Here is a 229,068-nt window from a genome sequence, read left to right as displayed (position 1 = left end):
CCACTTCGTCAGGGGCGTGGCGCGGCGTGGCCGAGATCCACCAGACGGAGGTGGTGGAGCCCGGGCGCATGCAGGCGCGCCAGTCCATGCGTGGCAGGCGCGCGGCGTTGCCCTGCGAGGCGCCCATGTCAAGGTCCGCCAGCAGGCTGTGGATGGAGGCGCTGCCCGGCGTGCGGCCGTCCTGCTGGAACGGCCATTGCAGGGTGGCCAGCCGCTCGTCGAGCTGCTGGGCCGACAGGGGCAGGCGCCGCGCGTCGATGAGCGCATCACGGGCGCCGCTCAGAAAGCGTTCGATGTCCTGGTCGGACGCCGGCATGCCGGAGCTGCCGTCCACCGTGGCCATGATGGCCAGTGGAAAGAGCCGGCCGATGCGGTCGGAGCTGGGCCCGATCACGCCCACCATGGGCTGGCCCAGGATGGAGGCGGGGCACAGGAAGAACCACAGGGGCGAGTGCACGAAGCGCGTGGACCAGTTGTCGGCCGCATCGCTGCGCAGCTGGTCCATGCCGTTGCGCAGCCACTCGTCCCAGCGCATGGTCAGTGCGTGGGGCATGCGCCGGCCGACGAAATCGCCCTGGCTTGGCAGCTTGCCCCACCAGGCGGCGCAGGGTCGCTGGAGGGTCATGGCGTTCACAGCCGGTCCGGACATTCGAATTCCTCCATGGCCTTGAGCCGGAATGGGTTGAGGACGCTGCTGGTGGTGACTTCCATGCGCAGCTTGCGTCCGTCGATGGTGAAGATGGCCGTGAAACGCTCGGGCGAGTTGCCCGGCAGGATCTGGGCACGGTCGAACAGGCGGTGCAGCGCCCAGGGGCCTTCGGTCACGATGCCGGTGTTCTGGGCGCCGGCGGCCGTGATCTGCAGCCGGGCCTGGCCGGTGCCGCGCGTGCCCGGCCAGGAGACGGCCTTGGGGATTTGCGGGCCGTGCTGGTAGCGCACGATTTCGCCGTCCACGTCCAGCACCATCTGGGAGATGGAGGCGTCCATGTCCAGCGGCTTGATCTCCAGCCGGATGCCGGGCGTGTTGCCGCCTGCGCGGAAGAACACGTCGCGGATGGAGGCCGCGCGCTGGAAGGCGGCCAGCGAGGCAGAGCCCCCCACCGGCGTGCCGTCCACACCCTGCTTGAAGGTCCAGGGCACGGTGGAGATGTCCACCATGGTCTGCAGCTGGGTGCGGAAGAACTCGTCCATGGTGCCGCCGGTGGCGAACAGGCGGGCGAAGTCGTCCGTGGTCACGTCGCGCGTGGCGCTGCGCGTGAAGGGGTAGCGGCCCAGGATGGCCCGGCGGCAGAAGTCGCCGATGGTGGCGTTGAGGTTGCCGCCCAGCGTGCTGCGCACGCTGCTTCCCACGAAGGACGAGGTGGACGTGGCCAGGGCCTCGTACATGCTGTTGAGCGGAGGCGGCACGCGCTTGGCTTCCGAGCGCACCTTCTCCAGCGTGCCGCTCAGCGAGGGAGGCACGCCGCCGCCCTGGATCACCTGCTGGCGCGCCGAGGCGATGACGGCCGCCGCCTCGTTGAGCACCTGCAGGCTGGCGGTGATGGGCGCCGGGCCCGAGCCGTTGCTGGTGGCAAGGCGCCGGTATTCGCGGAAGCGGAAGTCCACGATGTCGGCCTCCAGCGTGCCGGTGGCCAGCATGCCGCCCACGTTCAGCGGCTTGCCGGTCAGGCGGCTGAGCTGGTGCTGTTCCTCGCGGATGCGCTGCAGCTTCTCGCCCAGCCAGCTGCTGGTGCTGCCCGAGCCGCCGCCTTCCTGCTGGTCCGGGCGGCGGGCCAGCGTGGTCTCGCGTGCCACGGCGCGGATGAACTGCTCCAGGCTGGAGTTGGCGGACGAGTACAGGCGGGCCTGCTCGCCGGCCTGCTCCAGCGAGGCCGTGCGTATGGGTCGGATGTCGGCCAGGAAGGTTTCCCACAGGCGCGCGTACTCCATGAGGTACAGGCGCTTGACCTCGTTGGCCAGCTGGCCCGTGAGCACTTCCTGGGCCACGCTGCGCCGGCCTTCGGCCTGGCCCAGCACCCAGGTTTCCTCCTTGGCCAGCAAGGTGGTGACCTTGGGCAGCTCGTGCAGGAAGAGGCCGTGGTAGCCGTCATAGGTGAACAGGCCGCTGATGCCCTGGGTGAGCGGCTTGCCGCTGGCACGCGCAAAGACCTGGGGCGCCTCGGGCCCGCTGGCACGCACCACGCTGAAGTCGGGCGGCAGCTTGTCGCCGGTGTTCAGCAGCTGCTTGAGGCGGCTGTAGGCGCGCTGGGCGGGCGACATCTGGGCCAGGCGCTGGCGCACTTCGGCGACCAGGTTGGCGTCGATGGGCTGGGCGGAGACCACCACGCGGCCGTCGATGAGGCGGTCCAGGTGCTCGGACAGCTGGTCCACCAGGCCAGCCTGCACCAGATGCTGGGGCAGGGTGTTTTCCCAGTCGCTGCGCAGCCAGGCCTTGACGAAGGTGGCGTCGAAGTGGTCGGGCTCGTAGAGCATGAGATAGGCCTTGAGCGTTTCGTAGCTGGCCTCGGGGCTGCCGGTGCTGACCTGGCGCAGCGAGCGCGCGACATGGCTGCTCAGGCGCGGCAGCCAGGCATCTTCCAGCAGGCGCAGGTAGGTGGCGTGGGCGGCCGTCTGCACCTTGGGCACCTGCAGCAGGCCCCAGCGCCAGCCCAGCGGGGCCGATTCCTCGAAGCGGCTGCTCTGCGCCACGCGCGCCGCGTGATTGAGCATGGGCACCAGGGCGACCACGTTGTCGGGATCGGTGGCCTTGGATTCCTCCACGGCCTGGCGCAGCGTGCCGGCGTTGTCGGCCACTTCGTTCAGGTAGCGCTGGTTGTTCTCGTAGCTCAGCGTCCAGGCCAGGGCCGCGCCGCCCAGGGCCAGCAGCAGCGCGCACAGGCCGGCGGCCTGCATCAGGCGCAGCTGGCGCTCTTTCTTGGCGTTGCGCCCGGTCAGGCCGGACTCGTTGAACATCACGTCCTTGAACAGCGACTCCAGGAAGTAGCTGCGGCCCTGCTGCGGCACGGCATCGGCCGGCAGGCGGCCACGCAGCGCAAAGCGGCGCGACAGGGCCGACATCACGCGGTCGAAGGGCATGCCCTCCTGCGTGCCGCTGGTGAAGTAGACGCCGCGCAGCAACGGTTTTTCCTTGAAGCGCGAGGCGGAGAACGCCGCATCCAGCGTGTCGCGCACCACGTCCTTGAGGCCGGCAAACTGCTGGGGCAGTGCGTAGAGCAGGCTGCGGCGCGCAAGGTCGGGCTCGGTCATCAGCCGCTGGGGCAGCAGGCGGTTGATCTGGGCGACCAGTGCGTCGAACTCCTCCATGTACAGGGCGCTGGCGGCCTGCGGGTCGCTGGCGGGCGAGCGCTGGGTCTTTTCGTCATAGGGATAGGTGAAGCCCCAGACCTGGGCGCGCTCCTCGCGGCTCATGGCCCCGAAGAACTCGTTGAAGCCCGCCAGCAGGTCGCTCTTGGTGACCAGCACGTAGACGGGGAAGCGGATGGTCAGCTCCTCGCACAGCTCGCTCAGGCGCAGGCCGATCAGCTGGGCCAGCTGGGCGCGCTCGGCGTCGCTGGCACTGAGCAGTTCCTGCACGCTGAGCGTGACGATCACGCCGTTGACGGGCTGGCGTCCGCGAAAGCGCTTGAGCAGCTGCATGAAGCCCTTCCAGGCTGCCTTGTCCTGCTCCGCATCGCTTTCCTGGGTGGTGTAGCGGCCGGCCGTGTCCAGCAGCACGGCCTGGTCGGTGAACCACCAGTCGCAGTTGCGCGTGCCGCCTATGCCGGGGATGGCGCGCTTGCCGAACTGGGCCGCCAGCGGGAAGTCCAGCCCCGAGTTGATCAGGGCCGTGGTCTTGCCCGAGCCCGGCGAGCCGATGATCAGGTACCAGGGCAGCTGGTAGATGTAGCGCTTGTTCCAGCGGCCGAACAGGCCGCCTTCGGTCTGGCCGAAGCGGGTCTTGCTCAGCGTGTCCAGGGCTTCCTTGAAGCGCGACTCCAGCTCGGCCACTTCCTCGGAGCCTGCTGCGGGCGTGCCGTCCGCCTCGCGCGGCGAGGTCAAGCGGGCCAGGCCGGTCATGAGGTGCTCGTTCATGCGCTGTGCGCGCCACCAGCGCAGCAGCAGGCGCAGGAACCAGAGGATGAACAGGCCGGCGATGATCCACCAGCGCACGGTGGGGCTGCCCAGCGGCTGGTAGGGCTGGATGAAGACGAGCGGGCCGACGAACCAGATGAGCAGGCTCAGGGCCACCAGGCCCAGAAGCTCCAGCATGTAGCGGTTGAACAGCCATGAGGCGATGCGACGGATCATGGGATCAGTTCCTGGTCTCGGGTGCGGCAGGCAGGGCCTGCAGTTGCTGGTCACGTTGCTGGGGCGCGACCAGCAGGACGATTTCCACCCGCCGGTTCAGCGCCCGGCCTTCTGCCGTGTTGTTGGGGGCGACGGGGTCGCTGTCGGCACGGCCCTCGGCATGCAGGCGCTGGCGGTCGCGCAGCGAGCCGCCCAGCATCTGGGACACGGCCTGGGCACGTTCCTGCGACAGGTTCCAGTTGGACGGGAAGCGCGCCGTGCGTATGGGCAGGTTGTCGGTGTAGCCGTTGACGACGACCTTGCCCGGCACTTCGTCCAGGGCCGCTGCCACGCGGTGGATGACCTGCACGTAGCGGGGCTTCACGACGGTGGCGGCCGGGTCGAACAGGCCGTCGCCGCGCAGGATCACGGTGCTGCGGTCGGCCTCGTCGCGCACGCTGACCAGGCCTTCGCGGATCTCGGGCTCCAGGAACTGGCGCAGCCGCGGCTTGAGCGTGGCGACGGTGGCGGCCGCCGAGGTGCGCGGGAAGCGGATCTCGTTGATGGCGGCGAACAGGTCGTCCGAACTGTTGGACAGCCGGTAGCTGAACCACAGGTAGATGAAGAACGCCAGCAGCAAGGTGATTGCAGCCGCCACCCACAGCGGCACCATGGCCCAGGGCGGCGAGGCCAGGCGCTGCACGCCACGCCAGTGCACGGACAGCAGGCTGCTGCGGTCGCCGCGCGTCGATTCGATGAGCTGCAGCAGGCGCGCCTTCAGCGTCTCCAGCTGGGCGCGGCCGTTGTCGATCACGCGGTAGCGGCCTTCAAAGCCCAGCATCACGCAGTAGTACAGCAGCTCGATCAGGTCGATGTGCTGGTGCGGCGTCTGCACCAGGCGGGCCAGCAGCTGAAAGAACTTCTCGCCGCCCCAGGTTTCGTTGTGCAGGGCGACCAGCAGGCTGTGCTTGGGCCAGACGCCGGCACTGCCCCAGGGCGTCTGGGCGGCGGTTTCGTCCAGCACCGTGCAGATGCAGTAGCGTGCACCGATGATGGTTTCCATGGGCACGCCGCTGGCGCCTGCGCGCTGCTCGAATTCGCGGATGTGCTCGAGCAGCAGTTGTTGCAGCGCGCGCGGGTCCTCGTTGGTGACCATGGCGCGGATCTGGGGGATGAGGTTCAGCAGCCGGTTGGCGGCGGCCACCAGCGGGTTGCCGCCGCTGACCACGTCGGGCAGGTTGGAGCGCAGCGGCTCCTGGCCGGCAGGCGCGGGCGCGGCGCTGGCCGCGCCTTCGGCACGGCCCGTGTCGGCGTCGCCGCCCCAGGGCATTTGGTGGCTGATGTTGGAACTGTTCATGTCGGAAGATGCGTCGCGCCGTCAGCGGCGGATGGCCCAGAACTCCAGTTGCAGGTCGGGGAATTCGCCGGAGACGTGCATGGCAAGGCCGCCGGAGCTTTGCAGCTGGTTCCACAGGTCGTGCGTGGTGTCCACCTCGAAATAGTTGTAGCCCGCGTGGTAGGGAATCTCGCGCGGGGCAATGGGCAGGGGCCGCAGCGTGACGCCGGGCAGGTGCAGATTCACCAGGTCGCGTATGCGCTCCACCGGGCCCAGCTTGGTCTGGGTGGGGAAGTGGGTGCGCAGGAATTCCGGCGTGGTCTGGGCATGGGCGGCCAGCACGAAGTCGCAGGTGGTGAGCAGTTCGGTGGACGGGATCAGCGCCACGCGCACGCCGTACTGGCGGTCGTGCAGCGGGATCTGGATGGCGTTTTGCTCCAGCACCGAGGACAGGCTGCGCCGCAGCTCCAGCATCAGCGGCGGGAAGCTGCGCCGCAGGTCGTCATGGTCGTAGGCGGGCAGCACCTCGGGGCGGCGGCGCTCGTGGTCGAAGGTGGTCAGCTCGGCGGCCAGGCGCAGCAGTTCCTCGAACAGGCGCTCGGGGTGGATGCTGGCGGTGCGCACCCAGTGCTGGGCTGCGCCCGTCCAGTGGTTGATGAGCTGCAGCAGCAGGAAGTCGCCGACCTCGCCGATGCCGCCGCGCTCGGGCTGGATCATGCGCTGGGCCAGCACTTCGCCGCGCTGGCGCAGCAGGCCGTGGATTTCCTTGCAGAAGGTGTTGAGCACCGAGCTGGGCCCGTTGTTGACCACGGTGGGGATGAAGCCGGGCTCCAGCAGCACGCCGCCGCTGGCCTGGCGCTCCACCACATGGGCCACGGGCAGGCTGACCCAGCCTTCGGTCAGTTCGTGGGCGGGGCGCAGGCTCAGGCGCAGCCGGCCCAGCTGCACCTCGGCGGGCTGGGCACCCACGTCGTTGCTGTCCGCCACTTCGGTCACGTCGCTGAGATAGCGCGCAGGGCTCTGGGAGCCTTCGCCAAAGGTCACTTCGCTGCCAGAGAAGCGGCGCAGCGGCAGCGCCAGGTGGACCACCACGTCCTTGAAGTCCTTGCCGATGTCCAGCGGGGTGGGCGCCTCGTCGTCGCCCGGCAGCTGGAACGGCGTGCCGTCGGGCAGCACGCCGTGGGCCGAACGAATGCCCAGCTTGCCCATGCGCAGCAGATCGGTGTCCAGCTCCAGTTCCGAGAAGCCCCAGAAAAAGGGCTGCCCCGGCAGGCTGCGTGACTGCAGTTGCCGGAACAGGAAGCGCTCCTGCTGCTGGAAGTGCTGGGGCCGAAGGAACATGCCCTCGGCCCAGATGACTTTGCGTTGCCAGACCATGGTGGATAGATGTGCGTTTATTGGGATGCGGGTTGAATGCGGACGGTGACCTCTTCGCGGGTCAGGTGCACCTGGTAGCGCACGGGCTGCAGCTTTTCGGTGGAGCCCATGCCCCACCAGCGCCGGCGCAGCTCCACGGAGTTGGGCGCGACGGCCGAGGCGCGCCAGGTGCTGCGCTCCAGATCGCGGTAGGCGGCGAACAGGCCGAAGGCGCGCACATCTGGGTTGCCCTTGCGCTCAATCACCTGGCGCTGGCCGGGCGCGACCAGGAATTCCTCGCGCCGCACGAAGTCGCTGCCCAGCTGGCCGTCGTCCTTGTCCTGCAGGTCGAAGAAGCCGGCGCGGTCGAAGGCGGCGGAGGCGCGCAGCTCGTAGATGCGCAGCAGCACGGGCTTGGGAATGCCTTCACGGTCCGGGTTGATGTCCATGTCCGCCACCACTTCGAATATGGCGGTGGGCACGGCTGTGGGCGCCACTTCGGGCGCGCGGCTCAGGGGGTTGAGGGAGCCGCAGCCGGCCAGGCCGGTCACCACGGCCGTGCCCAGGCCCAAGGCGCCCAGCGTTTGCAGCGCCTGCCGGCGCCCCTGCGATCCCTGCGGTTCCTGTGATCTCCACATGGCTTCTCCTGTCTCGATGTCAGTCATTGGTTTCACGCGGGCAGATCCACACCGTCAGCGCGCTGAGGTTGTCCTGGTGCGGATTGCCGCTGGATACGACGCGGCCGACCATGCGCTGTATCCATTCGTCGGGGCGCTGGCTGGCGGTCAGCAACTGCTCCATTTCCGACTCGTGCATGCCTTCCCACAGGCCGTCCGAGCACAGCAGGAAGACATCGCCGGCCTCCAGGGCCACGGCGTTGGCGCGGATGCTGGGCGGCACCTGGCCCTCGGCGCCAATGGCGCCTGCCAGCACGTTGCGGTTGGGCAGGCGGCGCGGGTCGTTCTCTTCGTACAGGCCGGCGTGCAGCAGCTGCTGCACCAGGCTGTGGTCTTCGGTGCGCAGGTGCATGCGGCCCGCGCGGAACCAGTACAGGCGCGAGTCGCCCCAGTGCGCCCACAAGGCCCGGCCCTGCTCGGGATCGATGCACAGCACCACCACGGTGGCGCTCATGTGCATGCGCGAGGCCGAGGTGGACTGCTGGCCGCTGACGCGGTGCTCCGCCTGCGAAATCAGGGAGGCCAGACTGGCGGGGGCGAACAGCGGGTTCTCCCGGAAGCCTTCCAGCACGGCCTGGACCGTGAGCTGGGCGGCGAGCTCGCCGTGCCCGTGTCCGCCAGCGCCATCGGCCAGGGTGCAGCACAGGCCGCCGGCGCCCAGGTCCATCAGGCCCATGGCGTCTTCGTTGCTGGAACGCCTGCCGCTGTGGGAGGCGCTGGCCACCTGGATGCTGTAGCGGTGGTCGGCTCCGTCGAGGTAGGCGATCACGGCTGGCCTTTCACGGACTGCTCGGCGTTTTCGTAGGCCTCGACGAAGGTGCGGCCAGAAAAGGCCATCAGGTCGTCCTCGGCATGGCGGCGCAGCACGTCGAAGTTGTGCTTGTAGTCGTCCCACAGGGCGGCCTTGCGGCCATTGGTCAGCAGCTTGTCCAGCAGGCCGGGGTTGGTTTCTGTTCGGCGCTCCAGCTCGGTCGGATCGAACCGGGTCAGGGCCTCGGCATAGGCGGCGCGGATGCCGGCCATCAGGGCCAGCTGGTGCACATGCAGGTCCTGGAAGGCGTCCTGCATGGCAGGCAGCGGCTTCATGAAGCCCGGGAAGGTCTGGTGGACCATCTGCATGAGCACGCCCTCGGAATTGGGCAGGAACTTGAGCGGGTTGTTGGCGCCCGTGGCAATGATGGTCACGCCGGCGCGGAACTCGCGCTTGATCTCGGAGCGCGCGGCCAGCAGGTCGATGGTTCCCTGCACGGCAATGCGCAGGGCTTCGCCGAAAGTGCGCATGAATTCCGGTGTGACCTCGAAATGGGTCTTGGCCGGGTTCAGGCCTGCGCCCTCCATGAAGGCGGCGGCCAGTGCCTGCAGATCGGCGTTGGCGGCCGGCTGGGGCTGCACGGGAATATCGACAGGCGCGGCTGTGGAGGGCAGGGCGCCGATGGGGATGGCGGCGTCGCCCTGGCCGAGGATGCTGGAGGTCGCGGGGATATTGACGTTGATGCCTGCGTCAAGGGGGGGAGCCGAGGCAGCGGCAACGGTAGCCCTGGCGACGGGCGCAGCATGGGCAAGACCGGACTTGAAGAGGTCCAGATCCAGTCCATTGGTGGGCAGCAGACCGTCCAGCGCGGCCGGCTCGGCGGGGATCTGGGGCACGGGCGCCGGGGCAGGCGCGGCAACCGGGATGTCCTGTGCCTGTGCCCGTGCCTCTACCTGTGCAGGAAGCTGCTCCTGCACTGCAGGAATCACGGTATCGATCACGGGCGGGAGTGCGGGCTGGGCCGGTGCTGCCGCCTCCTGCGGTGGCACCGGCTCTGCGGGCTGTGCATGCGACTGCATGCGCGGCAGATTGAAGGCCTGGCCCAGTTCGGAGCCCCGGCCCGAGGCCTGCTGCAGCGGCTGCGCATCGGGGGGCAGTCCACCCTGGTCGAACAGCGCAAGCGGGTCGAGCTTTTGGGATTGCTCGAAGCACGAAGGCAGGCCGGTATGGGAGGCATCATGCAAGGCCTCGGTGCTCAGGCCCTTGAGCGGCAGGGTGTGTACCATGCCGTCATGGCGCTGCTGTATCAGCTCGCCCGTGCCTTGCGATGGCAGGCCGGCCCAGCCTTCCTCCTGCTGGCGAGCTTGCTGGGGCGGCGGAGCAAAGGGGTCGAAATCATTGGGGATCAGCAGGGGGCGATGCTGCGGCTTGGCGGGCTGCGGCATGGCCAGTGCAGCCTGCTCGGGCGGGATGGCGCTCTCGATCGAAGGCACGGCAGGGGTCTGGATGGCATCCAGGCTCAGTGCCGTCAGGCCTTCCCAGGGATCGGCGATGCCGGGGGCGGCGGCAGGCAATATGTCTGCCAGCGGCGTTGCTTCCTGCAGCGGGGGCTGGACGGCGACGGGAGGCGGGACGATCTGGGGCTGCGGGGCGGCTGTGGCGGGTGGGGCCGCTGCCTGCGTTGCTTGCGCGGCCTGCGCGTTTTGCATTGCAGCCGAAGGCGGTGCCTCGAAAGGCGTGCCCGGCGCCACGGCGGCCAGGGTGTAGGCGCCGATACGGATGCGCGCGCCCAGGGGCAGGCCCACTTCCTGGCCCGAACGCACGGGCTGCTCTGCCACCCAGATGGGATCACGCTCGCTCAGGTTCGCAACAAAGGCTCCCTCGGAATCCAGCCTGACCATGGCGTGCACGCGCGCGACGGAAGCGTCCGGGTCCGAGATGATGAGCTTGTTCTGGCCACTGCGTCCGATCGTGCCGCCGGCCATGCCGAATACGGCATGCCAGTGGCGATCGACCGGAACGCCATCGTGGTCCACGACCCTGAGTTCGATTTTGTCCATGGAGTCTTAGGCTAGGCAGTTTTCAGGAAGCGTCGGGATGCCTCAGGAGGCTTTGCGCGCGGGCGCAGGGCGCTTGTTGCGCAGCGCGGCACGGGCGTTGTTGAACTCCCGGCCCCAGATGGGATGGCCCTTTTCGGCCTCGGTCAGCTGGAAGGTGGGGTCCAGGGCCAAGGCCATGTCGAAGTGCTGGCGGCAGGGCTTGCGGCGGCCTTCCACGCAGTGGCTGAATGCGATGTACTTCAGCGCCTTGACCTGGCTGCTCATGGGCAGTTCCTGCGCGGTGGACAGGGGCGTCAGCGCCGTGATGGCGTCCTCATAGCGGCCGTCCACATACAGCTGGATGGCTTCGACCAGCTCCTGCTCCTTGATCACCACGGGGTCCACGGGCTTGACGGGCTCCGGAGGCTGGACCACGGTCGGGGCCGGCTCGGGCTCCACGGGCTTGGGCGCGGTTTCACACGCGGCCAGGCCGAAGGCAACGGCCAGGGCAAGGGTCAGGCGCTGGATGGAGTGAGGAATATTCAGGGTCATGGACATGGTCAGCGGGCATCAAAGTCATGGGAAAGGGTCACCGACTGGCCGTCGGTGATGCGGATCACCTGCCGATAGCTCTCGAAGCCGGGATTGCGCAGCTCCACCGTGTGGGAGCCTGGCGCCAGCTTGAGCAGCACGACGGGAGGGGTGACGCCGGACGGCTTGCCGTTGATCAGCACATTCGCCCAGGGGCTGACCCTCAGGCGCAGGTTGTGATCTGTCCGTGGCGTCTCAGACCGTGCGGCCAGCGCTGCGGAGCGCGCTGGAGCAAGGCCGGGTGTCAGGGCGGTGATCGAGGTGATCACGCGGCTGTTCAGTGCAAAGCCACCGGCCGTGGGTGCCGCAGGCTCCGTGCGCAGCCGCTGCGCTGAAGGGCAGCGCTGGATCCAGCGGTCCTGGGCGCGGCTGTAGGCGTCCCGCCACGGTGTGCCCGTGGTTTCGTAGGCTTGCAGTGCAAAGCCCGGGTGTGCGGAGAACGCGGAGTCGAAGGCCGCCTCGCAGCGCGCCCATTCCTTGTGCGTGCAATAGGTGTAGGCCAGGTACTTGTGGGCGGAGGCCCGCTCCATGGGATCGGCCAGCCCGCCAAACAGCGCAGCCTGCAGCGCACGCTCGGCCTGGGCCAGGTCGCGCGCCTCGAACAGCGCAATGCCCTGCGCCAGCTGCGGGCGTCCTGCCGAGCCGGTTTGGGCGGGCGCGGCCTCTTCGCATGCCGCCTGGGAATGCGCCAGGCAGGGCAGGCCGAGCACTGCAGTGCACAGCATCCATCGCCAGCGGTGGTTCATCAGTCGAGCCATGGGCCGCGCTCATTCGAAAAGATGGTTCACGGTCACCGACTCGCCCTTGGTGACCGTGATGGTCTTGGTCACCGTGGAGGCCGCACCCGGGTTGCTGATGTCGATGCGGTACTCGCCCTCTGGCAGCTCCATCTGGGTCAGCGGCGGGCTGGTCCGTGCCGGGGCGCGGTTCACGGAGACATAGCCCCAGGGCACGACCCGGAACACCACCTTGCCCGTGGCCGCTGCGGGCTTGACGGGGCGGGCGTCGGTCTTGGGCGGCTCGGCGGGCAGCGGCTCGGAGCCGGTGGCCACCGTGACGGGGACGACGGGCGTGCTCTGCTCGGGCTGCGAAGGGGCAATCTCGGGCAACGCGGCCTGCTGCTCGGGCGAGGTCATCGGCTGCACCTGCTCCGTGGAGGCCAGCGAGGCCTCGTTGAGCAATTGCTTGAGCAGCGCCTGGGCCTCGGTGCGGTGCTGTCCTTCGGGGAAGCTGTCCAGGTAGTCCTGCAGGCGGGCCAGGCTGGACTGGCTTTGCGCCTGCTGCCAGGCCAGGCTGTCGCGTGCTGCCAGGGTCTTGGCGCGTGCCTGGTCCTGGGAATGGTCGTACCACAGCACGCCGCCGCCCGCGATGGCAGCCAGCACCAGGGCGCCGATGGCCAACGGTACGGCCATGCTGCTGCGCCTGGCCTTGGGTGCAGCCTGGGCCCCCGCAGCTGGAGGCCGGGCAGCCGCAGGCTTGGCCTGGGCGGCCGGCGCTGCGGCGGGCTGCTCGGGAACGGGTGCCGGTGCTGAAGCCGGAGCCTGAGGCGCCGGCATGCCTGGCAGTGCCTGGTCGATGTCGATGAACGGGCCGTTGCCCAGGCCCATCGGGTCGGCTGCAGAGGCCTGGGGCGCAGATGGGGGTGTCATCTGAGGCGTGGCCATGGCAGCAGGTGTGCTGGGGGCCGGTGATGCCGGGGCCACGGGTGGAACCGTTGCAACAGGCGGCACAGGTGGCACAGGTGGCACAGGCATGACCGTCGCCATGGGCGCAACCTGTGGGGTGGGTGCGGGAACGTAGGTTTCCGTGATCGGCAGGAACCGGGGTGCCTGCGCCGATGCCGACTCGCTGGCCATGGCGGCCTGAACGGCCGCAGGCGTCGTGATCGGGATGTAGATGGGGCTGGGGCTGGGCTCCACAGGCGCAGGCGCCGCCCGGTTTTCGGCAGACAGGCCCAGCAGGCTGCGCAGTTCGGCAATCGACTGGGGACGATCCTGCGGGCGCACGGCCAGGGCTTTTTGCATGCCCTGCAGGAAGGCGTCGGAGTAGCCGGGAACCTGCTCGGAAGTCAGCGGCTGCATGGGGTCCGTGACCATGCGCGCCACCGAGGTGGCAGGAGTGCGGCCCGTGGCGGCCTGGTGAATGAGGGCGCCGACCTGGTAGATGTCCGTCCACGCGCCCTGGGGCATGGCGCCGTCGTCCACGTACTGCTCGATGGGCGCAAAACCGGGCTTGAGCACCATGGTCAGCGCCTGGGTCATGTCGCCGATGATGCGGCGCGCGGCGCCGAAATCCAGCAGCACGGGGCTGCCATCGCGCTGCACGAAGATGTTGTCCGGGGCGATATCGCGGTGGAAGCAGTCCTGTGCATGCAGGACCTCGAGCACATCGAGCAACGGAGCCAGCAGGGTGCTGAGCCGGGCCTGGTCGATGCGGCCCGACGATGCCTGCAGCACGCGGCCCAGCGTCTGGCCCTCGTAGTGGCGCATCACCATGTAGGCCGTGCCGCCGGCTTCGAAGAATCGGTAGACATGCACCAGGGTGGGGTGCGAGAAGCGCGCCAGCAGGCGGGCCTCGTTGATGAAGCTGCGCAGCCCGGCGTCGAACGCGCCCCGGTGCTGCGAGCGCACATGCACCTGATGGGAGCTTTGCCGCCCGGCCAGGGCCGAAGGCATGTACTCCTTGATCGCGACCTCGCGGTCCAGCGAGAGGTCACGGGCCTTGTAGACGATGCCGAAACCGCCTTCGCCGATGACATCGAGCACGCGGTATTCGCCAATCTGGACACCTGCCGGAAGGCAGTTGGTCGAACATGCTGCTTCGCTATCCATGCAATCCCACCCAAGATGTTGTTTCACACCCTGGCGGGCGATGTCTGTCGCGCAGCCAGGGTGCCGAACCTGTTCGAGGCCATTGGTCAAGGAGAAAGCCGGCATCACACCGGCAATCTGTCTCTGTGCCCGTTGGTTTTCCTCAATCAGCCTATTGTCTGAAGCCAGGGGCCAAAGACGAGCGTCATGGATTCGTCATGAATACAAGATCGTATTTCAATCGGACTCCGAATGCGGCGTGAGTGTAGCTTGAGTTCCGCAAAAAGCCATGACACGAATCGAATGGATATGAGGTGGATACATTTTTTTTCAGATGTATCTGCCGTAACAATTCAGTCTGCTCAATTGTTTGTATTTTGCCGGCCTTATCCACTATCATCGCGGCTCCAACAAAGGAGGGCGGTTCACGACAGTGAGGATAGCAGGCGATTGTCAATACATTCCTTGACCATCCAGGGTATGCGCCGCACTGATCTGAATCACGTGTTAAGTGAATCGGTTTCGTGCGCTCTACCCGAGAGTGGTTTCCCCTTTGTTCGCGTGTGAACTATCCGATGCAATCAGGCTATTGGGTTGCATGCGAACGTTTAATCCATTAGTTCGAGAGGTGTGCAATGTCCGTTGATATGTTCATGAAGGTCGAGGGCGCCAGTGGCGAGTCCCAGGATTCCAACCACAAGGGCTGGACCGACATCGACTCCTTCACCTGGGGTGCTACCCAGCCCAACACCATGTCCAGCGGCGGTGGTGCCGGCGCCGGCAAGGTGAGCTTCCATGACCTGAACGTCATCGCCAAGGTGGACAAGTGCTACCCCGCCGTGCTCAAGCACTGCGCCACGGGCAAGCACCTGGGCCAGGTCGACATCTCGCTGTGCAAGGCCGGCGGCACGCAGATCGAGTTCACCAAGATCACCCTGACCGACGTCATGGTGACGAACGTGACCGTCAGCGGCGCCAACTCCTCTGACACCGTGACCGTGAACTACTCGTTCCAGGCTGCCAAGGTCAAGACCCAGTACTGGGAGCAGACCAACCAGGGCGGCAAGGGCGCCGAGAGCCAGATGGGCTTCAACATCAAGGAAAACCGCGAAGCCTGAGCTTCCTCCCGCAGCTGCGCTGCTGCGGCAACCCGCGCCGGACGCGTCTGGCGCGGGTGTTGCCGTGGACGTGCGGGAATATGGCCTCCATCTATCGATGGAGGCTTTTCAGTATGGAAAGCCGAAATCGGGCTGTTGAAGGAATATTGGGGAGACGTGCCTTGAGGCCGCGTGGGTAACCGCGTGCCTGGCTGGTTTTTGTGTCATTTTTTTAACGTGGTCCAGCTTTCCATTCCTGTCAAAAGCTGAATGTCGTTAGGCTTGTCAATCTTTGACAAACACAAAAACCCATGGCTGCGGGCATGGGGAGTCGACTTGCTCGCTGCACTATCAATGTGCAGAAAATTTCTGATAAAAATGAAATGCCGTGGATATGCGCAGGATTACCGCGCGTGGGTTCCTGTGTCTATTGATCAGGCACATTGAATGCCTGGTGCCGGGGCCTGCGAACCGTTGTGGTGCGTTTGGCCCATACTGCGGCGAGTGGCGGAGCATACACGAACATCGGACGTTGTCGAGAATATTTTTGCCGGTCCAATTATTAAAACGCAATTCGTTTCTTTAATAAATTCCACTGCCAACTTGTGTACAAGAGAGAGTACTAAATGCGTGAATGGACCATTGCCCATTGCCGGCGTGCAAACCCGTCAGAGAGATTGCAGCAGCAATCGGCGTATACCCTGTCACCGGCCGCAAATCTGCACGGTGCCGCAGGCATGGCTTCGCTCTTTTCCACCGCCCTGCGCCGGGTCCTGGCTGGCCTTGGCTGTCGCCAACGGCAGGGGCGGTGTTCTCCAACCGGCATGGCAGTCGCATGAGCATCGCGGTTGCCTCCCCGCCCGTGTGCGAGACGCGCCAGGGGCCTGCAAGCAGCGCGCACTCGCTGGCCGCGCAGATCTACGCTTGCCTGAAGAACGACATCTTCGACTTCCGCCTGCTGCCCGGCGACCGCTTCAGCGAGGGCGAAATCGCCACGCGCATGCAGGTCAGCCGCACGCCTGTGCGCCAGGCGCTGTTCTGGTTGCAGCGCGATGGCTATGTCGATGTGCATTTCAAGAGCGGGTGGCAGATCAAGGCCTTCGACTTCAAGTACTTCGAGGATCTCTATGAGGTGCGAACCCTGATGGAGACCAGCGCCGTGGCCAGCCTGGTGGGCGAATCGCTGAAGTCATTGCAGCCGTTGCGCGAGGTCTGGTGCGTGCCCGAGGAGCAGCGCGAGACCGACCCCGCCGTGGTGGCCTCGCTGGACGAGGCCTTCCATACCGGCCTGGTGGCCGCGACCGGCAACCAGGAGATGGCGCGCATCCACCTGGACATCACCGAGCGCATCCGCATCATCCGGCGCCTGGATGTCATCAAGCTGCCGCGGGTCTCGGCAACCTATGACGACCATGCCGCCATCCTCGCGGCCATCGAGGCTGGCGATGCGGCGCGGGCCCAGTCCTGCCTGAGGGAGCACATCGCCGACAGCCGGGCCGAGGTCAAGCGCATCACGTTCTACATGCTGCAAACGGCGCGCGAGCGCTATGGCGCCCTGACGCAGATGGCCTGAGGGCCGCAATGTGTTGCTGGAGGGCCTCTTCTGAGGCCCTTTTTCATGGCCGGGCCGCCGCGGGAAGGCGGCGGACATTCGTTCCCGCGCAGCAAAGCCTGCAAGTCGCGGGCAAGGGGCCTGCTTTTCCCCGCATCGCTGCGGCGGCGTCCCGGTAGTCTTCCTGCCAAACCGTGGACGGGCCTCGCGCCCGCGCCATCTGCCAACTCACAGGGAAGAGAACATGAGCATCAGAACCGACAACCTGAACGTGCAAAGCCTGCTGGCCCGCGCCCAATCCAAGCTCAACAGCAGCACGACGCAGGCGGCTTCGGATTCGGCCGGCAAGAAGAGCGCTGCGGAGACCAGCGCCACCAAGACGGACAGCAACAGCACCAAGACCGAGACCACCGAAGCGGAGAAGGTGCGCAAGCTGGCGCCGTCGCTGACCAAGGCGCACGAGCGCATTGCGGCCCAGGCCCAGGCGGGATCGACTTCGCTGTCGGCGTTGGGGCAGTTCAAGTCATCCCTGGTGGACCTGGCCTCGGCGGGCAAGGATGTGGCCGCGCTCTCGGCCACCAGCACCACCCAGTCGGTGCAAGGCGCGCTGGAAAAGCTGGTGGCGCGCTATAACTCCAGCGTTGCCAAGGGCAGCGTGAGTGCGGCGGCCGGCTCTTCCACCGATGTGGGTGCCACCCGCGCCCTGCGCGAGCTGCGCTCGGCCATCATGAGTGTCACGGGCAGCGCGACCGCGCCCAGCCTGGGCAAGCTCGGCATCGTCCAGCGCCAGGACGGCACGCTGGCGGTGGATGCCAAGGCCCTGGAAAAGTCCATGGCCGCCGATGCCGCCGGCGTGACCTCGGCCCTGGCCGGCATTGGCAAGGCGGTGGAGAACAGCGCCAACTCTGCGCTGTCCACGGGCAGCCGCCTCAGCTCGTCCATGGCCAGTCTGGGTGACCGGGTCAAGACGCTGCAGCAGCAGCAAAGTGCGGTGGTTGCCACGGCCGAGAAGCTGGGCGACTCCCTGGTCGGTTCGGCCAACTGGAACCGCATGGTGCTGGACGCCTACCTCAAGAACTGATTTCGGCACCATCCCCGCCCTGCATCCTGCTCCCGGAAAACATGAAAAACCTGCGCATCGGCCTCCGTCTCGGAGGCGGCTTCACCATTCTTTTGCTGATCATGCTGTTGATCAGTGTCACCAGCATCGTCAGCATGGGGCACATGGCCCGCTCGACCACGGAAATCACCGAGGTGGCCCTGGCCAAGGAGCGGATGATCAGCGACTGGTTCCGCAACATCCACTCGGGCTCGCGCCGGACCACGGCCATTGCCAAGAGCAGCGATCCCTCGCTGGCCACCTTCTTTGCCGAAGACGCGGCCGAGTCCTCGCGCCAGTCGAGCAAGCTGCAGGACCGCATCGAGCCGCTGCTGCAGACGCAGGAAGAAAAGGACATCTGGGTCGAGATCAAGAAGGCGCGCGCCGGCTACCTGGCGGGCCGCGACGTGGTGACCAAGGCCAAGGCCGAAGGCCGTGCAGAAGATGCCGAGCGCCTGTTCACCCAGGAGTACCAGCCCGCCACGCAGCGCTATATAGAGATCGTGCAGCGCCTGCTGGACATGCAGCGCGCCGCCATAGACAGCTCCGCCGCGGAAGTGCAGGTGCGCTTTTCTGCCAGCCGAGCCACCATCATCGCCGTGGTGTCCCTGGCGGTGGTGCTGGGCGCGCTGGCCGCATGGTGGATCACGCGCGGCATCACCGGGCCGCTGGCCGAAGCCCTGCGCGTGGCGCGCACCGTGGCCAACAACGACCTGACCAGCCGCATCACCGTTGATTCGCGCGACGAAACCGGCCAGTTGCTGCAGGCGCTGCGCCAGATGAACGACAACCTGGCCCAGGTCGTGGGGCAGGTGCGCTCGGGTGCGGACAGCATCGCCACGGCTTCGGGCGAGATCGATGCGGGCAACCAGGACCTGTCCTCGCGCACCGAGCAGCAGGCCAGCTCGCTGGAGCAGACGGCTGCCGCCATGGAGGAGCTGACCAGCACGGTCAAGCAGAACGCCGAGAACGCACGCCAGGCCAATCAGCTGGCCGCTTCGGCATCGCAGACTGCGGTGCAGGGCGGCAAGGTGGTGGCGGGCGTGGTGGACACCATGGGCGGCATCAGCGAGTCCAGCCGCAAGATTGCCGACATCATCGGCGTCATCGACTCCATTGCCTTCCAGACCAACATCCTGGCGCTGAACGCGGCCGTGGAAGCGGCGCGTGCCGGTGAGCAGGGCCGTGGCTTTGCCGTGGTGGCGGGCGAGGTGCGTGCGCTGGCCCAGCGCAGCGCCTCGGCTGCCAAGGACATCAAGGACCTCATTGCAGATTCCGTGTCCAAGGTGGACGCGGGTACGCGCCAGGTGGCCGAGGCCGGTCGCACCATGGACGGCATCGTGCAAAGCGTGCAGCAGGTCAGCGACCTGGTGGCCGAGATCACGGCCGCCAGCCAGGAGCAAAGCAGCGGCATCAACCAGGTGCACCAGGCGATTTCGCAGATGGACACGGTGACCCAGCAGAATGCCGCGCTGGTCGAGGAGGCAGCAGCTGCGACCGGCTCGCTCAAATCCCAGGTGAATCAGCTGGCAGCGGCCGTGAGCGTGTTCCGCATCGACGGCGTGGCGCCGGCCCGTGCAGGGACAGGAGCGGCTTCGTCTTCAGTACCTGCCGCGCGCGCGCCTTCTGCGGCAGTGCCCATGCGTCCTGCGGCCAGACCGCTGGCCGCGTCCGCCCCTGCTGCTGGCACTGCACCCGCTGCTGCCGCACGCAGCGCATCTGCCGCCCCAGCGCCCGCCGCAAAGCTGCCTGCCGCCAGGCAGACCGTGGCGGCCAAGGGCAATGACGACGGGGACTGGACTTCGTTCTGAGTCCGCCCGGCTCCGGTTGAGTTCTGCCGGGTTTGGCCGAGTTCAGCTACTTGGGGGCGCCCAGTTGGTACTTGGAGCCCTCGCCCTGGCCATCGGAGATGGCAGCGGCCTGGCCGGCGGCAGGGTTCACGCCGCCGGCATCTTCCTTGTTCGTGGCTCCTGCGCCGCTTGCGGGCTCCGACGCCTTGGCGGGCAGGGGCGCGGCTGGCGGCAAGGGCTCGTGCGGATCCTCCTTGGCATGGGGCATGACCTGCTCGGCCATGATCACGGGCTGGCCCAGCAGGGGCTTGTCCGGCGGGGGCTGGTTGAAGCGCGGCACTTCGGCCATGGGAAATCCCGCGCGCGTTGACGAGGTCTCGCCCGAGCAGGCGGCCAGCGCCAGCAAAGAGGTTGCGGCGACGCCCAGGGCCAGCCGTCTGGCGAGTGTCGTGGCCTGCACAAATTCATGGGGCATGGTTGTTCTCCGATGTCGATCTTCCGGCCGACATGCTCCCATGTGTCCAGGACTGGTGGCGTAGGTCCATGCCGGATTCCCGGTGACAGGCCACCGCGATCCTTGCTCAGGGCTGGCTGCCGCTGGCCTTCCACGAACCATCGGACTGCTTGCAGAACCAGAAGCGCCAGTTTTCCGAGGTCTTTTTCAGGCGCACGTCGGCCGACAGCAGGCGGCAGCTTCCGGCCGAGCCGGTCTGCACGGTCTGCTGCGGCTGCAAGGCCATCGTCACGCGCTGGTTGGTACGGTTCGGGCCGCTGGTCCATTCGGTCACGGAGCCGTCGGCGGCCTCGTTGAGCACCTTGGCCACGGCGGCCTTTGCGTCGGGCAGGTCCCTGGCGGGAATGCGTGCGGCGATGGTGTCGTTGAGGAAGATCGACGCTGCGGCATTGGCGCTGGTGGACACCAGCGAAGCGGCGGCGGCCAGCGATGCGACGGTGAGGGCAAAGGTTTTCATGCAATGGTTCCTGGAGTGTGGGCCGACGACCGCAGCGGGATGTCGGAAGGAAAGTATCGGGCCATGTTAACGGCTGCCGTGGTGGCGCCGTGCGTCGCGCACCGCTGAAACCAGCGCGGACTGCGGCCGAGTGTGGTCGAGTGCTGCCGAGGGCCGCGCAAAACCGTTACAGTCCCTGGCGGATTCCTTCGTCCATTTCCGCCAGAAATTCCACTGCATGCCACGATCTTCCAGCCACCAGACCACCCAGCGCTTTGCCGTTCCATGGACGCTTGTTGCAGGCTTTGGTGCAGCGGCCCTGGCCACCCTGGTCATCGCCTTCGTCAATTTCCGGTCGTCCGAGGCGCGAGGCCAGGCCGTGAATGCCATGGACCGCACGACGCTGGCCATGCGCCAGCTCAGCCAGCTCAACGCCTCGCTCAAGGATGCCGAAACCGGACAGCGGGGCTTTCTGCTGACGGGTGACCAGGCCTATCTGCAGCCCTACCAGCAGGCGCGCGATGTGCTGCAAAAGCAGCTGGAGGCGCTCAAGGCGCGCACGTCCAGCGACTCCGTCCAGCACCGGCTGCTGGACCAGATCGAGGACATCTCGACCCAGAAGCTGCGCGAGCTGCAGGAAACCATAGACTTGCGCAAGGCCGGCGACCTGGACGCCGCCATGGCCCTGGTGCGCCTGGACGTGGGCAAGAACGCCATGGACCGGCTGCGCGAGCTGATCGATGATCTCTACACCCGCCAGACCCGTGAGCTGGAGCAGCGCCGCCAGCTGTGGGTGGAGGCATCCACCACCTCGACGTACTACTCCTGGGGCGGCTCCCTTATCTTGCTGGGCCTGATCCTGGCATCGGCTGCGCTGACGGTGCGCGAGTACCGCGTCAAGGCGCGCCAGTCTTGGGTAACTTCCGGTCTGTCCGGCCTGGGCCAGCAGTTGCAGGGCGACCGCCGGCTGGAAGACCTGGGCCAGAAGGCACTGGAATACCTGGCCACCTACCTGCGCGCCGAGGTGGGCGCCGGCTATGTGGTGGACTGCGCCGACGGCGGTCTGCGCCTGTTCGGCGGCTATGCCTTGCCGCGCGAGCGCCTGCAGCACAAGCTGCTGCCCGGCGAGGGCCTGGCGGGCCAGGCGGTCGCCTCGCGCAAGCTGCTGCATGTCAGGGACGTGCCCGCGCAGCACCTGCCGATTTCCTCGGGCACCGGCCAGTCCAGCCCGTTGCAGCTGATGGTGGCGCCCGCCATGGAGAACGGCGAAGTGTTCGCCGTCATCGAACTGGGCTTTCTGCGCGGGGTGAGCGAGGCAGAGCGCAGCCTGCTGGAGCGGGCGTCCGAAATGCTGGCCGTGGCCATCCGCTCGGGCCTGGACCGTTCGCGCCTTGAGACCTTGCTGGAAGAAACGCGCCGCCAGTCGGAAGAGCTGCAGGCCCAGCAGGAAGAGCTGCGCGTGAGCAACGAGGAGCTGGAGCAGCAAAGCCGCATCCTGCAGGAGTCGCAGACGCAGATGGAGCACCAGCAAAGCGAGCTGGAGCAGACCAATGCCCATCTGGAGGAGCAGACCCAGCAGCTGGAGTACCAGCGCGAGCAACTGCTGCGCGCCCAGGGTGCGCTGACCGACAAGGCGCACGAGCTGGAACTGGCCAGCCAGTACAAGAGCGAGTTCCTGGCCAACATGAGCCACGAGCTGCGCACGCCGCTGAATTCCACGCTGATCCTCGCCAAGCTGCTGGCCGACAACAAGCCCGGCAACCTGCAGGCCGATCAGGTCAAGTACGCGCAGACCATTCATGCGGCGGGCAGCGACCTGCTGGCGCTGATCAACGACATCCTGGACCTGTCCAAGATCGAGGCCGGCCAGGTCAGCGTCCTGGTGGAGCCCATGACCATCGCCACCGCCTTGCAGGCGCTGATGGAGCCGCTGCGCCCCATCGCCCGCGAGAAAGGCCTGGAGCTGACATGGACGGTGGACCCCGGCGTGCCGGCCTCCATGCAGACCGACCCCATGCGGCTGGCCCAGGTGCTCAAGAACCTGCTGTCCAACGCGCTCAAGTTCACGGCCAAGGGCTCGGTCGGCCTGCAGGTGTCCCGCGTGCCCGGGGGTATGCTGGCGTTCGCCGTGCGCGATACCGGCATCGGCATTGCCGAGCAGCAGCAGCAATTCATCTTCGATGCCTTCCGCCAGGCGGACGGCAGCACGCATCGCAAGTTCGGCGGAACGGGCCTGGGCCTGTCGATCTCACGTGATCTTGCCGGGCTGCTGGGCGGCACGCTGACCGTCTCCAGCACGCCGGGGCAGGGCAGCGTGTTCACGCTGACCGTGCCTGTGATCCTGGAGCTGGTGGAGCCTGGCCAGGCCTTGGCTGCCGCGCCGCTGCCCCGCCCGGCGCGGGAATCGCTGGCGAATGAGCAGACGCAGACGCAGGTGTCATCGCCCGCTTCCGTGCCCGCCGTCGCCTCGGCCCATGTCGCGCCGGCTGCGCCCGCGTTCGCGCCGGCCATGTCGCCAGCCATGTCTGCGCCGATGCTGTCGCCTACCTCGTCCGCCGCGGATGCCCTGCGAAAGAGCGGGCAGAGCGGGCGCCGCATCCTCGTCATCGAGGACGATCGGCGCTTTGCCGACATTCTTTCCGAGCTCGCGCGCGAGATGGATTTCGAATGCGATGTGGCCAGCACCGCGTCCGACGGCCTGGCCATGGCGGCAAGCAACCAGCCCAACGCCATCGTGCTGGACATCAACCTGCCCGATTTCTCGGGCCTGGGCGTGCTGGACCAGCTCAAGCGCAACCCCGTCACGCGCCACATTCCCGTGCACGTGGTCTCGGTGGCCGACTATTCGCAGGAGGCCATGGGGCGCGGCGCCGTGGGCTACGCACTCAAGCCCGTCAAGCGCGAGGAACTGGTCCATGCCCTGAAGCGGCTGGAGGCCAAGTTCACCCAGGACCTGCGCCGCGTGCTGGTGGTGGAGGACGACGAGCGCCAGCGCGAGAGCGTGCGCCACCTGCTCAGCCGCAGCGACGTGGACATCGTCTGCGCGGGCACGGCGGCGGCGGCGCTGGAACATCTGCGCGGCGCCACCTTCGACTGCATGGTGATGGACCTGAACCTGCCCGACATCAGCGGCTACGAGCTGCTGCAGCGCATGACGGACCAGGACGATGTTTCCTTCCCGCCTGTCATCGTCTACACGGGCCGCGCGCTCTCGCGCGATGAAGAGCAGCAGCTGCGGCGCTTTTCCAAGTCCATCATCATCAAGGACGCGCGCTCGCCCGAGCGCCTGCTCGACGAGGTCACGCTGTTCCTGCACCAGGTGGAGTCCGAGCTGTCGGCCGAGCACCGCCAGATGCTGCAGGTGGCGCGCAGCCGCGAGTCGGCGCTGGAAGGGCGCACGGTGCTGGTGGTGGAGGACGATGTGCGCAATGTGTTCGCGCTGTCCAGCATCCTGGAGCCCACGGGCATCCGCGTGGAGATCGCGCGCAACGGGCGCGAGGCGCTGGAAACCCTGGAAGCGCGGGGCACGGCGCAGGCCGGCATCGACCTGGTCCTGATGGACATCATGATGCCCGAGATGGACGGCTACACCGCCATGCGCGAGATCCGCAACCGCCCGCAATGGCGCCGCCTGCCCATCATCGCCCTGACCGCCAAGGCCATGAAGGACGACCAGGAGAAATGCCTGGCCGCCGGTGCCAACGACTACATCGCCAAGCCGCTGGACGTGGAGAAGCTGCTGTCGCTGGTGCGGGTGTGGATGCCCAAGTAGCAAGGAGGACGCGATGCCTCAGCTGAAAAAAGCCCGCACCGCCGACATCGAGCAGCGCCTGCTGATCGACGCCATCTACCACCGCTACCACTATGACTTCCGGGGCTACGCCCAGGCCTCGCTCAAGCGGCGCCTGCAGTCGGCCCTGGTGCAGTTCGACTGCAAGACGCTGTCGCAGCTGCAGGACCGTGTGCTGCACGATACAAGCGTGTTCCCGGCCCTGCTCGAGTACCTCACGGTTCAGGTCAGCGACATGTTCCGCGACCCGACCTACTTCCGCTCGCTGCGCACCGAGGTCGTGCCGCTGCTGCGCACCTATCCCTCGCTCAAGGTCTGGGTGGCCGGCTGCAGCGCGGGCGAAGAGGTGTATTCGCTGGCCATCCTGCTGCATGAAGAGGGCCTGCTGGACCGCACCCTGATCTACGCCACCGACATCAATCCCCATGCGCTGAAGGCGGCAGAGCAGGGCGTGTTCGACATGGCGCGCGTGGCGGCATTCACCGACAACCATGCGCGCTCGGGCGGGCACAGCTCGCTGTCGCACTACTACACGGCGCGCTATGGCCGTGTGGTCTTCGACAAGGGGCTGCGCGAGCACATGGTGTTCTCCGACCACAGCCTGGCCACCGACAGCGTGTTCGCCGAGATGCACCTGGTGTCCTGCCGCAATGTGCTCATCTATTTCGAGCGCGAGCTGCAGGACCGGGCGCTGGGCCTGTTCCGCGATGCGCTGTGCCATCGCGGGTTCCTGGGGTTGGGCTCCAAGGAGTCGCTGCGGTTTTCAGGGCATTCGGAGGCCTTCGAGGACTTCGTGCTCGAAGACCGCATCTACCGCAAGAGGGCCGGGCTGTGATGCCCGCGACCACGAACACACCCGCCTCCGACGCCGCCACAGCCTACGAGGCCATCGTGATCGGCGGCTCGGCCGGCGCGCTTGATGCGCTGTCCGCGGTGCTGCCCACGCTGCCCGCCAGCCTGCGCGCTTCGGTGCTGGTGGTACTGCACCTGCCGCGCGACCGGCGCAGCCTGCTGGGCCAGCTTTTCGGGCCGCGCTGCGCCCTGCCGGTGCGCGAGGTGCAGGACCAGCAATGGCTGGAGCCGGGCTGCCTGTACTTTGCGCCGGCCGACTACCACCTGCTGGTGGACAGCGGTCCCAGGCTGGCGCTGTCGCTGGATGCGCCCTGGCATTTTTCGCGGCCCTCGATCGATGTGCTGTTCGAGTCGGCTGCCGACTGCTATGGCGAGCGCCTGCTGGCCGTGCTTCTGTCCGGCGCCAACGAGGATGGCGCCCAGGGCATGGCCAGCGTGCACGCGGCCGGCGGCCTGGCCGTGGTGCAGTCGCCAGACAGTGCCGCAATGCAGACCATGCCGCGGGCGGCCCTGGCCCGCGTGCCACAGGCCCAGGTGCTGGCGCCGCAGGGCATTGCCGCGCTCATCGCATCGCTGCACGGCCAGGGGAGGCTTTGAATGTCCATTCAGCGCGCTCCCACCAGACAAAATACCGAGAGAGAATCCATGTCCCAAACAGATCGCGTCAAATGCCTGATCGTCGATGACATTGCCGAGAATCTGATCGCCATCGAAGCGCTGCTGCAGCGCGACGGCATCGAGTTCCTCAAGGCGCATTCCGGCCCCGAGGCGCTGGAGCTTTTGCTCGACCATGGCGATGTGGCGCTGGCCCTGCTGGACGTGCAGATGCCCGAGATGAACGGCTTCGAGCTGGCCGAGCTGATACGCGGCAGCGAGCGCACGCGCCACATCCCGCTCATCTTCATGACGGCGGGCTCGCGCGAGCACAACTGGCAGTTCCGCGGCTATGAAAGCGGCGCCGTGGACTTTCTGTACAAGCCCATCGACCCGCACATGCTGACCACCAAGGCCAACGTGTTCTTCGAGCTGCACCAGCGCAAGCAGGCGCTGGCCCAGCAGCTGCAGGAGCGCACCGAGGCGCTGCGCATCAACGAGATGTTCATGGCCGTGCTCAGCCACGACCTGCGCACGCCGCTGCAGTCCATCAAGGCGGCGGCCACCGTGCTCACGCGCCAGCCCGATCCCGGCAAGGTGGCCAACATGGCCGAGCGCATGCTCAGCAGCAGCCAGCGCATGTCGCGCATGATCGAGGATCTGCTGGACGTGACCCGCATCCGCCAGGCAGAAGGCCTGCCGCTGTCGCCCCAGCCGGCCAGCCTGCAGACGCTGCTGCAGCGCACGCTGCAGGAGGTGGAGACGGGCTTTCCGGAGCGGCGCCTGGAAAGCGAGATGATGGGCAATCTGGAAGGTATCTGGGATGGCGAACGCCTGTGCCAGGTACTGACCAACCTGCTGGGCAATGCCATGCACCACGGAGATCCCGCGCAGCCGGTGCAGGTGACGGCCGATGGCCGCCAGGACGATCGCGTGTCCATCACGGTGCGCAACGGCGGCACCATTCCCGCGGAACTGCTGCCCACGCTGTTCAACCCGTTTCGCGGTGGTGAACGCCGGCCCGGCCAGCACCAGGGACTGGGCCTGGGGCTGTTCATTGCGCACCAGATCGTGCGTTCGCACGGCGGGCGCATCGATGTGCGCTCCGCCGACGGAGTGACCAGCTTCAGGGTGGAGTTGCCGCGCGTGGCGGCGGTGGGAGGCTCCAAGGCCGTGCTGTGACGGCGGGAGCCGGGGGGCGCCGGGGGGCGCGAAAGCGCGAACGCTTCAGTGGGCGGGGTTGCCGAGCGCTTCCTGGATGGAGTCCAGCAGCGTCTCCAGGTCCTCGATCTCGAAGGGCTTGAGCAGGGTCCGCACATGGGGGCCCCAGGCCGTGGGGTAGGGGCCCAGGTCGTAGCCGGAGCACAGGATGATCCAGCGCTGCGCATCGGCCTCCAGCAGCTGCCGCGCCAGGTCGGTGCCTGACAGGCCGGGCAGGCTGACATCGGAAACCACCACGTCGAAAGGCTGGGCCGCATCCAGTTCCAGGGCCTGCTCGGCGGTGGCGCAACTGGTCACGAAGCGTGATTCGCTCTCCATCAGCAGGCCAATGGTTTCGCGCAGGTCGGCATTGTCTTCAACGTACAGGATTCGCATATCTCTTTGTTGCGGTGCATCATGCTGCTATCAAAAAGGCAGCATTGACGAGGGCTGATCATCCACACCCTCGGGCAGCCATCGCGTAGGACAGCATGCAAACTTTTCTGCCGCCGCCTGCATGGAGGCCGAGGCGGTGGATTGTGCAATACAACGAAGAGCACCAGAACACGGTTTGCGCGCGTTCAGCGGGTGGAGGCCTGCGGCGGGTCCAGAACATGCTTTTGCACGGGCAGGAATTCATCCGCCTGCCGTGAATAGTCCCAGCGCGTGAGCTCGCGGCGCAAGGCCCGGCCCTGTCCAGCGGAGTCCTCCTGCTGCTCCAGCGTGAACAGGCTGTTGGGCGCATGCGCGCGCAGCCGCAGCGATACCGCAGTGCCCGCCTGCGCCGCCCACAGCCCCGGCAGCGGCTGGACCAGGCCGGGGTCATGTCCATGGCCTGACAGCATCAACTGCGCTCCGGCGTCGCGCCAGGCCGCCAGGGCCGTCGCCGCGCGGTGCGGGCGGTGGCTGCGGTCCTGTGCATGGGCGGCTGCCAGCGGGTGGTGGCTGACCACAATGCGCCAGTCGCCGGGGCTGGCCTGCGCCAGCCTTTGGGCCACCTGCCGGATCTGGCTGGCCGACAGGCTGCCGCGCTGGTGGCGCCACCAGCGCGTGGTGTCCACGCCAATCACGCAAAAGCCCTGCTCTGCGCACCAGGGCTGCAGTTCGGCACTGATCCAGCGGGCGTAGCGATCATGGGCATGGCCGCCCAGCCGCTCCCACCAGGCAAGCAACGGCAGATCGTGGTTGCCCGGCACGACCAGGCGGCGCGGTACGGGAAGGGCATCGAGAAACTCGCGCGCCTGGGCAAACTGTGCAGCCGTGGCACGCTGGGTCAGGTCGCCGGAGACCACCAGCAGCGCCACGGGCAGACGTGCGGCCAGTCTTGCCGCGGCGGCGCACACGGCCGGATCGTGGGCGCCGAAATGCAGGTCCGACATATGCATGAGCAAAGCCATGGGCGTTCCTTGTCCCTTGATGATCAGGAGGAGGGAGCGGCCTCACCCGGCACGACCAGCCACAGCGGCTTCTCGCCCAGGCGAAAACGAATGGGCGGCGCCATCCATTCGCGCTCGCCATCAAAGGCCACCTTCAGGCGCCGCGGGCGCCGGCCTGCGGGCTCTGCCACCAGCTCGGTGCAGGCCAGGCTGGCCACGGCATCGTCCTGCGCCAGCCGTCCCAAGACGGCATTCCAGACCACGCGCGCCGGGGCCTCGCTGGCCTGTGGCAGCAGCAGCACGGCGGCCAGATGCTGGCCGTCGGCCACGGCGCGGGCTTCGGCAATGCCCACGCGCTCCAACTGCATCGGGTTGTTGCCAACGAACAGTGTGCTGGCCAGGTGCTCCTGCTGCTGCAGCGGCGCCTGGCGGTCGGAGCGCAGGGCGATGCGCCAGCGGCGCGCGCTGCCACCGCGAAGAATGCTCCAGATGGAGGCCGCAATGGCCACCAGCCGCGTGCGGCCAAAGCGTGTGGACGCGCGCTCACGTTCGTCCAGCAGGCGCGGGTACAGGCCCAGGCTGGCGTTCACCAGAAACAGGCGTTCGTTGACCAGGCCCACGTTCACGGGCCGCATCTGGCCGGCCTGCAATGCCTGAAGAATGTCCTGCACGGCCTGGGCGGGGTCCAGCGACAGCGCCTGCTCGCGGGCGAAGTAGTTGAAGGTGCCCAGCGGAACCACGCCCATGGGCACGCCCCGCGCCCAGGCTGCGGCGGCCACCGCATTGATGGTGCCGTCACCGCCGGCGGCCACGACCAGGCCGCCATCCTGGCTGGCCCTGTCCACGGCGCGGGCGGCCAGGTGCACGATGTCGGCGCGTGCGCCAGGCACATGCCACTGAACGCTGCGCTGCTGCAGCGCGGGCACGCTGGTGAGGCGGGCGCGCAGCTGTTCCAGGTCGGCGCCTGGGCGCAGGGGCACGATCAGGTGGATGGGGCCGGCGGGGTCCAGACGGGGCGGGGGCGGCTGGCTCTCGGAATAGGTGGGCGTCATGGAAGGCGGGAGGCTGGAACAGGCGCCGATTGTTTCGTGGATTGCACCTGCATGTGCACCGGATCATGCAAGCGGCACACGTCAGCCAAAGCCGACAGGCAGGGCACCACAAGGCAGCAGCGGCTCACCAGCGACTCCCTGGTGGCTCACTGGTGGCTCACTCATGCCAGGGAGCGCGGTACTCCAGCATCTGCGCCAGCGGCACCGGCCGCTCGAACAGATAGCCCTGTGCATGCTTGCAGCCCAGGGCATGCAGCAGCTTGGCCTGGGCCTGCTCCTCCACGCCTTCGGCCACGACCTTGACGCCGAAGCCCTGGGCGATGCGCAGCACGGCGGTCACGATGGACTTGTCGGATTCGGACTCCGGCAACTGGCCGACGAAGCTCTGGTCGATCTTGATGCAGTCAAAGCGCAGGCGGCTGAGATAGGCCAGGGAGGAGTAGCCGGTGCCGAAGTCGTCAATGGCGATCTTCACGCCCAGCGCGCGGATGGCGGCAATGCGCTGCAGCGTGGCGTCGCTGTCGTCCAGCAGCATGGACTCCGTCAGCTCCAGGGTCAGCAGCCGGGCGGGCAGGCCGCTGGTGGCCAGTGCCTGCTCCAGCGTGGAGGCGAAGTCGGACTGGATGAGCTCGCGTGCCGACATGTTGACGTGCAGCTCGAAGTCAGCGGGCAGCCGGGGCAGGTGGGAGGCGATGTCGTGCGCCGCCGTGCGCAGCACCCATTCGCCCACGCTCAGGATCAGGTCCGACTCCTCGGCCACCGGAATGAAGACGCCGGGCGGCACCATGCCGCGCGTCGGGCTGTTCCAGCGCACCAGGGCCTCGGCGCCGACCATGCTGCCTGTGGCCAGGTCCACCACGGGCTGGTAGAACACGCGCAGCTCGTTGCGCTCCACCGCCTGGCGCAGCTCCATGGCCAGCTGCGTGCGGCCCAGCATTTTCTGCGCCAGGCTGGGCTCGAACAGCAGGAAGGGGTGCGAGCCGCGCTGCGCCTCACCCAGCGCAATGCTGGCGTTGCGCAGCCACTCGGGCAGCACGCCCGGCAGCAGCTCGCCGCTGACGGCGCCCGCGCAGGCGCGCAGCACGATGTCGTCCTTGCCCACGGAAAATGGCTGGTCGAAGATTTCCAGCAGATGGCGGCATTTGTCCTGCATCTGCTGCGGCGTGCAGTCATGCAGCCACAGCATGGCGAACTCGTTGCTGGCCGTGCGCGCCAGCAGGGCAGGAAACTGCAGATGGTGGTTGCGCAGCCGCTCGGCCACGGCCCGCAGCAACTGCTCGCCCGTGCCGTGGCCCACATCGTCGCGGACGCTGCGGAAATTCTGCAGCTCCAGCAGGCACAGCGCGGCAGGGCAGGGCGTGTTGGCGGCTGCCGCCGCATCGGCCTGCTCGATCAGGCCGGCGCGCGTGAGCAGCTGCGTCAGGCTGTCGTACTGCAGCAGGGTGCGCATGTGCTCGAACGATTCCTGCAGCCGCTGCGCCATGTTGTGGAAGGCCGAGACCAGGGACGATGTCTCGACCAGGGACGTATCCGGCAGCGCCCCTACCGCGCTCCAGTCGCCCTTGGCCAGGCGGTTGGCCGCATCGGCCGTCACCGCCAGGGGGCGCAGCGCCCGGCGCAGGCACCACACGCCCAGCCCCAGTCCCAGCAAGGCCAGGCCGAAAGCGAGGACCAGCGCATGGCGGCTGTCCGCCCGCATGCTGCTGACCAGATCGGATTCGGGCTGCAGCACCAGGATCCGCCAGTCGATGCCGCGTGCATCGTGGAATGCGGTGACCTGGCCGTGGTAGATCTGCCCCTGTTCCTTGAAGCTCAGGTTGATGGTTTTCTCGGGACCCGCTGGCGCCGATGAATCCGCGCTCAGATGCGCAGGCAACAGGGCGGCCAGGCTGCGCAGCGCAAGATCGGGACTTTCGGACAGCCGCAGGCGCACGGGTGGGTCATAGGGGCCTTCGCGCCGTTTCAGCACCGACAGCTCGGACGAGTGCGCCACCATGTAGCCCTGTGCGTCGACCACGGCGATATGGCCGTTGCCACGCAAGGGCTCATCGCGCAGAAAGCGGTTCATGCTGCTCAGCCGCACATCGGCGGCCACCACGCCGGCCAGCTGGCCGGACACCCGCACGGACGTGGATGCGGAAATCGTGGTGTCGCCCCGGTCGCCAGTCACCGTGTAGATGGGCGACCAGTGCGGGCCGTCTTTGTGGATGGCAGGCTGGTACCAGGGGCGCACGCGGGGGTCGTAGCCGGCAAGGCTGGACATGGGCGGGCCGGGCTCCAGCCCCTCGAAGATCTGCAGGGCGCCCTGGGTGCTGCGGTCCTGAAGAATCAGGCGGTAGCGGCCATCGGGCTCCAGCCGCACGCCCGTGTATTCACCTTGTACGCCGCCAAAGCTCAACAGGCTGATCTGGTGGTGCTGGGCATACAGCTCGGTGAATGAGCGTGTCAGATAGTCATAGATGGGGCGCAGGTCGCCGGGGGTGTAGAGCGCCTGCCGGGCCACGGTCTCGGCCAGGGCCTGCTGCACGCGCAGCGGGGTCTCCAGGTAATCGGCCAATTGGTGGCGCGTGGTGGTGGACAGGGAGTCGAGCAGCCGCAGGCTTTCGCGGTTGATGAGTTGGTCCACCTGGCGCTGCTGCCATGCCGCCAATAGCCCGGCCGTGACCACGAACACCGCTATGAAGGGGGCTGTGACTGCCGTGCGAAGTGAGAGCCTGAAGGCGGGCATGCAGAGGTTTCCGTAGCGTGCGCCGGGCAGCCAAGGGCCGGATCTGCCTGCGACAGCGGCCATTGTGCAGTGCCTTCGCAGCCCTGCACCGCCCCCGAAGCAGTCCGCCCCTGGGCGCTCCCGTGGTTGATAGGAAAATTTGTTGATAAATGGTTTCCGGTAGAAAAAATGAATTCTTGATGGTGATTTGCCAGAACGCAAAGGCGGGCCGTGGCCTGCGCAAAGCCGGCCATTGCGCCACTCGGTTTACATATCCGTTTACAAATTGATCGCCATTACATGTAGACATCACATGTAATGGTCGCTATGGTATCCGCATGGAACAAAAGACATCAGCCCATTACCAGCGCCTGCACCGGCAACGGCTGCGCGAACAGGGGCTGGTGAAAAAGGAGGTCTGGATTCTTCCAGAGTACGGCGCGGCATTGCAGCAATTGGAAAAGCAAATGCGCGTGCCGGGATTGCAACCGGAATCAATGGTTCTCATCCACAAGGAGGGCGGCATGGACAACAGCAGACAGGCATATCGGGATATTCACGCCTTGGCGGGCGATCTGCAGCAATCGGCACTGGTGCAGGGCGGCCGGCTCCATATCGAGGTGCTGGAAGGCGCAGACGCAAGTTTGCTGGTCAGCCTGCCCGAATTCGGCGATCTGCCGGTGCATGTGGCGCTCTCGGGCGACCAATTGGTGGTGGAGGCCTTTCTGTGGCCCGCCGACCAGGTGCACGACCGCGCCGGCCTCAACGAGCAGATGCTGCGCCTGCAAAAACTGTTTCCCTTCACCACGATGGCGCTGGAACCCCAGGCCCACGGTGGCGAGGGCTACGTGATGTTCGCCGCCCTGCACGCCAGCAGCAGCGAGGGCGACATCATTGCCGAGATCCTGACCCTGGCCGACAGCGTCATCCAGGCCACCGAGGCGCTGGCCCACTACCTGACGCCGGTGCCCACATCCGCATCCGCACCCGCATCCGCGCAGGCCTGACGCCCCGCCCGTTGAAGACACTGAGCCCCTAGGAGATCATCATGACCATCTGGAACAAGCTGGTGACAGCGTTGCGCGGCGCCGCCCACGAGGCCGGCGAGGCGGTGACCGACAGCCAGGCCCTGCGCATCCTGGACCAGGAAATCCGCGATGCCGACAGCGACCTGAACAAGTCCAAGGAAGCGCTGGCCGACATCATGGCCAAGCAAAAGCTGGCGGCCGGCAAGCTCAAGCAGACCCAGGAACGCATTGCCGAGTACGAGGGCTATGCCGTCAAGGCGCTGGACACCAGCGACGAGGCGCTGGCGCTGGAAGTGGCCGGCAAGGTCTCCGTGCTGGAGACCCAGCGCGACGAGGAGCAATCCCAGCTGGACGCCTACACGCAAAGCGTGGAGCAGCTGCGCGTGGCCATACAGACGGCGCAAACGCATATCAAGCGCCTCAAGCAGCAGGCCGACACGGTCAAGGCCACGGAAAGCGTGCAGCGCGCCCAGGCCACGGTGGCCGGCCGCTATGCAGGCTCGCAGACGCGCGTGCAAAGCGCACTGGATTCTCTGGAGCGCATCAAGCAAAAGCAGGCCGAGCGCGGTGCGCGCATGGAAAGCGCGGCCGAGCTGGCGCGCGACAGCAGCGAAGATGCGCTGGATGCCAAGCTGCGCGCTGCTGGCATCACGCCCCAGGCGGGCAATGCGCAATCGGTGCTGGAACGCCTGAAGGCGCAGCGCGCCGCAACTGGCGGAAAAAACGCTTGATGCGCGGCCGTTGTCCAGGCAGGCACTGCCAGGCCTGCCGCCTCGGCTGCCGGATTTGAGGGGAGGGGAAAAACATGTCTGCGTTCCTGCAATACGCGTTTGGCTTTCCGACTTTCATCTTTGGCGCCTTGCTGCTGTTCATGCTGCTGTACTGGCTGATCGCCATGCTGGGCCTGCTGGAGGTGGACTCGCTGGACCACTGGGTGCTGTTCGACGGCAGCGACCATGCGCACGGCGTGGAGCATTCGGTCAGCGCGCTGGCCGGGCTGCTGCTCAAGGTGGGCCTGGGCGGCATTCCGCTCACGGTCATCCTCACCGCGCTGTTCCTGATGTCCTGGCTTGCCTCGTATGTGCTGTGCCATTTCGTGCCCATGCCCCAGGGCTGGACCCTGGTGAACCTGCTGACCGGCTCCCTGGTGGCTGCGGCAGCCATGGTGCTGGGCTTTGCCTCCACCGTGCTGCTGCTGCGCCCGCTGCGGGGCATCGTCAACAAGGTGGCGCCTGCAGAGGAGCCCAAGGTGCTGCTGGGCCGAACCGGCCTGGTGCGCAGCGCCGTGGTGGACGGCACGCAGGGCTACGGCAGTGTCGAGGACGGCGGCGCGGGCCTGAACGTGCAGATGCGCTCGCCCGAGCGCGCACTGGGCCGGGGCACCGAGATCGTGCTCATCGAGCACCTGCCCGAGCACAACGCCTGGCGCGTGGTCAGCAAGGCCGAGTTCGACGGCACCGAGCTGCCGCGCTAGTTCCGGGATTCCCACAAGGCCCGAGCGTCCGTTCGGCGGGCGCGGCCTTTCCGTTTTTTCAGCGTTTTCACAGATAGCAATTCACAGGGGAGATTCGCATGAACATGAGCAACATGGAGTGGTACATCGTCGCCGGGGTGGTGATCGGTTCCGTCTTCGTCGTCATCCTCGGGCTGTTCGCCCTGGTCAAGGCCTTCTACATCAAGGTTCCGCAGGGCACGGCGCTGATCATCAACGACACCACGTCGCAGCCCAAGGTCAAGTTCACGGGCGGCCTGGTGCTGCCGGTGATCCACAAGAAGGAATTCATGCAGATCTCGCTGCTGACGCTGGAGATCGACCGGCGCGGCAAGGAAGGCCTGATCTGCCGCGACAACATGCGCGCCGACATCACCGTGGCCTTCTACCTGCGCGTCAATGAAACGGCGGAAGACGTGCTCAAGGTGGCCAAGGCCATCGGCGTGGACCGGGCCTCGGACAAGACGGCCGTCAACGAGCTGTTCAACGCCAAGTTCTCCGAGGCGCTCAAGACCGTGGGCAAGCAGATCGAGTTCGTCAAGCTGTTCGAGAACCGCCAGGATTTCCGTGACCAGATCATCCATGTCATCGGCAACGACCTCAACGGCTATGTGCTGGAGGACGTGGCCATCGACTACCTGGAGCAGACGCCCAAGTCCTCGCTGGACCCCAACAACATCCTGGACGCCGAGGGCATCCGCAAGATCACCGAGCTGACGGCCAACCAGAACATCGTCACCAACGAACTGGAGCGCAACTCGGACCTGGCCATCACCAAGAAGAACGTGGAGACCAAGGAAGCCATGCTGGCGCTGGAGCGCCAGCAGGCCGATGCCGAGGCGCGCCAAAAGCGCGAGATCGCCACCATCCAGGCGCGCGAGCAGGCCGAAACCCAGAAGGTGCAGGAAGAAGAGCGCCTGAAGGCCGAGCAGGCCCGCATCCAGACCCAGGAGCAACTGGACATCCGCGAGGAAAACCGCCAGCGCGAAGTGGCCGTGGCCCAGCAAAACCGTGAGCGTGCCGTGGTGATCGAGGTCGAGAAGGTCACGCGCGCCAAGGAGCTGGAGATCGTGGCCCGCCAGCGCGAGGTGGAGCTGCAGCGCATCGAGAAGGAAAAGGCCATCGAGGTCGAGAAGGCCAACATCGCCAACGTGGTGCGCGAGCGCGTGGTGGTGGAAAAGTCCGTGGCCCAGGAAGAGGAACGCATCAAGGAAGTGCGCGTCGTCTCCGAGGCCGAGCGCATGAAGCAGGTCACCGTGCTGACCGCCCAGGCCCAGGCCGAGGAAGACATGGTGCGCCAGGTCAAGAAGGCCGAGGCCGAAGAGGCTTCCTCGCGCCACAAGGCCGTGGAAGTCACGACCATGGCCCAGGCCGAGCTGGAAGCGGCCAGCAAGACCGCCGAAGCCAAGAAGAAGCTGGCCGAGGCCATCGAGGTCGAGCGCGCCGCGCCCGGCCTGGCCGATGCCAAGGTGCGCGAAGTCACCGCCGCCGCCCTGGAAAAGGAAGGCCTGGCCCAGGCCCGCGTGATTGCCGAGAAGCTGATGGCCGAAGCCAAGGGCCATCAGGAAAAGGGCCTGGCCGAGGCGCGCGTCATCGAGGCCACGGCCGACGCCAACGAAAAGCAGGGCCTGGCCGATGCCAAGGTGCTGGAAGAACGCCTGCTGGCCCAGGCACGCGGCGAGGCCCAGGTGGGCGCCACCAAGGCCACGGTCACGCGCGACGTGGGCATGTCCGAGGCCGATGTGCTGCGCGACAAGCTCTTCGCCGAGGCCAAGGGCCTGACCGAGAAGTTCACCGCGCTGGCCTCGCTGTCCGACCAGGCGCGCTCGCATGAGGAGTTCCGCATGCAGCTGGAAAAGAACTTCGAGCAGGCGCTGGCCGCCATCGAGGCCAACAAGAGCGTGGCCAAGGACCAGTCCGAGGTGCTGTCGGCCGCACTCAGCAAGGCCAACATCGACATCGTGGGCGGCGAGGGCGCCTTCTTCGACAACTTCGCCAAGGCGCTGTCCGTGGGCAAGGCCGTGGAAGGCGTGGCGGGCAAGAGCCCCATCGTGCAGGACCTGATCAGCAAGTTCCTCAGCGGCAAGGGCGGCGCATCGCTGCTGAACGCGCTGGGCGACGGCAAGGGCCTGCCGCCCACGCAGAGGGTCGACTGAACGGGGCGGCCGCCCGGCCGCTCCCTCCACCGGCTGCCCAGCCTCCCGCATCCGCCTTCCTCCGCCCGCCTGCCAGCCAGTCAGCTGGCCAGGGAGGGCGTGAATGGTCCCTGACACGCGAAAGCCCGTGACGCCCATGTCCCAACCGTCCCCATCGTCTTCACAGTCCCTGTCCCCCGACACCGCGGCCTCCGCCGTGGACCAGGCAGTCGCCAGCGGCGGCTCCTACGAAGTGCTGGCCAAGCGCCTTGACGGCCAGGGGCAGGCGCTGGAGACGCTGGCACGCCAGCTCAACGAGGAGCGGCTGGAGGAATTCGGCCGCAGCCAGATGGAAGTCATCGGGCGCATGCGCGTGCGCACCGAAAACAACTGCCTGGGCCGCGACATCGCCCAGGTCGGCGGCTATCTGCTGTTTGGCTACAACGTCTTCATGGGCCTGAAGCAGTCCACGCGCGTGGAAGACGTGTTCGTGCTGTACCGCCTGCACGAGGGAGAGCAGGGCTACGAGGTCACGCCGGTCGATCTCAAGGACAGCTTTCTGGGCATACAGAGCTTCGTGCAGGACTTCCAGGAGCTGTACGCCTACTACAAGAACACCCGGCTGATGCAGCTGGCCGTGCGCGATGGCAAGCTGCTGGCGAGCTTCCAGATCGGCGAGCGCCTGTCCGATGTGCGCGTGTTCCGCTGGTCCGTGCCCGTCGATGGCCAGCCCATCCGCTACATAGACAACCGGGGCGAGCGCGACATCGAGCTGCCTGCGCCCCACGACTTCGAGTGGCAGCGCGCCGGGCGCGAGCAGCTGGTGCAGGGACGCCATCCGCACATCAACATCCTGGACAAGGTCTTCGTCGAGACGCTGGGCGGCGACCTGACCATCAAGGTCGAGAACAACACCAACGACGGCCTGGGCATCTACCGCGAGCCCGTGCAGGAGAAGAACCAGTCGCTGGACGACGCCGTGTTCGAGTACGCCGCCGTCGGCAGCCTGATCCTGCTGAAGATCCTGCCCTACCGCGAAGAGCAGTGGCGCTACCTGATCTTCAACACCCTGTCGCGCCAGGTGCTGCGCATGGACGCCATCGGCGCGGCCTGCATCCAGCTGCCGCAGGACCACGGCATCATCTTCCCCGGCGGCTACTACCTGCAAAGCGGCGAGAACCGCTCGTTCGAGCAGAACATGCAGGGCATGCGCTACCGGCGCAGCATCCGCTCGCCCAACGGCGAGGATGTGCTCTACGTGTTCTACGAGCCCGAGAGCGGGCGCATGGCGCTGTTCAAGTACAACCTGATCGAGCGCGCCCTGCAGCCGCCCATCATCGGCCACGGCTATGCGCGCATGGACGACGGGCGCGTCGTCATCTTCGCGGCCGAGAGCAACGAGGCCTCGCGCGTGCACCCCATGCAGGTCTGGCGCACGCCCTTCGCCTCGGACGACTATGCGGCACGCCAGCCGCAGCGCGACAGCTTCCTGGGCCGCATCGGCAATGCCGAGCTGGTCAGCGGCATCTCCGACCTGTACAGCGTGCGCAAGGAAATCGCGGCCACCGAGGTCTCGCTGCCGCGCTACGAGCGCCTGATCGACGCAGCGCGCCGCCTGTTCGAGCGCTACCACTGGCTGGGCGCGCCGCAGCTCAAGGGCGTGCACGAGACCCTGCTGGGCATTGTCGCCACGGGTGATGCGGTCATCGACGAGTACGAAAAGGTCGAGAGCATCCGCAACGCCTCGGCCAAGGCCATGGGCGAGGTTTCCAGCCGCCACGGCCAGTTGCTCAAGACACTGCGGCTGGCCGACTGGAAAAGCATTGGCGAGTACGTGGACGCGCTCACCCAGCTGGGCCAGTTGCGCGGCCAGCTCATGGCCACGCGCGACCTGCGCTATGTGGACCAGGCCGCCATCGACACCATGGTGCAGGGCGTCAACGAGGCCCAGGCCGAAGTCTCCCAGCGCACGGCCGCCTTCATTGCCACCGACGAGGCCATGCAGCCCTATGCCGAGCAGCTGCAGGCGCTGGACCAGGCCGCGCAGGCGGCAGCCACGGTGGCGCAGATCAACGAGCCGCTGGCGCGCATGGCCGACATGGCGGCTGCGCTGGACATGCTGTCCGAGCTCATGGGCAGCCTGTCCATCGACGACGCCACGCAGCGCACCCAGGTGGTGGATCGCATCTCGGCCGTCTACGCGCGCCTGAACCAGGTGCGTGCACGCGCCGAGCAGCGCAGGTCGGGCCTGGGCGGCGCCGAGAACGTGGCCCAGTTCGCCGCCCAGCTGGCGCTGTTCTCGCAAAGCATCGTCAGCGCCCTGGGCCTGGCGCAGACGCCCGAGAAATGCGACGAGCAGCTGGCGCGCCTGCTGGTGCAGCTGGAGGAGATCGAAAGCCGCTTCGGCGAGCACGAGCAGTTCCTCGGCGACATCATGGCCAAGCGCGAGGAGGTGCTGGAGAGCTTCGAGGCGCGCCGCCAGTCGCTGCAGGACGAGCGCCAGCGCAAGGCCCAGGGCGTGCTGGACGCGGCCCTGCGCATCGTGCAAAGCCTGCCCAAGCGCATCGAAAAACTCGCCAGCGCCGATGCCCTGCATGCTTTTTTTGCAGGCGATCCGCTGATCGGCAAGCTCAAGGAGCTGGCCCAGCGCCTGCGCGAGCAACTGCATGACCCGGTCAAGGCCGACGACATCGACGGCCGCGTCAAGAACCTGCGCGACCAGGCGTTTCGCGCGCTGCAGGACCGCACCGAGCTTTACGAAGGCGACGGCGCCATCATCCGCCTGGGCCGCCACCGCTTCAGCGTGGGCAACCAGGAGCTGGACCTGACCCTGCTGCCGCGCAACGGCGAACTGTTCCTGCACCTGGTCGGCACCGAGTATTTCGAGCCCATGGACAACCCGGAACTGGCCGCCCTGCAGGCCTACTGGGATGCCTCCACGCCGGCCGAATCGCCGCAGTTCTACCGGGGCGAATACCTGGCCCTGGAAGTGGTGCTGGCCGCGCGCCAGCGCCGTGACGGCTGGAGCGAGGCCCGGCTGGCCCAGTTGCTGCCCGACGAGGCGGCACTGACCCAGGCCATCCGCGAGTTCTCCGCGCCGCGCTACCGCGAAGGCTATGAGCGCGGCATCCACGACCATGATGCGGCCCGCATCCTGCAGGTGCTGCTGCCCCTGCGCGATGCCGCCGGCGTGCTGCGCTTTGCGCCCGACGCCCGTGCGCTGGCCCTGCTGTTCTGGAGCGCACAGGCCCAGGTGCAGCAGCCGCAGCTGGCTGCCGCCATGGCGCAGTGGCCGCTGCGCGCCCAGCAGGCCCAGGCCATGCAGCAGATGTTCGGCAGCGAGGCCGAACAGCTGAGCCTGCGCACCGACATCTCCGAGCGCCTGCGCGCCTATGCCGAAGAGCGGGGCCTGCTGCGCGACCTGCTGCCAGGACAGGCGGCGCCCGCAGACAGCGATATCGACAGCCTGATCCACGGCGCCGCCGACTACCTGCAGGCCGAGCTGGCGCAAAAGGCCGTGCGCTTTTCCTTCTCCAGCTACAGCCAGTCGGCCATTGCCGCGCTGCAGGCCGCCGTGCAGCAGCAGGCCCAGCCGCTGCAGCGCTGGGAAGAAATGCAGGCCTACTGGCAGGGCGAGGACCGGCGCGACAAGGCCGTGGCGCCGCTGGACCAGCGCTGGCGCAGCGCGCTGCACTGGCTGCAGACCGCCTGCCGCGCGCTGGACGACGGGCAAGGGCAGGCCTGGCTGGCCTATTGTGGCGAGGCCGCCGCCTGGCTGTGCTGTGCCGGCCAGTTGCCCTGCAAGGTCAGCAGCGTGGACCTGCGCCACGAAGTGCCGGGCCTGCTGGGCCAGCATCCGCGCATTGCGGACGGCCGCATGTGGCTGCAGATCGACGACCTGGGCCAGCGCGCCGCGCGCCATTTCCGTACCTTTGTTCCCGAATTCGGCCGCTACCAGGCGCTGCGCCAGCAGCTGCTGCAGGACTGGCGCTCGCGCGTGCGGGTGGAGGAATTCAAGGCCCGGCCGCTGTCGTCCTTTGTGCGCAACCGGCTGATCAACGAGATCTACCTGCCCGTGATCGGCGACAACCTGGCCAAGCAGATCGGCGTGGCCGGCGAGAACAAGCGCACCGACCAGATGGGCCTGCTGATGATGATCTCGCCGCCCGGCTACGGCAAGACCACGCTGATGGAGTACGTGGCCAACCGGCTGGGCCTGATCTTCATGAAGATCAACGGCCCGGCGCTGGGCCACTCCGTGCGCTCGCTGGACCCGGCCCAGGCGCCGGACGCCACGGCGGCCAAGGAACTGGAAAAGCTCAACCTGGCGCTGGAGATGGCCAACAACGTGATGCTGTACATCGACGACATACAGCACACGCACCCCGAGTTCCTGCAGAAATTCATCTCGCTGTCGGACGGCACGCGCCGCATCGAGGGCGTGTGGAAGGGCCAGACCCGCACCCACGACATGCGCGGCAAGCGCTTTTGCGTGGTCATGTCGGGCAACCCGTACACCGAGTCGGGCGAGGTCTTCAAGATCCCCGACATGCTGGCCAACCGTGCCGACATCTACAACCTGGGCGACGTGCTGGGCGGAATGCAGGAGGTGTTCAAGCTCAGCTACATCGAAAACAGCATGACCTCGAACGCCGTGCTGGCGCCGATGGCCGCGCGCAGCCTGCAGGACCTGTACCTGCTGCTGGACAAGGCGCAGGGCCGGGAGGTCTCGGGCAATGCGCTGTCGCACGACTATTCATCGGCTGAGCTGCGCGAGATCGAGGCCGTGCTGGCCCGCATGGTGCAGGTGCGTGAACTGGTGTTCAAGGTCAACCAGCAGTACATCCAGAGCGCCGCGCAGGACGACGGCTACCGCACCGAGCCGGCCTTCCGGCTGCAGGGCAGCTACCGCAACATGAACAAGCTGGCCGAGAAGATCACGCCCGTGATGAACGACCAGGAAATGCAGCAGATGCTGGCCGACCACTACCAGGGCGAAGCGCAGATGCTGACCACGGGCGCCGAGGAGAACCTGCTCAAGCTCGCCGAGCTGCGCGGGCAGATGAGCGACGAGGACAGCGCCCGCTGGCAGCAGATACGCCAGCAGTTCCTGCGCCGCCAGGCCGCAGGCGGCGCCAATGCCGACGCCGCCACGCGCGTGACGGCGCAACTGGTCGATCTGGTCGCCGCCACGCGCGAGGTGGCCCAGTCGGTGTCCCAGTCCCAGCAGCAGGCGATGCAGGAAGACGCCGACCAGGCCCACGCATCGGCAGCGGCCGCGCAGGCCGCCACCAGGGACGCTGACCAATCCCAGACGCTACAGGCGCTTCAGGCTCTGCTGGCGCGGCTGCTGCAGACGCAAAGCGCCGCAGGAGACTCGCTGCACGGCATACGCGAGCTGATGGCGCAAAGGGCGGCCAGCGAGCCCGTCCGCACCCAGGCCAGCACCCCGTCGGAGGTACAGGCCGCCCAGGACCGTCAGGCCCTGGTCCACATGCTGGGCCAACTGCTGACCCGGTCGCTAGCCCAGTCCCTGGAGCCCGTGGTCACGCACCTGGACCAAGCCCGCCGCCAGCAGCTGGGCCTGCACCGCGTGCTGATGCAGGTGGCCACGCGCATGCAGGAGCAGATCGACGCCCAGCGCGCGGGCCGTCCCGTGCCGGCTGCGGGCGCCATACGCTCCGAGGAAATCGACAAGGCATTCGAGCGCATGCAGCGCGGCGACGTGCCGCCTGCGGCCTAGGCTCATCGCTGGGGCAAAGACGGGGCAGGGCGCATCGGCAAAGGCTGGGGCGCCTTGCTGGCGCTGCCTTTGCATGGGCCATGGGGCCCTCGCACGTCTGCATGCGCTGATCCGTCATCGGACAACCCGATGTCCCGGACGTTGGACCATCACCTACAACCCGGGGCGCGTCCCGAACCGATGCTTGGAGTGGCGTGTTCGCAGCAGTGTGCACGCCCCACGAAGAGCCAACACGATGGACGCCCCATGGAACACAACACCCAGCTTTCCGTTTCGCGCAGGGACCTTCTGATTGCAGGTGCCTCCACGGCTGCGGCAACGGCCGTGCCTCGATCGGCCGGCGCGCAAGTGCAGCCTCCCTCCATCCCCGAAGGGGTCCAGCTGCCCGTCACCCTGCAGGTGAACGGCCAGGAACACCGCCTGGACCTGGACACCCGCACCACGCTGCTCGACGCCCTGCGCGAGCATCTGCACCTGACCGGCACCAAAAAAGGCTGCGACCATGGTCAGTGCGGGGCCTGCACGGTGCTGGTGAATGGCCGGCGCGTGGTGTCCTGCCTGAGCCTGGCCGTGATGAACCAGGGAGCAGCCGTGACCACCATCGAAGGCCTGGGCACGCCGCAATCCCCGCACGCCATGCAGGCCGCCTTCGTGCGGCACGACGGTTTCCAGTGCGGCTACTGCACGCCGGGGCAGATCTGCTCTGCCGTAGGCATGCTCGATGAAATCAAACGCGGCATGCCCAGCCATGCCAGCGAAGACATCGTGGCCCAGCCCCTGGTGTCGGCCCATGAACTGCGTGAACGCATGAGCGGCAACCTGTGCCGCTGCGGGGCGTATTCCAACATCGTCGATGCCATCACCGAAGTGGCGGGGGAGGGGCGGACATGATTGCCTTCACCTACGAACGCGCCCAATCCCCCGCGCAGGCCGCCGCCGCCGTAGCGGCCCGGCCGGGCGCCCGCTTCATCGCCGGGGGCACGAATCTGCTGGACCTGATGAAGCTGCAGATAGAAACCCCCGTGCATCTGGTCGATGTGAACGGCACCGGCATGGACACCGTGGAGCCCACCGCGCAGGGCGGCTTGCGCATAGGCGCGCTGGTGCGCAACAGCGACCTGGCCGCCCATGCGCGCGTGCGGCGCGACTATGGCGTGCTGACCCGCGCCCTGGTGGCCGGCGCCTCGGGCCAGTTGCGCAACATGGCGACCACAGGCGGCAACCTGCTGCAGCGCACCCGCTGCCCGTATTTCTACGACACCAATATGCCGTGCAACAAGCGCGTGCCGGGCAGCGGCTGTTCGGCCATTGCCGGCGTGAGCCGCCAGCATGCGGTGATCGGCGGCAGCGAGGCCTGCATTGCCACCCACCCCAGCGACATGGCCGTGGCGCTGCGCGCGCTGGATGCCACGGTGGAGACCGTCCAGGCCGACGGCAAGGCCCGAGTCATCCCCATTGCCGACTTCCACCGGCTGCCCGGCAGCACGCCGCAGGTAGAGACGGCCTTACAGGCCGGCGAACTGATCACCTCCGTCACCCTGCCGCCGCCGCCGGGCGGCACGCACATCTATCACAAGGTACGCGACCGGGCTTCCTATGCGTTTGCGCTGGTGTCGGTGGCCGCCATCGTGCAGCGCGACGGCAGCGGGCGCGTGGCCCTGGGCGGCGTGGCGCACAAGCCCTGGCGAATGGAGGCGGCCGAAGCACAGATGCCACAGGGAGCCAAGGCCGTTGCCGACCGCCTGCTGGCGGGCGCCCGGCCCACGCAGGACAACGCCTTCAAACTCCCGCTGGCGGAGCGCACGCTCGCCGCGGTGCTGGACCAGGCCAGGAACTGACGCCATGAAATTCGACACCCCCGCAACCCTCAACCCGATTGACCAGCTAAAGACCATCGGCCAGCCGATGAACCGCATCGACGGCCTGCTCAAGACCACCGGCACGGCGCCTTATGCCTATGAACGGCATGACGTGGTCCAGCACCCGGCCTATGGCTATGTGGTGGGCTCGGCCATCGCCAAGGGCCGCATACGCAGCATCGGGCTGGCGCAGGCAAGCCGCGCGCCCGGCGTGCTCGCCATCGTCACCGCACAGAACGCTGGCAAGCTGGGCCAGGGCAAGATGAATACCGCGCCGCTGCTGGCAGGCCCCCAGGTGGCCCACTATCACCAAGCCGTGGCCCTGGTGGTGGCGGAGACCTTCGAGCAGGCGCGCGCTGCCGCGCAGCTGGTCCGTGTGGACTACGAGCCCGTGGCTGGCGCCTATGACCTGGCCAAGGCCAAGGACTCCGCCGTGCCACCCGACAGCATCAATGGCGATGCGCCGGACACGGCCATTGGCGATTTCGAAGGCGCCTTCGCTTCGGCCGCCGTGAAGGTGGACGCCACATACACCACGCCAGACCAGTCGCACGCCATGATGGAGCCCCATGCCACGCTGGCCGCATGGAAGGGCGACCAGCTCACGGTATGGACCTCGAACCAGATGATTGCCTGGGGCCAGGGCGAGCTGGCAAAGACACTGGGCATTCCCAAGGACAAGGTGCGCCTGGTCTCGCCATTCATTGGCGGCGGTTTTGGCGGCAAGCTGTTCCTGCGGGCCGATGCGCTGCTGGCTGCATTGGGCGCTCGCGCGGCAGGCCGGCCCGTCAAGGTCGCACTGCAGCGCCCGCTGATGGCCAACAACACCACGCACCGCCCGGCCACCATCCAGCGTGTGCGCATCGCGGCAGGGCAGGACGGCAGGATCACCGCCATCGGCCACGAAAGCTGGTCGGGCGACCAGCCCGGTGGATCGGCGGACGGTGCCGTGGACCAGACCCGCCGCATGTATGCCGGCACCCACCGCATGACCGCCACGCGCCTGGCCGTGCTGGACCTGCCCGAGGCCAATGCCATGCGTGCCCCGGGCGAGGCCACGGGGCACATGGCACTGGAAGTTGCCATGGACGAGCTGGCGGAAAAGCTCGGCATCGATCCCGTGGAACTGCGCATCCGCAACGACACCCAGGTGGTGCCGGACAGCGGCAAGAAGCCGCAAGCCAAGGCGAAGGAAGGCACCCCTGCCCAGGAGCACAAGCCGTTTTCCCGCCGTGAATTCGTGCAGTGCCTGCGCACGGGCGCCGAGCGCTTCGGATGGAGCCAGCGCAATCCCCAGCCGGCCCAACGACGCGAAGGGCGCTGGCTGATCGGCCTGGGCATGGCCGGCGCCTACCGAGGCGCGCCTGTCATGAAGTCCGCCGCCCGCGTGCGCCTGGACAGGCGGGGCATGCTCACCGTGGAAACCGACATGACCGACATCGGCACGGGCAGCTACACCATCATTGCCCAGACGGCGGCCGAGATGCTGGGCCTGCCGCTGCAGCAGGTGCGCGTGCGGCTGGGCGACTCCGGCTTTCCCGTGTCGGCCGGCTCGGGCGGGCAATGGGGTGCGGCCAGTGCCACCTCCGGCGTCTATGCCGCCTGCGTGAAGCTGCGCGAGGCCGTGGCGCGCAAGCTGGGCATGGACCCGGCGACGGCCGAATTCTCGGATGGGCATGTGCAGGCGGGCGGCAAGCGCCGGGCCCTGGCCAGTGCTGCCGGCGACGCCGACCTGACGGCCGAGGATGCCATCGAATTCGGCGTGCTGGACAAGAAGATGCAGCAGTCCACCTTTGGCGCTCACTTCGTGGAGGTGGCCGTGGACGCATTCACCGCCGAGGTCCGCGTGTGCCGCATGCTGGCCGTTTGCGCGGCCGGCCGCATCCTCAATCCCAAGACGGCCCGCAGCCAGGTCATCGGCGCCATGACCATGGGCGTGGGAGCGGCCCTGATGGAAGAGCTGGCCGTGGACACGCGCCTGGGCTATTTCGTCAACCATGACCTGGCAGGCTACGAGGTGCCCGTGCATGCCGACATCCCGCACCAGGAAGTGATCTTTCTGGACGAGGTCGATCCCATGGCCTCGCCCATGAAGGCCAAGGGTGTGGGCGAGCTGGGCATCTGCGGCGTGAGCGCAGCCATTGCCAACGCCATCCACAACGCCACCGGCGTGCGGGTGCGCGACTACCCGATCACGCTGGACAAGCTGCTGGCAGGCCTGGGGAGGCTGGCATGAGAGGGGACTGCACCTGAGGCAGCCCGCTCAGTCCCTGGATTCTTGATGAAAGAAGGCCGGTCACCTCTGGGTGGCCGGCCTTTTTGCACGCGGCCATCAATAGAACGCATAGCTTGCGCGTCCGTCGGCATTGGCCTGGAAAGGCTGGCGTGGAGATACTTTTTGCACTGGGGAATGTCGGCGCTGTGCGCTCCGAACGCAGCCTGTCCCCCAGTTTTCCCCACAAAAGAACCTGGCCTGGGCGCAAAGCGCCTGCCAGGGCAAAGAGACAACCTGCTCCGACAAGGACTTGTATGAAAGATATCCGCAAGACGATGGACGAGGGCGCCATGGCGCCGTTCCAGTGGCTGGCCGTGGCCATCTGCACCCTGCTCATCATGCTGGACGGCTTCGATGTGCTGGTGATGGCCTTCACCGCCTCGGCCGTCGCTGCCGAATGGAAGCTCAACGGGGCCCAGCTGGGCGTGCTGTTCAGCGCCGGTCTGATCGGCATGGCCCTGGGCTCGCTGTTCCTGGCGCCCGTGGCCGACCGCCGTGGCCGGCAACCCATCATCGTCCTGTGCCTGGTGCTGGTGTCCGTGGGCATGCTGCTGTCTGCGGCAGCGCGCAGCCATGTCGAGCTGGCAGCCCTGCGCGCCATGACGGGCGTGGGCATTGGCGGCATGCTGGCCAGCGTGGGGGTGATCACCTCTGAGTATTCATCGAACAAATGGCGCAGCACGGCGATTGCGCTGCAGGCCACGGGCTATCCGATTGGCGCCACGCTGGGCGGACTCATGGCCGCCTGGCTGCTGACACACCATGGTTGGCGCTCGGTCTTTGTGTTCGGCGGCCTGGCCACGGCGCTGATGGTGCCCATCGTGCTGTGGCGCCTGCCGGAGTCGGTGGATTTCCTGATGGGCCGTCGCCCGGCGCGTGCGCTGGAAAAGCTCAACCGCCTGATGGCACTCATGGGGCACCCCGCCATGCTGCAGCTGCCCGCGCAAGCCGGCCGTGACGTCCAGCAGGGCAATACCGTGGCCGCCTTGTTCAGGAACGGCCTGGCGCGCCCCACGCTCATGCTCTGGGCCGGCTTCTTCCTGCTGATGTTCAGCGTCTACTTTTCCCTGAGCTGGACGCCCAAGCTGCTGGTGCAGGCGGGCCTGTCGGCGCAGCAGGGCGTGACGGGCGGCGTGCTGCTCAACCTGGGCGGCATTGCCGGCGGCAGCCTGTTCGGCCTGCTGGCGGTGAAGGCCAAGCTGCGGCATCTGGCCATGGGCAGCCTGCTGCTGAATGCCTTGTTCACCGCGCTGTTCGGCCTGGCCTCGGCCAGCCTGGGCTGGGCGTTCGCCGCAGCGGTGGGCGTGGGCGTGTTCCTGTTCGCCTCCATGGCCGGGCTGTACGGGTTGGTGCCGGCCACCTATCCGGCCCAGGTGCGCGCCACCGGCATGGGCTGGGCCATAGGCATTGGGCGCATAGGCGCCATCGTGGCGCCCACCATGGCCGGCCTGCTGCTGGACGGCGGTTGGCAGCCCGCCTCGCTGTACTACGTCTTTGCCTTGCCGCTGATTGCCGCTGCGCTGGCCGTGTGGGCCACGGGCGCCGGCCGCACCCTGGCGCCGGGGGGTGGCGCGCTGCGAGCGCCTGGTGCTTGATCCTTGAACCCCTATCCGTGAGCAGGAGAAACACTTCCATGGCATTGGACAAACCCTATCTAGACGTACCGGGAACCACGGTCTTCGACGCCGAGCAGTCCCGCAAGGGCTACTGGCTCAACCAGTTTTGCATGTCGCTGATGAAGGCCGAGAACCGCGAGCGCTTTCGGGCTGACGAGCGCGCCTATCTGGGCGAATGGGCCATGACGGCCGAGCAAAGACAGGCCGTGCTGGACCGCGACCTGAACCGCTGCATTGCGCTGGGCGGAAACATCTACTTCCTCGTGAAGATCGGCGCCACCGACGGGGTCAGCGTGCAGAACATGGTCTCGACCATGAGCGGCATGAACGAGGAGGACTACCGCCAGATGATGCTGGGCGGCGGACGCAGCATCGAAGGAAACCGCTACCTGCATGAGCAGGAACGACAGGAAAAAGGCATCTGATGGCACGCATCACCGCATCCGTCTACACCTCGCATGTGCCCGCCATCGGCGCGGCCATGGACCTGGGCAAGGCGGGCGACCCCTATTGGCAGCCGCTGTTCAAGGGCTTCGAGCACTCGCGCCAATGGCTCAAGGACAACAGGCCCGACGTGATCTTCCTGGTCTACAACGACCACGCGACCGCGTTCAGCCTGGACTTCATCCCGACGTTTGCCATCGGTACGGCCGCCGAATACCAGCCCGCCGACGAAGGCTGGGGCCCGCGCCCCGTGCCCAAGGTCGTCGGCCATCCGGAGCTGGCCAGCCACATCGCGCAGTCGGTGATCCAGCAGGACTTCGACCTGACCATCGTCAACAAGATGGACGTGGACCACGGCCTGACCGTGCCGCTGTCGCTGATGTGCGGCCAGCAGGATGCGCGCACGGGCGCCTGGCCCTGCCCGGTGATTCCGTTTGCCGTCAACGTGGTGCAGTACCCCGTGCCGTCGGGCCAGCGCTGCTTCAACCTGGGCCGGGCCATCCGCCGCGCCGTGGAAAGCTTCGATGAAGACCTGAACGTGCAGATCTGGGGCACGGGTGGCATGAGCCACCAGCTGCAGGGCGCGCGTGCGGGCCTGATCAACAAGGAGTGGGACAACCGCTTCCTGGACCTGCTGATCGAGAACCCGGCCGGCCTGGCCAAGATGCCGCATATCGACTACGTGCGCGAGGCCGGCTCCGAAGGCATCGAGCTGGTGATGTGGCTGATCGCGCGCGGCGCCATGGCCGATGTGGATGGCCCCGCGCCGCTGCCCAAGGTCAACCATCGCTTCTACCATGTGCCCGCGTCCAATACGGCCGTCGGCCACCTCATTTTGGAGAACGCAGCATGAGCCGGCCTTGCGTGGTACTTCTGCCGGGCCTGCTGTGCGACGAGACGGTCTGGCACGAGCAGCAGGCGGCCCTGTCCTTTGCCGGTGTTGCCGAGTGCATTGTTCCGTCCTATGGCGCGGCGGCCACCATCGAAGACATGGCGCGCCTTGTGCTGGACTGCGTGGCGGCCGAGCGGTTTTCGCTGGCGGGCCATTCCATGGGCGGGCGCGTGGCCCTGGCCATTGCCGACATGGCGCCCCAGCGCGTGGAACGGCTGGCCTTGCTGGACACCGGCATGGACCCCATCGCCCCGGGCGATGCCGGCGAGAGCGAACGCGCCAAGCGCATGGCGCTCTTGCAGATCGCCCGGCACAGCGGCATGCGCGAGATGGGCCTGCAATGGGCGCGCGGCATGGTGCATCCCGACCGGCTTGATACGCCACTGTTTGGCGAGGTGCTCGACATGGTGGCGCGCTTCACGCCCGAGGTGTTTGCTGCGCAGATCAATGCCTTGCTGAACCGCCCCGATGCGGGCGATGTGCTCCGGCAACTGCGCTGCCCGACCCTGCTGGCCTGCGGTCGCCAGGATGCCTGGAGCCCGCTGTCACGCCATGAGCGCATGCAGGCCCTGTGCCCGGGCGCCGAGCTGGTGGTGATCGAGGACAGCGGCCACATGAGCACCATGGAGCAGCCGCAGCAGGTGTCGCGGGCACTGCTCGACTGGATGGGGCGCTGAGCGAGCGCTGCGCTCAGGCTAGGCCGGCGGATCGCCCACGGCCCGCCGGCAGGCCTGCATGAACAGCTCCAGGTCCTGCGATGCCGTGCTCAGCGCACGCGTGGCCAGCCCGATGCGCCTGCGTGTGGAAGGCAGGTCCACAGGCACGATGGACAACTGGCCGCCGTGGTCATCCTGCAGGGCCTGTCCGCGCGAGGCCAGGGCCAGCCGGCCGGTCTGCAGCACAAAGGCCAGCGTCATGGTCGGGCTGCTGGCGCGCAGGCTGGCGCGCGGCGGCTCCAGGCCCTGGCTGCGGAACAGCTGGACCATGGCGCGGTCGGCCGGCGTGCCGGGCAGGGGCGACACCCAGGGCCATTGCAGCAAATCCTCCAGAACCAGCTGGCCGCGGTCCAGGCAGGCATGGCCGGCCGGTGCCACCACGACCAGGTCATCGTCGAACAGGTGCAGCTGGCGTACCTCATCGGATGGCATGTCGGCGCGCAGGGCGCCGGCGATGGCGTCGATGTCGGCGCTCAGCAGGTGCTGCACCAGGCTCTCGTAGGTGCCGTCCACGATGCTGACCTCGATGTCCGGGTGGCTGGCGGCCAGGCTGTCGACCGCGCGCGGCAGGAAGATTCCCACCGACAGCGGCAGCACGCCGACCACCACGCGCCCCCGGATCTCGCCGCGCCAGGCGGAAATATCGCTGTCCATTCCGCGCACCTCGGCCAGGGCCAGCTTGACACGGCGCAGCAGCGCTTCGCCGGACGGCGTCAGCCGCGTGCCGAAGGCCAGCTTGTAGAACAGCTGCATGCCCAGACTGGTTTCCAGCCCCTGCAGCGCCGCATGCACGGCGGGCTGCGTCAGGCCCAGCCACTGCGCGGCCAGGGATTCGCTGCCGCAGTCGGCAATGGCCATGAGGGCGCGCAGCTGGCCCGCAGGCACGGTCTCGGCAAAACGCTCGGGCAGGGGAGGGCGCCTGGCCGCCAGCGTGGCGGCGGCCTGGGCGTCGGCCGCGCCGCTGCCCAGATGCTGGAGCATGGACTCGATGCGGGCGGCCAGCTGGCTGCCCAGCGGGGTCGGCATCATGCCGCGCGCGCCCCGCATGAACAGCGGCAGGCCACAGGCCTCTTCCAGTTGCAGCACCGAGCGCGCCACGGCTGGCTGAGAAAGATGCATAGCCTGGGCGGCCCGCGTGGTGCTGCCGTGGCGCACCACGCCCAGCATGGCGCGCATGGCCCGCAAATGGCCTGCCAACTCGGGAAAATGCGAAGGATTGCTGGTGGCCGGGCCGGTCCAGGGGGCAAGGTAAAGGTTCATGGAAAGGCGCTGAACGGCACGTTGGAAAACCGTGTTTTGATTGTCCCATAAGAAAAACGCATTGATGGCCGGGGCTCCGGCATTGGCCGGATCGATGCCAGCGTGGAATGCTTGGAGCCTGGATCAAGACAGCCCATCGCAGGCTGCGAATTCCGGGGAGACAAGAAACATGAACCATGAAATCGACCGGCTGCTGGCCCGCCAGGCCTGCCTGGACCTGGTGCTGCGCGCTGCTGCCTTTGCGGATGCCGGTGATGCCCAGGCCCTGGCGCAGCTGTTTGCCGAAGACGGCCAGCTGCAACGGCCCGGCGGCGAGGTGCTGGGCGGGCGCGCAGCCATCGCCGCCGCGTACTCCCGGCGTCCCGCGGGCCGCATGACCCGGCATCTGGTCACCAACACGCTGGTGGAACTGCAAGGCCCGGACCGCGCCAGCGCGCGCAGCCAGGTGCTGCTGTGGTCCTGCGACGAGGCCGATGCCATCACGCCGCACGGCCGCCCGGCCCAACCGCGCCAGCTCGTTGGCGAGTTCGATGACATCTTTGGCCGCAGTCCTGAAGGCCATTGGCTGATCACGCGCCGCGTGGCGCGCTTCGTCATGTACCGGGACCTCCCGGGCACCTGAAGCGCAGGGCGCCCAGCCGCTTTCTCCCATTTCCCCGCGCCCACCACTCTCGCCTTTCCCAAGGCGCAGCGTTGCGGCGTGCCGATTCCGCAACGACAACAACAGGAGACAAAAGCATGAAACGCACTCTCAAGAGCATTCCCCAACCCCCAGCCAAGCGCCCACTGCGGGCTTGTCTGGCCCGCCTCGCCCCACTCGCCATGCTGGCAGCAGCAGGCGGCGCCCAGGCCCAGACCGGCTCATCGGTGACGCTGTACGGCCATCTGGACACCGGCATCGAGCACCTGACGAATGTGCAAGGCGGCGGATCGCTGACGCGCATGCCCGGCCTCACGGGAACGGCACCGTCGCGCTGGGGGCTGCGCGGCAGCGAGGATCTGGGCGGCGGCCTGAGCGCCGTCTTTGCGCTGGAGTCAGGCTTTGGCCCGGATGCCGGCACCTTCAACCAGGGCGGGCGGGGTTTCGGGCGCCAGGCCTGGGTGGGACTGTCCGGCGGCTGGGGCAGCGTCTCGCTGGGGCGCAACTACACCATGCTGTACTGGGCGCTGTTCGACGCCGACCTGCTGGGTCCCAACGCCTTCGGTCTGAGCAGCCTGGACAGCTACATCCCCAACACGCGCACCGACAACTCCCTGGCCTACCGGGGGCGCTTTGGCGCCTGGAGCCTGGGTGCGGCCTACAGCCTGGGACGCGATGCCGTCAACGCCGGCCCCAGCCCGGCCGGCACCAACTGCGCCGGCGAATCGGCCACGGACAGGCAGGCCTGCCGCCAATGGTCCGCCATGCTGAAGTACGACACCGCGCCCTGGGGCTTTGCGCTGGCCGTGGACGAGATGCGCGGCGGCGCCGGCGCATTTGCAGGCCTGACGCGCTCGGACCTGAAGGACCGCCGCATCATGCTCAACGGCTATGCCGCGCTGTCACCCACCATCAAGCTGGGCGCCGGCCTCATGCGCCGCGACAACGACGCGGCCCAGGCGGCCTCGGCCAGCAACGGCGCCACGCCGCGCAGCACCCTGGCATGGGGCGGCCTGTCCTGGTCCCCCAGCGCCGCCGTCGTGGTCGATGGCCAGCTGCAGCAACTGCGCTACGCCCAGGGCGGCGACCGCTCCACCCTGCTGGCCCTGCGCGCCACCTACAGGTTCTCCAAGCGCACGGCGGTCTATGCCCAGGCCGCGCGCATTGACAACGGACAGCGCCTGGCCATCTCGGTCAGTTCGGCCGCAGCCGGTGGCAGCCCGCTGGCGGGCGCGTCGCAGACCGGCCTGATGCTGGGCCTGCGCCACTCGTTCTGAAACCGAAGGCCAGGCCGGCCGCATCCAATGCGACGCATGGAGCGTGTGATCACCAGCGCGAAGAGCCGACGCGCGGGCACTTGAAAGTGCACACCACGCTCTAGATCTGTACAGCGCGGCCGATGAACTGAATGGGCCCTGTCGGGCGACCGATCGGGGAGCCGCCTTCTGGCTCCAGGGTGAGCTCGAAAAGCTGATTCGGCTGCAGAGGCGGCAACTGGTCTACCGGCACTTCGATGGCTTCGCCCGGTTTGACCAGACCCAGGGACACCGGCGCTTTCCAGCCGTCGGCCTTGGTCCAGAACTGCAGGGATTTTTCCGCCGGAATGGCATCCTTGCCCAGTGGCAAAAGGCGCAGACGGCCTTCAGACTGGGCCTGGACCACCCACCCGGGGGCCTGATTCTGCGGCGCGGCCAGCACGACGAAATAGCGCGGGGCAGCCGGCGGTGATGCCTCTCGCACCACCAGCACAGCCGCTAGCAGTGCTGCAGCTGCAAAGCCGCCACCCGCCAAACCGCGCCAAAGGGCAAGGCTATCCCAGTGCCACCAGGCACCACGCTGTGCGCGGACCGCTGGCCGGGCCGGCTTGACGCTGGCTGCGATGCGCTGCCACAGCGTTGCGGAGGGCTCGATGGGGGGCGCCAGCTGAACCAGCGGCAGGAGCCGTTGCTCCCACGCCTGCACGGCCGTGCGCAACGCAGGCTCGTAGGGCAGACGGGATTCGATGGAGCGGCGCTGGGCTGCATTGAGGGTGCCCAATACGTACTCGCCGGCCTGCATCTGGAGATCGTCCGGGGAGCCGTCATCCGTCGACCCTGAGGGATTGGGGTGGGTGTCGCCGCTCATTGCATGCACTCTCTCAGGGCACGCAGTCCGCGTTGAACCCAGGCCTTGACCGTACCAAGCGGCGCCTGCACACGCGCCGCAATTTCGCTGTGGCTGCAGCCGTCCACGTAGGCGTGCAACAGGCAGGCGCGGCGCTCGGGCTCCAGCCGGTCGAGGCAATCGCCAAGACGACCCAGCGTCGCCTGCCGCTCCCATTCACTGCCGCCTTCCTTCCATGCCGAAAGTGCGGCCTGGGCGTCATGCGCTTCATGGGCCGTTTCATCCAGCAAGGTTTCGCGTGCGCCATCCCGTACACGGTTGAGGGCGGCGTGCCGCACCACGCTGTAGATCCACCCTCGACCACTTCCGCGATTGCCGTCGAAGGTGGATGAGCGGTTCCAGATGGAGACAAACGCATCGTGCAGCACGTCTTCCGCAGCGGCGCGATCGCGGACGATGCGCAGTGCCACGCCGAGGAGAAAGCGCGCCTCGGCCTCATAAATGCGCTGCAAAGCATCGCGTTCGCCGCGTGCACATGCATGCAATGCTGCGTCATGGTCGAAAGCTTCGTTGTTCTGGGAGGCAGCGGGCGGCACGAAATGGAGCGAAGGGGGCGTTGCGGGAAATCCTTCGTCCAGTGTATCCGCGCCGCTGCCGGCTCTTACATGGGCTTCCAGAAGATGTAGTCGGCCTGGTACTTCACGGTGGTCTTCTGGCCCTTGTTGGCAGCCATGCAGGGCTTGTCAGCCGGCGCCACTCCGCCCTGGAGCGCCACGCGCTGGATGTAGCTCACACCCTCCAGCGCACCGCTGCCCATGGCCGGGTTTGCCTTCACCAGCTGGTAAGGCAGATTGCCTGCGCCGGACGGCGCCACAGCCAGCTGGGTGGCGGTGAGTTTGGAGCCGTCGTTGGCCTCCCAGGTTGCAGGGGGGCCGTAGTAGCGGCCCACTTGTTTGCCCATGCGGTCCTTCAGTACTGCATCGGGTCCCACAAAGACCCATTCCGTCTGGCCAGGCGCGTTGGCCTTGTCGCGGCACTCGTAGGTGATGTCACCGCTGCCTACGGTTTCCCACGCGACCTTGTTCCCTGCAGGAACCTGTATGGGGGCGGGCAGCGATGCCTGGGAGAAAGTGCTGGCCGGCTTGTGCATCGAGCCACAGGCAGCGAGCAGGGCCGCTGTGGCTACAGCGAAAGAAACGGCGGCGGTGCGGGATGCGGAACGAGAGGTCAACATTGCAATTCTCCAAACGGTTTTGTGAAGGGGACTGAAGCAGCGCATTTTTTGGGCTGCTGCTGGTACTACCCGCCATCGCATCGTTTGGATGCACTCCATGCGAAAATATTTTCGAGAAATGCCAGCGCCAGACTCCATCAGACTGCGGTTGGTGACATTCTTGACCTGCAGCACCCGGGCCACCTCTCCCGAGGCGCGCTGCTCCCAGTACGATCTCAAAGATGGGCGAGCATGTCCTTTGACGGAACGAAGAAGGCAATGCCTGTCACCGCCGCCGAGAAGTCAAGGATGCGGTCGTGGAGCGGGGGCGGGCTTCCGATGAACATCCGTTCGAGCATCTGCTCGATCACCCAAAGGTGCCTGGAATAACCGATGAAATAGGTTCCGTACTCCTTGAGTGCAGGCCTCGCGAGCTACAGACAACATCACTGACGGCTTCGCCAGATCCTCACTCCCATTTTTTCGGCATCTTCCCGGTACTCCTGGATTTTCTGCTTCAGGTACTCCTGCAGCGGCCTGCCGACCAGGGAGTAGGGGTACAGGTCGAAGTTCTCCAGAAGTGCCATGTAGCCAGGAAGGCCCATCGCCTTTTGCAAGGTGTCGGACCAGTAGCGTATTGCCGATGGAGGCGTGCCTGCCGCCATATAGAGCCCCCTGACCGTCATCCAGGTCACATCGACGCCTTGCTCCATTGCGGTCGGTATGTGCGCGAGTTTTCCGGGTACGCGGTCCGATGCCAGGATGGCAAGTATCCTGATCCTTTCCCCGGCGGAAATGGCATGCTGGGCTTCGGCCGCATCGCCAGGAAATGCGACCACATGCCCTCCGGCCAGGGCGCGCAGCGCCTCTCCGCCTCCCTCGAATGCCACGAATCTCATCTCGCGTGGATCACGTCCGGCCGCCCGGACCAGGCGGGCCGCCTTGATCCAGTCCTGGCTGCCCACCGTGCCTCCCGCGCCGAAAGGAATGGCCGCTGGATTGGCCCGGATCGCTCGCAACAGGTCGTCAAGCGAGCGATAAGGTGAATCGGCCCTTACCGCAACCACTCCATAGTCTGCGGCCAGGACCCCCAGCCAGTTCACCGAGGCAATGCTGTGAGGCCCGAATCTTCCTTGGGCAATATTGAGCAGCGATCCGCTGGAAAAAGCGATCAGCGTGCGTTCATCACCGAGCTGTTGCGTCGCGGCCTTGTCATAGGCCAGCGCACCAATTCCTCCCGGCAGATACTGAATCAGTGTTTTCGCATCGCCGCTGCGCGCGCCATCGAGCGCCTTGGCTGCCAATCGGCATGTCAGGTCAAAACCGCCGCCCAGCTTTGCCGGGGCGATGCACACGGCATTTTTGTTGACTCCCGGGTCCAGAACTTGCGTAAACGCGCTTGGCGATGTGGCCAGAACAGGAATGGCCGTCAACAGGGCTCGGCGTGTTTTGCACGCGGCATCCTGACGGGACGCAGCCAACCAGGGATTTTGCATTTGTCTCCATCCTTATTTTTTGGCAAGTGGCGCACTGTCCGTGTCTTCCCACTCAAGACTCACCAGCAACCCCCTTGCGCCGGAACCGTGCGCCAGGGTGAGCTTTCCTTTGTGTCTCTGTGCAATGATTCTTGCAATCGCAAGGCCCAGGCCGGAGCCCGAACCATCCATCGGTGATTGGCGGCCTCGTGTATAGCGGCGGCCCAGCAGAGCCAATTCGTCCTCCGGCAGCCCCGGTCCATTGTCTTCGACGGCCAGAATCCATCCGGTATCCGAACGCCGGCCCGTGATGGTTACCACGCTGCCACAAGGACAGTATTCAAGTGCATTCGATGCCAGATTCAGCACGGCCTCTTGAAGCAGCAATTCATCGCCCGTTGCAAATACTTCCTCCTCCACATTGACGCCCAGGTCGATGGAGCGCTGCCGTGCCTGGGGCAGCAAAGAGACGGCAATGCGCCGGACCAGCTCGCCCAGGTCGAAGGTCCGGAGATTCACCTCGGCCGACTCGCTTCTGCCCAGGGCCAGCAATTGCTGGGTCGTACGGGTCACGCCTGTCAGCTCTGCGTCCAGAGCGCCCAATGCATCATGGATCTGCGCGACATCATTGATCCGCTGCGCATAATCCATCTGTATGCGCAGCGTGGTCAGATGTGTGCGCAGTTGATGAGATGCGTAATCCAGAAATTCATGCTTGGAGGAAACAACAGCCTTCGTCACTTCAATCTGACGATTGACCGCCATGACCAATGGCCGCAAGTCCGATGGAAGCTCCTGCGTGCTTATCGGCGCAATATCATCGGCCCCGCGTTCCCGTACCTCTTTGGCCAGGCGGGTCACCGGCCTGAGCGCCGCAGCAACTGCAAGTGCCGTGGCGATCATCATGGAAAGGAACACGAAACCATCACGAACAAGGGTCCGCTGAAAGAACTTGTCAATGAATTGCTGGCGCGATTGCTTGCTTTCAGCCACTTGCACCGTGACCGTGTCGGCGGAGCTGCCGACAGGCTTTGCCGACAGATCTCTCATCAGCGCTGCCACCCTGACAGGTTCGCCAAAATAGAAGCCGTCGTAGAAAATCGGATTCTTTGACAGCGATGTCGGAGGCGGCGGCATGTCGGCGCTTCCCAATTCCACCAGATTGTCCGAAGTGGCAACCCGAAAATACACTTGGCCGCTCGCCGTGAGCTCAAAAAGATCGAATATGGAATAGGGGAGTTCAACCGAAAGTCCCCCTGAAGCGGTGGAGATGTTTGAATCTATCGAGCGAAGTGCACCCAGCAGCGATCTGTCATAGGCAGCGTTGGCCGAATCGATGGCATCCTGGCGCGTCAGATAAAGCTCCACGGATGTCACGGCGCCAAGAATCGGCACCAGAACCAAGCCCAGTCTCTGCCATAAGGTCAGCTTAGAAAGAAGGCTTGGGAGCATCTATTTCCAAGGCGTAGCCAAGTCCTCTCAACGTGACGACGCTGACACCACTGCCTTCCAGCTTTTTGCGCAGTCTGTGAATGAAGACCTCGGCCGCCTCCAGATGGACATCAGACTCTTCGGGGAAGACGCGCTCGATGATCTGCTTTTTTGTGAACGGCTCACCAGAGCGCTGGATAAGCACACGAAGTACCGAATACTCGCGTTTCGAGAGTGGGACAGGCGCGCCATGCAGCATGAATTGCTTGGTGACACCGTCCAGGACCAGCGGGCCGCAAGCGAGCCTTGGGTGATCGCTCCCCCTGGCGCGGCGCACCAGCGCGTGCAATCTTGCTTCAAGCTCTGCCAGGGCAAAGGGTTTGGCCAGGAAGTCGTCCGCGCCCGCATTGAGCGCGCGGACACGCTCGTCAACCGAGTCGCGCGCCGTAAGAATCAGCGCGGGCAGACGCTGGTCCCGTGCCCGCAGCCTCTCCAAGACGACATCACCGCTGAGGTCAGGCAGGCCCAGATCGAGGACGGCAGCGTCGTAGTCCTCGGTGGCCAGCCGCCGATCGGCAAGCTTGCCGTTGTCCACCCATTCCACCTGAATTCCCACTTGGGTCAACGCCTTGGACAGCCATGTACCAAGGGCGTGCTCATCTTCGGCAAGCAGGATTCGCATCGGGAAAAACAGGGTTTCTGACGGCCTCCGGGCACATCAGTCGGCTTTGATCTGCGCCTTGGCAATGACTTGCTTCCAGCGCGCCTGCTCGCGGGCGATGAATTCGGCAAACTGTGCCGGGGTATCGCCAATGATTTCGGCGGCGTCTGCATGCAGACGTTCGACCGAGGACGGAGCCCGAACTGCCTTGCTGGTTTCGGCAGCCAGCAGGTCTATCTCACTGGAGGAAAAATTGGCCGGGGCGAGCTTGCCATACCACTGCGTCATCTCGAAGCCGGGGAAACCCTGTTCCGCGACGGTCGGCACGTCGGGCAGTTGGGGAATGCGCTTGCTTGAACCCGTGGCGATGCAACGCAGCTTGCCGGACTTGATGAACGGGATCACGGCCGCAGCCCCGATCGCCGAAGCGCCCACGCGGCCGGACAGCAGGTCCGTCATCATCGGGCCGGTACCCCGATACGGGACGTGCAGCATGGAGAACCCGGAAGTCAGCTTCAGGTATTCAAACGCCAGATGACCCGCACTTCCATTGCCGGCAGAGCCGTAGCTTAGGCTTTCCGGATTGGCCTTGGCATATTCAATCAGTTCCTTGATGTTTTTCACCGGAACCTTGGGATTCACGACATAAAGACTCGGTACTTTGGCCAGCAAACTGATTGGCTTGAAGTCCTTTTCCACGTTGTAGGGGAGCTTGGCGAAAATATAAGGATTCACGGCCAGGGTGCCGATATGGCCGAGAATGACGGTGTGGTGATCCTCGGCACGGGCGACTTCAGACATCGCAATATTGCCCGCTGCGCCAGGCTTGTTGTCCACGTAGACACTCTGGCCGATCGTCTTCGTCATCTCGGCTGCCGTGGAGCGTGCAACTATTTCAGAGCTGCCGCCAGGGGCAAACGGCACAACAAATCGTATTGATTTATTCGGCCATTTCTGGGCGAGGGCAGGGGTGGCAATATGGGACAGACCGACCGCACCCGCCAGTCCAAGCAGCTTGCGGCGATCAATAGGGTTGAACAGGCAGGAGGGCAGGTTTTCTTGCATTGCAGTCTTCCAAATGATTAAGTCGAATGGAAGATGCTACACAAGCCAAACTTTCAGATGGCTGTCAATTTTCTGTGCCGCTCTTCATAAATCATGGGTAAAAACCCTAGGAAAGTTTATCTTTTAGCATATTTCAGCTTTCAAAGTGCTTTCAATTTTCAAAATACCTTGCGCTCAGTGCTTACACCTAATTCCCGTGAATGACAGCCACTTGAAAGTTCCACGGAAATAAATTTGCAATGCACAACGCTGTGGGCGTGAAGTGTCTTATCAACGATTGATCATCAGGAGACAAACAATGAAAAAAACCGCAATGACTGGACTGATTGCCATGGGAATTTCGGCTGTGGCTGTAACCGCGTGCGGAGGCGCAGGGGAGGGCGCATCCCAACCCACGGAAATACGCACGACATGGTTCGGCATCAGCAACTTCCATTATCAAATCGGCTCCACCGGCATCATTCTGGATGGTGAGGTGGTGAATACCGGCAGCGCGCCGTCGCCATCAGCAGTCACCAAGGTGCTTGGTGCGCTTCGCAAGCGTGGCTCGGTGGACTATTTTCTGGTGGGTCATGAGCATGGTGACCATGCCTTGCAAATTCCAGAGTATGCAAAGCAAACCGGCAAGCCCATATATGCCCCGGCAGCCGTCTGCCAAAAGGTCGTCGCCTATGGCAATCCGGCGGCACAGTGCACGACATTGAAGGGCGGCGAAGTGATTTCGCTCAACGAAAATACGACGGTTCGCGTGGTGCGCTGGCTGCACAGCATCGACTGCGGCGAAGTCGGCGCGGGAACGGCTGGAGTAGAAACGTTTGGATTTCTGATCACCACGAAGACGCCGGACAAGGTTCTTTCCGTCTATGCATCGGACAGCGGTGCGGGTGGACAGGAATTGTTCTATCCACGCATCGTCAACAAGGGCCTTCCCAATCAGGTGGTCTACGGATCGCCATTCGACAATCTGTCTGCTGCCGTGAAAGATGCCGGAATATCCAACATCGACCTGTGGCAAGGCGGCCCCGAGTCGAATGTCGTGGCACAGGCCCGCGTCATCATTCCGGCCTTCAAGGTGAAGTATTTCCAGCCGCATCATCTCGGAACCCGGGCAACCAAGGTGGATGGAAATTCCGTTGGTTTCAGCCTTGAATACGGACTGCATTTTCCCTATCTCGAAACCGAAGTGCCACGCCTGACGGACTATCTGAAGTCTGCGAACGCGGTTGCCTACAACCCCGTGAACTATTTCGATGCATGGTCTCTGTCCAAGGACGGCTTCAAGTCACAGGACAACGCCGACGTGAAGGCCGTGTATGGACTGCCTGCCACCGGTCCCGGCCCTGGCAAGCAAGGTCCGAACCCGCGGGCTGGCCAATTGGAGTGCACCGGTGCGTAAGAATTCTTGCCCTCTGTGAGCGCGGGTGTCGGGGTCGTGACGCCGCAACCGGAGCTTCTGCTTGGTTCGATACGATGTATATTATGTTAAATCACAAACGCAGATAACAGCCTGAAAACCAAGGCAAGGCACTCCTCCAGTGCCTTGCCTGCTTCGTTTTCAGCTGTTCAAGACGGTTTCCAGGCCTTCAAGCTCCTGCTTCAGCAAAAGCGCGGTTTCCTGTGGCTCGAACTGGCGCTGCAGCAGCGGGATGGTGAAGACGTAGCTTGCATCGTGCACGCCGTGGGTTTCATCGCGGCGCAGGACGTAGGCCAGTTGCAGGCGCGCCAGGGACCGGCGCAGGGCCTGGGCCTGGCCGGTGGCGCCGTGGGACTGGACCAGGGCGTCGAGTGCGGTCAGGCTGGTCTGTCCTTGCTGGGCCGTGTGATAGACGGCGATGCGGTCCAGGCGGCAGGCCTGTTCGTCGGTGCTCAAGCGGCCCCATCCCACCAGCGCGTCCTGCACAGGCTGGGATGCCATGGCCTGGCGCAGGTGGCGTTCTTCGATGACGCGTTCGTCGGGTCCCAGGGCTTCCAGGCATTCCTGGCAGAGGATGGCGACCAGGTTGGCGCGCCTGCCGCTGGCCTCTATCAGCCGCTCGGCCAGAGCGTCGTTGGCAAAGCCCAGGCGCAGCCTGCGCAGCGGTTCGGTGGCCAGGGCGTGGCATGCCGCTGGCTCCAATCCCCCAATGGCCAGGATTTCGCCGAAGTTGCGCAGCGGCGACTGGTAGTCGAGCAGCGCTGCCGCGTACAGATCCCAGAATCCCGCCAGCATGAACCAGCAACGGCCCTCCTCGCTCAGCGCACGCAAGGCGCTGAGCTGGGGGTAGCCATTGCGGGCTTCGTCGCGGAAGAACAGGTCGGCCTCGTCGATCAGCAGGTACAGCCGCCTGCCCTGCGACTGCTTTTGCAGGTGTTCGATGATGGCCTCCAGCGGTGTTTCCACGGGAAGCCCGAACTGCGTGGCCAGGCGCGGCGTGAGGCGGTGGTCGCGCAGCGAGATGTAGTGGCAGGCGATGGCCGGATGCTCCTGCAGCCGCCGCTGCACGGCCTTGAGCAGGCTGCTTTTGCCGAGCTGGCGTCCTCCCACGACCAGGTAGTTGGCCGGCTCGCGGTTGAGCACGCGGGCCAGCAGGCGCTCGCGGCCAAAGAAAACGTCCTCGCGCGTCACGCCGCCGCGCGTCTGGTAGGGCGATATGCGCGTGACCTGCAACTGCGTGGCCAGCAGCCGCAGCAGCACCTGGTCTGGAGCGCCGCAAAGCAGCCATTCGGTCTGCCCCGGGCTGTCCAGCAGCACGTGCAGGTTGGCGCGCTCCTGGGCATGGCGCTGCAGCAGCGGCATGGGCGACTGTGGATGGTGCGGGCTCACGATGAGCACCACATCGCCGCCGGTTTGCAGCAGGCGCAGCTGGCGCACGAGTTCGCCCTCTTCCAGCTCCGCTGGGGGTGCATAGACCAAGCAGCGACCCAGGGCGATGGGCAGCTCGGGCGGCAGTGTCCACTCGAACATGTCGCCGGGCACGGGCCACTCGCCTTGCGCCGGTTTGCAGGCGGCGGACAGGCGTTCGGCCAGGGCCCGCACGCGGGCGCCTGGGCTTGCGCCGGCAAGGCGCAGGGCGCGCTGCCAATCCGGCGGGCGTATGCCTGCAGCGCGCAGGACGGCGGAACGGCGGCCTGTGAGCCGCAGCAACCGGTCCAGTTGGGGCAGATGCTGGTAGGGCTTGCGGCGCAGGCGCTCGGGCTTGAGCTGTGCCGGGCCTATCAGCGGATGGCGCACCAGCCACAGCAGGGCCAGGCAGCCAAAGACCAGTGCGCTGGTCCAGATGACGCTGCGCAGCCATCCAAAGGGTTCATGCTCGGGCTGGCCCGGCGAGGGGCTGCAGTTCAGCGGCAGGTAGCGCGGCGGAGTCGGAGGCAGGCCGCCCTGGCAGCTCCAGTCCCAGCGTTGCCTGTCCAGTTGCAGCAGGACCTGGGTTCCGGCGAGCACGCCCATCTGGCTGTCGCGCACCACGTCCGCCTGCAGCACGAATGGACTGGGCGAGCTCATGCGCACGCGTGGTTCGGCAATGTCCGGCGCCACGCTGGCCAGGTCCTGCGGCCAGCTTTCATGCTGGCGCACATGATCCATCAGGGCCAGGCGCCACAGGATGATCTCGTTCCACACCCGGCCCGAGCTTTCCGCGCCCTGCAGGCTGCTGCGGGTGACGGGGTTGTAGCGGGGCAGCAGGATGGCCGTGCCGATGAACAGCGTGACCAAGGCGAGCAGCGCGGCGCGCCACCAGGATCTCGGCAGTTGCACAAGCCGGCCCAGGCCGCTCATGCCTGCAGTACCGCCACGGCGGCTTCGCGGGCAATGTCGCAGCGCCAGTGCAGATGGGCGCCCTCGCCTGCTCCGCGCACCTGCAGCAGATTGCCCCAGAACAGGCGCCGCAGCACGGCATCCTGCAGATAGGGGCGTGCACGGCCCAGCGATGCCGCATCCACCAGCCCGCGCAGTTGCTCGCGCGTGGCAGGTTCCTGCGCCAGGGGCAGCAAGGTCTGCCACAGGCGCGCGCTGGCCACCAGATGGGCGCGCAGCAGGGGCGAGTGCACGGAAGCGACGCCCACGCCCTGCTCCACCAGCCATTGCAGCGCTTCCTCGAAAAGCGCGGGATGCCCGCCCGTCAGCGCCTGCAATGCCTCGATGACCTCGGCCGGCCAGGCCGTGCCGGGCCAGCGCTGGCGCGCCATCAGGACCAGGTCTTCCAGCGTGGGATCGGGCCAGTGGGCCACCTGGCCGATGTTGAGCAGCGACAGATCACCGCTGCGGTACTTGAGGTCGGCCAGGGCCTCGCTGCCGCACAGCAGCAGGTGCAGGCGGCCGCTGTGCATTTCGCTGAGGCTGCGCAGGATGCCGGCCAGTGTCTCGCGCAGCTGCGCCGTGCCCTGCTCGAAGCGGCTGACCAGGCAAAACAGCCGGCCGCCGGCCAGCAGGCGCTTTTCCAGCAGGGCCTCGAATTCGTAGTCCGATCCTACTTCGCCCAGCCCGCATTGCCGGCCCAGGGCCGCAAAGTAGTCGGCCGCAGCCGTGCTCACGCTGTAGGGCGGCTGGATGTGCAACACCGCCTCGGCGCCATATTGGGCGCGGGCGCGCAGCAGCAGTTCCTGGCGAAACGGGGGCTGCCCCCAGTGCGCGGGCGACAGCAGCATGGTGATGGCATAGGGCCTGGCCTGGGCCAACTGGGCGAAAAGCCGGTCCATGAAGCCTGCAAAAGGCTGGGCGCCGGCGGCGGCGGCCTGCAGCGGAAACTCCGTGGCAAAGCCAGCAGCAGAGAACAGGCGATTGGTCTCCGCCTCCGTCAGGCGCAGGTACTGGGCGCAGGCGGCCAGCCGGTCGCGCGAGCGCGGATTTGGCAGGGAAACCCCATTCCTCCAGTTGTTGACGGCTTCCCGGCTCAGCCCGATCTCGGTGGCCACGCCCGAGGCGCTGGCGCGGATGCGGCGCATGTACAGCCCCAGCAAATGGCCGAAATCCTCGTGAACGCCTGGTGCCACGGCAGCACCCTGTTCAATGGCGGTGGGCTGCATCAGCGACGGCTCCGCTCAGGAAAACAGCGCCTGCTGGCGCAGATCCATCCTGCCGGGGCCATGGTTCGTATCCTCATCCTGTTCACCCTCTCCTGGGATTCAGCGGGTCTTGTGCAATTTGTTTCATTTTGCCGAGCGCGGATTGTCTCAGGATGCGGCATCCCCGCCGCCCTGCCCCGCAAACTCCCGTCGCGCGCCGGCCATGCGGTACAGAGGCAGCACTACCGCCAGCACCAATCCCAAAGCCAGCCAGAGCCACAGTCCCTTGCCTCTGAAGGCCAGGGCCGCAATGACGGTAAAGGCCACGGCCTCGCACAGCCCGCGAAAGCCGGCCCGCAGCATGAACAGCCCCACGATGCCCTGCACGGGCGATACGCCGCTTTTGCGCAGGCTGGCCATGGTGTCCAGCAGGGCCTGCACGGATTCCTGGGCCTGGCGGTCACGCTCCTGGTCCCGCTCGCGCAGCCGGGTGATGGTCATGGGCTGGGCCGGATTGGTGAGGGCGGTGCCGTCGGCGCCCTCTTCCTGGCCGGGCTGCGGATAGACCTCGCCATCCGTATCGACCAGCACCTGGCGCTCCGGGTAACGGGACAGCCAGGCGTGGTGGCTGACCCATTGGCCGGCATCGAAGTGGTAGCGCTCGCTCTCGCCCACCTGGTCGTAGAAGACATGCAGCACCGCCGCCTGCAGCCCGTGCTGGAACAGCGTCTCCAGCAATCGCCAGGGCATGCCGGCCGTGGTGCGGGTGTCAAAGCCCAGCTCCAGGTGCTGGGGATGGCCCAGGGCGCTGGCATTGGCCCAGTCGTCATCCCACAGCGCGGACCGGTCCAGGGCGGGGGATCCAGCGCTCGGCCTGCTCCCAGTACTGCCGGGCCAGGTACTGGCAGATCAGCTGCACGCGGCGCAGCTGCAGGGGCGTATCGAAGAAAAGATAGAGGTGATGGACGTTGCTGGACATGGCGGGCCTGAGGCGTTTGCAGGAATGCCGCGATTGTTCAATTGCAGCCGCCAGCCGGCCCTCCCAGGCCTGTCCAGCAGGCGGCTGGCAAGCGCTCCCACCGGTTGACATTCTGTCCACTGCAAGAAGCGGGATGCAGGCGCTGCGGCGGAGCCCTAGACTGCGGCAATTGCCCACAGCGCCCATACCGCCAACCCCGCCCATACCGCCAACCGCGCCCATACCGCAAACCCCGCCCGCCATGCACAACCTCGGTCTTTTCGACAACGAAGCTTGCGAATCCGCCCCGCCCTGCCACTGGACGCAGATGGAGCACCAGCTCGATGAGCAAGGCTGCGCGCGCCTGCGCGGCCTGCTGGATGCGCAGCAGTGCCGCGACCTGGCCGCTCTCTACGCAAGGGAGGACGGCTTTCGCTCCCGCATCGTCATGGCACGCCACGGTTTCGGGCGCGGCGAGTACCAATATTTCGACTACCCCTTGCCACCGCTGCTGCAGCGCCTGCGCGAGCAGCTGTATCTGCGCCTGGCGCCGGTGGCCAATCTCTGGAACCAGCGCATGGGGCTGGAGGTGCGCTATCCGGACCGGCTGCAGGACTTCCTGGCGCGCTGCCACGCGCAGGGCCAGTTGCGGCCCACGCCGCTCATCCTTCAATACGGTGTGGGCGACTACAACTGCCTGCACCAGGATGTCTATGGAGAGCATGTGTTTCCGCTGCAGGTGGTGCTGCTGCTGTCGCGGCCCGGGCGGGACTTCACGGGTGGCGAGTTCGTCATCACCCAGGCCGACGGCGACCGGCAGCGGGCCGATGTGATGGCACTGGACCAGGGCGATGCACTGGTCCTGGCCGTGCGCCACCGGCCCGTGCCCGGGCGGCGCACCGGCTACCGCCGCGTGGCCATGCGCCATGGGGTCAGCCGCATCCACAGCGGCCATCGCCATACCGTGGGGCTGATCTTTCATGACGCACTTTGATGGATGGCCGGTATGAGCACGCTGGATCTTTTCGCCGATGAACATCCCACCGGGGCCGAATCCATAGGCCCCCAATCCGTGGTGCTGCGCGGCCATGCCCTGCCCCATGCCGCGCAGTTGCTGGAGGCGGTCGAAGGCATTGCGGCGCAGGCGCCGCTGCGCCATCTGGTCACGCCGGGCGGCTTCACCATGTCGGTGGCCATGACCAACTGCGGCGCGCTGGGCTGGACCAGCGACAGGCGCGGCTACCGCTACAGCGCCATCGATCCACTCAGCGGCCAGCCCTGGCCGGCCATGCCGGCCGTGTTTGTCCGGCTGGCGGGCGAGGCGGCCGCTGCGGCGGGGTTCGATGGCTTTGTGCCCGATGCCTGCCTCATCAACCAGTACCTGCCCGGCACCCGGCTTTCCCTGCACCAGGACCGCGACGAACGCGACCTGGGCGCGCCCATTGTCTCGGTGTCCCTGGGCATGCCGGCCACGTTTCTGTTTGGAGGACTGGCGCGCGCGGACAGGACGGCCAGGGTGCCGCTGCAGCATGGCGACGTGGTGGTCTGGGGCGGCGTGGATCGGCTGCGCCACCACGGCGTGTTGCCGCTCAAGGACCAGCCTCACCCGCTGCTGGGCGGGCGGCGCATCAATCTCACTTTTCGCAAGGCGGGCTGAATGGTTGGACGGTCTGAAATGGACAGGCTCAACAGCCAGGATCGCTTCGCCCGCCTGGATTGGGCGCGGATTGCCGCTGAGCTCGATGCCGAAGGCCATGCCCTGCTGCCGCAGCTGCTGACTGCGGATGAAAGCCGCGCCTTGGCCCGCGAGGCGGCAGCCGTGCCTGGCCTGCCGCCCTGCATGCAGGCATGGCGCCCGGTGCTGTACGGGCATCTGCTGGCCCTGGCCAACCGCTGGCGTGAACACATGGGCATGCAGCCTGGGTTGCCAGGCTGCTTCGAGGATTTCATGCGTGCGGGCCGGCCAGCAGGCCAGACGCAGCCGCAGCCGCAGCCGCAGCCACATCTGCTGCGCGTGCCGCAAGCGGGTCATGCCCCGCTGCGTTCATACAGCGAAGGTGCGGCGGTGTTTCCGCTGCAGCTGGTGCTGCTGCTGTCCCGGCCGGGCCAGGATTTCGAGGGCGGCGAATTCGTGATGACCGAGCAGCGCCCGCGCATGCAATCGCGCCCCATGGTGCTGCCGCTGGGCCTGGGGGATGCGGCCATCATCGCCACGGGGCCGCGCCCGGTGCGCGGTGCTGCGGGCTTTTACCGCGTGCACCTGCGGCATGCCATCAGCCGCGTTCACCGTGGCGAGTGGCTGGGTCTGGAGCTGCTTTTGCACGACGCGCCCTCGGCGCCAAAGGCTCTGCAAACAGACCGCTGGCTATAATGCCGCGCCTGCAAAGGCATCCGTGCAACAGGTGTCCGCATGCCAGCCATGGGGATGAAACGGGAACAAGGTGACTGCCAGCAAATGCTTTTTGCGCTGCCGGCACAGGCCTTGGCTGCCCCCGCAACGGTAAACAAGTCAAGGCGCTCCATGCCTGTCCCGCCAGTCTCCGCAACCCTGCGGAGGGGCGATGACAGGCTGTCACTGGTTCATGGCGTGGTCTGCAACATGCAGCTTTTCGCGGGTGGATTGGGAAGACGGGGCGCTGGGCGCAAGGCATGTCCTTGCGCCGCTTGTGAGCCCGGAGACCGGCCTGCTGCGTTTCGCGCCTGCTGTGCAGGCGTTTTCTTGACTGTCTGCGGGGTGCGGATGGCAACGTCCTGCGCCCTTTCCTCCCACGCTGGCTGGAGAGGTGGCAGTGCCTTGCTTTCGCATCAGACGGTCGAAGACCGATGTTCGAAATGCATTCTTCCTTTTCCAGGGTTTCCAGCGCTCGCGCTGCCCAGTCCCTTTCCGTGCGGCTGAGCCCGCTGGCCCTGGCCTGCGCCTTCATCTGCCTGCCGGCGCAGGCTCAAACCCAAACGCCCACGCCCACGCCAACGCCCCCATCAACCGCCCTGCCCGAGGTCCAGGTCACCGGCCAGGCCGAACGCATCGGCCAGCAACTGGCCCAGCCTGCGCGCTCTGCCAGCCATACCGGCGTCTCCAACCAGGAAGTGCCGGCCAGCGTGGATGGTGTTTCTGCCGAGCAGATGCAGGAGCGTGGCGACTACGCCCTGGTGGACGCCGTCACGCGTACCGTGGGCCTGACGGCCAGCAGCACGCCGGGCAACGGCGGCCTGGCCTTCAGCAGCCGCGGCTTTGCGGGGGTCAATTCCGTGGGCGTGGCCGAAGACGGCATGGTGCTGGGCGTGGCCGCCGGCACCACGGCCTATCCTGGTGACAGCTGGGGCTACGAGCGCATCGACGTGCTGCGTGGACCGGCCTCGCTGATGTATGGCAGCGGCACCATGGGCGCCACCGTCAACGCCATCCGCAAGCAGCCCAGCCGCACCAGCTCGGCCGAGGTGCTGGTGGGCGCGGGCACGGACGACACGCTGCGCCTGGGCCTGGGCGTGACCGGCGCCCTGGGCGCCTATGCCAGCTACCGCATCGACAGCTACACCGCGCGCAGCGCAGGCGAGCGCGATCTGGACCAGTCGCGCAACGGCAAGTTCATGAGCACGCTGCGCTTGGAGCCCACGAGCGACCTGCAGATCGACCTGATTGCCGACCGCAGCGTGCAAAAGCCCAGCCGCTACTGGGGCACGCCGGGCCTGGACGGCAAGGTGGTGGAGTCGCTGCGCGACCGCAATTACAACGCCGAAGACAGTGTGCTGCGCTATGCCGACGAGCGCCTGCGCGCCAAGGTGCAATGGAAGGCCAATGACTGGCTGACGGTGCGCAACGAGCTGTACCACGTGAAGTCCGACCGCCACTGGCGCAACATCGAGGCCTACGCGCTCAACCCCGCCACCTGGACCGTGGGCCGCTCCGACTACCTGGAAATCCTGCACGACCTGGAGCAGACCGGCAACCGCCTGGGCCTGAACGTGGACCGGGGCTCGCACAAGATCGCCATGGGCTGGGAGGCCGCGCGCATCAACCTGCGGCTGTCCAACAACTCGCCCTATGGCGGCTCGTCCACGGTCTCGGCCTGGGACCCTGTGCATGGCAGCTGGGCCAGCCCCGATCTCACCGCCGCCAAGACAGAAACCGGCGTGACCCAGCATGCCCTGTACCTGGAAGATGCCTGGCGCATCAGCAACCGCTGGCTGGCCATGGCCGGCCTGCGCCGCGATGTCTACGACTTTGCCAGCCACTCGCTGGTGGGCGGCACGGACTTCGACAAGACGCTGGCCGCCACCTCCTGGCGCCTGGGCCTGACCTATGAGCTGGCCCGCAACACCCATGTCTATGGGCAGATCAGCTCGGGACACGATCCCGTCAACAGCCTGGTGTCGCTGAACCTGGCCAACACGGCTTACAAGCTGAGCAAGGGCCGCCAGGCCGAGATTGGCATCAAGCAGCAGGTGGCCGGCGGGCGCGGCGAATGGACGCTGGCCGTGTTCGACATCAAGAAGGACGACATCATCACGCGCGACCCGGACCGGCCGGCCATCTCCATCCAGGGCGGCAGCCAGTCCTCGCGCGGGGCGCAAGCCACTGCCGCCTTCCAGGCCACGCCTGCCCTGCGCGTGGAGGGCAATCTGTCGTACGTGGATGCCCAGTTCGACAAGCTCATCGAGGCTGGCGGCAACCGCGCAGGCAACCGTCCGCAGAACGTGGCCAAGACCACGGCCAACCTCTGGGGCCACTACCGCGTGGGCGCCTGGCAGGCCTCGCTGGGCCTGCGCTACGTGGGTGACCGCTTTGGCAACAACGCCAATACCGTGAACCTGCCCGCCTACACCGTGGCCGACGCCGCGCTGAGCTGGCAGATGGACCCGCGCACCACCCTGAGCCTGATCGGCCGCAACCTGGCCGACAGGGTCTATGTGGGATCGAGCTACGGCAGCCAGTTCCTGGTCGGGCAAGGCCGCCGCTTCGAGATCGCGGCCCATATCCGGTTCTGATGGCCATGGCGCGCTCCAAAAGCCTCCACGGTCTCCACGGCCTGTGCGCTGGCGCCCTGGCGGCCACCCTGCTGCTGGCCGGCTGCTCGCGCAGCGATTCCGGCACCACCAGTGAACTGCCGGCACCGGCTGCCGCACCGCAGGCGGCCGTGACCGTCAATGTCTGCGGCAGCCCCGTGACCTACGCCAGCGCACCGCTGCGCGCCGTGACCCATGACGTGAACATCACCGAGATGTTCCTCTTTCTGGGCCTGGGCGACCGGCTGGTGGGCTACAGCGGCATCACGCAGGCCAAGCAGATCGACCCGGCCTTCCAGGCCCAGCTGGCCCGCGTGCCCCGGCTGGCCGAGCGCGAGATGAACCTGGAGGCCATCCTGGGCGCCTCGGCCGACTTCGTCTTCGGAGGCTGGAGCTACGGTTTTCGCCAGGGCCAGGTCACGCCCGAGGTGCTGCAACGCCACGGCATTGCCTCGTATGTGTTGTCCGAATCGTGCATCCGCGTGGGGCCGCGCAGCCAGGTGGCGCTGGAAGACGGCCTGACCGACCTGCGCAACCTGGGCCGCATCTTCCGCATCGACGCCCATGCCGAGCAACTGGCGCAGGGGCTGGAGCGCGAACTCAAGGACCTGCGCGAGCGCATGCAGGGCGTGCGGCAGCGGCCTTCGGTCTTCGTCTACGACAGCGGCCAGGACATCCCCGTGACCGTGGGCCGCTACGGCATGCCGCAGGCCATGATCGAGGAAGCGGGCGGGCGCAACATCTTCGACGACATTCCCAGCAACTGGCCTGCAGGCAACTGGGAGGACGTGGTGCAACGCAACCCGCAGTGGATCGTCATCATCGACTACGGCCAGCCCCATGCCCAGGGCAAGATCGACTTCCTGCTGGCCAAGCCCGAGCTGGCCGGCGTCGATGCCATCCGCGAAAAGCGGTTTTTCGTGATGACCTATGCCGAGGCCACGCCCGGCCCGCGCAATATTGCGCGGACCCGCGCCCTGGCGCAGGCCCTGCACCCCGACCGCATGCCGGCGCCCAGCCATGCGGCCAACTGACTCCCGCTGGCCCAGGCGCCCGGGCGCCGCCCGCCTCTGGTGCCTGCTGCTGTTCGCGGCCCTGTTGCTGGTGATGACGCTGGCCATCACCTGGGGGCCCGTGGACATGCCGGCCGGCACGGTCTGGCGCATTGCCTGGAGCCGGCTGCTGCAGGTGCTGGGCATGCAGCCGCCGCCGCTGGAGGGCATCACGCCGCAGCACCAGCAGATCGTCTGGCTGATCCGCATGCCGCGCGTGCTGCTGGCGGCCCTGGTGGGCGCGGGGCTTGCCGTGGTGGGCACCATCATGCAGGCCATGGTGCGCAATCCGCTGGCCGATCCCTATCTGCTGGGCGTGTCCTCTGGTGCGTCGGTGGGTGCCGTGGCCGTGCTGGCCTTCGGTGCGCTGGCCTCGGCCGGCATGTACGCCCTCACGGCCGGGGCCTTTGTGGGGGCGCTGGCGGCCACCGTCGCCGTCTACCTGCTGGCGCGCTCCCAGGGCCGCATCCATGCCACGCGGCTGATCCTGGGCGGCGTGGCCATCGGCTATGTGCTGGCGGGCGTGACCAGCCTGATCACCCTTTCATCGGGCCAGCGTGACCTAGCCAATGCCCTGCTGACCTGGACGCTGGGCAGCCTGGCCGGCACGCAGTGGGAGGAACTGGGCATTCCCGCCGCCGTGCTGGCTGCGGGAATGCTCTGGCTGGGGCTGCAGACGCGCCCGCTCAACGCCCTTCTGGCCGGTGACGAGGCCGCCGCCACGCTGGGCGTGGACACGGCACGGCTGCGGCGCGCACTGTTCCTGGCAGTGTCGTTGCTGACGGGCACCATGGTGGCGGTCAGCGGCGCCATCGGCTTTGTGGGGCTGATCGTGCCGCACGCCGCGCGCATGCTGGTGGGCACGGACCACCGGCGCGTGCTGCCCGTGGCCGCCCTGGCCGGCGCCCTGCTGCTGGTGCTGGTGGATCTTGTCGCGCGCACAGCCTTTGCGCCCATGGAACTGCCCGTGGGCGTGATCACCTCGTTGATCGGCGGACCCTTCTTCGTCTGGATGCTGGTGCGCCAGCCGGTGCAGGGAGGGCGCGGCCCATGAAGCTGCAAGCCCAGGACCTGTGCTGGAGCGCCGATGCCCGGCGTGCCGACGCCCGGCGCATCGTGGACCAGGCCAGCCTCGCCCTGCACAGCGGCGAATGCGTGGGGCTCATCGGCCCCAACGGCAGCGGCAAATCCACCCTGCTGCGCATGCTCTACCGCGTGCTGCGGCCCGACGCAGGCTGCGTGCTGCTGGACCAGCGCGACATCCGGGACATGACGGCGCGCGAGTTCGCGGCCCAGGTCTCGGTCCTGGCGCAGGAGGCGCCGCAGAGCTTTGACTTCACCGTGCGCGAGGCGGTGATGATGGGCCGCATCCCCCACCAGTCCCCCTGGGCTGGCGACAGCGCCGAAGACCTCGCCTGCATGCGCCAGGCGCTGGCCCAGGTGAACGCCCTGGCGCTGGAGGAGCGGCGTTTCTCCAGCCTGTCCGGCGGCGAGAAGCAGCGCGTTCTCGTGGCCCGCGCGCTGGCCCAGCAGCCTCGGCTGATGCTGCTGGACGAGCCCACCAACCACCTGGACATACGCCATCAGCTGGAGTTGATGTCACTGGTCCGGCGCCTGCAGATCAGCAGCATCGTCGCCCTGCACGACCTCAACATCGCCGCCCACTACTGCGACCGTCTCTATCTCATGGAACAAGGCCGCATCGTTGCCCATGGCACACCGGCGCAGGTGCTGACCCCTACCACCATCGGCCAGGTCTACGGCGTGGCTGCCGAGGTGGACATCCATGCCGCCACCGGCCGGCTGCGCATCAGCTTCATTCCCGATGAACTCCTCTGAAACATCCATTCCGCCCGGGCCCGACGCCGTGATCGTGCTGGGCCGCGGCGGCACGGGCGCAGCCTCGCGTCAAAGCCTGATCGAACTGGCCGATGCCTTGCGCCAGACGCTGGAGCCGGCCTGCAAGGTCGTCACATCCTTCGTGGACAAGGCCGCACCCTCGCTGCCCGAGGCGCTGCAGCAATGCCTGCCGGCGCGCTCCATCGTCGTGCTGCCCCTTTTCTCGCCCGACGAGCCTGCCCTGCTGCGCTGGCTGCACAAGCTGGCCATGCGCTGGCGCTCGCAGTTGCCGGACCAGGGCGTGCAGGTGCGGTTTGCCGACCATCTGCTGGGCGCTGCCGCCATGCCCGCGCTGCTGCTGCCGCAGATCAGGCAGGCCCTGCAGAACCCGGACGTGGCCGAAGCCGCTGGCGACCAATGGCAGCACGATCCCCAGGCCTGGTCCCAGGTGCCGGACCACCAGCACCACGCCCTGGTCTGCACGGGACCGCGCTGCACCGCCCTGGGCGCCGTGGCCGTCTGGCAAAGCCTGGGCGAGGCCGTGCAGGCCAGCAGCGAACTGCGTGCCAGGCTGCGCCTGCTGCAGACCAGCTGCCAGTACCCCTGCAACCATGGTCCGCTGGCCATCGTCTATCCGGATGGTGTCTGGTACGGGCGGCTGACAGCCGGGAATGCGGCCGAGGTGGTGGAGGCTCATGTGCTCTCGCGGCAGGTTTGTGCGGAGCACCATGTGCACGGGCCTGTGGAGCTGGGAACGCAGGCTTCGTGATGTCTCAGGGCTGTGCCGCCTCCAGCTCGGCCAGCCTCACCGCCACAAAATCCCGCAACGCACGCACCAGCGGCGTGAACTGCCTGCGACTGGGGGCGACCAGGAACAGCGGCACGCACTCGGTCGTCCAGTCGGTGCACAGCGCAAGAAGGCGGCCCCGGGCCAGGTCCTCGGCCACGTCGAAATACGATTTGTAGGCAATCCCCCGCCCGGCCACGGCCCAGCGTCGCACGGCATCTCCGTCATTGGCCACATTGCGGCCGCGCACCCGGACATGGACGGGCTCAGGTACGGCAGCCCCCTGCCCTGCCGGCCAGAAGCTCCAGCGGTCGTGCACTTCCTCGCCCAGCATGAAGCATAGGCAGTCATGGCCGGCCAGGTCGTGGGGGGTGGCGGGTGCGCCGCGTTCCTGCAGATAGGAAGGCGCGGCGCAGAGCACGCGGCGGTGCGTGTCCGACAGCGGCAAGGCCACCAGGCTGGAATCCTGCGGCCTGCCATAGCGAAAAGCCGCGTCCACAGGCTCGCTGTAGACATTGGCAGCGCGGTCGGACAGGTGCAGGCGCAGATCCACGCCTGCATGCTGGCTCTGGAACTCGTCCAGCCAGGGCATGAGCACGTTGCGGCCCAGGTCGGAGGGGGCGGCCAGTTGCAGCGTGCCGCGCAAAGCGGCCTGGCCGCCAGCCAGCTGGTCGCGCACCTGGCGCAGGCCGGCCAGCGCGGGGCGGCAGTGCTCCAGAAACAGCTCGCCCTCCTGCGTGAGCCGCAGGCTGCGCGTGGAGCGCACGAACAGGGTCACGCCCAGCTCTGCCTCCAGCCGCTTGAGCGCTGCGCTGGCCGCAGCCGGGGTCAGGTCCAGGGCACGCGCAGTGGCCGAGAGGCTGCCGCTGTCTGCGGTGCGCACGAAGATATCCAGGTCTTGCAGGCTTTTCATGGGCATTCGCCAGGCTTTGATTTTCAAAAACTATTTGAAGCTTAGTCCAACGAGAAAGCCATTTGTCGTGCTTGCGCCAACTGGGCGCAGGGCCTGGGATGGAAGCCGGCTTCCATCCTTTGGCAGCGGATCTTGGCGCCGCGGCAACCGTAGTATGGTTGCCGCCATGCAGCTCAAACATTTCGCCGGTGCCCTGGCTGGCAGCCTTGTGTTCGCCACAGCCACGGCAGGGGTCACCGCAGCCAAGACCCCCTCCTATCCCGATGCCGATGCCAGCGACCCCGCAAAGCTGGGCTGGATGGTGGGCTCGCCGCCACCGCCGGACCGCATGCTGCGCTTCGACGACGGCTCCTATTTCCAGTTTCCCGCCATGCGCTGGAGCGTCTCGCACTTTCGCCAGCTCATGCCCACGGTGAATGTGTCGCGCGGCCTGGCGCCTGCAGCGCCGCTGGCCCAGGCGTTGCGCGAAGACATCGACGAGCTGCGCTTCACGCCATTGGGGGCCAGCCAGTCCATGACCTGGCGCGATTCGCTCAAGGCCAACTACACCGACGGCATCGTGGTGCTGCACAAAGGCCGCGTGATCTATGAGCGCTACTTCGGCGTGCTCAAGCCCGAAGGCCAGCACGGCGCCATGTCGGTGACCAAGTCCTTCGTCGGGACGCTGGCGGCCATGCTGGCTGCCGAGGGGCAGCTCGACCCCTCGCGCCGCGTGTCGGAGTACGTGCCCGAGCTGGCGGCCTCGGCCTTCGGCAACGCCACGGTGCGCCAACTCATGGACATGACCACGGGCATACGCTTCAGCGAAGACTATGCGGACCCGCAGGCCGAGGTCTGGGCGCATGCAGCGGCCGGCAACCCGCTGCCCAAGGCCAAGGACTACACCGGGCCGCGCAGCTACTACGAATTCCTGCAGACCGTGAAGCCCGAAGGCGTGCACGGCAAGGCCTTCGGCTACCGCACGGCCAACACCGATGCGCTGGGCTGGGTGCTGGCGCGCGTGAGCGGCCAATCGGTGGCCGATCTGCTGTCCGAGCGCATCTGGAGCCGCCTGGGCGCCGAGCAGGATGCCTACATGTCGGTGGACTCCACGGGCACGCCCTTTGCAGGCGGCGGTCTGAACCTGGGCCTGCGAGACCTGGCGCGCTTTGGCGAGATGCTGCGCAACCGGGGCCAGTTCAACGGCCAGCAGATCATTCCCGCAGCGGCCGTGGACGATATCCGCCGGGGCGGCGATGCGGCGGCCTTTGCCAAGGCCGGCTACAAGCTGCTGCCGGGCTGGACCTACCGCAACATGTGGTGGGTCACGCACAACGCCCATGGCGCCTTCGCCGCACGCGGCGTGCATGGCCAGACCGTCTACATCGATCCCAAGGCACAGATGGTGATTGCGCGCTTCGCCTCCCACCCGGTGGCTGGCAATGCGGCCAATGACCCGACCTCGCTGCCCGCCTACGAGGCGCTGGGCAGGCTGCTGGCGGGGGAACGCTGACAGTGCTGAAGCGCTGAAGGGGCGCGAATTTCCCGCATAGGCTTCGGCGGCCAGGGGGCACCGTCTGCAAGAATGCGTATTGTCAAGAAAATTTGCTAACGTATGTAGCATCTTCTTGCAATAAGTAATTCTTCTATGTTCCAGTCCCTGCGTGCGCGACTCATCGCGCTCAGCGTGGCCATCGTCACCGTGGCCATGCTGGCCCTGGCCATTGCCAACTTCCTCACGGTGCAGCGCCATGTGCTGTCCACCCTCGACGACCAGAGCCGCCAGCTCGTGAACGCCCAGGCCCAGGTACTGGGCGAATGGGTGGCGACCAAGCGCCTGCTGACCCATACCCTGGCGCAGGCGGTCGATACGCCGGAGCCGCGTGCCGTGGTCCAGGCTCTGCGCGACGGCGGCGGCTTCTCGGATGCCTACTTCGGCTACACCGACAAGCGCATGTTCTTCCTCAACGAGATGGCTGCCGACTACGACGTGACGGCCCGCCCCTGGTTCAGGCAGGCGCTCAAGGAAGGCCGCCCCATCGTGACGGCGCCCTATCTGTTTGTCTCTCCGCCCGAAGTGGGCGTGACCTTTGCCGAGCCCGTGGGCCCTGCCGGCAATCCCGTCGCCGTGGTCGGCACCGACGTGCTGCTCACCACCGTGGTGCGCACCGTGGGCGCCATCCGGCCCACGCCGGGCAGCTTTGCCTTCTTGGTGGATGAGGCGGGCGCCATCGTCACCCACCCCGATCCGGCACTCACGCTCAAGCCCGTCTCCGCGCTCTCGCCCCAGTTGCGTGCCGACGCAATCCAGGCCCTGCCCAAGGCGGACTCCGGCATGCGCACGGCCGTCGGCGGCAAGGACTTCCTGCTCTACGGCCAGGGCGTGCCCGGCACGAACTGGCAACTGGTGGTGGCCGTGCAGCGCGACGAGGCGCTGTCCGCGCTGGGTTCGCTGCTCAAGGTGTCGGGCGCCATCGTTGCCATTTCGCTGATCCTGGCGATTGCGCTGCTGGGCGCCGTCATCGCCCGCGTCACGCGCCGGCTGGCCGTGGTGCGCGATGCGCTGGAAGACATCGCCTCGGGTGACGGCGATCTCACGCGCCGCCTGTCGGTGCAAGGCAACGACGAACTGACGCAGATCGCACGCGCGTTCAACCACTTCACCGACAAGATCGCCTCGGTGCTGGTGCGCATCCGGGAATCGTCCGAGACCGTGCGCCATGCTTCCACCGAAATCGCCAGCGGCAACCAGGATCTGTCGGCACGCACCGAGCAGCAGGCCAGTTCGCTGGAGGAAACGGCTGCCGCCATGGAGCAGCTCACTGCCACCGTGCAGCACAACGCCGAGAATGCGCGCCAGGCGCGCCAGCTGGCCAGCAGCGCCTCGGACATCGCCACGCATGGCGGCACCGTGGTGGACCAGGTGGTTCGCACCATGGGCGGCATCGAGCAGTCCTCGCACCGCATTGCCGACATCATCGGCGTGATCGACTCCATTGCCTTCCAGACCAACATCCTGGCGCTGAACGCCGCCGTGGAAGCGGCCCGTGCCGGTGAGCAGGGCCGGGGCTTTGCCGTGGTGGCCTCCGAGGTGCGCACGCTGGCCCAGCGCAGCGCCACGGCCGCCAAGGAAATCAAGGCGCTGATCGACGACTCCGTGGGCCAGGTCGATGCCGGCAGCCGCCTGGTGCAGGACGCGGGCGCCACCATGGGCAAGGTGGTGGAAAGCGTGCAGCGCGTGACCGCCATCGTCACCGAGATCAGCAATGCCAGCCAGGAACAGAGCACGGGCATTGCCGAAATCGGGACCGCCGTCAGCCAGATGGACCAGTCCACCCAGCAGAACGCGGCCCTGGTCGAAGAGGCCACGGCCGCGGCGCAGTCGCTGCAGCAGCAGGCCGCGCAACTGGCGGACGTGGTGGCAGGCTTTCGGCTGGACAGCGAATCATCCCGGTCCAGAAGCATCGCCCTGCATAGGTGAAATCGGCACCGCACGGCAGGCAACCCACCGCCGTGCCCCACCGCCCTGCCCCGGCGGCGCCGGTCCGGTTACTGCAGCGCGATTGCGGCCTGCCGCACCAGCTTCTCCGTGCGGGGGACCTCGGTTTTGACGAAGGCCTCGAAGTCGGCAACGCTGCCGCCACGGGCTTCGGCGCCGGTGGCCACCAGGCGCTCGCGGAACTCAGGGGTGTTCAGCAGCTTGTTGATCTCGGTGTTGAGCCGGGAGACCACGGCCGGCGGCGTGCCGTGGCTGGCCACGATGCCGTACCACGGGGCGATGTCAAAGCCCGGATAGCCTTGTTCGGCAATCGTCGGGATGTCCGGGGCCATGGCGGCGCGGCTTGCGGTCGATACGCCCAGGGCGCGCAGCTTGCCGGCCTTCACCTGGGGCAAGGCGGTCATGATGGTGTCGAAGTACAGGGAGACCTGGCCCGATATCAAGGCCGGGATGGCCTCGGCCGCACCCTTGTAGGGCACATGCACTATGTCGATGCCGGCGGCCTGGCGCAGGAACTCGCCAGCCATGTGCGAGGTCGTGCCGGCCCCGAATGAGGCATAGGTCAGCTTGCCGGGGTTTGCCTTGGCATAGGCCACCATCTCAGCCAGCGTACTGAACGGCAGGGACGGGTTCGCCAGCAGCACATTGGGCGTGACCGCCACGATGGCCACCTTCTCGAAGGCGTCCGGGTTGTAGCTCAGCTTCTTGTAGAGAAAACGGTTGGTGACCATGGAGGCCGGCCCGCTCATCAGCAGGGTGTAGCCGTCGCCCGGGGCCCGGGCCGCGGTGTCGCTGCCGATCATGGCGGCGGCACCCGGCTTGTTTTCCACCAGCACGGGCTGCCCCAATGAAGTGCTCAGCCCGGCCCCCACTTGCCGGCTCAAAAGATCCGTGGCGGACCCGGCCTGAAAGGGGACGACGATGCGAATGGGCTTGCTGGGCCAGGCGCCGGCCCCCTGGGCAGAGGCTTGAGCGGATGCAACAAGGGCCAGGGCGGACAGCAGGGCCGTGGCCAGGGGAGTGCGGAGCGTTTGGAGGGGCATGGTCTTCATCAGGTTGGAGAGCAGGCATGGCGAAGGAACAGGTTCCGGCTGCCATGGGGAAAATGCATAGATATTTAGATATTTGTATCCAATCATGCAGAAGACTAGCAAGCAATAATCGAACCAGCTCTAGGGAAAACCGCCTCTTGCCATCACCTGCACAGGCATGGCTGCGTGAAAACCGGCACAAACGGGGTCCCGGGAGGCGCAGGCAGGTCCCCGTAGAATCGGCGGGCCCCTGCCCTGGGCGAAAGACACCGGATAAACCATGCTGACCGACCGACGCGCCTCGTTTGACACTGTCCATGCCACGGCACAGGAAGAGGCCTACCAACACATCAAGCGCGGCATACGCACGGGCGAACTGCGCCCGGGCATGCGGCTGGCACCGGATGACATCGCGGCCGAAATTGGCACCAGCCGCATGCCCGTGCGCGAGGCGCTGAACCGCCTTGCCACGGAAGGGCTGATCGTCAACCGCCCCAACCGTGGCTCGGTGGTCCGGGTGCTGACCGAAAAAGAGGTGCGCGAGGTGTTCGCCATGCGTTCGGTGCTGGAGGGCCTGGCAGCCACCCTGGCGGCCGAGAACGTGACCACCAATGACATCCACGATCTGGAGCAGTTGCTGCAGCGCATGCACCGCAGCGGCCTGAATGCATCGGAATGGATCACGGCGCACCGCCAGTTCCACGAGCGCCTGTGCACCATTGCCGACGCTCCCCAGCTGATGCGGCAGATCGCGTCCCTGCACTCAGTCTCCGAGCCCCTGATGCGGGTGTGGCTGGAGGGCAAGCCATCGACGGACTACGTGCACGACAGGCACGAAGAACTCATAGGCGCATTGAAGGCCAGGGATGGCGCAAAGGTGGAGGCCCTGATGCGCGCCCACATCCTGCGCACGCTTCCAGGCATCCTCCAGGCGAACCAGGCCGACTGAAATCTGCGCTGAAATCCGCACTGAAAGCCGCGCCGGCCCCTTCGCTGTCACGAAGCCTGGAGCCAGCGCGCAGGCTGCCGTCCGTCAGGAGCGGTTGGCGCCCATGGCGCAGCCGTCCTTGCGGTGGTCGGATGCGCCGTGCAGCACACCGTTGTCCCAATCCACCCGGATGGCCTGGGCGCCGCCGATGGCAGGATAGCCGGGCGCCACCAACTGGTAGCCCTGCTGCTCCAACGCCTGCGCGACATGCTGCGGCAAGGTGCTTTCAACCTCGACCTTGTCGGTGCCGGGAATGGGGAACAGCCGGGGCAGATCGCTGGCAGCCTGGATATCGCAGCCGTAGTCGATCACCTTGGACAGAAAGTGCGCATGGCCCATGGCCTGGTAGTGGCCGCCCATCACGCCGAACACCAGCTCCACGCGGCCATCCTTCGTGGTCATGCCGGGGATGATGGTGTGCAGGGGCCGTTTGCCGGGCCCGATGCAATTGGGGTGGCTCTCAGCCAGTTCAAAGCTCTGGCCCCGGTTGTGCAGCAGCACGCCTGATTTGGGCGCCATCAGGCCGGAGCCGAAGGGGTGGAAGATCGAGTTGATGAAGCTGGCGCAGTTGCGATCCTTGTCCACCACCGAGATGTAGACCGTGTCCTTGTGCTCCGCTGCCGCATTGGTCGCCGGGGTCTTGAAATGCTCCGGGAACTCGCCGTTGCGCAGCTGGGCGGCCAGCTCCTGCGACAGCAGATAGTCGACGTCCACATCGGCAAAGCGCGGATCGGCCAGCAGCGCATCCCGCACCCGGTAGGCCATGCGCGTGGCATCGATCTCGGCCTTCAGCCGCTCGGGCGAGAGCGGGTCCGTGCCCGGCTCCAGGCCCTGCAGAATGTTCAGCAGCAGCAGGGCAATGATGCCTTGGCCCGGAGGCGGGCACTCGTGCACCACATGGTCTCGGAACCTGCTCTTGACCGGCTGCACGAACTCGCCACGATAGGTGGAGAAGTCCTCAAGCGTGTGCACGCCACCGAGGCTGCGCAGATAGGAGACGATGTCCTGCGCGACCTCTCCCTCGTAGAAGCCGGCGCGGCCCTGCTCGGCGATTTTGCGCAAGGTGGCGCCCAACTGCGGCTGGCGGTGAACCGATCCGATGGCCGGTGCCTGGCCATCGACCAGCATGATGTCGCGCGCAGTGGTGGCGGCCAGCAGTTGCGTGTGCATGGCCCAGTCGGTGCCGGCGCGCGGCGCCACGGCATAGCCTTGCTCGGCGAAGCGGATGGCATCTTCCAGAAGGCGGCCCATGGGCAGCCGGCCGAACCGCTCCGTCAAGGCGACCCAGGCGTCCACGGCGCCAGGCACCGTGACCACGTAGGGCGACTGGCGGCGCAATTGCTTTTCCTCGCCCGAGGCAAGAACGGCCTTCAGGGAGGTGGCCTGGGGCGCCCAGCCGGCGCCGTTGTAGGCCGTGATCCGGTCGGAGCCCTTCTCGCTGTACAGCGCAAAGCAGTCTCCTCCAATGCCGGTGGAGCCAGGCTCCACCACGCACTGGACCGCACAGGCCGCGACGGCGGCATCCATGGCGGTGCCGCCGGCCTCCAGGACGCGAACAGCGGCCTGGGTGGCGGCCGGGTGCGAGGTTGCCGCCATGCCGTGCGTGGACATGACGACGGAACGGCCAGGATTCTGGAAATTACGCATAACGGTTCTTCTTCCTTGTGTTGCTGGGACTTGGATTTCGGGCAATGAATTGGGGGGCCGGGGGGCTGCCAACGCTGCTTGCAGCGGACCGCCATCGACGCAGGGCGCGATGGCAGCCTCGAGATTACCGTATCCTGATATCTTTGTATCCAATTTTTCCAAAGATACCCAAGCAATCACCATGCCTGGATTGGCCGTACACAATGCACCATCAGAGTGCGCCCTGGACCCTGACAGCCAAACCTAGAATGACGACCGGGCTCCGCCCACCCCAGAACCATCACCATGCCGCCACTTGCCACCCCCTCGCCCGATGCGGCACAGACCAGTGCCCACGAAGAGGCCTACCAACACCTCTCTCATGGCATCCGCATGGGGCTGCTGAAGCCGGGCGACAGGCTGGTGGCCGATGACATTGCCAACTCCATCGGCATGAGCCGCATGCCGGTCCGCGAGGCCTTGCGCCGGCTGACTGCGGAAGGCCTGTTGGTCATGCCGCCGAACCGGGGCGCGATCGTGCGGGAGCTTTCCGAGAGCGAGGTCATCGAGGTTTTCGAGATGCGTGCCGTGCTCGAAGGCCTGGCCGCAGCCATGGCCGCCAGGCGCTGCACCCAGGCGGATGTGGACGACCTGCAGGACCTGCTTTTGAAAATGAAGCGTTGCGAGAGTGACCAGTCGGAATGGATCACGGTGCACCGGCGCTTTCACGAGCGCTTTTGCCGCATCAGCGCAGCCCCGCGCCTGTGCGAGCAGATCTCGGCCCTGCATTCGGTGGTCGAGCCGCTGATGCGGATCTGGCTGGAAAACAACGAGCCCTCGCCGAAGTTGCAGGAGCACCACCAGCAACTGGTGGCCAGCCTGCAGGCCGGTGACCCTGATCGGCTGGAGCGCGAAGTGCGCGCGCATGTGCGTGGAACGGTAGACAGCATCACGCAGGCCATGCGCAGACATCGGCCGCCCCAAGGCAAATCGCGCGCCAAGGCCTGACCTTGGCCTGGGCGATACGCCCTAGCCTCTTCTGTCCTTGAGGCGCGTCATGGAGCGGCGCGCCGCGGACAGGCTGCCGCGCCGGCCCAGCGAAAGCCCCGTGCCGGCATCCGGCAAGGCACCGCCAGCGGCCAATCGCTGCTGCGCCTCCAGCAGGCTGCGCAGGTCCGCCGCACGCTCCTGCGCCAGGGCGGCCGCATTCTGGGCGGTCTGCAGCTGGGAGTGCAGGCTCAACTGCTCCTCCTCACTCTTTTCATAGCGGCCTTGCAGCTCTGCAAGGCGAGTCGTTGCCTTGCGCTCCTGCTCGGTGGCTGTCTTGCGCGCAGCCGCCAGTTCCTGGCGTGCACGGTCCACTTCGTTGAGCATGTGGCGCTCATTGCCTGCGTATTGCTCGGCCATGCGCTGGCGTTCCAGCGCAGCAGACTGCATTTCCTCGCCATGCTTTTGCTGCAGCGCCTCGCGCTGGCGGGCCGCTTCGGCCAGCGCATCGCGCATTTCCTCCAGACGCTCGTCGCGGTCCTGCAGCTGCTGCTGCATTTCGTCCAGCCGGCGCGACAAGTCCTGTGACTGCGCCTGGGCCACTTGCAGGGCCTGGTCCATGGCCTCTTTCTGCGCCTGCATGGACGCCTCGCGCCGCGCCATTTGCTCTTGCTGCTCCTGCAGCTCGGCCTGCGTGGCCTGCGCCGCTTCCTCGCGCGATTGCAGCGCGGCGCGGGCGGCCTCCATGGCGGCTTCCTGGGCAGCGTCCCACAGTTGCTGCGCCAGGCGCTGAACGGGATCGGGCACCGACGAGGGCAGCCGCTCGCCCTGCCCTGCCGCCACGCCCAGGCGCTGGCCCAGGGTGGCAAACCAGGTCTCCAGCATCGGGCTGACGGTATTTGGCGAGCCTCGGCCGATTTGCTGGCGCACGCGCTCGATGGTCGGCCGCAAGCCCTGGGCGATCAAGGCGTCTGCCGCGGCCCAGACATCGGCTTCCTGCACGCCGCGGGTGGATGTTTTCTGCATATCGTGAACTATTTTCCAGATTACCAACGATAAGTGATTGTTATCGTGACTTATTTTAATATTGCGTAATACATCATATGTGCCATGTATTAAATATTACATATGAAATTTTCATACAGTATGGATACGCACATTACACGGCTTTGCCCAGGCAAAAAGCCGCTGCAGCCTCTGGAAAGCTTGGAAACTGAACTTTGCATGGCCTGCATGGCCTGCATGGCCTGCATGGCCTGCATGGCCGCAGGCTCCGCGGCGGGCAGCCATGTTGCGCCGAGCGACAATCCACGGATGCGCAACGGCCCCTCTTCGCTGATTCCCCAAGACCAGCCTCTGGAAGACACAAAGCAAGGCAGCACCCTGCCCTCCGCTGGGCTGGAGCCTGCCTCCCAGCAGGCCGTGCGCGAGTTGCTGCGCGAGGGCGAATCCACCAACACCAGAAACAGCTACCAGAGTGCGATGCGCTACTGGGCCGCCTGGCATGCGCTGCGCTTTGAGCGGCAGATGCAGCTGCCGCTGGATGTGGCCTGCGTGCTGCAGTTCATCATCGACCACGCCCAGCGGCAGACCGGCGCGGGCCTGGCCAGTGAAATGCCGGCGCACATGGACCGCGCCCTGGTCGAGGCCGGATACAAGGCCCGCGAAGGCCCCCTGTCGCACAACACGCTGGTGCACCGCATGGCGGTGCTTTCCAAGGCCCATCAGGTGCACGGTTTGGCCAATCCTTGCCAGGACGGCGCGGTGCGCGAGCTGATGTCGCGCACGCGCAAGGCCTATGCGCGGCGCGGCGAGCAGCCGGCCAAAAAGGATGCGCTGACGCGCGACCTGCTGGAGCAATTGCTGCAGACCTGCGATGACAGCCTGCGCGGCCGCCGTGACCGCGCCCTGCTGCTGTTCGCCTGGTCCAGCGGCGGGCGCCGCCGCTCGGAGGTGGCCGGGGCCGACATGCGCCACCTGCGCGCCGTGGGGCCGCAGGAATTCATCTACACGCTGGCGCACTCCAAGACCAACCAGTCCGGGCGGGATGTGCCCGAGAACCACAAGCCCGTGACCGGGCGCGCGGCCCAGGCGCTGGCCGATTGGCTGCGTGCCGCCGCCATACAGGAAGGGCCGATCTTCCGGCGCATCCGCAAGGGCGGCCATGTGGGCGAGCCCCTGTCGCCGGCGGCCGTGCGCGACATCGTGAAGCAGCGCTGCGCGCTGGCGGGCGTGGAAGGAGATTTTTCGGCGCATTCCCTGCGCTCGGGCTTTGTGACCGAGGCCGGGCGCCAGAACGTGCCCCTGCCCGACACCATGGCGCTGACGGGGCACAGCAGCGTCAATACGGTGCTGGGCTATTTCCGTGCGGATTCCGCGTTGAGCAACCGTGCGGCCCGGCTGCTCGATGCCGGCGACGACGATGCGGCCGCCGCCGTGCAAGGCAGCGGCCGGCCGCAGTCCTGAGCCGCTGGCTCAAAAGAGCTCAAAAGCTCAAAAAGCTCACTCCTGTACCGAGGTCCGCGTGCCGCTCAGGCCCAGCTTGCGCAGCAGCGTGGTGTCGGCTTCCACATCGGGGTTGCCGGTGACCAGCAGCTTGTCCCCGTAGAAGATGGAATTGGCGCCAGCCATGAAGCACAGGGCCTGCACGGCGTCGCCCAGTTGCTGCCGGCCCGCCGACAGGCGCACGCGCGCCGTGGGCATGGTGATGCGCGCCACCGCGATCACGCGCACGAAGTCCAGCGGATCGACAGGCTCGCTGTCCGCCAGCGGCGTGCCGGGCACGCGCACCAGGCTGTTGATGGGCACGGATTCGGGATGGGGGTTGAGATTGGCCAGCTGGGCGATCAGGCCCGCGCGGTGCACAGGCGCCTCGCCCATGCCGATGATGCCGCCGCAGCACACGCTGATGCCCGCGCCGCGCACGGCCTTGAGCGTGTCCAGGCGATCCTGGTACTGGCGCGTGCTGACCACGTCCTGGTAGTACTCGGGCGCGGTGTCCAGGTTGTGGTTGTAGTAGTCCAGGCCCGCTTCGCGCAGCGACTGCGCCTGATGTGGCTGGAGCATGCCCAGCGTGGCGCAGGTCTGCATGCCCAGACCCTTCACGGCGCCGATCAGCTCGTTCATCTTCTCGATGTCGCGGTCCTTGGGCGCGCGCCAGGCCGCGCCCATGCAAAAGCGCGTGGCGCCCGCGTCCTTGGCGGCCTGGGCGGCCCGCGTGACTTCGTCCACGCTCATGAGCTTTTCCGCCTTGACGCCGGTATCGAACTCGGCCGCCTGTGGGCAGTAGCCACAGTTCTCCGGGCATCCGCCCGTCTTGACCGACAGCAGCGTGGCCAGCTCGATGTCGCCCGCAGGCCAGTGCTCGCGGTGCACGCTCTGGGCCTGGAACATCAGGTCCATGAAGGGCTTGTCCAGCAGTTCCTGGATGGCCTGCACGCTCCAGGCGCCTTCAAACGGCAGCGTGTCGCTTTTGGAGGGGCGTGCGTGCCATTGCAATGGGCTGCCGGCCGCAGGCTGTGCGGAGGTGGCGGAAGTCGTTGGGGTGGTGCTGCAGGCGGTCATCAAAAACTCCTCTGTGGGTCTGCTTTTTTCATTCTGATGAGCAAAAAAAGCCTTGGGAATGAAAAAGCCGGCTCCTTGGCAAAAATAGTTGCTCTATTTTCATGGCCTGCAAAAAGAGCGAACTTCGCTTATTTTTGAGCGATGTTCGCGGCGTTTTGGCAGAAGTTTTTCTGCCTGCATGCTTCATGCTGCAAGCGCGCAGCCATTGGCGGCCAACATCGCTCAATTGTCCGATGCAGGCCGAAAAAGATGTGCAAGCGGGCGCCGGCCTTGATTCCCAATACCTGCCAGATGCCTCTCCAAAACGACCACAATGGGTGCCCGCCGTCGTCGCCACGGCGGTTTTCATTGCCACGGCCCGTGCTTCCACCCGCTTTCCACCACTTTCCCCCGATTCGCTCCGATGTCCCTGCGCTCCCTGGAATTTCCCACCGATCACGGCCAACCGCTGCTGCTGTCGCGCGAGCAGCAGGCCATCCTGGCGCATGAGGGACGTTCGGCCATCGTGGCGGCGCTGGCAGGCGTGGGCAAGACGACCACGCTGGCCTGCAAGGTGGTTCAGGCCTGCCGCAGCGGCCAGGCCCAGCGCATCCTGGTGCTGGCCTATTCGCGCTCCGGCGTGGCGGCCTTTCACCACCGGCTCAAGCAACTGGTGCGCGAAGTGCCGCCCCAGGTACAGATCACCACGGTGGAGCGCTGGGCGGCCCAGCAGATCCGCCGCCGCGACCCTGCGGCCCGCTTTCTGGCCGACCGCGTGGCACTGCAGGCCCGTGTGCGCGAGGCACATGCCGCGCTGTGCGAGCGGCTGGCCTGGCAGCCCGACCCTTTGTTCGAGCAGCCCGGCGATCTGGATCTGGACGCCTTCTGGGACTTCAACCTCAGCGCCAAGAAGTCGTTGATGCCCCAGCGCCTGGCCGAGGAAGGCATGGGACTGGCCAGTTTCTGCGAGGAGTATTTGCTCGACTACCGCATGGCCGGCCTGTTCTTCGAGTACGAGCGCCGCCGCATCGACCACTGCGGCGACCCGCTGTACTACGCCGAAGGCGACTGCAGCCATGCACTGGCCAGCGACGCCCTGCAGGGCCAGGCGCTGGATCTGCCGCGCTACGACCTGGTGGTGTTCGATGAGATGCATGACCTGGACCCGGCCTCGCTGCAACTGCTGCGCGCCCTGGTCGGAACCAGCGGCTGCGCCTTCCTGGGCGCAGGCGATTTCAACCAGCACATCGAGGCACAGGCCTGGTCCGTGTTCCGCGACAAGCTCCACCAGCTCGATGACTTCCTGCCCCAGGCCACGGCCACGCTGGCGCTGACCCAGTCGCGGCGCTTTGGCCCGCAGATCGCCAAGGCGGTCAATGCGCTGTTCAACGTTGGCCTGACTGCGGCGCCCACGCGCTTCAGCACCGTGCAGCAACTGCAGCACACCGATGACAGCCAGTGCATTGACCAGCTGCTGCAGATCCAGGCCGGTCTGGCACGCGGCACGCCAACGGCGGCGCCGGGTGAGCTCCCGTCGCCCGGCGCGCGCAATCCCTCGCTGACCGTGATCCTGCGCCATGAGCAAGATGCCTGCGCGCTGGAATGGGCCATCCACCGCGCCGGCAAGTCCGCCAGCTTCTACGGCTTCAAGCGTTTTTACCTGCAGCGCGAGATTGCCCTGCTGCTGGGCCTTTGCTATGCACATGGCATGCAGGCGCTGTCATGGAAGGCCGAGGTCAGCGTGCTGGGCAGCGAGATCCTGGCGGCCTTTGTGGAAGGTGCGCTTTTCTACGGCAAGGGCAGCGTGGATGGTGCCGACATGGCCGATCCGTCAAGCCGCCATACGCTGGCCCAGCGCATGGCGGGCGAGATGCTGCACAACCCGCAGATCATCTGGCGATTCCTGGGAAACCAGTCCAGCCTGCAGGGCGGGCAACGCAACTTCCAGGCCTTTGGCAGCTTCTTGCAACTGCCCCTGGCGCTTCAGTCAGACGCACGCAGCCTGCTGGAGCAGGCCGATGTCTGGGGCCTTTTTGCGGGCGTGGCCCTGTCGCAGGCCCAGACGGCGGCCTTGCGTCAGCGCGTGAAGGCTTTCATGGATTCGGTGGCGGGCATGGCCGTGCCCGACATGCTGGTCCAGGTGGCCGCCATGGCCACGCGCTTCGAACGAACCGTGCGGGCCGAGCGCGGCTTCGACTTTCATCTGAGCACCATCGAGGAAGCCAAGGGCAAGGAATACGAGCATGTCGCCCTGCCCTTCATGGAGCCTGGCCGCTTTCCGGCCTCGGCCCCGCACGCGCTGGCCTTTCTGGAGCGCAACCGCCTGTACGTGGCCATGACGCGCGCCCGAAAAAGGCTGTGGCTGCTGGAGCATGCCGAGCGGCGCGTCCAGCCTTTCGCCTGAAGGCGTCTCAGCCCAGGGCGGCGATCACCTCGGCCGGCGCCTGCACCAGCTCGATCAGCACGCCCTCGCCAGCGATCGGAAACTCGTCATTGCTCTTGGGGTGAAGAAAGCAGATGTCGTAGCCGGCCGCGCCCTGGCGGATGCCGCCGGGCGCAAAGCGCACGCCCTGTGCCGTCAGCCACTGCACGGCCAGCGGCAAGTCGTCGATCCACAGGCCGATATGGTTCAGCGGCGTGGTGTGGACGGCGGGCTTCCTGTCGATGTCCAGCGGCTGCATGATGTCCACCTCGACCTTGTGCGCGCCCTGGCCCATGGCCAGGATGTCTTCGTCCACGTTCTCGCGCTCGCTCTGGAATGTGCCGGTCTGGGTCAGACCCAGCATGTCCACCCACAGGCGCTTCATGCGCTGCTTGTCGGTGCCGCCTATGGCCACCTGCTGTATGCCCAGAACCCGGAAAGGACGCTGTTCGCTTGCCACTGTCTCACTCCTGTTGATTTATGAAGAATCACATTGTGGAGCCAATCCGCAAGGCCGCAGCCCATCGCACAGGCGGCTCAGAACTCCCCCAGCACCCAGCCGCTGATCACCGCAAAGTACTCGCGCAGCCAGGCGTTGGCGCGGATCGTCACGGGCGTGGGCGCACCCACGGTGAAGGCCTGGCCGTAGCCGCTGCGCTCGGCTATCCAGCCGGCGCGCAGGGTGTGGAAGTCGCTGGTGACGATGGCGATTGCCGCCTGCGGCTCCACCCCGCGCGCCTGCAGCAGGGGCAGGCTCCAGGCCAGGTTCAGCGCCGTGCTGGTGCTGCGCTCCTCCATCAGCAGGCGCTCGGGTGGCAGGCCGTGGCGCTGCTGCAGATAGCGCGCCATGATGGCGCCCTCGCTCTCGCTTTCCCCAAAGTCCACCCCGCCGCTGGTGAGCACCAGCGCCTTGGGCTGGCGGGCGGCCAGCTCGGCAGCGCGGTCCAGCCGCTGGGCCAGCGTGAGCGACGGCTGGCCGTCACGCGTGGCACTGCCCAGCACCACGATGGCCTGCACCGGCTGGTCCGGTGGCAACCCGGACGAGGCGGACAGCAGGTGCGCCCAGAACACCAGCAGGCTGACCAGCCACATCGCCAACGCCGCCCAGCCCAGCCACCAGGCGCGCCGCAGCCAGGCACTGGCGCGCAGCCTGCGCGCAATGGCCGAGCGCCAGAGGCTGCAGGCCATGAACAGCAGGCCCAGCACCGCTGGCAGCGTCACGCCCAGATTGAACATGCCGCGCGCCATCAGCACCACGGCATCGCCCAGCAGCACGGCGCCAGTGATCAGGCCCAGCCACTGCAAGGGCCCCAGCCGCCGCAAGCCCGCGACGGCGTCACGTCCGGGCACTGGCCCGGGCGCGGGAGAGAGCTTGTGCAACAAGCGCCCTCAGTTCCAACGCTGGTTCGGGCCGCCGGCGCAGGACCACACGATCACGGGCTGGCCCGGCCGGGCATTGCCGCCTTCGATGTCCAGGCACTTGTTGGCAAAGCGGCTGCGGATCTGGCCACGGCTCCAGTCCCATTTCTGGTTGGGCTGGTTGCGGCATTGCCAGGCAATCACCCGCGCACCATTGCGGGTGTTGCCATCGGCCACGTCCAGGCACAGGTCGCCCACGCGCATCTCGCCATCACGCGTCAACGTGAAGCGCTGATTCTCACCGCCGCTGCAGTGGTAGACGATGAGCCCATTGCCTGGGCGAAGCCCCCCGGATATATCCAGGCACAGCCCGTTCTGGCCCCGCACCTCCCGTCCGCCCCACGAGGGATAGCCGGGCTGCTGGCCCGGATAGCGGTCATCGTTCCACTGGTCGTCGCGGTCACGCTCGCGGTCCTTGTCGCGCTTGTTCGCCAAAATGGCGGCGCCGGCAATGGCTGCCACGGCGGCACCGGCGATCCATGCTCCCGTGTTGTCGCTCCCGCCTTCCTGGCCTTGCGCGCCCTGGGGCAGGCCGGTCAGGATGCGGAAACGCCCGCCGCAGCCGCCCTTGACCCACATCTCCCGGCGGCCCAGGTCATAGCCCCAGTTCTGGTTGTAGCTGCAGTTGCCAGCCAAGGTCTCGACCAGTTGTACCTGCTGCGCATCGTCGGGCAGGCTGTAGGTCTGGTAGCGGCCATTGGACATGAGTTGCACCGTCTCTTCGCCCGCAAGCGCAGGCACGGCCGGGGCAATGAAGCTGCTGGCCAGCAGGACGGAAATGCATTTCTTGATTTGCATGGGATTTCTCGGGCTGCGTTGATCTGAGGGGCGGCCGCATTGCGCACGGCACTCGACTGCGAGCCCAGCATGAACCCGGCTTCCCTCGACAAGCCATGGAGTTTAGCCAAGCATTTTGTAGGAACAGGGCGAAACCACACCGCACGGCCACTCATGGCAGGCGTTCAATGATCCGGAGGCAAAAAAAAGAGACGGAGGGCAGGCCGCACATGGCTTGTGCATGCATCCTGTCTCGGATTCGCTGCGGGTAACAAAACCATACATATGATCACGAGTTCGACATACAAGGAGCCAATTCATGATCATCGGGATTGACCTGGGCAGTACCAATAGCCTGGCTGCAGCATGGCAGGATGGGAAAGCAGTTCTGATTCCCAATGCCCTGGGCGATTTCATGACGCCTTCCTGCGTCAGTCTGGATGATGATGGAAGCGTGCTGGTAGGCCGTGCGGCGCGGGAACGTCTGCAGACCCATCCGGAACGCACTGCCGCAAATTTCAAGCGTTTCATGGGCAGCAACAAGGGGGTGCATTTGGGGGATCGACAGTTTCGCCCGGAGGAGCTGTCGTCACTGGTGCTGCGGGCACTCAAGGCCGACGCCGAGGCATTCCTGGGCCAGCCCATTGAGGAGGCTGTAATCACCGTACCGGCCTATTTTTCGGATGCGCAGCGCAAGGCCACGCGAGCGGCTGGACAGCTTGCAGGCCTGCGCGTCGAGCGGCTGCTCAATGAACCCACTGCCGCCGCCATGGCTTATGGCCTGCACCAACAGGACGCTGAAACCCGCTTCCTGGTCTTCGACCTTGGCGGCGGGACATTCGATGTCTCCATCCTGGAGATGTTCGATGGCGTAATGGAGGTGCGCGCATCAGCCGGAGACAACTTTCTGGGAGGAGAGGACTTCCTGCAAGCTCTGGTCGATCTCTTCATTGAGCGTCAGGCGCTGTCCGGAGACCTACTGAAGGATCGACGCTTCATGCAGCGGCTCCAGGCTGAGGCCGAGCGTGCCAAGAGGGCGCTGAGCGACCAGCCGAGCACCTCCATCCGTCTGGAGCACGAGGGCCGCATCCTGGAGATGCCGCTGGATGAAGCGCTTTTGGAGCAAGCCTGCAGAAGCTTGCTTCAGCGGCTGCGCATGCCGGTCGAGAGAACGCTGCGCGATGCCAACCTTCGAAGCGCCATGCTCGACAACATCGTGCTCGCCGGAGGGGCCACCCGCATGCCGGTGGTGAGGCGCCTTGCAACAACGATGTTTGGCCGGTTTCCTGCGATCGATTTCAATCCTGATGAAGTCGTGGCACTGGGTGCCGCGGTGCAGGCAGGGCTCAAAGCCAAGGATGCTGCGCTCAGGGAAGTTGTGATGACGGATGTCTGTCCCTACTCGCTGGGGGTGGCAGTCAGCAAACGCATGCCGGATGGCTCCACGATCCAGGGGCACTTCGACCCTGTCATCGAGCGCAACACTACCGTGCCTGTCAGCAGGGTCAACAACTATGTGCCGACTTCCCCGTACCAGTCGTTCATCGACCTCGAGGTTTACCAAGGGGAGTCCCGCATGGTCCGCGACAACATTCATCTTGGCGATTTGCGCATTGAATTGCCTGGATTGGCTCTCGAAGATTCTTGCGTGGATGTGCGCTTCACCTACGACGTCAATGGATTGCTGCAGGTTGAAGCCAAAGTACTCAAGACGAACCGGACATTCAGCCTGCTCATCGAAGGAAATCCCGGCGTGCTGTCGGAAGAGGACATCGTTGAACGCCTGGCTGCGATGGATGCGTTGAAGATCCATCCTCGCGACACCATCGAAAACCGCACCACGCTGGCGCGGGCCGAGCGCGTCTATGCACAGATGCGCGGCAATGCCAGGCAGTGGCTGAGTGAGCAGATTCTTCAGTTCGAAGCCAGCCTGGCAACCCAGGACTCCCGTGTGGCGAACAAGGCACGTGCGCTCTTGGACGAACAGCTCTCCCATCTGGAGCGCAGTGCAGCGGTGCTGGCTGATGATGCAACCTGACCCGCCGACAGCGACGTACATGCCTCTTCCCTTTCTTGCTCGGCTGGGTCTGGATCTCAACGCTGACGAGCGCGCGATTCGTCGTGCCTATGCCCGCGCACTCAAGGAAATTGACCAGGAAACAGACCTTGACGGTTTTCAGGCACTGCGGGAGTCCTATCAGGCCGCGCTTGCCTGGCATGCCCAGCGCCGTCCTGAAACGGCAATCCCACCCTCAAGTTCAGACAGCAAGGAAGACGCACCGCACTCGCGAAACTCGTCCGACGCGCATATCGATACGGGGAATACGCCTTCCCGCAAGGCAGACCCTGCATATTCCGCCCGCACCATCGACCATGCCCGGCAGATAGCGCACGCACTGCTGGCAGACCTGCGCAAAAAGCTGGCAGCCGGGTGGCCCCAAGACCGTACTGCTGTCAGCATCTGGCTGAACGAGGTTCTGAAGGACCAGCGCCTGATCGACATGGATGCGCGCCACTTCTTTGAATGGGGCATGGCAGCCCTCCTGGCTGAGGGCTGGCAACCCCGCAAGGAGTTCCTGTTCGGCCCTGCGATAGATTGCTTTGGCTGGAAGCAAGACCGTGGCCGCCTTGCAGCATTTGGCCACGCCGGGGCCGTCGTGGCATCCGCCATTGGCGAACTGGAGTTCTTCGACACCAGGCCAAAGCACGTACGGGTAGCGCAAAAGGAATTGATCCAGGGTCTGCGCGAAAGCAGCAAGCCGCCGACATCGACCCTCTTGAAGCACAGGGCCACGTTGCGGGATGTCGTCCAACACTACCCTCACTGGCTGCACGTCATCACCGACACACGCAATGCGAAGCGCTGGCTTGAGTGGGCAGATCAGATACCGCGATGGCGTCAACGACTGGCTCCCAGCGCCTCGTCCAGTACGAGCGAGAGAAAAGGTGGAAATTTCTGGTTTGGCTGGATTTTTCTTCTCGTGCTTGTCCTGTCAACACTGGGGAAGATCTCCGCGCTCGTGAACTCATCTGGGCCATCCGTGCCGAGGCACAGCCCTCCCTTGACCACTCAGTCGTTCGCACCGCCTGCGGCTGCAACTGACGGCACTGCCTCCAGCTTTACCAGAATCGTCAAGGACTTGCCTGCCTCAAGCGCGGCGCCTGTCCCCCTTCCCCTGGACGATGACTCCCTCAAACTGCCGCCTGCGGCCGAGCTTCCTCGGCATCTGCAGGCTCCGCGCCTGGCTTATCCGGAGCAGGCCAAGCGCCTGCGACAAGAGGGCAGGGTCGTGATCAAGGCGCGAATTGATCCTGACGGCAAGATTCGTCGTGCAGAAATAGACCAAAGCTCAAGCCACGCCATCCTGGACGAAGCAGCGATGGCCGCCGTGTTGAAGGCTTCCTTCATTGCGGCGAAAGACAGCTCAGGCGCATCGGTCCCCAGCGTCATCAAGATTCCTATCAAATTTGAGCTCGGCAACTAGAACGTGTTACGGGCCTGCGGAGGGAATGCGTGCCTGCTTCGATCAAGTTCCTGTAAACCGCGCCACCCCCGCCCGAAACTCCCCACTCCCATAAACCACCGACACCAGATCCTCATCATCCAGCCGCTGCTCCACGACGATGCGCCTCAGGCTTTCCTTGACTGCTGACTGGGTGGTTGCCGACAAGGCCATGAGCTGCTCGGCCAGCGCCTGTGCCTGGGCTTGCAATTGATCTGCCGGCACCACCGCATGCACGAACCCGCAGGCCTCGGCCTGCCCGGCTGACAGGTAGTCCGCCAGCAGCAGCATGCGCTTGACGCGTGGCACGCCCAGGCTGGCCAGCAGGCGCGCGATGTTGCGTGATGACAGCGTGTTGGACAGCGTCTTGGCAATCGGCGCACCGAAGCGCGAGCCCGTGCTGCAGATGCGAAAGTCGCATGCCGTGGCCAGGGCCAGGCCGCCGCCGACGGCCCAGCCGTCGATGACGGCGATGGTGGGCACGGCGATGCGCTCCACGGCGTCGATCACGCGCTCCACGAATGCTTCGTAGGCAATGCCTTGCTGCCCGTCATGGAAGTCCTTGAAGTAGGCGATGTCCGTGCCCGAGATGAAGGATTTGCCGCCCGCACCGCGCAGCATCACGCAGCGGATGGCCGGGTCGGCCTGGCAGCGCTCCAAGGCCGTGAGCAATGCCTCGTACATGGGCATGCTCATGGCGTTGTGGCGTTCGGGGCGGTCGATGAGGATCTCGGCCGCGCCCCCGGCGTGAACGGCCAGCGCCACGGATTCATGCAGGGCCGGGCTCATGCGGCGGCCTTCAGTGCCTGGAGCTCGGCCATGATTTCTGCGTTGTGCTCGCCCAGCAGCGGCGGATGGCGGCGCACCTGCTGGGGCGTGCCGAGCATCTTGACGGGAAAGCCGATGTTCTTGACCTTGCCTTCGATGGGATGGTCGATCTCCATGCACATGCCGCGGTGCTGGCCGTGTTCACCCTCGAAGGCCTGCGGATAGGTGAGCAGCGGGCCTGCGGGAATGCCTGCCTCCAGCATGCGGTCCACCCAGTCGGCGCTGTCGTGGTGGGCGAATTCCGCTTCCAGCTCGCCTATCAGCGCCTCGCGGTGCTTCAGGCGCAGCGCCACGGTGGCGTAGTCCGGATGTTCGACCAGGTCCGCGCGCTCGATCAGCGCGCACAGCCTGGCCCAGAGCTTCTGGTTGGTGGCGCCCATGACGAAGTAGCCATCGCGTGCCTTCACGGCCTGATAGGGGGCGCTCATCTTGTTGCTGGTGCCCAGCGGCGCGGGCGGCACGCCGGTGCCCCAGTATTCGGACATGTCCCAGATCGAGAAAGCCATGGCCGAGTCGAACAGCGAGGCGTCTATGTGCTGGCCCTGCCCTGTCTTCTGCGCGCCGATGTAGGCGGCCAGCAGTCCGTAGGTGGCGAACAGTGCGCAACCGATGTCGGCCACGGGCACGCCGGCCTTGACGGGCTTCTCTCCCTTGTAGCCGGTGACGCTCATCACGCCCGACATGGCCTGGGCCATGAGGTCGAACCCCGGCCGCTGGGCCCAGGGGCCGCTTTGGCCGAAGCCCGAGATGCTGACATAGACGATGCGCGGGTTGATGCGGCGAATGCTTTCATAGTCGATCTTCAGGCGCTGGACCACGCCTGGCCGGTAGTTCTCCACGATGACATCGGCTGTCGTGGCCAGCTGGTAGAAGGCCTCACGCCCCTCCTCGCTCTTGAGGTCCAGCGTCAGCGACCGCTTGTTGCGGTTCATGTTAAGAAAGCCCATGCTGTCCGGGCCCTTCATCTTGAAGCCCATGGCGCCGCGCGTCTGGTCGCCGGTGCCCGGAGGCTCGACCTTGATGACATCGGCGCCGAGGTCGGCCAGCAGCATGCAGGCAAATGGGCCGGCCATGACCTGGCTGACGTCGAGCACGCGGATGCCTTGCAGGGGCAGCTGCAGCGGGTTGGATTGGGGATTGCTCATGCCGGGTCCTCAGCTTTCTTCGGTGATTTTTGCGGCGCGCACCACGTCGCCCCACTTCTTGTATTCGGCAGCCATGAAGGCCGCGAACTTGTCAACGGAGCCGCCACCGTCCTCCACGCCGTATCCGTCGAAGCGGCTGACCACGTCGGGCATGGCCAGCACGCGGTTGATGTCGGCATTGATGCGCTGGGCCAGTTCCCTGGACATGTCGCGCGGGCCGACAACGCCGTACCAGCTTGATGCGTCAAAGCCCTTGAAGCCCTGCTCGTCCATGGTGGGCATGGCCGGGAATCCCTTGGCACGGTTCACGCGGGTCTGGGCGATGCCCAGCATTTTTCCTGCGCGGACCTGGGCAGTGGCGGCCGTCATGGTGTCGAAGCTGAAGTCGATCTGTCCTCCGATCAGGTCGGTCTGCATGGGGCCGGACCCTTTGTAGGGAACGTGGATGCTCTTGACACCTGCCGCCATGTTGAACATCTCGGCCGCAAGGTGCTGCACCGAACCTGTGCCCGAAGAGCCGAAGCTGACCTTGCCGGGGCTTTTGCGGCACAGCTCCACCACTTCCTGCACCGAGGCATGGCCGTTCCTGCTGCTGGTCACCAGGATGTGGGGTGTTGCGCCGATCAGGGCGATGGGCGCGTAGTCCTTGAGCGGGTCATAGGTGATGGATCTGAAGATCTGCGGCGAGATGGCGTGCGTGTTCACATGGGCCATCAGCAGGTTGATGCCTTCTGTGAAGCGGGTCTTGGCAAAGTATTCGGCCGCCAGCGAGCCCGTGGCGCCGGGCTTGTTCTCCACGATCACGGGCCGGCCCCAGATCTCGGACAGCTTCTGGCCCACGATGCGCGCGAACACGTCGGTGCCGCCGCCCGGCGCCCAGCCAACCAGGATCTTGACGGGCCCCTTGGGCAGGTCGGAGGGCGGGGGCGCGGCCCCTGCCCAGGGTGCGGCCAGCGCGGTGGCGCCGGCCGCGATGAAGTCGCGGCGTTTCATGTTTGTCTCCTGCACATCGTTGTTGTGCAGTCACTGTCGCCGGGCACCGATATCGCGGCAAGCCTGTGTGCCACATGCCTGGTTTCGCAATCTGCGAAACCAGGAGGGTCAGATCGCGCGTTCGCCCTGCAGCAGGGCGGCGACGACGTTGCGCAGCGCCTGTTCCTGGGCCTGGCCTTCGATGAAGGACAGCACGTAGCTGCGCTCGTGCCAATCGCCTTCCAGGGTGGCCCAACCCAGGTCGGGCTCAGGGTGGAAGCTGCGCAGCACACCGGGTGGCATCAGTCCCACACCCAATCCTTCGCGCACCAGGGCCAGCATGGTGTCGAAGCCGCTGACGGCGAAATCGTTGCGGAACACCCTGCCCCGGCTGCGGTGGGCGCGCCGCAAAGCGGCCAGGATGGCCGAGCCCCGGCCCAGGCTGACGATGGGGCAGTCCAGCAACTGGTCCAGCATCACAGGCTCGACGGCAAAGCTGAAATGCCTGCGGCTGTAGACCAGCACCAGGCTGTCCTTGCGGTAGTCGGAGCGTGGCAGATCCACGAAGCCGCTGGTCTTCTCGAAGATGCCGATGTCGATGACCTTGTCGCGCAGCAGTTGCTGGACGATGCGGCTGTTCTCCTCCATCACCTGCAGCGTGATGTGGGGATAGCGGCGCTGGGTGACGGCGATGTCGGTGGCCAGGAACTGCAGGATGGCGGATTTGGGGGCGCCGATGATGATGCGGCCGTCGCGCCCGCGGCCCAGCGCCTGGGCGTCGGCTTCCAGCCGCTCCACCAGGTTGCCTATCTGGCGGATATGGGCCAGCAGCTTGAGGCCAGGCTCGGTGGCGCGCACTCCATGGGGCTGCCGCTTGAACAGCCTGGCGCCCAGTTGCTGCTCCAGGTCACTGAGCCGCCGCGAGGCCGCTGCCACCGCCAGTTGCAGCCTGTCGGCCGCGCGCGAAATGCTGCCCTCCTCGGCAATCGCAAGCACAAGCTGCACGGTGGTGGAGTCGATCTTCATCATGGCGGCAAGGCCCTCTTGCGCAGGCGGCGTCTGCTGAGGGCGCGATTGTGCCCCAGTGCAGCAACCGTGCTCAGGCGTGCGCGGGACACTCCAGCACGTCGCTGAGCCTGAAGCTCTCCAGGAACGGCAGGACATGCTCCTCGTTCATCGGGCGGGCGATAAGGAATCCCTGGACGTACGTGCACCCGAGCTGCTGCAGGTGCAGAAACTGCTCCGTGGTTTCCACGCCTTCCGCGACGACTTCAAGGCCCAATCTGCGGCTCAGTGCCAGCGTGGCCTCGACAATCGCGGCAGCCCCGGCGTCCTTGTCCATGGCCTGTATGAAGCTGCGATCGATCTTGATCAGGTTGAAGGGAAAGCGGTGCAGGTAGGAAAGGCTGGCATGGCCGGAGCCAAAGTCATCGATGGCGAGATTCACGCCCAGCGCCTTGACTTGCCGCATGACGGACAGTACCTGCTCATCATCTTGAAGCAGGGCCGATTCCGTCACCTCGATGTAGCAGCGCTCGGGGTTCAGGCCGGCGCGGTCCAGATGGTCCTTCAATTGCACCGCCATGCCTGGATCGAGAAATTCAAAGGCCGGGCAGTTGATGGACACCGAGATATCGGACGGCCATCCGTTGGCAACCAGCAGCGGGGAGCGCTCCACCATTTGGTCGATGGGAAGCAGCAGGCCGCGCCGCTCTGCCATGGGAATGAAGACACCTGGCGGCACTGACCCTCTGGCCGGGCTGTTCCAGCGCATCAGCGACTCGAACCCCGATATTTTTCCCGTGGCCACATGGCAGATCGGCTGGTACGCCATGAACAACTGGCTTGTTCCGATGGCGGACCGGAAATCCTGCTCCAGCAGCAGTTGCTCCTGCATGGGGCCATCGGCGGAAGGCTCGAATTTCACGAATCGCCCACGTCCCTGGGATCGCGCCCGCTCCATTGCCGCGCGGCCGTCGCGCAGCAGTTGATTCCAGTCCTCGTTGTTCTTGCAGACCGCCGTCCCTACGCAGACAGACAGCAAAATGCTGCGCTCACCCAGCATGTAGCGCTTTTCACCCAGTCGGATGGAGAGCGTTTTCGCCATGGAATCGGGGTCTCCTTCATATTGGGCGACACAGAACTCCTCGATGGCAAGGCGGGCGGCGACGTCATTCTGTCCAATACAGGAGCGCAATTGTTTTGCCAGTTGCAAGATCAGTGGGTTGTCCATTCCAGGAACCAGCGTATCTGCCAGCACTTGCAAATGCTCGATACCGATGACATGGATGGCAACAGGACGCCGCTGTGCTTGCGTTCTGTTCAGAAGTTGCTCAAGTCCGGTTGAATTGAGCAATTCGGAAGCAGGGTCGTGGAAAAGATGGTGCCTCAGCTGTGAATGCACCTGCACCAGATCCCTTGCCTCGAAATAGGATCTTCTGCGCTCACGCATCCACAATTGCGCCAGCAACAAAAATGAAGCCAGGCTGATGGCCGCCCATGCCATGATGGTTTTTCCAAACCTCCACCATGGAGCCGCGAGCTTTGCCTTGGCGGCCAGCGTGGCATAGGCGAGATCCATGCCGCCTGGGCTGGAGTGGTGCATGGCGACGATCCAGGGGTGTCCAAAGCCATCGTCAGCGTCCAATATGCCCTCGCCTGCAGCCATCATTTTTGCAAGGCCGGAATCCATCCCGTCCAGAATGTGCGGATGCTCCTGGGGAATTCTGACCAGGTCTTTGCCATTTGGCAGGCTGACCATGACCTGATGGCCATCCAGCAGCAGTGAGCTGAATGCCTGGCGAATGGAATCCACGGCAACGAAGGCCACCACAATGCCAGTCAGCGCCCCACTGGAGTCACGTACCGGACGCCCCAGCACCAGGGACGGTATATCGAAGACCGGCGATTTGCTTGAATCCAGCAAGAAGAAGCCGCCAGGCTTTGTCTGCAGCGCTGCATTCCAGATGGGGCGCTCGGGGTTGTCGGGAGACAGCGGCAGCTTGCTGAAACGTGAGGAAATGGACCATTTCCCATGTCGATCAAGCACGCTCATGCTGATGACGCCGGGCAGCGCCGCCACCTCCTGGATCAATGCATTGCGGATATCGGTGCCGGCATCAGGGTCTGCCGTGATTTCGCCTTGGCGGCCCGGTGCCAGCAAAAGTTGTTCTGTTCTCTCTACCGCCAAAGAGGTGGCAAGAATGATCTTGTTGGTTTCAGCGGCAGAGGCAGAGAGCGCATGCAGGAGATTCGACTTCTCTTCATGGAGCGCCGTTTCGTAGCTGGAGAGCAGAGAAACGCCCGCAACGCCAATGATCACCAGGCATACGATGAAAATACAGGCATACCAGCGCCTGGGCTGCCAGCTTGGCGGTCTTCTCTCTGCATGCATCATTCAACGCTCGTCTGGTCAAAATTCCAGCGAACAGGCACCGTTCTCCTGGCAGGCAAGCCTGCCAGGAGAACCGCTCCCCGTTGGCTGTGACGCACTGGTCTGAAATTTCCGTCAGGACGCGGAAAGACTCAGCGGTCTCATGGGTGAGGGGATTTTCCTCAAGACAGGGGCCTCCTTTTCCGCGGGGTCCAGCTTGAAAATGGAAACTGCCGAAACCAGGGCCTGCGCCTGCTGGCTGAGACTTCCGGCCGCCGCTGCCGACTCTTCCACCAGCGCGGCATTTTGCTGGGTGACCTGGTCCAGCTGGATGATCGCATCATTGATCTGATCGATGCCCTGGCTTTGCTCCCTGGTGGCCCCACTGATCTCTTCGATCATGCTGGATACCTTCTGGACCTGGGTGACGATATCTTCAATGCTGCTGCCCGCAGCCTGGGCAAGCTGGTGGCCATTGCCGACCTTGGAAACACTGTCCTCGATGAGAGACTTTATCTCTTTTGCGGCCTCTGCACTTTTCACTGCAAGGCTTCGAACTTCTGCGGCAACCACCGCAAAACCACGGCCCTGCTCTCCGGCGCGGGCTGCTTCGACAGCAGCATTCAAAGCAAGAATATTGGTTTGAAAAGCGATTGAATCAATGACGTTGATGATGTCCTCGATTTTCTTGGAGGACGTGTTTATTTCATTCATCACGTCCACCATCTGCCGGGCCATGCCCCCGCCGTGCGCTGCGGCATCGCGCGCTGACTGGGCGAGCATGGTGGCGGTGATGGCCGCATCGGAATTGCTTTTCACCGTGCTGGCCAGTTCCTCCATGGAGGCGGCAGTCTCTTCAAGGTTGCTGGCCTGCTCTTCCGTTCGGCTCGACAGGTTGGCATTGCCTGCATCAATCTGCGTGGCGCCTGTGGCAATGCTGTCGCTGCTGCTGCGCACGGTGGCCACAATGCGTTGCAGCGATACCTGCATTTCCTGCATGGCCGTGATCACACTGCCAGGGCGAGCCCTGGACAGGTCGATCCTGGAGGTCAGGTCGCCTCTTGAGATGTTTTCCGCAATGTGCGCCACATCTGCCGGCTCTCCGCCCAGCTGGCGTGTGATGGAAATTGTGATGATCACGCCAATGGCCACCCCCACAATCACGCCGGAGATGGTCAGGAGGGTGAGCATCAGCCGGATATTTTCGTAGATCCTGTCGGTCTCGTCGTTGAGCCAGCTGGCATTCTTCTTCTTGATATCGACAACTTCCGTCATCAGGCTGTCGATCTTGTCGGACTCCACCCGGAATCTGTTGATCAGATCAATCGATTCCCTGGATTCCGAAAGATGTTCTGACTTGATTCTTTCAATCGTCTGCAGCAGACCCTTTTCATAGATGACGAGGGTTTCATCAATGGACTTGAGCTTTTCCTTGCCATCGCCCTCGGCAAAAAGCCTCTTGCTGTTGTTCAGTGCCTCTTTCAGCAGTTGCAGCCTTTGCAGCACGGCGTCCGTGTGCCGGTTTCTGCTTTCATCATCGTTTGCAAGCACGGCATTTCTGATGGCCCGGCCCGCCGCGATCAGCTGGACATTGGCCTCGGATATTTGTGACAGGCCCAGCAGTTCCTTCTCGTACATCTGCGTTGCGAGATCATTGATTTCCCCTGCCTTCAGTATTCCATTGATACCGATGAATGCACCAATGCATGAGACCACAAGAAAGCCCATGGTCAGTTTGGTGATCACTTTTGATTTTTTGAAGCTCAACATCTTGATTGCCGAATGAATAATTTTCAACGATGAAATATTTGCCCTGACACCAGGATTCTTCGGCCGTAGAAAATCGGGAACTTGAAAAAAAATAATCCACATCTTCTAAAAAAGACGTGGATTATTCTCGAAAATGATATATTGATGTTATAATTGCTCGATGCTCGATGCTCGATGCTCGATGCTCGATGCTCGATGCTCGATGCTCGATGCTCGATGCTCGATGCTCGACCAATAAAAATTGGCACTGGCGCCGCGAGGCGCCAGTGCCAATTTTTATTTCCAGGCCCTGCAACGGCAATTGCATTTTTCTTGGTCGGTAAAGAATGATTGCGGCGGAAACTTCAGGCGGCAATTATTCTTGTGCATATGCGAATGTTTCAAGACAGCCTATTGATATCGTCTTGTCAAAAGGCTGTTTGAAGGATAAGCAATGATTGTAACGTTGTGTTATGAAATCAATCCCTCCTTTCCTCGCACCTTGACTTTGCATTTTGCGCAAATATTGCCGCAATGCGCATAATTTTCAATGGATTCAAGTCCCCATCCCCAATCGATGGCCCAGACAAACAAAAGCGGCCCCTTGGGGGCCGCTGGTTCCGGGGCAATGGCGACTCAGGCGCTGCGCAGGCTTTTGGCTGCGCCGGCCAGTGCGGTGATCCGCTGCCAGTCACCCTGCTCCAGCGCATCGGCAGGCACCAGCCAGGAGCCACCGACGCAGACCACGTTGGACAGCGCCAGGAATTGCGCCGCATTGTCCGCAGACACGCCGCCCGTGGGGCAGAACCGCACGTCGCCGAACGGGCCTTGCCAGGCCTTGAGCATGGCCGTGCCGCCCGCCTGTACGGCGGGGAAGAATTTCAGCTCGTTGAAGCCGTCGTCCTGGGCGGCCATGATTTCGCCGCTGGTGGCCACGCCGGGCAGCAGCGGCAGCTGCAGGGCCTGGCAGGCCTGGCCCAGTGCGCCGGTGTAGCCGGGGCTCACGGCAAAGCGCGCACCGGCGCTGGCGGCGGCACGGGCATCGGCGGCGCTGCGCACGGTACCGGCGCCCACGATGGCCTCGGGCACGGCACGTGCAATGGCTTCGATGCTGGCCAGGCCCTCGGGCGTGCGCAGCGTGACTTCCAGTACGCGGATGCCGCCCGCGACCAAGGCCTGGGCCATGGGCACGGCATGTGCGACGTTGTTCAGGACGATGACCGGGATGACCGGCGCGTCCTGCATGATGGCCAGTGCCGTCAGTCGTTGATCCATGTACAAGCTCCCTCTTCTGCGCTGAGCGCGTGGCGCCGGAATCCGGCAAACAGTTCGCGGCCAAAACCCCGGCCATTGGCCTGGCGCAGTGCCTGCGGCATGGTGGCCAGGGGCCGCTGCTGCCATTCGGTGTCATCGACCAGCACGGCCAGGGTGCCGGCCACGGCGTCCAGGCGTACCAGGTCCCCGTCTTGCAGGCGCGCCAGCGGCCCGCCCACGCAGGCCTCGGGCGAGACATGGATGGCGGCGGGCACCTTGCCCGAGGCGCCGCTCATGCGGCCGTCCGTGACCAGGGCCACCTTGTAGCCCTTGCCCTGCAGCACGGCCAGCGGTGGGGTGAGCTTGTGCAGCTCGGGCATGCCGTTGGCGCGCGGACCCTGCCAGCGCACCACGCAGATGACATCGCGGTCCAGCTCGCCGGCCTTGAACGCCTGCTGCAGCGCTTCCTGCGAGTCGAAGACGCGCGCAGGCGCCTCGACCACATGGCGGTCCTCGGGCACGGCGCTGACCTTGATCACGCTGCGCCCCAGGTTGCCGGACAGCAGCTTGAGCCCGCCCGTGGCTCTGAAAGGCGCATCGGCCGGGCGCAGCACGGAAAGGTCGCCGGAGACTTCGGCCTCGTGCCAGACGAGATGACCGTCTTCCACGGCGGGAATGCGTGCAAATTCCTGCAGGCCCTCGGGCCGCACGGTGAGCACATCGCCATGCATGAGGCCGGCCTTCAGCAGCTGGCCGATCACATAGCCCGGCCCGCCTGCGGCCTGGAACTGGTTCACGTCGGCGCTGCCGTTGGGATAGACGCGGGCCAGCAGCGGCACCACGCCCGAGAGTTCCGAAAAATCATTCCAGTCGATGACGATGCCTGCCGCACGCGCCACGGCCACCCAATGGATCAGGTGGTTGGTCGATCCGCCCGTGGCCAGCAGGGCCACCATGGCGTTGACGATGCAGCGCTCGTCCACCACATGGCCAATGGGTGCGAAGCGGCGGTTCTTGGTGATGGCCAGCACGCTGCGCATGGCCTCGCGCGTGAGCAGTTCGCGTTCGCCGTCGGCCGGGTTGATGAAGGCCGTGCCCGGCACGTGCAGGCCCATGGCCTCCAGCAGCATCTGGTTGCTGTTGGCCGTGCCGTAGAAGGTGCAGGTGCCTTCGCTGTGGTAGGCAGCCGTTTCGGCGGCCAGCAGTTCCTTGCGGCCCACCAGGCCCTGCGCGGCCTGTTCGCGCACCTTGGCCTTGTCGCCATTGGACAGGCCCGAGGTCATGGGGCCGGCCGGCACGAACACCGTGGGTAGATGGCCGAAATGCAGGGCCCCGATCAGCAGGCCCGGCACGATCTTGTCGCAAATGCCCAGCATCAGCGCGGCGTCGAACACGTCATGCGACAGCGCGATGGCCGTGCCCATGGCAATGGCATCCCGGCTGAACAGGCTCAGTTCCATGCCTGGCGCGCCCTGGGTCACGCCGTCGCACATGGCCGGCACGCCGCCGGCGACCTGCGCCGTGGCGCCAAGCTTGCGCGCCTCGTCCTTGAGGATGTCGGGATAGCGTGCCAGCGGCGCATGGGCCGAGAGCACGTCGTTGTACGCGGTGACGATGGCGACGTTGGGCGCCTTCTCTTCCACGATGCGTATGCGGTCGCCGCCTGGAATGCCCGCAAAGGCATGGGCCACATTGGCACAGCCCATGGACTGGGCGCCGGGCGGGCGCGCGGCCATGGCGTCCACCTGCTCCAGGTAGGCGGCGCGTGATTGGGCACTGCGCTCGCGGATGCGGCGCGTGACCTGCTCGACGATGGGGTGGATGGTGCTCATGCGGGGTTCCTGCGGATGCGCTGGTGCGCGTTTTCTCTCTGTCGCGTTGTCTTTATGGGAAATGTCGGCCGGGGCATCCCTCCCAGGTGCGTCCGGCCCTGCACCGAAGCTTACTTCACTGCGCGCGCCTGCTTGACGGCGGCCTGCACCTCGTCCCACGTGCCCTGGCCCACGGTCTTGGCAATGCCGGCATTCACCGCCGCGAGCTTGTCGCGCATGCGGCTGGCTTCTGCGGCGGGCAGCTCGTTGACCTGCATGCCCTTGGCCTTGATGTCGGCCAGGGCCTTGGCGGCTTCCTCGCGCGTATCCTTGCGTTCGAACTCGCGGCTCTTGACGGCGGCATCCTGCAGCACCTTCTTCTCGGCCGGGCTCAGCGTGTCCCACCACTTCTTGCTGACGGTGACGATCCAGGGGCTGTAGACGTGGTTGGATACCGTGAGGTACTTCTGCACTTCATAGAACTTGCTGGACAGCACGGTGTTGAAGGGGTTTTCCTGGCCATCGACGGCACGGGTCTCCAGCGCCGTGAACAGCTCGGAGAACGGCAGCGGAACGGCATTGGCGCCCAGGGCCTTGAAACTGTCCAGGAAGACGTTGTTCTGCATCACGCGCAGCTTCACGTCGGCCAGGTCTTCCATCTTGGCGATGGGGCGCTTGTTGTTGGTGAGGTTGCGGAAACCGTTTTCCCAATAGACCAGGCCCACCATGCCCTTGGGCTCCAGCGTGGCCTTGACCTTCTCGCCCACGGGGCCGTCCAGCACGGCGTCGGCTTCCTTGACATTGCTGAACAGGAAGGGGGTGTCCCAGACGGCCATCTCGGGCGACAGGCCCACCAGGGTGGCGGTGGAGCCGACCATCATCTCCTGGGCGCCGCCGATCAGCGCCTGCTGCATCTGCGTGTCCGAGCCCAGCGAGGCATTGCCGATGGCACGCACCTTCATCTTGCCGCCCGTGGCCTTCTCAACCTCCTTGGCAAAGAAGCGCGCCGCGCGGCCCTGGTTGGACTCATCGACCAGGCCATAGCCGAAGCGCACGATGCGCGGCTTGAAGTCCTGGGCCATGGCCTGGCCCGTGGCGGCCAGCGTGGTGACGGCGGCCATCAGGCCGGCGAGTGCAAAGGGAATACGCATGTTCATCTCCTTGGGTTGTAGTGAGGGATCAATGCATCCAGCGCAGAGGGGCCAGGATGATTTGCGGAAAAATCACGAAAAGCACGGCAAGCAGCACATAGACCATCAGGAACGGGTTCGTGCCCTTGATCACGGTCTCCATGCGCAGCCGGCCCACGCCGGCCACCACGTTCTGCACCGTTCCCACGGGCGGCGTGATCAGGCCGATGCAGCCCACATAGATGAACATGAAGCCGAAGTAGATGGGATCGATGCCGGCCTTGACGGCCAGCGGCGCGCACACGGGGCCGAAGATCAGGATGGTTGGCGTCAGGTCCATGGCCGTGCCCACCACCAGCAGGAACAGCATCATCGTGGCCATGAACAGCACGGGACTGCCCAGCAGGCCCGAGAAGCTGTCGGCCAGCATGTTGGGCAGGTCGGCCAGGGTGATCATGTAGGCCGTCACCGTGGCGGCGCCGCACAGGAACATGACCACGGCCGTGGTCTTGGCGGCGGCCAGGAACACGGCGTACAGACGGCTCCATGTCATCTCGCGGTAGATCACCATGGACACGAACAGCGCGTAGACGGCTGCGACCACGGCCGCCTCGGTGGGCGTGAACACGCCGCCCTTGAGGCCGCCCAGGATGATGACCGGCATCATCATGGCCCAGAAGCTCTTGGCCAGTGCCTTCAGACGCGGGCCCCAGGCCATGCGCTCGCCGCGCGACAGGTCGTATTTGCGGGCGATGGACCACCAGGCAAAGATCAGGAACACGCCCATGATCAGGCCCGGCACCACGCCCGACAGGAACAGCTTGCTGATCGAGGTGTTGGTCGTCACGCCGTAGATCACGAAGGGCATGGACGGCGGAATGATGGGCGCGATGATGCCGCCCGAGGCGAGCAGGCCTGCGCTGTAGCTGTCGGGATACTTCTGGTCGCGCATCATGGGCAGCAGGATGGTGGCCAGGGCGGCGGTATCGGCAATGGCCGAGCCGCTCATGGACGCCAGCAGCACCGCCGCGCCAATGGCCACATAGCCCAAGCCGCCACGGATATGGCCCACATAAGCCCGCGCCAGGTCGATGATGCGGCGCGACAGGCCGCCTGCATTCATCAGCTCGCCGGCCAGGATGAAGAAGGGCACGGCCAGCAGCGGGAAGTTGTCGAAGCCGGCCTGCAGGTTCTGCGCAAGCAGCTGCGAGTCGAAGAAGTCCAGGTGCCACATCAGCGCCACGCCGGTCAACACCAGCGCCTGGGCGATGGGCATGCCGATCACCATGCCGCCAATCAGCACGGCCAGAAAGATCAGGGTCACAACCATGGTGCGTACTCCTTACTCGACCGTCGTTTCGGCATGGTTTTCTGCCGGCGCGCCGCGGCGCAGGTCGCGCAGCGTCACCACCAGAAGGCCCACGGCCAGCACCAGGGTGGCCGCGGCGCCCAGGGCCAGCGGGTAGCCCAGCACCGTGCTGTAGCTGTTCAGCCCGGCCTCCACCTGGGCCCAGGAGCCCCACAGCAGCAGGCCCATGCAAACCAGGACCAGTGCCTGCGACACCCAGAACAGCGCCTTGCGTGCGCCAGGCCCCACGCGGGAGGTCACGAGGTCGAAGCCCAGGTGGCTGCCCTCGAAAGCGGCCACGATGGCGCCAATGGCCACCAGCCAGACGAAGAGCAGGCGCGAGATTTCCTCATAGGAAACGATGCTGGTATGGAACACATAGCGCAGCACCACGTTGATGAACACGGCAATGACCATGCCGGCCAGGGCCAGCACCATCAGCACCTCGGCAAAGTGCTGCAGGCGCGGCTTGGGCCGGACTGCGGGGGAATCGGATTGCATGGGGCTTGTCTCCTGGCGTTATGGGTTTTGGGAGAAGGTGTCGGCCTGCGCCGCGGGCAGGACCTGCCAGCTTTGGGCGCGGTGCACGATGTCGGTCAGCGGCAGCGTGGCGTCCACGGACAGCACGGCGCATTCGCCATCAGGGCGTTCCAGCGTGGCGAACTGGTTGGCCACCAGCTCGGGCGAGAAGAAGTGGCCGGCGCGCTCCTGCACGCGCTGCAGCGCCGTGTCGTAGTTCAGGTCCAGAAACACGAAGCCCACGGCACCGGCCGGGCCGGCGGCACGCAGCCGGTCGCGGTACTTGCGCTTGAGGGCCGAGCAGGTCAGCACCACGCCCTGCCCCGGCATTGCCTGGGCCAGCAGCTGGGCCAGCCGGTCCAGCCAGCCGCTGCGGTCGTCGTCGGTCAGGGGGATGCCGGCCTGCATCTTGCGGATGCTTTCCTCGGCATGATGGGCATCGCCCTCGTGCAGTGTCCAGCCCAGGGCATCGGCCAGGGCCTGCCCCACGCTGGACTTGCCGCAGCCGGAAACGCCCATGACGACCAGCGCCCGTGGGCGGGTGTCTGCGGGGGCGGCCTCGGTGGTTGTTGGGATAGCGCTATCCATGTTCTTGCAAAAATTGGCAGACCAGGGTCTGCCTTGGATTTCGGTGTGCTTCAGAGGCCTTCGTCCGGGTTTACACGCAGGAGCAAGGGCCTTCGAATGATTGGGATAGCGCTATCATAATCTTCAACCCTCCCGCCCCCGACCTAGGACAATCCCTTGGCCCGTCAGATTCCGCCTGCCTCCCCAGAATCGCCCTCCGCCGATGTTTCCGGCCCGGCCCTGCCCGCCACGGGACGCGCACGCTCCTCGCGGGCCAGCGGGCGCATCACGCTCAGCGATGTGGCACAGGCCGCTGGCGTCAGCCCCATGACGGTCTCGCGCGCCCTGCGCGGCGAGCGCCGCGTGGACCCGGCCCTGGTCGAGAAAATCCGCACGGCCGCCGCGCAGATGGGCTACGTGCCCGACCCCGCCGCTCGCGCCCTGGCCTCGCAGAAAAGCGCCCAGGTGCTGGTGCTGGTGCCCATGCTGTCCAACACCCTGTTCGTGGACCTGATCGAGGCGGTTCACAAGGTGCTGTTCTCTGCGGGCTACCACGCGCTGATCGGCGTGACCCACTACGACCGGGCCGAAGAAGAACAGCTGCTGCGCACCTACCTGCCCATGCGCCCGGCCGGCCTGCTGCTCACGGGTTTTGACCGCAGCCCCGCTGCGCGTGAACTGGTGCAGGCCAGCAAGGTCCCCTGCGTGCACCTGATGGAACTGGGCGGCGAGCCTGGTGCGCCCAGCGTGGGCTTTTCGCAGGCCGAGGCCGGGGCCGCCATCACGCGGCACTTGATGGAGCGCGGACACAGGCGCATTGCCTTTTGCGCAGGCCAGCTCGATGCCCGCGTGATGCAGCGCGCCGCGGGCTACCGCCATGCCCTGCAGGCGGCGGGCCTGCATGACCCCGCCCTGGAACTGCTCTGGCCCCGCCCCACGTCGATGGCGCTGGGCGCCGAGCTGCTGGACGCGGCCCTGCGCCTGGACCCGGCCGTCGATGCCCTGTTCTTCTGCAACGACGACATCGCCCAGGGTGCGCTGCTGGAGGCTCTGCGCCGGGGGATACGCGTGCCCGAGCAGATCGCCATCGCAGGCTTCAACGACCTGCCCGGCAGCGACCAGATGGTGCCGCCGCTGACCACCATCCGCACGCCGCGCGGCCATATCGGCACCGAAGGTGCGCGCATGCTGCTGCAGCTGATGCGTGGCGAGGCCGTGGAGCCGCCCAGCGTGGATCTGGGCTACGAACTGGTGGTGCGGCAGAGCAGTTGAAGCGAAGAGGGCTTTGTGCGCCCTCCTCCGTGGCCATCAGCCCGGCAGCAGACGGCGCAGGGTCTCGGCCAGATCCTCTGCCGCGAACTTGGCCACGTAGCCGTCCGCGCCAACGCTGCGCACATGGTCTTCGTTGGCCGATCCGGACAGCGAGGAATGGATGAGCACGGGAATGGAATGGAAGCGCGCGTCCTGCTTGATGTGGCGGGTGAGCGTGAAGCCGTCCATCTCGGGCATCTCCAGGTCGGTCAGCACCAGGGCGACCTTGTCGGCCACCGTCAGGCCCTCTGCCTGGGCACTGTCGGCGATGGCGTTGAGGCGGTCCCAGGCCTCCTTGCCGGACTTGAGCATTTCATACGGTGCCTGCAGGACCTTGAGCTCCTTCTCGATCAGCGAGCGCGCCACGAAGGAATCATCGGCGGCCAGCACGATGGCGCCGGGCTTGAGCTTGAGCCTGGCGCCCACTTTTTCCGGCGTGATTTCCTGGGCGTCGGTGGGGGACACCAATTGCAGGATGGCCTCCACATCCAGCACCTGGGCCAGGCGCGAGTTGTCGGTGTCGCCATCCAGGCGGGCGATGCTGGTGACCAGCTTGCCGCCGGTGCCGCTGGCCTCGGCCGACAGCACCTGCTTCCAGTCCAGGCGCACGATGTCCTCGACGGACTCCACCGCGAATGCCTGGGTGGTGCGCGCATATTCGGTGACCAGCATGATGTTCAGGCCGGTCTGGGGCTTGCAGCCCATGATGGCGGGAAGATTCAGCACCGGGATCACCTGCCCGCGCAGGTTTGCCACACCCAGCGAATGGGCCGTGCCCCCCGCGATGGGCGTGATGTGCGGCATGGCCACGATTTCGCGGACCTTGAACACATTGATCCCGAACAGCTCGGACTGGCCCAGGCCGGAGTCGCTGCCCAGCCGGAACAGCAGCAGCTCGAACTTGTTGTTGCTGGTGAGGTTGGTGCGCTCGTCGATCTCTCTTTGAGCTGCCTTGGAATTGAGGTTCATGCCGGTCCTGGAGAGTGACACATCTTTTTACAAATTCTAAAGCGAGCGCCTCGGATTTAGCAAAAATTTATTGCGCAACGCAGCTTGCCTGTGGCGTCAACAACGCAGCAGCGCTGGCTCAAGGTATGGGCAGGCCTGCGACAGCGCCGTCGGGTTCAAGGCCGGATCTGAACAGACAGGTCCATATCCGGTCAATATAGCAAGATGGATCTTTCCGCCAGCACCATGAGGAGCGCGCCATGCCACCCGTTACCGCCCAACTTTTCGCCACCGATGGCGTTCAAGCCGTAAAGCTGCCTGCCGAGTTTCGCTTCGAAGATCGAGCCGAGGTGTATATCCGCCGCGATGAAAACACCGGAGACGTCATTCTTTCGACCATTCCTCGCGCGGACTGGAGTGAATTCATGCGGCTGCGCCACCAGCTGGGGCATGCGGCCGAGTCGGCCCTCCCCGTGCGCCAACAGGGCAGCGAGCAACGCGATCCCTTCCAAGGTTGGGAGGAATGATGCTGTACATGCTGGACACCAATGCCGCCAGCGAAGCCATCCGGGGCAATCCCTTGTTTGATGCGCGCTTGCAAGCCCTCGCACCAGGGCAGTGGTGCGTTAGTGCAGTGACCTGTTCCGAGCTGCGCTATGGAATTGCCCGGCGGCCCGAGGCGGTACGGCTGGCACGGATCGTGGAGGCGTTCCTGCACATCACCGCCATCCTGCCCTGGGACGCCAGGGCGGCCAACCAGCATGGTCAGTTGCGTGCTTATCTGCGTGCCCAGGGCTCGCCGATTGGAGACTTCGACGAAATGATCGCCGCACATGCGCTGGCCCTGGACGCGATCCTGGTCACAGACAATGTGCGGCATTTCGAACGCATTTCCGGGCTCAGGATCGAAAACTGGCTGCGCCAGGGGCATTGATCCCGGCGCCGGGAAAGAGGTCACGCGCAGGAATCACTCGAATTCCAGGATCACATCGTCCACGGCCAGCGAATCGCCCTTGCTGGCGCTGATCTTGCCGACCACGCCGTCCTGGGACGCGAACAGGATGTTCTCCATCTTCATCGCCTCGATCACCGCCAGCTTCTCGCCCGCCTGCACCTTCTGGCCCGGCTGCACGGCCACGTCCACCAGCAGGCCCGGCATGGGCGACAGCAGGAACCTGGACAGGTCCGGCGGCGCCTTGTAGGGCATGAGGCGGTGCAGTTCGCCGCCGCGCGGCGAGAGCACCAGGGCGTCGATCTGCGTGCCGTTGTGGATGACGCGCAGGGCCAGCGGGTTCCTGGCCGTGCCGCGCTCGACCTGGGCCGTGAAGGGCTTGCCGTTGCAGCTGCCCTGCACGCACATGGCACGCATGGGGGTTTCGCTGCGGAAGGTGTAGGGCTTGCCATCCACCGTGACGGTGCTGGCGCGGCTTTCGGCGTCGAAGTCCGAGACCTGCACGGCGCGGTACTGGTGCTGGCCTTCGGCGCCCAGCACGACCACGCAGTAGTCGGCCGAGACCTTGAGCTCGTGCCCCCGCATCTGACCGCTGATGGTGGCGGCGCGCGCGCGGTAGCGGCGGTTTATGTGGCCGGCCAGGGCGACCAGGAAGTCCGGATCGCCGTGGGGCACGTCCTCGGCGTGGAAGCCGTGGGAGTAGTGCTCGGCGATGAAGCCGGTGTTGAAGTCGCCGCTCTTGAACTTGGGATGGGCCAGCAGCGCGGCCTGGAACGGGATGTTGGAGCTGATGCCCCGGATCACGAAGGCATTGAGCGCCTCGCGCATCTTGGCGATGGCGTCGTTGCGGTCGCTGCCGTGCACGATGAGCTTGGCGATCATCGAGTCGTAGAACATCGGAATTTCGCCGCCCTCATACACGCCCGTATCCACGCGCACGCCGTGCAGGTGGCCGGTGTCGGCCTGCCACATGGTCTGCTCGGGCGGCGCAAAGCGCACCAGGCGGCCCGTTGAGGGCAGGAAGTTGCGGAACGGGTCCTCGGCGTTGATGCGGCACTCGATGGCCCAGCCATTGCGCTTGACGTCTTCCTGCGCGATGGCCAGCTTCTCGCCAGCGGCCACGCGGATCATCTGCTCGACCAGGTCCAGGCCGGTGATGCACTCGGTCACCGGGTGCTCCACCTGCAGGCGGGTGTTCATTTCCAGGAAGTAGAAATCCTGGTCTTTGCCCACCACGAACTCCACCGTGCCCGCGCTCTGGTAGCCCACGGCCTTGGCCAGGGCCACGGCCTGCTCTCCCATGGCGCGGCGCGTGGCGTCGCTGATGAAGGGGGACGGCGCCTCTTCGATGACCTTCTGGTGCCGGCGCTGGATGGAGCATTCGCGCTCGTTCAGGTAGATCACGTTGCCGTGGCCGTCGCCCAGCACCTGGATCTCGATGTGGCGCGGCTCCTGCACGAATTTCTCGATGAAGATGCGGTCGTCGCCAAAGCTGTTGCGTGCCTCGTTCTGGCAGCTGGCAAAGCCCTCGAAGGCTTCCTTGTCGTTGTAGGCCACGCGCAGGCCCTTGCCGCCGCCGCCGGCGCTGGCCTTGATCATCACGGGGTAGCCGATGCCCTTGGCGATTTCCACGGCGGCCTCGGGGCCGGCAATGGGGTCGTTGTAGCCAGGGATGGTGCTCACGCCGGCCTTGTCGGCCAGCTTCTTGGAGGCGATCTTGTCGCCCATGGCCGCAATGGCCGCGTGCTTGGGGCCGATGAAGGTGATGCCCTCTTCTTCCACGCGCCGGGCGAAGGCCTCGTTCTCGGACAGGAAGCCGTAGCCCGGGTGCACGGCCTGGGCGCCGGTCTGCTTGCAGGCGGCAATGATGCGGTCGGCCTGCAGGTAGGACTCGCGGCTGGGCGCGGCGCCGATGTGCACGGCCTCGTCGGCCAGCTTGACGTGGCGTGCCTCGCGGTCCGCATCGGAGTACACAGCCACGGTCTGTATGCCCATCTTGCGGGCGGTGGCGATGACGCGGCAGGCAATCTCGCCGCGGTTGGCAATCAGGATCTTCTTGAACATCTTCTTAGCCCATTCTTGGAACTAAATCATGGGAACCGGAGCTGTCGTCAGCTTCGCTGTCCCTGTTTTGCGCTTCGCCAGCACTGTCAGTAACCGGCGCGACCAAAGCGAGGGACACCGAGGAAGGGCCGCCCCGCACCGAGGGTGTCGTCCCCCTCCCTCGCGAAGCGAGTTAGAGAGGGGGAAGCGGCGGAGCCGCTCAGGGGGTGCTTCACAAGGGGATGTTTCCATGCTTGCGCCACGGATTTTCCAGCTGCTTGTTCTTGAGCATCTGCAGCGAGCGGCAGATGCGCTTGCGCGTCTCATGCGGCTGGATCACATCGTCGATGAAGCCGCGCGCGCCTGCCACGAAGGGGTTGGCGAAACGGGCCTTGTACTCGGCCTCGCGCGCTGCCAGCTTGGCGGGGTCGTTCTTGTCCTCGCGGAAGATGATCTCCACGGCGCCCTTGGCGCCCATCACGGCGATCTCGGCATGGGGCCAGGCCAGGTTGACGTCGCCGCGCAGGTGCTTGGAGGCCATCACGTCATAGGCGCCGCCGTAGGCCTTGCGCGTGATGACGGTGATTTTCGGCACCGTTGCCTCGGCATAGGCGTACAGCAGCTTGGCGCCGTGCTTGATGATGCCGCCGTACTCCTGGCTGGTGCCGGGCATGAAGCCGGGCACGTCCACGAAGGTGACCACGGGGATGTTGAAGGCATCGCAGAAACGCACGAAGCGCGCGGCCTTGATGGAGCTCTTGATGTCCAGGCAGCCGGCCAGCACCAGGGGCTGGTTGGCGACGATGCCCACGGTCTGCCCGTCCATGCGCGCGAAGCCGGTGATGATGTTCCTGGCGTAGTCGGGCTGCAGCTCGAAGAAGTCGCCGTCGTCCACGGTCTTGAGGATCAGCTCCTTCATGTCGTAGGGCTTGTTGGCGTTGTCGGGCACCAGGGTGTCCAGCGACTTGTCGGCGCGGTCCACGGGGTCCGAGGTGTAGCGCACGGGCGCCTTCTCGCGGTTGTTCAGCGGCAGGTAGTTGTAGAGGCGGCGCAGCATCATCAGCGCCTCCACGTCGTTGTCGAAGGCCATGTCGGCCACGCCGCTGCGCGTGGTGTGGGTGATGGCGCCGCCCAGCTCCTCGGCCGTGACCTCCTCGTGCGTCACCGTCTTCACGACTTCGGGGCCGGTGACGAACATGTAGCTGCTGTCCTTGACCATGAAGATGAAGTCCGTCATGGCCGGCGAATACACGGCGCCGCCCGCGCAGGGGCCCATGATCATGGAGATCTGCGGCACCACGCCGCTGGCCAGCACGTTCTTCTGGAACACGTCGGCATAGCCGCCCAGCGAGGCCACGCCTTCCTGGATGCGGGCGCCGCCCGAGTCGTTCAGGCCGATGACGGGGGCGCCGACCTTCATGGCCTGGTCCATGATCTTGCAGATTTTCTCGGCATGGGTCTCGGACAGCGCGCCGCCGAAGACGGTGAAGTCCTGGCTGAAGACGAAGACCAGGCGGCCGTTGATCATGCCGTAGCCGGTGACCACGCCGTCGCCGGGGATCTTGCTGTTTTCCATGCCGAAGTCGGTGCAGCGGTGCTCGACGAACATGTCCCATTCCTCGAAGGTGCCGTCGTCCAGCAGCAGCTCGATGCGCTCTCGCGCCGTGAGCTTGCCCTTCTTGTGCTGTGCGTCTATGCGCTTTTGGCCGCCACCCAGGCGGGCCTGTTCGCGCTTTGTCTCCAGTTGATCCAGGATGTCTTGCATGCTGCGATTCCTCTAACGTCTAACGGTACGGGTTGCTGGTGTTGTCTTGTCTGCGGTCACTGCGGCGCTGCGGCGGGTGCTGTCGCCGGCGCTGAAGATGGCGCTGGAGATGGCGCCATTGCTGGCCCGGCCTGCGCCTGCAGCAGGTTTCTGGCGGCCGTGCTGGCCGCGATCCGCCCTGCTGCCACGTCGGCCTGCAGTTGGGGCAGCAGCGCCCGCACCTGCGGATGCTGCCGGAAGGCCTGCTTGAGGCCGGAGTCGATGCGCTCCCACATCCAGGACAGGGCCTGGCGTTCGCGGCGCAGCGCCAGGCGGCCGTTGGCCTGCTGCAGGCGGCGGAACTCCTCCACCGCGCTCCAGAAGCCGTCAACGCCCTCTTGCTTGAGCGCGCTGATGGTGATGACCCTGGGCTGCCACAGGCGCTCGTCGTGGTGGGCGTGCTCGGGATTGCCGTGCATGCCCAGCAGGCGCAGGCTGGAGGTGATCTGGGCCTGCGCGCGCGTGGCGGCATGGGGATCGATGTCGGCCTTGTTGATGACGACCAGGTCGGCCAGCTCCATTACGCCCTTCTTGATGGCCTGCAGGTCATCGCCCGCATTGGGCAGTTGCAGCAGGCAGAACATGTCGCACATGCCCTGCACGGCGATCTCGCTCTGGCCCACGCCCACGGTCTCGACGATGACCACATCGTAGCCAGCCGCCTCGCAGACCAGCATGGCCTCGCGGGTTTTCTCGGCCACGCCGCCCAGGGTGCCGCTGCTGGGGCTGGGGCGGATGTAGGCGTCCAGGTGGACGGACAACTGCTCCATGCGCGTCTTGTCGCCAAGGATGGAGCCGCCCGACACGGTGGATGAGGGGTCGATGGCCAGCACCGCCACCCGCAGGCCGCGTGCGATGAGGAACAGGCCCAGCGTTTCGATGAAGGTGCTCTTGCCCACGCCCGGCACGCCGCTGATGCCCAGGCGGAAAGACCCGCCCGTATGCGGCAGCAGGGCCGTGAGCAGCACATCGGCCGCCGCACGGTGGTCGGCGCGCGTGGATTCCAGCAGGGTGATGGCCTTGGCCATGGCCCGGCGCTGAACGGCGGGGTTGCCGTTCAGGATGCCGTCTTGCATTTGCTCGGGAGTCACTGCGGCGGGCTCAGAGGCTGTTGGCCTGGCGGATCTGTTCGAGCACATCCTTGGCGCTGGCCGGGATGGGGGTGCCCGGGCCGTAGACGCCCTTGACGCCGGCGTTGTAGAGGAAGTCGTAGTCCTGCGCGGGAATCACGCCGCCCACGAAGACGATGATGTCGTCCGCGCCCTGGCGGCGCAGCTCCTCGATGATGGCCGGCACCAGGGTCTTGTGGCCGGCCGCCAGCGTGGACACGCCCACGGCGTGCACGTCGTTCTCGATGGCCTGGCGCGCGCATTCCTCGGGCGTCTGGAACAGCGGGCCCATGTCCACGTCGAAGCCCAGGTCGGCAAAGGCCGTGGCCACCACCTTGGCGCCGCGGTCATGGCCGTCCTGGCCGAGCTTGGCGATCATCACGCGCGGGCGTCGGCCCAGCTGCTCGGACGATGCATCGATCTCGCCCTTGAGCTTTTCCCAGCCCTCGGCCGAGTCGTAGGCTGCTGCATACACGCCGGTCACCTTTTGCGTATCGGCGCGGTGGCGCCCGAAAACCTTCTCCAGTGCGTCCGAGACCTCGCCCACCGTGGCACGCAGGCGCACGGCCTGGATGGCCAGGTCCAGCAGGTTGCCCTCGCCGCTTTCGGCGGCCTGGGTCAGGGCCTGAAGGGCGGCCTCGACCTTGGCCGCATCGCGGCTGGCCTTGATCTGGTTCAGGCGCGCGATCTGGCTGTCGCGCACCTTGACGTTGTCCACCTCGAGGATGTCGATGGCGTCTTCCTTGGCCAGCTTGTACTTGTTGACGCCGACGATGACATCCTTGCCCGAGTCGATGCGCGCCTGCTTCTCGGCGGCGGCGGCCTCGATCTTGAGCTTGGCCCAGCCCGAGTCCACGGCGGCGGTCATGCCGCCCATGGCCTCGACCTCCTCGATGATCTTCCAGGCGGCGTCGGCCATGTCCTGGGTCAGCTTTTCCATCATGTAGCTGCCGGCCCAGGGGTCGATCACATTGGTGATGTGGGTCTCTTCCTGGATGATCAGCTGCGTGTTGCGCGCAATGCGGGCCGAGAACTCGGTGGGCAACGCGATGGCTTCGTCAAAGCTGTTGGTGTGCAGGCTCTGCGTGCCGCCGAAGACGGCGGCCATGGCCTCGATGGTGGTGCGCACCACGTTGTTGTAGGGGTCCTGCTCGGTCAGCGACCAGCCGGAGGTCTGGCAGTGCGTGCGCAGCATCAGGCTCTTGGCCTTCTTGGCGCCGAAGCCCTTCATGATGCGGCACCACAGCAGGCGGGCCGCGCGCATCTTGGCGATCTCCAGGTAGAAATTCATGCCGATGGCCCAGAAGAAGGACAGCCGGCCCGCGAAATCGTCCACATCCATGCCCTTGGCCGTGGCGGTCTTGACGTACTCCTTGCCGTCGGCCAGCGTGAAGGCCAGTTCCAGCGCCTGGTTGGCGCCCGCCTCCTGCATGTGGTAGCCCGAGATCGAGATCGAGTTGAACTTGGGCATGTTCCGGCTGGTGTACTCGATGATGTCGCCGATGATGCGCATCGACGGCTGGGGCGGGTAGATATAGGTGTTGCGGACCATGAACTCCTTGAGGATGTCGTTCTGTATGGTCCCCGACAGCTGGTCCTGGGCCACGCCCTGCTCCTCGGCCGCCACCACGTAGCCGGCCAGCACGGGCAGCACCGCGCCGTTCATGGTCATGGACACGCTGATCTTGTCCAGCGGGATCTGGTCGAACAGCACCTTCATGTCCTCGACCGAATCGATGGCCACGCCGGCCTTGCCCACGTCGCCCGTGACACGCGGATGGTCGCTGTCGTAGCCCCGGTGCGTGGCCAGGTCGAAGGCCACCGACACGCCCTGCCCGCCGGCGGCCAGCGCCTTGCGGTAGAAGGCGTTGGACTCCTCGGCCGTGGAAAAGCCCGCGTACTGGCGAATGGTCCAGGGCCGGCCCGCGTACATGGTGGCCTGCGGGCCGCGGATGTAGGGCTCGAAGCCTGGCAGGCTATCCGTATGGGGCAGGTTGGCCGTGTCTGCCGCCGTGTACAGCGGCTTGACGTCGATGCCGTCGGGCGTGGTCCAGTGCAGTGCCTGGATGTCGCCCCCGGGAGCGGCCTTGGCGGCCGCCTGGGCCCATTTCTGCAGGTCGGCAGTTGCGAATTCCTGGCCGTTCTGCGCTGTCGGATGGTCTTGTCTCATGTTCTCAGGCTCGTGAATGACAGGTGCCCTTGAGGGCATGCCCCAGAGCTGCCGCAGTTTACATCATTCATAATTATTCATTCAAAATATCTTTGCCGATACAATGCGGGCCACATGTCGACAAACACCCTCACTCCCCGCGCTCTCTACGAACAGGTTGCAGAGAAGCTGCGCCTGCGCATCTTCGAGCACGAGCTGGCGCCCGGTGACTGGATCGACGAACTGAAGATTGCCGAGGAGTACGGCATCAGTCGCACCCCGCTGCGCGAGGCCCTGAAGGTGCTGGCCGCCGAGGGCCTGGTCACCATGAAGGTGCGCCGTGGCGCCTATGTGACCGAGGTGTCGTCCAAGGACATTGCCGATGTCTATCACCTGCTGAGCCTGCTGGAATCCGATGCCGTTCAGGTGGTGGCCGAATCGGGCAGCGACGAAGAGCTTGCCGCCCTGCAGCAGACCCACGAGGAACTCAAGGCGCAGACGCGCGATGCAGACCGCTTCTTCGAACTCAACGAGAGCTTTCACATGCAGCTGCTGCAGATTGCCGACAACCGCTGGCGCAACCAGCTGGTGGCCGATCTGCGCAAGGTGATGAAGCTCAACCGCCACAAGTCGCTGTTCAAGCAGGGCCGCATCGAGGATTCGCTGGCCGAGCACGAGACCGTCATGCAGGCCCTGCTGCGCCGCGATGGCGCTGCAGCGGCCCAGGCCATGCGTCAGCATTTTCAGAACGGCCTGGCTGCGGCGTCCTGAAGCCTGCCGTTCGGCGCTCTTGCACAGCCGGCACCATCTGGCGCGGCCATGACGCGCAGGCGGCCGCCCCGTCTGGAATCGGGCCCGGTGTGCAACGGTGGCGACGTAGGCAGACATGCGGCTCCTGGTTGGTTTCAGAGTGGACACCCGAAAACGCTGCAGTGCAGCATAAACGCGTGCGCCGCGCCCTCTCATGTCCGAAGCTGACGCCAGGGCCTGCGGAAAGCCCCGGCTATCATCGGCGGCTACATCCACTTCGGCCTGCACCCTCCTCGCATGAGCATCCAAGACCCAGCCCGCGCCCCTTCCCTGGCCATGAGCCTGCCAGCCGATGCCAGCATGGCCACGGCCTCCACCCTGGTGGAAATGCTGGCCCTGCGCGTGCAGCAGACGCCCGCAGGCGAGGCCTACCGGGCCTATGACGAGGATGTGCGCAGCTGGAAGACCCTGAACTGGGCACAGGCCGGCGAGCGCGTGGCCCTCTGGGCGCAGGCGCTCGCCGCGCAGCAGCTGCCGGCAGGATCGCGCATCGCCATCCTGCTGCCCAACGGACTGGACGCCATGTCCATCGACCTGGCCAGCCTGCGCTGCGGCCATGTGCCCGTGCCGCTGCACGCCATAGACAACGCGGGCAGCATTGCCTACATCCTGGCCAATGCCCAGGTGTCCATGCTGTTCGTGGCACAGCAATCCACTTGGGACAAGATCTGCGCCACAGGCCAGGCCCTGCCCGCGCTACGCAAGGTGGTCGTGGCGTCGGCCAAGCCGGCTTCCCGCGCCGCAGAGCCTGAAACCGAAGGCGATGCCGCCGTCCTGGAGGCACTTCGCCAGATCCCCGTGCAGCCGCTGGCCCCATGGCTCGCTGAAGGCGGCGCAGTCCCTCTGCCCCCGCCTCCCTCTGCCGAGGACCTGGCTGCCGTGGTCTACACCTCGGGCACCACGGGCAAGCCCAAGGGCGTGATGCTCACGCACCGCAACGTGGTCTCCAACGTGCAGGCCGTGATGCAGCGGCTGCAGCCTCGCAGCGACGATGTTTTCCTCTCCTTCCTGCCGCTGTCGCACACCTTCGAGCGCACGGCTGGCTACTACCTGGCGCTGGCCGTGGGCGCCTGCGTGGCCTATGCGCGCTCGGTGGCCCAGCTGGCCGAGGATCTCAAGACCCAGCGCCCCACGGTGCTGGTGTCCGTGCCACGCATCTACGAGCGCGTGCACGCCAAGGTCATGGAGACGCTGGCCCGTGCACCGCTCAAGGCCCAGCTGTTCGAGCTGGCCCAGGCCAGGGGCTGGCAGCGATTTTGTGAAACACAAGGCATTGCCGATGCGCAAGCGCCCCAGCCCGAAGTGCCGGGCTGGATGCAATGGCTGCCCTGGCCGGTGCTCAACCACCTGGTGGCCAAGCCGCTGCTGGCCCAGTTCGGTGGCCGCGTGCGCGTGGCCGTCAGTGGCGGCGCGCCGCTGTCGCCGACGATTGCGCGCTGTTTTCTGGGCCTGGGCCTGCCGCTGATCCAGGGCTATGGAATGACGGAAACCTCACCCGTGGTCTGTGCCAACACGCTGGAGGACAACCACCCCGCCACCGTGGGCCACGCCCTGCCCGGCGTGGAGGTGCGGATTGGCGAGAACCGGGAACTGCAGGTGCGTGGCCCCTGCGTGATGCGCGGCTATTGGGAGCGCCCCGAAGACACCGCCAAGACCTTCACCGACGACGGCTGGCTGCGCACGGGCGACCAGGCGGTGATCGAGGACGGGCGCGTGCGCATACAGGGACGCATCAAGGAAATCATCGTCACCTCCACCGGCGAGAAGATTCCACCGGCCGACCTGGAGCTGGCCATTACCGGCGACCCGTTCTTCACCCAGGTCTTTGTCGTGGGCGAAGACCGCCCTTTCATCGCCGCCGTGGCCGTCATCGAGCGCGGCGAATGGCAGACCATGGCCCGGCGCCTGGGCCTGGATCCCGAAGACCCCAAGAGCCTGAACCACTCCGCCGCCGAACGCGAGGCACTGGCACGCATCGAAAAGCAGGTGGCCAGCTTTGCCCGCTATGCCGTGCCACGCGCCGTGCATCTGGAGCTGGAGCCCTGGACCATAGAAAACGGGCTGATGACGCCTACCCTCAAGCTCAAGCGCAACAACCTCATGACGCGGTTCGAGTCGCAGATCGCCGCCATGTACAGCAAGCCTGCCGAGCGCTGGCAAGGCCGCAACAGCGCGGGTTGACCCCCTGTTCCTGACAAGCAGCCGCCGCTCAAAACGGCGGCTTTTTCTATTTTTGATATGGATTTGATTTATGTAAGTTACATTGAACTGATCAAAAAGAAAGGAAGAGCGCACTGCGCACGCTCTTCCCGGGTCTGCGTCAAGCAGCTGCCAGTGTCAGGCCGGGGCTCGCCATGCCGATCTCCTTCGCCGAGCTGATCTGGAACGTGGCCACCGCCTGTGCCAGCACCCGCGCCTGCCGTTCCAGGCTGGCTGCAGCGGCTGCCGACTCTTCCACCAAGGCGGCATTCTGTTGCGTGACCTGGTCCATCTGGGAGACGGCCTGGGTGATCTGCCCCAGGCCACCGCTTTGCTCCACGCTGGAGGCGGAGATGGCCTCGATCAGTGACGCCACCTCGCTCACCTGGGCTTCAATGGCGTCCATGGCCTTGCCTGCTTCCCGGACCTGGTTGCCGCCTGTCCGCACCTTGTCGGTGGATGCCGTGATCAGTGCCTTGATCTCCCGCGCCGCTGCGGCGCTGCGCTGGGCCAGGGAGCGCACTTCCCCGGCCACCACGGCAAAGCCCCTGCCCTGCTCGCCTGCCCGCGCGGCCTCCACCGCTGCATTGAGCGCCAGGATATTGGTCTGGAAGGCAATGGAGTCGATCACGCCCGTGATCTCGGCAATCTTTCCGCTGCTGGCCGAGATTTCGTCCATGGTGCCGATGACCCTGGCGACCGCTCCGCCGCCCACGCCGGCCACCTCCTTGGCACGCACGGCCAGGGCGCTGGCCTGCCGCGCGTTCTCGGAACTCTGGCCCACGTTGCCGGCCAGCTGCTCCATCGACGCCGCCGTCTCCTGCAGGCTGGAGGCCTGGTGCTCAGTGCGGCTGCTCAAATCCTGGTTGCCGGCAGCGATCTGGCTGGACGCCGTGGTCACCGACTCCACCCCGCGCCGCACATCGCCAACGATGTTTGCCAGCGACTCGCGCATGGCGCTCATGGAGCGCAGCAGGTCGCCGACCTCGTCACGCCCAGTGGCCTGGATCTCGGACGCCAGGTCGCCCTGCTCGATATGCCGGGCCACTTCCACGGCCGACTTCAAGGGCACCGTGATGGAGCGCGTGACCATGTAGCCCAGGGCCACGGCCAGGATGACGGCCGCCGCCACAAAGCCGTAGATCAGCATCTGCGACCGTGCAAAAACCTCCCTGGAGTCCCCATAGACATCCTCCGACGTCTTGAGCTGCAGCTCGACCAGCTCGCCGATCTTGGCGCTGATGGGATCGATGCTGGCATACAGCGCGCCGTCGAACTCATCCAGGCTGCCGGCCTTCTTGCCGTCCAGCTGCTTGAGGCGCTGCAGCAGTTTGTCGATGCTCTGGTTGGCCGGCGCGAACAGCGCCTGGGCCTGCTTGGCCAGCACGGCCTCCTGCGCTGTGAGCTGGGTGGACGAGTAGCTGCGCCAGGCGGCCTCGATCGCGGGCAGCGTGCCCGAGATGCTGGCCGATGCCTCCTGCGCCGTGATCAGGCCCGCATTGGCTTTATTGACCGTGTCTATGACGTTGACGGCATAGGCATCCGCAATCTGCTTGAGCTGCTTGAGTGGAACCACACGGTCCTGGTACAGGGTCTCCGTGCCCGAAAATACATGGCCCAGCGCCCTTGCGCCGACGCCCCCTACGGCCATCAGACAGACCAGCAGGACAAGAAAGACGGCTGTAAGCCGGGTACCGATACGCACATCGCTGAGTTTTTTCATCGCAGAACCTCTGGCCCAGTGCTGCCTTCGGTATAGGCCATCGCTATCGCATCCAGGCAGTCACATTAGCTGCCTTATCGGTAGCGGTGGCCGATTTCTTGAGAGACAAAACTCAATAAGTTCCGCGAGATGTGTAAAGACACCCCCCACAGTGCGAATGCCCCGCCCCTGCCCTCAACCCCGTTGCCAGGCCAACCCATCCAAGGCACGGCCAATCCATTCATGTAAGTTACATTGATATCATCAAAAAAATGGCCCGTGAAAGCACGAGCCATGTCCATTCAGACGTAGACGTCGACCACGCCACCCAGTCCGGGCGCCTTGTTGCTCTTTGGCTGGGACGGCGACTTGGCTTCGGCCGCCTGCTGCTGCTCGCGCTGCTTGTCGATCTGGGCCTGCTGCCTGGCGCGCATGAGCGCCTCGATCTGGCTTTGCACCATCATGATCTGCGACTGCAGCAGCTTGGCCTTCGTCTGCTTGGCCTTGGCGTCGATGTTCTCGGAAGACACTTCCTTGAGCGCCTGCTGCAGCTCCTTGAGCTTGCGCTGCAACGCAACGATGTCATTGCCGCCGGAGGATGAAGCGGCTCCCGAGGCGGAAGCCGATGTGGAGGATGAGACTTGCATGCCTCATACATCGTCCACCGCCGCACAAACTGAAGGCCGAAAACACGCCTGCCCCGCCAGTAGTCACCCCAGCCAATGCCGCAGCGCTCCCGCCGATGCAATGCCGATCAGCACCGTCGGCAGAATGGGCAGCCGGCTCGCGGCCACCAGCGTCACCACCAGGGCCAGCAGATCGGCCGGCCGCTCGGACACAAACGCCGGGGCAATCACCGAGATCAGCACGCAGCCCGGCAGGCTTTCCATCACGTACTGCATGCGCGGGCTCAGCGTGCGCCCGCGCAGCAGCAGGTAGCCGATCACCCGCGTGAAATACGTGCTGCACGCCATGAGCACCAGCGTCAGCAAGGTTGTGGCTTCCATCGCTCAGCTCCTGGGCGCCAGCAAGGCCGCGCAGATCAGGCCCGAAACGGCGCCGGCCGCCACATACCAGGCGCCAGGCACCAGCTTGTAGACCAGGGCCGCCGTCAGCAGGCTCACCAGCCAGGGCCGGCAAGGCCTGACGCCCTTCCACATGCCGCGCAGCAGCACCAGAAACACGGCGGTGAACGCCATGTCGAAGCCGTACTGCTCCAGGTCGCCAATGCGCGGCCCCAGAAACGCACCGGCCGCCGTGCACGACACCCAGGCCATGTACAAGCCTGCCGACACGCCCATGTAGTAAGGCAGGCTCACGCGCCGGGCGGCACTGCGCTGCGCGTCTGCCAGGGCCAGCGCCCAGCTTTCGTCGCACATGAAGAACAGGGCCGGCAGCGCACGGCGCCTGGGCAGATGGCGCAGATAGGGCGCCAGTGCCGCCCCCATCAGGATGTGCCGGCAATTGACCAGGAAGGACATGGCGACGATCAGCAGCGCATGCGGCGGCGAGGTCCACAGCCGTATGGCCGTGAACTCCGAGCCGCCGCCGAAGTTCATCCCGGTCATGAGAGGAACCTCCAGCGGTGCCAGCCCCTTTTGCACGGCCTGGGCGCCCAGCACCAGGGCAAAGGGCACGAAGCCCAGCATCACGGGAATCGCATCCCTGAAGCCGCGAAAGGCCTCGGAACTGCGGGAGACGGAATCTGCCGAAACGGCAGCGGGGGAAAGTGGAATGGATGAAGACATGGAGAGCGGCGATTGTCGGCCTGTGCCGCTGGAATTTGCTGCCGATTCATGCTTTCGCCAGCCATTTCACGGCCGTTTATGCCGATCTATTCGAGCAACTGGAAATAATCTGCCGCACAAGCGCTGCACAAGCGCCGCTCAACCCATTTCCATGGCTGGCGGCGCTCCTCGGATGGCCGCGCCTGCCCTCCTGACATTTCACGAAACCCAACAGCCATTGGCTCCCGCCATGCTGCAGTGCGTCGCAAACGGCTGTGCCAGCCAGGGCGGCAGCGGGACCATGAAGCCCTCATCACTTCGCTTCACCTGAAAGGTTCCCCATGCGCACTTCCGACTTCACCCGCTTCATCGCCCTGACCGCCCTCAGCCTGGGCCTGGCCGGCACCGCCCTCGCCCAGGACGCCACGCCCTCCTCCACTGCTGCCCCCACCGACCTCAGCCGTGCCCAGGTGCTGGCCGACCTGGAAATGTGGCACCGCGCCGGACTCACCTATGTCTCGGACCGCGAGATCGATGTCCGCTCCACCGAATACCAGCGCGGCCTGGAGCGCTACCAGCAACTGCGCGCCAGCCCCGCCTACCGTGAGGCCGTGGCAAGGCTGGAGAAGGGGCATGCGGTGGCCCAGGACAAGTGAGCTTGAAGGCGGCCCGTGGCGGATCTGGGGAGCTGAAAGCCACCGGCGGATCTGGATAACCCTGATACCGTCCCCGGCACCCTCACGTCACACGGTCAACCGGTGTTTCTGCAATAATTGCCGCAACAATCATTGCGCAGTCAATTATTTCACCCGCAGACACCATGACCCAGCCTCCCCTGCCCAACGGCCTGCAGCCCTCGGACTTCTACAGCCCTGGCAGCTACACGCCCTTCGAGAGCGTGGGGTTCCTCATGCGCAAGGTGCTCAGCTCAATCCTGCAGCAGGCCGATGCGCAGTTGGCCGAGCATGAGCTGACCTATGTGCAGTGGCTGCCGCTGTACAAGCTGCTGCTGTGCAGCGATGCCACCAATGCCGGCATGGCGCGTGACCTGGGGCTGGATCCGGCCTCCATCACGCGGGCGCTGGACCGGCTGGAGTCCAAGGGCATGCTGCGGCGCGAGCGCTCCACCGTGGACCGCCGCGTGGTCAAGCTGGTGCTGACCGATGAAGGCCGTGCCATGGCGGCCAAGGTGCCGCAGGTGCTGTCCAGCGTGATGAATGCCCATATGGCCGGCTTCAGCCATGACGAGTCGCGCCAGCTGCTGGACATGCTTCGCCGCCTGCTGACCAATGGCGATGCGATGCGCGCGCCGGAGGCTGCGCCGCCGGCCCCTGCGCCTGCCACGCCTGTCGGCTGACAGCGCCAGCGCCCTTTTCCCGCCCCGGTTTCCGATTTCCTGATTCTTGACCCCCAACAGGCAGACCACCATGCCCAAATCCTTTGTTTCCGTGTCCGCCGCGCCCCGCCGCGTGGCCGCCGCAGCGGCCACCCTGTGCGCCGCGCTGGCCCTGGCCGGTTGTGCTTCCCAGGGCCCGGCCCATGAGCCGCTGGCCCGGCTGGGCGCCTCCGACCTGGGTCTGACGGCCCAGTCCGAGACAGGCTCCAATACCAGCCTGCCCGCCGCCGATTGGTGGAAGTCCCTGGGCGATGCCCAGCTGGATGCGCTGATCGCCCAGGCGCTGCAGGGCAGCCCCAGCCTGGCCATGAGCCGCGCCCGCTTCGACAAGGCTGCCGCCCTGGCCACGGCCACCAGCACGGCCACCGATGTGCGCGGCACGCTCGGCGTCGACGCCACGCGCCAGCACTACAGCGCCAACGGTCTGGTGCCCGCACCCATTGCCGGCCATACCTACAACACCGGCAACCTGCAGGCCGGCCTGAGCTGGACGCCGGATTTCTTTGGCCGCCATGCCGCCGACCTGCAGGCCGCCCTGGGCCAGGCCCGTGCCGCCCAGGCCGACAGCGCCGCCGCCGCCAACCAGCTGGCGGCCCAGGTGGCGCGCAGCTATGTGGCGCTGGCTCGCCTGATTGCCCAAAAGGATGTGGCTGGCCGCACGCTGACCCAGCGCCAGTCTCTGCTGGACCTGAGCCAGCAGCGCACGCGCGCCGGGCTGGACAGCCAGGTGGAGCTGACCCAGGCCCAGGCCGGCCTGCCCGACGCCGGCACCCAGATCGAAATGCTGGACGAGCAGATCACGCTGGCGCGCCGCACCATCGCCGTGCTCTGCGGGCAGGCGCCCGAGGCGCAGCTGCAGCTGTCGCCCCGCCTGGCAGCACTGCAGATCCAGGCCGTGCCCGGCCAGTTGGGTGCCGATCTGCTGGGCCGCCGCCCCGATGTGGTGGCCGCGCGCTGGCGCGTGGAGTCCGCAACGCAAGGCATAGAGAGCGCGCGGGCGGATTTCTACCCCGATATCAATCTCACGGCCTTCATCGGCCTCAATGCCATCGGCCTGGACAACCTGTTCAAGGGCAGCTCGCGCCAGATGGGCATCACGCCCGCGCTGCGCCTGCCCCTGTTCGACGGCAAGCGCCTGCGCGCCCAGTTGCGCGGCACGCAGGCCGACCTGGACACCGCCATTGCCCAGTACAACGGCGTGGTGCTCGATGCGGTCAAGGAAGCGGGCGACGCCATCACTTCCGTGCAATCGCTGGTGCGCCAACAGCAGCTGCAGGCCGAGTCGCTGGAGAAGGCCGAACGCGCCTACGACTTTGCCGTGCAGCGCTACAAGGCCGGCCTGGCCAGCCAGGTGACGGTGCTGAACACCGAAACCCAGGTGATCACCCAGCGCCGCCTGGACGTGGACCTGCGCGCCCGTGCGCTGGACACGCGCGTGTCGCTGATGAAGGCGCTGGGCGGCGGCTGGACCGATGGCACGGCTGCCGTGCAGGTCAGCCAGCACTGAGATCGCAACCCGCACAGGAATCCACCGCACTCTTGACCCTCCACCGGGCAGACCGCCAGCCAGCGTGACAGACCGCCAGCTTCCTGCCCCGGCCGCACAACCACATTCACAGATAACAAAGCGCCGTACACCATGACCGACACCAACAAGCAAGCACCCAGCCCTGCCGCCGCACCGGCCGCAGCCTCGCCCGTGGCCAATCCGCAGGGCCGCCGCAAGGGCCTGACCCTCGTCGCCGCCGCCGTTGCGGTCGCCGCCGTCGCCTGGGGCGGCTGGCACTGGATGGTGGCCCGCAACTACCAGACCACGGACAACGCCTATGTGGCGGGCAACGTGGTGCAGATCACGCCGCAGATCGGCGGCACGGTCATCAGCATCGGCGCCGACGACACCGACTACGTCAAGCCCGGCCAGCTGCTGGTGCAGTTGGACTCGGCCGATGCCCTGGTCGCCCTGTCCCAGGCCGAGTCGCAACTGGCCCAGACCGTGCGCCAGGTGCGCACGCTGTACGCCAACAATGCCCCCCTGGTCGCCCAGGTGGCCCAGCGCGAGGCCGACCTGGCCCGCCTGCAGGCCGACGCCGCCCGCGCCCGCGAGGACGTGGACCGCCGCCGCCCGCTGCTGGCCACGGGCGCCGTGGGCAAGGAAGAGTTCGACCATGCCCAGTCCCTGGCCCGCACGGCAGGCAACGCCGCCTCTGCAGCAGAAGCCGCCGTGCGCGCCGCCAAGGCACAGCTGACCGCTGCCGAAGCCCAGACCAAGGGCAGCAGCGCCGAAGAGCACCCCAGCGTGATCGCCGCTTCCGCCAAGGTGCGCGAGGCCTATCTGGCGCTGCAGCGCACGCGCCTGGTCTCGCCCGTGGAAGGCTATGTGGCCAAGCGCGGCGTGCAACTGGGCCAGCGCGTGGCCTCGGGCGCGCCGCTGATGACCGTGGTGGGCCTGCACAACCTCTGGGTGGATGCCAACTTCAAGGAAAGCCAGCTGGCCCAGCTGCGCATAGGCCAGAAGACCGAGCTGACGGCCGATGTCTACGGCGACAAGATCAGCTACCACGGCACCGTGGTGGGCATGGGCGCAGGAACCGGCGCGGCCTTCTCGCTGCTGCCCGCGCAAAACGCCACCGGCAACTGGATCAAGGTGGTGCAGCGCGTGCCCGTGCGCATTGCGCTGGCGCCGGAAGACCTGGCCCAGCACCCGCTGCGCGTGGGCCTGTCCATGGAAGTCAAGGTGGACGTGCGCGACCAGCAGGGTGAAGTCCTGGCAACCGCCACGCGCAATGCCCCCGTGGCCCAGACCTCCATCTACGACATGGCGTTGCCCCAGGCCGAGGAGCGCATCGCCCACATCGTGGCAGGCCAGAACGTGGCGCCGCTCAAGCAATTGCCCGAGCTGCCACCCGTTGCCATGGCCGATGCGCAAGACAGGGCACAGGGCAAGGCGCCAGCCGCAGTGGCCTCCGCGCCGGTTGACGCGCAGGCCACGCAGTCCAAGTAAGCAGGCATCGCTTCCCCGCCTTCCCAGAACCTACGCGGACTGCCTATGACTTCCTCTACCACCGCCGTGCCGGAGTCGGCGCAGCCGGGTGGGCCGACCGTGCCGCCTGCCGCGCCACCCTCGGCACCGCCTGCCATGCCCGCACGGCCCGCACCGCTCAAGGGCGCCCAGCTGGCCCTGGGCACGCTGGCCCTGTCGCTGGCCACCTTCATGAACGTGCTGGACTCGTCCATTGCCAACGTCGCCATTCCGGCGATTTCGGGCGACGTGGGCGTCAGCCCCAGCCAGGGCACCTGGGTGATCACCAGCTTTGGCGTGGCCAACGCCATCTCGGTGCCGCTCACGGGCTGGCTCACGCAGCGCTTCGGCGCCGTGCGCCTGTTCACCATGAGCGTGCTGCTGTTCGTGCTGACCTCCTGGCTGTGCGGCTTTGCCTCGTCGCTGGAGATGCTGGTGCTGTTCCGCGTGCTCCAGGGGCTGGTCGCCGGCCCCATGATCCCGCTGTCGCAGACGCTGCTGCTGTCCAGCTACCCGCCGGCCAAGGCCGGGGTGGCGCTGGCGCTTTGGGGGATGACCACCCTGGTGGCGCCCGTGGTCGGGCCACTGCTGGGGGGCTGGATCACGGACAACATCTCCTGGCCCTGGATCTTCTACATCAACGTGCCCGTGGGCCTGCTGTCGGCCCTGATGACCTGGAGCATCTACCGCAGCCGCGAGACCCCCACGCGCAAGCTGCCCATCGACTCCGTGGGCCTGGCCCTGCTGGTGCTGTGGGTGGGCGCGCTGCAGCTGATGCTGGACAAGGGCAAGGAACTGGACTGGTTCGCCTCGGGCGAGATCGTCACGCTGTGCGTGCTGGCCATCGTGAGCTTCGTGGTCTTCCTGGTCTGGGAGCTGACGGATGCGCACCCGGTGGTGGATCTGCGCCTGTTCATGCGCCGCAATTTCGCGGCGGGCTCGGTGGCACTGTCGATTGCCTACGGCCTGTTCTTCGGCAACGTGGTGCTGCTGCCGCTGTGGCTGCAGCAGTGGATGGGCTATACCTCCACCACGGCCGGCATGGCGCTGGCGCCGGTGGGCATCTTCGCCATCATCCTGACGCCGCTGGTGGGCCGCAAGGTCACGCAGTGGGACCCGCGCAAGATGGCCACGGGCGCCTTCGTGGTGTTCGCCCTGGTGCTGTGGATGCGCTCGCGCTTCACGGTGGAGACGGACTTCATGCACATCCTGGTGCCCACGCTGATCCAGGGCGGGGCCATGGCGTTCTTCTTCATCCCGCTGACGACGATCACGCTGTCTGGCATCTCGCCGGACCGTATCCCGGCCGCCGCCGGCCTGAGCAACTTCGTGCGCATCACGGCGGGTGCCATGGGCACCTCCATCGCCACCACGCTGTGGGAAAACCGCGCCGCGCTGCACCACGCCCATCTGACCGAAGGGCTGATCCAGGGCCAGGGCGTGTTCGGCGTCACCCTGCAGGGGCTGCAGGCCGCAGGCCTGAGCCAGGCGCAGGCGCTGGCCCAGATCAACCGGCTCATCGACCAGCAGGCCTATACGCGGGCGGCGGACGACATCTTCCTGGCGTCGTCCGTGCTGTTCCTGGTGCTGATCGTGCTGATCTGGATGACCAGGCGCCCTGCGGGCCATGCCGGTGGTGCCGAGGCGGCCGGCGCCCATTGAGGCCCAGCTTGCGGCCATCACGACAAGGAGCTGCCTGCAGGGGCAGCTCCTTTTTTGTTTACATGACGACACGCAAGGCGCCTTGAATCGGGCCGCCAAGACCACCATCTCGACAGGGCTGCGCCACCGGTTCCATGATGGCGGCGGCCTGAACACCGACGGAGCACCGTGAAAACACCCCGCATCTTCCGCGCCCCGATTGCCGACTACGCCCAATCACCCCAATCGGCGGGCGGGCGCTTTCGCAACGTCCATCCCCGCCCCGCCAACGCGCCCCAGCCCGACGCCAAGGTGATGTGGGACTTCTTCTTCAACAAGCCCAAGGACACCGAGCCTGCGGCGCCCCTGCCCGTGCAGCGGCTCACCCCGGCCGACCTGGCCGCCGCGCCCGAGCGCAGCCTGTACCGCCTGGGCCACTCCACGCTGCTGATGAAGCTGCGCGGCGGCTGGTGGATCACCGACCCGGTGTTTGCCGAGCGCGCCTCGCCCTTTTCCTTCATCGGCCCCAAGCGCTTTCATGCGCCGCCCATCGCCCTGCATGAACTGCCCGCGCTGCGCGGCGTGGTGCTCTCGCACGACCACTACGACCATCTGGACCGTGCCACCATCCGCGCCCTGGCGCCCCGGGTCGACATCTTCCTGTGCACGCTGGGCGTGGGCGACCGGCTCATGGACTGGGGCGTGGCCCCCGAGAAGGTGCGCCAGTTCGACTGGTGGCAGGACGTGCAGGTGGACGGCCTGCGCTTCACGGCCACGCCGGCCCAGCATTTCTCGGGCCGGGGCCTGCGCGACGGCAACCGCACGCTGTGGGCGTCCTGGGTCATCGAGGACCTGGAAAGCGCCGACACGCTGCGTGTCTTCTTCAGCGGCGACGGCGGCTATTTCGATGGCTTTGCGGAAATCGGCCGGCGCTTCGGTCCCTTCGACCTCACGCTGATGGAAACCGGCGCCTACGACCCGCACTGGCCCTATGTGCACATGCACCCGGCCCAGACCGTGCAGGCCCACCGCGACCTGGGCGGACGCTGGCTGCTGCCCATTCACAACGGCACCTTCAGCCTGGCCATGCATGCCTGGTGGGACCCCTTCGAGCGCGTGCTGGCCCTGGGTGCCGAGCACGGCATTGCCGTGGCCACCCCCATGATGGGCGAGCGCGTGGACCTGGCCGCCCCCCATGCAGGCGAGCGCTGGTGGCGTGCCCTGGTATCCCCTGCCGTGCAGGACGCAGCCGCGTCAGCGCCACAGGCCCAGCCGCGATAAATCCGTTTTTGCTGCATTGCGTCATCGGCCTACGCGGGCCGGCATCCATCTGGATAAAGTGAACCCAGCTTCAGGAGTGCACATGGCAAATCGCAAAAATCCCCGGGCCGCCCTGGTCGCCCGCCAAGCCACCGACCTGGCCGTCGCAGCGCCCCAGGTCGTGGCCCATCGTCTCACCCGCATGGCCATGGCAGGCGCCAATCCCTCCGCGCGGGACCGGCGTGAATTCACACGCATGGTGTCCGAGAAACAGACGGCCTTCCAGCAATCCTGGGCGGCGATGGGCATGCAGTCCATGGTTGCCAGCCAGGCCCTGATGCAGGCCTGGATGCGCATGTGGTGGACCCCCTGGAGCACCTCCACCTGGAACGGCGGTGCCCTGGCATCGCAGGCCTCGCAATGGCAAAACGCCATGTGGGGCGTGGTGGGCAAGGGCCTGGCCCCCGTGCACCGCACGGCGGTGGCCAATGCCAAGCGCCTGGCGCGCGGCTGAGCGCGGCTGAGCGCGGCATGAGCACGGCCAAGTGCGACTGATCGCTGCTCAACGCGGCTGATCCACCCATATCAAGCCCGCTCCATTCACCGGAGCGCGGCCGCGCGGCAGGGCCGATGCGAGGGCGAGGTTCGGGTATCCTCGCGGCCTTCGTTCCGTTTTGCTGCGCTGCCGCATTTCCAGGCATGGACTCCATGCAGAGACTGAAAACACGGCCGCGGCAGGCGGATTCCCCCTTTCTGCCATGGCTTTGCCAGTCTTTCCCGGAGTTCTCTGATGACACACAAGGCCCCGCCAGCCGGCCAGGGCCTGCACGGTCAAGACGACCTGCAGCGCAATCTCACCAACCGCCATATCCAGCTCATCGCCATCGGCGGGGCCATCGGCACGGGCCTGTTCATGGGCTCGGGCAAGACCATCAGCCTGGCCGGCCCGTCCATCATCTTTGTCTACACCATCATCGGCGTGATGCTGTTCTTCGTGATGCGTGCCATGGGCGAGTTGCTGCTGTCCAACCTGCAGTACCGCTCCTTCATCGACTTCTCGTCCGACCTGCTCGGCCCCTGGGCCGGCTTCTTCACGGGCTGGACGTACTGGTTCTGCTGGATCGTCACGGGCATTGCCGACGTGATTGCCATATCGGCCTACTCCCAGTTCTGGTTCCCGGACCTGCCGCAGTGGGCACCGGCCATCGCCTGCGTGGGCCTGCTGCTGGGCCTGAACCTGCTGACGGTGAAGCTGTTCGGGGAGATCGAGTTCTGGTTCGCCATGATCAAGATCGTGGCCATCGTGGCCCTGGTGGGCACGGGGCTGTACATGGTGGGTGCCGCCTTCGTCTCGCCTGCTGGCCGCACGGCCAGCCTGTCAAATCTCTGGAATGACGGCGGCATGTTCCCCAACGGGATGATGGGTTTCTTCGCGGGCTTCCAGATCGCGGTGTTCGCCTTCGTGGGCATCGAGCTGGTGGGCACCACGGCGGCCGAGGCCAAGGACCCCGAGCGCACGCTGCCGCGCGCCATCAATTCGATTCCCGTGCGCATCATCGTGTTCTACGTGCTGGCCCTGATCGCCATCATGGCCGTCACCCCCTGGCGCGACGTGGTGCCCGGCAAGAGCCCGTTCGTGGAGTTGTTCGTGCTCGCAGGCCTGCCGGCCGCCGCAGGCGTGATCAATTTCGTGGTGCTGACCTCGGCCGCCTCGTCGGCCAACAGCGGCGTGTTCTCCACCAGCCGCATGCTCTACGGCCTGGCGCTCAAGGGCGATGCGCCCAAGACCTTCCACCGGCTGTCGCGCAGCAGCGTGCCTTCGCGCGGGCTGCTGTTTTCCTGCACCTGCCTGCTGGCCGGCGCGTTTCTGATGTGGGTGGTGCCCGATCTGGTGGAAGCCTTCACGCTGGTGACCACGGTATCGGCCATTCTGTTCATGTTCGTGTGGTCGCTGATCCTGCTGTCCTATATCGCCTACCGGCGCCAGCGCGCGGCCCTGCATGAGGCTTCGCGCTACAAGATGCCCGGCGGCGTGGCCATGTGCTGGGCCTGCCTGGTGTTCTTTGCCGCCATCCTGGGCCTGCTGACCCTGCAGGCCGACACGCGCCAGGCGCTGGTGGTGACGCCGGCCTGGTTTGCCCTGCTGGCCATCGCCTACCAGTTCGTGCGCCGCCAGGCATCGCGCCAGTCGGCGGAGCGCTCCACCGCCCTTGCGGGCACGGCAGCCGAACCGCGCTGACCCTCTTCCGGCCGCCCCCCCTGCGCATGGGGGCGGCCATTGCAGGGTGCCTTTGGCGCCCGCGCTCCCTCTGCGTCCCCTTCTGCGCTCCCCCTTCTGCGCTCCCCTTCTGCGCTCCCCTTCTGCGCCTCCGCGGCCCCTCTTGCCGCGCACCAAACTTGTGCACAGCATCTTTGGCCTGTCCAGCAGTTAGATAACGAGTGAACAAAAATACAACTGTCTTTACGCCAACAAAAAGATGTGGATACAAATCGTTATCATTCGCACCTTGATTTTTAACCAAACCGGAACTTTACAAAGATGGTCAGAATCTCGGTGCTCCGCCCGCTTCCTCTTTGCGCCGCCCTGGCATGCACAGCCATGGCCCATGCCCAGTCAGCCGACAACAAGGCCGACACGTCCCTGTCCACGGTGGTGGTGACCGCCTCGGGCACAGCCGTGGACATCAAGGAAGCGCCGGCCAGCATCAGCGTGATTACCCGCGAGGACATCGAGCGCAAGCCCGTCACCAGCATCGGCGAGCTGCTGTCCACCATTCCCGGCGTGACCGGCGGCCTGTCCGGCACGGGCGCCCAGTCCAAGATCAAGCTGCGCGGCCTGCCCGAGAAGTACACGCTGATCCTGGTGGACGGCAAGCGCCAGGGCAACTCGGCCGGCATCAACTACCGCGACGACCTGGGCTCGCAGGATCTGGACTGGATCTCGCCCGAGATGATCGAGCGCATCGAGGTCGTGCGCGGCCCCATGTCCTCGCTGTACGGCTCCGACGCCATGGGCGGCGTGATCAACATCATCACGCGCAAGATCGGCAAGCGCTGGAGCGGCTCGACCACGCTGAACTACAGCAAGCCCTCCGACGGCGACCGCGGCGACACGCGCCAGCTGGGCTTCAACATCAGCGGCCCGCTGTCCGACAAGTTCGGCCTGCGCCTGGGCGGCAACTACACGGACCGCGCAGCCGACGAGAGCACGGGCGGCTTCCCGGGCACCTACCAGTCCACGGCCGGCTCGCGCAAGCAAAACCTCAACGCCCTGCTGAACTGGCAGCTCACGCCCGACCAGGTGATCGGCATCGAGGCCGCGCAAGGCATCCAGCGCGCCACGGGCTCCGACGCGCGCACGGCGTCGGGCGACCAGGTGGTCTATCCCTGGGGCCTGAGCAAGCTGGAGCAGACCAAGTTCGGCATCAGCCATGACGGGCGCTGGGGCGACCTGACCTCCAAGCTCAACCTCGTGCACAACAAGTATGAGGACAAGGGCGACACCATCGGCAACAACTCCAAGGAAACCACGCTGGACGGCCGCATCGACAAGCCGTTGAAGCTGTGGGGCCTGGACCAGGCCATGACGCTGGGCATGCAGTGGCGCCGCGAGTCGCTGGACAACCGCGACACCATCGGCCTGGCTCCCATCGACTACGCGGGGCGCCCGGTCTCGGGCTCGGGCCTGAGCGCCACCACCTGGGCGCTGTTCGGCGAGGACCAGATCTTCCTGCGCGACAACCTGGCGCTGACGCTGGGCCTGCGCATGGACCATCACCAGAAATACGGCAACAACTGGAGCCCGCGCGCCTATCTGGTGTACCACCCGGCCTCGGAGTGGACGGTGCGCGGCGGCGTCTCGCGCGGCTTCCGTGCGCCCAACCTGAAGGAAAACTCGGCCAGCGCCGCCACGCAATCCGGGGGCAACGGCTGCCGCAGCCTGGCCGGCATGGGCTGGACCAGCACCAGCGTGAATGCCGACGGCACGCGCGGCTGCTACATGGCCGGCAACCCCGACCTGCAGCCCGAGACCAGCACCAACTTCGAGCTGGGCACCAGCTGGGACCGCAATGGCTGGGCGCTGGGCGCCACCTACTTCCACACCAACTTCAAGAACAAGATCGACTACCAGCCGCTGGGCTTCTACAACGGCTTCTGGTGGACCCGCATGGCCAACGCCCAGCGTGCCCGCACGCGCGGCCTGGAAGGCTTCGTGAACGTTCCCCTGGCAAAGGGCCTGACCTGGAACACCAACATCACCAAGATGTTCGAGTCCAAGAATCTGAGCACGGGCGCCTCGCTGCTGGCCGTGCCCGAGCTGTCCATCTACTCGTCGCTGCAGTGGCAGATCCGCCAGGGCTGGTCCGCCATGTTCAGCGCCCGCCACGTGGGCAAGGAAGTCGTGACCACGGGCACGGCCACCACCTTCGCCAAGGCCTATACGACGTTCGACGTGTCCATGAACTACAACGTGACCGACACCCTGACCCTGCGCGCCGGCATCATCAACCTGGCCGACAAGGAAACCCGCACCATCGGCGCCAACTATGACAACGGCGGCCGTACCTACTTCGTGGGGATGACGGCGCGGTTCTGATGGCGCGGTTCTGATGGCGCGTTATCGGCCCTTGCGCTGACCCAGACAAAGCGCCCGTTGTGACGGGCGCTTTTTTCATGGAGAGGAGCAAAGCCTCACTCCCAGACACCGCCCTGCGCAGGGGGCTTGCGCGTCAGCAATTCCTCGTCTGTCAAGGGCCGGCCTGTCCAGACATTCACCTTCGAGGCGCCGGCCGCGTTGGCCAGCTCGCGCAAGGCCCTCAGTTCCACCTGGGTGAATCCGCCCTCGGGGTCGCCGAGCGGATGGATGACGATGTGCGGGGAGGCCGCAAGCCAGGCACGCCGATGCATGCGCCTGAGCTGGTACTTCAGAAGCTGCTCGGCCAGGATGAAGTCCGATATCAGCGAACGCGGGTGGGCGAAGGGATTGACGACTTCGGCAGGCTCCGATGCAGCCGCGAGCCTGGCCTGCGGGCCGGCCGCGAGAATCCGGCGCCGGGGCGGCGGACTCAGGGCCAGCTCGGGAACCTCCGACAGGGTCTGCCCGGTCTTCGGATCCTTCAGCGTCAGGCGCTCGGGAGAAATCTGTACGTAGATGAGTGATATGAAGGCAGAGAGCATGGATATCCATCAATCGATTTTCTGAACCACGGTCTGGCCCGGCAGCAAGGCCCGGCCATCACCACCGCGCGGCAGCATCGGCGCGACAGGCTGGCCGGTCTGGCGGTCCAGCAGCAGCGAATGCGCCTCGCCCGGCGCGAACAGATGGCCTTCGCCCCATTGCCGCAACGCCACGATCACCGGGAACAGCTCCAGTCCCTGGGCCGTGAGCACGTATTCCAGGTAGGCCGAGCCTTCTGCGGCGGGGCGGGTTTCGAGGATGCCGGCCTCCACCAGCCGGCGCAGCCGGTCGGCCAGGATATTGCGGGCCGCGCCCAGGCTGCGCTGGAAATCGCCAAATCGGCTGATGCCGTCAAAGGCATCGCGCACGATGAGCAGCGACCAGCGGTCGCCGATCACATCCAGGGAGCGGGCCACCGGACAGGGCTGCGGTGTGTCAGGACGGATGTCTTCTTTCATGGCGCTATTTTGGTTGCATTTCAAAACTGGTTCAACTAGCATCAAACCAGTTTTGTTTTGCAACTGGATTCAACCCATGAACGCCTTCCCAGCCTCGGACACGGTCCGCATGCCGCGCAGCCTGGTGCTGCTGTTCGCCGCTGCCAGCGGCCTGAGCGTGGCCAATGTCTATTACGCCCAGCCGCTGCTGGAGGCGCTGGCGGCCGACTTCGGCATCAGCCATGCAGCCGTGGGCGGGGTGGTCACGGCCACGCAGGCCGGGTGCGCGCTGGCGCTGGTGCTGCTGGTGCCGCTGGGCGACCGGCTGGAGCGGCGGCACCTCATGCTTTTGCAGTTGCTGGGCCTGGTGCTGGCCCTGGCGGCCGTCAGCACCGCGCGTTCGGCCGTTCTGCTGCTGGCGAGCATGCTGGCCGTGGGCCTGCTGGGCACGGCCATGACGCAGGGGCTGATCGCCTATGCGGCCAGCGCCAGCCAGGCGCATGAGCGCGGGCGCGTGGTGGGCGCAGCCCAGGGCGGGGTTTTCATCGGCCTGCTTTTGGCGCGCGTGTTTGCCGGCGCCGTGGGTGACCTGGCTGGCTGGCGTGGCGTCTATGCCTGCTCGGCCCTGTTGATGCTGGCCCTGGCCTGGCCCCTGTGGCGGCAACTGCCCCGGCTGGCGGTGCCCTTGCATGCACCCAGCTACACGCAGCTGCTCGCCTCCATGCTCCAGCTGCTGCGCCAGGATCGCATGCTGCGCACACGCGGCATGCTGGCCCTGCTGATGTTTGCCACCTTCAATATCTTCTGGAGCGCCCTGGTCCTGCCACTGAGCGCACCGCCCTACAGCCTGTCGCTCACCGCCATCGGCGCCTTTGGCCTGGCCGGCGTGGTGGGCGCACTGGCAGCAGCCCGTGCCGGCCACTGGGCCGACCAGGGTTTCGCGCAGCGCACCAGCCTGGGCGCGCTGGTGATCCTGCTGCTGGCCTGGGCGCCGATTGCGCTGCTGGAGCAGTCGCTGTGGGCGCTGGTTGCCGGCATCGTGCTGCTGGACCTGGGCGGCCAGGCCCTGCATGTGACCAACCAGAGCCTGATCTTTCGCAGCAATCCGCAGGCCCACAGCCGGCTGGTGGGCATGTACATGCTGTTCTATGCCGTGGGCAGCGGGCTGGGCGCGCTGATATCCACCAATGCCTACGCGCGGTTTGGCTGGCACGGCGTCTGCGTTGCGGGCGCGGCGTTCAGCCTGGCAGCCCTGGTGTTCTGGGCCATGACGCGGGAAACGGCTGTCCAGGCCAGCGTTCCCGCCTAGACCCGGCTCACCAGCTCCGAAGGCACCCGCCCCAATGCCTTGCGGAACATGGTGGAAAACGCGCTGGGGCTGTCATAGCCCAAATCCAGCGCCACCTGCGTGACCAAGGCGCCCGCAGACAGCCGCGACACCGCCGCCAGCAGGCAGGCCTGCTGGCGCCAGGCGCCAAAGGCCATGCCTGTGTGCTGCTGGAAAAACCGGCTGAAGGTACGCAGGCTCTTGTTCAGCGCCTGCGCCCAATCCTGGGGCGTGGCGCGGATGCTGGGCTGGGCCAGGAACTGCTTGCACAGGGCGGCCAGCTTTTCGTCGCGGGGAATGGGCGCGAACAGCGGCAGGCTGCGGGCCGAGGCCAGCTCATGCAGCACCAGCGTGACCAGGGCGCCGTCGCGGCCTGCTTCGTCGTACAGCGCCGGCAGGTCGGCGCAGGACAGCAGCAGCTGGTGCAGCAGCGGGGTGACGACCAGGGCCTCGCAGTGCACACCCGGGCGGGGCGCAGCAGCCGGTTCGATGTACAGGCTGCGCGTGCTCACGCCCTGCATGCGCACGCTGTGCGGCTTGCTGGCCGGAATCCACACGCCGCTGTAGGGCGGAATGGTCCAGGCGCCGTCGTCGGTTTCCACTTCCATCAGCCCGCTCATCCCGTAGAGAAACTGGGCACGCCGGTGGCTGTGCGTGGGCAGCAGCGTGCCAGGCGTGTAGTCGGTGCCGATGGCCAGCACATCGCGCGCCACGGCGTCCACGGAATGCAGCGGGATGTTGAGCATGAGAGGGTTCGGAAAACAGCCAACAGGCTTTGGCAGGAATTCGAGGATTATTGACCTATCCGCGAAAGCAGGCCAAACCGCGGCATCCTAAGGTTCAGTCCTTGCTCGTTTTTTCCAAAGGACTGTCTGTGTTCCCTCTCCTGCTGCTGGCTTTCGGTGTGCTTGCCGGCGTGACCACCGTGCTCTTCGGCTTTGGCGGCGGCTTCGTGGCCGTTCCGCTGCTTTATGCGCTGCTGACCTCCATCCACGGCGCGGACTCCGCCGTTGGCCAGGCTGCCATGCACATTGCCGTGGCCACCTCCACCTGCGTGATGATTTTCGGCGCCTCCATGGCCACGCTGCGCCAGCACCGCGCGGGCGCCCTGCCCTGGGATCAGGTACGGCCACTGGCTGGCTTCATCGCGGCCGGCGCCGTGGCGGGCGCGGCGGCCGCCACCTGGATCAGCGGGGAATGGGTGCGCTGGGCCTTCATCGCCTACCTGGCCCTGACCATCGCCGACGCGCTGCTGCGCCCGGGCTTCGTGCACGGCACCGCCGCCGGCATGCAACCCATGGGCCGGCGGGCGGCGGCCACGGCGGGCCTGGCCATTGGTGCGATCGCGGCCTTCCTGGGCGTGGGCGGCAGCGTGATGACCGTGCCGCTCATGCGCCGGCGCGGCGCCAGCATGGCGGCTGCCACGGCCATGGCCAGCCCGCTGTCTCTGCCCATGGCCGTGGCGGGCACCGCTGCCTACATGCTGGCATCGCAGGGCGCGGGGCTGGGCCCCTGGCATGTGGGCTATGTGGACCTGCAGGCCTTTGCGCTGCTGACGGCCGGATCGTGGACCGGCATCAGGCTGGCGGCCCCGCTGATCGGCCGCATTCCCGATGCCCTGCATGCCAAGGCCTACCTGGCCCTGCTGGGCCTGGTGCTGCTGGTCATGATCGTGGCCTGAGCGCTGCGCTCAACCCTCCTGGAAGATCGCCTCGATCCGGGTCTCGAACACCCGGGCAATGGCGAATGCCAGCGGCAGGCTGGGGTCGTAGCGACCCGTCTCGATCGCATTGACGGTCTGGCGTGACACGCCCAGCAGGTCCGCCAGCGCGGCTTGGCTCCAGCCGCGCTGGGCGCGCAGTTCACGGATGGTGTTTTTCATCGCCGGGCCGCCCCAAGATGAAAAGGCACCCCCTCGGGGGGCAGCGGACCTTGCACAGCAAGGGGAGCGCGGGGGTCATTTTTCATGGGAGGGGCACTTTGGCGGAACAGCTCATCGGCTGCGCAGCCAGTGGGCCACCGAGGCAGCCACCCAGAGCGCCCCCATCAAGGGCCACACCATGAACATGCTGAGCTTGGGAAAACCTGCCATTTCCAGGAATCCGTAGGTGAAGGTGATGCCAGCCGTGCCCGCCGCTGCAATCGCCAGTTGCTCCAGCATGGACTTGCGCAGGAACTCGTCGGTATCGCGCACCAGGCGCACGATGGCCCGCACGGCCAGCGCAAACGCCAGCATGGGGCTGAGCAGCAGCGCCGTGCGCAGGGCCCCGGCCTGCATGTCGGCGCTGAGCAAAAGCGCCCCCACAAGCAGCGCCATGTAGAGCAGCAGCGCAAATCCCAGCTCCTTCTGGTAGCGGCGGTTGGTGACCGTTGTTTGATTCATGGAAGTCTCTCGCAATGTGTAAAGGATGCTTTACATTGTGCGATGCCACCCGCGGAAATGTCAAGCAAGCTTTACATCGGCAATGAGCGCCCCGCCGTACAATCGCCGCCGTTGGTGCCAGCAGCCCCAGGGGCTGCGGTTAAACGGGAAACATGGGGCGGCCAGATAAAGCCGCCCGCATGTACTGCCCCCGCAACAGTGAGTGAAACGCCGCGTGCATGGCACCGGCCCCCGCCAAACCCGTGCCACTGGGCGTACAGCCCGGGAAGGCCTTGGCGAGTGCGTCACCAGTCTGGATACCGGCCAACAGGCGGCCGGCCGCGCATGCAGCGCAGCCGGTCTTTGTGGTTTCCGTGCCGGCGGGGTCGCTGGCGCGCAACTGGCTCGCATCCATGCACACCCTCGCCCTCGCGCGCGCCCCTGGCGCCGCTCTTCGCTCGCCCTCGGCGTTCCCCGTACTGCGCACGTTGTCCGCCCTGGCTGCGGCCTCGCTGCTGGCCTGCCAGGCCCAAGCACAGGTACAACAGGCACAACAGGCGCAGCGCGCACAGACCTCCCAGCTCGATACCGTGGTCGTCACCGCCTCGCGCAGCGAGCAGCCCCTGCGCACCGTCACGGCCGACATGACCGTGATCGACGCCGAGACCATTGCCCGCAGCGGCGCCACGGGTGTGGCGGACCTGCTGGTGCAGGTGCCGGGCGTGCAGATCAACCGCAATGGCGGGCCGGGCCAGGTCACCTCGGTCTACCTGCGCGGCACCAGCAACCAGCACACTGCCGTGTTCATCGACGGCGTGCGCTACAGCTCGCAGGAGCTGCAGGGCGGCGCGGTCTGGTCCACCCTGCCGCTGGCGCAGATCGAGCGCATCGAAGTGCTGCGCGGCCCGGCCGCCGCCATCTATGGCTCAGACGCCATGGGCGGCGTGATCCAGATCTTCACCAAGCGGGCGGACGGCCAGACCCGCGCCTATGCCGAGGCTGGCATAGGCAACCAGGGCACCAGCAAGCTGGCCACGGGATTTCAGGGCGGAGCCGACGGCTTCACCTACGGGCTGAACCTGGCTGACGAGCGCAGCGACGGCTTCGACGTCTACCCCGGCAACACCTTCTCGCCCAACCCGGACAAGGATGGTTACAGCAACACCTCGCTGGGCCTGAACGCGGGCTACAAAACGGGCATCCACCAGATCGATGCCAGCCTGCTGTACAGCCGCCTGCGCACCCACTACGACCAGAGCCCGCCGCCGTTCGACGACTACGACGTGGTCAAGAACACCACCGGCAGCCTGCGCTGGCAGGCCGGCTGGAACGCCATGTACAAAAGCGTGGTCCAGATCTCCCATACCGACAGCCAAAGCGACCGCCACACCCAGTCGCCCGAAAGCGCCAAGGGCCGCTCCACCAACTACCTGCTGCAGAACCTGTTCACGCTGGGCCAGCACCGTTTCAACATCGGCCTGGAGCGCCGCGAGGACAAGCTGGACACGCAATACGCCTGGACGCAGAACACCGACAGCCGGCGCGTGCAGAACTCCCTGTCGGCCGGCTGGCGCCTGACCGAGGGCCGCCACCAGTTCGACGCCAACCTGCGCCACGACCAGGTGCGCGACCAGCAGAACAAGACCACGGGCGGCCTGGGCTACGGCCTGCAGATCGACGAGCGCTGGCGCTGGGTGGCATCGGCCGGCACGGCCTTCCGCACGCCCACGCTGTACGAACGCTTCACGGGCCAGGCGGCGGCCGACCTCAAGCCCGAAAGCAGCACCAACGTGGAAACGGGCCTGCACTATGCGGCCGGTGCCAACCGCCTCTCGGCCGTGGTCTACCGCAACAAGTTCAAGAACCTGATCACCTACGACTGGAACAGCGCCGTTCCCTGCAACTGCTACCGCAACTGGCAGAGCGTGGAGATCACCGGCCTGACGCTGGCGGGCAGCACGCGCCTGGGCAGCGCCAATCTGGGCGCCTCGCTGGACTTCATGAACCCCGAGAACCTGGAGACCGGCAAGCTGCTGCCCTACCGCTCCAAGCGCATGCTCAAGCTCAACGCCGACACCCAGGCGGCCGGCTGGACGCTGGGCGGCGAAGCGCAGCTGTACAGCGGCCGCTACGCAGACGAGGCGAACACCTTCAAGCTGGGGGGATACGGCGTGGTCAACCTCTACGCCCAGCGCCAGCTGACCAGGCAATGGACGCTGCTGGCCCGTGTCAACAACATCGCCGACCGCGACTACGCCCCCACGCGCGGCTATGCCAACGCAGGCCGCACCGTGTTCGTCAGCGTGCGCTGGACACCTCTGCCCTGACCGCCATGCACCTGCTTGTGCGCCTGCCCCGCCTTCTGCTGCTGATCGCCGTGCTGGCCTGCGCGGGCGGCACAGGCAACGCCTTTGCGCAAAAGGCGGCGGATGCGGGAACGGGCGGGGCAACCACCGCCTACACCGTCACCGACATGCGCGGCCGTCAGGTGCGCCTGGAGCGCGTGCCGCAGCGCATCGTCTCGCTGCTGCCCTCGCTGACCGAATCGCTGTGCGCGCTGGACGCCTGCGAGCGCATCGTGGGCGTGGACGAGTTCTCCAACCACCCGGCGCGCGTGGCCGCCCTGCCCAAGCTGGGCCACACCTTTGCCCCGCTGGTCGAGGCCACCGTGCGGCTCAGGCCCGACGTGGTGCTGATGGCGTACTCCGCACCCGTCATCGCACAGCTGGAGCGCTTCGGCATTCCCGTGCTGGCACTGGACGCCAACGACATGGCGCAGCTGGAGCAGGTACTGCACAAGCTCGACCAGCTGCTGCAGGTGCAGCGCGCCAACGCCCTGCTGGCGCGCATGCAGGCCGAGGTGGACCAGCAGGCCAAGGCGCTGGCGGCGCTCACGCCCGCCGGGCAGAAGGTGTATTTCGAAGTGGACGCCACGCCTTACGCGGCAGGGCCGGACTCCTTCATAGGCCAGCTGCTGCAGCGCCTGGGCGCGCGCAATGTGCTGCCGCAGAACCTGGGGCCCTTCCCCCGCATCACGCCCGAATACGTGCTGCGCCAGCAGCCAGAACTCATCATCCACACGCCGCAGACGCCATCGGCCAGCTTTGCCACCCGCCCCGGCTGGAGCCGCATGCCCGCCGTGCGCTCGGGCCGCATCTGTGCATTGGACCTGGTCGAAACGGACGTGGTCTCCCGCCCCGGCCCGCGCCTGGGCGAGGCAGCGCGGGCGCTGGGCCGCTGCCTGCAGATGCCGGGCGCAGCGCCGCGTTGACTTCCCTTGCCTGATTGACCCGCTTGGTCTGCTTGGCCGATGGCCCTGCCTACTCCAGCACCACTGCCGTGCCGCTGGCAGACACCATCAACATGCCATTGCCCTGGCCCAGCACTTCGTAATCCAGGTCCACCCCCACCACGGCATTCGCGCCCAGTTCCTGGGCGCGTTCCTCCAGCTCCTTGAGCGCAATCTCGCGCGCCCGCTGCAACTCGCGCTCATAGGTGGCCGACCGCCCGCCCACGATGTCGCGCAGCCCGGCAAACAAATCCTTGAACACATTGGCGCCCAAAATCGCCTCGCCCGCGACCACGCCGCAGTAGCGGGTGATGCGGCGGCCTTCGATCTGGGGGGTGGTGGTGATGATCATGAGAAATCCTCGGTGAGTGACGGAGATAAGCCTTGAGCGCAAAGCCGGCCGGCGATCGGTTCAAGGAAGAACTGAACCAGGGCAGTCTGCCATAGGCCTGGAGTATCATCTCGCGCAAAGTGCTGAACACACTTCTTGCTAGCCGGTAAGCCGCTCCCGAAAGCAGTGTTGGAAAAATGCTTGGAGGCCTTATGGCTATTTTCTTTGCGGGCGTTTCAAAGCCCTTCCCCATCTCAATTTCCACTGCGCCACAGCTCTCTGATCTGTACATCGCTTCTTACCCTTTCTCCGCGCCCGGCTCCAAGCCATTTCGCTAAGGAGTCGCCATGTTGTACTTTCAGATTTCAGAAGACGAGTTCAACAAGCTGAATCGTGTGCATGATCAATTGGGACTGATCTCCAGCTTATTGATTGGTGCCTATCCTGGAAATGCCCTGGAAGTTGTTGAAACCGATCAGCTGCTCGCGTTCATCAATGCGCAGATTGAGACTATGGAATTGCTTACGGGAGCGGTTAGACAGCGAGGGGTGATGAAGGAATTGCTTGCTCGCTGAGCAGTTTTCCAGCCCCCCCTGCAGCGATACTTCCCAACCATTTCTATCCATAGATGCCTCGCCGACTAACCAGCTCGGCAAGGCATCGCCGCCCTAGGCGGGCTCTGAAATTTTGTAGCCGTTAGTTTTACAGATTACAGGTTAGATGATGCAAATGAAAGCTAAGCGGATCTGATTTTTTCTCTTGCCTCGCATATCGACCGGAATGGTGTCTTGCACCTGCTTGTCTTCAGGTGCTTGCCGAAGTTGTAGCTTTGAAGGAGTGCCTGGATTGACTGCTCCCTGCCAGCCGTAGCGGTAGTACAGGCCCTGCATTCTTGTAAGCAATGGGTGCAGGCCTTGCGGATCCACATCGTTGAGCGGGTTGTTTGCCACATACCCAAACCGATTCCACCCATCCTCCAACCCGATCGGGTCCGCCTGCATATACCGCCCCGTCGCCGCATCGTAGTACCTGTGCAGGTTGTACGACAGCCCCGTCTCTTCATCAAACACCTGACCCGGATACCTCAGGTCGAACTTCACCGCCTGCGCATAGCTGGGGCCGCTGACGGTTCGGCCGTAGCCACGGGCGCCCGTGGTGGGCCGCACTTCGTCAAATCCCGAGATCAGCCGGCTACCCTGCTGCAGGGGCATGTTCAGATGCTGCGTGTGACTAATCCACTCGAGCCGCAGGTACCAAGGTAATACCTGCACATCCTGCATCTAATCTATACATCAAGTCCGCTATTTTCACGCCACTTTTACGATAACGCATCGAATAAACCATCCTTTTTGGCATTGCATTTACCTCTTCGATAATGATCATTTCTTCACTATCCCAAGCAATAGATTTTGCGGCTTTTGAGAAATCTGAATTACTTGAAGCACATTGCTTCGGATTGGAAATAAATTCTTCGATTTTATCCAAAATATCTCCGGGAGAGGGGTACGTAGAGATAAATATCGCACCAGAGAAAATCAACCCCACAAAAACCAACAAAATCATATAGAATTTTTTATTCAGTAATTTCATTATCTTAAAAAATTCCATATTTTTGCCTTACAAGAATTAACAACGCACTTCTGCACACACTGCTGCGCAGTGCTCATGCAATTTTCATTAAATAGATTATATTTACTCGGCTTATTCCCACCAGACCTACAATCCAGAACACATTGGTCAATATATATTTCATCACAGCCAGCAACTTTGCCACAGTAACTTTTATCCACAATATCGCTGTCATCAACATACGCACCATTGCTATTCATTATTGCTGCCCATGGTCCTTTTAGTTTTGCCCCGCTATACCCCGATGGATACCAGCCAGCGCAATTAGCATTAACACAAGTAAATACATGAGGCCAGTCGTTATTAAATCCAGGATAAGTACATATTTGAGCTTCAAGCCCCTTAGGGCCAATGAAATTCAATGGATTTCCACCCACATACCCAAACCAATTCCACCCACCCTCCAGCCCAATCGGGTCCGCCTGGATATACCGCCCCGTCGCCGCATCGTAGTACCTGTGCAGGCTGTACGACAGCCCCGTTTCTTCATCAAACACCTGCCCCGGATACCGCAGGTCGAACTTCACGGCTTCCGCATACCTGGGACCGCTGACCGTCTGGCCGTAACCCCGGTCGCCCGTGGTGGGACGCACCTCCCCAAACCCCGAGATCAGCCATTGCCAGGCCATCTGCCCCTGCTAGCCGCCTGGGAGTGTCAGATGGTCGTGTGGATGGCGTACAGGCGCCCGTTGATTTCTGCCGCAATGGGCATGGGGCCAGCTGGCCGTAGGCAAGCAGATGATCTCGGTGCTGTCGGACGCGTTAAGACCGCAAAGCCTCCCACTTCATAGCCCTCCTGTGCTTGGCAGCAAACCTGACTTGGTTACCTACTTGAATTTCGATTACGCCAAGTTATACATTTCGAACGCTACCTGCAAGAGGCAGATGCTGCAATACCACAATCTTCCTCGAGAATAAATATTGGAGCCACTATATCTTTCATCTTCATCATGACAATTCCAAATTTCTTCGAGTAGAAATATTCCATTCCTGTCTTTTCATGAGTCACTTTATAAGAATCTATTTTCTTTCCAAAAAGTCTCAGCGGAACAGGCATTTTTATTAATTTATATTTTTCATCCCCCTTCTCCCAAACCATTTCCTCACCCTTAATAAATTTTGGGACGGAGAACTTCAAAAAATCAGAAGAGAAATAGAAAAACTCATCATCAACCTCACAGAATTTTATTTTCCCCAAATAAAGATGAGATTTTATTTCCCCAGTTTCTTTCGAAATGGATATCGCTTGCTCATAGCTCCCAGGAGGAGAGTATGTCCAATTATCAGAGTTTGCAAAAACTGGTAAACAGATAGCGAATGATATAAAAATATTTAACGCCGCAAACTTCCGCATGTGCATTTCCCCTTAAAAAGCTCTAGAGCGTATGAGTCGGCATCAAGTTCAACAGCCAAACCTCCGGTTGTTCCATTTAATCTATACTTCAAATACTCTGATCCGCCTGGACTAAGTATGCGATTCCCCTTCATCAAATGACGGAATTCATGTAAAAATACCGCATAAGGATCCTCTCTACTATTCTCGAACGGATTTATAAAGTTACTTGTTAGCCCAAAATAGTCAGATGTGAAATTTGTATGAAAATTATCTACATCCGTTGTAGGACTTCCACGCCGACCATCAGTACCAACCGTCCATTTATCAAAATATGACTTCAAATAAGAACTATCAGAAGCGCAAAGTGAATCTATCTTATCTTCCAGTTTTCTTCCATATTCACGCAACTGCTTCACCCACGGAGGTGGAGGGGTTGCAAAGCTGTCTCCCTTCCACATTACCTTGAACAATCCTTGTGGATCACCATAAATCAATGGGTTGCCCCCCACATACCCAAACCGATTCCACCCACCCTCCAACCCGATCGGGTCCGCCTGGATGTATCTCCCCGTCGCCGCATCGTAGTACCGGTGCAGGTTGTACGACAGCCCCGTCTCTTCATCAAACACCTGCCCCGGATACCGCAGATCGAACTTCACCGCCTGCGCATAGCTGGGGCCGCTGACCGTCTGGCCGTAGCCACGGTCGCCCGTGGTGGGACGCACTTCCCCAAACCCCGAGATCAGCCATTGCCAGGCCACCTGCCCCTGCTGGTTGGTCAGGCGCCTGGGAGTGTTCAGGTGGTCCGTGTGGATGGCGTACAAGCGCCCGTTGATCTCTGCCGCAATGGGCATGGGGCCGCTGGCCGTGGGCAGGTAGATGATTTCCGTGCTGTCGCTCTGGCCTGCCGGAGCTGCGCTGGTTGGCTAAGAGTGGCTAACACCACTTCGTCACAGGCCCCCGCAGAGCAGTTATGCTCGCTGCCCTCATGGCAAGACGACCCGTTAGCAAAGAACTGTGGCGACAGCTACAACCCCTGATCCCAGCCTTCGTGCCTTCTGCCAAAGGCGGTGCGCGCAAACTCGCAGTCAGCGATGAAGCTGCCCTCAACGGCATCTTGTTCGTGCTGCAAACAGGCATTCCATGGGAAGACCTTCCCCAATCCCTGGGCTACGGCAGCGGCATGACTTGCTGGCGGCGTCTGCGCGACTGGAATGCCGCTGGTGTCTGGGAGCAGCTGCACCAAGCCATGCTGACTCGCTTGCGTGAACATGACCAAATCGATTGGAGCCGGGCCAGCATTGATGGCTCCTCGGTACCAAGCCCCCGGGGGGCCAGGAAACGGGCCCAAACCCCACGGACAGAGGCAAGCTCGGCTCCAAGCGGCACATCGTCGTAGATGCCAGAGGCATCCCGCTGGTGATCTTGGTCAGCGGCGCGAACCGGCACGACTCCAAGATGTTCGAGAGGTGCGTGGACGCGATTCCTGCGATTGCTGGCCTGCCAGGACGTCCCCGTAGAAGACCGGCAAAGCTGCACGCCGACAAAGGCTACGACTTCAAGCGATGCCGAGCCCACCTGAGGCAGCGGGGCATCATTGGCCGGATTGCCAGACGAGGCATTGAGAGCAGCGAGAGGCTGGGCAAACACCGGTGGGTGGTGGAGAGGACGCACAGCTGGTTTGCAGGCTTTGGCAAGCTGCGAATCCGCTTTGAACGACGGCTGGATATCCACGAAGCGCTGCTGAAACTGGCAGCGGCGATCATCTGTGCGCGCTTCGTGGATCGGTGGTGTTAGCCACTCTTACTGGCCCGGTACGGTGCTGCCTATGCCGATTTGTTATTGGATTTTTATTTTTAACCTCCAAAAATTTAAATCATCTCCATCTCCCGATTCATCCTTATTGTTTTCACCAATCGAGTAAAGCTTAAAAGTCTTCGATTCCGTTGGAGTGTATTTGTAAATAATTGGTTGTTCCCAAGCATCAAGAATTCGTGCAGTTGGGTAAATAAAATCTCCTTCGGGCGGAGCCAACTCATCTAAATCTTTGGGATAGCGGTTAAATTTCTCTTTAAACAAATATATTGCTCTTCCGACTCCAGCAAGACTGTGACTTGTAGTCTGCATTCGCTGTTTTTTCGGATTTCCCTCAAAGAAAAACAATCCCAAAATTAGGCATACAATGAAGAAGAATAGTAGCACCAACTTTAATCGACCCATAATATTACCGACTATCTTCTACATGCGCAGTCAGAAACATGGTTTGAATAATCTCCATATATCTTATCGGCATCCACTGGCTTCCCTTTCGGACCGCCCCAGATATCGCCTTTCCTTTTCCTCTTACTGGAATGCAAGTCGCCAAACCCCCATCGCTCTCTATTCCAAATCAAGTTGCAATTTCCATAGTGCCCAAAAATTCTTCGCAAAATACTATCTGCGCCATGCATTCCTTCATGAAAGACTTTATGATCCGCGTATAGAACTCTGCAGAGGACAAACATCAGGACTCCGACCACACTGGCCGAAATTTATCAAATTCAAGCTCTTAGCTTGAGGAAAATTCAAAGGCGCCTACCGGGCTTCCACCTGTCTACTTGACCTCTGATGAGCCAGGCCCAGTGCATTTTTGAGACAACTGCATGAGGTCACGAATTTCGCTTTCTAACCCTCTTTTTTCGAGAAAGTCCCCTAGATATGCGATCGCCTTTTTGTCGCAGAGCTGCGCTTTTAGCTTCGCATCTTTGATTTTCTCGAGACTGTAAGGGTCATATAAAAATGAATAGCAAACAACCACAAAAAACACCACGAAAAAAGTAATCCATATTTTCTTTACGCTTCTCATACTATTACTTTTTGAAAGTTACCCAAGATCCGCGTTTAAACAAATTCGGCGCATCGCCAGCAGAGTTCGCATTAAATGGCCCGATATCAATTGGACCTATGTTCCAAGTTTGAGTGGTTGGCGCTGTCACTGGCACTCCCAATAACTTGGAAAGTTTTGCGGCATAAGAATCATCACCGCCAACACCTGTGTTGCAGGCATTTAAAAGAACTGGGCGATGATCACCGGCCTTCCAACTTGGTAAAGTCTTGATCAGATCAGCCAGTTGAGCAGGGCTTTTCATATTGACTGACGTTGTCGAGCCGTGCGAGATGATGGTTAACAGACCGTCGTTGTCCGGGTAGGTTAATGCTGCCGCAAAAGTCCATCCCTCTCTCGTCGGAATCAGGATCACCTTTTCTAATCCCAACGGATCGACAAACGATAACGGATTCTCGCCCACATACCCAAACCGATTCCATCCTCCAGCCAGCCCGATCGGATCCGCCTGGATGTATCTCCCCGTCGCCGCATCGTAGTACCTGTGCAGGTTGTACGACAGCCCCGTCTCTTCATCAAACACCTGACCCGGATACCGCAGGTCGAACTTCACCGCCTGCGCATAGCTAGGGCCGCTGACCGTCTGGCCGTAGCCACGGTCGCCCGTGGTGGGACGCACTTCTCCAAACCCCGAGATCAGCCATTGCCAGGCCACCTGCCCCTGCTGGTTGGTCAGGCGCCTGGGGGTGTTCAGGTGGTCCGTGTGGATGGCGTACAGCCGGCCGTTGATCTCTGCCGCAATGGGCATGGGGCCGCTGGCCGTGGGCAGGTAGATGATTTCCGTGCTGTCGCTCTGGCCTGCGGGCGCTGCACTATTGGCGCTCCGCTGGTTGGCGTACTGGCCCAGCACGGTGCTGCCTATGCCGTCTTCGGCGTACAGGGTCTGCAGCGTGGCCGGTTGACCTGCGCCCCGGGCATCGCTCTTGAGCACGCGCTGGCCCAGGGCGTTGTAGACGTAGCTGACCGCTCGTGCGTCGGCCGCGTCCGCGTATTCGCCGGCCTTGGCGATGCGGCCGTCCGCGCCGTAGTGCAGGTGGTTGTCGCCCTTCTTGACCAGGGCGCCCGCAGCGTCGTAGCTGAAGGTCACGTTGCTGTTCTGCGCCGCGCTGCCCGGGCGCTGCAGCGTCTGGGCATAGCTTTGCAGGCGGTTGGTGCCCGCAGCCGTCTGGTAGTTGCGCTGCAGCGTGGACGTGCCCGATGCCAGGGCATTGCTGTAGTGCACCTGGGTGCGGTTGCCGTTGGCGTCCCACGCGTAGCCGGAGGCGCTGAGCTCGATGGTGTCGGCCAGGCTCCAGCCCGTGGGCAGGGTGAGGCCCGAAGGCGCGCTGTGCGCGCTGGCCGTGAGACGGCCCACGGCGTCGTAGCTGAAGGCGCTGGACAGCTTGGCCTGCTGGGCTGCGGCCGTACCCGGCAGCATGTGCCGCTGCTGGATCAGGCTGATGCGGCCTGCAGCATCCCAGGTCAGGTTCAGCAACTGGCTGCTGGCCAGTTGGCCTGCCGTGTTGTAGCTGCGCTGCTCGGCCAGGACTGCCGTGGCGCCGGGCTGCTGCACAAAGCCCTGCCATTGCCAGGCCGTGGGCTGTCCCAGCGGGCTCCAGGCCAGGCCGGTGACCAGGGGCTGGCCGTTCCACTGCAGGCCCGTGATCTGGCCTGTGCTGTCATACAGGTAGGTGGCCTGCTTGCCGCTGGGGTAGGTGATGCTTTGCAGTTCTCCGCCTCCGCCCTGCCCAGCAGGTACATACGAGTGGATCAGCGACTTGGTGTCGCCATTGGCAAGGATCTGGCTCTTGCGCAGCACCCGGCCCAGGATGTCGCGCTGGTACTGGGTGGTGACGCCGGGGTCCTGGATCTCGCTGAGGTGGCCCGTGCTGGCCTTGGGGGCGCCGGGGCCGTTGTAGGTGGTGCCGGGCAGGTCGTAGCGCAGCGTGGAGGTTGCGGTGCTGCCGTACTGGAGCTGGATGGGGCGGCCCAGGGCATCGCGCTGCACGGCGAGGGTGCGGCCTGCGGCGTCCTTGGCGGTCGCGATCAGGCCCAGGGCGTCGTAGGTGGTGGTGCTGTTGCCAGCGTCGGGGGTGGTTTCGGCCTTGGCGTTGCCCAGGGCGTCGCGGGTGTAGGTGGTGGTGACGCCTTTGAAGTCCTGGGCGGCGGTGACGGCGTCCAGGGCGTTGTAGCTGAGTGTGGCGCTTGCGTTGAGAGGGTCGGTGATTTTGGTGAGGCGGCGCAGACCATCGACGTCCAGCGTGGTGGTCTGCCCCAGGCCGTTGCTGGCCGTGGCCAGATCGCCGTTGGCGTCATAGGTCAAAGCAGTACTTTGGTTGCCGCGTATGGTTTCGCTGCTGATGCGATTGATGCCGTTGATGGAGCGCTGCATCTGCAGGGCTGTCTGGGCCGCGCTGTCCTTGATGAGCTCACTGGTGCGGTTGTCCCACTGGTCCAGAACGTACTGGCCGGAGTTGCCACGGTTGTCGCTCCAGCGATTGATGCGCCGGGCGTCGTCATATTGGTAGGTGATGGCATGGCCGTTGGCGAAGGTGATCGTGCCCAGCCTGTCATTGGGCAGGTAGGTCAACGTGGTTTGCTGCCCGCCGACGCTGACGCGCGTGAGCTGCCCCCGGGGGTTGTAGCTGTAGCTGCGCTCCAGGCCCGAAGGGGCCATGGCCGTCAGGATCCGGCCCGCGCCATCATGGGCGAACTGGTGGACATGTCCCAGGGCGTTGGTGACCTTGTTGCGGTTGCCCCGGGTGTCATAGCCAAACAGGGTCTGGCCGGCAGCATCGGTATAGGTCTCGGGCAGGCCCTGGGCGTTGTAGCTCCAAGCGCTTGAGTAGGTGGTATTGCTGGCGTTGTCCGTAAGGGCGGCGCCCACCAGTCTGCCGCCACCGCCGTAGCTGAGCTTGGTCGTGCGGCCGGTCTCCGTGATAAGAGTGGGCAAGGCCAGGGTGTCATGCCAATCAATTTGAGTGCTTTGGGCCTCCGTGCGATTGAAAGCAGCCACGACCTTGGTGATCAATTGGCGATTGGCATTCCACTGGTAGGAAGTTCTGTTCCCTTTAAAGTCTTCGATATAGGCTGGAAGAAGATCAGCATTCAACTCCTCCTTGAACTTTGCCCAGAAAGTGGCCTTGCTCTGCCCGACCAAGCGCACGCCGGCAGCCGATCCTTGGTAGTGGCGCGTGGCGCCGTTGCCATCCGGGGCTGTCGTGGTGACCGAGGCTTTGTACCAGTTGGGATCATCAGCGCCGGGGGCCACCAGCATGCCTGCCGTTCCTACACTGGCAGCGCCTGAATAAGAGACGCTGTAGACACCGCTTACCCCAGCCCTTGATGTGTGTTTGAGCGAGCCATCGGAGTTATAAACAAATCCCAGCACTTGATTACCCTGGGAATCGCCAATGGCAGTCAAGAGGCCCGGAGAAACACTACTTTCGTAGCTGTATGTTCGAGTCTGAAAGCCATTGACCTTGACGGAACTGAGATTTCCCTTCGCGTCGTAGTCATAGCTCACTGTATTGCCGTCAGGCAATGCAACGGAATTTAGCTTGCCATCTGCCCGGTAACCAAAATCCACCTGTCGACCGAAGGAATTTGTCACAGACAGAACCTTGCCGTTATTTTGCAATATGTTGTAATACCAGCCATTGCGCAAAGTGACGTTAGTCAGCCAACCCTGACTGTCGAAGTTCCACCAACTGTCGTCGCTGGCGCGATAGTATTTCCAACTTCCTCCCACCGAACCCAATAACAAATCAGGCCCAGTGGCGGCATGCCATGGAGATTGCTCGCCAGGCTCTTTCAGAAATAGCACTGAACTGGCGTCGGGCAGCAGGATGCTGATGCTGGAAGGGTGGCCTGATCTATATTCCGTAGGCAACTTGAGGCGTCCCGACCAAGAGTGTACCCAGCCTTTACCCATGCCGATATCTGCATCTTCATCAGGGCCGCCAAAACTTCGGTAGATATGGCTGACAGTGAGTGGGTTGGGGCTTTGATCTATCCAATCCGTTTGGACCTGGAAATTCTCGGGACCTGAGGGAATGCTTTGTGCCTTGGCAAAGTTAAAAAATAGACAAAATACACCCAAGACGACCAACGAGCGAGAGCACGACTTCAATGGAAAAATCGACAGCTTGCGCAGAATTTTCAGATTTTTATTCATAGTTTGTCTTTAAACAACACAATCATCAACGGCAATTCAAGTGCTTCACCCGGCACCCTCCAACAATTCACTCACATTAAATTCAATAAAACTCTTTCAAAGGCACTTACCCGCATTAGAAATCACGCCGCCCACAAGATGCAGCGGATTCTTCATCAACACTCAAATCACTCATCAATACTTTGATATTCTTCTTGGCCACTTCAATGCATTTTGAGCATTCCGCCTTCATTTCCACAGTTGTGGATTTTAGGTATGGCGGAATATACAACAATTGAGCCTCACCGTTGACATTGGTTCTTAATGAGAAATTTTGAAATGAGGCAGAATCTTCTTCTTTTAGGCTAATCGACACGTCAGTGAAGGCAGCAGGCTTACCACCACGTCGAACCAAAATATCTTGCATGATAGGCCCAGCCAAAGAAGGCAGTGATTGCGTAACTTCCGGCCCACTGATCTTGATTTCCCACAACCCCTTCTTGCTGCAAACCCTGACATCATCCGGCACTCTATTTGCAGGTAAAAATCCGGCCTCGCATTCTTCTTCGACCAAATATCTGGTGATATAAAATTGATCCGTCAATTCCCTTGGCGTTGCACACGATATAGGACCAGGCTCTGGGTAAGGACTTCCTTCTTGAGAAACAACCGTGCCCCAATTCTGGGATTGGATCTCATGCAGCCTCAATGCCGATATATCTCCAGACCAATTCCCATAAGGCCCTTCCAATCTCAATGGCTTGCATTGCTTAGAGCTCCCACTATCCCAGTAAGCACTCATAAAACCCATGCGCCACCTTAGAGCTTCCTCGGGAGAAGAATAGTTTGCAGCATGAGATGCTGTTCCACCGCACGAAACGGTCGAGGGATAGCCAGGCACGCAAAAATCTCCGGCCTCATGTCCATATCGCAAATATATTTCCCTTGGAACGCAATTATCAAATTCAGGGTTGCAACAACTCGCTTCATTGGGATATGTGGCGCAATAATTCTGCGCCATCGACGGGACCGACATCAAACCAGACAAGGACACTATAAAAATATTAATCAATTTCATATTAGATAACTAGAGCGTTTTATGAACTTCTGGCAGAAACCAAGTACCTGCATGGCCGCGAGCTACATCGGCACTGCAAAAACCAGAGTGGGACAACTGCCTTTACATAGGCATCAGTCGCATGGAGAGCACACGAGCATACTGCTTGAGCTGCGCTGCAGATGAGAGACGCAACATGTGAGATCCGAACTCCACGCAGAGCACGGCAAAGCCTTTTCTCGAGATCTGGAATGGGGCTCCCGGCAGATAGCGTCTGGCATTGCACCAGTTCGGACCATCTTGTTCGACGACAATCCAGTAGGCCATGGTTTCGGCACGTCAGTCTTCAAAGAATTCGAACCATTGGCGAAGCGCTGTCACAGGCCATCGCCTTCAGCGGTATACAAGGGGTGGATTGTGTCGCAAACAAGGGAAAGCCATAGTCACAAACGAGTCAAAAAATTGGCGACAACTTCTACGCCAATTTCGACTGCATCATGCTCGACACCGGCGGCATCCATATCGGCAACGACGTGCTGCGGGCCCGGGGCGTGGGTATCTACACGCCCAACCATTCGGTCCATGCCGCCGAGAGCGCGGCAGGTGGCTGTTTTCCCAGGCAGGTGCGGATTGCCAGCCGGGTCTGGATTGGCACGGGCTGCCACCTGAACCCGGGAGTGACCATTGGCGACGTTTCCATCATCGGTTCGGGCAGCGTGGTCAAGAAGGACATTCCGCCGGGCGTGATAGCCGCAGGGGCGCCCTGCCGCGTCGGGCATGCGATCACGGATGGCACAGCAAAGAGCTCTGACGGGCAAACAGCCTTTTGTCGCCCGGCATGACCCTGAAGACAGGCATGTCTCGCCCGAACAGCCCCATAATCTGGCTTCAAAAATTTCGCACCCCTATGACACAGTCCCTCAAAGAACTCCTTGCGGCCAAGGCCGCGCTGGACATGGAAATTGCCAAGGCCCGCACCTCGGCGGCCGACGCTGCCCTGTCCAAGGTCCAGAAGCTGGTGACCGATTTCGGGTTCACCCAACAGCAAGTGTTCCCCTACATCCCTGAAAAAACCAGTGCGCCGGCGAAGTATCGCGATCCGGCCACGGGAGCGACGTGGACAGGTCGAGGCAAGCCTCCGAACTGGATCAAGGACCAGGATCGCGACGACTTCCTCATCGAAAGCAAACCCGAAGCGGCCCAAGGCCCGTTCCTCGCGGAAATGGCGGCAGCGGCAGCTCGCAACTGAAGGCGCTGCACACGGCGGCACGCAGGATGCCGTGCGGTGCGGTGGGGTTCCGATGCGAAGGAATCTGTGCCTGCCGAAAAAAAGCCCTCTGAGCATTCAGCGGGCTTTTTTTCCGGCCTGGCGCCGGCAGCGTAGTCACTGCCGGCATCTTTCGAGGGCGTGCATCGCGCTCCGGCAGGGGGAGCAGCCGGGCCTTTGCGGCACCGCCAGCGCTCAGGCATGGCTGACGGGGCAGCTGCCCGCCTTGCCCATGATGCTGTCCGCAGGCGCCTGCGCGCGGTCATTCAGGCCGTAGTCGCGCAGCACCTGGGTGACGCGCACGCGGTAGTCCTTGAAGATCTTGTCGCGGCCGGCGCGCTGGGCACTGAGGTGGGCTTCCACGTTGCGCCACTGGACGACGGCTTCCTCGTCGCGCCAGGTGGTGACGGACATGACTTTCTCGGGGTTGAGCGTGCTCTGGAAGCACTCCACGGAGATGAACCCCTCCATGGGCTTGAGCATGGGGGTGAGCTTGTTGACCAGGTCCACATAGGTCTGGTTCTGGCCGGGCAAGGCCTGCAGTTCGAACAGTACGACAACCATCTTCAACTCTCCTTTTTTCGGGAACAGAGATTCCGGCGCCGCGCAGCGGCGGCTCCGGCGTGGGGGAAATGGGTGAATGGGCGCCGCCGCAGGTTCAGCGGCTGCGCGCCAGGTTGGCCAGCCATCCGGCCAGCACATCGCGCGCGGCCAGCGCCAGCAGGCCGCCGTATTTCTGGGCATCGGCGCGCAGCGTGCGCGGGTCCACCTGGGCGACGCCCAGTTCGCAGGCATGGCCCACCAGCCAGCGCTCCAGCCGGGCCGCGTCGGCCTCCAGATGGAATTGCAGGCCCAGCACCTGCGAGCCGACGGCGAAGGCCTGGTTGGCGCCGATGGCGGTGCCAGCCAGGTGCACGGCGCCTTCGGGAATGTCGAACTGGTCGCCATGCCAATGAAGCACGGGCACGCCGTCCAGTTTGGCGAGGGGCGAGGCCAGGCCGGCGTCGGTGAGCGTGAGCGGCGAAAAGCCGATTTCCTTGACGCCCAGCGGGTAGACCCTGGCGCCCAGCGCGCGCGCAATGAGCTGGGCGCCCAGGCAGATGCCCAGCAGCGGCTTGCCGCTGTCCAGCCAGCGGCGCACGGCCGCCAGCTCCTGGGCGACGAAGGGATAAAGCGCCTCGTCATAGGCACCTATGGGGCCGCCCAGCACGACAAGCAGGTCGGCACGGCCCAGGTCCAGGGTGTCAAGCTCGCCGATGCTGGGATCGACGTACTGCACTTCGTAGCCGCGGCTGGCGAACTCGGCATGCAGGGTGCCCAGGTCTTCGAAGTGGATGTGGCGCAGCGCGATGGCTTTTTTCATGGGAGGAACTCAGGTGGATACAGGAGGGTGGCTTGGAACGTGCGGAGCCCGTCAGGCGCCGGGCTTGAGATCGACGTGGATATGGCCTGCCGAGGGGAAGGTGCAGCAGGCCAAGGCATAGCCGGCTTCCTTTTCCCTGTCGCTGAGGCAAAAGTCCGCCTCCAGCCGTGAACTGCCTCCCGTGATGCGGATGCGGCAGCTGCCGCAGATGCCGGCCCGGCACTGGCTGCGGATGGCAATGCCCACGCCTTCCAGGATTTCGAGCAGGCTTTTGCCGGACGCGGCTTCGACAATCTGCCCGCTGTGCGCGATCTGCAGCTGGCATGCCTGCGCGGTCTCGCCTGGCTGGGCGGTGGATGCGGCAGGCGGCGTGAAGGCCTCGATGTGCTGTATGGCACCGGGAAAGCAGGCCCGCGCATGCTCGCGAAAGGTCTGCGCAAAGGCGTGGCCACCACAGATGACCACCGCCTGGGGCTGGCCCAGCGCCAGCAGGGACTGCTGCGAGGGGCGGCCCGGCACGAAGGGGCCGTGGGCGGCAATGTCTTCGCGCGTGATGTGGATACGCAGGTCGAACCAGGGGGCCGTTTCGCACAGCTGCTGCAGCTCCTGCAGGAACGGAATGTCGGCCATGCGTGCAAAGCACAGCAGCAGCGTGGTGCGCGGCACGCGCCGGCCCTGCTGCTGCAGCCGATCCAGTTCGCGCAGCAGCGCCAGCGGCAGGGTCAGGCCGATGCCGCCGGCCAGCATGACCAGGGAGTCCAGGCCCAGCACCAGGTCGGCCGTGATGTCACCGGCCACGTGGCCGAGCGGCAGCGTGGAGCCTGCGCGCAGCACTGCATGCATGTGGTCGGAGACGCTGCCCCGGCCCGAGCTTTTGACGGCAATGTCGAACTGGCCGGCGCCGTCGTGCTCGCTGCAGGGCTCGTAGCGGGTGATGGAGTACAGCCGCTGCTGCACGGCGCCACTGGCGTCGGCATGCTCGATGGCCACATGCCGGCCGGGCCGCAGGCCGCCGAGGAACTGCGCCGAGGCGCCCTGCACGCGCAGGGTGTAGACCATGACGCCGCCCGCCTCTGCCCGTGCCGCGGCGCAGCGCGCCAGCGTGCTGCCTGCCTGGAGGGCGGCGCTCATGCCTGCATCTCCTCGAGGACCGAGGACACCAGCGCCACGCTGCCGCCCAGGTTGCGGCCCGCCAGGCCGATGCGGTCGATCAGGCTTTGCACCGAGTCGGTGTAGACGCCGATCTCGTTGCTGTCGCCCACGTCGTGCAGGATGTCGCGCGCATGCGGCATGCCGACCATGGTGAAGACGGTGGACCAGGCGCCCAGCTCGTTGTTGGCGAACATCTGCACGGTCTTGAGGATGATGGAGCGCAGGTAGCTGCGCTCGCGGTTGCTCAGGCCCTGGACGATGTCGGTGGCCACCGAGCTGAAGACGCTGGAGTGGCTCCATTCGTCCACGGCGTGGGTGCGCGTGACCTCGTGGCAGATGGGCTGGATGGAGCGGTCCTCGGCCATGGTCTTGAGGTAGTCGGTGATCAGGGTCTCGCTGGCGCAGGCAATGGCGAAGCGGGCCAGGCGGCGCTCCCATTCCGCGCCGCACTGCGCCAGCACGCCGTTGCGCCAGCCGACGAGGTTGAAGTCCGCGTAGTCCAGCGGCGCCAGGCCGCGCATCTCGTAGATGTAGTTGCAGGCCATGATGGACATGCGGGTGTGCAGGGCCTCGTCCAGCAGGGCCTGGGACATGACGTCCTGCAGCAGCGCCCGGTTGGCGCTGGGCGGCGGGGTCTTGATGATGTCCTCGCAGGCCGGCGTGACCACGTTGCACTCGATGTAGATGGTCTTGAGGTTGTAGATGCCCCAGGCGTAGGACAGGCATTGGTCGCGCAGGTGCTGTGGCGCCTCCACCCATGCCTGGTGGTCGCGAAACGGCAGCAGCGAGGCGGTGAAGTCCTGCCGGGCGGGGTCGAACGCCAAGCCGCAGTAATCAGGCAGGTCCTGATTCACGGCCGCTCTTGACTTCCACAGCAGGGACAGCTTTTTGAGCGCATCGCGCACGGCGTCATCTGTCCGAGAGATATCGAGATTCATTTTTCAACTCCGTGTGATTGAACTTGATTGATCTGAGTCAAATCGCCTATTCCCTCCCCCGCTTTCTCCATCTGCCGCAATCACCAATGGCGCCGCAAATAGCGCTTCAAATGACGCTGCAGATGGCAGATACGTTGTCATGGATTTCTTCACTCTGTCATATTCCACCTTGAATCAATCTGCCCGACTGCAGATTGCGGATGATTCGTGGCGGTATTGGATCTCATGACTTTCAACGTCTGGCGGCGAATTCTATGGAGAGAGCATGGATTCAAACAGACCTATTTTCGACAATGAACCAGACCGCTTTTTTCCACGGTTTACATTGGCATGCCACCTTAATTGGTCTGCTCACCCGCTGAAACATGGTCGGAATCAAGGCCGCTGCACTTTGTAGACTGCCCATTACCGATGCGCCCTGGTTTCCAAATCCTTCCATAAACCGGACGCTGCCGATTCCCGTGCTTCAGCGCCTCCAAGACAGCCAATGCGACATGGACGATTTATCGCTCCCCAAAATCAATTCACTGGATCTTCAACAGGCAGACAGCGAGGCCTGGGATGCCATCGCGGCCGAGCGGATTCGCCAGTCGCGCTCGATTGAATTGATTGCCTCTGAAAACTTCGTGAGCCGCGCGGTGATGGAGGCGCAGGGCTCGGTGCTGACCAACAAATACGCCGAGGGCTATCCGGGCGTGCGCTACTACGGCGGCTGCGCCAATGCCGATGCCGTGGAGAACCTGGCCATTGCGCGTGCCAAGGCGCTGTTCGGCTGCGCGCACGCCAACGTGCAGCCGCACTCGGGCAGCCAAGCCAACCAGGGCGTGTACCTGGCTTTCCTGGAGCCCGGCGACAAGATCATGGGGCTGGACCTGCGCTCGGGCGGGCACCTGACGCACGGCTCCAGCGTGAGCGTGTCGGGCAAATGGTTCCAGTCCATCAGCTACGAGGTGGACGCCCGCTCCCAACTCATCGACATGGACCAGGTGCGGCGCATTGCGCTGAAGGAGCGGCCCAGGCTCATCATTGCCGGTGGCTCGGCCTATTCACGGCAGATGGACTGGGCCGAGTTCCGGCGCATTGCCGACCGGGTGGGCGCCATCTTCATGGCCGACATCGCGCACGTGGCGGGGCTGGTGGCCGCGGGCGTGTTCCCCTCGCCCGTGGAGCACGCCCACGTGACCACGACCACCACGCACAAGACGCTGCGCGGGCCGCGCGGCGGCATGATCCTCTCGGCCGACGCCGAGATCGCCAGGCGCATAGACGCCGCCGTGTTTCCTGGCCTGCAGTCCGGGCCGCTGATGCATGTGGTGGCGGCCAAGGCGGTGGCGCTGGGCGAGGCGCTCAAGCCCGCCTTTCGCACCTATGCGCGGGCCGTGGTGGACAACGCCCGCGTGCTGTGCGACCGGCTGTCGCAGGGCGGACTGTCCGTGGTGTCCGCAGGCACGGACTGCCATCTGGGCGTGATCGACCTGCGCCCCTGGGAGCTGACGGGCAAGGCCGCCGAAACGGCGCTGGAGCAGATCGGCATCACGGTCAACAAGAACGCCGTGCCCGGCGATGGCGCGCGGCCGCTGGTGACCTCGGGCATCCGCGTGGGCAGCGCGGCCTGCACCACGCGCGGCATGGGCGCCGACGAGTTCCGCGAGATCGGCGACATGATTCTTGCCACGCTGGGCGGCATACGCAGCGGCACCATGAACGCGCGCACGCTCAAGTCCATCCACGAAGGCGTGTCCGACCTGACCGGGCGCTTTCCCCTGCCCTATTGAGGCATGCAGCGTCCGGTGTCTCCCAACCTGTCAGGGTTTTCGCAGCGCGTTGGCCAGGCGCAGCACGGCGGCCTCGATCTCGTAGGCCGTGAGCGAGGCATAGCCCAGCAGCCAGCCCGGCTGCCGCTGCTCGCCCGCGTACAGGCGGCTGAGCCCCTGCAGCAGCACGCCGGCCGCGGCGGCGCGGCGGATGGTGTCTTCCTCGGACCAGCCGGGCTCCAGCAGGCAGGGCACCTGCATGCCGCCCTGGGGCCGTGGCGCGGTGACGATGCCGGCCAAGTGCCTGCCTATGGATTCGAGGATGACCTCGCGCCGCCCCGCGTACAGCTTGCGCATGGCCCGCACGTGGGAGTTGTAGTGGCCGTCTTCCATGAAGCGCGCCAGCGTCAGCTGCTGGATCTGGGGCGTGTGCCCGTCCATGATGCTGCGCGCCTGGACAAAGGCGCGCACCAGCTCCTGCGGCAAAGCCATGTAGCCCATGCGCAGGCCCGGGTACAGGGTCTTGCCGAAGGTGCCGATGTAGATGGTGCGCGCGTGCTTGTCCAGGCCTTGCACGCAGGCGGTGGGCATGCCGTCGTAGTGGAATTCGCTGTCGTAGTCGTCCTCGATAATCCAGCGCCCGCTCTCGAAGGCCCAGCGGATCAGGTCCAGCCGCCGCTCCAGCTGCATGGTGACGCCCGTGGGGTACTGGTGCGACGGCGTGACATAGACGCAGGTGGCGCCGCTGCGGTCGGCGTGCAGCAGGTCCGTGCGTATGCCTTGCGCGTCCACGTCGATGGGCAGGACCTTGGCCTCGGCCGACTCGAAGGCCTTGCGGGCGCCGAAGTAGCCCGGGTTCTCCAGCAGGATGGGCCGGCCCGCATCCACCAGCAGCTGGGCGCACAGGAACAGCGCCTGCCGCGTGCTGCTGAGCACCACGATCTGCCCGGCGTCCACCTTGGCGCCACGCTCCAGGTTGAGGTAGGTGGCTATGGCCTTGCGCAGCGGCTCGGCGCCCTGCGGGTCGCCGTGCAGCAGGACGCTGGCGCGGTAGTCCTTGAGCGCCTGCCGCTGCAGCCGCTCCCAGACATCGGTGGGAAAGGTGCGCGTCTCGGGCAGGCCGGTGGCAAAGGCCCGAATGGTCTGCTGGTCGGCGATGCCTCCGCCGTCAACAATGGCCTGGCCGCGCCGGCTCAGGCCGGCACCGGCCCTGCCCGCTGCGGCCACCTGGGCGCTGCGCTCGTGCTCGGGCGAGCGGCCGCGCCGCGCCGCCCGGCCCCGCAGCTCGGTGCCGATGGTCTCGGAGACATAGCTGCCCGATCCCTGGCGCCGCACGATGAAGCCGTCGCGGTGCAGCTGGGTGTAGGCGTTCTCCACCGTGTCGCGGGCAATGCCCAGCGAGTCGGCCAGCGAGCGCGTGGCCGGCAGTTTCAGGCCCGGCAGCAGCGCCCCATCCAGGATCAGCGCACGCATGGCGCGCTGCACCCGCTGGTGAAGGTCCAGCTGGCGCAGGTCGGTATCTCCCATGCGGATCTTCAGGGTCTCAAGCTCGAAGGTCTTGCTCATGCGGTCTGCTGCCTTTCATCTCATTGCACCTCTTGGGCAGGCCATTGTACTGACGCAAACGCTGCGCGTTCATTACAAAGTGGTCTGAAACAAGATAGCGAAGTGTATGGATCACTCAGTCCACTTCGGCGCTCAAATACCCCTTTCTTCAGACAGCCAGGAATCCAACCCCCAAGGAAAACGAGAAGACCATGCCTTCATCAGACACACACTCACCCCTTCGCTTCAGCGACCTCATCCACCCCGTGGTGGCCGGGCTGATCTCGGTCATCGTCAACTACGGCGGCACCTTCATCCTGGTGTTCCAGGCAGCCAAGGTGGCCGGCCTGAGCCCGGAACTCACGGCTTCGTGGGTGTGGTCGATTTCGATTGGCGTGGGCGTCACCGGGCTGGTGCTGAGCTGGCTCTCGCGCGAGCCCATCATCACGGCCTGGTCCACGCCGGCCGCCGCCTTCCTGGTGACGGCCCTGGCCACCACGCCGTATGCCGAGGCCGTGGGCGCCTATGTGGTGTCGGCCGCGGCCTTCGTAGTGCTGGGACTGTCGGGCTGGTTCGAGCGCGTGATCCGGCTGATTCCGCCCGGCGTGGCCTCGGGCCTGCTGGCGGGCATCCTGCTGCAGTTCGGCATCAAGGCCTTTGGCGGCATGAGCGTGGACCCGCTGCTGGCCGGCCTGCTGATCGTGGCCTACGTTCTGCTCAAGCGGCTGACGGCGCGCTATGCGGTGGTAGGCATCCTGGCGCTCGGCCTGGCGTTTCTGCTGGCGCAGGACCGTGTGGACCTGTCCGGACTGCAGCTGCGCTTTGCCGCGCCCGTGTTCACGCGGCCGGAATTCACGCTCAACGCCCTGCTCAGCGTGGCCTTGCCGCTGTTCCTGATCACGCTGACCGGCCAGTACATGCCCGGCATGCTGGTGCTGCGCAACGACGGCTTCAAGACCAGTGCCAACCCCATCGTCACGCTGACGGGCCTGGGCTCGCTGCTGATGGCGCCGTTCGGCTCGCACGCCTTCAACATCGCCGCCATCACGGCCGCCATCTGCACGGGCAAGGAGGCGCATGAAGAGCCGTCCAGACGCTGGATCGCGGGCATCGCTGCGGGCGTGTTCTACATCCTGGTGGGCGTGTTCGGCGTCACGCTGGCGGCCGTGTTCATGGCGTTCCCGGCCACCTTCATCACCACGCTGGCGGGCCTGGCGCTGCTGGGCACCATCGGCGGCAGCCTGGCCAATGCGCTGGCCGACGCCAAAACCCGCGAGGCCTCGCTGATCACCTTCCTGGCTGCTGCAGCCAACATTTCCATGCTGGGCATAGGCGGCGCCTTCTGGGGTTTGGTCATCGGCCTGGTGGCCCATGCCGTGCTCAACGGCCAGTGGCCGCGCCGGGCCGCCCGCAGCGAGGCGGGCACCGGCAACGTGCCCGCCGCCGATGCCGCCATCAAAAGGAGCTGAAACCATGTTTGCGACACAAGACACCACCGGCGGCACCGCCCAAGCCGCCGACACCCTGACCCGCCACGACCAGCACGGCCGCTACCCCCAGGCCGAGACGGTGGACGATTTCCGGCACAACCTGGCCACCGTGCAGGCGCGCATGGCCGCTGCCTGCCGCCGCGCGGGGCGCGACCCGGCCAGCGTGCGCCTGCTGCCCGTGAGCAAGACCAAGCCCGAGTCCAGCCTGCGCCTGGCCCACGCGGCGGGCTGCCGCATGCTGGGCGAGAACAAGGTGCAGGAAGCCTTCGGCAAGTGGGAGGCCATGCAGGACCTGGCCGATCTGCAGTGGTCCGTCATCGGCCACCTGCAGACCAACAAGGCCAGGCTGGTGGCGCGCTTTGCCAGCGAGTTCCAGGCGCTGGACAACCTGCGCGTGGCCGAGGCGCTGGACCGCCGCCTGCAGGCCGAAGGCCGGGCGCTGGACGTGTTCGTGCAGGTCAACACCTCGGGCGAGGCCAGCAAGTACGGCCTGCCGCCCGACGAGGTGCAGGGATTTGTCCAGGCCCTGCCCGCCTTCAGTGCGCTGCGCGTGCGCGGCCTGATGACGCTGGCCCTGTTCTCCAGCGAGGCCGAGCGCGTGCGCCAGTGCTTCGTGCTGCTGCGCCGCCTGCGCGACCAGCTGCGCCAGAGCGCGCCGGCGGGTATTTCGCTGGACGAGCTGTCCATGGGCATGTCCGGCGACTTCGAGATCGCCATCGAGGAAGGCGCCACCGTGGTGCGCGTGGGCCAGGCCATCTTCGGCGCCCGCGCCCAGCCGGACAGCTTTTACTGGCCCGCAGGCGGCCCCGATCCCGCGGCCCTGGCACTGCCCTGAGCGCGCCCCCCTCGCCACCCTTTTCGATTCAACCCTGACCCCGCTTGAGGACCTTGACATGCAAAAAGCCATGCAACCCCTTGATTCCCGCCTGATGAAGGCCTATGCCCGCCAGCCCGTGTCCTTCGTTCGTGGCCGTGGAGCCCGGTTGTGGGACGAGCACGGCACCGAATACCTGGACGCCATTGCCGGCGTGGCCGTGACCAGCCTGGGCCACGCCCATCCGGAGATCGCCGCCGTGATTGCCGAGCAGGCCGGCCTGCTGCTGCACACCTCCAACGTGTTCCGCATCGACTGGCAGGAACGCCTGGGCCAGCGCCTGTGCGCCCTGGCAGGCATGGAGACCGCCTTCTTCTGCAACTCCGGCGCCGAGGCCAACGAGGCCGCGCTCAAGCTGGCGCGCCTGCACGGCCACCGCAGGCAGGTGGCGCGGCCGCAGATCCTGGTGATGGACAACGGCTTTCACGGCCGCACGCTGGCCACGCTGTCGGCAACCGGCAACCCGGCCAAGCAGCGCGGCTTCGAGCCGCTGATGCCGGGCTTCGTGCGCGTGCCCTATGACGACATCGCGGCCGTGCACCACGCCGCCGCCCAGCATGGCGACATCGTGGCCGTGCTGATCGAGCCCGTGCAGGGTGAAGGCGGCATCCGCCTGGCAAGCCCCGACTACCTGCGCCAGCTGCGCAGCCTGTGCGACCGGCATGGCTGGCTGCTGATGCTCGACGAGATCCAGACCGGCCTGGGACGCACCGGCGCCTGGTTCGGCCACCAGCATGCGGGCATCGCCCCCGATGTGATGACCCTGGCCAAGGCCCTGGGCAACGGCATTCCTATCGGCGCCTGCCTGGCGCGCGGGCCTGCGGCCGACCTGATCTCGCCCGGCCAGCATGGCTCCACCTTCGGCGGCAACCCGCTGGCCTGCCGCGTGGGCTGCACGGTGCTGGACATCATGGAGAGCGAGGACATCCCCGGCCGCGCCAGGCAACTGGGCCGGCGCCTGCTCAACGGCCTGCAGCAGGCGCTGCACGGCCACCCCGACGTGCTGGCCGTGCGCGGCCAGGGCCTGATGGTGGGCATCGAGCTGAACCGCAACTGCCAGGACCTGGTGGGCCGCGCGCTGGCCCAGCAGCGCCTGCTGATCACGGTGACGCGCGAATCCACCATCCGCCTGCTGCCGCCGCTGATCTGCGACGAGCGCCAGATCGACGACATCGTCACCCGCCTGGCCTGCCTGCTGGAGTCGGCCAGCGCCGCGCAGGCAGGCGCGCCCGCGGCAGGCCAGCTGGCAGCTGCATGACCATCGACTCCCCCAGCCCTTGCCCTGACACAGGAACCACTCACCCATGTACGACGCATCCCTGACCCTGGCCGACTTCGACCTGCAGCTGGCCAAGGCCATCCAGAGCGAGAAACGCCGCCAGGAAGACCATGTGGAACTCATCGCCTCCGAAAACTACGCCAGCCCGCTGGTGATGGCGGTGCAGAACTCGGTCTTCACCAACAAGTACGCCGAGGGCTACCCCGGCAAGCGCTACTACAGCGGCTGCGAGAACGTGGACGTGGCCGAGCGCCTGGCCGTGGAACGTGCCATGGCGCTGTTCGACTGCGACTATGCCAACGTGCAGCCCCATGCCGGCGCCCAGGCCAATGCCGCCGTGTTCCTGGCGCTGGCCCAGCCCGGCGACACCGTCATGGGCATGAACCTGGCCCAGGGCGGCCACCTGACGCATGGCAACCCGTCCAACTTCTCGGGCCGCCACTACCGCATCGTCCCCTACGGCCTGGACCCCGCCACGGGCCTGATCGACTACGACGAGATGGAGCGCATCGCCCTGGAGCACCGGCCCCGCATGCTCATCGGCGGCTTCTCTGCCTACTCGCGCCACAAGGACTGGGCCCGCATGCGCGCCATTGCCGACAAGGTGGGCGCCGTGTTCTGGGTGGACATGGCCCATGTCGCAGGCCTGGTGGCTGCGGGCGAATACCCCAGCCCCCTGCCCCACGCGCATGTGGTCACCAGCACCACGCACAAGACGCTGCGCGGCCCGCGCGGCGGCCTGATCCTGTCCAAGGGACAGGACGAAACCTTCAACCGCCGCCTGAGCTCGGCCGTGTTCCCCGGCGTGCAGGGCGGGCCGCTCATGCATGTGATCGCCGCCAAGGCCGTCGCCTTCAAGGAGGCGCTGCAGCCCGGCTTCAAGGCCTACCAGCGCCGGGTGCTGGCCAACGCCCGCGCCATGTCCGCCGTGATCCAGCAGCGCGGCTACCGCATCGTCTCGGGCGGCACGGACAACCACCTGATGCTGATCGACCTGTCCGACCGCAGCTACACCGGCAAGGATGCCGACGCCGCGCTCAGCGAGGCGCACATCACCACCAACAAGAACACCGTGCCCAACGACCCGCGCTCGCCCTTCGTGACCTCGGGCCTGCGCATAGGCACGCCCGCAGTCACCACGCGCGGCTTCGGCCAGGCGCAGTGCGAACAGCTGGCCGGCTGGCTATGCGATGTGCTCGATGCGCTGGACGCGCAGGAAGGCGCCCGCTTTGCCAAGGTGGCGGCGCAGGTCAGGGAGCAGGTGACGGGGCTATGCGCCCGCTATCCGGTGTACGGATAGCCCGCGCGCAGTCGTGGTGGATCAGGGGTTGGGGTTGGCGCAGGCGCCGTCCATCCCCGCCATCTCCGCCAGCTTCTGCATGCGCGAGCGCTGGTCCAGGCAGGCCTGGTGCTGGGCTTCGGCCGCCTTTTGCTGCGCCAGCTTCGCGGCCTTGGCGCGCTCGGCCTGCAGCTGGGCGATGCGCTCGCGGATCTGGGGCATGGCGGCCACGGCGGCCTTTTCGCCTTCAAGAATGGCGCTGGCGCGCTGGGTGAAGTCGGCCGGGCCGATGTCCAGCACCTTGGGGCGGATGGTGATGTCGGCGCGGGCCAGCTCGGCCTGGCCCAGCTTCTGGCCCATGATGGCAATGGACTGGCCCAGGGCGCCCAGCATGTTCTCGGGCGCCTTGCCACGGGCCTTGTTGGAGATGTCCACGGCAATCACAAGATCGGCGCCCAACTGGCGCGCGGCGTCCACGGGCACGGGGCTGGTGATGCCGCCATCGACGAAGTGGAACTTGCCGATGGCCACGGGCTGGAACACACCCGGAATGCTGCTGGAGGCACGCACCGCCTGCCCCGTATTGCCGCGCGCGAACACGGTGCGCTCGCCGTCTTCCAGCCGCGTGGACACGGCCACGAAGGGCTTGGCCAGCTGCTCCAGCGGCTTGCGGCCCACCTGTTCGTTCACATAGTCTTCCAGCTTCTGGCCCACCAGCAGGCCACCCGAGGACAGCTGAAGGTCGCGGATCCTGGTCTCATCCAGCGCAACGGCCTTTTCCTGCAGCTCGAAGGCGTTCATGCCGCTCGCATACAGCGCCCCCACCACGCTGCCCGCGCTGGTGCCGGACACCACCGCAGGCGCAAGGCCATTGGCTTCCAGCATCTTGATGACGCCGATATGGGCAAAGCCCTTCACAGCCCCGCCGCCCAGGGCCAGACCGATCCTGATGGGCGCCACGGGTGTGCTCGGCGCGGTGGGCGTGGACTCGGGCGTGGCCGCCGAGGGGCTGGGCGGGTTGCTGCCGCAAGCGGCCAGCCCCGCCAGGCTCAGATACACCAGTGGACGCAAAAGGGCTTTCAGGCGCATGCCAGGGATCCTGCTGTCGGATGACGAGATTCGGGGCGGGCAGTATAGCGGCAGGGGCCTGACCGCCGCAGGCCCTCAGGCTCTGGGCTTCAGCAAGCCGCCCATCCCCTGCACAGCCTCCCGCAAAAACCCCCAGACCGCCTCAATGCGCTGAACCTGCCGGGCATCCGAGGGCATGCTCATCCAGAAGGTGCGGGTGAAGCAGGCCTCGGCGGGCAGCACGCGGCTGAGCACGGGGTCGCGGTCGGCAATGAAGGCAGGCAGCACGGCCAGGCCGGCGCCGGCGCGCACGGCCTCGTACTGGGCGGTGATGCTGGTGCTGCGAAAGGCAAAGCGCTCGGGCTGGAACAGGGTGGACAGCAGCTGCAGCTCGCGCGTGAACAGCAGGTCGTCCACATAGTGGATGAAGCTGTGGTGGCGCAGGTCCTCGGTGCGCGCCACCAGCGGGCGGCGCGCAAGGTATTCGCGCTGGCCGTAGAGGAAGAGCCGGTAGTCCGTGAGCTTGGTGACCACGGCCGAGCCGCGCGTGGGACGCTCCAGCGAGATGACGATGTCGGCCTCGCGCCGCGACAGGTGCAGCAGGCGCGGCAGGGCCAGCAGGTCGATGCTCAGCAGCGGATGGCGCTGCGTCAGCGCGGCCAGCTGCGGGGCCAGCAGCTGGGTGCCGAAGCCCTCGGTGGCGCCCACGCGCACCAAGCCGGACGGGCCCTGGCTGGTGGATTCGGCCGCCAGCGGCATGCGCTCCAGCCCGGAGGCGGCGCGCTGCATGGCGTCTGCCACGCCCAGCAACTGTCGGCCGGCCTCCGTGGGCCGCCATTGGCCCGCTTCGCGCTCGAAGAGCACGGCCCCCAGCTGCTTTTCCAGGGCCTGGATGCGGCGCGACACCGTGGTGTGCTCCACGCCCAGTTGCCGCGCGGCGGCGGCCATGCTGCCGCTGCGCGCCAGCTCGCCAAAGAATCTCAGGTGGTCCCAGTCCATGGGTCGAGGCCGCCTCAGTCGGCTGCGGCGCGGCGCGCGGCCAGCGTGCTGGGCGCACGCGCCAGCTCGTCGTTTTGCCGCACCAGGACGGCCATCATGTCCATGAACAGGCCCCGCTGCTCCTGCGGCAGCGGCTCCAGCATGCGCTGCTGGGCCCGCAGCACCGAGGGCTCGGCAGCGGCCAGCAGCGCAGCGCCTTCCGCGGTGACCGAGAGCAGGCGCACGCGCCGGTCGGCCGGGCTGGTGTTTCGCACCATGAGGCCGCGCGCCTCCAGCCGGTCGATGACGCTGCCAATGGTCGAGGTATCGAAGCCGATCATCCGCGCCAGCGTGCGCTGGTCCACGCCGGGTTGGCGCAGCACGGCAGACAGCGCCGCGTACTGCACGGGGGTCACGCCGAATTCCTGGGTCTCCTCCATGAAGACGGCTACCGCGATCTGCTGCAGGCGGCGGATGTGGTAGCCGGGGTAGTTTTCTAGTTCTGCGGGTTGGTAGTCCATGGCCATTGCGCTCTTTTCCGGGTCCCTGCGGGCAAGCGCAGATGTTCGCATGAACCGCGCCCTCCGTTGGCCTTGGCTGGCGGACAGGTGATTCACCCGGACACGCTGTCCGCCGTCGTTTTGCCTGCATCCAGGGAAACCCCAGGCTGGCCTGATGCAAATCAACACTACACTCATCGTCAGCATACTGTTTAATTAGTCGCGACGCAGCTGATCCGCAGGCTGGCGACACGCACCACGAAACACAGGACATCCATGAGCACCAGCATTTCTTCCCGGGCGCTGCCCGTTCTTGTGGCGGGCGGCGGCATTGGCGGCGTGGCGGCCGCGCTGGCCCTGGCGCGCCAGGGATTCGCCGTCAAGGTGCTGGAGCAGGCGCCGCAGCTGGGCGAGATCGGCGCCGGCATACAGCTGGGCCCCAATGCATTCGCGGCCTTCGACGCGCTGGGCATTGGCGAGCTGGCCCGTGGCCGCGCGGTCTATACCGACGAGATGGTGATGCACGACGCGCTCGATGAAAGACTGGTCGGCCGCATTCCCACGGGCGAGCCGTTTCGTGCCCGCTTCGGCAACCCGTATGCGGTGATCCACCGCGCCGACATCCACACCTCGCTGCTCGAAGGCGCGCGCGCCCACGGCCAAATCGAGACGCTGACGGGCACCCGCATCGAAGCCGTGCAGCAGGAGGGCGACACCGTCACCGTGCGCGACCAGCACGGCCAGGTCCATGTGGGCCAGGCCCTGATCGGCGCCGATGGCGTGAAGTCCGTGGTGCGCCAGCAGTACGTGGGCGATGCGGCGCGTGTCTCCGGCCACGTGGTGTACCGCGCCGTGGTGGAGAAGAACGACTTCCCCGAGGACCTGCGCTGGAACGCGGCCAGCATCTGGGTCGGCCCCAACTACCACCTGGTGCACTACCCGCTGCGCGGCGGCGAGCAGTACAACGTGGTCGTCACCTTCCACAGCCGCGAGCAGGAGGAATGGGGCGTGCGCGAAGGCAGCCGCCAAGAGGTGCAAAGCTACTACAGCGACTGCTGCCCGCGCGCCCGCCAGCTCATAGACCTGCCCAAAAGCTGGAAGCGCTGGGCCACGGCCGACCGCGAGCCCATTGGCCAGTGGAGCTTCGGCCGCGCCACGCTGCTGGGCGATGCGGCCCACCCTACCCTGCAGTACATCGCCCAGGGCGCCTGCATGGCGCTGGAAGACGCGGTGACGCTGGGCCAGGCGCTCAAGCACTGCGGCAACGACTGGCCGCAGGCGCTGCGGCTGTACGAGCGCTCGCGCATCGCCCGCACGGCGCGCGTGGTGCTGTCCGCGCGCGAGATGGGCCGCATCTTCCACGCCAGCGGCGTGGAGCGCCTGGTGCGCAACGACCTATGGAAAGGCCGCACGCCCCAGCGTTTCTACGACGCCATGGAATGGCTGTACGGCTGGAAGGCCGAAACCTGCCTCGCCGAAGACTGAACACAAGGAGACCGCCATGCAAGAACTTGGCCGCCTGGAAGACCTGCCCCAGGACTATCGCGACGAACTCACGCGCAACAACCTGGTGCCGCTGTGGCCCAGCCTGCGCAACGTGATGCCGCCGCACACGCCGCGCCCGCGCACCCAGCCCATTGCCTGGCCCTACCAGGCCATCCGCCCGCTGCTGATGCAGGCCGGCGAGCTGACGCCCATCGAAAAGGCCGAGCGCCGCGTGCTGGTGCTGGCCAACCCCGGCCATGGGCTGGAGAAGATGCAGGCCAGCTCCTCCATCTACCTGGGCATGCAGCTGCTGCTGCCCGGCGAGTGGGCGCCCTCGCACCGCCACACACCCAATGCCGTGCGCATGGTGGTGGAGGGCCAGGGCGCATGGAGCCTGGTCGATGGAGAGAAATGCCCCATGGAGCGCGGCGACCTGATCCTCACGCCCACGGGGCTGTGGCACGAGCATGGCCATGACGGCGACGAGCCCGTGGTCTGGCTCGATGTGCTGGACCTGCCCCTGGCCTACTACCTGGAAGTCACCTACCACGTGGACGGCCCGCGCCAGCCCGCCCTGCCCGGCCGTGGCGACCGGGCGTATGCGCGCGGCGGCCTGGCACCCACGCAGGTGTTCGCCCGCAGCGCCAAGGCCTACCCCATGCTGCGCTACCCGTGGAAGGATGCGCGTGCCGCCCTGCTGGAGCTGGCCGCCGACCGGCCGGACCTGGACTGCGTGCAGCTGGCCTACACCAACCCCGAGACCGGGGCCGACTGCGAAAACATCCTGGGCTTCTACGCGCTGATGCTGCGCCCGGGCCAGACGCTGCAGTTGCCCGCCCGCTCGCCGGCCTGCGTGTTCCATGTCATCGAGGGCGGCGCCAGCGTGGCCGCCGTGGACCGCCACTTCGACCTGGCCCCGGCCGACACCTGCTGCGTGCCCGGCTGGGCGCCCGCCACGCTGGCCAATGCCAGCGCCAGCGAGCCCGCCTTCCTCTTCCTGGCCGACGAGGCGCCTTTGCACCGAAAGCTGGGCCTCTACGAGGTCCGGCCTTGAATCCTCCGATGTCTCTTTCCTCCCCCATCGCCAATACCATGACCGCCCCCCAATACCTCTGGACCCCGCCCCCCGTCCAATCCCTGCCCGTGCGCGGCAGCACGCAGCGCCTGCCCGTGAACCGCCTGTTCTTCGTGGGCCGCAACTACCACGCCCATGCCGTCGAAATGGGCCGCCCGGTGGACAAGGGCGTGGAGCGCCCCTTCTACTTCACCAAGGCCCCCTCCACCCTGACCGAATCGGGTGCCACCGTGGCCTACCCGCCCGAGACGAACAACTACCACTTCGAGATGGAACTGGTGGTGGCCATCGGCAAGGCGGGCTTTCGCATTGCGGCGGACCAGGCCCATGAACACATCTACGGCTACGCCTGCGGCCTGGACATGACGCGCCGCGACCTGCAGCTGGTGGCGCGCGACAAGGGCCGGCCCTGGGACCTGGGCAAGGATGTGGAGCAGTCTTCGGTGGCCAGCGAGATCGTGCCCATGCCGGGCCAGGTGATCGAATCCGGTGCCATTGCGCTGGCCGTCAATGGCGAGACCAGGCAGCAGTCCGACGTGGACAAGCTGATCTGGAACATCCGCGAAATCATTGCCGACCTCTCGCTGTTCTATCACCTGCAGCCCGGCGACCTCATCTACACGGGCACGCCCGAGGGCGTGGGCGCCGTGCTGCCGGGCGACCGCATCACCGGCCATGTGCAGGGCGTGGGCGAGATCGCGCTCACCGTGGGCCAGCCCGAATAAGACCGGGGAGACCACCACCATGAAGCTCTACAGCTTTTTCCGCAGCGGCACCTCGCACCGCCTGCGCATCGCGCTCAACCTCAAGGGCCTGCGCCCTGACTACTTTCCCGTGGACCTGCGCGTGGACGAGCAGGCCCAGGCGCCGTTCAAGCAGGTCAACCCGCAGGGCCTGGTGCCGGCGCTGACGCTGGACGATGGCCGCACGCTGATCCAGTCGCCGGCCATCATCGAATGGCTGGAAGAGCGCCACCCCGAGCCGCCGCTGCTGCCCGCCGACCCCGAGGACCGCGCCCAGGTGCGCGCGCTGGCCGCCATCGTGGGCTGCGACGTGCATCCCATCAACAACCGCCGCATCCTGCAGACCCTGCGCCGCCAGTTCGGTGCGGACGAAGCCGCCATCAACGCCTGGTGCGCCACCTGGATTGCCGACGGCTTCGACGCCATCGAGGCACTGCTGGCGCAGGACACGCAGCGCGGCGACTTCTGCTTCGGCCACGCACCCACGCTGGCCGATGTCTACCTGGTGCCCCAGATCGAAAGCGCACGCCGCTTTGGCGTGGACCTGGACCGCTGGCCGCTGATCAGCGCTGTGGACAGGGCCTGCGCGGCGCTGCCCGCCTTTGCGCAGGCCGCGCCCCTGGCCCAGCCTGACGCCGGCTGAACCTCGCCTGAACCCCGCCGCGCCTTCGCCGGCAGCCCTACCCCGCCCCGAGTCCTCGCCAGAAGGACCGGGGCATTGCAAGCAGTGAAAAAAGCAGATCCAACAGGAGACAGACTGTGAAAGCATCCCCATCCAGCCGCCTCGGCGCCGCCCCCTCCCGCCGCAAGGCCCTTGCAGGCGCCGCCCTGCTGCTGGCCTCCATCGCCCCGCTGCATTGCGCCTGGGCACAGGCAGGCTCCAGCAGCGCCGCCAGCTTTCCCACGCGCCCCGTCACCGTGATCACGGCCTTTGCCGTGGGCAGCGGCCCTGACGCCGTGCTGCGCATCGTGGGAGAAAAGCTTGCCGCCCGCTGGAAGCAGGGCGTGACCGTGGACAACCGCCCCGGCGGCGGCGGCTTTGTCGCCATCGAAGCCGCACGCCGCGCCAAGCCCGACGGCTACACCCTGCTGCAGCTCGACAGCGAACATGTCTCCGCCCTGCCCTACCTCTACAAGCAGCGCAACTTCCATCCGCTGCAGCACTTCGACCCGGTGGCGCCGCTGTTCCTCACGCCCTTCTTCGTGGCCGTGCCCACGAACTCGCCCTGGAAGAGCATGGGCGACCTGATCAAGGCGGCCAAGTCGGAGCCCGGCAAGGTCAGCTACGGCTCCTGGGGCGTGGGCAGCCCCGGCCACCTGGGCGGCGAATGGCTGGACTTCCTGACCGGCAGCAAGATGACCCATGTGCCCTACCGCGAGGTCAGCCAGCTCTACACCTCGGTGGCCAATGGCGACCCGGCCTGGAGCTTTGCCAGCATTCCCTCCAGCCAGGGCATCTACAAATCCGGCAAGATCCGCTACCTGGCCGTGGCCGCACCCCAGCGCATCGCCCAGATGCCCGACGTGCCCACCGTGGCCGAATCGGGCGGCCCCGCCGACCTCATCGTGAACTCCTTCGTCTCCCTGCTGGCGCCCAAGGGCGTGGACGCCGCCCTGCGCGACAGGATCCATGCCGACGTGGTCGCCGTGCTGCAGGACCCGCAGGTGCGCGAGAAATTCGCCACCTTCGCCTTCCAGCCCATCACCTGGGAAGTGCCTGAGATGGAGAAATTCGCCAAGACCAAGGCGGACCAGTACAAGCTGCTGATCCAGAAGGCGAATATCAGCCTGGATTGAGCCCGCCGCCTGCCTCAACCCTGCGACTGCGGATTCGCAAACCCTGCCACCTGCTCGTAATGGCGGGCAATGGCACGCAGCTCATCCTGACTGATCAGCTCGTCGATATGGCCGAAGGGCTGACCGCCGCTGAGTTCGTCCGCCTTCATGATGATGAAGTCGGGCGGCGTGGAGCGGTTGGTCAGCACCACCTGGCTGGTGGCGGGCAGGCGGCTGGCCTCATAGGCGGCCAGCAGCGCCAGCGGGTCGCCTTGCGGGTCGGCGGCCAGCAGGTCGGCCAGCACCCGCGCATCGCGCATGGCCTGGGCCGAGCCGTTGGAGCCGCGCGGATACATGGGGTGGGCAGCATCGCCCAGCAGGGTCACGCGGCCGAAGCTCCACTGGTCCACGGGGTCCTTGTCCACCATGGGGTACTCGAAGATGGTCTCGGCCGAGCGGATCAGGGCCGGCACATCCAGCCAGTCGAAGGTCCAGCCACCAAAAATCTCCAGCACATCCTCCATGCGGCCGGCGCGATTCCAGTCGTTCATGCGCATCTGCGGGTCGCGGATCTCGGCCACCCAGTTGATGCGCTGCATGCCCTGGCCGTCGATATCGTCCTCAATGGGATAGATCACCATCTTGCCGGTATCGACCGAGCCGATGCGCAGATAGCTCTTGCCCGTGAGGATGGGCTTGAAGCGCGAGACGCCGCGCCAGGTGTTGATGCCGCCAAAGGCCAGCTCCTCCTGCGGATAGAACTGGCGCCGCACGGCGGAGTTGACGCCGTCACAGGCCACGACGATGTGGGCCGTGGCCGACGGCGGCACATGGCCCTGGGCATCCGGCGCGAAATGCACGGTGGCGCCATGGGCAGACTGGTCCACGCGCACGCAGCGGTGGCCCGTGTGCACGGCACCCGGTCCCAGGCGCTGCACGGCGGCCTCGAAGAGAACGCGGTGCAGGCGGCCACGGTGGATGCCCAGCTCGGGCAGCTCGTAGCCCGCATGGCGGCCGCGCGGCTCGCGGTAGACGAACTGGCCATAGCGGTTGAAGAACACGCTCTCCAGGTTCTCGATCGCCAGGGCCTCCAGCTGCGGCTGCAGGCCCAGGTCGCTGAGCTCGCGCATGGCATGCGGCAGCAGGGTAATGCCCGCGCCGATCTCGCGGACCTCGGGCACGGCCTCGAAGACTTCACAGGCAATGCCTCTTTGATGCAGGGCCAATGCCAGGCACAGGCCTCCGATGCCGCCCCCCACGATCGCTACTTTCATCCGCTGACTCTCCATGCTTTCTCCTGGGGCGCTGTTGGCGCCCGCCCCGCCTACTCGGCGGTAATCCCCCGCGCCTTGACCAGATCGGCCCAGCGCCGGGCGTCCTTTTGCACCAGGGCCTTGAACTCGGCCGGCGTGCTGCCGGCCGGATCCATGCCCTGGGGCGCGAAGGCATGCCGGACTTCCTCCGACGCCAAAATCGCGCGGATCTCGCGATTGAGGGCATCGACCTGGTCCGCCGGCATGCCGGCCGGCGCAAACACGCCGTACCACATATCCACGTTCACATCGCCCGCCTTGGCCTCCTTGAGCGTGGGCACATCGGGCAGCAGCGGGTGGCGCTGGTGGCTGCCAATGCCCAGCGCGCGCAACTTGCCGGCCTTCACGTGCACCAGGGCCACGTGAATGGGCAGGAACATGCATTCCACCTGGCCGCCCAGCAGGTCGGTCAGCGCCGGCCCTGTTCCGCGATACGGGATGTGCGTGATCGACACCCCGGCCGTGCTCTTGAAAAGCTCCATCGCCATATGGTGCGGAGTGCCCACTCCCGGCGACGCGTAATTGATGCGGCCCGGCGAGGCCTTGGCGGCCTTCACCAGATCGGCCGCCGTCTGATAGGCCGAGGCCGTGGGCGTCACCAAAATCAACTGCCCCCAACTGGTCAGCGTCACAGGTTCGAGGTCTGTCAGCGGATTGAATGGCAATTTGGGATACAGCGATGCATTCATCACCAGGGTATTCACTGTCACCAAAAGCGTCTGGCCATTGGCGGGCGAGCGCACAACGGCCTCGGTGCCGATATTTCCAGAGGCGCCCGGCTTGTTCTCCACCACCACGGGCCGGCCCTGGCGCTTGGCCAGCAAAGGTCCGATGGTTCGCGCTATCGTGTCGATTCCAGTCCCCGGAGTGAAAGGCACAATCAATTTCAGAGGCACACTCTCGGTACTGGCGATGGCACCTGCTACGGGTAAACCCAATACTCCCAATCCGCTCGTCTTCAAAAATTGCCGTCTGCCAACAAAATTTCGCATGTAGACCTCTTTTGTAGTTAGCATGCAAACGCATGGTAATCATGCACCAAAATGGGCACAATTGGTGGAAATCGAATGAATACTGGACACTTCTGCAAGAATACTAGACGCATATGGACACGATGACGCCTGCACCACTGCCGCTATATCAGCGCCCTGGCTTTTTGCTGCGGCGCGCCCACCAGATTTCGGTCGGCATTTTTGAAGAGCAATGCCGCCCCCTGGGACTGACGCCGCCACAGTACGGCGCCCTGGTGCTGATCGACGCATCCCCCGGCTCCGACCAAAGCTCCCTGGCGCGCGCCATGGGCTTTGACAAGGTGACCACGCTGCGCCTGGTGCGCGGGCTGGAAGAGCGCGAATACGTGCACCGCGCCCTGAGCACGCGCGACCGCCGCCAGCACGAACTGACGCTGACCGACAAGGGCCGCGCCCTTCTGGCCGCCAGCGTGCCGCTGGTGGACCAGGCCTACCACCGCCTGGTGTCCCGCTGGAAGACGGCGAGCTGCAGGAGCTGCTGCGCCTGCTGGCCAAGCTGGAGTCCGGCCTGGGCGCCAATGCCCGCGTGAAGCTGGAGCCGCTGCGCAAGCCCGGCGCCCGCGCCGTTCAGACCCCGGCTCCTTCCGACGACGCCCGCCTGCCGGCCACCGGCACGGACTGAGCCGCTGAGCGCCTGAACCAGCATGGCCTGCGCCTGCCGCAGGCCATGCTCTTTTTTGCGCCCGCCTGTGCAAAAACGCACATGCATACTGCAAACATCTCCATTGCTTGCGAAAAACCGCACAGCTACCATGCGATGAACGCCCGGCGCACGGCATGCCGGGCTGACACCACCGCAACAGGAGACAAGCCATGAATGCATCCACGTCCGCCAAGGTTTTGGCGCCCACGGTCAAGCTGCTGATCAACGGCAAGCTGGTCGAATCCCAAAGCACCCAATGGCGCGATGTGGTCAACCCGGCCACGCAGGAAGTGCTGGCCCGCGTGCCCTTTGCCACGCCCGACGAGGTCAACGCCGCCGTCGCCAACGCCAAGGAAGCCTTCAAGACCTGGCGCAAGACCCCCATTGGCCAGCGCGCCCGCATCTTCCTGAAGCTGCAGCAGCTGATCCGCGAGAACATGAAGGAGCTGGCCGCCCTGCTGACCGCCGAACAGGGCAAGACCCTGCCTGACGCGGAAGGCGACGTCTTCCGCGGCCTGGAAGTGGTGGAGCATGCGGCCAACATCGGCTCGCTGCAGTTGGGCGAGCTGGCCAACAACGTGGCCAACGGCGTGGACACCTATTCCGTGCTGCAGCCCCTGGGCGTTTGCGCAGGCATCACCCCCTTCAACTTCCCGGCCATGATTCCGCTGTGGATGTTCCCCATGGCCATTGCCACGGGCAACACCTTCGTGCTCAAGCCCTCCGAGCAGGACCCCATGGTCACCATGCGCCTGTGCGAGCTGGCGCTGGAAGCCGGCATTCCGCCCGGCGTGCTGAACGTGGTGCACGGCGGCGAGGACGTGGTCAATGCCATCTGCGACCACCCCGATATCAAGGCCATCAGCTTCGTGGGCTCCACCAAGGTCGGCACCCATGTCTACAACCGTGCCAGCCTGGCCGGCAAGCGCGTGCAATGCATGATGGGCGCCAAGAACCACGCCATCGTCATGCCCGACGCCAACAAGGAGCAAACGCTCAACGCCCTGCTGGGCGCAGCCTTCGGCGCGGCAGGCCAGCGCTGCATGGCGCTGTCGGTGGCCGTGCTGGTGGGCGATGCACAGAAGTGGATTCCCGAGCTGGTGGAAAAGTCCAAGACCCTCAAGGTCAGCGGCGGCACCGAGCCCGGCACCGACGTGGGCCCGCTGGTGTCCTGCGCGGCGCTGTCGCGTGTGGAAAGCCTGATCGAACGCGGCCTGGCCGACGGCGCCAAGCTGGAACTGGACGGCCGCAAGCCCCAGGTGGCCGGCTACGACAAGGGCAACTTCGTCGGCCCCACCGTGTTCAGCGGCGTCAAGCCCGGCATGAGCGTGTATGACCAGGAAATCTTCGGCCCCGTGCTGTGCCTGGCGGCTGCCGACAGCCTGGACGAGGCCATCGAGTTCATCAACGCCAACCCCAACGGCAACGGCACGGCCATCTTCACGCAGTCGGGCGCTGCGGCGCGCAAGTTCCAGGAAGACATCGACGTGGGCCAGGTCGGCATCAACGTGCCGATTCCCGTGCCGGTTCCGCTGTTCTCCTTCACGGGCAGCCGCGCCTCCAAGCTGGGCGACCTGGGCCCCTACGGCAAGCAGGTCGTGCTGTTCTACACGCAGACCAAGACTGTCACGGCGCGCTGGTTCGACGACAGCACCACCAGCCAGGGCGTGAACACCACCATCAGCCTGCGCTGATGCACGGGTGGTCGGGCCTGGATTGATCCGGGGCAGGCCCCGGCTCTGGGATGATGGCGGCATGCGTTTTCCAATGACCGCCTCCCTCTCCCGGGGCCTGAGTGCCGCCTTGCTCACCGCCCTGGCCGCCCTGCCCCTGACCCTTCACGCGCAGGCCGGTGCAGCCTGCGACCCGGCCTCCACCGCCGCCGCCAGCCGCAATGCCTGCGCGGTCCAGGCCTTCCAGGAGGCCGACACCGCGCTCAACATCCGCTACCTGGACGTCATGCAGCAACTGCCCCAGGGCAAGCGCACGGGCCTGCGCCACGACCAGAACGGCTGGATCAAGGGCCGCACGGCGCGCTGCAAGGCCGCCACGCGCGACAGCGAAACCCAGCCCGAAGGCCCGCGCCTGTACCACGACTGCCTCACGGCCGCGACACAGGAGCGCATGCAGGCGCTGGAGCGCTGGCTGCAGCACTGACCGCCGCACGCACTGACAGGCCCCGAAAGCCCCCCAGAACAACAAGGGCCCCAGAGCCCAACGCAGGAGACAAGCCAGCCATGGACTTCGAACTCAACGACGACCAGCGCGCCTTTGCCGAATCGGCCCGCGCCTTTGCCCAGGCCGAACTCGCGCCCCATGCCGCGCACTGGGACCGTGAATCCATCTTCCCGCGCGAGGCCATCGCCAAGGCGGGCGAACTGGGCTTTTGCGGCCTGTACGCGCCCGAGAACGCGGGCGGCCTGCAACTGCCGCGCCTGGACGCCACCATGGTCTTCGAGGAACTGGCCGCCGTCGATCCCTCCACCACCGCCTTCATCACCATCCACAACATGGCCACCTGGATGCTGGGCACCTGGGCCACCGACGCCGTGCGCGCCGAATGGGGCGAGGCCCTGACCAGCGGCCGCAAGCTGGCCAGCTACTGCCTGACCGAACCCGGCGCGGGCTCGGACGCCGGCTCGCTCAAGACCCGGGCCGAACTGGCGGGGCATGAATACATCATCAACGGCGCAAAGGCCTTCATCAGCGGCGCGGGCAGCACCGACATGCTGGTGCTGATGGCCAGAACGGGCGACGCCGGCTCGGGCGCCAGCGGCATCTCCGCCTTTGCCGTGCCTGCCGACCTGCCCGGCATCAGCTACGGCAAGAAGGAAGAAAAAATGGGCTGGAACAGCCAGCCCACGCGCGTCATCAGCTTCGACAACGTGCGCATTCCCGCTCAGAACCTGCTGGGCCGCGAGGGCGAAGGCTTCAAGATCGCCATGAAGGGCCTGGACGGCGGGCGCATCAACATCGCCACCTGCTCCGTGGGCGCCGCCCAGGGCGCGCTCACCCAGGCCCAGCAGTACATGCACGAGCGCAAGCAGTTCGGCAAGCCCATTGCCAGCTTCCAGGCGCTGCAGTTCAAGCTGGCCGACATGGCCACCGAACTCGTGGCCGCGCGCCAGATGGTGCGCCTGGCCGCCTCCAAGCTCGATGCCGGTGCGCGCGACGCCTCCACCTACTGCGCCATGGCCAAGCGCTTTGTCACCGATGCCGGCTTCATGGTCTGCAACGAGGCCCTGCAACTGCACGGCGGCTACGGCTACATCCGCGAATACCCGCTGGAGCGCCTCATGCGCGATGCCCGCGTGCACCAGATCCTCGAAGGCACGAACGAAATCATGCGCGTCATCATCGCGCGGCGCATGCTGGAAGGCGATGCGCCGGACATGATCCGCTGATCCATCCACATCCAGCCCGCGCCATGCCCGCCCGCCCGCTTTCCGACACCACGCTGCACCTCATAGACGCCGTGCGCGAAGCCCTGGCCGGCTGCGACGACGTGCAGGAAAAGCGCATGTTCGGCTGCCATGTCTTCATGGTCAACGGCAAGCTGTGCCTGGGCGTGGAAGACGACGAACTGCTGGTGCGGCTGCCGCCTTCGCAGCACGCCGCCGTGGCCGAGACGCCGGGCCTGCGCCCGCTCTCGTCCAAGGGCCAGATGGACGGCTACTTCTTCATCGGCCCCGCCGCCTACGCCACGCGCCAGCAGTGGCAGCACTGGATTGCCCAGGCCCTGGCCTTCAACCCCCACGCCAAGGCCACGCCCCCGAAAAAGCGCAAACCCCAGGCCAGCGAACCCGCGCCCGCCGACGCAAAGACACCGCCAGCGCCCCCCGCCCCGGCCGGGCGCCGCACACGCAAGCACCCCATCTTCGGCGACGAATAAGCCCCTTTGCAGGAGAGCCCCATGCCCATCCGCATCGTCCAGCTAGGCAGCCCCCGCCACGCCGATGAAGGCCTGCGCATAGGCACCGTGCGCCGCCCGCCGCGCGGCGTGCCCAAGGCCGAATTCGCCAGCCGCGACTACTACGACGTCTGGTACCCCGAACTCTCGCCCCAGCCCGACACCATGCACACCGCGCTCGAATCGCACCGGCTGCAGGACCACGGCCAGCAGGCCGAGGCAGACAAGCTCTGGCAGCAATTCGTGCGCAAATTCCGCAAGGAAATGGCCGAACCCGCCGCCAGCCGCACCCTGGACCTGCTGGCCGCCCTCTCGCAGCAAAGCGCCTTTGCCATCGGCTGCTACTGCGAGCAGGAGGCGCGCTGCCATCGCGGCATCCTGCGCTCCCTGCTCAAGGAACGCGGCGCCGACATTGCCAATGGCGACACGAACACTAGCGACACCGGCCACTGAGACACACCACAAGCTTCACAACACAGGAGACAAGCACATGCAGATCGCATTCATCGGACTCGGCAACATGGGCGGCCCCATGGCCATCAACCTGCACAAGGCAGGCCACACGGTCAAGGCCTTCGACCTCTCCAAGGACGCCTGCGCCAAGGTCGCGGCCGAAGGCCTGGCCATTGCCGCCACCGCCGAAGACGCCGTACAGGGCGCCGAAGCCGTGGTCTCCATGCTGCCCGCCAGCCAGCACGTGGAAGGCCTCTTCCTCGGCCGTGACGGCGCGGCCGGCCTGCTGCAGCGCATTGCCAAGGGCGCGCTCATCATCGACAGCTCCACCATCGCCGCCGCCACCAGCCAAAAGGTCGCCAAGGCCGCACAGGCCGCAGGCATCGCCTTCATCGACGCCCCCGTCTCCGGCGGCACGGGCGGCGCCATTGCAGGCACCCTCACCTTCATGGTGGGCGGCAGCGACGCCGACCTCGAACGCGCCCGCCCCCTGCTCGAAAAAATGGGCGCCAACATCTTCCACGCCGGCGCCGTGGGCGCGGGCCAGACCGCCAAGATCTGCAACAACATGCTGCTGGGCATCCTCATGATCGGCACCAGCGAAGCCATCGCCCTGGGCGTGGCCAACGGCCTGGACCCCAAGGTCCTCAGCGAAATCATGCGCCGCAGCTCGGGCGGCAACTGGGCCCTGGAAAAATACAACCCCTTCCCCGGCGTCCACGAAAACGCCCCCGCCTCCAAGAACTACGCAGGCGGCTTCGGCACCGACCTCATGCTCAAGGACCTGGGCCTGGCCCAGGAAAACGCCATGGCAGTCAAGGCCTCCACGCCCCTGGGCGGCATGGCCCGCGCACTTTATGCCATGCATTCCTCTTCAGGCCAGGGCGGAGCGGATTTTTCAAGTGTGATCCAGTGCTTTCTGAAGCGCTGAAAGCCTGCATTCCTTCCGAAAGCCTTGTTACACTTTCAAGTGTTTGACGGGTGTTGTCGGTGAGCAAGGGTTTATCAGGCGCCTGGTCAAACGATACTCCCTTCACCAATGGCAGACTTTTCTGCCATTGGTGCAAGCGCTCCACCTCTCAGCTTTCTTACCGTCCTGATGATCCGCGTCCTGCAAAAATTCAACTCAGCGGATATTTCACCTGCAGAATACGCCGGTCTCTCTCTGATGGGAATCGGCCTGGCAGCAGGCCTTGCATTCTCCAATAGCCATATAGACATCCCCAGAGGCTTGCATATTTTTGCGTGGATACTTGTCGCCGTATTTCTGCTGCTGGCCTTGATCCGCTCTCTCTCAAAAGCATTGACTAGCAACAACTGGCCGTCGCTTCTCTTTGCAGCCTTGCTGCTATTTTCCGTATACCAGTCTGCCATCAAACCCACCAGCACAGGCTTCGCCAGGCATGACGAGATCTACAGCTGGGGAATGTGGGCCGTGCAACACTTTCTGGGAAAGCCGTACGACACGTACTATACCCAGGCCGCATATCCCCAGCTATTTTCCTATGAGCTGAGCTCCATATTTTTGGATCAAGGTAGCCACATACCCCATTTTCTTGCAAAGTTGATTTGCGGGATACCCGCCACTGTCGTTTGCATTGCACTCTTCGAGTTCACGGGCAAAAGCTCCAGCAAGCTCACCAACTGGCTGACGCTGCTGCTGAGCACCACCGCCCTGTTCAGCCTCGGCAATCTCCTGTACTGGGCCTATGCCGATCCTGTTGCAAGCGCTCTTATCCTCATCAGCTTCACCCTGCTGATGCAGTACTCCAGAAATCCAGAAAACATACGTCCGCTGCTCCTGTCTTTGTCCTGCGGCATGCTGGCCTCACTTGCAAAGCAACCTGGGCTGGTCTGGTGCCTGCTTACACTGCCTGCACTCGTGGCATATGGCGCATGGCGCTGGCGTTGGAAGGCCTCCGGCCTGGTCATGTGCATCACAGTCATGGCAGGTGCAGCCATCTGGCCGCTATTCATTGCGCCCGGCTTTACAGGCAATCACGGCGTTCTTGACATCGCACAGAAAAATGGCGGCTTGCTGGCCTCGGTATTCTTGTCAATTCAGAAGTATGTCATCAAAACCCCAGGAATAGGTCTCTTGCTTCTGGCCTCACTGGTGATTTCATCACTGTCCAGCCGAGGTCGCATTCTCTGGTCCATCTGCATCGCGCCCTATCTACTGATATGGTTTACCGTCGGTTCCTACGAACTGCGCCATGGTATGCATGTGGTATTCATCTCAGTGGCCCTGGCCAACCACCTGCTCATTCAGAAGAATCCAGAAAATACGCAAGCCTCAAAATCTTCCGGATATTCCGTCTTCAAGGGTTTCAAGCCATCAAGCACGGCCATTGCCAGCATCACGGCGGCAATTTTGGGCTTGTCCGTTTACTTGGCTCATCAGAAAAATGCAATGGCACTCCAGGATGGCAACCAAGCCATTTTTGTTTCCCAGTTTGGCAAAGACTCTCTCAACATCTACGACGACATCGTGGACCACCAGCGCCGTATTTTCGTCATCAGCAATTATCAATACGGGATTTTCTACAACAGAACCATTATTGGTCGCCCCGATATCAACTCGGCACCACCCACACCCCAAACCCTTCTCGATCAGCTCATCCAATTCCAGCCGGACTACCTCTTCGACGCAGGAGAGTGGACCTATGGCCCCTACTCCCCGCACCTCAAGGTCTTGGCAGCACGGTGCTCTTCCGCCTTCACCGTATTGAAGCGAAATACCGTTCAACCCTATTCGGCCATTTACAAACTTGACGGACATGCGCTGAAGACCGACTGCTCCCTTGCCCTGAAAAGTGCGCAGGCCCAAGAAGGCCTTGCGCCCCTCAGGCCACAAGCCAGTCCAGCTCCAGCTACGACCTCGGCCCGATAATCGAAAAAGACTCGGTAAACACAGGTTCATCAAGGAGACACCATGACATCTGCCTTCGCTCCCATGCCCAACACCGAGGGCTACTTCGGCCCCTACGGCGGCCAGTTGGTCCCGCCCCACCTCAAGCAGGCCATGGACGACATCAACACCGCCTACGCCGAAATCACCAAACGCCAAGACTTCCAGCAGGAACTGGCCCAGCTCTTCGCCGACTACGTGGGCCGCCCCAGCCCCATCTTCCACGCGCGGCGCCTGTCGGAGCAGCTCGGCGGCGCACAGATCCACCTCAAGCGCGAAGACCTCAACCACACCGGCGCCCACAAGATCAACCACTGCCTGGGCGAAGCCCTGCTGGCCAAGTTCATGGGCAAGAAAAAGGTCATCGCAGAAACCGGCGCCGGCCAGCACGGCGTGGCCCTGGCCACGGCCTGCGCGCTGGTGGGCATTCCCTGCGAGATCCACATGGGCCAGGTGGACATCGAGAAGGAACATCCCAACGTCACCAAGATGCGCATCCTGGGCTGCAAGCTCGTGCCCGTCACGCGCGGCGCGGCCACGCTCAAGGAGGCAGTGGACAGCGCATTCGAGGAATACCTCACCAACCCCACCGACTACATCTACGCCATCGGCTCCGTGGTCGGCCCCCACCCGTTCCCGATGATGGTGCGTGACTTCCAGAGCATCATCGGCCGCGAGGCGCGCGAGCAATTCCAGGCCAAACACGGCAAGCTGCCCGACCATGTGGCAGCCTGCGTGGGCGGCGGCTCCAACGCCATGGGCATCTTCACCGCCTTCCTGGGCGATGCCTCGGTCAAGCTCGTCGGCGTGGAGCCCTCGGGCGAAGGCACGGACAAGCCCGGCCGCCACGCAGCCACCCTCAGCATGGGCAAGCCCGGTGAAATCCACGGCATGAAGTGCTACGTGCTGGAAAACGCGGACGGCACGCCCGCTGCCGTGCACAGCATTGCCTCGGGCCTGGACTATCCGGGCGTGGGCCCGCAGCACAGCTACCTCAAGGATCTGGGCCGCGTGCAGTACGAATCCGTCACCGACAAGGAATGCCTGGACGCCTTCATGCAGCTGTCGCGCGTGGAAGGCATCATCCCCGCGCTGGAAAGCGCCCACGCCGTGGCCTGGGCCATGCGCGTGGCGCCCGGCCTGCCCAAGGACCAGCACATCCTCATCAACCTCTCGGGCCGGGGCGACAAGGACGCCGACTACGTGGCCAAGGTGCTGGGCCTCTGAACGCAGAGCTTGCGCTGGATCAAGCCACAGCACACCGGAGGGGGCAAAGGGCGCCCTCTCCGACAACCGCTCTCCGGGACGGTGGAGACAATGGCCCCGACCGTTGTCTTGTCCAACCCCATTCCCGGAAGGAGCCACACCCATGAAGCCTGCCCCGTTCGCACGCACCGCCGCCCTCTCCATCGCCCTGGCACTGACCTGCGCCACTGCCGCCCTGCCCGCCGCCGCCAAGTCGGTGGCCGAATGGCAGACCATCACCAGCCAGGCCAAGATCCCGCTGGAGCAGGCCGTCACCCGCGCCACCCAGGCCGTGCCCGGCAAGGCCATCGAAGCCCAGCTGGACGACGGCGACGGCATGGGCCTGCGCTACGAAATCGAAGTCATCACCCCGGGCGGAGACAGCGTGGAAGTCTGGGTCAACGCCATCACCGGCCAAGCCGCCCAGCACAAGAACGACGGCGCCGCCAAGCGCAAGGACCGCCAGCGCCTGGAAAAGGCCAAGTCCACCATCGAACAGGCCATACAGGCCGCCACCCGCCACACCCCGGGCACACCTGTCAGCGCGGAACTGGACTCCCACTGGGGCCAGACCAGCTACCAGGTCGAAGTGCTGCAGGCCAACGGCACGCTCATGGAAGTCAAGATCGACGCCGTGGGCGGCGAAGTCATCCGGGCCAAGAAGGACTGACCCACGGCCCCAACCCGGCAGCGCGCTTCAGCATGGGGCGCGCTTTTTTTCGCCCATTTTTTGCGTCGTTCCCGCCATATCCGCAGGCCATCCGCGCCTGCAGCACTCCTCAGGCCAACGCCACCGACACCCCCTCATCCGCAAACCGCTTCGCAGCCCTGAGCAGATAGCTCACGGCATAAAGAATGGGGTCGTCGGCCTCATCGCCATTGAGATGCTCCACCACCTCAATGACATAGCCCAGGTTCACCGCCGTGTCGTGCAGCAGGCCCACCAATTCCTTGTCCTCAGGCTCCAGCGACTGCGCCTGATCGGCCTTCACGTAGTAGATGCGCAGCAGATCCCGGCACACGCAATTGATGGCCGTGATGTTGTGGCGAGCGTGCAGGTCCAGCACATCCAGCGCAGCGCCCATGTGCAGGACGGCGTCTATGGCGAGGTCTTCGAGTTTGGGTGGGGGTGTGGTGGCGGGAGTGGGCTTGGGCATTGGGGGTACTGTCGAGCAGGTTTAGGACCCCCTGGTTCACAGGACGTAGAGGGAAGCCAGATAGCAAAGCTTGGAGCTTCGCCAAGCCGTTGTCTGCCACCTGTAGTTGGAAATTTGTAAAGCTGCAGGGAGACTCTGTATGGATGGCTGATACGCGGCCAAGCCCTCTCTCTTCGAGAGTTGCAAAGTGATGAGGTTACGCTAGGGAATGTGTGTCTGGCGATGTGGATAGGTGAACTGGGATCGACAGCAGTTGGCCAGAAGCAGCCGCTCGCCCATGAGGTACGGCCGGTCACCGTCCGCTGACGATGAAGTGCAATGTTTATTGAAGTAATCATTGATTCGCGAGCCGGCTGCTCGCAGACTGCCCCGAGTGTTTGGCAGCGCCAACCGTCGGATCCTTCTGCAAGTTGACATGAGTGCTTCTAAGTCACGTTTTTAACCTTGCCGCAGGACTGTAACTGGGATATAACAATTTCTTCCATTCATCCGCCTCATACGGGCAATTAATTCAAACGTCAAATACCCATGGCAATAGCAAAGCTTTCCGATGCCCATCTAGCCGCACTGCGTCCTTTGGAAGCAGAGCTAAAGAAAGCTGTCGCGGCAGCGGAGCCTGATGCGGCAATTGAAGCAGCCGCAAAAATTCAGGGATTACTGGACTTCGACCGATCTCATCACCGCCTCCTTCGCGCAAAATTATGGGCGTTCGAAGCCTGTGTTGATGCAAATCGACTGCCATACGCAGAGCGAGGACTGATCGGCGTTCGTAATCGTGCAGGAAGTACAACTCGTCTATCGCTGGAGGCAGGTGCGCTACTGGCAGTCGTTCTTCTCCGCCAAAAGAAGACACAAGAAGCTAAGAAGATGATTAAGGATGTCATCGGGAACATCAACAACATTTCATCAGATCGAACTCGGCACCAATTTCAGAAGCGCTTAATCGGAAGGATTGAGGAGGAGTGCATCCTAGCCGAGCTCATCGGAACGGAAGAAGGACCGATAAATGTTGAAGAAGTTCAAGCGAAAGCAGTGCTCTTGCTTCAACAGAATAGCGACGATGAAATCTTAAGACTGATTGGCAACTCACTTCCAGTCGCAAGCATCAATCTACTGAGCAACGTGAGAACGTACTCGATCCTCCAACTTCCGGCACCTGATCGCAAGTTGCTGCCACCCCCAGAAAAAACACAGGAACCAAAGAGCATAGGCAAGATCACTTTTGCTGTCCTCAGGAGAGTTGCTTGGAAGACATTTTGCAAAACAGATAGCCCTGTCTACAAAATGTGGTCAAAGAAAATTCCTGAGGTTTTTAATCAAGGCTACTTCTCCGCAGCGATTCTATCCACATTCGGAGACTTTCGCATCGGCTTGCCGCTCGTCGCAAGCGGAATAGCTGCCTTGGTCATGAAATACTCAGCGGAAGAGTTCTGCACACTTACCAAGCCAAAAGGCTTAATGATTTCTGGCGAAGACAAGGAAATCTGATTTTCACTGGGCAGCCTTCTGCAAACGTCGAGAACTCAATATCGGATACTCACCTAAAACAAGTGCCATAGCCCAGTCTAAACTGTGCATTCAATCTCCCAACACAACACAATGGCTTAACTTCACACAAAGATTTTTGAGAATTGATAATTCAAACACCAAGAGCGAAATTTAACAGGTGGCAGCCATACTTCATTTCCGAGCTCATAGGTACTTCTGCTTACTTGGAGATTAGCTTGCTAATCGCAAATAAAACAAGATCGATAGAAAATTCGAGTTCACCATCAAAAACATACGCACCATCTGCAACCTGCACCAAACTACCATAATACGCCAGACATCTTCCCGATGCGTCATTTACACACGATACTATTTACGCAAAGAAATAGGCATCATATTCTTTCGACAATTAATTGAAATATCATACTTAAATGAATAATCTACACAAGATAATAATTGATGCAACCAAAGACATACCTATTGCATTTCTCAAGAAAATGTTGAGAGAAAAAATTACTAATGCAGGAAAAATTCCTGACGAAGAAATGATAAATAAATTAGTAGATCATATACGCGAAAAGAATAGTGGTACATTCCAATGGGGCGATAGTGCAGATGGCCCAGAAGAAAATATATCCATATCTTTCAGCAAGGAAGATATAGATGAATTAGATAAAAAGACGAGAAATTTTATAAAAGAAAATCTTCCGGAAATAATAGTCAAAACGGCAGAAGATAGCGCAAAATTAACACTTGCCACATTGAATAAAAACTGGATAGAGCAGTATACAAATGAAAAAATAGAAAAATACGCATTCGAACAAAGACTTGAGCTCAGATGGGGGAATGCTTTTAAGAAATTTCGCATGCTTCTCACAATATCAAGAGAAATAGGAGTAGAGAAGTATGAGAAGTTCATAAAATCCAACGCGAAAAAGAACAGATATAAAAACGAAGTAATACACCAACTTTATGGAAGAGCATGTCGAACCATGTCAGAAATAGAAAGGCTTCTTTCTGGCGGATATGCCGACGGCGCTTTGGCACGCTGGAGAACTTTACATGAAATTTATATAATCTCTGAAATCATCTCTTCGGGCAATGATGATCTAGCAGAAAGATATTTAGCTCATGAGATCGTCGAAAACAGAAGAGCTCATAAGGTTTATGAAGAAAGCCATAAACATTTGAGCAACTCTTCATCACACGCAAAGCACGCAAAAATAATAGAAAAAGAATACTTGGAAGCCACAAAAAAATATGGACAAGATTTCAAGAATGAATATGGCTGGGCCAGCGCACTCAGCAACAAAAGCTCTCCAAATTTCACTGATCTGGAAAAGCTTGCAGGCCAGTCAAGGATGCGCTCGCATTATAAGTTGGCAAGTTACATGGTGCATGCGAGTGTGAAAGGTATTAGATTAAATTTAGGTCTGCTTAGGCAGGAGGAATTCATACTTACAGGCGCCAGTAATGCTGGCCTTGAAGAGGCTGGTACAAATTCCATCTTAACGATGGGGAAAATGGCAATGACGCTATTCCATACACGCCCAAATTTCGACGAATTGATAAAAATTAATATAATAAATATCATGGTATCTCAAGGCATCTCAGAATTCATTAAGGCAAGAAAAAAACTCATAGCCGAAGAGAATTCATTATATATAAATCAATAGAATTAATTAAATATTTCTCAATAATAACCAATACCTCAAAGAATAATTCTTTAATTTTCCGAAATTATCAACCTATATGGTGAATTATTCCGAACTTAGCAGCAAGCCATTTTCGTCACACTCCTCCAAAAATCGATCAACGCACATTGCCACCACCCAAATAAACAGCGAATTTGGCCATAGCGAAAGATTGTGAACATAGATTGAGCTTCAATCAATGATGGTATCTACTGTACTGCAGGCGTTCATCGTAGTGCTGTGAACGACTGCAATCGATCGACTTCCGACAGCCAGCAATTTGGATTACTCCGATGGTCATGAATCATTGGGTCCCATATCACACCCCCATCCACTTAACCTTCCGCAGACGCGTCCAGCGCCGCGCGAAGTCATGACATTGAACCAGCGGCGAGCGAGGTGGTGCGCACCAGCCCTTGCAGCAACCTCGAGCTTATCCAGTGGCCTTGCACCACAACGACAGCGCTGCTGAGCGGCATCAGGGCCTCTTGGAATCGCCCTTCGTTTGCGCGGCAGCCAAGCATTCATGACGCATAGAATTTCACTCTAATTCCTGTGTGTGTCCGACGCTGCAACTGGTACTAGAACACGCCAACCCTTTTTTTCGTGCAATGTCGATTCGCAGACAACTTGCACTCTTTTGCCTACAACTCCACTATCTAAGGATGCCCAACCTGATTCAAGTGGAACGACGCACTGTTCGACTATTATTTTTGGATTGATTCGAACAGCAGTGAATTGCGTTCTCTTCTGCCTTTTTTCTTTCATCAAAAATTCATCTACAGATCTCTTTATTTCTTGCAAATCTTGGATTGGTGGTGAATTTTTCTCACCAGCAGACGTGGTGCCAGAAATCATGATCCCCACCAAAATAAAGAAGATTCTCGTCATTGTCTTTGCACAGTTGATTTACGGCGGTCTCAAATATGAAGTGCAACACCTGAGCCTTAGGTAACTTGCACGAATGACTTCACCATACACACACTGACAATCAGAAGATTGCCTGGCCTTGGCATCCCTAGTGCGTCTGAGCCGGGGTGCAGCGTTCAGGAGCCTTGCCATGCGAACGCCAGGCGACAGATACCGCTCGGCAACGCTGCTCCGTGCAAACGCACAGCTGCCGCAGATCGGCAACTTCGGCGGCTCGGCGTATCCCATCGGTCTGGGGTTCATGGGCTGAAGCCTTCCACGAGGGGCCTGCACCGCCGATTCGAATCAGCCTATGGGTGGCCCTGAGGGCGCCTTTGAAAATTCCGAATTTTCAGGGATCGGGATTACGAAGACGATGGGGCCACTCAGTTCAAGTGGAGACAAAAATGCGATTCGAATTCCGCCCCATTGCCACAACAATTGCCACCCCAATTGCCACGCTGGCCCGGCATGCACAGCATGGCTTGTTCATCGCAGCGGCCCTGTCCGGCGCGCTGGCCCAGGCGGCACCGTTGCCGTTCGACACGGCCACCACTTCCGAGCAGCGGTTTCAACTGGCCCTGGAAGCCCAGACTGCGGGTGACTACGCCTCCATGCTCGCATTGCTGCGCCAGGCGGCCCGGGATGGCGAGCCACAAGCCCAGGAAACACTGGCATGGATTCTTCTGGCAGGCCCAACTCTGTATGGCACCGCGGTGAAAGCGGATCGCTGTGAAGCAGTGCACTGGCTGCGGCAAGCCGTGGCAAAAGGGAATCAAACGGCCAAAAGCCAGTTGGATTTCCTGAACCGCCTGCGCAATGCGCCGAGTGGCAAGATGGCCTGCGCATCCGAGTGGGAAGGGTGACATGCGCAAAATCCTTTTCGGATCGCAGCGCCATCCTCAAGAATGCGCTGCGGGCACAACGCTACTGGGACCACGCCTGGAGCACTGACCACCTCACGACGGACTTGTGCCCGTCCTCACCCCGCATCCACCAGCGCCTTCGCAAACGCCCCTTCTCCCGCCACAGTCAACACCAGTTTTTGTGTCGCCCGAGTCGCAGCCACATAGAACAGTTTGGCCTCGTCCGCCGCATCTTCGCCTTCACGCGGCATCTGCCCCACTCCTGCGACGGCCACGACCGGGAACTCCAACCCCTTGCTGGCGTGCATTGTCATCACTTTGATGGTGTCGGCCAGTGGATCGAAGTCACCTGACCGATGTCGCACGCGATGCGGCAGTTTTCGGCGGCCAAGTGCCAGGGCGCACTGGTTCATGGAGTCGTGATCGCGGCACAGGATGGCCATGTCACCCCAGGCGTGGCCTTCCTGATGCGCAGCAGCCAGCAGCTCGGCGATCTTGGCGGGCTCGTCCCGCAAGCTCGGCAGGCGCACGATCAGCGGCTCCTGCCCTTCGCGGCCGCAGCTGATGGGTTGCACCAGCGGAACACCGTCATCATCCTGGGCATTGGGTTGCAGGAACTCGGCGGCGACGCGGTTGGCGATTTGCAGAATCTGCCTGGTGTTGCGGTAGTTGATCTTGAGAATGGTTGTGCGCCCAGAGGCCTGGATTCCCACGCTCTTGAAGCTGAACCCACGCGCCTTGCTCTTGCCATAGATGTTCTGGGCGCTGTCGTACAGGATCAACAGGCTGTTGGTCTCGGGGTCCACCATCTGGGTGACGAGCTTGAGCCATTCAGGCTGAAAGTCGTGCCCCTCGTCGACCATCACGGCCTGGTACTGCCCGGACGGAATCTGTTGCCGGTCCACGCCGCGAATTACAAACTCCACCATCTGATCAAACATGCCCGGGCCCTGAGCGGGTAGCGTCTGACCATAGGCCACCAACTGCTGGCGACACCACTTGTGGAAGTTGCGGGCGTGCACCCGATCGGCCAGGCCCTTGGCCGCAAACCAGGCATTGAGCTTCACTGCCAAGGGCTCGTTGTAGCAGAGCACGAGGATGGGCTTGGTCGAAGCGGTCTTGGCCAAGTGTTCCGCACGATAGCCAAGAATCATGGTCTTGCCTGAGCCGGCAACTCCGTGGATCACGCGATGCCCATCGCCCAGGCTGCGCGCGAGTTGCTCCTGCTGCAAGTCCATGACGCGCATGATGTCCGGCAGCTCGTCCGCGTCTTCCGGCAGAAGGCTGCCTTGCACCGGAACACGCACCTGCGGGAACATGATCCACCGCGTGCGCTCGAGCTGCGGCACCGACATGGCTTTGCCGAAAGCGTGGGGGAACATGTTCCACAGGCGCTGCTGGAAAGCCTCTGCATCAACGGATTCCAGCATCTCGTCCTTGCAGATGACAAGGTGCGCATCAATCGTCTGGTCCAGTGCAGACTCTTCAAACTGCTTGCGCGTGATGTTGGTGAACACCACGCCGCTGCCCCAGGGAAATGCCAGCTTTCCCTGATGAGGGCCTTCGTCGTGAATGAGTTGCTGATCCCGCTCCAGTGCATTGACCACTTGAATGGCGCAGTGTCGCGCCTGAGCTGCCGGATTGATGACGACCTTGGGCCTTTCATCCACGATGAGCGTCCAGGCCTGTTTGGTCGCCTCTTGAACCGTCTCGAGCCGCCAATCCTTGGTCTCAAGAATCAGAACGCCCCTGCGTGGATGAATGACGACGAAGTCAGGATGCGTCTGCTTGGGACCGATGGGTACGTCATACCAGAGCATGTAATCGTCTTCGAGCTTTTGCTCCAAACGCTCGGCCAGCCGTCGCTCGCCGGGCGTCATGCGCCCAACGCACGCCCCCATCGCAGGAATCAGTACCGCCACTTTCTTCTCCTCCACAGAGCGGCTGAGGATACCGCACGCGCCATCTCTTCAGGAATTCGATGACTGGCCAATCCCAAGCCATCGGAAATCCGAGAGGGATTCTGAACGGGACACTGCTCACTGTTGAATTTCCTCGATTCACGGGGAAACCAGTATGGAATCCGAGGGCGCTTTTGAAATGACCAAACAGAGGGGGATTTGATTGTGAAAGTGCTTGGCTCGGACGTATGCCTGTCATCTACGCACTCAACGACTACCGCTTTGGGCAATGCCGGAACACTGCCGAAGGTCGAAAGGACCAGCCATTGCGGCAAGCCCACACTTGCGCCGCAACGGCGGCGCTGCTCCGTGCAGATGCCAGAGGAAGCGGCATCAGCGTTGCGGCCCGTCGCAGCGCCTTCGCGCTGGACGAACCGCCCTGGATCGCCGTGGCCCCGTTGTCTTGCCTATGCCATGCAGTCGCAGTCGTTCAGGGAGCGCCGTATTCGCTCAGTTTCTTGCTGAACCCAAAGGTCCACAGTCGCTGCGTGCGATCGTTGACGTCATTGGTGGTAAAGCGCAGGCTCGCCGCGCCCTTGGCGCATTGGCCGTCGTTCACGATCTTGCCTTCGGCGTCCACCATGCATTTGGTGACGTCCGAGCCTTCGATTTCCTTGCCGCTGGCGTCCAGCACGGCCAGCGAAACACCGAAGTCGGTGTCGTTGGTCAGCGCCAGCGTGTAGTCATCGACCAGTGCCAGGCCTTCGGCCTTCTCGGCCACCCAGCCGGTGGCGTTCAGGTTGAAGAGCCGGGTCTTCTTGAGCGTCACGATCTTGGAATAGTCCGAGCCATTGACCGGCTTGCCAGTCAGGCTGCTCTTTTCCAGGTCGGAGCCCAGCGCGGTGATGTCGGTGGCGTTGGCCGGAAACTCGATCAGAACCAGGTCGTTGAAGACTTTCTTGTCCTTGCCCGTGCCTTGCTCGATGGCGATGAACTTCCCCTTGCCCAGTGAGACCACATCACCCAGCTTGGCATTGCCGGTCTTGCCTTGGTTGTACCAACGGCTGTCCACGGGCAAGGCAAACAGGCGGGTTTTCTCGGTGGTCGGGTCAAACTCCACCCAGCGCACAAAGCGAGCGTAGTCGCGCACGTTCTCCGATTTGCCAGTGGCGTCGGCAACGGCAGCGGTGGTGTAGTCGGCCTTGCCGTCGTCCAGGGGGCTTTGCAGGAAGCCGTGCAGCTTGCCGCTGGCCGCATCGATGCTCAGCCCCTCCATGCCACGGTTGGCGCGGCGCTTGGCGAGAATGGCCGGCAGATCGGCCGCGCCGGTGCCGGGCCCGTATTTCTTCTGGATGATGCCGGTCGCCGGGTCAATCTTCACGATGAAGGGTCCGTATTCGTCGGACACCCACAGCGCATTGCGTGCGGCATCCACCACCACGGATTCTGTGTCCAGGCCGAATTCGCTGTAGCCCTTGGCCTTGCCGGGATAGGTGAAGGAGTCGTCCAGGACTTGCTCGCCCGTGTTGCCTGTGAGGCCCCGTGGCTGCACGCGGCCGTTGGCGTTCTGTGTGGCGCTGAATCTGAGCGGCAGGGTGGAGACGAGCCTGGCTCCGTCCTTTCCGAGGGCGATCACGCCGATGGACGGAGTGAAGTTGGGCGAAGGAAACACCGTGGAACTGGCAAAGCCCGCGGGATTGGAGCCGTCGGTGATCTGCGTGACCGGGCCGGTGGTCGCGTTCGGGCCGCGATCGGTGATGGCGTAGAACTCCAGCGTGCCGTCGGCACGCCTGCCCTTCAAGGCCAGGCCCGAACCGTAGGCTGGCAGAAAGCCCTTGGGAAAATCGGCCTTGGTGGCGGGGTGTGGGCCTTCGTAGGGGAAATAGAACCTGTCGTCGAACTGGACGTCCTGGCGCGTGACGGTGGCACGGATGCTGCCGACGCCGGTGGTCTGCGTCACCGTCTCGGAGCCGGCGGCCTGGAGCGGGCGGGTGTCGGCGCAGGCGCTCAGCAAGGCAGCCGCGGCGGCGATCACTGCCATCAGGCAGGAAGAGGAAGTGGGGGGGCGCATGGCGAGTAGGTCTTGAGAAGAAGAGGCAAGCCTGATAGGTAGATCGGCAGATCGGCAGGCCCTGCGTGGCAGGGCCTGCCCAGCCTTGAAGGCTTCGTTTCTGGAAAAGGCGCTGTGCCGCTCAGAACGAGTGGCTGATACCCAGATCCACACCGGTCGAGCCGGCGTTGGCCACACCCGCAGGGCCGCCGATCAGGCCGACGCTGGCGCCGTTCTTGTTGTTCACACGCGCCAGCCCTGCGTACAGAGAGGTGCGCTTGGAGAACTCGTAGACATATCCGATCGAATACTTGTCGGCCTTGCCGCCGCTGCGCGTGAGGGCAGAGGCGTTGCCGCTGAACTTGGCGCTGGCGTACTTGACGCGCAAGCTGCCTGGCCCCATGGGGATGGTTGCGCCCAGGTAGAAACCGTCCACCTTCCCGGAGGTTGCGCCGTTGACGGGCTCCCACTTCAGGCTGTTGTATCCGCCATTGAGCAGGAAACTGCCGAAGTTGTACGAGGCGCCCAGCACCAGGTCTTCCAGATCGCTAGTTGCGGCGATGGCGCTGGGCGAAGCCACGGCTGCGGTACCGTCGATCCGGCCGTAGCCGATACCCACGTTCAGCGGGCCGGAGCGATAGCCCAGGTTGCCGCCTATGTACCTGCGGGCCTTGCTTGCGCCAGAGCCGGAGGCGTTCTCGTCGCCAAAGGAAACCGAGAACTGGCCATAGATACCGCCCAGGTCGCTCGGCAGGAAGTAGCCCACGGCGTTGCTGATGCGCGTGCGGTCGACCACGCCGCTTTGGCTGGCGGCGTTATAGGCAGTCTGGCGGATCGTCTGGAACAGATTGGCCTGCACACCGGTGGTGGTGTCGGGGCCCGCGAAAGCGGTGAAGATGTTGTAGCTGGGGGTGTAGTCGCGACCCAGCCGGATTTCACCCCAGGAATTGTTGCTCAGCCCGATCGTGGAGCGGCGCTCGAAGCCAAGGGAGCCGCTGCTGCCGCCAGTGCCGACATCGGGGTTGAGGCCGCCTTCAAGCCAGAGCTGAGCTCGGTTGCCGCCGCCGAGGTCCTCCGTGCCGCGCAAGCCAAGCAAGCTGGTCTTGCCTTGGCTGGAGTTCAGTGCATTGAGCCTGTTGCTGCCGGACTTGGCAATGGTGACACCGACGTCCACCACACCAAAAATGGTGACGGAAGATTGCGCCAAGGCCAAGCTGGAAGAAGAGGCGAAGAATGTGCCCATCGCGAGTCCCAGAATGCGCGAGCACGTTTTTTGATTTTTCATTGGCGAGATACGAACTGAACTTATTAATGAGAATGACGGTGGCCTCCTGCCACCGCTGCGGGAACTCTAGGCAACACATAAGTATTCTTCGTGACAGCTGTGCCGTGTGACATGAAAGTCACAGCAGCGGCGGTGCCTGCGGCACGCTTCCTGCAGGGAAGCCCTATCGCCGCCACCCTTCAGCCATGGCCTGCACGACGGGGCAGATCATTCATTGCCGATTTGTTTGATTCATATTCGAGAAATTGGCGGAAATATGCATTCTTTTGCCATTTTCCCAATAAGGTTCTCGACTTCCATATTTTCAATGGCACATTTCGAGCGTTCGTCGACCGATTCATCGGTCATTGGGGCCCCAAATTCAGCCCATTGCACGGCCAGTTCAACCCCATAGTCCCTGGGAGGGCGAAGTCCCACAAGAATTGCCGCACCGAGGACTGCAGCCTCAACATCGGTCGCACCAGCAGTCACAGCTATGATCCCCAGGCAGCATCGCCGTCCCCGCCAGCGGCGAGCTGCCCCCTCTCCTCCACCCAACGCCCCGCTCCATCCCCCCCCATGATCCAAGAGTCCGAAGAGATTGCCCTGCTTCGCGAGGAAAACGCCCGGCTGCGGGCGCAACTGGCGATTGCCACGGCGGGCCATGCCAGCGCCGTACAGGGCGCGGGCGCCAGCGATCAGGACCCCTTCGATGCGCAGGTGGCAGACCAGAAGACGCTGTTCTCGGATTTCATCGAGCATCTGCCGATAGGCCTGTGCCTGGTGAGCAAGGGCGGCAAGGTGCTGATGTCCAACCCGGCCTACCGCCATTTCCTGCCGGAGACCCCCATCCCTTCGCTGCTGTCGGCCGAGGAAGACCGGGGGCGCTGGCGCAGTTGGGACAAGGACGGCAAGCCCGTCCCCCGTGACCAGTTTGTGGCCGCCCGCGCGTTCCGCGGTGAGCTGGTGGTGCCGGGCGTTGACTGTGTCTATGACACGCCCCAGGGGCTTGAGGTATGGACGCGCGTGTTCGGGGTGCCGCTGCGCAATGCAGACAAGGAAGTCGTGGCCACGGCCATCGCCATTTTGGACATCGATGCGGAACGACGCGCGCTGGACATGTTGCGCCAGAGCGAGGAACGGCTGGATGCGCTAGTGCGCTCCTCCTCGGAAGTGCGCTACTCCATCAGTGCGGACTGGAGCGAGCTGCACCAGCTGGCAGGCGGCGGGTTCATCCCCGACACGCAGGCGTCCAACACGAACTGGCTGGAAGACTACATCCCCCCGGAGGACCGCGACCTGGTGCGCGCGGAGATCGCGCGGGCCATCCGCACGAAGACGGACTACGTGATCGAGCACCGGGTGAACCGGGTCGATGGCAGCGTGGGCTGGGCGTTCTCGCGCGCCGTGCCGCTGTTCGATGCCGCAGGCGCCATCACCGGCTGGCTGGGAGCGGCCTCCGACATCACCGAGCGCAAGCAGGCGCAGGCCGCGCTGGAGCGCTTGAATGCCACGCTGGAGGAACAGGTGGCAGAGCGCACGGCCGACCGCAACGCGCTGTGGCAGCTGTCTTCCGACATCATGATGCGCTGCACGTTCGAGGGCATCATCACTGCGGTCAACCCGGCCTGGACCGAGGTATTGGGCTGGCGTGAAGACGAGCTGCTGGGCACCACGCTTTTTCATCTCATCCATCCGGAGGATCTGGCGCGCACCATCCAGGACACGCAGGAGCTGGCCACAGGCATGGCGCATGCCCGGTTTGACAACCGGTATCGCCATCGGGACGGGAGCTACCGCTGGATCTCCTGGTCCACCCGTTCGGCGGCAGGCCGCATCAATGCGGTGGGCCGCGACATCACCTCCGAAATGGCCAAGGCCGAAGCGCTGGCCAAGGTACAGGAGCAACTGCGCCAGTCGCAGAAGATGGAGGCCGTGGGCCAGTTGACGGGCGGTCTTGCGCACGACTTCAACAACCTGCTGGCGGCCGTCATGGGCAATCTGGAGCTGCTGCAGCGGATGCTGGCGCGCGGCCAGGTGGACAACCTCACGCGCTTCATCCATGGAGCGCAGGGGGCGGTGCGGCGCGCCGCCACGCTCACGCAGCGGCTGCTTGCGTTCTCGCGCCGGCAGATCCTGGACTCCAAGCCCACCGATATGGCCGCGCTCCTGGCCGATTGGGAGGACCTGCTGCGAAGGACGGTGGGCGCCAGCGTGGACATCGACATCGTGCCGGCAGCCCATCTGTGGCATGCGCAAATCGATGGAACGCAGCTGGAGAACGCCATCCTGAACCTGTGCATCAACGCCCGCGATGCCATGCCCGAAGGCGGCCGGCTGACCATCAGGACAGCCAATATCGAGCTTGAAGAGGCGGCAGCCCGGGAGTGGGATCTTCCGCCGGGCGGCTATGTGTCGCTGTGCGTCACCGATACGGGCACCGGCATGTCGGAGCAGACCATTGCGCGCGCCTTCGAGCCGTTCTACACCACCAAGCCGGTGGGCCATGGAACAGGGTTGGGGCTGTCGATGATCTACGGCTTCGCACGGCAATCGGGAGGAGCGGTCAGGATCTTCTCCCAGCCGGGCCAGGGCACCACCGTCTGCCTGTATCTGCCCCGGTGCGACGCCGCACCCGTTGCAGAACGCGCGGTCGATGCGGCACGGCAGGTGGTCGTTCCTGCCCAAAGGACCTTGCTGGTCGTGGATGACGAAGCCCCGATCCGCCATCTCATCGACGAGGCGCTTGTCGATCTGGGCTACACGGTGCTTGCCGTGGCAGATGCAGCCGCCGCGCTACAGGTACTGCTTGCCGGAACCCGGGTGGACATGCTGATCACGGACATGAGGCTTCGCGGCGGAATGAACGGCAAGCAGCTTGCCGACGAGGCACGCCTGGCCCGTTCCGACCTGCCGGTGCTCTTCATCACCGGGTTCACCGAGGCATCTCCGCTCAGCCAGGAAAACCTGCACCCCGGTACGCAGCTTCTGACCAAGCCGTTCACATTGGATGCGCTGGCGCTCAAGGTGGCGGATATTCTGGGCAGTACCGACGCTGTGCCATCGGACTGAGTTGCGCGGCTGGCGCCGTGGTGACCCGCAGATTCCGGGCGCCTGTCTCGCAGCTCAAACCCTGCCATATCTCATCTCCCTCGGCCCTCGTAGTGGCTATGTGGGCAGACTCGATCGCCGACGACAAAGGGGCACTGCCAAAGCGGCAAGAGCACTCGGATGCACGGCACCAGGAATTTACGGATTCATCAAGCCTGCGAATCAACGCAAGCCTTGCTCATGAGGCCATCCGAATGCGTGTGTTTAGACCGTTGATCGTCAATTCACGTCAATTCCTAGGAAGCATCTTATTTTTCAGAACAAACAGAAAACGACAGCAGTCTGCACTTGATCTGAAAATTCGAAAGAACTTAGACTAATAGCGCCACTCACTGCCATGTGGCAGCAAAGGCTTATTAACATTTCAGCACAGAGGGAACTATGCCAAGTAAAATTCTGACCGGATCTATACTTTTTCTCGTATCAATCTCTGCAACGGCTCAAGATTTTCTGATAGGGAATGAGGAAATTGAAAAGAACGGCATGCCAATGGTCGCCAGAAGTATTTCTGGCAGCATGGCTGGAATGAATGGTACTGTGACCATAAATCTAGTCAAGCTATCAAATGGATCGTATCTCTACGAAACCACCAATCAAAATGATGAAGCAATTGAATTCAACAAGAGGTTGTGTAAAATGTACGGAGACAAAAATCCAGAGTCTCCTGGAAAAATGGTAATTGGCAGCGATGAAAGGAATATACCCCTTCATTGTGAACCGCCTTCCCTTCAAAAGGAAATGTCATTTAAGCAACATTCCAACTACTATTACATGCCTGGTGGCCAATGGGACTACAGACCTGTTCTATCTCTAAGCTACGACCCTTACTCACGTGCTGGCTCATATACAAGAGTATCTGCAAGTGCAGGAGTTGACTTTTCTGTCGCGAGAGGTGGCGATCTTTCACTCGCCGTTGGAGTTCGAGGAATTCCAAATTGCTATAACAATGGTTTCACCATGGCTGGTAGCATTCCAGTAGCAAATTTGCAAGTCGCAGTTCTGTGCTACATGTACCCCCATTTGGCCGGCACACGGGGAAAGGCCGTTTCTGCTCGAGCAGTTTCGGAAAGCAAATACTCAGCCAGTGAAAATGGGATAATGGAAATCTATTGAAGCAACAATAAATCAAGTGTATGACACCAGGAAGCCATGGTGGCTTCTTCAGCCTAAAACAGAAGAAAGTACCATGGCAACCCGTCTTTGATGATGGTGCCCGCACAACGCCGCACATCCGCGCATAACTCCAGCCAGTATCCGGCCATCAACGGCTTTGGCCAATTACTTCACAGGCCGCTGATATGAAAAAACCATGTCAAGATACAGTTTTTTTCGCAGTTTTTTGGCTGGCGCAGTCTTGCTGATCACCGCATACGGGGACGCAAAAAACGCAACCGCTTGCGAAAACCATGACTTTAATCTGGTTCGGACGAATGTACTGAAAAAACTGAAAGAGAAGTTTCCTCAGTACGCATTCGACATCACCAAGGTGACGTTTTCTCCGGGAGAAAAAGTGCCTTTTTGGCACGTGGAGGCCATCACCCAATCGAATGGTAAGGAGCTGGTGGTTTTCGCCATGCACTACTGCGAAGGGTCTGTAGAGGTGACAGCCCTCAACCCCTACCACCCTTGACGGCGGTGGATGCCATCGCCCTCACCCTCTCAATGAAAGCCTGCAGCAACGCCGCAGGCTGGTCCGCCCGCCAGGCCATGACGGCGGGCGTCATGGCCTGCTGCGGACCGCGCAGCGGCACGAACACCACGCCGTTCATGCCCACGCGCTGCATGCAGCTGGGCACCAGGGCCACGCCCTGCTCTGCCGAGACCAGGGCCATGACGGTGAGCCACTGGCGCGCGGCGTGGCGTGTGTGGGGGTGGATGCCGGCCTGCTGCAGGCAGGCGATGACGTTGTCGTAGTTGGCCGGGGCCACTTCGCGGGCGAACATGACGAAGGTGTCGCGGGCCAGTTCGCGCAGGTCGATGTCGGGCTGCTGCGCCAGCGCATGCGTGGCGGGCAGGCAGCAGACAAAGGGTTCCTCGCCGATCGACAGGGTCTGCAGGCCGTCTGGCGGGGAGGCTATGTTGAGAAAGCCGCAGTCGATCTGGCCGCTGGCAATGGCCTGCAGTTGCTCACGCGTGGACATTTCATGCAGGCAGACTTCGACCAGGGGGCGTTCTGCGCGGAAGGCGCGGCAGAAGTCGGGCACCTGGCGGTAGACCATGGAGCCGGTGATGCCCACGTCCAGCCGGCCCTGCATGCCCTCGGCCACGCCGCGCACCACGTCGGCCGCGTGCTGCAGCTGGGCGAGCACCTTGCGTGCCTCGACCAGGAAGGCCTCGCCCGCAGGGGTGAGGCGCACGTTCTTGGCGTCGCGGTCCATGAGGCTGGCGCCCAGGTCCTGCTCCAGGGTCTTGAGCGCCATGCTCAGCGGCGGTTGGGTGATGCACAGCCGCTGGGCCGCGCGGCCGAAGTGGCGTTCCTCGGCCAGGGCGACGAAATAGCGCAGCAGGTGGGTCTTCATGAGAGGCGGCGGATGGGGAGCAAGCGAGATGGCATCTTGCACCATGGCTACCTCTGAAATACAGATTGATAAATCATGGGACTTCAGATGGTTCGCAGCCACAAAACCCGCGCACCTCAACTTTGAGACACCGAGAAAGGGCCGCCCCGCACCGAGGGTGTCGTCCCCCTCCGCGCAGCGAGAAGGGGGAAGGCGCGAAGCGACTCAGGGGGTCAATACGATTTAGGCAAGCCCAATACCTTTTCGGCGATGAAGCACATGATGAGTTGCGGGCTGACGGGCGCCAGGCGCGGGATCCAGGATTCGCGCATGTAGCGCTCCACGTGGTATTCCTTGGCGTAGCCCATGCCGCCGTGCGTGAAGATGGCGGTTTCGCAGGCCTTGGCGCAGGCTTCGGCCGCCAGGTACTTGGCGGCGTTGGCCTCGGCGCCGCAGGGCAGGCCCCTGTCGTAGAGGAAGGCAGCCTTTTGCACCATGAGGTGGGCCGCCTCAAGCCCCATCCAGGCCTGGGCGAGCGGGTGCTGTATCCCCTGGTTCTGGCCGATGGGGCGGTCGAAGACCACGCGCTCCTTGGCGTACTGGGTGGCGCGCGCCAGGGCGGCGCGGCCCAAGCCCACGGCCTCGGCGGCGATGAGGATGCGCTCGGGGTTGAGGCCGTGCAGGATGTACGAGAAGCCCTTGCCCTCTTCGCCGATGCGGTCCTCGGCGGGGATGCGCAGGCCGTCGATGAACAGCTGGTTGGTGTCCACGCATTTGCGGCCCAGCTTGTCGATCTCGCGCACTTCGATGCGTTCGCGGTCCAGGTCGGTGTAGAACAGGCTCAGGCCTTCCGTGCCCTTGCACTCTTCCACGGGCTTGGTGCGCACCAGCAGCAGGATCTTGTTGGCGACCTGGGCGGTGGAGATGAAGACTTTCTGGCCATGGACCACGTAGACGTCGCCATCACGCACGGCGCGGGTCTGCAGCTTGAGGGTGTTGAGGCCCGCATTGGGCTCGGTGACGCCGAAGCAGGCCTTGTCCGTGCCCGCGATCAGCGGGGGCAGCCAGCGGCGTTTTTGCTCGTCCGTGCCGAAGACGACGACGGGGTGCAGGCCGAAGATGTTCATGTGCACGGCCGAGGCGCCCGACAGGCCTGCGCCCGTGGCCGAGATGGTGTGCATCATCAGCGCCGCTTCGCTGATGCCCAGGCCCGCGCCGCCGAATTCCTCGGGCATGGCAATGCCCAGCCAGCCCGCGTCGGCCAGGGCCTTGTGGAAGTCGTGCGGGAAGCCGCCTTCGTGGTCCTTGCGCAGCCAGTAGTCGGCATCGAAGGGTGCGCAGGCGCGCTCGACGGCGTCGCGTATCTGTTCCTGTTCTTCGTTCCACAGAAAGTCCATGGTGAGTTCTCCGTTGCTTGTTGCTGTTCGCTTGTTGTGTCTGTGGGGTGACGGCGCTCAGGCTGCCGGTCGGCGCACGCGCTCGGGGTTCTCGCCGTACGGCGGGCTGTAGAAGACCAGCAGGCGCACGGGCTCGGCGCTGGTCACGCGGAAGATGTGCATGCAGTCCTCGGGGAAGAAGCAGGTGTCGCCGGGCTGCATGGCAAAGCGTTCCTTGCCGTCCGGGGTGTCGATTTCCACTTCGGCCGTTCCGGCCAGCAGGTAGCAGGCCTGCTCCATGCCGGGGTGGGCATGGGGCAGCGCGCCGCCGCCCTGCTCCAGCGTGCCCAGTACCAGCTCCATGTGGCGCGCGCCCACGTTGGCGGCGCTGACCAGGCGCCGGTTGACGGTGCCGTGGTGGTTGGCGGGGCTGTAGCCGGGCACGTCTTGTTCGCGGATCAAATAGCGGGGCATGGGCGGTTTCCTTCTGTTTGTGCTTGTGCTTGTGCTTGTGCTTGTGCTTGTGCTTGTGCTTGTGCTTGTGCTTGTGCTTGTGCTTGTGCTTGTGCTTGTGCTTGTGCTTGTGCTTGTGCTTGTGCTTGTGCTTGTGCTTGTGCTTGTGCTTGCGCTTGTGTTTGTGGTGGGGCGTCTTGCAGCGCGGCAGCCTGGCTGCAGGCGCGGCTGGCCTGCAGGGCGGCCAGCTCGGCCTCGGTCAGGCCCGCGTCGCGCAGCACCTGCAGGGTGTGTTCGCCCAGGCGTGGCGCGGGGGCGGCGCGTTCTGCGGGCGGCGTGGCGCTCCAGCGCGTGGGGCTGGCCGTGGTGCGCAGCCGGCCTTCGCTGGGGTGGTCTATCTCGTGCACGAAGCCGGTGGCCTGGTGCTGGGGGTCGGCAATCAGGTCCTCCGGCGAGGCCATGGGCATGTTGGGCACATCGGCCGCGTCCAGCAGCGTGCGCCATTCGGCGGTGGTGCGCCCTGCCATCAGCCGCGAGACTTCGGCATAGACGGCATCGATGTGCAGCGCGCGCTGGCTGTGGGTGGCGAAGATGGGCTCGGCCATGCGCTCGGGCTGGCCTATGGCGTTGAAGAAGCTGTGCCAGTGCTTGTCGTTGTAGATGAGAACGCACAGGTGGCCGTCGCTGGTGCGATAGGGCCTGCGGTGGGCCGTGAGCAGGCGCGCATAGCCGGGACCGCCCAGTTGCGGCTCGAACGACAGGCCCGCCATATGGTCGCCCAGGATGAACTGGGTCATGGCCTCGAACATGGGCACGACCACGGCCTGGCCCTTGCCGGTCTTCTCGCGCGCATAGAGGGCGGCCGTGACGGCGTAGACCGCGTGCAGGCCGGTGACGCGGTCGCCCAGGGTCATGGGGGCATAGGCCGGCTCGCCACCGCCGTATTGCTGCGCCAGCCAGGGCACGCCGGTGGCGCCCTGGATGAGGTCGTCATATGCGGGCCGGGCCGCGTAGGGGCCGCGCTGGTCGAAGCCGCAGCAGCTCACGTGGATGATGCGCGGGTTGCGCGCCGCCACGTCCTCGTAGGCCAGGCCCAGGCGCGCCATGGCCTGGGGCCGCACGTTGCTGACCAGCACGTCGCAGCCTTCGGCCAGGCGCAGCAGGGCCTCGCGCGCGGCGCCCTGCTTGAGGTCCAGCACCACGGAGCGCTTGCCCTGGTTGGCCTGCAGGAAGATGTGGCCCATGGCGGGGTTGCGCATGGGGCCGACGTGGCGCATGTTGTCGCCCTCGGGCGATTCGACCTTGATCACCTCGGCCCCCAGGCCTGCAAGGATCTGGGTGGCAAAGGGGCCCATGACCACCGAGGTCATGTCCAGCACCTTCACTCCGGCAAGAGGGCCTTGCTGCCCTTGCTGCGCTTGCTCCATGCGGCTCTCCTTCACTGCGCCTCGATGCCCGCCTGCTTGACCAGTTGTCCCCAGCGGGCCATCTGGTCCTTCACATAGGTGGCGAACTCGGCAGGCGTGGCCGTGGGCCAGACCTCGAAGCCGACCTGGGCCAATTGCTCCTGCACGGCCTTGTCCTTGAGGATGGCCTGCAGCTCGGTGTTCAGCCGCTCGGTGATCTCGGCGGGCATGCCGGCCGGGCCGAAGATGCCGTTCCACGACGTGATGTCGAAGCCCGGCAGCGTCTTGCCGATGGCCGGCACATTGGGCAGCAGGGTGGAGCCCTTGGCCGCCGTGACGGCCAGGGTGCGCACGCGGTCGGTCTTGATCGTGCCCCAGGCCGAGCCCAGATCGGCCACGTAGACCTGGATCTGGTTGCCCATGAGGTCGGTCAGCGCCTGCGGGCTGGACTTGTAGGGCACCGAGGTGATCTGGGTGTGCGTGACGTACTTGAAGGTTTCCGAGGCGACCAGCGAGGTGCTGTTGGGCGTGCCGTAGGACAGGCGGTCGGGATTGGCCTTGGCGTAGTCGATGAGTTCCTGCACGGTCTTGGCAGGAACGGAGGGGTGGACCAGCAGCGCGAACGGCAGCTCGCCCACGCGCGCCACAGGTGTGAAGTCCTTGACGGGGTCGTACTTCAGGCCCTTGACCAGCCAGGGGTTGGCCGAGTGCGAGGTGTTGGTGGTCATGAACAGCGTGTAGCCGTCCGGCTTGGCCTTGGCCACATGGTTGGCGGCAATCTGGGCATTGGCGCCGGCCTTGTTGTCCACGATCACGGGCTGCTTGAGCCGCTCACCCAGCCGGGTGGCCACCAGCCGCGCCACGGCGTCCGTGCCGCTGCCGGCCGCGAACGGCACGACCAGGGTGATGGGATTGGAGGGGTAACCACCCTGCGCCGACACGCAGGGCGCGGCCACGGCCGCAATGGTGCTGATAGCGCCAAGGGCCAGGGCCCTGCGCAACGGGGAATGCTTCATTTGCTTGTCTCCTGTTTCCTATGGAAAGCGGCGCTGTGTGTCCAGCGCTCGCCGCCATGGTGCGGGCGTCAATGATTCAAGTCCAATTCTTTAAAACCAATCAAGGATTCGATTTATGAATCATTGAATCGTGCGCCAGGCTCCAGGTCCCGCCTCTTGCGCAAGGACTGCATCGGTGCGAGGCTGGCAGCCTTGCACGACACCACGCCAAGGAGTTCCGCATGTCACACACCGTCCACACCATCCGGCTGCACCGCGTCCTCAAGGCGCCGCCGCAGCGCGTGTACCAGGCCTTCACCACGGCCGCTGCCCTGGCCAAATGGCTTCCGCCCCACGGCTACATCTGCGAGGTGCCCGAGTTCGACGCCCGGGTCGGCGGGCGCTACCGCATGGCCTTCGTCAATCTGTCCACGGGCGGGCGCAGCGGCTTCGGCGGGGAGTTCCTGGACCTGGAGCCTGGCCGGCTGGTTCGCCATACCGACCGCTTCGACGACCCGCAACTGCCCGGCGAGATGATCACCACCATCACGCTGCGCGAGGTGTTCTGCGGCACTGAAATGGATGTGACCCAGGAAGGCGTGCCCGCCGTCATTCCCGCCGAGGCCTGTCACCTGGGCTGGCAGGAGTCGCTGCAGTTGCTGACCCTGCTGGTGGAGGCCAGCGTGCCGGGCTGAGACCCTGCACAAGCCCCTGCTGTCACACAGTTGCGGTTGATGGATTCCCGTGCTTCGGAGGACAATGGCTGTATTGCCCGCCAACGCCCGGAGGTCCGCCATGGCCACCCCCCTTGCACTGACCGCTCAAGCCATCGATGTCCTGCCGTTTGGTGCGCGGCTGGCGGGCGCACGGACCTGCGCCCTGTTCAAGTCCCAGGACATGGAGGTCATCCGCGTGGTGCTGCGCGCCAGCCAGTCGCTGCCGCCGCACAAGGTGCCGGGCAGCGTCAGCCTGCACTGCCTGGAAGGCGAGCTGGAGGTGATGCTCGGCGAAAGCCGCCAGTCCCTGCAGGCCGGCCAGCTGATGCACCTGCCGGCCAACATGGCGCATGCGGTACGCGCCATCGAAGACACCTCCGCTCTGGTCACCATCGTTCTGTGTGACGCGTCCTGACGCTTGCCACTTCAGCGCATTCAGCCCACTCAGGGCCTCAGCGCCTCAGCGCACCGGCAGGAACTGCATGAACGGCCCGGCCACCAGTCCCTGCCCGTAGCCAATGAAGGAGCGCCGGTAGCGCTCGGTGGTGTAGTTGGCGATCAGGTCCAGCCGGCCGATGATCTTGCCCATCTCGCGCTCGAAGCTGAGGTTGCGCGCGTCGTCGCCCAGGTGGTTGGACAGCAGCAGCGGCCCGCCCGCGGCATTGCGCCGTGAGTTGAGAATCCAGTTGGCCACTTCCACGTTGCGTGCGGCGTTGTAGATCAGCTGCGGGTCCAGCCCATGGACCAGGGTGAAGCTGGTGCGCCCGCCGTGGGCGGTGATGATGGTGTCGGCCAGCGCATGGACGAAGGCGGCCACGCGGTCGCCCTTGAAGTCGGGCTGCAGCGCCAGCGAGAGCGCGGCCACGTCCTGGGCACCGTGCAGGTCGGCCCAGGGCTGGCGCTCGGTGATGGCGATGCGCACGTAGGCGGATGCGGCCTCGCGGCTTTCGGCGGTTTTCTTCCACTCGGCGGGGTTGCGCAGGTACAGCTTGTCCATGATGCGCATCAGGCTGTCCAGGTTCTCCTTCATGGCCAGGGTGGCCATGCGGTTGCTGTCGGACTGCACGATTTCACCGGGCTCGAACGAGGCGCCCTCCACCTTGCCGCGCGGCGCGGGCGTGTCGGCACAGCCCGCTGTCAGCAGCAGCGCCAGCACCGGCGCCAGGCGGCGCGCCGCGCCACCTCCCGGTCGGGGCCGGCTGTCGTTCACCCCGGCTCTGCGGCCGGCCTCCCCTGGCAAGACAAGCTCAATAGTCATCCCGGAACGATAGCAGCGCACTACCGGGGCGCCGAGGCACGATGCCCTGTCTTACATGCCCTGGCGCCGGCAGCGTCAACCTCCCGTCAGGCAGCGCTGCTGCACCATCCGGTCATCCACCACCGCCACGGTGCTGCGCCAGCAGGTGGCCAAGGATCTTCCAGGTCTGGGGCTGCTCCACCATGGGCACGGGAATGCGCAGCATGCTGCCTGCGGCCTGCCTGGGCGAAAACAGCAGGCCCGGTGCCAGCAGCAGGCCCTGCGGCGCGGCATGGCGGGCCAGCACCTCCGAGTCCACGCCGCAGTCCACCCAGGCGAACATGCCGGCCTGCGGCTCGTGCGGGGCGCGGCAGTCCAGGGCTTCGAGCATGCGCAGGCAGCGGTTGCGCGCGCGGTCCACGCGCTCGCGCAGGCGGTCCACATGCTTGCGGTACTGGCCATCGGCCAGCACGCGGTGCACCACCTGCTCGCCCGGCAGCGCCGTGGTCAGCCCGCCCAGCAGCTTGAGGTCGGTCAGCCGCCGTATCAGGTCGGTGTGCGCCGCGACATAGCCCACGCGCAGGCTGCCGGCCAGGGTCTTGGAGTAGCCACCCACCAGGAGCACGCGCTGCAGCCGGTCCATGGCAGCCAGGCGCACGGGCACGCCGGGCAGGAAGTCGGAGTAGGTGTCGTCCTCGGCCAGGTAGAAGTCGTGGCGCTCGGCAATGCGCAGCACCTCGTGGGCCACGCCGGCCGACAGGGTCTGGCCCGTGGGGTTGTGCACGGCCGTGTTGAGGATGAAAAGCCGGGGCTGGTGCTGGCGGGCCAGCCGCTCCAGCGCCTCCACGTCGGGGCCGCCGGGCAGGCGGGGCACGCCGACCACGTTCACGCCCAGGGCGTTGAGCCGGCCGAAAATGAGAAACCAGCCCGGGTCTTCCACCAGCACCGTATCGCCGGGCCGCACCAGGCTGCGCACGATCAGGTCCAGGCCCTGGGTGGCGCCGGCCACGGTCATCAGGTGGGCCTCGGGGTGGGCGGGCACGTCCTGGGCCTGCAGCACCGAGGCGATCTGCTGGCGCAGCGGCAGATAGCCCTGGGGCACGCCATAGGTCAGCAGGCTGGTGCCCGTGCTGCGGCCGACGGCACGCAGGGCCGAGGCCAGCATCTCCTGGTCCAGCCATTCCGGCGGCAGCATGCCGGCGTCGCCCGAATGCTCCGTGCCTTCGCGGAACATGCTGCGCAACAGAAAGGCGGTATCAAAGGCCGCGCCCTGCTCCAGCGTGGGCAGGCCGTGGCTGGCGCGCGGCACGGCCTGGGCCGCGCGCCGGGCGCTGACGAAGACGCCGGAGCCGCGCCGCGAATGCACAAGGCCTTGCGCGGCCAGCCGGTCGTAGGCCTGGACCACGGTATCGCGGCTGACGCCGGCCTGCTGCGCCAGCGCGCGCACCGAGGGCAGCCGCGAGCCCGCGCGCAGGCCATGGTGGCGGATGAGGCCGCCGTAGTGGTCCACGAGCTGCTCGACCAGCGAGAGATCGGAGGAGCGCAGCGGACGCCAGGGCGCAGCGGCCTGGAAAGCCGTAGCGGAGGATGCACTCGATGTCTGCGGTGTCTGCTGTGCCTGCGCTTCCTTCAGCGTGGCTGCGGGATCAAGTGTCAGGGTCATGTGGGCAGGCCAGTTGGCAAATTGTTCTGGCAAAGTGTACTGCTACTGTACCGAACACTGACATTAGCATGGCCTGACGGCGCCGCGGCCTGCGGCATGCGCAGACAGGGCGCCGGATCCCCTGTCATGCCTGTTGCCACCATGCCCTTCGATACCGCCCACACCTCGTTCCTGCTGCCGCTGGCCATGTTCTCCTTCGTCAGCTCCGTCACGCCCGGCCCCAACAATGTGATGTTGACGGCCTCGGGCGCCACCTTCGGCTACCGCCGCACGGTGCCCCATATGCTGGGCATCACCCTGGGCGTGGTGGTCATGGTGCTGCTGGTGGGCGCGGGCCTGGGCGCGGTGTTCGAGCGCCTGCCGGTGATCTACACCGCGCTCAAGTACCTGGGCGCGGCCTACCTGGTCTGGCTGGCCTGGAAGATCGCGGGCAGCGGCGGCATCGACGGCGGCAACGCGGGCACCCGCCCCTTCGGGTTCTGGCAGGCGGCGGCGTTCCAGTGGGTCAACCCCAAGGCCTGGATCATGGCCATCGGCGTGATTGCCACCTACACGCCGCGCGAGGATTTCTTCATCAACCTGGTGCTGGCCGCCCTGGTGCTGGGCATCGTGAACTATCCCAGCGTCAGCGTCTGGACGCTGTTCGGCAGCGCCGTGGGGCGCGCGCTGCGCTCGCCGCAGGCACTGCGCCGCTTCAACTGGGGCATGGCCGCCCTGCTGCTGCTGTCGCTGTACCCGGTGCTGGCAGATTCACACGCCTGATTCAAACGCCTGATCCACCCGGCTGCTTCATGCGGCCGATGCCCCATCCAGCGCCAGTATCTGCTGCGCCAGCGCGGCGATGCCGGCCTCGCTGAGGTCGTCGGCCTGCACGCTGCGGCGCGTGCGCCACTGCGTGAAATGCCGCTCCTGCGAGCGCTCGTAGTGCGGGTCGTAGTGCTGGGCCATGAGCTCGGAGAACAGCGGCGAGAGGCTGCGCTCATGCGCCCAGGCCTGCCAGCGCGAGATGGTCTCCTTGCCCTGCAGCTCCTTGAGCCAGCCCAGCTTGTCGGCCAGCGTCTGCGGATCGTCGCCCAGGTAGGCGTAGTCGCGCAGCAGGTAGGCCAGGCGCGCCTCGGGCGTGGCATCGAGCGCAATCACGGGCGACTGGCGCATGTGCTCGACCAGCACCAGCGGCAGGGACACGCGGCCGATCTTGGCGCTCTCGCCTTCCACGTACACGGTGCGCGACGGATCGAAACTCTCCAGCTGCTGGGCCAGCAGCGTCTCGAAGTATTTCTGGCTGGGCTGCTCCACGCCGGGCAGGTTGCCCAGCAAGGAGCCCTTGTGGCTGGCATAGCCCTCCAGGTCCAGCACCTGCTCGCCGGCCTCGGCCAGGGCATGCAGCACCCGGGTCTTGGCGCTGCCGGTGGCGCCGCACAGCACCTGCAGGCGCAGCTGGGGCACCAGGCGGTCGATCAGCTCGATCACATGGCCGCGATAGGACTTGTAGCCGTTTGCCAGTTGCTGCGCATCCCAGCCGACCAGGCGCAGCCAGGTGACCATGGAGCCGCTGCGCAGGCCGCCGCGCCAGCAGTAGACCAGCGGCTTCCAGTTGGCGGGCTTGTCGGCGAAGGTTTCCTGCAGATGGCGCGCCAGGTTGGCCGAGACCATGGCCGCACCCAGGCGCTTGGCCTCGAAGGGGCTGACCTGCTTGTAGATGGTGCCGATCCGGGCGCGCTCCTCGTTGTCGAGCACGGGGCAGTTGATGGCACCGGGAATGTGGTCCTGCGCGAATTCGGCAGGCGAGCGGGCGTCGATCAGGGTGTCGAACTGGTGGCGGTCGGCGATGCGGATGGGCTGGCGGTGGGACACGGGCAAACGGTGATCTGGCGATCATGCGGGAGGCAGAAACAACCGGCGCCATGGCCTCAGGGGCTCATGGGCCGGCACCGGAACCAGGAAAGTGGATCGAGCCTCGACACGCACCGGCCCGCCCCGCTTCGCGCCCTGCTTGCGCGAGCCGGGCATGCAGCCGACCTTGGAAGCAGGGATTCTCGCACGCCCGACGTGCCCGCGCTCGGCTGTCAGGGCAAGGCTGTCAACGCCAGGCAGTCAACGCAAGGCAGCGGCGATCAGGCCCTGCACGGCGGCCACGCGCTGCACCTGCTGGGGGCTGTCGTAGTTGCCCATGAAGACGGCATACACCAGCGAATGCTGGGGCACGACCACCAGCCGCTGGCCGCCCAGGCCGATGGCCATGTAGTACGCCAGGCCGGCGCGGGTCTGCCCCACGTACCAGTGGTGGCCGTAGCGCAGGCCGGGCCAGGCGTCCACGCGTGGCTGAATGGATTGCACAATCCAATGTCGGAGTACCAGCGCCCGGCCTTGCCTTCCACCCGGCCACTCGCCCTGCTGCAGCACCAGCTGGCCGATGCGGGCCAGGTCCCGCGCCCGCAGGCGCAGGCCGGAGGCGGCGGCCGCCTCGCCGTTGGTGCCAGGCGTCCACTCCGCCTTGTCGATGCCCAGCGGAGCAAACAGCTTGTGCCGCGCATAGTCCAGCAGCGGCATGCCGCTGCCCTGTGCGATCAGGTGGCCCAGCAGTGCCGTCGCCCCGCCGCTGTAGCACCAGCGTTCGCCGGGCGGGGCGACGATGGGCTGCTCCAGCACGTAGCGGTAACGGTCGCTGCTGCGCTCCATGGCGATTTCGCTATTGCGCGGGTCGGAATACGGAAGGTCCTCGTCCCATTGCAGGCCCATGGTCATGCCCAGGGCATGGGAGACCAGGATGCCGCGCCGGCCCTCATCGGCCGCCAGATCGCTGTAGGCGGGAAAGGCCTGGACCAGGGGCGTGTCCAGCGCGGGCACCTTGCCTTCGGCCAGGGCCATGCCGTAAAGCAGGCCGACGATGCTCTTGCTGACCGAGCGCACATCGTGCAGGGAGTCGGCGTTGAAGGCCACCTTGCCCAGCGGCTCGCCCCAGCGCTCGTCCTCGCCCTCGAAATAGCGCTCCAGCGCCAGCCGGCCGTGGCGCATCACGACGACGGCGTGCAGGTTCGCCAGTTCTCCGCTCTGCACGCCCTGGTCCAGGCGTTCGCCCAGGTCTTCGGCCAGGCCGGTGCCGGTGGAAGAGGCACCGCCCTGCCCCATGCTGGCACAGGCCGTGCAGCCCAGCGCCGCCAGGGCTGCGCCCGTCTGCAGCCATCTGCGCCTGTCGGTGCGAAAGGCGTTGTGTGTCATGCCCCTCTCCCTTAACTTAATTAATTGCTTACGTACTTACTGCCTGGGCGAAGACCCGCTGCCGCGCGGATGGATCAGCATGCGGTCGCCGCGTATTTCCACATCGAACTGGCGCAGGAAGTTCTGGCCCAGCAGCGCATCCCTGTCCGTGCTGCCGGTATAGCCTGTGCCCACGCGCAGGCCGCTGACCACCAGGGAGGCCACGCGCACCTGCTCGGCCACCACCATGCGGCCGTCGCGCTCGCCATTGGCGGTGCGAAAGCGAACCGGCTCGCCGCCGTCCAGGCCTGCGCGCTCGGCCAGCGGCTCGGTCACGCCGACCATGCTGGCGCCCGTGTCCACCAGGAACATGACGGGTTGCCCGTTGACGGCCCCTTCCACGCGGAAATGCCCGTCGCGGTCACGCGCAATGGCCACCGTGCCATCGGCCTGCACCTTGACGCCTGCCGGCTTCAGGTACATCTGCATGGCCCAGTACAGCACGCCCATGACCAGCAGCCAGAACAGCAGAAAACCCAGCATGCCGCGCTGGGCGACGGACTGGACGCTGGGCTCGGCGGCCGGGGCGGAGGCAGCGGAAGGATCGGACGGAGGCGGCGTGGATTTGAGGCGCATGGCAATGCAGACGGGATCGGCGATGGCAGCACGGTGGCTGCACGGCGGCAGTCGCCCATTCTGCCTGCGGCCCTGCCCCGTCACGGGCAAGCCAATAGCCGCTACAGTGGGCGCCTTCATCACAGCCCGCTCCTGCCATGACCACGACCGCGCAGCCGCCCTTTGTCCTTCACTACATCTTCGACCCGCTGTGCGGCTGGTGCTATGCCGCCGCGCCCCTGGTCAAGGCCGCGCGCAGCGTGCCCGGCGTCACGCTGCAATGGCATGGCGGCGGCATGCTCACGGGCGCCCATACCCGCACCATCACGGCCGACTGGCGCGGCCACGTGATGCCGCACGACCAGCGCATTGCCGAGATGACGGGCCAGCCCTTCGGCACGGCCTACTTCGACGGCCTGCTCAACGACCTGGGCGCCGTGCTGGACTCCGAGCCGCCCACCACGGCGCTGCTGGCGGCCGAGGAACTAGCGGGCCGGGGCCTGGACATGCTGGCGCGCCAGCAGCAGGCCCACTATGTCGAAGGCCGCCGCATCAGCGATCCGGCCGTGCTGCTGGAACTGGCCCGGGACCTGGGCCTGGACGTGGCGGCCTTCACCGACGCCTTCCAGCGCCTTTCGGGCGCCGCCACCCAGGCCCATATCGCCCAGGCGCGCGAATGGCTGGAACTGGCACAGGGCCAGGGTTTCCCGACCTTCGCGCTGGAGTTCGACCACCCCGAGGCAGAGCAGCCGGGCCAGCGCGCCATACAGCGCATCGACATCGGACCCTGGCTGGGAGATGCACAGGGCTGGGCAACGCAGCTGGGCGAGTGGGTCGCACAGGTGTCGGCACTTCAGGGTGGAACAGCTACCCCCACCGACGCGCCCGGATGTGATGCAGACGGATGCGCCCTGCCCGGGCAAGGCTGAGGAACCAAATCGCTTGCTGGATCCGCGTGCAGGTTACGACATCGAAAATTGGCATATTTGATAAAACATAATTTGATAAAAATATTAAATTTACCTACAATTTGCGCACCAGCACACCCGTACGAAAGGCGGGGTCGCAAAGCCTCCGGTCTACCCCCGCCCTTTGACGGGCGGGCATGACAGCGGGGTTGCCAGGTGCCGTCATTCCTGCCGGTCCCTGCATGCGACTTCGCCAAGGGCCGTGCATGGCCACACTTGACGGAGATCAGCATGGCACCCTGCCGCACGATTCGCTTGAACCTTTTCCTCGCACCACCGCGCTGGTGGGCCATCACGGCGCTGTGCGCAGCAGCCCTTTCAGCCTGCGGAGGGGGAAGCGATACGGCAGCCCCCTCCCAAGCGGTGGCCGGCCCGCTGGCCTCCGGCACGACGACCCTCGAGAACCTCGTGGTGCTGGACGACACCGTAGGCTCGGCCGTAGCGCAGCCGCAGTTCCACATTGCCCCGGTATTTGTGGAGCCGCCACAGGGGCCGGGCGTCGCAGTTGCAGGCGACGGGGCGCAGCTGCCGCCTGTGGCCAGCATCCTGCCGCCTCAAACCAGATCGCTGTCCACCCGCAGGCTCACCCCCGATGAATTGCTGGCAGCCCAGCGCGGACAGCCGTCCATGGAGATCACCTCCCAGCAGGGCACGCCCACGCCCTTGGCCTCTGGCTCCATCGTGACCTATACCCCGGCGCAAGTACGAGCAGCCTATGGCTTTCCCGGGCTGGCACCGTACGGCAGCCCGCTCACACCGGCACAGGCAGCGCAGATGGGCGCAGGTCAGACCATCTACGTCGTCAATGCCTACCACAACCCCAACGTCGCGACCGAACTGGCCACCTTCAACCAGCGCTTCGGCCTGCCCAACTGTACTGGCCGCATATTGGCGCCCGCTGCCCCGCTGCCCATGCCCGCGGCGTCCTCGACAGGCTGCGAGCTGCTGGTCGCGTACAGCGACACGTCGGGCCAGTTGGCGGCACGCGCACCGGCCTACAACGCGGGCTGGGCCACCGAGATCGCGCTGGATGTGCAGTGGTCGCACGCCATCGCACCGCTTGCACGCATCGTGCTGATCGAGGCGCCTGACGCATCGACCAACAGCCTGCTGCGTGCCGTGCAACTGGCCAATGCCATGGGCCCTGGTGTACTTTCCATGAGCTTCGGCACGGCCGAGGGCAGCTGGACCACCTCCGTGGACTCCGTGTTCGGCGCCAGCCAGATGACCTACCTGGCTGCCACCGGCGACTGGGGCGCGGGCGTGTTGTGGCCTTCAGTCTCCTCCAAGGTGCTCGCCGTGGGAGGCACTTCGCTGAGCTACTCCGGAGCAGGCAGCCGATCTGAGGTGGCCTGGTCGGGCACGGGAGGCGGCATCAGCGCCTATGTACCCGCATCGGCCTACCAACAAAGCGGCGTGCCGGGCGTGGGCGGGCTGAGTCGCCGCACCGTGGCCGACGTGGCAATGAACGCGGATCCGTCCACCGGGCACTATCTGGCCGTCATCCCCTCGGGCGGCACGGCCGTGCAGTGGGTCAGCGCAGGCGGCACCAGCCTGTCTTCCCCGATGTGGGCTGGACTGGTCGCCGTAGCCAACGCCATGCGAGCCCAATCTGCGCTGGCGCCTCTGGGCAGCACCCAACCCATGCTGTACGGCAAAGTGGCAGCAACACCCACCAGCTACTCCAGGGCATTCGCCGACATCACCAGCGGCTCGCATGGCAGTTGCGCCACCTGTTCTGCGCGTGCAGGCTTTGACGAACTCACCGGCCTTGGCACGCCCAATGCCACGGATCTGCTCAGCGCACTGGGCGCCGCCACACCCGCTGCGGTGGCACCGGTCGTGGCTGCGGCCACCATTTCGGGCGATGCCGGCAAGGCCCTGAGCTTCACCGTGTCGGCCACAGGCAGCAACCCGCTGAGCTACAGCCTGGCAAGCGCACCAGCGGGAATGGCGGTCGCAGCCGCGACGGGAATCGTCACCTGGACAGCCCCCGTGGCGGGAAGCTACGCCATCACGGCCCGGGCCACGGACACGAAAACAGGCCTGACCGGGCAGGCGGCCTATACGGTCAGGATCGCACCGGCCCAGCCTCCCGTGGTCACCGGAGCCAGCATCAGCGGTACGGCCAACGTGGCGCTGTCGTTCAGCGCCGCCGCAACCGCGCCCCACCCCGTCAGCTACAGCCTGGTCTCCGCGCCCTCCGGCATGGTCATCAGCACCACCGGCCTGGTGAGCTGGCCCAAGCCCGTGGCAGGTAACTACAGCGTTACGGTGGTGGCCCGGGACACGGCGACCGGACTGAGCGGCAGCGCCGTCTTCACGGTGAAGGTGGCCCCCGCCGGTACAGCAGGCGCCGACCTGGCCATCACCGCCGCCGCCGTGCAGGGCAAGGCAGGCGTCCCCCTGTCCGCAACGATCAGCGTGTCGGCGCCTGGCGCGACCTCCGTGTCAGTGTCCCTCTCCGGCGTGCCGCTGGGCATGGTGTTCACGGCCCAGGGCTCCGCGATCAGCATGCGGTGGGCCCAGCCGGTGGCCGGCAGCTATGCGCTGCTGGTGGTGGCACGTGATTCCCTGGGCCGCAGCGCCCAGGCAACGATGCCCGTCACCATCACGGCGCCTTGAGTTTGGCGCGGCCACGCGGGGCGGATCGCCGCGCCGTGGCTGCGCAGTTCAATCCATCTTGGAGATCATCACCTCGCCAAAGCCGGAGCACGACACCTGGGTGGCGCCGTCCATAAGGCGGGCGAAGTCGTAGGTCACCTGCTTGCTCTGGATGGCCTTTTCCAGCGCGCTGATGACCAGGTCGGCCGCCTCGCGCCAGCCCATGTGGCGCAGCATCATCTCGGCCGAGAGGATTTCGGAGCCCGGGTTCACATAGTCCTTGCCAGCGTACTTGGGGGCCGTGCCGTGCGTGGCCTCGAAGCAGGCCACGGAGTCGGACATGTTGGCGCCGGGCGCAATGCCGATGCCGCCGACCTGGGCCGCCAGCGCGTCCGAGATGTAGTCGCCGTTGAGGTTGAGCGTGGCCACCACCGAATACTCGGCCGGGCGCAGCAGGATCTGCTGCAGGAAGGCGTCGGCAATGGAGTCCTTGATGACGATGTCGCGGCCCGTGCGCGGGTTCTTGAACTTGAGCCAGGGTCCGCCGTCGATGGGCTGGGCGCCGAACTCGCGCGCGGCCAGCGCGTAGCCCCAGTCGCGGAAGCCCCCTTCGGTGAACTTCATGATGTTGCCCTTGTGGACCAGGGTCACGCTGGGCTTGTCATTGTCGATCGCGTACTGGATGGCCTTGCGCACCAGGCGCTCCGTGCCCTCGATGGACACGGGCTTGACGCCGATGCCCGAGGTCTCGGGGAAGCGGATCTTCTTGACGCCCATTTCCTTGACCAGGAAGTCGATGAGCTTCTTGGCGTTGTCGCTGCGGGCCTCGTACTCGATGCCCGCGTAGATGTCCTCGGAGTTCTCGCGAAAGATGACCATGTTGGTCTTCTCGGGCTCCTTCAGCGGCGAGGGCACGCCCTTGAAGTACTGCACGGGGCGCAGGCAGACGTAGAGGTCCAGCTCCTGGCGCAGCGCCACGTTCAGCGAGCGGATGCCGCCGCCCACGGGCGTGGTCAGCGGGCCCTTGATGGAGACCACGTACTCGCGCAGGGCCTGCATGGTTTCCTCGGGCAGCCAGACATCGGGGCCGTAGATGCGCGTGGATTTCTCGCCCGCGAAGACCTCCATCCACTGGATCTTGCGCTTGCCGCCATAGGCCCTGGCCACGGCGGCATCCACCACCTTGATCATCACTGGCGTGATGTCCACGCCGGTGCCGTCGCCTTCAATGAAAGGAATGATGGGCTGGTCTGGCACGTTCAACGACATGTCGGCGTTGACAGTGATCTTCTGGCCCTCGGCCGGCACCTGGATGTGCTGGAAGCGGTTCATGGGGACGGGTCTCCGTTGGCTGGTGCACGAGGCAAGAGTGAATGCCCGGATCGGGCACGAATTTGGTGCAGAAAATTCTAACGACAATCGGGCCGCCCTCCTGTCAACGGCGATACAGTAAGCGCGTTGAGCATGTGCGGTGCATCAAGAATTTCGCACCGTTGTCTGATTCAACTTGGCTTCTACCGCTTTTCTAGGAAATGGCATATATGAAAAAACTCCTCGCTGTCCTGATCGCCGGTTCGTTTGCCGCAGGCGCCTTCGCACAGGCCGCCGCAGCACCCGAAGCGCCGATGTCGGCTCCCACGGCCGCTTCCGCAGCGGCTCCCGCTCACACAGCCAAGAAGGCCAAGGTCGCCAAGAGCGGCAAGCACTCCGGCAAGAAGCACGCCAAGCGCTCCACGAAGAAGGCACACAAGGCCGTGGCCTGATCCATGCCGCGGGATGCCAGCCGGCATCCCCTCAAAAAAAGCCCGCAAGTCAGCAATGCCCTGCGGGCTTTTTGCCGCCAGCCCGGCCATGATGGCCGGGCCAGGCCGATTTTTGCGTCCGGCCACGCGCCCCCTGCGACAGAATGTGCAAGATGACGAAGCCTTCGACACCCCTCCACACATCCCTTTCCCGCCGCGCGCTGCAGCGGTTGCTCATGGCCGCCTGCCTGGCTGGCGCCGCCGTATCGGCAGGCGCACAGCCCCAGGGCAGCCCCCAGATGAATCTGCGCCGCGTGGAGTTGACGGCCGGGTTCCACCGCATCGATGCCCAGGTGGCCGCCTCGGACCGCGAGCGCGCCATCGGCCTGATGTTCCGCCAGGACATGCCCGCGCAGGAGGGCATGATCTTCGTCTTCGAGGTGCCCGCCGTGCAGTGCTTCTGGATGCGCAACACCCTGCTGCCGCTGACCGCCGCCTTCGTGGCCGATGACGGCACCATCGTGAACCTGGCCGACATGAAGCCCATGACCGAGGACTCGCACTGCTCGGCCAAGCCCGTGCGCTATGTGCTGGAGATGAACCAGGGCTGGTTCGCCAAGCGCGGCATCCAGGCCGGAACCAAGCTGAGCGGCAACCTGTTCACCCCAGCCCCAAAACCGGCACCGGCAACCGCCCCCAAGCCATAATCACGCCCCATGCAAGCGCTTCGCTCCTCGTTCTGGCTCACCCGGCTGATATTGGCCTGGTTTGCCGTGACGCTGGGCGTTGCCGTGGCCTCGCCCCTGGTCCATCCCCAGGGATTCGAGCTGGTCTGCACGGCCAGCGGCGACGTCAAGCTGGTGGCGCTGGGCGACAGCGCAGCCCCGGGCATGGGCCACCACCAGCTTGACTGCCCCATGTGCCTGCCCGCCGGCGCACCGCCGCCGGCCCTGCCGACGATGGCCGTGCCCCACCAGCAACCGCTGGCCCACGCGCTGCTGCCGCTGGTGGCGGCGCACATTGCCTCCGTCACACGCGCGCCGCTGCCGGCGCGCGGCCCTCCCTTGCTGACTGCCGTGTTCTCTTGAATCGCCGCCGGGCCTGCTGATGAGCGCCCGGCCCGCCTGTGCCGCGCCTGTGGCCCAGGACTGCGCCGCATGCGCGGTGCAAGACCCGGAGTCAGTTCGTGAATTTTTCCCCTTTCCCCGCGATGGCGGCGCCGGTGCGCGCGTCCACGCACGCCTTTCGTCTCCATCCACTGGCCACGGCGCTGTGCTGCGCGCTGGGCGCCGCATGGACGCCTGCCGCGCACGCGCAGGCCCTGGCCGAGGCGGCACTGCCCGCCGTCGAAGTCTCCGACCAGGCCACGGCCGACGCCAACGGCCTGCTGCCGCTGAACAAGACCGTGGGCACCGCCAGCCGCCTGGGCCTGACGGCGCGCGAGACACCGGCCTCGGTGCACATCGTGGACCGCGCCGCCATCGAGGCGCGCGGCGCCCAGGACACGCAGGAGATCCTGCGCTCCATTCCGGGCGTCACGGCCTACAGCCCGCCCGGCAACATCGGCATCAGCTACCGGGGCTTCGGCACGGGGTCGGTCAGCCAGCTGTTCAACGGCATCAACCTGCAGTACTCCATTGCGGCACGGCCCGTGGACAGCTGGATCTACGACCGGGTGGAGGCCATTGGCGGTGCCTCCGGCTTTCTCTACGGCGCAGGCGGCGTGGGCGGCACGCTGAACTACATCACCAAGCTGGCCCAGCGCGACAGCTTCACCGAAGGCCAGCTACGCCTGGGCAGCTACGGGCTGAAAGAAGCCTCCGTCGGGCTGAACCGCCGCCTGGGCGATGCCACCGACAGCCAGGGCACCACCCATTACCTGCGCCTGGACCTCAACCACCGCGATGCCGGAAGTTGGGTGGGCGGCACGCAGTCGCGCTCCACGCAGCTGGCGGCCTCGCTGCTGTCCGACCTGGGTGGCGGCCTCACGCACACCCTGGCCTACGAAGCCCAGCATGAGCGGGTGGACCGCCCGTACTGGGGCACGCCGCTGCTCAACCCGCTGCGCGGCCAGGCGCGCATTGACGAGGCCACCCTCGGCAAGAACTACAACAGCGCCGACGGCCTGTACGCCCAGCGCGTGCAGTGGCTGCGCTCCATCACCGAATGGCGGGCCAGCGACCGGCTCAAGCTGAGCAACACCTTCTACGCCTATGACGCGCTGCGCGACTACCGCAACGTGGAGACCTACCGCTTCACGCCCGACAACAGCGCGGTGGTGCGCTCGGCCGCGCTGCTGCAGCGCCATGACCAGCGCATGGTGGGCGACCGCATCGAAGGCAGCTACCTGGGCGAGCTGGCCGGCCGGCGCAGCGAATGGGCCTTTGGCCTGGATGTGAGCGTGAACCGGCAGACGCGCTTTCCGAACAGCCTGTCGGGCACGGTGAGCACGGTCAACCCGTACGACTTCACCACCGAGAACTTCTACGACATCCCAGGCATGGCGCCGGGCTTCAGGCCTGACCGCGACAACAAGGTCACCACCACCGCCCTGTACCTGGAAAACCGCACGGCCCTCACCCCGGCCCTGCACCTGCTGACGGCGCTGCGCCATGAACGCATCGATGTGGACCTGACCAACCGGCGCGATGTAACGCCCGCGCTGCCCGCCAGCTACAGCCGCAGCTATAGCCCGACGACCGGGCGCGTGGGCCTGGTCTGGGATGCCACGCCCGAGGCCAATCTCTACGCCCAGTTCTCCACGGCGGCCGATCCGCCGTCGGGCATGCTGATGGGCGCCTCGTTTGCCGACGCCATCAACAACACCGGGCTGACCACGGGCCGCCAGGTGGAGGCGGGCAGCAAGCTGTCGTTCTGGCAGGGCAAGGGAACGGCGGCGCTGGCGGTCTATCACATCACGCGCCGCAACATCTCCACCCAGGACCCGCAGGACAGCACGCGCACGGTGCTGGTGGGCCAGCAGTCCTCGCGCGGGGTGGAGCTGTCCATGGGCCTGGCGCCCACGCCGCGCTGGTCGGTCCAAGGCAACTGGAGCCATGTGGACGCGCGCTATGACAACTACCAGCAAGGCGGCGTGTCCCTGGCGGGCAAACGGCCCACGAACACGCCCGCCAGCGTGCTCAACCTCTGGACCAGCTACCGCATCACGCCGGCGCTGGAGGTCAACGCCGGGCTGCGCCGCGTGGGAGGCATCTATGCCGATGCGGCCAATACCCTGTCCTGGCCCGCCTACACGCTGCTGGACCTGGGCCTGAGCTACCGGATCGACCCGCGCATGACCGTGATCGCACGGCTGCGCAATGCCACGGACCGCGTCTACGCCGCCAGCCTGACCAGCACCATGGCCTACCTGGGGGCGCCGCGCACGGCCGATATCACGCTGCGCGTGGCGTTCTGAGCGAGGGCCGCGCCATGCGCCTTCACCTCAAACGCTGGCTGTTCCTGCTGCACCGCTGGCTGGGCATTGCCGTGTGCCTGTTCTTTGCGCTGTGGTTTGTCTCGGGCATGGTGATGATTTACGTGGGCTACCCCAAGCTCACCGAAGCCGAGCGGCTGCGCCACCTGCCTCCGCTCGATGGCAACGCCGCCCTGCTCGCGCCCGCCGAGGCGCTGCGCGCGGCCGGCATCGACGGCCCGCTCAAGGATCTGCGCCTGCATGCCGGCAGCGCCGGCCGTGCCAGCTACCTGGCCACGCCCGAGGGGCGGCGCCAGCCCGTGGCCATCGATGCGGCCAGCGGCCAGGTGTTGGGCGCCACCAGCGAGGCGCAGGCCCTGGCCAGCGCGCGCGCCTTCGCGGGGGACGGCACGGGCCTGTACTACCTGGGCACGGTGGATGAGGATGCCTTCAGCCACTCGCGCGCGCTGGACATCCACCGCCCCCTGCACCGCGTGCAACTGGACGATGCCCAGGGCACGCTGCTCTACATCTCCGGCCGCACGGCCGAGGTGGTGCGCGATGCCACGCGCACCGAGCGCGGCTGGAACTACCTGGGCGCCTGGCTGCACTGGCTGTACATGTTCCGGGGCAATGCCTTTGATGGCGCCTGGGCCGACATCGTCAACGTGTTGTCGCTGGTCGGCATTGCCGTGGCCACCACCGGCACCGTGGTCGGGGTGATGCGCTGGCGGTTCAGGCAGCCCTACCGCAGCGGCCGGCGCACGCCCTACCCGGGCCTCGCCATGCGCTGGCACCATGTGGCGGGCCTGCTGTTCGCGCTGACCACGCTGGCCTGGATCTTCAGCGGCCTGATGTCCATGAACCCCTGGCGCCTGTTCGACACGGGCACGCCACCACTGCACATGGCCCGGTGGCAGCAGGGCCCTCTGCGCCTGACAGGGGGCGACGCCACGCCGCAGTCGCTGATTGCCGCAGCGGGCGGACCCGTGCGCGAACTGCGCTGGCTGCGCACCGCAGGCCGCACCGAGGTGCTGGCCCAGCCCGCAGCCGGCACGCCCCTGGTGCTGGACAGCGCCAGCGCCGCGCCCGTGACCCATTCGCGCGAGGCCCTGCTGGACCGCGCGGCCGTGCTGATCGACGCCCCCGTGCTGCGCAGCGAATGGCTGACCGCGCACGACCTGTACTGGTACGAGCGCGCCGAGCACACCATGATGGGCGGCCATGACAAGCCCCTGCCCGTGATGCGCGTGGTGTATGGCGATGCTGCGGCCAGCTGGGTGCACATCGACCCGCACACGGGCCAGGTACTGGGCCGGCTGGACGGCACCCAGCGCCTCAAGCGCTGGCTGTTCGCCATGCTGCACAGCTGGGACTGGCTGCCGCTGCTGCAGCGCCGGCCGCTGTGGGATGCGCTGCTGCTGGCCTTCAGCCTGGGCGGCCTGCTGATGAGCGCCACGGGCGTGCTCATAGGCGTGCGTAGGCTGCGCCGCAAGCGCAGTCATCGCGCACAGCCATCTGCTTGCCTGGAGGCGCAGCCACATGGTTAGCCACCATACTGTATGCTTGCCGCATGCAACTCGAACAGAAATACCAGGCCCTGCTGGCCGAGGCCGAGCGCCGCAAGCTGGACGACGTGGACAGCATGCGGCTGTGCTTCCAGACCCTGTCCCTGGCTGCGCGCATCGACCGTGACTG

General features: G+C 65.2%; 197 protein-coding genes, 1 pseudogene and 3 riboswitches (2 of these 201 only partly in view). Of the genes and pseudogenes, 99 read left to right on the top strand and 99 right to left on the bottom strand.

Annotated features, from left to right (window positions below; genetic code table 11):
- The 10 genes in view from tagF to DACI_RS19280 are tightly spaced (at most 42 nt apart) and all read right to left on the bottom strand, a layout consistent with a single transcriptional unit that may run on beyond the window.
- Positions 1 to 649: the 5' portion of a type VI secretion system-associated protein TagF gene (gene tagF, locus DACI_RS19325; RefSeq protein WP_012205672.1), read on the bottom strand. The gene continues 56 nt to the left of window position 1, outside the view; the window shows 649 of its 705 coding nt (coding positions 1–649); the start codon lies at positions 647 to 649; the stop codon falls past the left edge of the window.
- Positions 631 to 4,287 (bottom strand): type VI secretion system membrane subunit TssM, encoded by a 3,657-nt coding sequence (gene tssM, locus DACI_RS19320; RefSeq protein ID WP_012205671.1) that lies wholly within the window; start codon positions 4,285 to 4,287, stop codon positions 631 to 633. The genes tagF and tssM overlap by 19 nt, the downstream gene beginning before the upstream one ends.
- Before the next feature lie 4 nt (positions 4,288 to 4,291).
- Positions 4,292 to 5,623 carry a DotU family type VI secretion system protein gene (locus DACI_RS19315; protein ID WP_012205670.1) on the bottom strand — a complete coding sequence of 444 codons (1,332 nt, stop codon included), beginning with the start codon at positions 5,621 to 5,623 and terminating at the stop codon, positions 4,292 to 4,294.
- A gap of 21 nt (positions 5,624 to 5,644) precedes the next feature.
- Positions 5,645 to 6,979, bottom strand: coding sequence for a type VI secretion system baseplate subunit TssK (gene tssK, locus DACI_RS19310; RefSeq protein WP_012205669.1), 1,335 nt, complete (start codon positions 6,977 to 6,979; stop codon positions 5,645 to 5,647).
- Positions 6,980 to 6,996: 17 nt separating this feature from the next.
- Positions 6,997 to 7,596, bottom strand: coding sequence for a type VI secretion system lipoprotein TssJ (gene tssJ, locus DACI_RS19305; protein WP_012205668.1), 600 nt, complete (start codon positions 7,594 to 7,596; stop codon positions 6,997 to 6,999).
- Between the two features lie 19 nt (positions 7,597 to 7,615).
- Positions 7,616 to 8,404 carry a PP2C family protein-serine/threonine phosphatase gene (locus tag DACI_RS19300; RefSeq protein WP_012205667.1) on the bottom strand — a complete coding sequence of 263 codons (789 nt, stop codon included), beginning with the start codon at positions 8,402 to 8,404 and terminating at the stop codon, positions 7,616 to 7,618.
- The gene (gene tagH / locus DACI_RS19295; protein ID WP_012205666.1) at positions 8,401 to 10,446 is read right to left on the bottom strand and encodes a type VI secretion system-associated FHA domain protein TagH; all 2,046 of its coding nucleotides are present in this window, start codon (positions 10,444 to 10,446) and stop codon (positions 8,401 to 8,403) included. Before tagH ends, DACI_RS19300 begins: the two co-directional genes overlap by 4 nt.
- A gap of 42 nt (positions 10,447 to 10,488) precedes the next feature.
- Positions 10,489 to 10,977: a TssQ family T6SS-associated lipoprotein gene (locus DACI_RS19290; RefSeq protein ID WP_224986306.1), complete on the bottom strand. Its 489-nt coding sequence runs from the start codon at positions 10,975 to 10,977 to the stop codon at positions 10,489 to 10,491.
- A gap of 8 nt (positions 10,978 to 10,985) precedes the next feature.
- Positions 10,986 to 11,774 (bottom strand): PEGA domain-containing protein, encoded by a 789-nt coding sequence (locus DACI_RS19285; protein ID WP_012205664.1) that lies wholly within the window; start codon positions 11,772 to 11,774, stop codon positions 10,986 to 10,988.
- 9 nt (positions 11,775 to 11,783) lie between these two features.
- Complete coding sequence (locus tag DACI_RS19280) at positions 11,784 to 13,847, bottom strand: serine/threonine protein kinase (RefSeq protein WP_012205663.1); 2,064 nt, start codon at positions 13,845 to 13,847, stop codon at positions 11,784 to 11,786.
- Between the two features lie 614 nt (positions 13,848 to 14,461).
- Here DACI_RS19280 and DACI_RS19275 point away from each other — a divergent pair.
- The 4 genes from DACI_RS19275 (at position 14,462) to DACI_RS19260 (ending at position 19,385) form a co-directional block, all read left to right on the top strand.
- Complete coding sequence (locus DACI_RS19275) at positions 14,462 to 14,944, top strand: Hcp family type VI secretion system effector (RefSeq protein WP_012205662.1); 483 nt, start codon at positions 14,462 to 14,464, stop codon at positions 14,942 to 14,944.
- A gap of 814 nt (positions 14,945 to 15,758) precedes the next feature.
- Positions 15,759 to 16,496 (top strand): GntR family transcriptional regulator, encoded by a 738-nt coding sequence (locus DACI_RS19270; protein WP_013802371.1) that lies wholly within the window; start codon positions 15,759 to 15,761, stop codon positions 16,494 to 16,496.
- A 223-nt stretch (positions 16,497 to 16,719) separates the two neighbouring features.
- Complete coding sequence (fliD, locus tag DACI_RS19265; RefSeq protein WP_012205660.1) at positions 16,720 to 17,556, top strand: flagellar filament capping protein FliD; 837 nt, start codon at positions 16,720 to 16,722, stop codon at positions 17,554 to 17,556.
- A gap of 41 nt (positions 17,557 to 17,597) precedes the next feature.
- On the top strand, positions 17,598 to 19,385 hold the full coding sequence (locus DACI_RS19260; RefSeq protein WP_012205659.1) for a methyl-accepting chemotaxis protein: 1,788 nt from the start codon (positions 17,598 to 17,600) through the stop codon (positions 19,383 to 19,385).
- A gap of 46 nt (positions 19,386 to 19,431) precedes the next feature.
- On the opposite strand, the gene DACI_RS19255 is transcribed toward DACI_RS19260, so the two are convergent.
- Together DACI_RS19255 and DACI_RS19250 are read right to left on the bottom strand one after the other, a co-directional pair.
- A complete protein-coding gene (locus DACI_RS19255; protein ID WP_012205658.1) occupies positions 19,432 to 19,839 on the bottom strand; it encodes a hypothetical protein in 408 nt (135 codons plus the stop codon).
- Positions 19,840 to 19,945: 106 nt separating this feature from the next.
- The gene (locus DACI_RS19250; protein WP_012205657.1) at positions 19,946 to 20,335 is read right to left on the bottom strand and encodes a hypothetical protein; all 390 of its coding nucleotides are present in this window, start codon (positions 20,333 to 20,335) and stop codon (positions 19,946 to 19,948) included.
- Between the two features lie 217 nt (positions 20,336 to 20,552).
- Between DACI_RS19250 and DACI_RS19245 the strand changes: the two genes are divergently transcribed.
- Genes DACI_RS19245 through DACI_RS19230 form a run of 4 tightly spaced genes read left to right on the top strand, consistent with a single transcriptional unit; the run spans position 20,553 to position 26,732 of the window.
- Positions 20,553 to 24,086, top strand: coding sequence for a response regulator (locus tag DACI_RS19245; protein ID WP_012205656.1), 3,534 nt, complete (start codon positions 20,553 to 20,555; stop codon positions 24,084 to 24,086).
- Positions 24,087 to 24,099: 13 nt separating this feature from the next.
- Complete coding sequence (locus DACI_RS19240) at positions 24,100 to 24,939, top strand: CheR family methyltransferase (RefSeq protein WP_012205655.1); 840 nt, start codon at positions 24,100 to 24,102, stop codon at positions 24,937 to 24,939.
- Positions 24,939 to 25,553, top strand: a complete 615-nt coding sequence (locus tag DACI_RS19235; RefSeq protein WP_012205654.1) for a chemotaxis protein CheB — start codon at positions 24,939 to 24,941, stop codon at positions 25,551 to 25,553. Before DACI_RS19240 ends, DACI_RS19235 begins: the two co-directional genes overlap by 1 nt.
- 48 nt (positions 25,554 to 25,601) lie before the next feature.
- Positions 25,602 to 26,732 carry a hybrid sensor histidine kinase/response regulator gene (locus DACI_RS19230; protein WP_192812292.1) on the top strand — a complete coding sequence of 377 codons (1,131 nt, stop codon included), beginning with the start codon at positions 25,602 to 25,604 and terminating at the stop codon, positions 26,730 to 26,732.
- Between the two features lie 45 nt (positions 26,733 to 26,777).
- On the opposite strand, the gene DACI_RS19225 is transcribed toward DACI_RS19230, so the two are convergent.
- The 4 genes from DACI_RS19225 to DACI_RS19210 form a co-directional block, all read right to left on the bottom strand.
- On the bottom strand, positions 26,778 to 27,146 hold the full coding sequence (locus tag DACI_RS19225) for a response regulator (protein WP_012205652.1): 369 nt from the start codon (positions 27,144 to 27,146) through the stop codon (positions 26,778 to 26,780).
- A gap of 185 nt (positions 27,147 to 27,331) precedes the next feature.
- Positions 27,332 to 28,147 carry a metallophosphoesterase family protein gene (locus DACI_RS19220; protein WP_012205651.1) on the bottom strand — a complete coding sequence of 272 codons (816 nt, stop codon included), beginning with the start codon at positions 28,145 to 28,147 and terminating at the stop codon, positions 27,332 to 27,334.
- A gap of 23 nt (positions 28,148 to 28,170) precedes the next feature.
- Positions 28,171 to 29,178, bottom strand: coding sequence for a diacylglycerol/lipid kinase family protein (locus DACI_RS19215; RefSeq protein WP_012205650.1), 1,008 nt, complete (start codon positions 29,176 to 29,178; stop codon positions 28,171 to 28,173).
- Between the two features lie 157 nt (positions 29,179 to 29,335).
- Positions 29,336 to 31,969, bottom strand: coding sequence for a bifunctional diguanylate cyclase/phosphodiesterase (locus DACI_RS19210; RefSeq protein WP_012205649.1), 2,634 nt, complete (start codon positions 31,967 to 31,969; stop codon positions 29,336 to 29,338).
- 440 nt (positions 31,970 to 32,409) lie between these two features.
- Here DACI_RS19210 and DACI_RS19205 point away from each other — a divergent pair, with 440 nt between their 5' ends.
- From DACI_RS19205 to DACI_RS19150, 12 genes are all read left to right on the top strand, one after another.
- Entirely contained in the window at positions 32,410 to 32,892 is a 483-nt protein-coding gene (locus tag DACI_RS19205; protein WP_225970961.1) for a YjfI family protein, read from the top strand.
- A 41-nt stretch (positions 32,893 to 32,933) separates the two neighbouring features.
- Positions 32,934 to 33,644, top strand: coding sequence for a PspA/IM30 family protein (locus DACI_RS19200; protein ID WP_012205647.1), 711 nt, complete (start codon positions 32,934 to 32,936; stop codon positions 33,642 to 33,644).
- A gap of 74 nt (positions 33,645 to 33,718) precedes the next feature.
- Positions 33,719 to 34,387: a hypothetical protein gene (locus DACI_RS19195; RefSeq protein ID WP_012205646.1), complete on the top strand. Its 669-nt coding sequence runs from the start codon at positions 33,719 to 33,721 to the stop codon at positions 34,385 to 34,387.
- Between the two features lie 98 nt (positions 34,388 to 34,485).
- Positions 34,486 to 36,561, top strand: a complete 2,076-nt coding sequence (locus DACI_RS19190) for a hypothetical protein (RefSeq protein WP_012205645.1) — start codon at positions 34,486 to 34,488, stop codon at positions 36,559 to 36,561.
- A 136-nt stretch (positions 36,562 to 36,697) separates the two neighbouring features.
- Positions 36,698 to 42,283 carry a DNA repair ATPase gene (locus DACI_RS19185; protein WP_225970960.1) on the top strand — a complete coding sequence of 1,862 codons (5,586 nt, stop codon included), beginning with the start codon at positions 36,698 to 36,700 and terminating at the stop codon, positions 42,281 to 42,283.
- A 246-nt stretch (positions 42,284 to 42,529) separates the two neighbouring features.
- Positions 42,530 to 43,174 carry an aldehyde dehydrogenase iron-sulfur subunit PaoA gene (gene paoA / locus DACI_RS19180; protein ID WP_043781983.1) on the top strand — a complete coding sequence of 215 codons (645 nt, stop codon included), beginning with the start codon at positions 42,530 to 42,532 and terminating at the stop codon, positions 43,172 to 43,174.
- Complete coding sequence (locus DACI_RS19175; protein ID WP_012205642.1) at positions 43,171 to 44,121, top strand: FAD binding domain-containing protein; 951 nt, start codon at positions 43,171 to 43,173, stop codon at positions 44,119 to 44,121. The genes paoA and DACI_RS19175 overlap by 4 nt, the downstream gene beginning before the upstream one ends.
- Before the next feature lie 4 nt (positions 44,122 to 44,125).
- A complete protein-coding gene (gene paoC / locus DACI_RS19170) occupies positions 44,126 to 46,378 on the top strand; it encodes an aldehyde oxidoreductase molybdenum-binding subunit PaoC (RefSeq protein ID WP_012205641.1) in 2,253 nt (750 codons plus the stop codon).
- A 293-nt stretch (positions 46,379 to 46,671) separates the two neighbouring features.
- Complete coding sequence (locus DACI_RS19165) at positions 46,672 to 48,012, top strand: MFS transporter (protein ID WP_012205640.1); 1,341 nt, start codon at positions 46,672 to 46,674, stop codon at positions 48,010 to 48,012.
- A gap of 38 nt (positions 48,013 to 48,050) precedes the next feature.
- Positions 48,051 to 48,458, top strand: coding sequence for a protocatechuate 4,5-dioxygenase subunit alpha (ligA, locus tag DACI_RS19160; protein WP_012205639.1), 408 nt, complete (start codon positions 48,051 to 48,053; stop codon positions 48,456 to 48,458).
- Positions 48,458 to 49,330, top strand: a complete 873-nt coding sequence (locus tag DACI_RS19155; protein WP_012205638.1) for a class III extradiol dioxygenase subunit beta — start codon at positions 48,458 to 48,460, stop codon at positions 49,328 to 49,330. The genes ligA and DACI_RS19155 overlap by 1 nt, the downstream gene beginning before the upstream one ends.
- Complete coding sequence (locus DACI_RS19150) at positions 49,327 to 50,046, top strand: alpha/beta fold hydrolase (RefSeq protein ID WP_012205637.1); 720 nt, start codon at positions 49,327 to 49,329, stop codon at positions 50,044 to 50,046. The genes DACI_RS19155 and DACI_RS19150 overlap by 4 nt, the downstream gene beginning before the upstream one ends.
- 18 nt (positions 50,047 to 50,064) lie before the next feature.
- On the opposite strand, the gene DACI_RS19145 is transcribed toward DACI_RS19150, so the two are convergent.
- Positions 50,065 to 51,345 carry a LysR family transcriptional regulator gene (locus tag DACI_RS19145; protein WP_012205636.1) on the bottom strand — a complete coding sequence of 427 codons (1,281 nt, stop codon included), beginning with the start codon at positions 51,343 to 51,345 and terminating at the stop codon, positions 50,065 to 50,067.
- 169 nt (positions 51,346 to 51,514) lie between these two features.
- Between DACI_RS19145 and DACI_RS19140 the strand changes: the two genes are divergently transcribed.
- Entirely contained in the window at positions 51,515 to 51,967 is a 453-nt protein-coding gene (locus DACI_RS19140) for a nuclear transport factor 2 family protein (RefSeq protein WP_012205635.1), read from the top strand.
- A gap of 116 nt (positions 51,968 to 52,083) precedes the next feature.
- Positions 52,084 to 53,262 (top strand): porin, encoded by a 1,179-nt coding sequence (locus DACI_RS19135; protein WP_012205634.1) that lies wholly within the window; start codon positions 52,084 to 52,086, stop codon positions 53,260 to 53,262.
- Between the two features lie 100 nt (positions 53,263 to 53,362).
- On the opposite strand, the gene DACI_RS19130 is transcribed toward DACI_RS19135, so the two are convergent.
- From DACI_RS19130 to DACI_RS19100, 8 genes and pseudogenes are all read right to left on the bottom strand, one after another.
- On the bottom strand, positions 53,363 to 54,109 hold the full coding sequence (locus tag DACI_RS19130) for an anti-sigma factor (protein ID WP_012205633.1): 747 nt from the start codon (positions 54,107 to 54,109) through the stop codon (positions 53,363 to 53,365).
- On the bottom strand, positions 54,106 to 54,684 hold the full coding sequence (locus DACI_RS19125) for a sigma-70 family RNA polymerase sigma factor (RefSeq protein ID WP_012205632.1): 579 nt from the start codon (positions 54,682 to 54,684) through the stop codon (positions 54,106 to 54,108). Before DACI_RS19125 ends, DACI_RS19130 begins: the two co-directional genes overlap by 4 nt.
- Positions 54,685 to 54,749: 65 nt before the next feature.
- A complete protein-coding gene (locus DACI_RS19120; RefSeq protein WP_034393786.1) occupies positions 54,750 to 55,322 on the bottom strand; it encodes a DUF3455 domain-containing protein in 573 nt (190 codons plus the stop codon).
- Positions 55,323 to 55,537: 215 nt separating this feature from the next.
- Positions 55,538 to 55,729 (bottom strand): annotated as a pseudogene (locus DACI_RS31500) (Dyp-type peroxidase); the annotation flags it as partial.
- 18 nt (positions 55,730 to 55,747) lie between these two features.
- On the bottom strand, positions 55,748 to 56,797 hold the full coding sequence (locus tag DACI_RS19115; protein ID WP_012205630.1) for a tripartite tricarboxylate transporter substrate binding protein: 1,050 nt from the start codon (positions 56,795 to 56,797) through the stop codon (positions 55,748 to 55,750).
- 12 nt (positions 56,798 to 56,809) lie between these two features.
- On the bottom strand, positions 56,810 to 58,171 hold the full coding sequence (locus DACI_RS19110; RefSeq protein ID WP_225971104.1) for a sensor histidine kinase: 1,362 nt from the start codon (positions 58,169 to 58,171) through the stop codon (positions 56,810 to 56,812).
- A 34-nt stretch (positions 58,172 to 58,205) separates the two neighbouring features.
- Complete coding sequence (locus DACI_RS19105) at positions 58,206 to 58,889, bottom strand: response regulator (protein WP_012205628.1); 684 nt, start codon at positions 58,887 to 58,889, stop codon at positions 58,206 to 58,208.
- 36 nt (positions 58,890 to 58,925) lie between these two features.
- Positions 58,926 to 59,933, bottom strand: a complete 1,008-nt coding sequence (locus DACI_RS19100; RefSeq protein ID WP_012205627.1) for a Bug family tripartite tricarboxylate transporter substrate binding protein — start codon at positions 59,931 to 59,933, stop codon at positions 58,926 to 58,928.
- Positions 59,934 to 60,231: 298 nt separating this feature from the next.
- On the opposite strand from DACI_RS19100, the gene DACI_RS19095 reads away from it, so the two are divergent.
- The gene (locus tag DACI_RS19095; RefSeq protein WP_012205626.1) at positions 60,232 to 61,329 is read left to right on the top strand and encodes an MBL fold metallo-hydrolase; all 1,098 of its coding nucleotides are present in this window, start codon (positions 60,232 to 60,234) and stop codon (positions 61,327 to 61,329) included.
- Between the two features lie 159 nt (positions 61,330 to 61,488).
- On the opposite strand, the gene DACI_RS19090 is transcribed toward DACI_RS19095, so the two are convergent.
- From DACI_RS19090 to DACI_RS32585, 4 genes are all read right to left on the bottom strand, one after another.
- Positions 61,489 to 63,687: an AAA family ATPase gene (locus tag DACI_RS19090; protein WP_012205625.1), complete on the bottom strand. Its 2,199-nt coding sequence runs from the start codon at positions 63,685 to 63,687 to the stop codon at positions 61,489 to 61,491.
- On the bottom strand, positions 63,684 to 64,934 hold the full coding sequence (locus tag DACI_RS19085) for a hypothetical protein (RefSeq protein ID WP_012205624.1): 1,251 nt from the start codon (positions 64,932 to 64,934) through the stop codon (positions 63,684 to 63,686). The genes DACI_RS19090 and DACI_RS19085 overlap by 4 nt, the downstream gene beginning before the upstream one ends.
- Positions 64,935 to 65,081: 147 nt before the next feature.
- Positions 65,082 to 65,663, bottom strand: coding sequence for a hypothetical protein (locus DACI_RS19080; protein WP_012205623.1), 582 nt, complete (start codon positions 65,661 to 65,663; stop codon positions 65,082 to 65,084).
- A gap of 76 nt (positions 65,664 to 65,739) precedes the next feature.
- Complete coding sequence (locus tag DACI_RS32585; RefSeq protein WP_225970959.1) at positions 65,740 to 65,892, bottom strand: hypothetical protein; 153 nt, start codon at positions 65,890 to 65,892, stop codon at positions 65,740 to 65,742.
- A gap of 241 nt (positions 65,893 to 66,133) precedes the next feature.
- Here DACI_RS32585 and DACI_RS19075 point away from each other — a divergent pair, with 241 nt between their 5' ends.
- The 8 genes from DACI_RS19075 to DACI_RS19040 all read left to right on the top strand — a co-directional run bounded on the left by DACI_RS19075 (position 66,134) and on the right by DACI_RS19040 (position 74,535).
- The gene (locus tag DACI_RS19075; RefSeq protein WP_043781974.1) at positions 66,134 to 66,865 is read left to right on the top strand and encodes a 2OG-Fe(II) oxygenase; all 732 of its coding nucleotides are present in this window, start codon (positions 66,134 to 66,136) and stop codon (positions 66,863 to 66,865) included.
- 12 nt (positions 66,866 to 66,877) lie between these two features.
- On the top strand, positions 66,878 to 67,528 hold the full coding sequence (gene alkB / locus DACI_RS19070; protein ID WP_043781971.1) for a DNA oxidative demethylase AlkB: 651 nt from the start codon (positions 66,878 to 66,880) through the stop codon (positions 67,526 to 67,528).
- Positions 67,529 to 67,546: 18 nt separating this feature from the next.
- Positions 67,547 to 68,242 carry a 2OG-Fe(II) oxygenase gene (locus DACI_RS19065; protein ID WP_043781969.1) on the top strand — a complete coding sequence of 232 codons (696 nt, stop codon included), beginning with the start codon at positions 67,547 to 67,549 and terminating at the stop codon, positions 68,240 to 68,242.
- A gap of 12 nt (positions 68,243 to 68,254) precedes the next feature.
- Positions 68,255 to 68,573: riboswitch (cobalamin riboswitch) on the top strand.
- A 121-nt stretch (positions 68,574 to 68,694) separates the two neighbouring features.
- Positions 68,695 to 70,857, top strand: a complete 2,163-nt coding sequence (locus DACI_RS19060; protein WP_012205619.1) for a TonB-dependent receptor — start codon at positions 68,695 to 68,697, stop codon at positions 70,855 to 70,857.
- Positions 70,857 to 71,909, top strand: coding sequence for an ABC transporter substrate-binding protein (locus DACI_RS19055; protein WP_012205618.1), 1,053 nt, complete (start codon positions 70,857 to 70,859; stop codon positions 71,907 to 71,909). Before DACI_RS19060 ends, DACI_RS19055 begins: the two co-directional genes overlap by 1 nt.
- A complete protein-coding gene (locus tag DACI_RS19050) occupies positions 71,896 to 72,981 on the top strand; it encodes a FecCD family ABC transporter permease (RefSeq protein ID WP_012205617.1) in 1,086 nt (361 codons plus the stop codon). Before DACI_RS19055 ends, DACI_RS19050 begins: the two co-directional genes overlap by 14 nt.
- Positions 72,978 to 73,766, top strand: a complete 789-nt coding sequence (locus DACI_RS19045) for an ABC transporter ATP-binding protein (RefSeq protein ID WP_012205616.1) — start codon at positions 72,978 to 72,980, stop codon at positions 73,764 to 73,766. The genes DACI_RS19050 and DACI_RS19045 overlap by 4 nt, the downstream gene beginning before the upstream one ends.
- Entirely contained in the window at positions 73,753 to 74,535 is a 783-nt protein-coding gene (locus DACI_RS19040) for a (2Fe-2S) ferredoxin domain-containing protein (protein ID WP_225970956.1), read from the top strand. The genes DACI_RS19045 and DACI_RS19040 overlap by 14 nt, the downstream gene beginning before the upstream one ends.
- A gap of 4 nt (positions 74,536 to 74,539) precedes the next feature.
- Here DACI_RS19040 and DACI_RS19035 read toward each other — a convergent pair whose 3' ends face one another.
- Positions 74,540 to 75,466, bottom strand: coding sequence for a LysR family transcriptional regulator (locus DACI_RS19035; RefSeq protein ID WP_179217879.1), 927 nt, complete (start codon positions 75,464 to 75,466; stop codon positions 74,540 to 74,542).
- Positions 75,467 to 75,632: 166 nt separating this feature from the next.
- On the opposite strand from DACI_RS19035, the gene DACI_RS19030 reads away from it, so the two are divergent.
- Together DACI_RS19030 and DACI_RS19025 are read left to right on the top strand one after the other, a co-directional pair.
- Positions 75,633 to 76,958 (top strand): serine hydrolase domain-containing protein, encoded by a 1,326-nt coding sequence (locus tag DACI_RS19030; protein WP_192812291.1) that lies wholly within the window; start codon positions 75,633 to 75,635, stop codon positions 76,956 to 76,958.
- A gap of 135 nt (positions 76,959 to 77,093) precedes the next feature.
- Positions 77,094 to 78,926: a methyl-accepting chemotaxis protein gene (locus DACI_RS19025; RefSeq protein WP_012205612.1), complete on the top strand. Its 1,833-nt coding sequence runs from the start codon at positions 77,094 to 77,096 to the stop codon at positions 78,924 to 78,926.
- A 68-nt stretch (positions 78,927 to 78,994) separates the two neighbouring features.
- On the opposite strand, the gene DACI_RS19020 is transcribed toward DACI_RS19025, so the two are convergent.
- Entirely contained in the window at positions 78,995 to 79,987 is a 993-nt protein-coding gene (locus DACI_RS19020; protein WP_043783529.1) for a Bug family tripartite tricarboxylate transporter substrate binding protein, read from the bottom strand.
- A 268-nt stretch (positions 79,988 to 80,255) separates the two neighbouring features.
- Here DACI_RS19020 and DACI_RS19015 point away from each other — a divergent pair, with 268 nt between their 5' ends.
- Entirely contained in the window at positions 80,256 to 80,924 is a 669-nt protein-coding gene (locus tag DACI_RS19015) for a GntR family transcriptional regulator (protein WP_012205610.1), read from the top strand.
- An 84-nt stretch (positions 80,925 to 81,008) separates the two neighbouring features.
- On the opposite strand, the gene DACI_RS19010 is transcribed toward DACI_RS19015, so the two are convergent.
- Positions 81,009 to 82,610 (bottom strand): gamma-glutamyltransferase family protein, encoded by a 1,602-nt coding sequence (locus tag DACI_RS19010; RefSeq protein ID WP_012205609.1) that lies wholly within the window; start codon positions 82,608 to 82,610, stop codon positions 81,009 to 81,011.
- Between the two features lie 285 nt (positions 82,611 to 82,895).
- Here DACI_RS19010 and DACI_RS19005 point away from each other — a divergent pair, with 285 nt between their 5' ends.
- Positions 82,896 to 83,597 carry a GntR family transcriptional regulator gene (locus tag DACI_RS19005; protein ID WP_012205608.1) on the top strand — a complete coding sequence of 234 codons (702 nt, stop codon included), beginning with the start codon at positions 82,896 to 82,898 and terminating at the stop codon, positions 83,595 to 83,597.
- A 21-nt stretch (positions 83,598 to 83,618) separates the two neighbouring features.
- Here the strand turns inward: DACI_RS19005 and DACI_RS19000 are convergent, their stop codons facing one another.
- The gene (locus tag DACI_RS19000; RefSeq protein ID WP_012205607.1) at positions 83,619 to 84,602 is read right to left on the bottom strand and encodes a DNA-binding protein; all 984 of its coding nucleotides are present in this window, start codon (positions 84,600 to 84,602) and stop codon (positions 83,619 to 83,621) included.
- A gap of 288 nt (positions 84,603 to 84,890) precedes the next feature.
- Between DACI_RS19000 and DACI_RS18995 the strand changes: the two genes are divergently transcribed.
- On the top strand, positions 84,891 to 86,042 hold the full coding sequence (locus DACI_RS18995; RefSeq protein WP_012205606.1) for a site-specific integrase: 1,152 nt from the start codon (positions 84,891 to 84,893) through the stop codon (positions 86,040 to 86,042).
- A gap of 36 nt (positions 86,043 to 86,078) precedes the next feature.
- Here DACI_RS18995 and bioB read toward each other — a convergent pair whose 3' ends face one another.
- Both bioB and DACI_RS32140 read right to left on the bottom strand, forming a co-directional pair.
- Positions 86,079 to 87,140 carry a biotin synthase BioB gene (bioB, locus tag DACI_RS18990; RefSeq protein WP_012205605.1) on the bottom strand — a complete coding sequence of 354 codons (1,062 nt, stop codon included), beginning with the start codon at positions 87,138 to 87,140 and terminating at the stop codon, positions 86,079 to 86,081.
- A 28-nt stretch (positions 87,141 to 87,168) separates the two neighbouring features.
- On the bottom strand, positions 87,169 to 87,495 hold the full coding sequence (locus tag DACI_RS32140) for a hypothetical protein (RefSeq protein ID WP_157059682.1): 327 nt from the start codon (positions 87,493 to 87,495) through the stop codon (positions 87,169 to 87,171).
- Between the two features lie 48 nt (positions 87,496 to 87,543).
- Between DACI_RS32140 and DACI_RS18985 the strand changes: the two genes are divergently transcribed.
- Entirely contained in the window at positions 87,544 to 89,523 is a 1,980-nt protein-coding gene (locus DACI_RS18985) for a UvrD-helicase domain-containing protein (protein ID WP_043781966.1), read from the top strand.
- 7 nt (positions 89,524 to 89,530) lie between these two features.
- Here the strand turns inward: DACI_RS18985 and DACI_RS18980 are convergent, their stop codons facing one another.
- The 3 genes from DACI_RS18980 to DACI_RS18970 all read right to left on the bottom strand — a co-directional run bounded on the left by DACI_RS18980 (position 89,531) and on the right by DACI_RS18970 (position 91,758).
- Complete coding sequence (locus DACI_RS18980; RefSeq protein WP_012205603.1) at positions 89,531 to 90,001, bottom strand: VOC family protein; 471 nt, start codon at positions 89,999 to 90,001, stop codon at positions 89,531 to 89,533.
- Positions 90,002 to 90,078: 77 nt separating this feature from the next.
- On the bottom strand, positions 90,079 to 90,921 hold the full coding sequence (locus tag DACI_RS18975) for a YdcF family protein (protein ID WP_012205602.1): 843 nt from the start codon (positions 90,919 to 90,921) through the stop codon (positions 90,079 to 90,081).
- Between the two features lie 9 nt (positions 90,922 to 90,930).
- Positions 90,931 to 91,758, bottom strand: coding sequence for a lectin (locus DACI_RS18970; protein WP_012205601.1), 828 nt, complete (start codon positions 91,756 to 91,758; stop codon positions 90,931 to 90,933).
- Between the two features lie 298 nt (positions 91,759 to 92,056).
- Here DACI_RS18970 and DACI_RS18965 point away from each other — a divergent pair, with 298 nt between their 5' ends.
- A complete protein-coding gene (locus tag DACI_RS18965; protein ID WP_012205600.1) occupies positions 92,057 to 93,775 on the top strand; it encodes an Hsp70 family protein in 1,719 nt (572 codons plus the stop codon).
- Positions 93,762 to 95,222, top strand: coding sequence for an energy transducer TonB (locus DACI_RS18960; protein ID WP_080518209.1), 1,461 nt, complete (start codon positions 93,762 to 93,764; stop codon positions 95,220 to 95,222). The genes DACI_RS18965 and DACI_RS18960 overlap by 14 nt, the downstream gene beginning before the upstream one ends.
- Positions 95,223 to 95,264: 42 nt before the next feature.
- Here the strand turns inward: DACI_RS18960 and DACI_RS18955 are convergent, their stop codons facing one another.
- From DACI_RS18955 to DACI_RS18900, 12 genes are all read right to left on the bottom strand, one after another.
- Complete coding sequence (locus DACI_RS18955; protein ID WP_012205598.1) at positions 95,265 to 96,029, bottom strand: enoyl-CoA hydratase; 765 nt, start codon at positions 96,027 to 96,029, stop codon at positions 95,265 to 95,267.
- The gene (locus tag DACI_RS18950; RefSeq protein WP_012205597.1) at positions 96,026 to 97,213 is read right to left on the bottom strand and encodes a CaiB/BaiF CoA transferase family protein; all 1,188 of its coding nucleotides are present in this window, start codon (positions 97,211 to 97,213) and stop codon (positions 96,026 to 96,028) included. The genes DACI_RS18955 and DACI_RS18950 overlap by 4 nt, the downstream gene beginning before the upstream one ends.
- Positions 97,214 to 97,222: 9 nt before the next feature.
- The gene (locus DACI_RS18945; RefSeq protein WP_012205596.1) at positions 97,223 to 98,206 is read right to left on the bottom strand and encodes a Bug family tripartite tricarboxylate transporter substrate binding protein; all 984 of its coding nucleotides are present in this window, start codon (positions 98,204 to 98,206) and stop codon (positions 97,223 to 97,225) included.
- 108 nt (positions 98,207 to 98,314) lie between these two features.
- Positions 98,315 to 99,214, bottom strand: a complete 900-nt coding sequence (locus DACI_RS18940; RefSeq protein ID WP_012205595.1) for a LysR family transcriptional regulator — start codon at positions 99,212 to 99,214, stop codon at positions 98,315 to 98,317.
- Positions 99,215 to 99,284: 70 nt separating this feature from the next.
- Positions 99,285 to 101,582 (bottom strand): bifunctional diguanylate cyclase/phosphodiesterase, encoded by a 2,298-nt coding sequence (locus DACI_RS18935; RefSeq protein ID WP_012205594.1) that lies wholly within the window; start codon positions 101,580 to 101,582, stop codon positions 99,285 to 99,287.
- Between the two features lie 111 nt (positions 101,583 to 101,693).
- Positions 101,694 to 103,328, bottom strand: coding sequence for a methyl-accepting chemotaxis protein (locus DACI_RS18930; protein WP_012205593.1), 1,635 nt, complete (start codon positions 103,326 to 103,328; stop codon positions 101,694 to 101,696).
- A gap of 615 nt (positions 103,329 to 103,943) precedes the next feature.
- Positions 103,944 to 104,582 (bottom strand): bifunctional 4-hydroxy-2-oxoglutarate aldolase/2-dehydro-3-deoxy-phosphogluconate aldolase, encoded by a 639-nt coding sequence (gene eda / locus DACI_RS18925; protein WP_012205592.1) that lies wholly within the window; start codon positions 104,580 to 104,582, stop codon positions 103,944 to 103,946.
- A complete protein-coding gene (gene edd, locus DACI_RS18920; RefSeq protein WP_012205591.1) occupies positions 104,567 to 106,393 on the bottom strand; it encodes a phosphogluconate dehydratase in 1,827 nt (608 codons plus the stop codon). Before edd ends, eda begins: the two co-directional genes overlap by 16 nt.
- A 110-nt stretch (positions 106,394 to 106,503) precedes the next feature.
- Positions 106,504 to 107,523, bottom strand: coding sequence for a TRAP transporter substrate-binding protein (locus DACI_RS18915; protein ID WP_012205590.1), 1,020 nt, complete (start codon positions 107,521 to 107,523; stop codon positions 106,504 to 106,506).
- 28 nt (positions 107,524 to 107,551) lie between these two features.
- The gene (locus tag DACI_RS18910; protein WP_012205589.1) at positions 107,552 to 108,832 is read right to left on the bottom strand and encodes a TRAP transporter large permease; all 1,281 of its coding nucleotides are present in this window, start codon (positions 108,830 to 108,832) and stop codon (positions 107,552 to 107,554) included.
- Between the two features lie 12 nt (positions 108,833 to 108,844).
- On the bottom strand, positions 108,845 to 109,351 hold the full coding sequence (locus DACI_RS18905) for a TRAP transporter small permease (protein WP_012205588.1): 507 nt from the start codon (positions 109,349 to 109,351) through the stop codon (positions 108,845 to 108,847).
- Positions 109,352 to 109,369: 18 nt separating this feature from the next.
- On the bottom strand, positions 109,370 to 109,957 hold the full coding sequence (locus DACI_RS18900) for a gluconokinase (protein ID WP_012205587.1): 588 nt from the start codon (positions 109,955 to 109,957) through the stop codon (positions 109,370 to 109,372).
- A 156-nt stretch (positions 109,958 to 110,113) separates the two neighbouring features.
- Here DACI_RS18900 and DACI_RS18895 point away from each other — a divergent pair, with 156 nt between their 5' ends.
- Complete coding sequence (locus DACI_RS18895) at positions 110,114 to 111,208, top strand: HTH-type transcriptional regulator GntR (RefSeq protein WP_012205586.1); 1,095 nt, start codon at positions 110,114 to 110,116, stop codon at positions 111,206 to 111,208.
- Between the two features lie 36 nt (positions 111,209 to 111,244).
- Here the strand turns inward: DACI_RS18895 and DACI_RS18890 are convergent, their stop codons facing one another.
- The gene (locus DACI_RS18890; RefSeq protein WP_012205585.1) at positions 111,245 to 112,216 is read right to left on the bottom strand and encodes a chemotaxis protein; all 972 of its coding nucleotides are present in this window, start codon (positions 112,214 to 112,216) and stop codon (positions 111,245 to 111,247) included.
- 239 nt (positions 112,217 to 112,455) lie between these two features.
- Here DACI_RS18890 and DACI_RS31495 point away from each other — a divergent pair, with 239 nt between their 5' ends.
- Both DACI_RS31495 and DACI_RS18880 read left to right on the top strand, forming a co-directional pair.
- Positions 112,456 to 112,722 (top strand): antitoxin, encoded by a 267-nt coding sequence (locus tag DACI_RS31495; protein WP_012205584.1) that lies wholly within the window; start codon positions 112,456 to 112,458, stop codon positions 112,720 to 112,722.
- Positions 112,723 to 112,730: 8 nt separating this feature from the next.
- Positions 112,731 to 113,129, top strand: a complete 399-nt coding sequence (locus DACI_RS18880) for a type II toxin-antitoxin system VapC family toxin (RefSeq protein WP_232244039.1) — start codon at positions 112,731 to 112,733, stop codon at positions 113,127 to 113,129.
- Between the two features lie 33 nt (positions 113,130 to 113,162).
- On the opposite strand, the gene accC is transcribed toward DACI_RS18880, so the two are convergent.
- The 4 genes from accC to scpA all read right to left on the bottom strand — a co-directional run bounded on the left by accC (position 113,163) and on the right by scpA (position 120,273).
- The gene (gene accC, locus DACI_RS18875; RefSeq protein ID WP_012205582.1) at positions 113,163 to 115,211 is read right to left on the bottom strand and encodes an acetyl-CoA carboxylase biotin carboxylase subunit; all 2,049 of its coding nucleotides are present in this window, start codon (positions 115,209 to 115,211) and stop codon (positions 113,163 to 113,165) included.
- 211 nt (positions 115,212 to 115,422) lie between these two features.
- Entirely contained in the window at positions 115,423 to 116,955 is a 1,533-nt protein-coding gene (locus DACI_RS18870; RefSeq protein WP_012205581.1) for an acyl-CoA carboxylase subunit beta, read from the bottom strand.
- A gap of 56 nt (positions 116,956 to 117,011) precedes the next feature.
- Positions 117,012 to 118,070 carry a methylmalonyl Co-A mutase-associated GTPase MeaB gene (gene meaB / locus DACI_RS18865; RefSeq protein WP_043781956.1) on the bottom strand — a complete coding sequence of 353 codons (1,059 nt, stop codon included), beginning with the start codon at positions 118,068 to 118,070 and terminating at the stop codon, positions 117,012 to 117,014.
- A gap of 25 nt (positions 118,071 to 118,095) precedes the next feature.
- Positions 118,096 to 120,273 (bottom strand): methylmalonyl-CoA mutase, encoded by a 2,178-nt coding sequence (scpA, locus tag DACI_RS18860; RefSeq protein ID WP_043781953.1) that lies wholly within the window; start codon positions 120,271 to 120,273, stop codon positions 118,096 to 118,098.
- Between the two features lie 114 nt (positions 120,274 to 120,387).
- On the opposite strand from scpA, the gene DACI_RS18855 reads away from it, so the two are divergent.
- Together DACI_RS18855 and DACI_RS18850 are read left to right on the top strand one after the other, a co-directional pair.
- On the top strand, positions 120,388 to 121,023 hold the full coding sequence (locus DACI_RS18855) for a GntR family transcriptional regulator (protein WP_012205578.1): 636 nt from the start codon (positions 120,388 to 120,390) through the stop codon (positions 121,021 to 121,023).
- Between the two features lie 276 nt (positions 121,024 to 121,299).
- A complete protein-coding gene (locus DACI_RS18850; protein WP_012205577.1) occupies positions 121,300 to 123,243 on the top strand; it encodes an AMP-dependent synthetase/ligase in 1,944 nt (647 codons plus the stop codon).
- A 139-nt stretch (positions 123,244 to 123,382) separates the two neighbouring features.
- Here the strand turns inward: DACI_RS18850 and DACI_RS18845 are convergent, their stop codons facing one another.
- The 4 genes from DACI_RS18845 to DACI_RS18830 all read right to left on the bottom strand — a co-directional run bounded on the left by DACI_RS18845 (position 123,383) and on the right by DACI_RS18830 (position 126,711).
- Entirely contained in the window at positions 123,383 to 124,984 is a 1,602-nt protein-coding gene (locus tag DACI_RS18845) for a methyl-accepting chemotaxis protein (RefSeq protein ID WP_012205576.1), read from the bottom strand.
- Between the two features lie 281 nt (positions 124,985 to 125,265).
- Positions 125,266 to 125,610 carry a FlxA-like family protein gene (locus DACI_RS18840; protein ID WP_012205575.1) on the bottom strand — a complete coding sequence of 115 codons (345 nt, stop codon included), beginning with the start codon at positions 125,608 to 125,610 and terminating at the stop codon, positions 125,266 to 125,268.
- 63 nt (positions 125,611 to 125,673) lie between these two features.
- Positions 125,674 to 125,970 (bottom strand): AzlD family protein, encoded by a 297-nt coding sequence (locus DACI_RS18835; RefSeq protein ID WP_012205574.1) that lies wholly within the window; start codon positions 125,968 to 125,970, stop codon positions 125,674 to 125,676.
- 3 nt (positions 125,971 to 125,973) lie between these two features.
- Positions 125,974 to 126,711, bottom strand: a complete 738-nt coding sequence (locus DACI_RS18830; RefSeq protein WP_012205573.1) for an AzlC family ABC transporter permease — start codon at positions 126,709 to 126,711, stop codon at positions 125,974 to 125,976.
- Between DACI_RS18830 and DACI_RS32135 the strand changes: the two genes are divergently transcribed.
- From DACI_RS32135 to DACI_RS18780, 10 genes are all read left to right on the top strand, one after another.
- Entirely contained in the window at positions 126,702 to 126,905 is a 204-nt protein-coding gene (locus tag DACI_RS32135; protein WP_157059681.1) for a hypothetical protein, read from the top strand. The two genes, DACI_RS18830 and DACI_RS32135, sit on opposite strands and share 10 nt — an antisense overlap.
- Before the next feature lie 126 nt (positions 126,906 to 127,031).
- On the top strand, positions 127,032 to 127,346 hold the full coding sequence (locus DACI_RS18825; protein WP_012205572.1) for a DUF4148 domain-containing protein: 315 nt from the start codon (positions 127,032 to 127,034) through the stop codon (positions 127,344 to 127,346).
- Between the two features lie 164 nt (positions 127,347 to 127,510).
- Positions 127,511 to 128,047 (top strand): MarR family winged helix-turn-helix transcriptional regulator, encoded by a 537-nt coding sequence (locus DACI_RS18820; protein ID WP_012205571.1) that lies wholly within the window; start codon positions 127,511 to 127,513, stop codon positions 128,045 to 128,047.
- Positions 128,048 to 128,117: 70 nt separating this feature from the next.
- Positions 128,118 to 129,593: an efflux transporter outer membrane subunit gene (locus DACI_RS18815; protein ID WP_012205570.1), complete on the top strand. Its 1,476-nt coding sequence runs from the start codon at positions 128,118 to 128,120 to the stop codon at positions 129,591 to 129,593.
- A gap of 132 nt (positions 129,594 to 129,725) precedes the next feature.
- Positions 129,726 to 131,087 (top strand): HlyD family secretion protein, encoded by a 1,362-nt coding sequence (locus DACI_RS18810; protein WP_012205569.1) that lies wholly within the window; start codon positions 129,726 to 129,728, stop codon positions 131,085 to 131,087.
- A gap of 45 nt (positions 131,088 to 131,132) precedes the next feature.
- Positions 131,133 to 132,767, top strand: a complete 1,635-nt coding sequence (locus tag DACI_RS18805) for a DHA2 family efflux MFS transporter permease subunit (protein WP_012205568.1) — start codon at positions 131,133 to 131,135, stop codon at positions 132,765 to 132,767.
- 168 nt (positions 132,768 to 132,935) lie between these two features.
- A complete protein-coding gene (locus DACI_RS18795; protein ID WP_012205567.1) occupies positions 132,936 to 134,027 on the top strand; it encodes an MBL fold metallo-hydrolase in 1,092 nt (363 codons plus the stop codon).
- Positions 134,028 to 134,109: 82 nt separating this feature from the next.
- Positions 134,110 to 134,520, top strand: a complete 411-nt coding sequence (locus tag DACI_RS18790; protein WP_012205566.1) for a polyhydroxyalkanoate granule-associated phasin — start codon at positions 134,110 to 134,112, stop codon at positions 134,518 to 134,520.
- 276 nt (positions 134,521 to 134,796) lie between these two features.
- The gene (cycA, locus tag DACI_RS18785) at positions 134,797 to 136,245 is read left to right on the top strand and encodes a D-serine/D-alanine/glycine transporter (protein ID WP_012205565.1); all 1,449 of its coding nucleotides are present in this window, start codon (positions 134,797 to 134,799) and stop codon (positions 136,243 to 136,245) included.
- 360 nt (positions 136,246 to 136,605) lie between these two features.
- Positions 136,606 to 138,603, top strand: coding sequence for a TonB-dependent receptor domain-containing protein (locus DACI_RS18780; RefSeq protein WP_012205564.1), 1,998 nt, complete (start codon positions 136,606 to 136,608; stop codon positions 138,601 to 138,603).
- Between the two features lie 95 nt (positions 138,604 to 138,698).
- On the opposite strand, the gene DACI_RS18775 is transcribed toward DACI_RS18780, so the two are convergent.
- Both DACI_RS18775 and DACI_RS18770 read right to left on the bottom strand, forming a co-directional pair.
- Positions 138,699 to 139,184, bottom strand: coding sequence for a rod shape-determining protein (locus DACI_RS18775; protein ID WP_012205563.1), 486 nt, complete (start codon positions 139,182 to 139,184; stop codon positions 138,699 to 138,701).
- A 9-nt stretch (positions 139,185 to 139,193) separates the two neighbouring features.
- Complete coding sequence (locus DACI_RS18770) at positions 139,194 to 139,643, bottom strand: winged helix-turn-helix transcriptional regulator (RefSeq protein WP_043781949.1); 450 nt, start codon at positions 139,641 to 139,643, stop codon at positions 139,194 to 139,196.
- Between the two features lie 76 nt (positions 139,644 to 139,719).
- Here DACI_RS18770 and DACI_RS18765 point away from each other — a divergent pair, with 76 nt between their 5' ends.
- Positions 139,720 to 140,931 (top strand): MFS transporter, encoded by a 1,212-nt coding sequence (locus tag DACI_RS18765; RefSeq protein ID WP_012205561.1) that lies wholly within the window; start codon positions 139,720 to 139,722, stop codon positions 140,929 to 140,931.
- Here the strand turns inward: DACI_RS18765 and DACI_RS18760 are convergent.
- A complete protein-coding gene (locus DACI_RS18760; RefSeq protein ID WP_012205560.1) occupies positions 140,928 to 141,695 on the bottom strand; it encodes an AraC family transcriptional regulator in 768 nt (255 codons plus the stop codon). The genes DACI_RS18765 and DACI_RS18760 overlap by 4 nt on opposite strands.
- 128 nt (positions 141,696 to 141,823) lie before the next feature.
- Here DACI_RS18760 and DACI_RS18755 point away from each other — a divergent pair, with 128 nt between their 5' ends.
- Complete coding sequence (locus DACI_RS18755; RefSeq protein ID WP_043781948.1) at positions 141,824 to 142,630, top strand: sulfite exporter TauE/SafE family protein; 807 nt, start codon at positions 141,824 to 141,826, stop codon at positions 142,628 to 142,630.
- Between the two features lie 9 nt (positions 142,631 to 142,639).
- Here DACI_RS18755 and DACI_RS18750 read toward each other — a convergent pair whose 3' ends face one another.
- Both DACI_RS18750 and DACI_RS18745 read right to left on the bottom strand, forming a co-directional pair.
- Positions 142,640 to 142,831, bottom strand: a complete 192-nt coding sequence (locus DACI_RS18750) for a helix-turn-helix transcriptional regulator (RefSeq protein ID WP_012205558.1) — start codon at positions 142,829 to 142,831, stop codon at positions 142,640 to 142,642.
- 111 nt (positions 142,832 to 142,942) lie between these two features.
- Entirely contained in the window at positions 142,943 to 143,332 is a 390-nt protein-coding gene (locus tag DACI_RS18745) for a hypothetical protein (protein ID WP_012205557.1), read from the bottom strand.
- 96 nt (positions 143,333 to 143,428) lie between these two features.
- A riboswitch (cobalamin riboswitch) is annotated at positions 143,429 to 143,654 on the top strand.
- Between the two features lie 70 nt (positions 143,655 to 143,724).
- Between DACI_RS18745 and DACI_RS18735 the strand changes: the two genes are divergently transcribed.
- Positions 143,725 to 145,638: a TonB-dependent receptor domain-containing protein gene (locus DACI_RS18735; RefSeq protein WP_012205556.1), complete on the top strand. Its 1,914-nt coding sequence runs from the start codon at positions 143,725 to 143,727 to the stop codon at positions 145,636 to 145,638.
- A gap of 5 nt (positions 145,639 to 145,643) precedes the next feature.
- Positions 145,644 to 146,582 carry an ABC transporter substrate-binding protein gene (locus tag DACI_RS18730; protein ID WP_012205555.1) on the top strand — a complete coding sequence of 313 codons (939 nt, stop codon included), beginning with the start codon at positions 145,644 to 145,646 and terminating at the stop codon, positions 146,580 to 146,582.
- A gap of 49 nt (positions 146,583 to 146,631) precedes the next feature.
- On the opposite strand, the gene DACI_RS18725 is transcribed toward DACI_RS18730, so the two are convergent.
- A complete protein-coding gene (locus DACI_RS18725; RefSeq protein WP_012205554.1) occupies positions 146,632 to 146,952 on the bottom strand; it encodes a heavy metal-binding domain-containing protein in 321 nt (106 codons plus the stop codon).
- Between the two features lie 326 nt (positions 146,953 to 147,278).
- On the opposite strand from DACI_RS18725, the gene DACI_RS18720 reads away from it, so the two are divergent.
- Positions 147,279 to 147,506 (top strand): hypothetical protein, encoded by a 228-nt coding sequence (locus tag DACI_RS18720; protein WP_017406633.1) that lies wholly within the window; start codon positions 147,279 to 147,281, stop codon positions 147,504 to 147,506.
- Positions 147,507 to 147,647: 141 nt separating this feature from the next.
- Here DACI_RS18720 and DACI_RS32580 read toward each other — a convergent pair whose 3' ends face one another.
- The 5 genes from DACI_RS32580 to DACI_RS31485 all read right to left on the bottom strand — a co-directional run bounded on the left by DACI_RS32580 (position 147,648) and on the right by DACI_RS31485 (position 150,750).
- Positions 147,648 to 148,142, bottom strand: coding sequence for an RHS repeat-associated core domain-containing protein (locus DACI_RS32580; RefSeq protein ID WP_085930571.1), 495 nt, complete (start codon positions 148,140 to 148,142; stop codon positions 147,648 to 147,650).
- A 19-nt stretch (positions 148,143 to 148,161) separates the two neighbouring features.
- Positions 148,162 to 148,539, bottom strand: a complete 378-nt coding sequence (locus DACI_RS32125) for a hypothetical protein (RefSeq protein ID WP_157059680.1) — start codon at positions 148,537 to 148,539, stop codon at positions 148,162 to 148,164.
- A complete protein-coding gene (locus DACI_RS31490; protein ID WP_012205552.1) occupies positions 148,521 to 149,189 on the bottom strand; it encodes an RHS repeat-associated core domain-containing protein in 669 nt (222 codons plus the stop codon). The genes DACI_RS32125 and DACI_RS31490 overlap by 19 nt, the downstream gene beginning before the upstream one ends.
- Before the next feature lie 239 nt (positions 149,190 to 149,428).
- Complete coding sequence (locus DACI_RS32120) at positions 149,429 to 149,914, bottom strand: hypothetical protein (RefSeq protein ID WP_157059679.1); 486 nt, start codon at positions 149,912 to 149,914, stop codon at positions 149,429 to 149,431.
- A complete protein-coding gene (locus DACI_RS31485; protein WP_012205550.1) occupies positions 149,893 to 150,750 on the bottom strand; it encodes an RHS repeat-associated core domain-containing protein in 858 nt (285 codons plus the stop codon). Before DACI_RS31485 ends, DACI_RS32120 begins: the two co-directional genes overlap by 22 nt.
- 134 nt (positions 150,751 to 150,884) lie before the next feature.
- Between DACI_RS31485 and DACI_RS31480 the strand changes: the two genes are divergently transcribed.
- Positions 150,885 to 151,693, top strand: a protein-coding gene (locus tag DACI_RS31480) for an IS5 family transposase (RefSeq protein ID WP_085930546.1) whose coding sequence is annotated in 2 segments (ribosomal slippage) — positions 150,885 to 151,215 and positions 151,215 to 151,693 — 810 coding nt in all. Because the reading frame shifts where the segments join, the coding sequence is not laid out codon by codon here.
- A 42-nt stretch (positions 151,694 to 151,735) separates the two neighbouring features.
- Here the strand turns inward: DACI_RS31480 and DACI_RS31475 are convergent.
- The 3 genes from DACI_RS31475 to DACI_RS32110 form a co-directional block, all read right to left on the bottom strand.
- Positions 151,736 to 152,116 (bottom strand): type II secretion system protein GspG, encoded by a 381-nt coding sequence (locus DACI_RS31475; RefSeq protein WP_080518208.1) that lies wholly within the window; start codon positions 152,114 to 152,116, stop codon positions 151,736 to 151,738.
- Between the two features lie 629 nt (positions 152,117 to 152,745).
- Entirely contained in the window at positions 152,746 to 156,936 is a 4,191-nt protein-coding gene (locus tag DACI_RS18700) for an RHS repeat-associated core domain-containing protein (RefSeq protein ID WP_157059677.1), read from the bottom strand.
- Positions 156,937 to 157,051: 115 nt separating this feature from the next.
- On the bottom strand, positions 157,052 to 157,993 hold the full coding sequence (locus DACI_RS32110) for a hypothetical protein (protein ID WP_157059676.1): 942 nt from the start codon (positions 157,991 to 157,993) through the stop codon (positions 157,052 to 157,054).
- Between the two features lie 476 nt (positions 157,994 to 158,469).
- Between DACI_RS32110 and DACI_RS18695 the strand changes: the two genes are divergently transcribed.
- Together DACI_RS18695 and DACI_RS18690 are read left to right on the top strand one after the other, a co-directional pair.
- Positions 158,470 to 158,814 (top strand): LbetaH domain-containing protein, encoded by a 345-nt coding sequence (locus DACI_RS18695; RefSeq protein WP_012205546.1) that lies wholly within the window; start codon positions 158,470 to 158,472, stop codon positions 158,812 to 158,814.
- A 65-nt stretch (positions 158,815 to 158,879) separates the two neighbouring features.
- Positions 158,880 to 159,221, top strand: a complete 342-nt coding sequence (locus tag DACI_RS18690; RefSeq protein WP_034393459.1) for an H-NS histone family protein — start codon at positions 158,880 to 158,882, stop codon at positions 159,219 to 159,221.
- 213 nt (positions 159,222 to 159,434) lie between these two features.
- On the opposite strand, the gene DACI_RS18685 is transcribed toward DACI_RS18690, so the two are convergent.
- From DACI_RS18685 to DACI_RS18670, 4 genes are all read right to left on the bottom strand, one after another.
- Positions 159,435 to 159,803, bottom strand: coding sequence for an antibiotic biosynthesis monooxygenase family protein (locus DACI_RS18685; protein ID WP_012205544.1), 369 nt, complete (start codon positions 159,801 to 159,803; stop codon positions 159,435 to 159,437).
- Positions 159,804 to 159,897: 94 nt separating this feature from the next.
- A complete protein-coding gene (locus DACI_RS18680) occupies positions 159,898 to 160,602 on the bottom strand; it encodes a glutamine amidotransferase (protein WP_012205543.1) in 705 nt (234 codons plus the stop codon).
- A gap of 51 nt (positions 160,603 to 160,653) precedes the next feature.
- Positions 160,654 to 161,733, bottom strand: a complete 1,080-nt coding sequence (locus DACI_RS18675; RefSeq protein ID WP_012205542.1) for a 2Fe-2S iron-sulfur cluster-binding protein — start codon at positions 161,731 to 161,733, stop codon at positions 160,654 to 160,656.
- Positions 161,730 to 162,692, bottom strand: coding sequence for an AurF N-oxygenase family protein (locus tag DACI_RS18670; protein ID WP_012205541.1), 963 nt, complete (start codon positions 162,690 to 162,692; stop codon positions 161,730 to 161,732). The genes DACI_RS18675 and DACI_RS18670 overlap by 4 nt, the downstream gene beginning before the upstream one ends.
- 494 nt (positions 162,693 to 163,186) lie before the next feature.
- Here DACI_RS18670 and DACI_RS18665 point away from each other — a divergent pair, with 494 nt between their 5' ends.
- A complete protein-coding gene (locus DACI_RS18665) occupies positions 163,187 to 164,467 on the top strand; it encodes a serine hydroxymethyltransferase (RefSeq protein ID WP_012205540.1) in 1,281 nt (426 codons plus the stop codon).
- Between the two features lie 30 nt (positions 164,468 to 164,497).
- Here the strand turns inward: DACI_RS18665 and pdxR are convergent, their stop codons facing one another.
- A complete protein-coding gene (pdxR, locus tag DACI_RS18660) occupies positions 164,498 to 166,012 on the bottom strand; it encodes a MocR-like pyridoxine biosynthesis transcription factor PdxR (RefSeq protein WP_012205539.1) in 1,515 nt (504 codons plus the stop codon).
- A 191-nt stretch (positions 166,013 to 166,203) separates the two neighbouring features.
- Here pdxR and DACI_RS18655 point away from each other — a divergent pair, with 191 nt between their 5' ends.
- Genes DACI_RS18655 through glyA form a run of 4 tightly spaced genes read left to right on the top strand, consistent with a single transcriptional unit; the run spans position 166,204 to position 170,934 of the window.
- Positions 166,204 to 167,460, top strand: coding sequence for a benzoate/H(+) symporter BenE family transporter (locus tag DACI_RS18655; RefSeq protein ID WP_012205538.1), 1,257 nt, complete (start codon positions 166,204 to 166,206; stop codon positions 167,458 to 167,460).
- A gap of 4 nt (positions 167,461 to 167,464) precedes the next feature.
- Positions 167,465 to 168,316 carry a YggS family pyridoxal phosphate-dependent enzyme gene (locus DACI_RS18650; protein ID WP_012205537.1) on the top strand — a complete coding sequence of 284 codons (852 nt, stop codon included), beginning with the start codon at positions 167,465 to 167,467 and terminating at the stop codon, positions 168,314 to 168,316.
- A gap of 58 nt (positions 168,317 to 168,374) precedes the next feature.
- Positions 168,375 to 169,613 (top strand): aspartate aminotransferase family protein, encoded by a 1,239-nt coding sequence (locus tag DACI_RS18645; RefSeq protein ID WP_012205536.1) that lies wholly within the window; start codon positions 168,375 to 168,377, stop codon positions 169,611 to 169,613.
- 46 nt (positions 169,614 to 169,659) lie between these two features.
- Positions 169,660 to 170,934: a serine hydroxymethyltransferase gene (gene glyA, locus DACI_RS18640; RefSeq protein ID WP_012205535.1), complete on the top strand. Its 1,275-nt coding sequence runs from the start codon at positions 169,660 to 169,662 to the stop codon at positions 170,932 to 170,934.
- 21 nt (positions 170,935 to 170,955) lie between these two features.
- Here glyA and DACI_RS18635 read toward each other — a convergent pair whose 3' ends face one another.
- The 3 genes from DACI_RS18635 to DACI_RS18625 form a co-directional block, all read right to left on the bottom strand.
- Positions 170,956 to 172,002, bottom strand: a complete 1,047-nt coding sequence (locus DACI_RS18635; protein WP_012205534.1) for a patatin-like phospholipase family protein — start codon at positions 172,000 to 172,002, stop codon at positions 170,956 to 170,958.
- 75 nt (positions 172,003 to 172,077) lie between these two features.
- Positions 172,078 to 172,980: a LysR family transcriptional regulator gene (locus tag DACI_RS18630; protein ID WP_012205533.1), complete on the bottom strand. Its 903-nt coding sequence runs from the start codon at positions 172,978 to 172,980 to the stop codon at positions 172,078 to 172,080.
- A gap of 14 nt (positions 172,981 to 172,994) precedes the next feature.
- A complete protein-coding gene (locus tag DACI_RS18625; RefSeq protein WP_012205532.1) occupies positions 172,995 to 173,531 on the bottom strand; it encodes a MarR family winged helix-turn-helix transcriptional regulator in 537 nt (178 codons plus the stop codon).
- A 204-nt stretch (positions 173,532 to 173,735) separates the two neighbouring features.
- Between DACI_RS18625 and DACI_RS18620 the strand changes: the two genes are divergently transcribed.
- The 5 genes from DACI_RS18620 to DACI_RS18600 all read left to right on the top strand — a co-directional run bounded on the left by DACI_RS18620 (position 173,736) and on the right by DACI_RS18600 (position 178,559).
- Positions 173,736 to 174,944: a 3-hydroxybenzoate 6-monooxygenase gene (locus DACI_RS18620; protein WP_012205531.1), complete on the top strand. Its 1,209-nt coding sequence runs from the start codon at positions 173,736 to 173,738 to the stop codon at positions 174,942 to 174,944.
- Positions 174,945 to 174,960: 16 nt separating this feature from the next.
- Positions 174,961 to 175,998 (top strand): cupin domain-containing protein, encoded by a 1,038-nt coding sequence (locus DACI_RS18615; RefSeq protein ID WP_012205530.1) that lies wholly within the window; start codon positions 174,961 to 174,963, stop codon positions 175,996 to 175,998.
- Between the two features lie 38 nt (positions 175,999 to 176,036).
- Positions 176,037 to 176,744, top strand: a complete 708-nt coding sequence (locus DACI_RS18610) for a fumarylacetoacetate hydrolase family protein (RefSeq protein ID WP_043783520.1) — start codon at positions 176,037 to 176,039, stop codon at positions 176,742 to 176,744.
- A 19-nt stretch (positions 176,745 to 176,763) separates the two neighbouring features.
- Positions 176,764 to 177,405 carry a maleylacetoacetate isomerase gene (gene maiA / locus DACI_RS18605; RefSeq protein ID WP_012205528.1) on the top strand — a complete coding sequence of 214 codons (642 nt, stop codon included), beginning with the start codon at positions 176,764 to 176,766 and terminating at the stop codon, positions 177,403 to 177,405.
- Positions 177,406 to 177,521: 116 nt separating this feature from the next.
- Complete coding sequence (locus DACI_RS18600; RefSeq protein ID WP_012205527.1) at positions 177,522 to 178,559, top strand: Bug family tripartite tricarboxylate transporter substrate binding protein; 1,038 nt, start codon at positions 177,522 to 177,524, stop codon at positions 178,557 to 178,559.
- 14 nt (positions 178,560 to 178,573) lie between these two features.
- On the opposite strand, the gene DACI_RS18595 is transcribed toward DACI_RS18600, so the two are convergent.
- On the bottom strand, positions 178,574 to 179,812 hold the full coding sequence (locus tag DACI_RS18595; protein ID WP_043781940.1) for a flavin-dependent oxidoreductase: 1,239 nt from the start codon (positions 179,810 to 179,812) through the stop codon (positions 178,574 to 178,576).
- A 50-nt stretch (positions 179,813 to 179,862) separates the two neighbouring features.
- Positions 179,863 to 180,843 (bottom strand): tripartite tricarboxylate transporter substrate binding protein, encoded by a 981-nt coding sequence (locus DACI_RS18590; RefSeq protein WP_043781939.1) that lies wholly within the window; start codon positions 180,841 to 180,843, stop codon positions 179,863 to 179,865.
- 113 nt (positions 180,844 to 180,956) lie between these two features.
- Between DACI_RS18590 and DACI_RS18585 the strand changes: the two genes are divergently transcribed.
- The 10 genes from DACI_RS18585 (at position 180,957) to DACI_RS18540 (ending at position 190,714) form a co-directional block, all read left to right on the top strand.
- Positions 180,957 to 181,412 (top strand): MarR family winged helix-turn-helix transcriptional regulator, encoded by a 456-nt coding sequence (locus DACI_RS18585; RefSeq protein WP_012205524.1) that lies wholly within the window; start codon positions 180,957 to 180,959, stop codon positions 181,410 to 181,412.
- 283 nt (positions 181,413 to 181,695) lie between these two features.
- The gene (locus DACI_RS18580; protein ID WP_012205523.1) at positions 181,696 to 183,219 is read left to right on the top strand and encodes a CoA-acylating methylmalonate-semialdehyde dehydrogenase; all 1,524 of its coding nucleotides are present in this window, start codon (positions 181,696 to 181,698) and stop codon (positions 183,217 to 183,219) included.
- A gap of 61 nt (positions 183,220 to 183,280) precedes the next feature.
- Positions 183,281 to 183,682 carry a lysozyme inhibitor LprI family protein gene (locus DACI_RS18575; protein ID WP_012205522.1) on the top strand — a complete coding sequence of 134 codons (402 nt, stop codon included), beginning with the start codon at positions 183,281 to 183,283 and terminating at the stop codon, positions 183,680 to 183,682.
- 80 nt (positions 183,683 to 183,762) lie between these two features.
- Positions 183,763 to 184,929 (top strand): acyl-CoA dehydrogenase family protein, encoded by a 1,167-nt coding sequence (locus DACI_RS18570; RefSeq protein WP_012205521.1) that lies wholly within the window; start codon positions 183,763 to 183,765, stop codon positions 184,927 to 184,929.
- 23 nt (positions 184,930 to 184,952) lie between these two features.
- The gene (locus DACI_RS18565; protein WP_012205520.1) at positions 184,953 to 185,417 is read left to right on the top strand and encodes a TfoX/Sxy family protein; all 465 of its coding nucleotides are present in this window, start codon (positions 184,953 to 184,955) and stop codon (positions 185,415 to 185,417) included.
- Positions 185,418 to 185,438: 21 nt separating this feature from the next.
- The gene (locus DACI_RS18560) at positions 185,439 to 185,888 is read left to right on the top strand and encodes a DUF488 domain-containing protein (RefSeq protein ID WP_012205519.1); all 450 of its coding nucleotides are present in this window, start codon (positions 185,439 to 185,441) and stop codon (positions 185,886 to 185,888) included.
- Between the two features lie 37 nt (positions 185,889 to 185,925).
- The gene (mmsB, locus tag DACI_RS18555) at positions 185,926 to 186,819 is read left to right on the top strand and encodes a 3-hydroxyisobutyrate dehydrogenase (protein WP_012205518.1); all 894 of its coding nucleotides are present in this window, start codon (positions 185,926 to 185,928) and stop codon (positions 186,817 to 186,819) included.
- 108 nt (positions 186,820 to 186,927) lie between these two features.
- Positions 186,928 to 188,781, top strand: a complete 1,854-nt coding sequence (locus tag DACI_RS18550; RefSeq protein WP_012205517.1) for a hypothetical protein — start codon at positions 186,928 to 186,930, stop codon at positions 188,779 to 188,781.
- A gap of 42 nt (positions 188,782 to 188,823) precedes the next feature.
- On the top strand, positions 188,824 to 190,026 hold the full coding sequence (gene trpB / locus DACI_RS18545) for a tryptophan synthase subunit beta (RefSeq protein WP_012205516.1): 1,203 nt from the start codon (positions 188,824 to 188,826) through the stop codon (positions 190,024 to 190,026).
- Positions 190,027 to 190,168: 142 nt separating this feature from the next.
- Positions 190,169 to 190,714 carry a PepSY domain-containing protein gene (locus DACI_RS18540; protein ID WP_012205515.1) on the top strand — a complete coding sequence of 182 codons (546 nt, stop codon included), beginning with the start codon at positions 190,169 to 190,171 and terminating at the stop codon, positions 190,712 to 190,714.
- Positions 190,715 to 190,823: 109 nt separating this feature from the next.
- On the opposite strand, the gene DACI_RS18535 is transcribed toward DACI_RS18540, so the two are convergent.
- Complete coding sequence (locus DACI_RS18535; RefSeq protein ID WP_012205514.1) at positions 190,824 to 191,201, bottom strand: hypothetical protein; 378 nt, start codon at positions 191,199 to 191,201, stop codon at positions 190,824 to 190,826.
- Positions 191,202 to 191,729: 528 nt separating this feature from the next.
- Between DACI_RS18535 and DACI_RS32105 the strand changes: the two genes are divergently transcribed.
- Positions 191,730 to 192,689, top strand: coding sequence for a hypothetical protein (locus DACI_RS32105; RefSeq protein WP_157059675.1), 960 nt, complete (start codon positions 191,730 to 191,732; stop codon positions 192,687 to 192,689).
- 431 nt (positions 192,690 to 193,120) lie between these two features.
- Entirely contained in the window at positions 193,121 to 194,365 is a 1,245-nt protein-coding gene (locus DACI_RS32100) for a DUF5677 domain-containing protein (protein WP_012205512.1), read from the top strand.
- A 564-nt stretch (positions 194,366 to 194,929) separates the two neighbouring features.
- Here the strand turns inward: DACI_RS32100 and DACI_RS32095 are convergent.
- Entirely contained in the window at positions 194,930 to 195,274 is a 345-nt protein-coding gene (locus tag DACI_RS32095; RefSeq protein ID WP_157059674.1) for a hypothetical protein, read from the bottom strand.
- Positions 195,275 to 195,699: 425 nt separating this feature from the next.
- On the opposite strand from DACI_RS32095, the gene DACI_RS18530 reads away from it, so the two are divergent.
- On the top strand, positions 195,700 to 196,158 hold the full coding sequence (locus tag DACI_RS18530; RefSeq protein WP_012205511.1) for an SEL1-like repeat protein: 459 nt from the start codon (positions 195,700 to 195,702) through the stop codon (positions 196,156 to 196,158).
- A 116-nt stretch (positions 196,159 to 196,274) separates the two neighbouring features.
- Here DACI_RS18530 and DACI_RS18525 read toward each other — a convergent pair whose 3' ends face one another.
- From DACI_RS18525 to DACI_RS18515, 3 genes are all read right to left on the bottom strand, one after another.
- Complete coding sequence (locus DACI_RS18525; protein WP_043783518.1) at positions 196,275 to 198,038, bottom strand: DEAD/DEAH box helicase; 1,764 nt, start codon at positions 198,036 to 198,038, stop codon at positions 196,275 to 196,277.
- Positions 198,039 to 198,549: 511 nt separating this feature from the next.
- Positions 198,550 to 200,130, bottom strand: a complete 1,581-nt coding sequence (locus DACI_RS18520; RefSeq protein ID WP_012205509.1) for an esterase-like activity of phytase family protein — start codon at positions 200,128 to 200,130, stop codon at positions 198,550 to 198,552.
- 121 nt (positions 200,131 to 200,251) lie between these two features.
- Positions 200,252 to 201,352 carry a porin gene (locus DACI_RS18515; RefSeq protein ID WP_012205508.1) on the bottom strand — a complete coding sequence of 367 codons (1,101 nt, stop codon included), beginning with the start codon at positions 201,350 to 201,352 and terminating at the stop codon, positions 200,252 to 200,254.
- 600 nt (positions 201,353 to 201,952) lie between these two features.
- On the opposite strand from DACI_RS18515, the gene DACI_RS18510 reads away from it, so the two are divergent.
- From DACI_RS18510 to DACI_RS18505, 3 genes are all read left to right on the top strand, one after another.
- Positions 201,953 to 204,445 carry a hybrid sensor histidine kinase/response regulator gene (locus DACI_RS18510; RefSeq protein ID WP_043781937.1) on the top strand — a complete coding sequence of 831 codons (2,493 nt, stop codon included), beginning with the start codon at positions 201,953 to 201,955 and terminating at the stop codon, positions 204,443 to 204,445.
- Positions 204,446 to 204,865: 420 nt separating this feature from the next.
- Positions 204,866 to 205,597, top strand: a complete 732-nt coding sequence (locus DACI_RS31470) for a hypothetical protein (RefSeq protein ID WP_012205506.1) — start codon at positions 204,866 to 204,868, stop codon at positions 205,595 to 205,597.
- Positions 205,598 to 205,793: 196 nt separating this feature from the next.
- The gene (locus tag DACI_RS18505) at positions 205,794 to 206,114 is read left to right on the top strand and encodes a hypothetical protein (protein ID WP_012205505.1); all 321 of its coding nucleotides are present in this window, start codon (positions 205,794 to 205,796) and stop codon (positions 206,112 to 206,114) included.
- Here DACI_RS18505 and DACI_RS18500 read toward each other — a convergent pair.
- The 5 genes from DACI_RS18500 to DACI_RS18480 all read right to left on the bottom strand — a co-directional run bounded on the left by DACI_RS18500 (position 206,095) and on the right by DACI_RS18480 (position 211,233).
- Positions 206,095 to 207,048 (bottom strand): LysR substrate-binding domain-containing protein, encoded by a 954-nt coding sequence (locus tag DACI_RS18500; RefSeq protein ID WP_012205504.1) that lies wholly within the window; start codon positions 207,046 to 207,048, stop codon positions 206,095 to 206,097. The two genes, DACI_RS18505 and DACI_RS18500, sit on opposite strands and share 20 nt — an antisense overlap.
- 167 nt (positions 207,049 to 207,215) lie before the next feature.
- Positions 207,216 to 208,379: an acyl-CoA dehydrogenase family protein gene (locus DACI_RS18495; RefSeq protein WP_012205503.1), complete on the bottom strand. Its 1,164-nt coding sequence runs from the start codon at positions 208,377 to 208,379 to the stop codon at positions 207,216 to 207,218.
- A 57-nt stretch (positions 208,380 to 208,436) separates the two neighbouring features.
- The gene (locus tag DACI_RS18490; protein ID WP_012205502.1) at positions 208,437 to 208,832 is read right to left on the bottom strand and encodes a cupin domain-containing protein; all 396 of its coding nucleotides are present in this window, start codon (positions 208,830 to 208,832) and stop codon (positions 208,437 to 208,439) included.
- Positions 208,817 to 210,238: a CaiB/BaiF CoA transferase family protein gene (locus DACI_RS18485; protein ID WP_012205501.1), complete on the bottom strand. Its 1,422-nt coding sequence runs from the start codon at positions 210,236 to 210,238 to the stop codon at positions 208,817 to 208,819. The genes DACI_RS18490 and DACI_RS18485 overlap by 16 nt, the downstream gene beginning before the upstream one ends.
- Before the next feature lie 11 nt (positions 210,239 to 210,249).
- Positions 210,250 to 211,233: a Bug family tripartite tricarboxylate transporter substrate binding protein gene (locus tag DACI_RS18480; RefSeq protein WP_012205500.1), complete on the bottom strand. Its 984-nt coding sequence runs from the start codon at positions 211,231 to 211,233 to the stop codon at positions 210,250 to 210,252.
- Positions 211,234 to 211,454: 221 nt separating this feature from the next.
- Here DACI_RS18480 and DACI_RS18475 point away from each other — a divergent pair, with 221 nt between their 5' ends.
- A complete protein-coding gene (locus tag DACI_RS18475; protein WP_012205499.1) occupies positions 211,455 to 211,907 on the top strand; it encodes an SRPBCC family protein in 453 nt (150 codons plus the stop codon).
- A 100-nt stretch (positions 211,908 to 212,007) separates the two neighbouring features.
- Positions 212,008 to 212,343: a cupin domain-containing protein gene (locus DACI_RS18470; protein ID WP_012205498.1), complete on the top strand. Its 336-nt coding sequence runs from the start codon at positions 212,008 to 212,010 to the stop codon at positions 212,341 to 212,343.
- A gap of 45 nt (positions 212,344 to 212,388) precedes the next feature.
- Here DACI_RS18470 and DACI_RS18465 read toward each other — a convergent pair whose 3' ends face one another.
- Positions 212,389 to 213,186, bottom strand: coding sequence for a hypothetical protein (locus DACI_RS18465; RefSeq protein WP_012205497.1), 798 nt, complete (start codon positions 213,184 to 213,186; stop codon positions 212,389 to 212,391).
- Between the two features lie 112 nt (positions 213,187 to 213,298).
- Positions 213,299 to 214,828, bottom strand: a complete 1,530-nt coding sequence (locus DACI_RS18460) for an aminotransferase-like domain-containing protein (protein WP_012205496.1) — start codon at positions 214,826 to 214,828, stop codon at positions 213,299 to 213,301.
- 126 nt (positions 214,829 to 214,954) lie between these two features.
- Between DACI_RS18460 and DACI_RS18455 the strand changes: the two genes are divergently transcribed.
- Positions 214,955 to 215,590: a LysE family translocator gene (locus DACI_RS18455; RefSeq protein WP_012205495.1), complete on the top strand. Its 636-nt coding sequence runs from the start codon at positions 214,955 to 214,957 to the stop codon at positions 215,588 to 215,590.
- Positions 215,591 to 215,617: 27 nt separating this feature from the next.
- On the opposite strand, the gene mnmH is transcribed toward DACI_RS18455, so the two are convergent.
- The 3 genes from mnmH to DACI_RS18440 form a co-directional block, all read right to left on the bottom strand.
- Positions 215,618 to 216,682, bottom strand: coding sequence for a tRNA 2-selenouridine(34) synthase MnmH (mnmH, locus tag DACI_RS18450; protein WP_043783514.1), 1,065 nt, complete (start codon positions 216,680 to 216,682; stop codon positions 215,618 to 215,620).
- Between the two features lie 240 nt (positions 216,683 to 216,922).
- Positions 216,923 to 218,047 (bottom strand): serine hydrolase domain-containing protein, encoded by a 1,125-nt coding sequence (locus DACI_RS18445; RefSeq protein WP_012205493.1) that lies wholly within the window; start codon positions 218,045 to 218,047, stop codon positions 216,923 to 216,925.
- A gap of 36 nt (positions 218,048 to 218,083) precedes the next feature.
- Positions 218,084 to 218,662: a retropepsin-like aspartic protease family protein gene (locus DACI_RS18440; RefSeq protein ID WP_192812288.1), complete on the bottom strand. Its 579-nt coding sequence runs from the start codon at positions 218,660 to 218,662 to the stop codon at positions 218,084 to 218,086.
- Positions 218,663 to 218,799: 137 nt separating this feature from the next.
- On the opposite strand from DACI_RS18440, the gene DACI_RS18435 reads away from it, so the two are divergent.
- Positions 218,800 to 219,570: a DsbA family protein gene (locus DACI_RS18435; RefSeq protein WP_012205491.1), complete on the top strand. Its 771-nt coding sequence runs from the start codon at positions 218,800 to 218,802 to the stop codon at positions 219,568 to 219,570.
- Between the two features lie 100 nt (positions 219,571 to 219,670).
- Positions 219,671 to 219,766, top strand: a riboswitch (cyclic di-GMP riboswitch).
- Between the two features lie 98 nt (positions 219,767 to 219,864).
- Positions 219,865 to 222,234 carry a S53 family peptidase gene (locus DACI_RS18430; protein WP_043783511.1) on the top strand — a complete coding sequence of 790 codons (2,370 nt, stop codon included), beginning with the start codon at positions 219,865 to 219,867 and terminating at the stop codon, positions 222,232 to 222,234.
- Positions 222,235 to 222,282: 48 nt separating this feature from the next.
- On the opposite strand, the gene icd is transcribed toward DACI_RS18430, so the two are convergent.
- Positions 222,283 to 223,545, bottom strand: coding sequence for an NADP-dependent isocitrate dehydrogenase (gene icd, locus DACI_RS18425; protein ID WP_012205489.1), 1,263 nt, complete (start codon positions 223,543 to 223,545; stop codon positions 222,283 to 222,285).
- A 209-nt stretch (positions 223,546 to 223,754) separates the two neighbouring features.
- On the opposite strand from icd, the gene DACI_RS18420 reads away from it, so the two are divergent.
- From DACI_RS18420 to DACI_RS18395, 6 genes are all read left to right on the top strand, one after another.
- A complete protein-coding gene (locus tag DACI_RS18420; protein ID WP_012205488.1) occupies positions 223,755 to 223,976 on the top strand; it encodes a hypothetical protein in 222 nt (73 codons plus the stop codon).
- A 215-nt stretch (positions 223,977 to 224,191) separates the two neighbouring features.
- Positions 224,192 to 224,662, top strand: coding sequence for a DUF192 domain-containing protein (locus DACI_RS18415; RefSeq protein ID WP_043781935.1), 471 nt, complete (start codon positions 224,192 to 224,194; stop codon positions 224,660 to 224,662).
- A 9-nt stretch (positions 224,663 to 224,671) separates the two neighbouring features.
- Positions 224,672 to 225,043: a DUF2946 family protein gene (locus DACI_RS18410; RefSeq protein ID WP_012205486.1), complete on the top strand. Its 372-nt coding sequence runs from the start codon at positions 224,672 to 224,674 to the stop codon at positions 225,041 to 225,043.
- Between the two features lie 122 nt (positions 225,044 to 225,165).
- Positions 225,166 to 227,373, top strand: a complete 2,208-nt coding sequence (locus tag DACI_RS18405; protein ID WP_012205485.1) for a TonB-dependent receptor — start codon at positions 225,166 to 225,168, stop codon at positions 227,371 to 227,373.
- 14 nt (positions 227,374 to 227,387) lie between these two features.
- Complete coding sequence (locus DACI_RS18400; protein ID WP_012205484.1) at positions 227,388 to 228,920, top strand: PepSY domain-containing protein; 1,533 nt, start codon at positions 227,388 to 227,390, stop codon at positions 228,918 to 228,920.
- Between the two features lie 23 nt (positions 228,921 to 228,943).
- Positions 228,944 to 229,068, top strand: partial view of a MarR family winged helix-turn-helix transcriptional regulator gene (locus tag DACI_RS18395; RefSeq protein ID WP_012205483.1) — the start only. The gene runs 367 nt beyond the window's last position; the window shows 125 of its 492 coding nt (coding positions 1–125); it begins with the start codon at positions 228,944 to 228,946; its stop codon lies beyond the right edge, outside the window.

The sequence above is a fragment of the Delftia acidovorans SPH-1 genome, assembly GCF_000018665.1.
Lineage (GTDB): Bacteria > Pseudomonadota > Gammaproteobacteria > Burkholderiales > Burkholderiaceae_C > Comamonas > Comamonas acidovorans.
Note: the sequence above shows the minus strand (reverse complement) of the source record. Positions and strands in the feature narration are given on the sequence as shown.

Bases quoted from the DNA above. Each gene is read 5' to 3' on its own strand.
- tssM (WP_012205671.1), bottom strand. From the start codon at position 4,287: ATGATCCGTCGCATCGCCTCATGGCTGTTCAACCGCTACATGCTGGAG.
- DACI_RS19315 (WP_012205670.1), bottom strand. From the start codon at position 5,623: ATGAACAGTTCCAACATCAGCCACCAAATGCCCTGGGGCGGCGACGCC.
- tssK (WP_012205669.1), bottom strand. From the start codon at position 6,979: ATGGTCTGGCAACGCAAAGTCATCTGGGCCGAGGGCATGTTCCTTCGG.
- tssJ (WP_012205668.1), bottom strand. From the start codon at position 7,596: ATGTGGAGATCACAGGAACCGCAGGGATCGCAGGGGCGCCGGCAGGCG.
- tagH (WP_012205666.1), bottom strand. From the start codon at position 10,446: ATGGACAAAATCGAACTCAGGGTCGTGGACCACGATGGCGTTCCGGTC.
- DACI_RS19290 (WP_224986306.1), bottom strand. From the start codon at position 10,977: ATGACCCTGAATATTCCTCACTCCATCCAGCGCCTGACCCTTGCCCTG.
- DACI_RS19285 (WP_012205664.1), bottom strand. From the start codon at position 11,774: ATGGCTCGACTGATGAACCACCGCTGGCGATGGATGCTGTGCACTGCA.
- DACI_RS19280 (WP_012205663.1), bottom strand. From the start codon at position 13,847: ATGGATAGCGAAGCAGCATGTTCGACCAACTGCCTTCCGGCAGGTGTC.
- DACI_RS19275 (WP_012205662.1), top strand. From the start codon at position 14,462: ATGTCCGTTGATATGTTCATGAAGGTCGAGGGCGCCAGTGGCGAGTCC.
- DACI_RS19270 (WP_013802371.1), top strand. From the start codon at position 15,759: ATGAGCATCGCGGTTGCCTCCCCGCCCGTGTGCGAGACGCGCCAGGGG.
- fliD (WP_012205660.1), top strand. From the start codon at position 16,720: ATGAGCATCAGAACCGACAACCTGAACGTGCAAAGCCTGCTGGCCCGC.
- DACI_RS19260 (WP_012205659.1), top strand. From the start codon at position 17,598: ATGAAAAACCTGCGCATCGGCCTCCGTCTCGGAGGCGGCTTCACCATT.
- DACI_RS19255 (WP_012205658.1), bottom strand. From the start codon at position 19,839: ATGCCCCATGAATTTGTGCAGGCCACGACACTCGCCAGACGGCTGGCC.
- DACI_RS19250 (WP_012205657.1), bottom strand. From the start codon at position 20,335: ATGAAAACCTTTGCCCTCACCGTCGCATCGCTGGCCGCCGCCGCTTCG.
- DACI_RS19245 (WP_012205656.1), top strand. From the start codon at position 20,553: ATGCCACGATCTTCCAGCCACCAGACCACCCAGCGCTTTGCCGTTCCA.
- DACI_RS19240 (WP_012205655.1), top strand. From the start codon at position 24,100: ATGCCTCAGCTGAAAAAAGCCCGCACCGCCGACATCGAGCAGCGCCTG.
- DACI_RS19235 (WP_012205654.1), top strand. From the start codon at position 24,939: ATGCCCGCGACCACGAACACACCCGCCTCCGACGCCGCCACAGCCTAC.
- DACI_RS19230 (WP_192812292.1), top strand. From the start codon at position 25,602: ATGTCCCAAACAGATCGCGTCAAATGCCTGATCGTCGATGACATTGCC.
- DACI_RS19225 (WP_012205652.1), bottom strand. From the start codon at position 27,146: ATGCGAATCCTGTACGTTGAAGACAATGCCGACCTGCGCGAAACCATT.
- DACI_RS19220 (WP_012205651.1), bottom strand. From the start codon at position 28,147: ATGGCTTTGCTCATGCATATGTCGGACCTGCATTTCGGCGCCCACGAT.
- DACI_RS19215 (WP_012205650.1), bottom strand. From the start codon at position 29,178: ATGACGCCCACCTATTCCGAGAGCCAGCCGCCCCCGCCCCGTCTGGAC.
- DACI_RS19210 (WP_012205649.1), bottom strand. From the start codon at position 31,969: ATGGCCGCTGTCGCAGGCAGATCCGGCCCTTGGCTGCCCGGCGCACGC.
- DACI_RS19205 (WP_225970961.1), top strand. From the start codon at position 32,410: ATGGACAACAGCAGACAGGCATATCGGGATATTCACGCCTTGGCGGGC.
- DACI_RS19200 (WP_012205647.1), top strand. From the start codon at position 32,934: ATGACCATCTGGAACAAGCTGGTGACAGCGTTGCGCGGCGCCGCCCAC.
- DACI_RS19195 (WP_012205646.1), top strand. From the start codon at position 33,719: ATGTCTGCGTTCCTGCAATACGCGTTTGGCTTTCCGACTTTCATCTTT.
- DACI_RS19190 (WP_012205645.1), top strand. From the start codon at position 34,486: ATGAACATGAGCAACATGGAGTGGTACATCGTCGCCGGGGTGGTGATC.
- DACI_RS19185 (WP_225970960.1), top strand. From the start codon at position 36,698: ATGTCCCAACCGTCCCCATCGTCTTCACAGTCCCTGTCCCCCGACACC.
- paoA (WP_043781983.1), top strand. From the start codon at position 42,530: ATGGAACACAACACCCAGCTTTCCGTTTCGCGCAGGGACCTTCTGATT.
- DACI_RS19175 (WP_012205642.1), top strand. From the start codon at position 43,171: ATGATTGCCTTCACCTACGAACGCGCCCAATCCCCCGCGCAGGCCGCC.
- paoC (WP_012205641.1), top strand. From the start codon at position 44,126: ATGAAATTCGACACCCCCGCAACCCTCAACCCGATTGACCAGCTAAAG.
- DACI_RS19165 (WP_012205640.1), top strand. From the start codon at position 46,672: ATGAAAGATATCCGCAAGACGATGGACGAGGGCGCCATGGCGCCGTTC.
- ligA (WP_012205639.1), top strand. From the start codon at position 48,051: ATGGCATTGGACAAACCCTATCTAGACGTACCGGGAACCACGGTCTTC.
- DACI_RS19155 (WP_012205638.1), top strand. From the start codon at position 48,458: ATGGCACGCATCACCGCATCCGTCTACACCTCGCATGTGCCCGCCATC.
- DACI_RS19150 (WP_012205637.1), top strand. From the start codon at position 49,327: ATGAGCCGGCCTTGCGTGGTACTTCTGCCGGGCCTGCTGTGCGACGAG.
- DACI_RS19145 (WP_012205636.1), bottom strand. From the start codon at position 51,345: ATGAACCTTTACCTTGCCCCCTGGACCGGCCCGGCCACCAGCAATCCT.
- DACI_RS19140 (WP_012205635.1), top strand. From the start codon at position 51,515: ATGAACCATGAAATCGACCGGCTGCTGGCCCGCCAGGCCTGCCTGGAC.
- DACI_RS19135 (WP_012205634.1), top strand. From the start codon at position 52,084: ATGAAACGCACTCTCAAGAGCATTCCCCAACCCCCAGCCAAGCGCCCA.
- DACI_RS19130 (WP_012205633.1), bottom strand. From the start codon at position 54,109: ATGAGCGGCGACACCCACCCCAATCCCTCAGGGTCGACGGATGACGGC.
- DACI_RS19120 (WP_034393786.1), bottom strand. From the start codon at position 55,322: ATGTTGACCTCTCGTTCCGCATCCCGCACCGCCGCCGTTTCTTTCGCT.
- DACI_RS19115 (WP_012205630.1), bottom strand. From the start codon at position 56,797: ATGCAAAATCCCTGGTTGGCTGCGTCCCGTCAGGATGCCGCGTGCAAA.
- DACI_RS19105 (WP_012205628.1), bottom strand. From the start codon at position 58,889: ATGCGAATCCTGCTTGCCGAAGATGAGCACGCCCTTGGTACATGGCTG.
- DACI_RS19100 (WP_012205627.1), bottom strand. From the start codon at position 59,933: ATGCAAGAAAACCTGCCCTCCTGCCTGTTCAACCCTATTGATCGCCGC.
- DACI_RS19095 (WP_012205626.1), top strand. From the start codon at position 60,232: ATGAAAAAAACCGCAATGACTGGACTGATTGCCATGGGAATTTCGGCT.
- DACI_RS19090 (WP_012205625.1), bottom strand. From the start codon at position 63,687: ATGAGCGGCCTGGGCCGGCTTGTGCAACTGCCGAGATCCTGGTGGCGC.
- DACI_RS19085 (WP_012205624.1), bottom strand. From the start codon at position 64,934: ATGCAGCCCACCGCCATTGAACAGGGTGCTGCCGTGGCACCAGGCGTT.
- DACI_RS19080 (WP_012205623.1), bottom strand. From the start codon at position 65,663: ATGCCCTGGCGATTGCTGGAGACGCTGTTCCAGCACGGGCTGCAGGCG.
- DACI_RS32585 (WP_225970959.1), bottom strand. From the start codon at position 65,892: ATGTCCAGCAACGTCCATCACCTCTATCTTTTCTTCGATACGCCCCTG.
- DACI_RS19075 (WP_043781974.1), top strand. From the start codon at position 66,134: ATGCACAACCTCGGTCTTTTCGACAACGAAGCTTGCGAATCCGCCCCG.
- alkB (WP_043781971.1), top strand. From the start codon at position 66,878: ATGAGCACGCTGGATCTTTTCGCCGATGAACATCCCACCGGGGCCGAA.
- DACI_RS19065 (WP_043781969.1), top strand. From the start codon at position 67,547: ATGGACAGGCTCAACAGCCAGGATCGCTTCGCCCGCCTGGATTGGGCG.
- DACI_RS19060 (WP_012205619.1), top strand. From the start codon at position 68,695: ATGTTCGAAATGCATTCTTCCTTTTCCAGGGTTTCCAGCGCTCGCGCT.
- DACI_RS19055 (WP_012205618.1), top strand. From the start codon at position 70,857: ATGGCCATGGCGCGCTCCAAAAGCCTCCACGGTCTCCACGGCCTGTGC.
- DACI_RS19050 (WP_012205617.1), top strand. From the start codon at position 71,896: ATGCGGCCAACTGACTCCCGCTGGCCCAGGCGCCCGGGCGCCGCCCGC.
- DACI_RS19045 (WP_012205616.1), top strand. From the start codon at position 72,978: ATGAAGCTGCAAGCCCAGGACCTGTGCTGGAGCGCCGATGCCCGGCGT.
- DACI_RS19040 (WP_225970956.1), top strand. From the start codon at position 73,753: ATGAACTCCTCTGAAACATCCATTCCGCCCGGGCCCGACGCCGTGATC.
- DACI_RS19035 (WP_179217879.1), bottom strand. From the start codon at position 75,466: ATGAAAAGCCTGCAAGACCTGGATATCTTCGTGCGCACCGCAGACAGC.
- DACI_RS19030 (WP_192812291.1), top strand. From the start codon at position 75,633: ATGCAGCTCAAACATTTCGCCGGTGCCCTGGCTGGCAGCCTTGTGTTC.
- DACI_RS19025 (WP_012205612.1), top strand. From the start codon at position 77,094: ATGTTCCAGTCCCTGCGTGCGCGACTCATCGCGCTCAGCGTGGCCATC.
- DACI_RS19020 (WP_043783529.1), bottom strand. From the start codon at position 79,987: ATGCCCCTCCAAACGCTCCGCACTCCCCTGGCCACGGCCCTGCTGTCC.
- DACI_RS19015 (WP_012205610.1), top strand. From the start codon at position 80,256: ATGCTGACCGACCGACGCGCCTCGTTTGACACTGTCCATGCCACGGCA.
- DACI_RS19010 (WP_012205609.1), bottom strand. From the start codon at position 82,610: ATGCGTAATTTCCAGAATCCTGGCCGTTCCGTCGTCATGTCCACGCAC.
- DACI_RS19005 (WP_012205608.1), top strand. From the start codon at position 82,896: ATGCCGCCACTTGCCACCCCCTCGCCCGATGCGGCACAGACCAGTGCC.
- DACI_RS19000 (WP_012205607.1), bottom strand. From the start codon at position 84,602: ATGCAGAAAACATCCACCCGCGGCGTGCAGGAAGCCGATGTCTGGGCC.
- DACI_RS18995 (WP_012205606.1), top strand. From the start codon at position 84,891: ATGCGCAACGGCCCCTCTTCGCTGATTCCCCAAGACCAGCCTCTGGAA.
- bioB (WP_012205605.1), bottom strand. From the start codon at position 87,140: ATGACCGCCTGCAGCACCACCCCAACGACTTCCGCCACCTCCGCACAG.
- DACI_RS18985 (WP_043781966.1), top strand. From the start codon at position 87,544: ATGTCCCTGCGCTCCCTGGAATTTCCCACCGATCACGGCCAACCGCTG.
- DACI_RS18970 (WP_012205601.1), bottom strand. From the start codon at position 91,758: ATGCAAATCAAGAAATGCATTTCCGTCCTGCTGGCCAGCAGCTTCATT.
- DACI_RS18965 (WP_012205600.1), top strand. From the start codon at position 92,057: ATGATCATCGGGATTGACCTGGGCAGTACCAATAGCCTGGCTGCAGCA.
- DACI_RS18960 (WP_080518209.1), top strand. From the start codon at position 93,762: ATGATGCAACCTGACCCGCCGACAGCGACGTACATGCCTCTTCCCTTT.
- DACI_RS18955 (WP_012205598.1), bottom strand. From the start codon at position 96,029: ATGAGCCCGGCCCTGCATGAATCCGTGGCGCTGGCCGTTCACGCCGGG.
- DACI_RS18950 (WP_012205597.1), bottom strand. From the start codon at position 97,213: ATGAGCAATCCCCAATCCAACCCGCTGCAGCTGCCCCTGCAAGGCATC.
- DACI_RS18945 (WP_012205596.1), bottom strand. From the start codon at position 98,206: ATGAAACGCCGCGACTTCATCGCGGCCGGCGCCACCGCGCTGGCCGCA.
- DACI_RS18940 (WP_012205595.1), bottom strand. From the start codon at position 99,214: ATGATGAAGATCGACTCCACCACCGTGCAGCTTGTGCTTGCGATTGCC.
- DACI_RS18935 (WP_012205594.1), bottom strand. From the start codon at position 101,582: ATGATGCATGCAGAGAGAAGACCGCCAAGCTGGCAGCCCAGGCGCTGG.
- DACI_RS18930 (WP_012205593.1), bottom strand. From the start codon at position 103,328: ATGTTGAGCTTCAAAAAATCAAAAGTGATCACCAAACTGACCATGGGC.
- eda (WP_012205592.1), bottom strand. From the start codon at position 104,582: ATGGATCAACGACTGACGGCACTGGCCATCATGCAGGACGCGCCGGTC.
- edd (WP_012205591.1), bottom strand. From the start codon at position 106,393: ATGAGCACCATCCACCCCATCGTCGAGCAGGTCACGCGCCGCATCCGC.
- DACI_RS18915 (WP_012205590.1), bottom strand. From the start codon at position 107,523: ATGCGTATTCCCTTTGCACTCGCCGGCCTGATGGCCGCCGTCACCACG.
- DACI_RS18910 (WP_012205589.1), bottom strand. From the start codon at position 108,832: ATGGTTGTGACCCTGATCTTTCTGGCCGTGCTGATTGGCGGCATGGTG.
- DACI_RS18905 (WP_012205588.1), bottom strand. From the start codon at position 109,351: ATGCAATCCGATTCCCCCGCAGTCCGGCCCAAGCCGCGCCTGCAGCAC.
- DACI_RS18900 (WP_012205587.1), bottom strand. From the start codon at position 109,957: ATGGATAGCGCTATCCCAACAACCACCGAGGCCGCCCCCGCAGACACC.
- DACI_RS18890 (WP_012205585.1), bottom strand. From the start codon at position 112,216: ATGAACCTCAATTCCAAGGCAGCTCAAAGAGAGATCGACGAGCGCACC.
- DACI_RS31495 (WP_012205584.1), top strand. From the start codon at position 112,456: ATGCCACCCGTTACCGCCCAACTTTTCGCCACCGATGGCGTTCAAGCC.
- DACI_RS18880 (WP_232244039.1), top strand. From the start codon at position 112,731: ATGCTGGACACCAATGCCGCCAGCGAAGCCATCCGGGGCAATCCCTTG.
- accC (WP_012205582.1), bottom strand. From the start codon at position 115,211: ATGTTCAAGAAGATCCTGATTGCCAACCGCGGCGAGATTGCCTGCCGC.
- DACI_RS18870 (WP_012205581.1), bottom strand. From the start codon at position 116,955: ATGCAAGACATCCTGGATCAACTGGAGACAAAGCGCGAACAGGCCCGC.
- meaB (WP_043781956.1), bottom strand. From the start codon at position 118,070: ATGCAAGACGGCATCCTGAACGGCAACCCCGCCGTTCAGCGCCGGGCC.
- scpA (WP_043781953.1), bottom strand. From the start codon at position 120,273: ATGAGACAAGACCATCCGACAGCGCAGAACGGCCAGGAATTCGCAACT.
- DACI_RS18855 (WP_012205578.1), top strand. From the start codon at position 120,388: ATGTCGACAAACACCCTCACTCCCCGCGCTCTCTACGAACAGGTTGCA.
- DACI_RS18850 (WP_012205577.1), top strand. From the start codon at position 121,300: ATGAGCATCCAAGACCCAGCCCGCGCCCCTTCCCTGGCCATGAGCCTG.
- DACI_RS18845 (WP_012205576.1), bottom strand. From the start codon at position 124,984: ATGAAAAAACTCAGCGATGTGCGTATCGGTACCCGGCTTACAGCCGTC.
- DACI_RS18840 (WP_012205575.1), bottom strand. From the start codon at position 125,610: ATGCAAGTCTCATCCTCCACATCGGCTTCCGCCTCGGGAGCCGCTTCA.
- DACI_RS18835 (WP_012205574.1), bottom strand. From the start codon at position 125,970: ATGGAAGCCACAACCTTGCTGACGCTGGTGCTCATGGCGTGCAGCACG.
- DACI_RS32135 (WP_157059681.1), top strand. From the start codon at position 126,702: ATGAAGACATGGAGAGCGGCGATTGTCGGCCTGTGCCGCTGGAATTTG.
- DACI_RS18830 (WP_012205573.1), bottom strand. From the start codon at position 126,711: ATGTCTTCATCCATTCCACTTTCCCCCGCTGCCGTTTCGGCAGATTCC.
- DACI_RS18825 (WP_012205572.1), top strand. From the start codon at position 127,032: ATGCGCACTTCCGACTTCACCCGCTTCATCGCCCTGACCGCCCTCAGC.
- DACI_RS18820 (WP_012205571.1), top strand. From the start codon at position 127,511: ATGACCCAGCCTCCCCTGCCCAACGGCCTGCAGCCCTCGGACTTCTAC.
- DACI_RS18815 (WP_012205570.1), top strand. From the start codon at position 128,118: ATGCCCAAATCCTTTGTTTCCGTGTCCGCCGCGCCCCGCCGCGTGGCC.
- DACI_RS18810 (WP_012205569.1), top strand. From the start codon at position 129,726: ATGACCGACACCAACAAGCAAGCACCCAGCCCTGCCGCCGCACCGGCC.
- DACI_RS18805 (WP_012205568.1), top strand. From the start codon at position 131,133: ATGACTTCCTCTACCACCGCCGTGCCGGAGTCGGCGCAGCCGGGTGGG.
- DACI_RS18790 (WP_012205566.1), top strand. From the start codon at position 134,110: ATGGCAAATCGCAAAAATCCCCGGGCCGCCCTGGTCGCCCGCCAAGCC.
- cycA (WP_012205565.1), top strand. From the start codon at position 134,797: ATGACACACAAGGCCCCGCCAGCCGGCCAGGGCCTGCACGGTCAAGAC.
- DACI_RS18780 (WP_012205564.1), top strand. From the start codon at position 136,606: ATGGCCCATGCCCAGTCAGCCGACAACAAGGCCGACACGTCCCTGTCC.
- DACI_RS18775 (WP_012205563.1), bottom strand. From the start codon at position 139,184: ATGCTCTCTGCCTTCATATCACTCATCTACGTACAGATTTCTCCCGAG.
- DACI_RS18770 (WP_043781949.1), bottom strand. From the start codon at position 139,643: ATGAAAGAAGACATCCGTCCTGACACACCGCAGCCCTGTCCGGTGGCC.
- DACI_RS18765 (WP_012205561.1), top strand. From the start codon at position 139,720: ATGAACGCCTTCCCAGCCTCGGACACGGTCCGCATGCCGCGCAGCCTG.
- DACI_RS18760 (WP_012205560.1), bottom strand. From the start codon at position 141,695: ATGCTCAACATCCCGCTGCATTCCGTGGACGCCGTGGCGCGCGATGTG.
- DACI_RS18750 (WP_012205558.1), bottom strand. From the start codon at position 142,831: ATGAAAAACACCATCCGTGAACTGCGCGCCCAGCGCGGCTGGAGCCAA.
- DACI_RS18745 (WP_012205557.1), bottom strand. From the start codon at position 143,332: ATGAATCAAACAACGGTCACCAACCGCCGCTACCAGAAGGAGCTGGGA.
- DACI_RS18735 (WP_012205556.1), top strand. From the start codon at position 143,725: ATGCACACCCTCGCCCTCGCGCGCGCCCCTGGCGCCGCTCTTCGCTCG.
- DACI_RS18730 (WP_012205555.1), top strand. From the start codon at position 145,644: ATGCACCTGCTTGTGCGCCTGCCCCGCCTTCTGCTGCTGATCGCCGTG.
- DACI_RS18725 (WP_012205554.1), bottom strand. From the start codon at position 146,952: ATGATCATCACCACCACCCCCCAGATCGAAGGCCGCCGCATCACCCGC.
- DACI_RS18720 (WP_017406633.1), top strand. From the start codon at position 147,279: ATGTTGTACTTTCAGATTTCAGAAGACGAGTTCAACAAGCTGAATCGT.
- DACI_RS32580 (WP_085930571.1), bottom strand. From the start codon at position 148,142: ATGCCCCTGCAGCAGGGTAGCCGGCTGATCTCGGGATTTGACGAAGTG.
- DACI_RS32125 (WP_157059680.1), bottom strand. From the start codon at position 148,539: ATGGAATTTTTTAAGATAATGAAATTACTGAATAAAAAATTCTATATG.
- DACI_RS31490 (WP_012205552.1), bottom strand. From the start codon at position 149,189: ATGGCCTGGCAATGGCTGATCTCGGGGTTTGGGGAGGTGCGTCCCACC.
- DACI_RS32120 (WP_157059679.1), bottom strand. From the start codon at position 149,914: ATGCGGAAGTTTGCGGCGTTAAATATTTTTATATCATTCGCTATCTGT.
- DACI_RS31485 (WP_012205550.1), bottom strand. From the start codon at position 150,750: ATGCCCATTGCGGCAGAGATCAACGGGCGCTTGTACGCCATCCACACG.
- DACI_RS31475 (WP_080518208.1), bottom strand. From the start codon at position 152,116: ATGGGTCGATTAAAGTTGGTGCTACTATTCTTCTTCATTGTATGCCTA.
- DACI_RS18700 (WP_157059677.1), bottom strand. From the start codon at position 156,936: ATGAATAAAAATCTGAAAATTCTGCGCAAGCTGTCGATTTTTCCATTG.
- DACI_RS32110 (WP_157059676.1), bottom strand. From the start codon at position 157,993: ATGAAATTGATTAATATTTTTATAGTGTCCTTGTCTGGTTTGATGTCG.
- DACI_RS18695 (WP_012205546.1), top strand. From the start codon at position 158,470: ATGCTCGACACCGGCGGCATCCATATCGGCAACGACGTGCTGCGGGCC.
- DACI_RS18690 (WP_034393459.1), top strand. From the start codon at position 158,880: ATGACACAGTCCCTCAAAGAACTCCTTGCGGCCAAGGCCGCGCTGGAC.
- DACI_RS18685 (WP_012205544.1), bottom strand. From the start codon at position 159,803: ATGGTTGTCGTACTGTTCGAACTGCAGGCCTTGCCCGGCCAGAACCAG.
- DACI_RS18680 (WP_012205543.1), bottom strand. From the start codon at position 160,602: ATGAAAAAAGCCATCGCGCTGCGCCACATCCACTTCGAAGACCTGGGC.
- DACI_RS18675 (WP_012205542.1), bottom strand. From the start codon at position 161,733: ATGAGCGCCGCCCTCCAGGCAGGCAGCACGCTGGCGCGCTGCGCCGCG.
- DACI_RS18670 (WP_012205541.1), bottom strand. From the start codon at position 162,692: ATGAATCTCGATATCTCTCGGACAGATGACGCCGTGCGCGATGCGCTC.
- DACI_RS18665 (WP_012205540.1), top strand. From the start codon at position 163,187: ATGGACGATTTATCGCTCCCCAAAATCAATTCACTGGATCTTCAACAG.
- pdxR (WP_012205539.1), bottom strand. From the start codon at position 166,012: ATGAGCAAGACCTTCGAGCTTGAGACCCTGAAGATCCGCATGGGAGAT.
- DACI_RS18655 (WP_012205538.1), top strand. From the start codon at position 166,204: ATGCCTTCATCAGACACACACTCACCCCTTCGCTTCAGCGACCTCATC.
- DACI_RS18650 (WP_012205537.1), top strand. From the start codon at position 167,465: ATGTTTGCGACACAAGACACCACCGGCGGCACCGCCCAAGCCGCCGAC.
- DACI_RS18645 (WP_012205536.1), top strand. From the start codon at position 168,375: ATGCAAAAAGCCATGCAACCCCTTGATTCCCGCCTGATGAAGGCCTAT.
- glyA (WP_012205535.1), top strand. From the start codon at position 169,660: ATGTACGACGCATCCCTGACCCTGGCCGACTTCGACCTGCAGCTGGCC.
- DACI_RS18635 (WP_012205534.1), bottom strand. From the start codon at position 172,002: ATGCGCCTGAAAGCCCTTTTGCGTCCACTGGTGTATCTGAGCCTGGCG.
- DACI_RS18630 (WP_012205533.1), bottom strand. From the start codon at position 172,980: ATGGACTGGGACCACCTGAGATTCTTTGGCGAGCTGGCGCGCAGCGGC.
- DACI_RS18625 (WP_012205532.1), bottom strand. From the start codon at position 173,531: ATGCGAACATCTGCGCTTGCCCGCAGGGACCCGGAAAAGAGCGCAATG.
- DACI_RS18620 (WP_012205531.1), top strand. From the start codon at position 173,736: ATGAGCACCAGCATTTCTTCCCGGGCGCTGCCCGTTCTTGTGGCGGGC.
- DACI_RS18615 (WP_012205530.1), top strand. From the start codon at position 174,961: ATGCAAGAACTTGGCCGCCTGGAAGACCTGCCCCAGGACTATCGCGAC.
- DACI_RS18610 (WP_043783520.1), top strand. From the start codon at position 176,037: ATGACCGCCCCCCAATACCTCTGGACCCCGCCCCCCGTCCAATCCCTG.
- maiA (WP_012205528.1), top strand. From the start codon at position 176,764: ATGAAGCTCTACAGCTTTTTCCGCAGCGGCACCTCGCACCGCCTGCGC.
- DACI_RS18595 (WP_043781940.1), bottom strand. From the start codon at position 179,812: ATGAAAGTAGCGATCGTGGGGGGCGGCATCGGAGGCCTGTGCCTGGCA.
- DACI_RS18590 (WP_043781939.1), bottom strand. From the start codon at position 180,843: ATGCGAAATTTTGTTGGCAGACGGCAATTTTTGAAGACGAGCGGATTG.
- DACI_RS18585 (WP_012205524.1), top strand. From the start codon at position 180,957: ATGGACACGATGACGCCTGCACCACTGCCGCTATATCAGCGCCCTGGC.
- DACI_RS18580 (WP_012205523.1), top strand. From the start codon at position 181,696: ATGAATGCATCCACGTCCGCCAAGGTTTTGGCGCCCACGGTCAAGCTG.
- DACI_RS18575 (WP_012205522.1), top strand. From the start codon at position 183,281: ATGCGTTTTCCAATGACCGCCTCCCTCTCCCGGGGCCTGAGTGCCGCC.
- DACI_RS18570 (WP_012205521.1), top strand. From the start codon at position 183,763: ATGGACTTCGAACTCAACGACGACCAGCGCGCCTTTGCCGAATCGGCC.
- DACI_RS18565 (WP_012205520.1), top strand. From the start codon at position 184,953: ATGCCCGCCCGCCCGCTTTCCGACACCACGCTGCACCTCATAGACGCC.
- DACI_RS18560 (WP_012205519.1), top strand. From the start codon at position 185,439: ATGCCCATCCGCATCGTCCAGCTAGGCAGCCCCCGCCACGCCGATGAA.
- mmsB (WP_012205518.1), top strand. From the start codon at position 185,926: ATGCAGATCGCATTCATCGGACTCGGCAACATGGGCGGCCCCATGGCC.
- DACI_RS18550 (WP_012205517.1), top strand. From the start codon at position 186,928: ATGGCAGACTTTTCTGCCATTGGTGCAAGCGCTCCACCTCTCAGCTTT.
- trpB (WP_012205516.1), top strand. From the start codon at position 188,824: ATGACATCTGCCTTCGCTCCCATGCCCAACACCGAGGGCTACTTCGGC.
- DACI_RS18540 (WP_012205515.1), top strand. From the start codon at position 190,169: ATGAAGCCTGCCCCGTTCGCACGCACCGCCGCCCTCTCCATCGCCCTG.
- DACI_RS18535 (WP_012205514.1), bottom strand. From the start codon at position 191,201: ATGCCCAAGCCCACTCCCGCCACCACACCCCCACCCAAACTCGAAGAC.
- DACI_RS32105 (WP_157059675.1), top strand. From the start codon at position 191,730: ATGGCAATAGCAAAGCTTTCCGATGCCCATCTAGCCGCACTGCGTCCT.
- DACI_RS32100 (WP_012205512.1), top strand. From the start codon at position 193,121: ATGAATAATCTACACAAGATAATAATTGATGCAACCAAAGACATACCT.
- DACI_RS32095 (WP_157059674.1), bottom strand. From the start codon at position 195,274: ATGACGAGAATCTTCTTTATTTTGGTGGGGATCATGATTTCTGGCACC.
- DACI_RS18530 (WP_012205511.1), top strand. From the start codon at position 195,700: ATGCGATTCGAATTCCGCCCCATTGCCACAACAATTGCCACCCCAATT.
- DACI_RS18525 (WP_043783518.1), bottom strand. From the start codon at position 198,038: ATGACGCCCGGCGAGCGACGGCTGGCCGAGCGTTTGGAGCAAAAGCTC.
- DACI_RS18520 (WP_012205509.1), bottom strand. From the start codon at position 200,130: ATGCGCCCCCCCACTTCCTCTTCCTGCCTGATGGCAGTGATCGCCGCC.
- DACI_RS18515 (WP_012205508.1), bottom strand. From the start codon at position 201,352: ATGGGCACATTCTTCGCCTCTTCTTCCAGCTTGGCCTTGGCGCAATCT.
- DACI_RS18510 (WP_043781937.1), top strand. From the start codon at position 201,953: ATGATCCAAGAGTCCGAAGAGATTGCCCTGCTTCGCGAGGAAAACGCC.
- DACI_RS31470 (WP_012205506.1), top strand. From the start codon at position 204,866: ATGCCAAGTAAAATTCTGACCGGATCTATACTTTTTCTCGTATCAATC.
- DACI_RS18505 (WP_012205505.1), top strand. From the start codon at position 205,794: ATGTCAAGATACAGTTTTTTTCGCAGTTTTTTGGCTGGCGCAGTCTTG.
- DACI_RS18500 (WP_012205504.1), bottom strand. From the start codon at position 207,048: ATGGTGCAAGATGCCATCTCGCTTGCTCCCCATCCGCCGCCTCTCATG.
- DACI_RS18495 (WP_012205503.1), bottom strand. From the start codon at position 208,379: ATGGACTTTCTGTGGAACGAAGAACAGGAACAGATACGCGACGCCGTC.
- DACI_RS18490 (WP_012205502.1), bottom strand. From the start codon at position 208,832: ATGCCCCGCTATTTGATCCGCGAACAAGACGTGCCCGGCTACAGCCCC.
- DACI_RS18485 (WP_012205501.1), bottom strand. From the start codon at position 210,238: ATGGAGCAAGCGCAGCAAGGGCAGCAAGGCCCTCTTGCCGGAGTGAAG.
- DACI_RS18480 (WP_012205500.1), bottom strand. From the start codon at position 211,233: ATGAAGCATTCCCCGTTGCGCAGGGCCCTGGCCCTTGGCGCTATCAGC.
- DACI_RS18475 (WP_012205499.1), top strand. From the start codon at position 211,455: ATGTCACACACCGTCCACACCATCCGGCTGCACCGCGTCCTCAAGGCG.
- DACI_RS18470 (WP_012205498.1), top strand. From the start codon at position 212,008: ATGGCCACCCCCCTTGCACTGACCGCTCAAGCCATCGATGTCCTGCCG.
- DACI_RS18465 (WP_012205497.1), bottom strand. From the start codon at position 213,186: ATGACTATTGAGCTTGTCTTGCCAGGGGAGGCCGGCCGCAGAGCCGGG.
- DACI_RS18460 (WP_012205496.1), bottom strand. From the start codon at position 214,828: ATGACCCTGACACTTGATCCCGCAGCCACGCTGAAGGAAGCGCAGGCA.
- DACI_RS18455 (WP_012205495.1), top strand. From the start codon at position 214,955: ATGCCTGTTGCCACCATGCCCTTCGATACCGCCCACACCTCGTTCCTG.
- DACI_RS18445 (WP_012205493.1), bottom strand. From the start codon at position 218,047: ATGACACACAACGCCTTTCGCACCGACAGGCGCAGATGGCTGCAGACG.
- DACI_RS18440 (WP_192812288.1), bottom strand. From the start codon at position 218,662: ATGCGCCTCAAATCCACGCCGCCTCCGTCCGATCCTTCCGCTGCCTCC.
- DACI_RS18435 (WP_012205491.1), top strand. From the start codon at position 218,800: ATGACCACGACCGCGCAGCCGCCCTTTGTCCTTCACTACATCTTCGAC.
- icd (WP_012205489.1), bottom strand. From the start codon at position 223,545: ATGAACCGCTTCCAGCACATCCAGGTGCCGGCCGAGGGCCAGAAGATC.
- DACI_RS18420 (WP_012205488.1), top strand. From the start codon at position 223,755: ATGAAAAAACTCCTCGCTGTCCTGATCGCCGGTTCGTTTGCCGCAGGC.
- DACI_RS18415 (WP_043781935.1), top strand. From the start codon at position 224,192: ATGGCCGCCTGCCTGGCTGGCGCCGCCGTATCGGCAGGCGCACAGCCC.
- DACI_RS18410 (WP_012205486.1), top strand. From the start codon at position 224,672: ATGCAAGCGCTTCGCTCCTCGTTCTGGCTCACCCGGCTGATATTGGCC.
- DACI_RS18405 (WP_012205485.1), top strand. From the start codon at position 225,166: ATGGCGGCGCCGGTGCGCGCGTCCACGCACGCCTTTCGTCTCCATCCA.
- DACI_RS18400 (WP_012205484.1), top strand. From the start codon at position 227,388: ATGCGCCTTCACCTCAAACGCTGGCTGTTCCTGCTGCACCGCTGGCTG.